At 58.3% G+C, this 229721-nt stretch carries 194 protein-coding genes and 4 tRNA genes (1 of these 198 only partly in view); 86 read left to right on the top strand and 112 right to left on the bottom strand.

Going from position 1 to position 229721, the window contains the following annotated elements:
- Nucleotides 1-181, bottom strand: partial view of a PEP-CTERM sorting domain-containing protein gene (locus M8N44_RS09185; RefSeq protein WP_180975216.1) — the 5' end (the start) only. The gene continues 533 nt to the left of window position 1, outside the view; 181 of the gene's 714 nt are visible here — the first part of the coding sequence; it begins with the start codon at nucleotides 179-181; its stop codon lies off the left edge, out of view.
- A 300-nt stretch (nucleotides 182-481) separates the two neighbouring features.
- Here M8N44_RS09185 and M8N44_RS09180 point away from each other — a divergent pair, with 300 nt between their 5' ends.
- Entirely contained in the window at nucleotides 482-1228 is a 747-nt protein-coding gene (locus M8N44_RS09180; RefSeq protein ID WP_022397868.1) for a PEP-CTERM sorting domain-containing protein, read from the top strand.
- A 142-nt stretch (nucleotides 1229-1370) separates the two neighbouring features.
- Here M8N44_RS09180 and M8N44_RS09175 read toward each other — a convergent pair whose 3' ends face one another.
- The 5 genes from M8N44_RS09175 to M8N44_RS09155 all read right to left on the bottom strand — a co-directional run bounded on the left by M8N44_RS09175 (nucleotide 1371) and on the right by M8N44_RS09155 (nucleotide 6356).
- Nucleotides 1371-2027 (bottom strand): GNAT family N-acetyltransferase, encoded by a 657-nt coding sequence (locus M8N44_RS09175; RefSeq protein WP_102728609.1) that lies wholly within the window; start codon nucleotides 2025-2027, stop codon nucleotides 1371-1373.
- A gap of 13 nt (nucleotides 2028-2040) precedes the next feature.
- The gene (locus tag M8N44_RS09170; protein WP_022397870.1) at nucleotides 2041-3243 is read right to left on the bottom strand and encodes a formylglycine-generating enzyme family protein; all 1203 of its coding nucleotides are present in this window, start codon (nucleotides 3241-3243) and stop codon (nucleotides 2041-2043) included.
- Nucleotides 3244-3267: 24 nt separating this feature from the next.
- Complete coding sequence (gene fabG, locus M8N44_RS09165) at nucleotides 3268-4014, bottom strand: 3-oxoacyl-[acyl-carrier-protein] reductase (RefSeq protein WP_102721145.1); 747 nt, start codon at nucleotides 4012-4014, stop codon at nucleotides 3268-3270.
- A 106-nt stretch (nucleotides 4015-4120) separates the two neighbouring features.
- Complete coding sequence (locus tag M8N44_RS09160) at nucleotides 4121-4678, bottom strand: hypothetical protein (protein WP_102728610.1); 558 nt, start codon at nucleotides 4676-4678, stop codon at nucleotides 4121-4123.
- A gap of 67 nt (nucleotides 4679-4745) precedes the next feature.
- Nucleotides 4746-6356: an ABC-F family ATP-binding cassette domain-containing protein gene (locus M8N44_RS09155; protein ID WP_102721317.1), complete on the bottom strand. Its 1611-nt coding sequence runs from the start codon at nucleotides 6354-6356 to the stop codon at nucleotides 4746-4748.
- Nucleotides 6357-6487: 131 nt separating this feature from the next.
- Here M8N44_RS09155 and M8N44_RS09150 point away from each other — a divergent pair, with 131 nt between their 5' ends.
- Nucleotides 6488-7240, top strand: a complete 753-nt coding sequence (locus M8N44_RS09150; RefSeq protein ID WP_146021144.1) for a hypothetical protein — start codon at nucleotides 6488-6490, stop codon at nucleotides 7238-7240.
- Nucleotides 7241-7488: 248 nt separating this feature from the next.
- On the opposite strand, the gene M8N44_RS13940 is transcribed toward M8N44_RS09150, so the two are convergent.
- Together M8N44_RS13940 and hpf are read right to left on the bottom strand one after the other, a co-directional pair.
- Nucleotides 7489-7617, bottom strand: a complete 129-nt coding sequence (locus M8N44_RS13940; protein WP_012420041.1) for a hypothetical protein — start codon at nucleotides 7615-7617, stop codon at nucleotides 7489-7491.
- A gap of 213 nt (nucleotides 7618-7830) precedes the next feature.
- Nucleotides 7831-8424: a ribosome hibernation-promoting factor, HPF/YfiA family gene (gene hpf / locus M8N44_RS09145; RefSeq protein ID WP_022397875.1), complete on the bottom strand. Its 594-nt coding sequence runs from the start codon at nucleotides 8422-8424 to the stop codon at nucleotides 7831-7833.
- Nucleotides 8425-8775: 351 nt separating this feature from the next.
- Here hpf and M8N44_RS09140 point away from each other — a divergent pair.
- From M8N44_RS09140 to M8N44_RS09065, 16 genes are all read left to right on the top strand, one after another.
- Nucleotides 8776-8852: transfer RNA gene (locus tag M8N44_RS09140), tRNA-Met, on the top strand.
- A gap of 320 nt (nucleotides 8853-9172) precedes the next feature.
- The gene (locus tag M8N44_RS09135; RefSeq protein WP_102728612.1) at nucleotides 9173-13108 is read left to right on the top strand and encodes a TIM-barrel domain-containing protein; all 3936 of its coding nucleotides are present in this window, start codon (nucleotides 9173-9175) and stop codon (nucleotides 13106-13108) included.
- A gap of 288 nt (nucleotides 13109-13396) precedes the next feature.
- Nucleotides 13397-14707: a 4Fe-4S binding protein gene (locus tag M8N44_RS09130; RefSeq protein WP_102728613.1), complete on the top strand. Its 1311-nt coding sequence runs from the start codon at nucleotides 13397-13399 to the stop codon at nucleotides 14705-14707.
- A gap of 11 nt (nucleotides 14708-14718) precedes the next feature.
- Nucleotides 14719-16149, top strand: a complete 1431-nt coding sequence (locus M8N44_RS09125) for an assimilatory sulfite reductase (NADPH) hemoprotein subunit (RefSeq protein ID WP_102728614.1) — start codon at nucleotides 14719-14721, stop codon at nucleotides 16147-16149.
- A 193-nt stretch (nucleotides 16150-16342) separates the two neighbouring features.
- The gene (locus M8N44_RS09120) at nucleotides 16343-17608 is read left to right on the top strand and encodes a hypothetical protein (RefSeq protein ID WP_102728615.1); all 1266 of its coding nucleotides are present in this window, start codon (nucleotides 16343-16345) and stop codon (nucleotides 17606-17608) included.
- 136 nt (nucleotides 17609-17744) lie between these two features.
- Nucleotides 17745-18536: a phosphonoacetaldehyde hydrolase gene (gene phnX / locus M8N44_RS09115; RefSeq protein ID WP_102728706.1), complete on the top strand. Its 792-nt coding sequence runs from the start codon at nucleotides 17745-17747 to the stop codon at nucleotides 18534-18536.
- A 21-nt stretch (nucleotides 18537-18557) separates the two neighbouring features.
- Nucleotides 18558-19649 carry a 2-aminoethylphosphonate--pyruvate transaminase gene (gene phnW / locus M8N44_RS09110; protein ID WP_102728616.1) on the top strand — a complete coding sequence of 364 codons (1092 nt, stop codon included), beginning with the start codon at nucleotides 18558-18560 and terminating at the stop codon, nucleotides 19647-19649.
- 54 nt (nucleotides 19650-19703) lie between these two features.
- On the top strand, nucleotides 19704-20456 hold the full coding sequence (locus M8N44_RS09105) for an ABC transporter ATP-binding protein (protein ID WP_102728707.1): 753 nt from the start codon (nucleotides 19704-19706) through the stop codon (nucleotides 20454-20456).
- Complete coding sequence (locus M8N44_RS09100) at nucleotides 20449-22074, top strand: ABC transporter permease subunit (protein ID WP_102728617.1); 1626 nt, start codon at nucleotides 20449-20451, stop codon at nucleotides 22072-22074. The genes M8N44_RS09105 and M8N44_RS09100 overlap by 8 nt, the downstream gene beginning before the upstream one ends.
- A gap of 9 nt (nucleotides 22075-22083) precedes the next feature.
- On the top strand, nucleotides 22084-23055 hold the full coding sequence (locus M8N44_RS09095) for an extracellular solute-binding protein (protein WP_102728618.1): 972 nt from the start codon (nucleotides 22084-22086) through the stop codon (nucleotides 23053-23055).
- Between the two features lie 183 nt (nucleotides 23056-23238).
- Nucleotides 23239-23724 (top strand): LytR/AlgR family response regulator transcription factor, encoded by a 486-nt coding sequence (locus tag M8N44_RS09090; protein WP_022397887.1) that lies wholly within the window; start codon nucleotides 23239-23241, stop codon nucleotides 23722-23724.
- A 146-nt stretch (nucleotides 23725-23870) separates the two neighbouring features.
- On the top strand, nucleotides 23871-24722 hold the full coding sequence (locus M8N44_RS09085; RefSeq protein WP_022397889.1) for a DUF2589 domain-containing protein: 852 nt from the start codon (nucleotides 23871-23873) through the stop codon (nucleotides 24720-24722).
- Between the two features lie 35 nt (nucleotides 24723-24757).
- A complete protein-coding gene (locus M8N44_RS09080; RefSeq protein WP_022397890.1) occupies nucleotides 24758-25564 on the top strand; it encodes a hypothetical protein in 807 nt (268 codons plus the stop codon).
- Between the two features lie 10 nt (nucleotides 25565-25574).
- On the top strand, nucleotides 25575-26165 hold the full coding sequence (locus tag M8N44_RS09075) for a DUF2589 domain-containing protein (protein ID WP_102725786.1): 591 nt from the start codon (nucleotides 25575-25577) through the stop codon (nucleotides 26163-26165).
- Between the two features lie 19 nt (nucleotides 26166-26184).
- A complete protein-coding gene (locus M8N44_RS09070; protein ID WP_022397892.1) occupies nucleotides 26185-26415 on the top strand; it encodes a hypothetical protein in 231 nt (76 codons plus the stop codon).
- Nucleotides 26412-26765, top strand: coding sequence for a hypothetical protein (locus M8N44_RS09065; RefSeq protein WP_146021145.1), 354 nt, complete (start codon nucleotides 26412-26414; stop codon nucleotides 26763-26765). Before M8N44_RS09070 ends, M8N44_RS09065 begins: the two co-directional genes overlap by 4 nt.
- Before the next feature lie 36 nt (nucleotides 26766-26801).
- Here M8N44_RS09065 and M8N44_RS09060 read toward each other — a convergent pair whose 3' ends face one another.
- The 12 genes from M8N44_RS09060 to M8N44_RS09005 all read right to left on the bottom strand — a co-directional run bounded on the left by M8N44_RS09060 (nucleotide 26802) and on the right by M8N44_RS09005 (nucleotide 37939).
- On the bottom strand, nucleotides 26802-27122 hold the full coding sequence (locus M8N44_RS09060; protein ID WP_102728620.1) for a DUF3820 family protein: 321 nt from the start codon (nucleotides 27120-27122) through the stop codon (nucleotides 26802-26804).
- Nucleotides 27119-27823: an alpha/beta fold hydrolase gene (locus M8N44_RS09055; RefSeq protein WP_102728621.1), complete on the bottom strand. Its 705-nt coding sequence runs from the start codon at nucleotides 27821-27823 to the stop codon at nucleotides 27119-27121. Before M8N44_RS09055 ends, M8N44_RS09060 begins: the two co-directional genes overlap by 4 nt.
- A 15-nt stretch (nucleotides 27824-27838) precedes the next feature.
- A complete protein-coding gene (locus M8N44_RS09050) occupies nucleotides 27839-28444 on the bottom strand; it encodes a MarC family protein (RefSeq protein WP_102728622.1) in 606 nt (201 codons plus the stop codon).
- Nucleotides 28445-28717: 273 nt separating this feature from the next.
- Nucleotides 28718-29260, bottom strand: coding sequence for a hypothetical protein (locus M8N44_RS09045; protein ID WP_102728623.1), 543 nt, complete (start codon nucleotides 29258-29260; stop codon nucleotides 28718-28720).
- Entirely contained in the window at nucleotides 29260-30900 is a 1641-nt protein-coding gene (locus M8N44_RS09040; protein WP_102721319.1) for a PA14 domain-containing protein, read from the bottom strand. The genes M8N44_RS09045 and M8N44_RS09040 overlap by 1 nt, the downstream gene beginning before the upstream one ends.
- Nucleotides 30901-31170: 270 nt before the next feature.
- On the bottom strand, nucleotides 31171-31713 hold the full coding sequence (locus M8N44_RS09035) for a hypothetical protein (protein ID WP_102729203.1): 543 nt from the start codon (nucleotides 31711-31713) through the stop codon (nucleotides 31171-31173).
- Nucleotides 31713-33353, bottom strand: a complete 1641-nt coding sequence (locus tag M8N44_RS09030) for a PA14 domain-containing protein (protein ID WP_102749283.1) — start codon at nucleotides 33351-33353, stop codon at nucleotides 31713-31715. The genes M8N44_RS09035 and M8N44_RS09030 overlap by 1 nt, the downstream gene beginning before the upstream one ends.
- Before the next feature lie 633 nt (nucleotides 33354-33986).
- Nucleotides 33987-34394 carry a hypothetical protein gene (locus M8N44_RS09025; protein WP_102721163.1) on the bottom strand — a complete coding sequence of 136 codons (408 nt, stop codon included), beginning with the start codon at nucleotides 34392-34394 and terminating at the stop codon, nucleotides 33987-33989.
- Between the two features lie 67 nt (nucleotides 34395-34461).
- Complete coding sequence (locus tag M8N44_RS09020; RefSeq protein ID WP_102728625.1) at nucleotides 34462-35427, bottom strand: GDSL-type esterase/lipase family protein; 966 nt, start codon at nucleotides 35425-35427, stop codon at nucleotides 34462-34464.
- The gene (locus M8N44_RS09015) at nucleotides 35424-36482 is read right to left on the bottom strand and encodes a hypothetical protein (protein ID WP_102727652.1); all 1059 of its coding nucleotides are present in this window, start codon (nucleotides 36480-36482) and stop codon (nucleotides 35424-35426) included. Before M8N44_RS09015 ends, M8N44_RS09020 begins: the two co-directional genes overlap by 4 nt.
- The gene (locus M8N44_RS09010) at nucleotides 36479-37099 is read right to left on the bottom strand and encodes a hypothetical protein (RefSeq protein ID WP_215709434.1); all 621 of its coding nucleotides are present in this window, start codon (nucleotides 37097-37099) and stop codon (nucleotides 36479-36481) included. The genes M8N44_RS09015 and M8N44_RS09010 overlap by 4 nt, the downstream gene beginning before the upstream one ends.
- Before the next feature lie 66 nt (nucleotides 37100-37165).
- Entirely contained in the window at nucleotides 37166-37939 is a 774-nt protein-coding gene (locus tag M8N44_RS09005; protein WP_102721167.1) for an Hsp33 family molecular chaperone HslO, read from the bottom strand.
- A 208-nt stretch (nucleotides 37940-38147) separates the two neighbouring features.
- Between M8N44_RS09005 and M8N44_RS09000 the strand changes: the two genes are divergently transcribed.
- The gene (locus M8N44_RS09000) at nucleotides 38148-38651 is read left to right on the top strand and encodes a peptidylprolyl isomerase (RefSeq protein WP_022397903.1); all 504 of its coding nucleotides are present in this window, start codon (nucleotides 38148-38150) and stop codon (nucleotides 38649-38651) included.
- 81 nt (nucleotides 38652-38732) lie between these two features.
- Complete coding sequence (locus M8N44_RS08995) at nucleotides 38733-40727, top strand: ABC-F family ATP-binding cassette domain-containing protein (RefSeq protein WP_022397904.1); 1995 nt, start codon at nucleotides 38733-38735, stop codon at nucleotides 40725-40727.
- A gap of 94 nt (nucleotides 40728-40821) precedes the next feature.
- Here the strand turns inward: M8N44_RS08995 and M8N44_RS08990 are convergent, their stop codons facing one another.
- The 8 genes from M8N44_RS08990 to lepA all read right to left on the bottom strand — a co-directional run bounded on the left by M8N44_RS08990 (nucleotide 40822) and on the right by lepA (nucleotide 51283).
- Entirely contained in the window at nucleotides 40822-41472 is a 651-nt protein-coding gene (locus tag M8N44_RS08990) for a PEP-CTERM sorting domain-containing protein (protein ID WP_180971104.1), read from the bottom strand.
- A gap of 312 nt (nucleotides 41473-41784) precedes the next feature.
- Nucleotides 41785-42720, bottom strand: a complete 936-nt coding sequence (locus tag M8N44_RS08985; RefSeq protein ID WP_102728627.1) for a DMT family transporter — start codon at nucleotides 42718-42720, stop codon at nucleotides 41785-41787.
- A complete protein-coding gene (locus M8N44_RS08980; RefSeq protein ID WP_102728628.1) occupies nucleotides 42717-43061 on the bottom strand; it encodes a cupin domain-containing protein in 345 nt (114 codons plus the stop codon). The genes M8N44_RS08985 and M8N44_RS08980 overlap by 4 nt, the downstream gene beginning before the upstream one ends.
- A gap of 5 nt (nucleotides 43062-43066) precedes the next feature.
- Nucleotides 43067-44482: a cysteine--tRNA ligase gene (gene cysS / locus M8N44_RS08975; RefSeq protein ID WP_102721172.1), complete on the bottom strand. Its 1416-nt coding sequence runs from the start codon at nucleotides 44480-44482 to the stop codon at nucleotides 43067-43069.
- A gap of 121 nt (nucleotides 44483-44603) precedes the next feature.
- Nucleotides 44604-46160, bottom strand: a complete 1557-nt coding sequence (locus tag M8N44_RS08970) for a beta-N-acetylhexosaminidase (RefSeq protein ID WP_102727658.1) — start codon at nucleotides 46158-46160, stop codon at nucleotides 44604-44606.
- Nucleotides 46161-46274: 114 nt separating this feature from the next.
- The gene (locus M8N44_RS08965; protein ID WP_102728629.1) at nucleotides 46275-48020 is read right to left on the bottom strand and encodes a sulfatase family protein; all 1746 of its coding nucleotides are present in this window, start codon (nucleotides 48018-48020) and stop codon (nucleotides 46275-46277) included.
- A 316-nt stretch (nucleotides 48021-48336) separates the two neighbouring features.
- Nucleotides 48337-49320, bottom strand: coding sequence for a thioredoxin family protein (locus tag M8N44_RS08960; RefSeq protein WP_102727659.1), 984 nt, complete (start codon nucleotides 49318-49320; stop codon nucleotides 48337-48339).
- A 163-nt stretch (nucleotides 49321-49483) separates the two neighbouring features.
- A complete protein-coding gene (gene lepA, locus M8N44_RS08955) occupies nucleotides 49484-51283 on the bottom strand; it encodes a translation elongation factor 4 (RefSeq protein ID WP_012420077.1) in 1800 nt (599 codons plus the stop codon).
- Nucleotides 51284-51530: 247 nt separating this feature from the next.
- Between lepA and M8N44_RS08950 the strand changes: the two genes are divergently transcribed.
- Nucleotides 51531-51734: a DUF5683 domain-containing protein gene (locus M8N44_RS08950; RefSeq protein WP_012420078.1), complete on the top strand. Its 204-nt coding sequence runs from the start codon at nucleotides 51531-51533 to the stop codon at nucleotides 51732-51734.
- A 350-nt stretch (nucleotides 51735-52084) separates the two neighbouring features.
- Here M8N44_RS08950 and M8N44_RS08945 read toward each other — a convergent pair whose 3' ends face one another.
- The 16 genes from M8N44_RS08945 to tig all read right to left on the bottom strand — a co-directional run bounded on the left by M8N44_RS08945 (nucleotide 52085) and on the right by tig (nucleotide 75858).
- Nucleotides 52085-57652, bottom strand: a complete 5568-nt coding sequence (locus tag M8N44_RS08945) for an autotransporter outer membrane beta-barrel domain-containing protein (RefSeq protein WP_249853095.1) — start codon at nucleotides 57650-57652, stop codon at nucleotides 52085-52087.
- A gap of 363 nt (nucleotides 57653-58015) precedes the next feature.
- Nucleotides 58016-62212 carry a DNA-directed RNA polymerase subunit beta' gene (gene rpoC / locus M8N44_RS08940; RefSeq protein WP_283938717.1) on the bottom strand — a complete coding sequence of 1399 codons (4197 nt, stop codon included), beginning with the start codon at nucleotides 62210-62212 and terminating at the stop codon, nucleotides 58016-58018.
- Nucleotides 62213-62285: 73 nt separating this feature from the next.
- Entirely contained in the window at nucleotides 62286-66224 is a 3939-nt protein-coding gene (gene rpoB / locus M8N44_RS08935; RefSeq protein WP_102727664.1) for a DNA-directed RNA polymerase subunit beta, read from the bottom strand.
- Between the two features lie 201 nt (nucleotides 66225-66425).
- Nucleotides 66426-66797, bottom strand: a complete 372-nt coding sequence (gene rplL, locus M8N44_RS08930) for a 50S ribosomal protein L7/L12 (protein ID WP_022396951.1) — start codon at nucleotides 66795-66797, stop codon at nucleotides 66426-66428.
- Between the two features lie 158 nt (nucleotides 66798-66955).
- Nucleotides 66956-67459, bottom strand: a complete 504-nt coding sequence (rplJ, locus tag M8N44_RS08925) for a 50S ribosomal protein L10 (RefSeq protein ID WP_022396950.1) — start codon at nucleotides 67457-67459, stop codon at nucleotides 66956-66958.
- A 21-nt stretch (nucleotides 67460-67480) separates the two neighbouring features.
- The gene (rplA, locus tag M8N44_RS08920; RefSeq protein ID WP_022396949.1) at nucleotides 67481-68182 is read right to left on the bottom strand and encodes a 50S ribosomal protein L1; all 702 of its coding nucleotides are present in this window, start codon (nucleotides 68180-68182) and stop codon (nucleotides 67481-67483) included.
- Between the two features lie 50 nt (nucleotides 68183-68232).
- Complete coding sequence (gene rplK, locus M8N44_RS08915) at nucleotides 68233-68661, bottom strand: 50S ribosomal protein L11 (RefSeq protein ID WP_022396948.1); 429 nt, start codon at nucleotides 68659-68661, stop codon at nucleotides 68233-68235.
- A gap of 63 nt (nucleotides 68662-68724) precedes the next feature.
- Nucleotides 68725-69294, bottom strand: a complete 570-nt coding sequence (nusG, locus tag M8N44_RS08910) for a transcription termination/antitermination protein NusG (RefSeq protein WP_012420087.1) — start codon at nucleotides 69292-69294, stop codon at nucleotides 68725-68727.
- Between the two features lie 27 nt (nucleotides 69295-69321).
- Entirely contained in the window at nucleotides 69322-69549 is a 228-nt protein-coding gene (locus tag M8N44_RS08905; protein ID WP_012420088.1) for a preprotein translocase subunit SecE, read from the bottom strand.
- Between the two features lie 33 nt (nucleotides 69550-69582).
- Nucleotides 69583-69658: transfer RNA gene (locus M8N44_RS08900), tRNA-Trp, on the bottom strand.
- 93 nt (nucleotides 69659-69751) lie between these two features.
- A complete protein-coding gene (gene tuf, locus M8N44_RS08895; RefSeq protein WP_022396947.1) occupies nucleotides 69752-70936 on the bottom strand; it encodes an elongation factor Tu in 1185 nt (394 codons plus the stop codon).
- A gap of 44 nt (nucleotides 70937-70980) precedes the next feature.
- Nucleotides 70981-71055, bottom strand: a tRNA-Thr gene (locus M8N44_RS08890).
- Nucleotides 71056-71260: 205 nt separating this feature from the next.
- Nucleotides 71261-72343, bottom strand: a complete 1083-nt coding sequence (tsaD, locus tag M8N44_RS08885) for a tRNA (adenosine(37)-N6)-threonylcarbamoyltransferase complex transferase subunit TsaD (protein ID WP_102728630.1) — start codon at nucleotides 72341-72343, stop codon at nucleotides 71261-71263.
- A gap of 18 nt (nucleotides 72344-72361) precedes the next feature.
- Complete coding sequence (clpX, locus tag M8N44_RS08880; RefSeq protein ID WP_102721184.1) at nucleotides 72362-73732, bottom strand: ATP-dependent Clp protease ATP-binding subunit ClpX; 1371 nt, start codon at nucleotides 73730-73732, stop codon at nucleotides 72362-72364.
- A gap of 36 nt (nucleotides 73733-73768) precedes the next feature.
- Nucleotides 73769-74425 (bottom strand): ATP-dependent Clp protease proteolytic subunit, encoded by a 657-nt coding sequence (locus M8N44_RS08870; RefSeq protein ID WP_102721185.1) that lies wholly within the window; start codon nucleotides 74423-74425, stop codon nucleotides 73769-73771.
- A 122-nt stretch (nucleotides 74426-74547) separates the two neighbouring features.
- Nucleotides 74548-75858: a trigger factor gene (tig, locus tag M8N44_RS08865; RefSeq protein WP_102721186.1), complete on the bottom strand. Its 1311-nt coding sequence runs from the start codon at nucleotides 75856-75858 to the stop codon at nucleotides 74548-74550.
- Nucleotides 75859-76120: 262 nt separating this feature from the next.
- Here tig and bamA point away from each other — a divergent pair, with 262 nt between their 5' ends.
- The 5 genes from bamA (at nucleotide 76121) to M8N44_RS08840 (ending at nucleotide 81620) form a co-directional block, all read left to right on the top strand.
- Nucleotides 76121-78544 carry an outer membrane protein assembly factor BamA gene (gene bamA, locus M8N44_RS08860; protein WP_215709433.1) on the top strand — a complete coding sequence of 808 codons (2424 nt, stop codon included), beginning with the start codon at nucleotides 76121-76123 and terminating at the stop codon, nucleotides 78542-78544.
- A gap of 33 nt (nucleotides 78545-78577) precedes the next feature.
- On the top strand, nucleotides 78578-79330 hold the full coding sequence (locus tag M8N44_RS08855; protein ID WP_102721188.1) for a hypothetical protein: 753 nt from the start codon (nucleotides 78578-78580) through the stop codon (nucleotides 79328-79330).
- 37 nt (nucleotides 79331-79367) lie between these two features.
- Nucleotides 79368-80303, top strand: a complete 936-nt coding sequence (metF, locus tag M8N44_RS08850; protein ID WP_102728632.1) for a methylenetetrahydrofolate reductase [NAD(P)H] — start codon at nucleotides 79368-79370, stop codon at nucleotides 80301-80303.
- A 52-nt stretch (nucleotides 80304-80355) separates the two neighbouring features.
- The gene (locus M8N44_RS08845) at nucleotides 80356-81093 is read left to right on the top strand and encodes a tetratricopeptide repeat protein (protein WP_022396939.1); all 738 of its coding nucleotides are present in this window, start codon (nucleotides 80356-80358) and stop codon (nucleotides 81091-81093) included.
- Nucleotides 81094-81347: 254 nt separating this feature from the next.
- The gene (locus M8N44_RS08840; RefSeq protein WP_102728633.1) at nucleotides 81348-81620 is read left to right on the top strand and encodes a hypothetical protein; all 273 of its coding nucleotides are present in this window, start codon (nucleotides 81348-81350) and stop codon (nucleotides 81618-81620) included.
- 90 nt (nucleotides 81621-81710) lie between these two features.
- Here M8N44_RS08840 and M8N44_RS08835 read toward each other — a convergent pair whose 3' ends face one another.
- The 8 genes from M8N44_RS08835 to M8N44_RS08800 all read right to left on the bottom strand — a co-directional run bounded on the left by M8N44_RS08835 (nucleotide 81711) and on the right by M8N44_RS08800 (nucleotide 92351).
- Nucleotides 81711-82337 (bottom strand): TetR/AcrR family transcriptional regulator, encoded by a 627-nt coding sequence (locus M8N44_RS08835; protein WP_022396937.1) that lies wholly within the window; start codon nucleotides 82335-82337, stop codon nucleotides 81711-81713.
- 132 nt (nucleotides 82338-82469) lie between these two features.
- A complete protein-coding gene (locus tag M8N44_RS08830) occupies nucleotides 82470-85628 on the bottom strand; it encodes an efflux RND transporter permease subunit (RefSeq protein WP_102728634.1) in 3159 nt (1052 codons plus the stop codon).
- Nucleotides 85629-85676: 48 nt separating this feature from the next.
- On the bottom strand, nucleotides 85677-87095 hold the full coding sequence (locus M8N44_RS08825) for an efflux RND transporter periplasmic adaptor subunit (RefSeq protein ID WP_102728635.1): 1419 nt from the start codon (nucleotides 87093-87095) through the stop codon (nucleotides 85677-85679).
- 23 nt (nucleotides 87096-87118) lie between these two features.
- Complete coding sequence (locus M8N44_RS08820) at nucleotides 87119-88408, bottom strand: TolC family protein (protein WP_102728636.1); 1290 nt, start codon at nucleotides 88406-88408, stop codon at nucleotides 87119-87121.
- Between the two features lie 144 nt (nucleotides 88409-88552).
- On the bottom strand, nucleotides 88553-88981 hold the full coding sequence (locus M8N44_RS08815; protein WP_022396928.1) for a hypothetical protein: 429 nt from the start codon (nucleotides 88979-88981) through the stop codon (nucleotides 88553-88555).
- Between the two features lie 83 nt (nucleotides 88982-89064).
- Nucleotides 89065-90090 carry an ankyrin repeat domain-containing protein gene (locus tag M8N44_RS08810; RefSeq protein ID WP_102728637.1) on the bottom strand — a complete coding sequence of 342 codons (1026 nt, stop codon included), beginning with the start codon at nucleotides 90088-90090 and terminating at the stop codon, nucleotides 89065-89067.
- 12 nt (nucleotides 90091-90102) lie between these two features.
- Entirely contained in the window at nucleotides 90103-91584 is a 1482-nt protein-coding gene (locus tag M8N44_RS08805) for an MFS transporter (RefSeq protein ID WP_102728638.1), read from the bottom strand.
- 122 nt (nucleotides 91585-91706) lie between these two features.
- Nucleotides 91707-92351, bottom strand: coding sequence for a hypothetical protein (locus M8N44_RS08800; protein WP_215451313.1), 645 nt, complete (start codon nucleotides 92349-92351; stop codon nucleotides 91707-91709).
- A 176-nt stretch (nucleotides 92352-92527) separates the two neighbouring features.
- Between M8N44_RS08800 and M8N44_RS08795 the strand changes: the two genes are divergently transcribed.
- A complete protein-coding gene (locus M8N44_RS08795) occupies nucleotides 92528-93130 on the top strand; it encodes a hypothetical protein (RefSeq protein WP_146021147.1) in 603 nt (200 codons plus the stop codon).
- Between the two features lie 15 nt (nucleotides 93131-93145).
- Here the strand turns inward: M8N44_RS08795 and M8N44_RS08790 are convergent, their stop codons facing one another.
- Together M8N44_RS08790 and M8N44_RS08785 are read right to left on the bottom strand one after the other, a co-directional pair.
- Entirely contained in the window at nucleotides 93146-93904 is a 759-nt protein-coding gene (locus M8N44_RS08790) for a tetratricopeptide repeat protein (RefSeq protein ID WP_102728641.1), read from the bottom strand.
- Between the two features lie 72 nt (nucleotides 93905-93976).
- The gene (locus M8N44_RS08785; RefSeq protein ID WP_102728642.1) at nucleotides 93977-94894 is read right to left on the bottom strand and encodes an ArsR/SmtB family transcription factor; all 918 of its coding nucleotides are present in this window, start codon (nucleotides 94892-94894) and stop codon (nucleotides 93977-93979) included.
- A gap of 37 nt (nucleotides 94895-94931) precedes the next feature.
- On the opposite strand from M8N44_RS08785, the gene metK reads away from it, so the two are divergent.
- The 5 genes from metK (at nucleotide 94932) to M8N44_RS08760 (ending at nucleotide 102065) form a co-directional block, all read left to right on the top strand.
- Nucleotides 94932-96116: a methionine adenosyltransferase gene (gene metK, locus M8N44_RS08780; protein WP_102728643.1), complete on the top strand. Its 1185-nt coding sequence runs from the start codon at nucleotides 94932-94934 to the stop codon at nucleotides 96114-96116.
- 22 nt (nucleotides 96117-96138) lie between these two features.
- Nucleotides 96139-97554 carry an adenosylhomocysteinase gene (ahcY, locus tag M8N44_RS08775; RefSeq protein WP_102728644.1) on the top strand — a complete coding sequence of 472 codons (1416 nt, stop codon included), beginning with the start codon at nucleotides 96139-96141 and terminating at the stop codon, nucleotides 97552-97554.
- Nucleotides 97555-98536: 982 nt separating this feature from the next.
- Nucleotides 98537-99580 (top strand): hypothetical protein, encoded by a 1044-nt coding sequence (locus M8N44_RS08770; RefSeq protein WP_102728645.1) that lies wholly within the window; start codon nucleotides 98537-98539, stop codon nucleotides 99578-99580.
- A 21-nt stretch (nucleotides 99581-99601) separates the two neighbouring features.
- Entirely contained in the window at nucleotides 99602-100861 is a 1260-nt protein-coding gene (locus M8N44_RS08765; protein ID WP_102728646.1) for a protoporphyrinogen/coproporphyrinogen oxidase, read from the top strand.
- A gap of 313 nt (nucleotides 100862-101174) precedes the next feature.
- Nucleotides 101175-102065, top strand: a complete 891-nt coding sequence (locus tag M8N44_RS08760; protein WP_146021148.1) for a hypothetical protein — start codon at nucleotides 101175-101177, stop codon at nucleotides 102063-102065.
- A gap of 88 nt (nucleotides 102066-102153) precedes the next feature.
- On the opposite strand, the gene M8N44_RS08755 is transcribed toward M8N44_RS08760, so the two are convergent.
- A complete protein-coding gene (locus M8N44_RS08755; RefSeq protein WP_102728648.1) occupies nucleotides 102154-103812 on the bottom strand; it encodes a sulfatase family protein in 1659 nt (552 codons plus the stop codon).
- An 87-nt stretch (nucleotides 103813-103899) separates the two neighbouring features.
- Between M8N44_RS08755 and M8N44_RS08750 the strand changes: the two genes are divergently transcribed.
- Nucleotides 103900-105798 carry a RecQ family ATP-dependent DNA helicase gene (locus M8N44_RS08750; RefSeq protein ID WP_102728649.1) on the top strand — a complete coding sequence of 633 codons (1899 nt, stop codon included), beginning with the start codon at nucleotides 103900-103902 and terminating at the stop codon, nucleotides 105796-105798.
- Between the two features lie 3 nt (nucleotides 105799-105801).
- Here the strand turns inward: M8N44_RS08750 and M8N44_RS08745 are convergent, their stop codons facing one another.
- Genes M8N44_RS08745 through nadB form a run of 4 tightly spaced genes read right to left on the bottom strand, consistent with a single transcriptional unit; the run spans nucleotide 105802 to nucleotide 110853 of the window.
- Nucleotides 105802-106989, bottom strand: coding sequence for a glycosyltransferase (locus tag M8N44_RS08745; protein WP_022395897.1), 1188 nt, complete (start codon nucleotides 106987-106989; stop codon nucleotides 105802-105804).
- Complete coding sequence (locus M8N44_RS08740) at nucleotides 106986-108206, bottom strand: glycosyltransferase family 4 protein (RefSeq protein WP_102728650.1); 1221 nt, start codon at nucleotides 108204-108206, stop codon at nucleotides 106986-106988. The genes M8N44_RS08745 and M8N44_RS08740 overlap by 4 nt, the downstream gene beginning before the upstream one ends.
- Before the next feature lie 17 nt (nucleotides 108207-108223).
- Nucleotides 108224-109255, bottom strand: a complete 1032-nt coding sequence (locus M8N44_RS08735; protein ID WP_102728651.1) for a hypothetical protein — start codon at nucleotides 109253-109255, stop codon at nucleotides 108224-108226.
- Nucleotides 109249-110853, bottom strand: a complete 1605-nt coding sequence (nadB, locus tag M8N44_RS08730) for an L-aspartate oxidase (RefSeq protein ID WP_022398215.1) — start codon at nucleotides 110851-110853, stop codon at nucleotides 109249-109251. The genes M8N44_RS08735 and nadB overlap by 7 nt, the downstream gene beginning before the upstream one ends.
- Before the next feature lie 106 nt (nucleotides 110854-110959).
- Between nadB and rlmB the strand changes: the two genes are divergently transcribed.
- From rlmB to M8N44_RS08715, 3 genes are all read left to right on the top strand, one after another.
- Nucleotides 110960-111547, top strand: a complete 588-nt coding sequence (rlmB, locus tag M8N44_RS08725) for a 23S rRNA (guanosine(2251)-2'-O)-methyltransferase RlmB (protein ID WP_022398214.1) — start codon at nucleotides 110960-110962, stop codon at nucleotides 111545-111547.
- A 33-nt stretch (nucleotides 111548-111580) separates the two neighbouring features.
- Nucleotides 111581-112402, top strand: coding sequence for a metallophosphoesterase (locus M8N44_RS08720; protein ID WP_022398213.1), 822 nt, complete (start codon nucleotides 111581-111583; stop codon nucleotides 112400-112402).
- A gap of 434 nt (nucleotides 112403-112836) precedes the next feature.
- The gene (locus tag M8N44_RS08715; protein ID WP_022398212.1) at nucleotides 112837-113244 is read left to right on the top strand and encodes a metal-dependent transcriptional regulator; all 408 of its coding nucleotides are present in this window, start codon (nucleotides 112837-112839) and stop codon (nucleotides 113242-113244) included.
- Between the two features lie 60 nt (nucleotides 113245-113304).
- Here the strand turns inward: M8N44_RS08715 and M8N44_RS08710 are convergent, their stop codons facing one another.
- Together M8N44_RS08710 and M8N44_RS08705 are read right to left on the bottom strand one after the other, a co-directional pair.
- Nucleotides 113305-115401, bottom strand: a complete 2097-nt coding sequence (locus M8N44_RS08710; protein ID WP_102728653.1) for a heavy metal translocating P-type ATPase — start codon at nucleotides 115399-115401, stop codon at nucleotides 113305-113307.
- A gap of 124 nt (nucleotides 115402-115525) precedes the next feature.
- Complete coding sequence (locus M8N44_RS08705) at nucleotides 115526-115756, bottom strand: hypothetical protein (protein ID WP_022398210.1); 231 nt, start codon at nucleotides 115754-115756, stop codon at nucleotides 115526-115528.
- A 300-nt stretch (nucleotides 115757-116056) separates the two neighbouring features.
- On the opposite strand from M8N44_RS08705, the gene M8N44_RS08700 reads away from it, so the two are divergent.
- On the top strand, nucleotides 116057-116260 hold the full coding sequence (locus M8N44_RS08700) for a hypothetical protein (RefSeq protein WP_102728654.1): 204 nt from the start codon (nucleotides 116057-116059) through the stop codon (nucleotides 116258-116260).
- A gap of 42 nt (nucleotides 116261-116302) precedes the next feature.
- Nucleotides 116303-117622, top strand: a complete 1320-nt coding sequence (locus tag M8N44_RS08695) for a carbohydrate porin (protein ID WP_102728655.1) — start codon at nucleotides 116303-116305, stop codon at nucleotides 117620-117622.
- A 166-nt stretch (nucleotides 117623-117788) separates the two neighbouring features.
- Here the strand turns inward: M8N44_RS08695 and M8N44_RS08690 are convergent, their stop codons facing one another.
- Nucleotides 117789-117974: a hypothetical protein gene (locus M8N44_RS08690; RefSeq protein WP_102721212.1), complete on the bottom strand. Its 186-nt coding sequence runs from the start codon at nucleotides 117972-117974 to the stop codon at nucleotides 117789-117791.
- 255 nt (nucleotides 117975-118229) lie between these two features.
- Here M8N44_RS08690 and M8N44_RS08685 point away from each other — a divergent pair, with 255 nt between their 5' ends.
- Nucleotides 118230-118637 carry a hypothetical protein gene (locus M8N44_RS08685; protein ID WP_022398206.1) on the top strand — a complete coding sequence of 136 codons (408 nt, stop codon included), beginning with the start codon at nucleotides 118230-118232 and terminating at the stop codon, nucleotides 118635-118637.
- A gap of 89 nt (nucleotides 118638-118726) precedes the next feature.
- Here M8N44_RS08685 and M8N44_RS08680 read toward each other — a convergent pair whose 3' ends face one another.
- The 7 genes from M8N44_RS08680 to tadA all read right to left on the bottom strand — a co-directional run bounded on the left by M8N44_RS08680 (nucleotide 118727) and on the right by tadA (nucleotide 124985).
- Nucleotides 118727-118894 (bottom strand): FeoB-associated Cys-rich membrane protein, encoded by a 168-nt coding sequence (locus tag M8N44_RS08680; protein ID WP_180973274.1) that lies wholly within the window; start codon nucleotides 118892-118894, stop codon nucleotides 118727-118729.
- Between the two features lie 32 nt (nucleotides 118895-118926).
- The gene (gene feoB, locus M8N44_RS08675; protein ID WP_102728657.1) at nucleotides 118927-121188 is read right to left on the bottom strand and encodes a ferrous iron transport protein B; all 2262 of its coding nucleotides are present in this window, start codon (nucleotides 121186-121188) and stop codon (nucleotides 118927-118929) included.
- A 76-nt stretch (nucleotides 121189-121264) separates the two neighbouring features.
- Nucleotides 121265-121495 carry a FeoA family protein gene (locus tag M8N44_RS08670; RefSeq protein WP_012420130.1) on the bottom strand — a complete coding sequence of 77 codons (231 nt, stop codon included), beginning with the start codon at nucleotides 121493-121495 and terminating at the stop codon, nucleotides 121265-121267.
- 31 nt (nucleotides 121496-121526) lie between these two features.
- Nucleotides 121527-121739 (bottom strand): FeoA family protein, encoded by a 213-nt coding sequence (locus tag M8N44_RS08665; protein ID WP_022398203.1) that lies wholly within the window; start codon nucleotides 121737-121739, stop codon nucleotides 121527-121529.
- 253 nt (nucleotides 121740-121992) lie between these two features.
- Nucleotides 121993-123372: a cytochrome c peroxidase gene (locus M8N44_RS08660; protein WP_102728658.1), complete on the bottom strand. Its 1380-nt coding sequence runs from the start codon at nucleotides 123370-123372 to the stop codon at nucleotides 121993-121995.
- A gap of 66 nt (nucleotides 123373-123438) precedes the next feature.
- Nucleotides 123439-124431 (bottom strand): lipoyl synthase, encoded by a 993-nt coding sequence (lipA, locus tag M8N44_RS08655; RefSeq protein WP_257228125.1) that lies wholly within the window; start codon nucleotides 124429-124431, stop codon nucleotides 123439-123441.
- A complete protein-coding gene (tadA, locus tag M8N44_RS08650) occupies nucleotides 124428-124985 on the bottom strand; it encodes a tRNA adenosine(34) deaminase TadA (RefSeq protein ID WP_022398200.1) in 558 nt (185 codons plus the stop codon). The genes lipA and tadA overlap by 4 nt, the downstream gene beginning before the upstream one ends.
- Nucleotides 124986-125129: 144 nt before the next feature.
- Here tadA and M8N44_RS08645 point away from each other — a divergent pair, with 144 nt between their 5' ends.
- Complete coding sequence (locus M8N44_RS08645) at nucleotides 125130-126128, top strand: ROK family protein (protein ID WP_102728659.1); 999 nt, start codon at nucleotides 125130-125132, stop codon at nucleotides 126126-126128.
- Between the two features lie 58 nt (nucleotides 126129-126186).
- The gene (locus M8N44_RS08640) at nucleotides 126187-128112 is read left to right on the top strand and encodes a heavy metal translocating P-type ATPase (protein ID WP_102728660.1); all 1926 of its coding nucleotides are present in this window, start codon (nucleotides 126187-126189) and stop codon (nucleotides 128110-128112) included.
- Between the two features lie 15 nt (nucleotides 128113-128127).
- Here M8N44_RS08640 and M8N44_RS08635 read toward each other — a convergent pair whose 3' ends face one another.
- From M8N44_RS08635 to mul2A, 8 genes are all read right to left on the bottom strand, one after another.
- Nucleotides 128128-128316 carry a hypothetical protein gene (locus tag M8N44_RS08635; protein ID WP_102728661.1) on the bottom strand — a complete coding sequence of 63 codons (189 nt, stop codon included), beginning with the start codon at nucleotides 128314-128316 and terminating at the stop codon, nucleotides 128128-128130.
- Nucleotides 128317-128383: 67 nt separating this feature from the next.
- Nucleotides 128384-129829, bottom strand: a complete 1446-nt coding sequence (gene rho / locus M8N44_RS08630; RefSeq protein WP_102728662.1) for a transcription termination factor Rho — start codon at nucleotides 129827-129829, stop codon at nucleotides 128384-128386.
- Nucleotides 129822-130427, bottom strand: coding sequence for a dephospho-CoA kinase (gene coaE / locus M8N44_RS08625; protein WP_102728663.1), 606 nt, complete (start codon nucleotides 130425-130427; stop codon nucleotides 129822-129824). The genes rho and coaE overlap by 8 nt, the downstream gene beginning before the upstream one ends.
- A gap of 94 nt (nucleotides 130428-130521) precedes the next feature.
- Nucleotides 130522-133251, bottom strand: a complete 2730-nt coding sequence (locus tag M8N44_RS08620) for an Amuc_1098 family type IV pilus outer membrane protein (protein ID WP_102721220.1) — start codon at nucleotides 133249-133251, stop codon at nucleotides 130522-130524.
- Between the two features lie 71 nt (nucleotides 133252-133322).
- On the bottom strand, nucleotides 133323-134336 hold the full coding sequence (locus tag M8N44_RS08615; protein WP_022398193.1) for an Amuc_1099 family pilus-like system protein: 1014 nt from the start codon (nucleotides 134334-134336) through the stop codon (nucleotides 133323-133325).
- Nucleotides 134337-134369: 33 nt separating this feature from the next.
- Complete coding sequence (locus M8N44_RS08610; protein WP_022398192.1) at nucleotides 134370-135326, bottom strand: Amuc_1100 family pilus-like protein; 957 nt, start codon at nucleotides 135324-135326, stop codon at nucleotides 134370-134372.
- Nucleotides 135327-135355: 29 nt separating this feature from the next.
- Nucleotides 135356-137194 carry an Amuc_1101 family PilM-like pilus complex protein gene (gene mul2B, locus M8N44_RS08605; protein WP_022398191.1) on the bottom strand — a complete coding sequence of 613 codons (1839 nt, stop codon included), beginning with the start codon at nucleotides 137192-137194 and terminating at the stop codon, nucleotides 135356-135358.
- Between the two features lie 51 nt (nucleotides 137195-137245).
- Nucleotides 137246-137959 carry an Amuc_1102 family pilus-like protein gene (mul2A, locus tag M8N44_RS08600; RefSeq protein ID WP_022398190.1) on the bottom strand — a complete coding sequence of 238 codons (714 nt, stop codon included), beginning with the start codon at nucleotides 137957-137959 and terminating at the stop codon, nucleotides 137246-137248.
- A 194-nt stretch (nucleotides 137960-138153) separates the two neighbouring features.
- On the opposite strand from mul2A, the gene M8N44_RS08595 reads away from it, so the two are divergent.
- Both M8N44_RS08595 and lgt read left to right on the top strand, forming a co-directional pair.
- Nucleotides 138154-139233 carry a M42 family metallopeptidase gene (locus M8N44_RS08595; RefSeq protein WP_022398189.1) on the top strand — a complete coding sequence of 360 codons (1080 nt, stop codon included), beginning with the start codon at nucleotides 138154-138156 and terminating at the stop codon, nucleotides 139231-139233.
- Nucleotides 139234-139244: 11 nt separating this feature from the next.
- The gene (lgt, locus tag M8N44_RS08590) at nucleotides 139245-140303 is read left to right on the top strand and encodes a prolipoprotein diacylglyceryl transferase (RefSeq protein WP_022398188.1); all 1059 of its coding nucleotides are present in this window, start codon (nucleotides 139245-139247) and stop codon (nucleotides 140301-140303) included.
- Here lgt and M8N44_RS08585 read toward each other — a convergent pair.
- Together M8N44_RS08585 and M8N44_RS08580 are read right to left on the bottom strand one after the other, a co-directional pair.
- On the bottom strand, nucleotides 140300-141034 hold the full coding sequence (locus M8N44_RS08585; protein ID WP_102726533.1) for a DUF3313 domain-containing protein: 735 nt from the start codon (nucleotides 141032-141034) through the stop codon (nucleotides 140300-140302). The two genes, lgt and M8N44_RS08585, sit on opposite strands and share 4 nt — an antisense overlap.
- Before the next feature lie 81 nt (nucleotides 141035-141115).
- Nucleotides 141116-141817 carry a DUF3313 domain-containing protein gene (locus M8N44_RS08580; RefSeq protein WP_146017925.1) on the bottom strand — a complete coding sequence of 234 codons (702 nt, stop codon included), beginning with the start codon at nucleotides 141815-141817 and terminating at the stop codon, nucleotides 141116-141118.
- Between the two features lie 118 nt (nucleotides 141818-141935).
- Here M8N44_RS08580 and M8N44_RS08575 point away from each other — a divergent pair, with 118 nt between their 5' ends.
- From M8N44_RS08575 to M8N44_RS08560, 5 genes are all read left to right on the top strand, one after another.
- Nucleotides 141936-143219: an aminopeptidase P N-terminal domain-containing protein gene (locus M8N44_RS08575; RefSeq protein ID WP_102728666.1), complete on the top strand. Its 1284-nt coding sequence runs from the start codon at nucleotides 141936-141938 to the stop codon at nucleotides 143217-143219.
- Nucleotides 143220-143284: 65 nt separating this feature from the next.
- The gene (gene hisG, locus M8N44_RS08570) at nucleotides 143285-144160 is read left to right on the top strand and encodes an ATP phosphoribosyltransferase (RefSeq protein WP_022398184.1); all 876 of its coding nucleotides are present in this window, start codon (nucleotides 143285-143287) and stop codon (nucleotides 144158-144160) included.
- A gap of 41 nt (nucleotides 144161-144201) precedes the next feature.
- On the top strand, nucleotides 144202-144306 hold the full coding sequence (locus M8N44_RS14060; RefSeq protein ID WP_012420149.1) for a hypothetical protein: 105 nt from the start codon (nucleotides 144202-144204) through the stop codon (nucleotides 144304-144306).
- Nucleotides 144307-145209: 903 nt separating this feature from the next.
- Nucleotides 145210-146157 (top strand): hypothetical protein, encoded by a 948-nt coding sequence (locus M8N44_RS08565; protein WP_146021150.1) that lies wholly within the window; start codon nucleotides 145210-145212, stop codon nucleotides 146155-146157.
- A 39-nt stretch (nucleotides 146158-146196) separates the two neighbouring features.
- Nucleotides 146197-147003, top strand: coding sequence for a hypothetical protein (locus M8N44_RS08560; RefSeq protein ID WP_102728668.1), 807 nt, complete (start codon nucleotides 146197-146199; stop codon nucleotides 147001-147003).
- A 58-nt stretch (nucleotides 147004-147061) separates the two neighbouring features.
- Here the strand turns inward: M8N44_RS08560 and M8N44_RS08555 are convergent, their stop codons facing one another.
- Nucleotides 147062-147760 carry a hypothetical protein gene (locus M8N44_RS08555; protein ID WP_215833318.1) on the bottom strand — a complete coding sequence of 233 codons (699 nt, stop codon included), beginning with the start codon at nucleotides 147758-147760 and terminating at the stop codon, nucleotides 147062-147064.
- Between M8N44_RS08555 and M8N44_RS08550 the strand changes: the two genes are divergently transcribed.
- The 3 genes from M8N44_RS08550 to M8N44_RS08540 all read left to right on the top strand — a co-directional run bounded on the left by M8N44_RS08550 (nucleotide 147731) and on the right by M8N44_RS08540 (nucleotide 150214).
- Nucleotides 147731-148798 (top strand): hypothetical protein, encoded by a 1068-nt coding sequence (locus M8N44_RS08550; protein ID WP_215833319.1) that lies wholly within the window; start codon nucleotides 147731-147733, stop codon nucleotides 148796-148798. The two genes, M8N44_RS08555 and M8N44_RS08550, sit on opposite strands and share 30 nt — an antisense overlap.
- 243 nt (nucleotides 148799-149041) lie before the next feature.
- On the top strand, nucleotides 149042-149512 hold the full coding sequence (locus M8N44_RS08545) for a hypothetical protein (RefSeq protein ID WP_146019180.1): 471 nt from the start codon (nucleotides 149042-149044) through the stop codon (nucleotides 149510-149512).
- A 6-nt stretch (nucleotides 149513-149518) separates the two neighbouring features.
- Nucleotides 149519-150214 carry a hypothetical protein gene (locus M8N44_RS08540; protein WP_102728670.1) on the top strand — a complete coding sequence of 232 codons (696 nt, stop codon included), beginning with the start codon at nucleotides 149519-149521 and terminating at the stop codon, nucleotides 150212-150214.
- Between the two features lie 87 nt (nucleotides 150215-150301).
- Here the strand turns inward: M8N44_RS08540 and M8N44_RS08535 are convergent, their stop codons facing one another.
- A complete protein-coding gene (locus tag M8N44_RS08535) occupies nucleotides 150302-151531 on the bottom strand; it encodes a sensor histidine kinase (protein WP_102721231.1) in 1230 nt (409 codons plus the stop codon).
- 12 nt (nucleotides 151532-151543) lie between these two features.
- The gene (locus M8N44_RS08530) at nucleotides 151544-152248 is read right to left on the bottom strand and encodes a response regulator transcription factor (RefSeq protein WP_022398179.1); all 705 of its coding nucleotides are present in this window, start codon (nucleotides 152246-152248) and stop codon (nucleotides 151544-151546) included.
- Between the two features lie 216 nt (nucleotides 152249-152464).
- Here M8N44_RS08530 and ilvD point away from each other — a divergent pair, with 216 nt between their 5' ends.
- Nucleotides 152465-154141, top strand: coding sequence for a dihydroxy-acid dehydratase (gene ilvD / locus M8N44_RS08525; RefSeq protein WP_022398178.1), 1677 nt, complete (start codon nucleotides 152465-152467; stop codon nucleotides 154139-154141).
- A gap of 245 nt (nucleotides 154142-154386) precedes the next feature.
- On the opposite strand, the gene M8N44_RS08520 is transcribed toward ilvD, so the two are convergent.
- Both M8N44_RS08520 and M8N44_RS08515 read right to left on the bottom strand, forming a co-directional pair.
- Nucleotides 154387-154806, bottom strand: a complete 420-nt coding sequence (locus M8N44_RS08520) for a hypothetical protein (protein ID WP_022398177.1) — start codon at nucleotides 154804-154806, stop codon at nucleotides 154387-154389.
- A gap of 69 nt (nucleotides 154807-154875) precedes the next feature.
- Nucleotides 154876-158943, bottom strand: coding sequence for an autotransporter family protein (locus M8N44_RS08515; protein ID WP_102728671.1), 4068 nt, complete (start codon nucleotides 158941-158943; stop codon nucleotides 154876-154878).
- Nucleotides 158944-159332: 389 nt separating this feature from the next.
- Between M8N44_RS08515 and M8N44_RS08510 the strand changes: the two genes are divergently transcribed.
- Nucleotides 159333-160331, top strand: coding sequence for a tyrosine-type recombinase/integrase (locus tag M8N44_RS08510; RefSeq protein WP_249853094.1), 999 nt, complete (start codon nucleotides 159333-159335; stop codon nucleotides 160329-160331).
- A 92-nt stretch (nucleotides 160332-160423) separates the two neighbouring features.
- On the opposite strand, the gene M8N44_RS08505 is transcribed toward M8N44_RS08510, so the two are convergent.
- Nucleotides 160424-161350: a uracil-DNA glycosylase gene (locus M8N44_RS08505; protein WP_022398174.1), complete on the bottom strand. Its 927-nt coding sequence runs from the start codon at nucleotides 161348-161350 to the stop codon at nucleotides 160424-160426.
- A 209-nt stretch (nucleotides 161351-161559) separates the two neighbouring features.
- Here M8N44_RS08505 and thiH point away from each other — a divergent pair, with 209 nt between their 5' ends.
- Nucleotides 161560-162696 carry a 2-iminoacetate synthase ThiH gene (gene thiH / locus M8N44_RS08500; protein WP_022398173.1) on the top strand — a complete coding sequence of 379 codons (1137 nt, stop codon included), beginning with the start codon at nucleotides 161560-161562 and terminating at the stop codon, nucleotides 162694-162696.
- A 107-nt stretch (nucleotides 162697-162803) separates the two neighbouring features.
- Nucleotides 162804-164690, top strand: a complete 1887-nt coding sequence (locus M8N44_RS08495; RefSeq protein WP_102721235.1) for an LTA synthase family protein — start codon at nucleotides 162804-162806, stop codon at nucleotides 164688-164690.
- Nucleotides 164691-164753: 63 nt separating this feature from the next.
- On the opposite strand, the gene M8N44_RS08490 is transcribed toward M8N44_RS08495, so the two are convergent.
- A complete protein-coding gene (locus M8N44_RS08490; protein ID WP_102721236.1) occupies nucleotides 164754-165911 on the bottom strand; it encodes a metallopeptidase domain-containing protein in 1158 nt (385 codons plus the stop codon).
- A 225-nt stretch (nucleotides 165912-166136) separates the two neighbouring features.
- Here M8N44_RS08490 and M8N44_RS08485 point away from each other — a divergent pair, with 225 nt between their 5' ends.
- Nucleotides 166137-168491: a glycoside hydrolase family 95 protein gene (locus M8N44_RS08485; protein ID WP_180971658.1), complete on the top strand. Its 2355-nt coding sequence runs from the start codon at nucleotides 166137-166139 to the stop codon at nucleotides 168489-168491.
- A 268-nt stretch (nucleotides 168492-168759) separates the two neighbouring features.
- Here M8N44_RS08485 and M8N44_RS08480 read toward each other — a convergent pair whose 3' ends face one another.
- The 6 genes from M8N44_RS08480 to galE all read right to left on the bottom strand — a co-directional run bounded on the left by M8N44_RS08480 (nucleotide 168760) and on the right by galE (nucleotide 177140).
- Nucleotides 168760-170133: a DUF2851 family protein gene (locus M8N44_RS08480; RefSeq protein ID WP_102728672.1), complete on the bottom strand. Its 1374-nt coding sequence runs from the start codon at nucleotides 170131-170133 to the stop codon at nucleotides 168760-168762.
- 16 nt (nucleotides 170134-170149) lie between these two features.
- Nucleotides 170150-170677, bottom strand: coding sequence for an STAS domain-containing protein (locus tag M8N44_RS08475; protein WP_022398168.1), 528 nt, complete (start codon nucleotides 170675-170677; stop codon nucleotides 170150-170152).
- 156 nt (nucleotides 170678-170833) lie between these two features.
- The gene (locus tag M8N44_RS08470; protein WP_102721240.1) at nucleotides 170834-172357 is read right to left on the bottom strand and encodes a prenyltransferase/squalene oxidase repeat-containing protein; all 1524 of its coding nucleotides are present in this window, start codon (nucleotides 172355-172357) and stop codon (nucleotides 170834-170836) included.
- A gap of 229 nt (nucleotides 172358-172586) precedes the next feature.
- Entirely contained in the window at nucleotides 172587-174089 is a 1503-nt protein-coding gene (locus M8N44_RS08465; RefSeq protein ID WP_102726523.1) for a prenyltransferase/squalene oxidase repeat-containing protein, read from the bottom strand.
- Nucleotides 174090-174239: 150 nt separating this feature from the next.
- On the bottom strand, nucleotides 174240-175763 hold the full coding sequence (locus M8N44_RS08460; protein ID WP_215451168.1) for a prenyltransferase/squalene oxidase repeat-containing protein: 1524 nt from the start codon (nucleotides 175761-175763) through the stop codon (nucleotides 174240-174242).
- A 387-nt stretch (nucleotides 175764-176150) separates the two neighbouring features.
- The gene (gene galE, locus M8N44_RS08455; RefSeq protein WP_102721324.1) at nucleotides 176151-177140 is read right to left on the bottom strand and encodes a UDP-glucose 4-epimerase GalE; all 990 of its coding nucleotides are present in this window, start codon (nucleotides 177138-177140) and stop codon (nucleotides 176151-176153) included.
- 359 nt (nucleotides 177141-177499) lie between these two features.
- Here galE and rsmA point away from each other — a divergent pair, with 359 nt between their 5' ends.
- From rsmA to M8N44_RS13935, 5 genes are all read left to right on the top strand, one after another.
- On the top strand, nucleotides 177500-178852 hold the full coding sequence (rsmA, locus tag M8N44_RS08450; RefSeq protein ID WP_022398163.1) for a 16S rRNA (adenine(1518)-N(6)/adenine(1519)-N(6))-dimethyltransferase RsmA: 1353 nt from the start codon (nucleotides 177500-177502) through the stop codon (nucleotides 178850-178852).
- A 14-nt stretch (nucleotides 178853-178866) separates the two neighbouring features.
- On the top strand, nucleotides 178867-179328 hold the full coding sequence (locus tag M8N44_RS08445; RefSeq protein WP_102728674.1) for a hypothetical protein: 462 nt from the start codon (nucleotides 178867-178869) through the stop codon (nucleotides 179326-179328).
- Nucleotides 179329-179451: 123 nt separating this feature from the next.
- Nucleotides 179452-179724 (top strand): TfoX/Sxy family protein, encoded by a 273-nt coding sequence (locus tag M8N44_RS08440; protein ID WP_102728708.1) that lies wholly within the window; start codon nucleotides 179452-179454, stop codon nucleotides 179722-179724.
- Nucleotides 179725-179859: 135 nt separating this feature from the next.
- Entirely contained in the window at nucleotides 179860-180123 is a 264-nt protein-coding gene (locus M8N44_RS08435) for a hypothetical protein (protein ID WP_022398161.1), read from the top strand.
- Between the two features lie 56 nt (nucleotides 180124-180179).
- Nucleotides 180180-180992, top strand: coding sequence for a hypothetical protein (locus M8N44_RS13935; protein WP_146021152.1), 813 nt, complete (start codon nucleotides 180180-180182; stop codon nucleotides 180990-180992).
- 406 nt (nucleotides 180993-181398) lie between these two features.
- Here the strand turns inward: M8N44_RS13935 and M8N44_RS08425 are convergent, their stop codons facing one another.
- Nucleotides 181399-182736, bottom strand: a complete 1338-nt coding sequence (locus M8N44_RS08425) for an MATE family efflux transporter (RefSeq protein WP_022398159.1) — start codon at nucleotides 182734-182736, stop codon at nucleotides 181399-181401.
- A 137-nt stretch (nucleotides 182737-182873) separates the two neighbouring features.
- A complete protein-coding gene (locus tag M8N44_RS08420) occupies nucleotides 182874-184646 on the bottom strand; it encodes a TrkH family potassium uptake protein (RefSeq protein ID WP_102728675.1) in 1773 nt (590 codons plus the stop codon).
- Between the two features lie 228 nt (nucleotides 184647-184874).
- Here M8N44_RS08420 and M8N44_RS08415 point away from each other — a divergent pair.
- The 4 genes from M8N44_RS08415 (at nucleotide 184875) to M8N44_RS08400 (ending at nucleotide 188933) form a co-directional block, all read left to right on the top strand.
- Nucleotides 184875-184961: transfer RNA gene (locus M8N44_RS08415), tRNA-Leu, on the top strand.
- Between the two features lie 258 nt (nucleotides 184962-185219).
- On the top strand, nucleotides 185220-186215 hold the full coding sequence (locus M8N44_RS08410; RefSeq protein WP_180972870.1) for an L-dopachrome tautomerase-related protein: 996 nt from the start codon (nucleotides 185220-185222) through the stop codon (nucleotides 186213-186215).
- A 179-nt stretch (nucleotides 186216-186394) separates the two neighbouring features.
- Nucleotides 186395-187432 (top strand): threonine aldolase family protein, encoded by a 1038-nt coding sequence (locus M8N44_RS08405; RefSeq protein WP_102728676.1) that lies wholly within the window; start codon nucleotides 186395-186397, stop codon nucleotides 187430-187432.
- Between the two features lie 316 nt (nucleotides 187433-187748).
- Nucleotides 187749-188933, top strand: coding sequence for a DUF418 domain-containing protein (locus tag M8N44_RS08400; RefSeq protein WP_102728677.1), 1185 nt, complete (start codon nucleotides 187749-187751; stop codon nucleotides 188931-188933).
- A 25-nt stretch (nucleotides 188934-188958) separates the two neighbouring features.
- Here M8N44_RS08400 and M8N44_RS08395 read toward each other — a convergent pair whose 3' ends face one another.
- Nucleotides 188959-189453: a YbhB/YbcL family Raf kinase inhibitor-like protein gene (locus M8N44_RS08395; RefSeq protein ID WP_102726516.1), complete on the bottom strand. Its 495-nt coding sequence runs from the start codon at nucleotides 189451-189453 to the stop codon at nucleotides 188959-188961.
- Nucleotides 189454-189685: 232 nt separating this feature from the next.
- Here M8N44_RS08395 and M8N44_RS08390 point away from each other — a divergent pair, with 232 nt between their 5' ends.
- Nucleotides 189686-190672 carry a hypothetical protein gene (locus M8N44_RS08390; RefSeq protein WP_102721255.1) on the top strand — a complete coding sequence of 329 codons (987 nt, stop codon included), beginning with the start codon at nucleotides 189686-189688 and terminating at the stop codon, nucleotides 190670-190672.
- A gap of 74 nt (nucleotides 190673-190746) precedes the next feature.
- Nucleotides 190747-191430 (top strand): hypothetical protein, encoded by a 684-nt coding sequence (locus M8N44_RS08385; protein WP_102730239.1) that lies wholly within the window; start codon nucleotides 190747-190749, stop codon nucleotides 191428-191430.
- Between the two features lie 36 nt (nucleotides 191431-191466).
- Here M8N44_RS08385 and M8N44_RS08380 read toward each other — a convergent pair whose 3' ends face one another.
- Nucleotides 191467-192519 carry an SPFH domain-containing protein gene (locus M8N44_RS08380; protein ID WP_022398151.1) on the bottom strand — a complete coding sequence of 351 codons (1053 nt, stop codon included), beginning with the start codon at nucleotides 192517-192519 and terminating at the stop codon, nucleotides 191467-191469.
- Nucleotides 192520-192781: 262 nt separating this feature from the next.
- On the opposite strand from M8N44_RS08380, the gene M8N44_RS08375 reads away from it, so the two are divergent.
- The 9 genes from M8N44_RS08375 (at nucleotide 192782) to M8N44_RS08335 (ending at nucleotide 201917) form a co-directional block, all read left to right on the top strand.
- Entirely contained in the window at nucleotides 192782-193651 is an 870-nt protein-coding gene (locus tag M8N44_RS08375; protein ID WP_102726513.1) for a TIGR01777 family oxidoreductase, read from the top strand.
- Nucleotides 193648-194175 carry a lipocalin family protein gene (locus tag M8N44_RS08370; protein WP_022398149.1) on the top strand — a complete coding sequence of 176 codons (528 nt, stop codon included), beginning with the start codon at nucleotides 193648-193650 and terminating at the stop codon, nucleotides 194173-194175. The genes M8N44_RS08375 and M8N44_RS08370 overlap by 4 nt, the downstream gene beginning before the upstream one ends.
- 504 nt (nucleotides 194176-194679) lie before the next feature.
- Complete coding sequence (gene ilvC / locus M8N44_RS08365) at nucleotides 194680-195660, top strand: ketol-acid reductoisomerase (RefSeq protein WP_102726511.1); 981 nt, start codon at nucleotides 194680-194682, stop codon at nucleotides 195658-195660.
- A 99-nt stretch (nucleotides 195661-195759) separates the two neighbouring features.
- A complete protein-coding gene (locus M8N44_RS08360) occupies nucleotides 195760-196557 on the top strand; it encodes an ABC transporter ATP-binding protein (protein WP_022398147.1) in 798 nt (265 codons plus the stop codon).
- 6 nt (nucleotides 196558-196563) lie between these two features.
- Complete coding sequence (locus M8N44_RS08355) at nucleotides 196564-197259, top strand: FadR/GntR family transcriptional regulator (RefSeq protein WP_022398146.1); 696 nt, start codon at nucleotides 196564-196566, stop codon at nucleotides 197257-197259.
- Nucleotides 197260-197539: 280 nt separating this feature from the next.
- A complete protein-coding gene (locus M8N44_RS08350) occupies nucleotides 197540-198505 on the top strand; it encodes a hypothetical protein (RefSeq protein ID WP_102749294.1) in 966 nt (321 codons plus the stop codon).
- 4 nt (nucleotides 198506-198509) lie between these two features.
- Nucleotides 198510-199373: a hypothetical protein gene (locus tag M8N44_RS08345; RefSeq protein ID WP_146019518.1), complete on the top strand. Its 864-nt coding sequence runs from the start codon at nucleotides 198510-198512 to the stop codon at nucleotides 199371-199373.
- 180 nt (nucleotides 199374-199553) lie between these two features.
- Nucleotides 199554-200216 (top strand): hypothetical protein, encoded by a 663-nt coding sequence (locus M8N44_RS08340; protein ID WP_022398143.1) that lies wholly within the window; start codon nucleotides 199554-199556, stop codon nucleotides 200214-200216.
- A 303-nt stretch (nucleotides 200217-200519) separates the two neighbouring features.
- Complete coding sequence (locus M8N44_RS08335) at nucleotides 200520-201917, top strand: sulfatase-like hydrolase/transferase (protein ID WP_102728680.1); 1398 nt, start codon at nucleotides 200520-200522, stop codon at nucleotides 201915-201917.
- A 260-nt stretch (nucleotides 201918-202177) separates the two neighbouring features.
- Here the strand turns inward: M8N44_RS08335 and M8N44_RS08330 are convergent, their stop codons facing one another.
- The 3 genes from M8N44_RS08330 to M8N44_RS08320 form a co-directional block, all read right to left on the bottom strand.
- Entirely contained in the window at nucleotides 202178-202546 is a 369-nt protein-coding gene (locus tag M8N44_RS08330; RefSeq protein WP_022197005.1) for an FtsB family cell division protein, read from the bottom strand.
- Between the two features lie 28 nt (nucleotides 202547-202574).
- Entirely contained in the window at nucleotides 202575-203864 is a 1290-nt protein-coding gene (gene eno, locus M8N44_RS08325; RefSeq protein WP_102721326.1) for a phosphopyruvate hydratase, read from the bottom strand.
- Nucleotides 203865-203953: 89 nt separating this feature from the next.
- Nucleotides 203954-204610, bottom strand: a complete 657-nt coding sequence (locus M8N44_RS08320) for a hypothetical protein (RefSeq protein WP_102728681.1) — start codon at nucleotides 204608-204610, stop codon at nucleotides 203954-203956.
- Between the two features lie 174 nt (nucleotides 204611-204784).
- On the opposite strand from M8N44_RS08320, the gene M8N44_RS08315 reads away from it, so the two are divergent.
- Together M8N44_RS08315 and M8N44_RS08310 are read left to right on the top strand one after the other, a co-directional pair.
- Nucleotides 204785-205480 (top strand): DNA alkylation repair protein, encoded by a 696-nt coding sequence (locus M8N44_RS08315; protein ID WP_102728709.1) that lies wholly within the window; start codon nucleotides 204785-204787, stop codon nucleotides 205478-205480.
- A 142-nt stretch (nucleotides 205481-205622) separates the two neighbouring features.
- Nucleotides 205623-206864 carry an LL-diaminopimelate aminotransferase gene (locus M8N44_RS08310; RefSeq protein WP_022398138.1) on the top strand — a complete coding sequence of 414 codons (1242 nt, stop codon included), beginning with the start codon at nucleotides 205623-205625 and terminating at the stop codon, nucleotides 206862-206864.
- 291 nt (nucleotides 206865-207155) lie between these two features.
- Here M8N44_RS08310 and M8N44_RS08305 read toward each other — a convergent pair whose 3' ends face one another.
- Nucleotides 207156-210530 (bottom strand): DUF3472 domain-containing protein, encoded by a 3375-nt coding sequence (locus M8N44_RS08305; RefSeq protein WP_180975220.1) that lies wholly within the window; start codon nucleotides 210528-210530, stop codon nucleotides 207156-207158.
- 201 nt (nucleotides 210531-210731) lie between these two features.
- On the opposite strand from M8N44_RS08305, the gene M8N44_RS08300 reads away from it, so the two are divergent.
- Both M8N44_RS08300 and M8N44_RS08295 read left to right on the top strand, forming a co-directional pair.
- Nucleotides 210732-211799 (top strand): FAD:protein FMN transferase, encoded by a 1068-nt coding sequence (locus tag M8N44_RS08300; protein WP_180973643.1) that lies wholly within the window; start codon nucleotides 210732-210734, stop codon nucleotides 211797-211799.
- A gap of 64 nt (nucleotides 211800-211863) precedes the next feature.
- On the top strand, nucleotides 211864-213465 hold the full coding sequence (locus tag M8N44_RS08295) for a glycoside hydrolase family 27 protein (protein WP_180975221.1): 1602 nt from the start codon (nucleotides 211864-211866) through the stop codon (nucleotides 213463-213465).
- A 334-nt stretch (nucleotides 213466-213799) separates the two neighbouring features.
- Here the strand turns inward: M8N44_RS08295 and M8N44_RS08290 are convergent, their stop codons facing one another.
- Entirely contained in the window at nucleotides 213800-214024 is a 225-nt protein-coding gene (locus tag M8N44_RS08290) for a hypothetical protein (RefSeq protein ID WP_012420228.1), read from the bottom strand.
- Nucleotides 214025-214225: 201 nt separating this feature from the next.
- Entirely contained in the window at nucleotides 214226-214489 is a 264-nt protein-coding gene (gene rpmB / locus M8N44_RS08285; RefSeq protein ID WP_012420229.1) for a 50S ribosomal protein L28, read from the bottom strand.
- 258 nt (nucleotides 214490-214747) lie between these two features.
- Here rpmB and M8N44_RS08280 point away from each other — a divergent pair, with 258 nt between their 5' ends.
- Nucleotides 214748-215749: an MDR family NADPH-dependent oxidoreductase gene (locus tag M8N44_RS08280; protein WP_102728685.1), complete on the top strand. Its 1002-nt coding sequence runs from the start codon at nucleotides 214748-214750 to the stop codon at nucleotides 215747-215749.
- Nucleotides 215750-215769: 20 nt separating this feature from the next.
- Nucleotides 215770-216294, top strand: coding sequence for a DUF3592 domain-containing protein (locus M8N44_RS08275; RefSeq protein WP_180975222.1), 525 nt, complete (start codon nucleotides 215770-215772; stop codon nucleotides 216292-216294).
- 38 nt (nucleotides 216295-216332) lie between these two features.
- On the opposite strand, the gene ruvX is transcribed toward M8N44_RS08275, so the two are convergent.
- From ruvX to M8N44_RS08255, 4 genes are read right to left on the bottom strand one after another with little or no spacing between them, the layout of a single operon-like run.
- Nucleotides 216333-216758 carry a Holliday junction resolvase RuvX gene (ruvX, locus tag M8N44_RS08270; RefSeq protein WP_102721270.1) on the bottom strand — a complete coding sequence of 142 codons (426 nt, stop codon included), beginning with the start codon at nucleotides 216756-216758 and terminating at the stop codon, nucleotides 216333-216335.
- On the bottom strand, nucleotides 216755-217813 hold the full coding sequence (locus tag M8N44_RS08265; RefSeq protein WP_022398131.1) for a mannose-1-phosphate guanylyltransferase: 1059 nt from the start codon (nucleotides 217811-217813) through the stop codon (nucleotides 216755-216757). The genes ruvX and M8N44_RS08265 overlap by 4 nt, the downstream gene beginning before the upstream one ends.
- 34 nt (nucleotides 217814-217847) lie before the next feature.
- A complete protein-coding gene (locus M8N44_RS08260) occupies nucleotides 217848-218564 on the bottom strand; it encodes an isoprenyl transferase (RefSeq protein ID WP_102721271.1) in 717 nt (238 codons plus the stop codon).
- A 22-nt stretch (nucleotides 218565-218586) separates the two neighbouring features.
- Nucleotides 218587-220428, bottom strand: a complete 1842-nt coding sequence (locus tag M8N44_RS08255; protein ID WP_102728710.1) for a DNA topoisomerase IV subunit B — start codon at nucleotides 220426-220428, stop codon at nucleotides 218587-218589.
- A gap of 125 nt (nucleotides 220429-220553) precedes the next feature.
- On the opposite strand from M8N44_RS08255, the gene ispE reads away from it, so the two are divergent.
- The 3 genes from ispE to M8N44_RS08240 all read left to right on the top strand — a co-directional run bounded on the left by ispE (nucleotide 220554) and on the right by M8N44_RS08240 (nucleotide 224032).
- The gene (gene ispE / locus M8N44_RS08250; protein WP_102728687.1) at nucleotides 220554-221402 is read left to right on the top strand and encodes a 4-(cytidine 5'-diphospho)-2-C-methyl-D-erythritol kinase; all 849 of its coding nucleotides are present in this window, start codon (nucleotides 220554-220556) and stop codon (nucleotides 221400-221402) included.
- A 63-nt stretch (nucleotides 221403-221465) separates the two neighbouring features.
- Entirely contained in the window at nucleotides 221466-222032 is a 567-nt protein-coding gene (locus M8N44_RS08245) for a hypothetical protein (protein WP_146018182.1), read from the top strand.
- Nucleotides 222033-222046: 14 nt separating this feature from the next.
- Nucleotides 222047-224032: an ATP-dependent DNA helicase gene (locus M8N44_RS08240; protein WP_102728688.1), complete on the top strand. Its 1986-nt coding sequence runs from the start codon at nucleotides 222047-222049 to the stop codon at nucleotides 224030-224032.
- A 14-nt stretch (nucleotides 224033-224046) separates the two neighbouring features.
- Here M8N44_RS08240 and M8N44_RS08235 read toward each other — a convergent pair whose 3' ends face one another.
- From M8N44_RS08235 to M8N44_RS08225, 3 genes are read right to left on the bottom strand one after another with little or no spacing between them, the layout of a single operon-like run.
- The gene (locus tag M8N44_RS08235; RefSeq protein ID WP_102728689.1) at nucleotides 224047-224817 is read right to left on the bottom strand and encodes an energy-coupling factor ABC transporter ATP-binding protein; all 771 of its coding nucleotides are present in this window, start codon (nucleotides 224815-224817) and stop codon (nucleotides 224047-224049) included.
- On the bottom strand, nucleotides 224814-225626 hold the full coding sequence (cbiQ, locus tag M8N44_RS08230) for a cobalt ECF transporter T component CbiQ (protein WP_102728690.1): 813 nt from the start codon (nucleotides 225624-225626) through the stop codon (nucleotides 224814-224816). Before cbiQ ends, M8N44_RS08235 begins: the two co-directional genes overlap by 4 nt.
- A gap of 6 nt (nucleotides 225627-225632) precedes the next feature.
- Nucleotides 225633-226679 carry an energy-coupling factor ABC transporter permease gene (locus M8N44_RS08225; protein ID WP_102728691.1) on the bottom strand — a complete coding sequence of 349 codons (1047 nt, stop codon included), beginning with the start codon at nucleotides 226677-226679 and terminating at the stop codon, nucleotides 225633-225635.
- A gap of 339 nt (nucleotides 226680-227018) precedes the next feature.
- Between M8N44_RS08225 and M8N44_RS08220 the strand changes: the two genes are divergently transcribed.
- The gene (locus M8N44_RS08220; RefSeq protein WP_022398122.1) at nucleotides 227019-227303 is read left to right on the top strand and encodes a hypothetical protein; all 285 of its coding nucleotides are present in this window, start codon (nucleotides 227019-227021) and stop codon (nucleotides 227301-227303) included.
- Nucleotides 227304-227321: 18 nt separating this feature from the next.
- Here the strand turns inward: M8N44_RS08220 and M8N44_RS08215 are convergent, their stop codons facing one another.
- The 3 genes from M8N44_RS08215 to M8N44_RS08205 form a co-directional block, all read right to left on the bottom strand.
- On the bottom strand, nucleotides 227322-227687 hold the full coding sequence (locus M8N44_RS08215; protein WP_102728692.1) for a lipocalin-like domain-containing protein: 366 nt from the start codon (nucleotides 227685-227687) through the stop codon (nucleotides 227322-227324).
- A gap of 12 nt (nucleotides 227688-227699) precedes the next feature.
- The gene (gene argB, locus M8N44_RS08210) at nucleotides 227700-228593 is read right to left on the bottom strand and encodes an acetylglutamate kinase (RefSeq protein ID WP_102726566.1); all 894 of its coding nucleotides are present in this window, start codon (nucleotides 228591-228593) and stop codon (nucleotides 227700-227702) included.
- Nucleotides 228594-228658: 65 nt separating this feature from the next.
- Nucleotides 228659-229651 (bottom strand): magnesium transporter CorA family protein, encoded by a 993-nt coding sequence (locus tag M8N44_RS08205; RefSeq protein WP_022398119.1) that lies wholly within the window; start codon nucleotides 229649-229651, stop codon nucleotides 228659-228661.
- Nucleotides 229652-229721 lie beyond the last annotated feature (70 nt).

Here is a 229721-nt window from a genome sequence, read left to right as displayed (position 1 = left end):
ACAACACCAGATTGCCGCCATCGGTCGTGATGGCAACGGAATCCTTCCGGGTGCCGAAATCCGCCAGACGGGAGGTGAAGTCGGAATACCCTACGATGGAACTGTCCAGAAGCGTGGTCGCCGCGGTGGCGCTCAGGCTCATGCCGGCTGCAAGCATTAAGGCGGATAGTATTTTCTTCATGATCAATGTTCTGGAGTAAACGGTACGCGTGCGCATGCATAAGCAGGGCTTCTGCGTAAGTAACTAAATAACGGATTTGGAATCCGGATTTGGAATCCGGCAAGTATGAAAAAGAGGCCAAAGCAATAGGGAAATCAATGAATAACAAAGACCGTTCCACCACGTTAATAAAAGAACCAGAGGCATCAAAAAATCATTATTTCCAACGAATTATGAATGCAATATATTAACCTTTAATATTTTTAATTGTTTGCGGATTCCAAATCCGCTACAAAGCCTAAAAGGAACAGGACAATAGACATGAAGAAAACACTAACAATTTTAGCCGCACTTGGAACCTTCGCCGTTTCCTCAGAAGCCGCGACTGTTTTTAATTATTACACTCCTGGAGCAGACAATTACAACAGCACCATTCATGGGTTCTATCTGGGGCTGGATTCTTCCGCCCTGGCCCCCGTCTCTGGTTCCGGCTCTCCCGCCTCCCTGTCCGGAGATATCCGGCTGGACAGTTTTACTCTGCGCGGGCCCAGCGGCAATACGGGCGCTAACGTCACTTACGGTTTTCTGGTGCTGAACGCTTCCGATAATTCGGTCATCGGCCTGAGCACCAATATGGGAACCTCCGGCAACGGGGTCAATCTGACGTTCAATTTCTCAGCCGTGGATGGTTCTTCCCTGATTCTTGACGCCGGCACGACGTACCGTTACCTGACCGTGAGCCAGGCCGTGATGGACATGATCAATGGAGATACGTCAAAAACGTACTTGTATGCTGCGGGAGGGACAGGCGCGCCTACTTCTTCCACGGATGGAGATACGGTAACCATCAGCAACGGATTGACTGCTCCCGGCATTCGCGGCCATCATGACAGCGCGGGAGCGCCCGATGATTCCATTGTCATTACAGGAGCCAATGGAACCAATACCTTCGCTCAATTATCCCCCATTTTTACGGAGATCCGCGGGGAAGTGGTTCCGGAACCCGCTACGGCCACGCTGAGCCTGCTGGGGCTGGCTGCCCTGATGATGCGCCGCCGCAGGGCCTGAGCCCTTGATGACAGGCTTTTGACGGATAAGGGCTGTTCTCATGGAACGGCCCTTATTTTTTACCCCTGGAAAAAAGGGCTGCGAATGTAACGTATCCGGATGCGGGATTCATGACATCCGGAGGGTGCAAGGATTTCCGGTTTCAGGTTCCCGTATCCGCTTTTCTCCGCATGGCGGCAATTTTCTCAAAGCGCTTTTGCGACGGAGTTCCGGAGACCATCTCCTTTGCCGGAAAATGCAGGTCAAATTCGGCGGCGCACTTTTCATCAAGATCATACACGGCAGCTTCCACGTAACGGCCTTTCATGCTGGATAAGGCCTCTTCCTGCAGTTCGCAGACCTGGAGGGCTGCCGCGTACATGTCATCCGCCGTTCTGATGCCCAGCGTTTCCGCGGCCACGAACCCGTGGCGTGAATAGTAGTCCGGGTCGCCGTACAGCAGAATGGCCCGGAACCCCATTTCACGGGCCTTCATTTTGGTATGTTCGATCATTTGCCGTCCAATTCCCCGGCGCTGGTATTCCGGAAGAACGGAAATGGGCCCCATGCCCAGCACCTCGCATTCCTTCCCGTCATCTGTCCTGATGACGGATTTTGCATAAACGATGTTCCCGACAATGCGGCCGCCGTGGACGGCGACCACATCCAGTTCCGGGATGAAGGAGGGGCTGCCGCGCATGATATGGAGCAGGTAATGCTCATTGCAGCCGGGGGAATAATGGTTCCAGAACGCTTCCCGCGTGACATGTTCCGTTTCGGCATAGTCTGCGGGCTGTTCCGTTCTTAATTTGATGGTCATAGAAGGTCTCTCTTCACGGCTCCCCCTTGGAGAAGTTCCAGAGGCGGTGCATGGTGATGACGTCCGGAATGTTCATGGGGCGTACCACGCGGAAGCCGATCATGCCGCCGTCCGTCAGGTACCAGATGCTTTTGGGGTTCTGGGGATCCTGCCGGTTCCAGGCGGGGGAGCTGGCGCGGCGCGCGGCGCTCCGCAGGCGGTCCGGATCGTCTTCCCAGGAGCCGCCGCGAACGACGTGGGGAGCCTTGGGCGCGATGACCAGGGGGTCTTTGGCGGGCTGGCCGTCCCGCTTGCCGTAGGCATCCGGAAGGTAGGAATCCAGAACCCATTCCGCCACGTTTCCGTGCATGTCCCGGAGGCCCCACTTATTCGGCTTTTTGGAGCCTGTTTTTTGGTAGCGGTCGTTGGAATTGTCCCAGTACCAGGCGTACTGGTCCAGGGCTTCCTCCCCGTTTCCGTAAGAGTAGGCTCCGGGGTTCCCGGCACGGCAGGCGTATTCCCATTCCGCTTCCGTCGGCAGGCGGTAGTAATGCCCGGTCTGGGCGCTCAGCCATTCGCAGAATTTGCTGGCGGCGTGATGGGACATGGAGATGGCCGGCAGGCCGTGTTCATAGCCGTGGCCCATGCCCAGGTTCATGGCGGTGTAGGGGGCTGTGGGCTGCGTGACGGAGTCCCACAGTTCATCGTCCGGCTGTTCCTCCAGAAGCTGGCCGTCCTTGGCGCGCGGACGTCCATTTTCCATGAAGGCCGTATAGAGCTCCCAGGGAATTTCCGTTTCCGAGATCCAGAACGGAGAGACGTTCACTTCATGCCGCGGGCCTTCGTCCGGCTTGCGGCCCGGCTCCTCCGCAGGGCTCCCCATGAGAAAGGTTCCGCCGGGAATGGCGGCCATGCGCAGGGATGCCCCCGCTGCGGGCACCGCTTCCGTATAGGATTCAAAACGTGAGGGGATCCCGGAAGCTTCAATGAGCTGGTGGATTTGGCGTGTGGTGCCGACCAGCTCCCTGGCGGGCAGATCGTCCGGAATAGGGAGGGCGGGTCCGGCGGCGCGGTCCAGCTCCCGTTTTTGCAGTGCGGAGCGGCTCTCTCCCCACTGGCGCGCGCCGGTAATGCGCGCGGCATCCTCCGTGGCCGGGCGGGGGGAGCCGTCGTCCCGGCACCCGGCCAGCAGGGCGCTTCCTCCCAGAAAGCAGGAAACAAGGAAAATGCCGCGCATGGGATGGTGAAGACCGGGAAAGCCTTACATCGTCATGCCCCCGTCACAGGCGATGACCTGTCCGGTGATGTAACGGGCATCGTCAGAGGCGAGGAAGGCCGTCAGGGCGGCGATGTCTTCCACGGAGCCCTGTTCCTTCAGGGGAATTTTCTTGACGATTTCTTCCTTGAGGTTGTCCGGAATGGCGTTGGACATTTCCGTGGAAATGAAGCCGGGGGCAATGGCGTTGCACGTCACCTTGCGCGGGGCGAATTCCAGGGCCAGGGATTTGGTGAAACCGATGAGGCCCGCCTTGGAGGCGGCGTAGTTGGCCTGCCCGATGTTGCCCACGAGGCCGATGACGGAACTCATGTTAATGATGCGTCCGGCAGGGGACTTCATCAGCACGCGCTGCAGGGCTTTCACCGTATTGAACGCGCTTTTCAGGTTGGTATCCATGACGGCGTCCCAGTCTTCCTCCTTCATGCGAAGCATCAGGGAGTCACGGGTAATGCCGGCGTTGTTCACCAGAATGTCGATCTGCGGAAAGTCCTTCAGGATGGCGGAGACGGTTTCCTGAACGGCGGCGTAATCCGCCACGTCGCAGGGATAGGCCTTGCAGGAGTCCGGGAATTCCTTGTTAATCTCTTCTGCGGCTCCTCCACAGCTTGACGGGCTGCGGCTGATCAGGATGACTTTGGCTCCTTCTGAAGCGAAGCGGCGGGCGATGGCATTGCCGATGCCGCGGCCTGCCCCGGTAACGATGGCTGTTTTACCTGCTAACTTTTGCATGCTGCCCACAGTAAACCCGTTTTTCATGGTTCCGGCAAGCTTGAAATGGAAGCGGGAAAGGGCGGTTGTTCTCCACGGCTTTTCCTGTATGGGCGCCTTTTTCCGGTCAATTCGGCGGGAGGAGGTCTTCAGGGTTGGGAGAAAGAACGTTTCCGGCTGTGGCTGGCGTATTGTCCTCCTCCGGTTCCGCCACATCTTCATCCGGCTCGACGAGATCGCTGAATTCATCCGAGTTTTCCAGGATGTCCTTCAGGGCGGAGGAGCCGTAATAGCGGGCTTCCAGCAGCCGCTGGCCCTCCTTTTCACAGCGTTCGCTCAGCATGTCCATCCGTTCCTCCATTTTTTCTGACAGGGCGTCCATTTTTTCCTTTTCCGCATCGCTCAATTTCTCCCGGAAGCCCATGAGACGCTGAATGTCCTTCTGAATGCCCTGCAATTTCTTGACGGCCTTGTCCCCGCTTTCCTTGTCCTGTACTGCCGCCAGCGTCTGCTGGACATCAATGGCTACGGAAAAGGCCTGGTTGAGGAGGGAATCCGCGGACGGAGTTTTTTCCGCCGGGGCTGCCGGCGCGGGTGAAGCCGCCGGGGCAGCCGTTTCACCAAAGGCGAGCGGAACTCCGGCCATCAGGGCGGAGGCCAGGACGGGGACGAGGAAAGTCTTCATCCTGTCTTTCTAAGGCAGGATGAGACCCAAGGCAAGGAGAAAAGGGAAGCTGAAAAGGGGAGGACGGTTATTCCGCCGTGATGCCGCCTTTTTCGTCGTCCAGAATGCCTGACTTTTCCAGGTAATAATCGTACCCGCCCGCATAGGTGGTGATGGTTCCCCGGTTCACGTGCAGGGTTTTTTCCGCCAGGGAGCGGATGAAGTGCACGTCGTGGGAGATGAAGACCAGGGTCCCCTCATAATGTTTCAGGGCCTGCACCAGGGCTTCCACGGACAGGAGGTCCAGGTGGGTGGTCGGTTCGTCCATCAGCAGGAGGTTGGGCGGGTCCACCAGGAACTTGACCAGGCTGAGCCGTGATTTTTCTCCGCCGGAAAGCACGCTGACGCGTTTTTCCACATCCAGCCTCCGGAACAGGAAGGAGCCCAGGATGGATCGGGCCTCCTCCTCCCGGATTTCAGCGTTGCACTTCATGATTTCCTCCAGGACGGTGTTTTCCGTATTCAGGTTTTCCGTGCGTGCCTGGGAGAAGTAGCCGATGCGCGTGGTGGTGCCGGGAGTGCGTTTTCCCGAGTCAATGGGGATGATGCCCGCCAGGATTTTCAGCAGGGTGGACTTGCCCGCGCCGTTGGGGCCCACCAGCACGGTGCGTTCTCCCCGTTCCACCAGCAGGTCCAGGTTTTCATAAACCTTGTGGTCGCCGTAGGACTGGCAGATTTTTTCCAGCTCAATGACCTTCTGGGTGCTGCGCGGAGGCTGGGGAAAGTTGAATTTGAACACCTTCCTGCGGGCCACGGGTTTTTGGATGAGCTTCATCTTTTCCAGTTGCTTGATGCGGCTCTGGACCTGCCCGGCCTTGGAGTTGATGGAGCGGAAGCGGTCGATGAATTCCTGGATGTGCGCGATTTCCTTCTGCTGGTTGCGGTAGGCGGCCTGAAGCTGTTCAAAGCGCATGTCCCTTTGTTTCAGGAAATCCGAGTAGTTGCCGCGGTATTCCACCAGTTCCTCGTTGTCGATGTCGTACACGCTTTCCACCAGTTCGTCCATGAAATCCCGGTCGTGGGAAATCATCAGGATGGCGCCGGGGTAGTTTTTCAGGTAGCGCTGGAGCCACAGCAGGGAAAGGAGGTCCAGGTGGTTGGTGGGTTCGTCCAGCATCAGGAGGTCCGGTTCCAGGACGAGCAGTTTGGCCAGGTACGCGCGCATGATCCAGCCGCCGGACATTTCCCGAGCGGGGCGGTGGAAGTCGCTTTCCCGGAAGGCCAGCCCCTTGAGGATTTTCTTGGCCTTGGGTTCCAGCTGGTAGCCGTTGGCGGCGTTAAAGGTGTCAATGGCCTCCGCATACTCCGGCGTATCCGTCTTGTTGGCGTTTTCCGCCGTCCGGATGACGTGGATGGCGCGTTCCATTTCCGGCGTGATGCCCATGGCTATTTCCAGCACGGTTTCATCCTTCGGTTCGCTGGCTTCCTGCGGAAGATAGCCCACCATGGCGTATTCATCCATGTTGATAGAGCCTTCGTCCGGCGTATCTTCTCCCAGAATCATGCGGAACAGGGTGGACTTGCCCGCGCCGTTGGGGCCTACCAGGGCAACCCGTTCCCCCCAGTTAATGGTCATTTCCGTTTCCCGGAACAGGGTGCGTCCGGCGTGGGATTTCGTGAGGTTTTTGATCGTCAGCATGGTGAAGAGGGGCGGCATTCTACCGGGGAGGGAGGGGGAAGGCAAGAGCCGTCAGGGCAGGGACGGTCATTTTTGAAAGCTTTACTGGATTTTTACGCGTAATCTGCTAGCCTTGGCGCGCCATGCCGACCATGCAGACATTCAGGCTTTTGCTTGCTGCCGCCCTCCTGTGCGGATGGAGTTCCTGCTGCACTCCTCCGGCTGAGGATTATATACAGAGACCTTACGTGCAGCAGCAGATGTCCGGATTGGCGAATGCTTTTCTGGGGCTGCTGCCGCCGGAGAAGGCCGCTCTTCCCGCCGCCAGGGCGGAAGCCAAGTGGCTGGCGGACACGGCGGTAGTCCAGTCCGCGGCGATTGCCCGGAATAACAGGATTGTGCTGTTCGGCTGGCTGAACAACATCCTGGTCAATTCCAACCTGCGCGACAGGGGGCTCTGCTGGCAGGTGCAGCAGGATTTGTACCGTGACATGCGCCGCCGCCCCGTGAAGTTTTTCCGTGTGGGGTTGACCATCCGCGACCATGGAACGGGCAGGGAGCACAGCTGCGTGTACGTGAACGCTGCCGGAGGGGGATTGCAGGGTTCCATCGTCCTGGACGCCTGGAAGAACTGCGGGCATCTGGTGGTGCTGACCCAGAAGGACCGGGAAGGGGGCAAATGGGAGGAGGACTGGCGGGAACCGTTCGTGTCCAAGGCCTTTCCTGAAGGGCATTCCTACGGAATGGACCATCACCTGGTCTGGCCCGGATGGGCCAGGAAACGCCCCCTGCTGATCCAGAGGATATTCCAGTCCGGTCAGCAGGAGGAGGCGAAGGCAAGCGGTTCCGCTGCTGTCCATAAAGAAGCTGGCGCTTCCGGCGGCGGAGCTTCCAAGGCTGCCTGAATGTAAAAGGCCGTTTAACGAGGCCGGAGCTTGTGCACGTCCCTGCTTGATGGCGGGTGACGCCTGCATGTGCGGGGAATGCCTGCGTTTGCTACGGCGTCCGCCGTTTTTAAGGAAAATCCCGGTGAACCGGCAAATGACGGCTGAAAACCGGGTTCCGGGCAAATAAAAACGCACTCAGTGCGTACACCGAGTGCGGATTAATTGGATGATTTGCTAATGTTGCAGGGCGAGGCCCTGCTGCAAACTTACTTGCCCTTGGCCTGCACAACCGGAGCGGGAGCAGGAGCGGTGGTTTGCTGTTGCTGCTGCTGCTGGGAGCAAGAAGCGACCAGGCAAGCGGCGCCGGCGATGGCGAGGATAGCGATGTTCTTCATAATTCGAATTAAATACAGTGTTTGTTAACTACTGGAACCTCCGCATCCACGGAGGTTTGCTGGGACCAATGTAAATGGTGGCAAGTAGAAATCAAGAGATTTTCTTGTTCCATGTCACGGCATTACAGAAAAGAGCAGGACCCCCGGTTTCAGGAGTCCTGCTCTTTTTGATGCGTTATGGAAAACGGTTTGTTTCAAAACCGTTTTTTACGGTCACAGGCTGGTGCCTAGTTCAATAATGGAGTAGTCCCCGTCCGGCCTCCGGTACACGATCTGGAGCACGTCGCGTCGCGCATTCCTGTAGAGCACGAAGGGCTTGTCGGAAAGTTCCAGTTCCATGATGGCTTCCTCCTTGTAAAGCTTCTTGAGATTGTAGCTTTCTCTGTGAATGAGGAGGGGTTCCGGGTCTTCCTTGGAATCTCCGGGGTAATCCAGTACGGAATCGTCATATACCGTTTCATCCAGCTTGCGGATGGTTTCCTGGTGATGGGGGCGGAAATTTTTCATCAGGCGCGTCTTGTGCTTGCGCATGCGGCGCATGATTTTGGTGATCGTTTCGTCGATGCAGGCGTACATGTCCGTCCCTTCCGTGGAAGCGTCAATGGTGATGTGGTCCGAGCAGAACAGAATCACCTGGGAAATCTTGCGGTCGCGTTGCACATCAAGCAATACTTTAACCTCCATAATGCGTGGGAAGTCCAGGCGGATCCCCTCAATCTTTTTCGTTACGAATTCCCGAATCGCGTCTGTGACTTCCACGTGGCGCCCCGTGATCGTAATGGGTGTGTTTACGTTTACCTTTTGCATTGTCGTACCTCTTTCTAGTTGATGTTAATGCGCGGAACCCAGTCCGCACCTTTCAAGATATACAGATTTGACAATGTTTGTCGAGGAATCCTTTCTTTTTTTCCGTGTGCGGGGAAGGGGATTTTTCCGCTCTTGTTCCCTCATGCCGGGGCCGGGCAACTCTCCTACCTGTTGTGAGCCAAGCCGCCGGAAGGGGCCTGCGTTTTTCCTTTCCCTTCCGCCGCCCCCGGAAAGCGTTTCCGGACCTCTGTCATACGGTCGCAGCCATGAAAATTTTTATTTGAAAGTACTTGACATGCTGCGGAAGTAGGTTATAACAATTCCGCACTCCTCTACGGATGCTCTTTAAATCGCGGGATGGAGCAGCCAGGTAGCTCGTCAGGCTCATAACCTGAAGGTCGCAGGTTCAAATCCTGCTCCCGTAACCATTTGAAAGCCCTGCAAGTCAAAAGCTTGCAGGGCTTTTTCGTGCCCCTGCGCCATGGGGCGGAAGTAATTCTTTTAAAAAGGTCATCCTTGAAAGGGAAGTGGCTGTGAACGGGTATTTTATGGCCGTGTGGAGCAATGGTGCGCCGTTACTGCCGTCTTTGGCCTTGTGGCGATTACGGACAAAGGGTATGGTGCAGCAAGATAATCTGCGCCACTGGACGGCATGACGAAGGAAAACGGCCCGTTGCCCGGCCGGAAACGATCGTTTGCATCCCTTCCGTGGCGCCGCTCCGGCTGAATAATATAAAACACTACAATAATGGGAAACTCAATTGACCATGGCATGTTCCGGAAGTCCGTCCTGCTGGCTTTCGGATTGTCTTTTTCCTTCTCCGGTCTCGCCGTTGCCGCATCGGGAGAACTGACCCCGGAACAACAGGTCCAGCCCGTTGAAGGCGCCAGGAAAATCAACCCTGCCGCCGTGGAAGTGCTGCTTGGCAAGAACCACCGGATGACATTCGATTTTTACGGGGACAACGTTTTCCGGATTTTCCGGGATGACAAGGGCGGCATTATCCGCGACCCCAAGGCGGAGCCGGAAGCCCGCATCCTGGCGGACAACCCCCGGAAGCCGGTTTCCCGCCTGGACGTGGACCAGCAGGGAGATGTGGTCACCATCACCACAGGGAAGATCAGGATTGAAATAGACAAAAAGACCTCTCTTCTCAAGATCATCAACCTGAAGGACAATTCCGTGGTGGTGGAGCAGGCGGCCCCCGTCCTTTTTGAAAAGGGCAGCACCAGCTTTTCCCTGAAAGCGAAGCCGGATGAATATTTCTACGGCGGCGGCGTGCAGAACGGCCGTTTTTCCCACAAGGGGAAGGTGATTTCCATTGAGAACCAGAACAGCTGGACGGATGGCGGCGTGGCTTCCCCCACTCCCTTCTACTGGTCCACCGGCGGCTACGGCGTCATGTGGCATACCTTCAAGAAGGGCCAGTATGATTTCGGCTCCAGGGAGAAGAACCTGGTCAGCCTTTCGCATGATGAAAATTACCTGGACGTCTTTTTCATGGTCAACGACGGGCCCGTCAGCCTGCTGGGGGATTTCTACCAGCTTACCGGCGCCCCCGTCCTGCTGCCCAAGTTCGCCTTTTACCAGGGCCACCTGAACGCCTACAACCGGGATTACTGGAAGGAAGACGAGAAGGGCATCCTGTTTGAGGACGGAAAACGGTACAAGGAAAGCCAGAAGGATAACGGAGGCATTAAGGAATCCCTGAACGGGGAGTTGAACAATTACCAGTTTTCCGGCCGCGCCGTGGTGGACCGCTACAAGGCCCATGACATGCCGCTGGGATGGCTCCTGCCGAACGATGGCTACGGAGCCGGCTACGGCCAGACGGATACCCTGGACGGCAATATCGCGAATTTGAAGAACCTGGCGGACTACGCCAGGAAGAACGGCGTGGAAATAGGCCTGTGGACCCAGTCCGACCTGCATCCCAAGCCGGAAATCAGCGCCCTGCTCCAGCGCGACATCGTGAAGGAGGTGAGGGACGCCGGAGTGCGCGTGCTGAAGACGGACGTCGCCTGGGTGGGCGCCGGCTATTCCTTCGGCCTGAACGGCATTACGGACGTGGCCCAGATCATGACCTATTACGGTAACAACAGCCGACCGTTCATCATTTCCCTGGACGGCTGGGCCGGAACCCAGCGTTATGCCGGCATCTGGTCGGGCGACCAGACGGGCGGCGTCTGGGAGTACATCCGTTTCCATATTCCCACCTACATCGGCTCCGGCCTCTCCGGCCAGCCCAACATCTGTTCGGACATGGACGGCATTTTCGGCGGGAAGAATCCGCTGGTGAACGTCCGCGATTTCCAGTGGAAGACCTTCACTCCCATGGAGCTGAACATGGACGGCTGGGGAGCCAATGAAAAGTATCCCCACGCCTTCGGGGAACCCTATACCTCCATCAACCGGTGGTACCTCAAGCTCAAGTCGGAATTGCTTCCGTACGCCTACAGCATCGCGGAGGAATCCGTTTCCGGCCTGCCCATGATCCGGGCCATGTTCCTGGAATACCCCAATCCCTACACGCTGGGGAAGGCCACGCAGTACCAGTTCCTGTACGGCCCCTATTTTCTGGTGGCGCCCGTTTACCAGGAAACCAGGGCGGACAAGGAGGGGAATGACGTGCGCCACGGCATTTACCTGCCGGAAGGACAATGGATCGATTATTTCACCGGGGATTTGTATGAAGGCGGCAAGATTTACAATGACGTTGACGCTCCCCTGTGGAAACTGCCCGTGTTTGTCAAGAACGGCGCGATCATTCCCATGGCCAATCCGAGCAACAATGTCTCGGAAATCAATCCTAACCTGCGCATTTACGAGCTTTACCCGCACGGCAGCACTTCCTTTACCGCGTATGACGACGACGGCGTGACGGAGGAATACAGGGCCGGCAAGGGTGTCCGCACCCTGGTTGAATCCCGGGCGGACGACAAGAACAACGTGACCGTCACCGTTCATCCGGCGGTGGGGGATTTCAACGGCTTCCAGAAGAAGAAGGCCACGGAGTTCCGCATCAATGTGACGCAGAAGCCGTCCAGCGTTTCCGCCAAAGTCGGGGAAAACAGCGTCAACCTGGCGGAAGCGAATTCCATGGAGGATTTCAAGTCCCGGGAGAACGTGTATTTCTATGACCAGGCTCCCAACCTGAACAGGTTTGCGACCAAGGGAAGCGATTTTGAGAAGAAGGTGATTGCCAAAAACCCGCAGCTGCTGGTGAAGCTGGCCCCGGCGGATATTACGGCTGTCCCCACCGTGCTTTCCGTGGAAGGCTTCCGCTTTGAACCCGCGGAAAAATACCGTGTCTCTTCCGGCGCCCTGACCGCTCCCGCTAATGCCAGGGTGACGGAGGAAAACGCGGCCGCATATACCTTGACTCCTTCATGGGATGCTGTTCCGAACGCTGATTTTTATGAAATCGAATTCGGCGGAATGCTGTATACCACCATCAAGGGGACGGAGTTCCTGTTTGAGGATTTGGAGGCGGAAACGCCCTATTCCTTCAATGTACGCGCCGTCAACAAGGACGGCCATTCCGCCTGGACGGCCATCAGCGCGAAGACCAAGGCCAACCCGCTTGAGTTCGCCATTCCGGGAATCGAAGGTGAAACGAGCGTGGAAAACCAGGGCAATTCCCTGACGAAACTCTTTGACTTCAAGGAAAAGGACGCGTGGCACACGAAGTACAACGAGAAGGCCGTGCCGTTTGACCTGGTTCTGGACCTGAAGACCATCAACAAGCTTGAGAAGTTCCATTACGTTCCGCGTGAGGACGGCGGCAACGGAACGCTCCTGAAGGGCTCCATTTCCTACAGCATGGACCGGGAAAACTGGACGAAGGCCGGAACGTTCCAGTGGGACAAGAATGGCGACGTGAAGATCTTCAACTTCAAGGACGCCCCCACGGCGCGCTACATCAAGCTGAATGTCACGGAAGGCGTGGGCGACTACGGCTCCGGCAGGGAAATCTACGTCTTCAAGGTGCCGGGCACGGAAAGCTATCTGCCGGGCGACATCAATAATGACGGCAAGATCGACCGGAACGACCTGACCTCCTACATCAACTACACGGGCCTGCGGAAAGGCGATTCCGACTTTGAAGGCTACATCAGCAACGGAGACATCAACAAGAATGGCCTTATTGACGCTTACGATATTTCCGTGGTAGCCACCCAGCTGGAAGACGAAGCCGACCAGCCGCAGGAAGAAGCCGCCAGGAAGGACGAGGAAGGGGATAAGAAGGAAGGGGACGGCGAGAAGAAGAAAGCCGCCGAGGAGGCAAAGAAGAAAGCCCGCTTGGACGGAAAGCTCCTGCTCAGCGCCGATAAGAAGAGGTACGCCAAGGGAGACGCCGTCAAGGTGACCGTGAAGGGCCGGAACCTCCGGCTGGTGAATGCTCTGAGCTTTGCCCTCCCGTACGATCCCAAGGATTTGGAATTCGTGGGCGTGGAGGTTAAGAACATGAAGAAGATGGAGAACCTGACGAACGACAGGCTTCATACGAACGGAACCAAGGCCCTGTATCCCACCTTCGTCAATATCGGGGACAAGGAACCTGTGGAGGGAACCTCCGAGCTGTTTGTGCTGAAGTTCAAGGCCCGTCGCGACGTGAAGTTCCAGCCGAAGCTCACGGACGGCATGGTGGTGGATAAAAAGCTGAACACCAGGAAATTGTAATTTTAACATCCTGATGCGGCTCCATGCGCGGCTGGACAGCGTCCACGCATGGAGGCCGCCGTTTCCGGCAGGGCGCCCCCGCGGCTTTCGCCGCCGTGGAACGGCGCCCTTCCGCATGTTCCGGAGGCTTCCGGACGGAGCGGCGGAGGGGAAATATTTCCCTGCGTTGCTGTTCCGGCGGAGGGGTGACGCAATGAGGCTCCCTTCACGGGCGGATGAACCGTTTTTTTCTGGAGCGCCCGGTCTTTTCACTTATGTTGGGGGTGCCAGACAGGCGCCCACGATGCCATGACCGGCCCCGGACTCATCTCCTTGTTCTGCTTTCTGATGACGGCCGCCCATTTTTTGCGCGGCGGGATGCATGCGGGCGTCATTTTGTGCATGGGGCTGGCGGCGCTTTCGTTTTCCCGGCGCGGCTGGCTCCGCAGGAGCGTCACGTTCCTGCTGCTGGCCTCCCTGCTTTTCTGGGGGGCGGAAACCTGGCATCTGGCCAGGCTGCGGATGATGGAGGGACTGCCGTTTCTGCGGCTGGCCGCCATTCTGGCGGGCGTACTGCTGCTTCATGCGGCGGCCATCCTGTGGCGCAGGCGCGGGGAGAAGGATTTGCCTGTTCCGGAGCTGGCGCGCAGCCGCGTGTTTTCCGCCTCCGTGCTATTTCTGTTTCTGCTGGATGCGCTGGCCCCTTTCCGCCTGCTGCTGGGAGAGCGTGTTCTGCCGTGGCAGGGCGTCAACGGATTCGTGATTCTTCTTCTGGCCTGGTGGGGAGGCTATTGTGCGGAGGGGCTGCTGAATCCGCAGGCGTCTCCCCGCAGGCGGCGGCTGATGTGGACCGTATTCGCCTCCGTGTTTTTTCTTCAGTTTCTGCTGGGCGTGACGGTGGCTTCCTCCCTTCTGATGACGGGCAGGCTGCATGTTCCCGTGCCGTTCATGATGATTTCCGGCCCGGTTTACCGGGGAGAAGGCATCTTCATGCTGGCGCTGTTCAGCGTATCCGTCCTTCTGGCCGGGAGCGCGTGGTGCAGCCATCTGTGCTACTTCGGGGTGTGGGACTGCCTGTCCGCCGCCTCCTCCCGCAGAAAGGGGCGTCCGGTGAAGGGAGGCAAGGGCCTCCGGGACTGGAGATGGGCGGCCCTCGCCGCAGCGGTGGGAACGCCGCTGCTCCTGTCCCTGTGGGGACTCCCGGTGGAATACGCCCTGGCGGTTGCGCTTGCCGCGGCTTTCCTGGCTCCCCTGGCCTGGAGAATGAGCGCCGCGGGCGGCGTGAGGGAATATTGCAGCAGGTTTTGCCCCATGGGGCTGGCCGCCGGTTTGCTGGGCAGGCTGTCCCCCTGGCGCATGCTCGTGAAGGAGACGTGCACCGGGTGCATGCAGTGCGCCGCCGCCTGCCGTGACCTCGCCATCTCGCGCGAGGGCGGGGCCTGCCGCATTTCCAGGCGCTGCACCCTTTGCCGGGACTGCATTTCCCGGTGTTCCCACGGCGCTCTGGGCCTCGGCATGGCCGGTCCCTTCTCCTCTGTGCCGTCCGCGCGGGCGGACATGTATTTTGTAACGCTGGTTTCCGTCATGCACGTGGTGTTCCTGGCGACGGCGCGAGTCTGATTTTATTCATCATGAGAAATACCTACACCCTGGAATATCCGTTTTGCGGAGGATGGATGGAACCCGCCCAGTGGCAGGCCGTTCTGGACGCCGTGGACGGGGGATGCCGCCTTGTTTCCTTTTCCACCCTGTCCATTCCTCTGGACGGGGTGGATGAGCGGGAATGCGTGGAGAAGGGCATTGCCCTGGCGGAAAAGCTTTCCCGCCTGGTTCCCTATACGGAACAGGCCGTGGATGTAGGTTCCTCCCTCTGCTGGGGGGAAAACCGGGACGCATGGCTGGAGTTCGCCGGAAAGTTGAACAGGTTTTCCGCTCCCGTTTCCTTCCCCGCGTATGAAATACGCAAAAACCGCGAACGTCTTTTTTCCTCGGACCCGCAGCCTGAAGGACGTTTTTCCGCCCTGCACAAGCGCGCCCGTATTTGTCTGGAAGAGGCTCCGCACCATGAATTCGGGCTGTTTTCCTGTGACCTGGGCTTTGTGGTTCCCAAGGGCGGCCATCCGGAGGGCGGCGTGCATTTGTTTGCCGGAGGCGGGGGCGGCATTCAGGGGGGCAGTGCGGCCCTGGCGCCGCGGGCGGCATCCTGGCTGGGGCGGTATTCCCTGCCGGAGGCCGTGAAGGCGGCGGGGGTGCTGACGGCCCTGAATGAACAGTTCGGGGAACCGGACAATCCGCGCAAGAGGAGATTGAAGTCGCTGTTCGCCTCCCGCAGCCTGGACTGGGTTCTGAATGAATTGAAAAACGCCGGCTTGTACCCGGGAGAGGGGGAGCAACCTGAGTTTTCCTCTTCCGGGGAGTGGAGCCGCAATGATTTCTATAACGGGCTGCTGGTGGCGCTCCCTTCCGGCAGTCTGGAGGATACGCCGGAATATGCCGTGGCGTCGGCATGGCGGCGCGTGGTCCCTTTTTTGACTTCTCCGGTGCGCATCACGCCGCGGGGCAATTTGAGGCTTCATCCGGCGGACAGGTGCGTGGCGGAACGCATCAAGGTACTGCTGCGCGGGTCCAGGCATTTTCCCCCGCTCTCCATTGAATCCTGCTCCTGCCGCGGCTTGCCGGGCTGCCGCCGCGCCCGCGCCGCTTCTTCCCTGGTCCACCGGGAGCTCAACGGATGGCTGGAAGAAATTCTGCATGAATTCGGGCTGGATGACGAACCCGTGGTGTTCCGGATTTCCGGCTGTCCCAACGGCTGCTCCCGCCCCTTGTTTGCAGAGCTGGCCATGGTGGGCCGCAGCGAGGGCGTTTACGATGTTTTTGCCGGAGGGCGCGCCCAGGGCGACAGGACGGCGTTCCTGCTGCGCCGCGCCGTTCCCCTTGGCGAAGTGAGGGAGCTGTTCCGGGAACTTTTCCGGCAGTTCGCCCTTGCCAAAGGGGAGAATGAGGAGTGGACGTTCGGGGAGTGGGTCTTTGACCGCCTGCTTTCCGGAGAGACAGAGCCGTGACGGCTGCACCGTCCGTGAATTCCACGGGAAGCTTCAGGGGGCGCGCCGGGACCTCCCTGTTTTTTCATGGGCATGCATCAGGAGGCGCGAAGATGAAAGCCGCGTTTTTCCTTTTTCCGGTATGTTGTTGTGTGGCGATTTTTTGACCTGAAAATGGTTCAGGCGGGTTCCGGAACGGATATGGTGGGGAATCATGTCCCTGGCCTCTTTTTTCTATGCCGCCTGTTTTGGCTGCGCCGTCGGCTTTGCGTGTGGCGCGGAAGGTTTTTCCTCCTGGAACGGAACGGCGGGCGGCGTGTCCTCCCTGTCCGGACTCTGGGCGCAAAGCTACGGAGCCCGTCCCGGCAACGTGCATTTGTACAGGAATGGCGAGAATCCGTGGCTTCAGGAGTTCAACGTGTCCCTGCGGGCCCAGTACCAGGCGGCGGCCGTGTCCCCCAGCGGTTCCGGGACGTACCCCGGCTCCCACGGGCGCACGGAGGAATGGCGGCGGCTGAGGCTGGGCTGGAACGCCAGGGTGCTCCGGGACCTGAAAGTGGCTAATATCTGGAACATGGGCGGCGTGGACAGTCTGGGCTATTACAAGGGCGGACGCTGGAACAACCACAAAATGACCCGCGGCAACCTTTATGAGGCCCATTTGGAATATTCCCTGCCGGGCGCTGTTGTGGGTGCGGGGAAGGTGCTTCCCGTCATTCTGGCGGAGAACCGCATTTCCAGTTCCAAGTATAAGCTGCCGGAGATTTCCGCCGTGGAAAACATGCTGGTCAGCGACAGTTCCTTCGGCGTCTGGAGCTATAATGACGAAAAGAAGGAGCCGCTGGGGTATTACGCGGGCCTGTGGTCCAACACGGACGAGAGGAGCCGCGGAACCTGGGGCACTTGGGAGTCCGTGAACATGAGCCTGGGCCTGTCCGCGCGCGCGGACGGCCTGCTGCTGAAGGAAGGGCGGCTTTACTGCGACTGGATTTACAACTGGGGCGACATGAAGGACCGCCCCTACGACGGCAATTACACGGGCACCGGGGCGCGGAACGTGCTGGCGCTGTATTATTACGGAAAGCAGGGCGCATTTGAGCTGATGGCCCAGGCGGTCTGGGCCTCCCGGCTGCGGGAGTATTCCTCCGGCGGCGTGATAGCTCCGTCCGGCCTGGCGGGGCTGACCGTCATGCCGTCCCTCAACCTGACGGGGCATGTGCAGGCGGTCGCCCGCTACCAGCTCGCATTCGGTCCGGACGCCGTGAAGCCGAACAAGCGCTATGCCTCCCTGGCGGAAAGGGGAGGGAACCGCGTGGATTGCTACCAGGCCGTGGCCGCCGGGTTGAATTTCTTTGTGTACCGGGACGATCCCGCGCGGCTGAAGATCATGACGATGGCGGAGTACGGGCATTCCCGCGGAGGCCGTTCCGCCGGGTTTACGGGGTGGACGTTTATCTGCGGCGCGTACACGAATTTCTGACCGTGTCCGGCGCCGTTTATGTGACAACATTGCAACCAGGCGGCTCTTGTCCGGCGGCGGGGAAGGTTTTAGGTTGGCTCCGTTCCCGGAGGAAAGCCGCCGCTGCTGCTCCTTCAACGACCAGACATTACAGATTATGAATAAAGTCAGTTGCATCATCATGGATTGGGCCGGTACGGCCGTGGACTTCGGCTGTTTCGCCCCTTTGAACGTTTTTTTGAGCGTGTTCAGGGAAAAGGGCCTGGATATCACCTACAGGCAGGCGCGGGAACCCATGGGGTTGCTGAAAGTGGACCACATCCGCGCCATTCTGGAAATGGAGCCGGTTCGCGAACAGTTTGAGAGGAAGTACGGCCGTTCCTGGAATGAATCCGACGTGCGGGAGCTTTACGCCGGGTTTGAAACGCACCTGTTCGCCTCCCTGAAGGATTTCACCACCCCCATTCCCGGCGTGGTGGAAACGCTGGAGGGGCTGAAGGCCCGTGGCATCAAAGTCGGGTCCACCACGGGCTACACGGCGGAGATGATGGACATTGTGCGTCCCGGGGCTGCCGCCCGGGGTTACGTGGTGGACAACCTGGTGACGCCGGACGAAGTGCCCGCGGGCCGTCCCGCGCCGTACATGGTTTACCGGAACATGATTGACCTGGAGATCCCCTCCGTGGACCAGGTGGTGAAGGTGGGCGATACGATGGCGGATATCCGGGAAGGATTGAGTGCGAAAGTGCACACCGTGGGCATCATCACGGGCAGCAATGAACTGGGCCTGAGCGAGGAGGAATATGAGGCCATGCCCGCCGCAGAATTGAACAGAATGAAGGAGGAAGTGCGCCGCCGCATGCTGGACGCGGGAGCGCATTACGTGCTGGATTCCATTCGTGAACTGCCCGCCTGCATTGAGGAGATCAACGCCTCCATGAACCGCTAGCCTTTCAACCATCCATTAACCATGAGAAATTACCTTCTTCTTACCCCCGGCCCGCTGAGCACTTCCGAATCCGTCCGCCAGGCCATGCTTCAGGACTGGTGCACCTGGGACAAGGATTACAACGAGGGCGTGGTCACCGTCATCCGGGAACAGCTTTTGAAGCTGGCGGGGCTGGACGGCGAATACACCACCGTTCTTTTACAGGGCAGCGGCACCTATGCCGTGGAAGCCACGCTGAGCTGCGCCGTCAGGCCGCAGGACAAGCTGCTGATCGTCGCCAACGGTGCGTACGGCAAGCGCATGGGGGACATCGCCCGCCGCCATGGCCTGAATCACGTCCTCGTTTCCCTGAAGGAGACGGCGCCCGTGACGCCGGAGGCCGTGCGGCGCGCGCTGGAGGAACACCCGGACATCACCCACCTGGCCATGGTGCACTGCGAGACCACCACCGGCATTCTGAATCCGGTGGAGGCCGTCGCCAGGGCGATCCGCGGTCGCGGCCTGACGTTCATCGTGGACGCCATGAGCAGCTTCGGCGGCATTCCCATTGACATCCGCAAGCTGGGAATCGACTTCCTGGTCAGCAGCGCGAACAAGTGCATCCAGGGCGTTCCGGGTTTCGGCTTCGTCATTGCCAGACGCTCCTTCCTGTCCCGGTGCGAGGGGGTCTCCCGCTCCCTGTCCCTGGATTTGTATGACCAGTGGGCGGAGATGGAGAAGGGCCATGGCAAGTGGCGCTTTACCTCTCCCACGCATGTGGTGCGCGCCTTCTTCCAGGCCGTGAAGGAGCTGGAAGATGAGGGCGGCGTGGAAGCGCGCCATGACCGGTACCGGGAAAACCATGCGGCGCTGGTGGAGGGGATGCGCCGGAGCGGGTTCCGGACCCTGCTGCCGGACGAACTCCAGTCCCCCATCATCACGTCCTTCCTGTACCCGGAGGAGGATTTTGATTTCCAGAAGTTTTATGAGGCCTTGAAGGAACGGGGATTCGTCATTTACCCCGGCAAGATTTCGGAAGCCCCTACCTTCCGCATCGGCAATATCGGGGACGTGTTCCCGGACGATTTCCGCCGCCTGGCGGAGGCCGTGGCGGATATCCGCCGGAACAAGTAGTTCCCTTCCCATCCATCAATGCCAGCGGGCCGCTGCGGCGGCCAGGAGGTTACCATGCTACAGTTGAAAAACATCAAGAAAGTCTATAACGGAGTTCCCATTCTGAACGGCATCAGCCTGGACATCGGGAAAGGGGAAATCGTCTCCATCCTGGGGCCGTCCGGCAGCGGAAAGACTACGCTGCTGAACGTCATCCTGGGGCTGGCGGAACTGGACGGCGGCCAGATCCTTTTTGACGGGGAGGACGTGAGCGGCACGCCCATGCAGCGGCGCGGCTTCAACATCGTGTTCCAGGATTATGCCCTGTTCCCCAACCTGAACGCCTATCGGAACATCACGTACGGCCTGAAGAACAAGCCGGGGGTCAGCTCCCCCCGTGAGGTGCGGGAGCTGGTGGAGCTGCTGGGCCTGAGCGAACATCTGGACAAGCGCATCGACCAGCTTTCCGGCGGCCAGAAGCAGCGCGTGGCCCTGGCCCGCACGCTGGTGATGAAGCCCCGCATCCTGCTGTTGGACGAACCTCTGAGCGCCCTGGACGGCGTCATCAAGGAGTCCATCAAGTCCCGCATCAAGACGATTGCCCGGGAGTACAACCTGACCACGATCATTGTGACGCATGACCCGGAGGAGGCCCTTACCCTGTCCGACCGGGTGCTGATCCTGAACGAAGGAGGCATTTCCCAGTATTCCACGCCGCGGGAAATCATTTCCAGCCCCAGCAACAGCTTTGTGAAGCAGTTCATCCTGAACCAGCTGGAGATCAAGAGGAATAACATTCTTTCCCTCTTTGAGGGTTCCTATGCATAAAACCCAGATAGAAATCCGGGGCGTGTTCTGGGCGGTTGCCCTGGTGTTCTCCGTCTTCCTGGTCCTGCCCATGGCGCTGCTGCTGGGCAAGTCCTTCCTGGTAGGTGGGGAATCCGGCCTGGGGAATTATACGGCCATGCTGGCCAGCCCGGCATTCCTGGAATCCTTCCGGAACAGTTTTCTGATTTCCGGGATTTCCGCGGCGCTGACCACCGCGCTGGCCTTTTTCCTGGCGTATGCCGTGAACAATACGGGACTGCCGCCCTTGTTCCGCAAGTTCATCGCGGGAATGACGGTGGCGCCCATGTTCCTGCCCACCATCACGTACGGCTTCGTCATCATCTATTCCTTCGGCAGGGAAGGGCTGCTGACGCGGCTGCTGGGGTTCCAGGTGCTGGACATTTACGGGTTCCAGGGAATGCTGCTGGGCTACACCATTTACACGCTGCCGGTCGCCTTCCTGCTGATTAACAACACCTTCAAGTATGTAGACAAGAACTTCGTCATCGTTTCCAAGGTGATGGGGGACGGCCCCGTTCGCACCTTCCTGGGAACGGCCGTGAGGCCGCTGGTGGGTACGCTGGGGGCGGCGCTGATCCAGTCGTTCACGCTGAGTTTTACGGACTTCGGCATTCCCGCCTCCATCGGAGGCAGTTTTGACGTGGTGGCCATCCATTTGTACAATGAAATGCTGGGGGCCATCCCGAACTTCGGCGGCGGCGCGGCGGTCGCCGTTTCCATGCTGCTGCCGTCCATCATCAGCATCCTGCTGATCAATTACCTGGAACGGTACAATTTCCGGTACAACAGGATTTGCCGCCAGGACATCGTCAAAAGCCGCCTGAGGGACGCCGTGTGCGGCGCCGGGTCCCTGGCCGTCATCGGAACCATTGCGGCGGTTTTTGCGGTCATGTTCGTGGTGCCTTTCGTCAGAAACTGGCCTTATGAGGTGGAATTTTCCCTGGAACGCTTCATGCGCATCCTCTCTTCCCGCGGCCTGCTTTCCATTTACGGCAATTCCCTGTGGGTGGCGCTGCTGACCGCGCTGCTGGGCACCCTGCTTTCCTACGGCGCCGCGCTGGCATCCGCGCGCTCCGGGCTGGGGCGGGTGGCCCGCGGCGCGATTGATGGGATAGCCGTGGTGACCAACACCATTCCGGGCATGGTGCTCGGCCTGGCATTCCTGTTCGCCTTCACGGGAACCAGCCTGCAAAACACCTTCCTGATTCTGGTGCTCTGCAACGTGGTCCATTTCTTCACCACGCCCTACCTGATGGGCAAGAGCTCCTTGGAGAAAATGAACAAGGGCTGGGAGGCCACGGCCGCCCTGATGGGTGATTCCTGGCTGAAAACCCTGTGCCGGGTTGTGGTGCCCAATTCGCTGGGAACCGTGCTGGAAATGTTCAGCTATTATTTCATCAACAGCATGATCACGATCAGCGCCGTCATCTTCCTAGTGGGCGCCAGAACGGCCGTGCTGACCACCAAGATCAAGGAATTGCAGCATTACGCGCAGTTTGATTCCATCTTTGTGATGTCCCTCCTGATTCTGGCCACGAATATCCTGGTCCGGGTCATTCTGGGCGGCATTGTCGCCCGATGCACCAAAAAACAATAAAATACCGTCATGAAAAAACAGTCCACCATGATTGCCTGCGCGCTTGCCGTCGTTTCCGGAGTCCTTCTGTGCCTGGGCGGCTGCAATCAGAGCCCGGAGGTAGTGATTTACTCCAACGCGGACGAAGAATCCCGGCTAGCCATGCAGGACGCCCTGGACAGGGCCGGATTTTCCGGACAGTACATTTTTTCCTCCTTCAGCACCTCGGAGCTGGGCGGAAAGATCATGGCGGAGGGCAGCAACATTGAGGCGGACGTGATTACCGCCTCCACCTACTACCTGGAAAGCGCCCAGCAGGCCCACCGGATGTTCGCCCCCCTCTCCTTCACGTTCCATGCCCTGGAAAAGACGCCCGGTTTCTGCGCGCCCCTTACGGCGCAGGAAGGGGCCATTTTCATCAATACGAGGGCGCTTCAGGAGAACGGGCTGCCCCGGCCCGCCTCCCTGAAAGACCTTGCAAGCCCGGCGTACAAGGGATTCATCTCCATTCCCAATATCCGCAGTTCCTCCACGGCATGGCTGATGGTCCAGGCCCTGGTCAGCGCGTACGGGGAGCAGGAGGCGCGACGCCTGCTGCACAGCATTGTGGAGAACGCGGGGCCTCATCTGGAAAATTCCGGTTCCGGACCGCTGAAGAAGGTGCGCGCCGGGGAGGTGGCGATTGCCTTCGGCCTGCGCCACCAGGCCGTGGCGGACAGGAAGGCTGGGCTGCCCATTGATTACGTGGACCCGGCGGAAGGCAATTTCATGCTGACGGAGTCCGTCTGCGTGACGGACAAGGGCGCGGGGGGCAATCCCCTGGCGATGAAGATGGCGGAGACGCTTGTCCGGACCGCCCGCCCCGGCATCCTCAAGGTCTACCCCGTGCCGCTGTATGAGGGGGAAAACTTTAGGGAGGATGCCAGATCGTCCAACGTGAAGGCCTTTCCCGAACCGCTGACGGTAGACTTGCTGAAAAGGCACCAGGCGCTGATGAATTAGGTTTTTTCCCGGCAGAGACGGGTGCCATTCAGGCCGCGGAATACGGTTTCCGCGGCCTGAATGCGTTGGTAAGGCACGGTTTCCAATGGCCGTTCAGAAGAGATAAATTTGGTTTCAGAAGGTCATTTCTGCTGTTCATTGATGAATTTATTGAGTATTTAAAGTTTTTGCTATGATTTTTGAATGACCATTAAATTTATTAAAGTCACTAAAAAAGATAGGATCTGTTATGCCCCGGCGCCGGAACCGGTGGAGCACGGAGACAAGCTGGAAATCATGGAAATGAAGGATGACTCCCTTACGCCGCTGTTGGGGAGGCCCGCCGGATTTTCCCTGTCCAGAAACCCCATGGTGTTCGTCAAAATGAACGACGGGTTCCAGCGCATCCTGATGAAGCATATCCTGTATGTGGAGGCGGGGGGAAGCTACTGCACGCTGCACGTGCACGGCATGTCGTCCATTCTGGTATCCGCCCCGCTGGCGCGGGTGGCCGAGCACCTGGACGGGGAATATTTCATCCGCGTGCACCGTTCCTATCTGGTTAATAAATTACACATAGAGTCCATTGCGGGTAATTTCCTTCAGGTGGGGAATGTTTCCATCCCCGTCAGCAAGTTCATGAAAAAGAAAGTGCTGGGAAGCCTGAACATGCTGTCGTTTTCCAAATAGACCCCGGCCATGGCCGCCGGCGCCGCGGGAAAGCGGAACAGTTCTTCCGGACAGGCGGGATGGAAAAAGCGCCGGAATGACCCCATGATCACAACGTCGCCAAAAGGCGGCACCTCATATTAACCTCAACCAGAAAATAAAATAATATGGCAATTGACAAATCAGCAGCAGATGTGGCGACCTCCTCCCTCAAGTCGCTGCCTTTCGGCAACATCATCGGCGGTCCCCTGGTCGCCTGCGTGGAAGCCCAGGCCCAGGCGGCCCGGACCTCCTGGGAATTCATCCAAAATGTGGGTCTGTACACGGAAGGAGAAGAGAAGAAGACGGTGAATGTCTCCTTCCAGTTCATCAAGGACGGCCACATGGCCCAGATTACGGTTCCCCTTCTGACCATCGTCCCCATCCCCTACATCGCCATCAACTCCATTGACATCAACTTCAAGGCGAATATCAGCGCTTCCGCCGCCAGTACGGAGACGGAGAATTCCTCCAGCTCCGTAGATACCAGTGTTTCCGCCTCTGCAAGATGCTTCTGGGCGCGCGGCAGCATGAACGCCAGCTATTCCAGCAAGAAGGACTCCTCCGCCACGAAGGACTCCAAGTACAGCGTGGAGTACACGATGGACGTGGCCGTTCATGCCGGACAGGACAGCATGCCCGCCGGGATGGCCAAGGTGCTGGAAATGCTGAACAACAGCATTTCCGTGGTATCTCCCACCGGTTCCCTGGAGGTTCAGCATGCCATCCAGGACGATGGAAGCGTGAAGCTGATGACCTCCTACAAGAACAAGGAAGGCCTGTTTGAGCCGGATGCCATCACTCTCCGGATAGGGGACGCCACGGACCCGTTTGATAACGGTGCGGGGAATGAAGCCAAGATTGTGAAAACGGATTCCGGCAAGGAATACACGATTTCCAAGGAAGACGCCAGGAACTGCACGGTGAGCGCCGGAGAGCTCAAGAGGAAGGTGGCCGTGGCCGCTACGCCTGCACAATAACCGGAGCATAACGATTTCTCTTCCATCCCAGAGCCATGTCTCGTCTGAATCTGATTGTCGAATCCCTGCTTAGGGACATTATCGAAGCGCAGCACGCGGCGAACTGCCATGCGGCGGGGCTGGCGCGCCAGTACGGGAAGCACGGCGGTGTGCGTGGCTTCCAGCTTCCCAGCGCCCAGATAGGGTCCCTGGAATTCGATTTGAAGTATGCGGTGACGGGAACCTCCGGGGTGGAGGAGAGGCAGGTGCTGGATGCGGAGCAGTGCAGCCTGTTCCAGCAGGAACTGGCGGAGCGGGTGCCTGCGTATGCCATCCGTTCCATTGTGATGGCCGTGGTGCACTCCAATCTCCCGGCGGATGAGGCGAGAAGTGATTTTTCCTCCCTGCTTGCCAGGGAGGAACAGTGGAAAAGGAATTTCTGCCTCTACCTGGGGAAGAAGATCACTGCGGCTGTTTCCGGCCATGAGGGGGCCCTCCTGCGGGCGGACTCCGGACTGGACAAGGGATTGCTGGCGGAGCTTCTGGCGGATGTGGCGGAGAAGGAATTCATGGACAATCCCGATCTGGCCGACCTGTTCCAGGGTGCCCAGGGGGACGCCCTCAGGCAGGAGTGCCGCACGAACCTCCGGGAAGGCCTCTCCTCCTTCATTGACGTGCTTGCGGAAAAGTATGCGTTCACCCGGCAGGTAAGCAATGTGGTGGTGGACGTGGAGGTGGAGACGGAGAAGCTCAAAAAGATGCCGGAGAACTCCATCCAGACGCTTCACCTCAACATCGCGCCCGCCGCCGTTCCCGCCGTCCTGGCGGAGCAGAATGACGTTTCCGGACTGGCCGCACAATAGTGATATTATTATGAGTGATTCTACAAACAACAAGGTGAACGGGCACATCATGAGCCTGCAGCAGTTGATCTCGGCCCCGCTGGTCGCGACGATTGATGCGGACGCGATGTCCACGGAACGCTACATGAAGCATTTCATGTCCCTGGCTTTCGAGTCCTACAATCCTGCGGACGGTTCCACGGGGGCGCTGAGGCTCATCAGCTTCAATTTTACGGACAGCGACGCTTCCGGCGGCGCGGAGAAGAAAGTCAGCGTGCCGCTCATCAGCCTGGTGACGCTGCCGCTGCTGCAAATCAAGCAGGCGGACTTTGACTTTGACATCAACATCATTGACGCGGTCGCCTCCGCTCCGGATGAACGCTTTTCCCTGAACAAGGGCGAGGTGGATTCCTCCGCCGGAAAGGGGCAGGATGACGGCCTGAACTTCCGCGCTTCCCTGGCGCCCCAGTCCGGGAGGGGTTCCTCCTCTTCCTCCCTACAGGCGAACATGAAAATCCATGTCACCATGCAGCAGGCGGACATGCCTTCCGGCCTGTCCCAATTCCTCCAGCTGACCTCCAGGCCGCATTATGAAGATTCTCCCTCCCAGGAGAAAAAATAACTAATTGAAAGAAAAAAACATGGACCAGAAAACCACTTATTCCTACCAGCGCACTCCGGGGCTTGACTGCCCCAAATGCGGAGTGTATTTCCCCACGACCATTCCGGACCTGTTGTCCGGCGGCATTGAATGCCCCCACTGCGGGCTGAAGCTTTCCATTGACCGGAAGGCTTCCGACCACGCCATGCAGGCCCTGGAAAAGTTCCAGGCCACCATTAACAAGCAACTCCCCGCCGCCTCCCTGTCATGAAGAGACTATTGATCATGCTGTCCGCCGTGCTCTGCATGGCTCTGCCCCCTCTTTCCCGGGCGGAGATGCAGCAGCGGGAACCGCGCCAGCTGGCCGCCGCATGGCAGGAGGTGAAGAAGCAAATTTCAGGCGACGGCCAGTCCATCCGTGTGAGGGACGGCGCCAGGGCGCTTGAACTGCTGGAAGAGCTGGGCGTTTTCTCCGTTCCGGAGGATGGCGTGAAGCTGTCCCGCGGCAGCCTGACCATTACCGTCACGCGCGGGAAGAAGGAGGACCGGGTGTTTTATGTGCTGGCCGTCACGGAAGAGGACGGGACAAGGCGGGAAGTGAAGCTCGTTCCCCCCTCCTGATGACGCGGGAAGAATGCGTTCCTTCCGGGGGGAAGGTTATTCGCTCTCAAAATCCCACACGCGGCGGCGGGCGTTTTTCTTCGTCCGTCCGCCGTTGGCCTTGCGGAAGGGGTCAAAAAGAGGATCCAGCCCGTTACCTTTCAGCAGCAGGCACTGTTCCATCAGGCAGCCAAGTTTTCCCTTGGGAAAGCCCTTGGCCTGGAACCACGCCAGGTATTCCTGGGGCACGTCCATCAGCGGGCACCCCTTGGGCGGGTACTTGGCCGGGCCGTACATGCCGAAGGGGACGTGGGTCTGCGCGATTTCCTCCACCAGTTTTCTCAAATCTTCCGCGTCCGGTATTTTGGGATCGTTCATGGGTTTTGCAGGATGAATTGTTGAAGGCTTTCCGCCAGCCGCGCCGGAGCTTCCAGGGGGAGGCGGTGGCCGGCGCGGGGAATGATGACGGCTTGTTCCCCCGCCGCCCGGCGGGCCAGGGCAGTGAATTTGGGATCACGCTCCCCGGCTATCCATAACTGGGGAACAGGGGACTGGTTCAGGAGCGGGGCCAGGTTTTTCTGGGCGCCCACGGACCAGTCGATGAAAGCGCGGGAGATGGATTTGCGCCACGGTTTCAGGGAAGAACGGTCCGGAGGCGGCGGGCCGCCTTCAAATACGCCCTGCGCGTCCCATTCCTTCAAAAAATCCTCCCATGGCGCGGAGAGGCACTTGACGGCCCATTCTGCGTCCTTCGCGCGCCGGGCCGCTTTTGCCGTTTCATCCTCCATGCCGGGATTGGCGCTGACGAATACGGCGCCTTTCCAGAGGGGGGGATGGGCCAGAACGGCCTGCATGGCCAGCCTGCCTCCCAGGGAATAACCGCAGAGCCAGGGGTGCTTGTCCTGGGCGGCTATTTCAGAGCACAGCACGCGCCCCATGTCCTTCAGGCTCTTGGGGCAGCATTCCAGGTACTTCCAGAGGTTCAGGGCGCGGGCTTCCACTCCCCCGGCGCGCAGGACTTCCATGACGGGTTTCCAGTCCGCCGGAGAGCCCAGGTTACCGTGCAGGAGCCAAAGCATGGTCGGCGCGCCTTCCTATTTCACGCCGTACCCGGCGAGTCCGTTCATAAACATCTGGACGGAAATCATGATGAGCACCATGCCCATCATACGTTCCAGGGCGATCGTCCCTTTTTCCCCCAGCAGGCGCAGGAACTTCTGCGCGATGAAAAGCACCAGTCCGGAGAGGAACCAGGCAGTCACGATGGCGCCGGCATAGGTCATCTGGGAGATGCTGTCCGGGCTCTGGGAGGCGTGCAGCATGATGATGGCCAGGGAGGAGGGGCCGGCCATCAGGGGCATGGCGATGGGAACGATGAAAGGTTCGTCCTGTCCGGTCGTGCGTCCGGCGGAAGAGAGCATGTCCTTGGCGGGAAAGACCATGCCCAGCGCCACGAGGAACAGCAGGATGCCCCCGGAAATATTCAGGGTGGACGGTTCCAGCCCCAGCAGGTCCAGCAGGAATTTCCCGGAGAAGAAGAACAGGAGCAGCAGGCTCAGGGCAAACACAAGCTCCCGCATCAGAATGGCCTTCTGCTGGGCGGCCGAATATTTCTTCAGCATTCCCTGAATCATCGGGGCCAGTCCCACGGGATCAATGACGATGAACAGGAGAATAACGGTGGAAAGGAAGTCCTGCATGGAGTAAGCCCGTTGTAAACGATACGGGCGTGCACGTCAAAGGGAACCGTCGGCAGCGGAAATTTTCCCCGTCCGGATGGCCGTTTTCTCCACCAGTTCCGGAAATGGGTTTTTATATCTGGAAAGCGATTTGAGGGACTTTGGGAGGCTTTGCGCAGGAGACCATGGGATTTTTAGGAGAGGTAATAAGTGTTCTAGAATGACGGTGTACAAGTCGAGCATGTGCCCGAAATGGATTGTATAAGCTACTTCCGGCATCAGGAGGCAGTATTTTTACCGCCTCCAAGGCGATTGATCAACCAAAGAAAAATCTGCCCTCCCTACATATTTTCTCCGAACACCCCGTTCTCCGAATCCGTCCCAGAAGTTTACTTCCAACTCGTATCTCTTGTCATTGCGGAGTAAGTCGAGATATGTCAATAATAAATAGGCATTTTGGATAGGCACTTCATGTTTCTCTCCGGGTTCCAGAGTAATGAAGTGTATGGAGTTCGCTCTACGTTCTATCAGATATGGGGCTCCATACCAAGCTATGGCTTTTTCCATCTTTTTCCCGTTTCCCAGTTTTAAGTAGATATATATGGAAATATTCGGGCCATTATCCTTGAGGGGATAGAAGTCGTCAAAAAGGCGAACCGTCTTTTCGCCCTTGTTCGTGAACACCAGCTTGAAGTCCGGGAAAGCCTCTCTCGCGTCAAACCGGGTTTTTTCCATCACAACGGAGCATTCCACTCCGTTGTCAGCCGTATCCCCCCATGCCGCTGCATGGAGGGACAGGCAAACCAAAATTCCTAAATACCGGAAGATTTTTTTCATCACAGCGAGAGTTTGGCCGTCGCCCGGAGAGTCCCCAGGAAACAATCCTTACCCTGCTGATTATAGTAGCGCGTTTCGAGTTCACAAGAACATTGTTTCCAATCTTCCAGCTCGACTTCATCGAGGAACACCGGAATCGTGACGCTGTATTCCTGGCCGGGGGAAAGCTCCCGGTAGTTCAAGGGACGGTTGAAGGTGATTTTTCCCGTTTCAGCATTCAGGATGCGGACGTTCCCTTGTTCGCTCCTCAACACCGTCAGGAAGAAATAATCAGCCGTTTCGTCGTTGATTTCATCGGGAATGCGGACAGGCTCATTTCCTTCGTTGCGGAAGCACAGCGTAATCCTGCCTTCCGCGAACCGGGAAGTATCCGCAATGGAGAGCTTCAGGGGGGACGGTTCCTCCGCAACGGCCATGCTGCGGGTTTCCCCTTCGCTGACCGGAGGCATGAAACAGGGCGGCTCAATAGCTCCCGGTTCCGTGATTTGATCGGGTACGTTGCTCCATCCATTGGCTTTCGCCTGTTGTATGACTTGGCGGGTAGCTTCATTCAGAGCTTGTTGTCCGGCACAGTAGGGACGGTCATTGGCATCGTCTGGTAATCCTCTGACATAATTATCAACTTCAAACCAGAAGCGCTCCGTCCAAGTGTTGGCATATTCTTGCGCGAATTGGATGACAGTATCCATGTCGGGGACATTCTCAATATTAAAAGTCTTTTCTTCAATTTTTTCTTGAATCTTCATGTGCTTCCAGAAAAACTTGCCTGCATCTTCGTATTGTCGGCAATGGTGATTCTCATGAGCCGAGGAAGCCTCCTTTGTATGCCATGCTCCTACCCCTGGACGAGATTGATAGCCGTTCATTGAGTTAACTGCTGTAATGGCTTCTGCTTCGGTCTTGGGAGGGTTAAGCGTAGCGTCCCTGTAACCTCCAGTGCGTATAACAACGTCAGCACCCCCAGAAACAGCGACAACACGCGTCCTCCAAAGTTTGGCCGCCTCATCCTTGCAAACCGTTACTACGGTAGAGGGTTTAGTTCCTCGTGTTGTGCAGGCGTTATCTTCATCAAGATAGGTAGTTTTCGGTTTTTTAAATTCATATTCGACTTCCTTGGATTCTTCGCATTTGATGTCGGATTCCCTTTCAATCGTCCACAGCTTGATTTTGGGAGAAGGCGAAAATTCACGCTTCATCGTGGAATCTCCTTCATATTTCCCTTCCTGAATCGGTTCCTTGTCCATCGTGACGTTGAACGCGATCGCGTTGTTGCTGGTAGGATCATAGGCGTTGTTGGTCCACGACAAGGCAACCTTGTAATAACCAGCTTTCAAATATCTGGAAGCCGTTTTGATATTCAGCTTGCCGTTGGGTTTATCTCCCTTCTTTTCGCAAAGCTTATCACCAGTTATTGTAATACTGCCGGAGTCGTCGGCCTCTACGCCGAAGTAATACAGGCCGTCTTCTTCGACCTTGATGAACATTTCCGGAGCACCGGGACAAGTGGCGTGTTCACACGCCGACCCGTCAAAGTTGAACGTCATCGCATCGACTCCGAGCTTCTGAGGGATGAGAGCCTGGTACCCGTCGCAGATGACCTTCGGGCCAACAGCCTTGTTTAGAGGAATATAGTTATTCATTTTCCTGATCGTTTTTTGTTTCTGAACCAAACGTTTAGTTCACCGGGAATCATGAAGAGTTCCTGGGCCAGCAACAACACGCCTCAGACGTGATAAGAAGACGAACTTCGACCGCCTTCACGAAAAGACTGCCAAATGAATATTCTCTGATCTATGCCAGAAACCACCCCGGTTCAATCCGAAGGTTTTTACAGAACAAAATGGATGCTTTGACAATCGATTCAAGGAAGAAAAAACAGGAAGCAATCCGAAGAGAGAATTGCAAATGCTCTACCGATTCCAGGGCGATTGATCGACCACGGAGAAATTTTCTCTCCCTACATACTTCCTCCAAATACCGGGATCTCCATACCCATCCCGAAAGATTACTTCCAACTCATAGTTCTCACCATTGCGAAGACGGCGTAAAGGCCCAAAATAGTGCATCAACAGATAAGCATCCTTAATGAGCACTTCATGCTTTTCTCCGGGCTTCAGCGTAATAAAATTCAAGAAACGTCCTCGTTCAATGCAATAATGAGGGTAATATGCTGCTACCTTTTTCCTTTTCTCTTTTCCCAGTTCCGAAAAAATCTCTATGGAAATATGCGGCCCGTCATCCTTCAGGGGATAGAAGTCGTCGAACAGGCGAACGGTCTTTTCGCCCTTGTTCGTGAACACCAGCTTGAAGTCCGGGAAAGCCGCCCTCGCGTCAAACTCGGTCTTTTCCATCACCACGGAACATTCAATCCCGTTGTCGGCCATGTCCCCCCATGCCGCTGCATGGAGGGGCAGGCAAACCAAAATTCCTAAATACCGGAAGATTTTTTTCATCACAGCGAGAGTTTGGCCGTCGCCCGGAGAGTCCCCAGGAAACAATCCTTACCCTGCTGATTATAGTAGCGCGTTTCGAGTTCACAAGAACATTGTTTCCAATCTTCCAGCCCGACTTCATCGAGGAACACCGGAATCGTGACGCTGTATTCCTGGCCGGGGGCAAGCTCCCGGTAGTTCAAGGGCCGCTGGAAGGTCATGGTACCGATTTCCCTGTTCAGAACGCGCATTTTCCCCTGTTCCGTTCTCAACAACGTCACGAAAAAGAAATTGGACGTTTCGTCGTTGATTTCGTCCGGAATCCGGACAGGCTCATTTCCTTCGTTGCGGAAGCACAGCGTAATCCTGCCTTCCGCGAACCGGGAAGTATCCGCAATGGAGAGCTTCAGGGGGGACGGTTCCTCCGCAACGGCCATGCTGCGGGTTTCCCCTTCGCTGACCGGAGGCATGAAACAGGGCGGCTCAATCGTACCGGGCTTTGTGATGAACCTGGGTACATTGTTCCACCCCATCGCGTCGGCCAGACGGATGACATGGGCGGTTGCTTCGTTCAGGACTTCCTGTCCGGCGCAATAGGGCCTGTCATTGGCCTGATCCGGCAACGCCAGAACATAGGCCGACGTTTCTGTCCAAAGGTCCAACGCCATTTCATTGGCAAGCGATTGCATGAATTTGACGGCTTCATCCATGTCCGGTTCTTCGTCGCAGGAGAGAGTCTCCTTTTCAAGCATTTCCTGTATTTTGGATTCCTTCCAATAGAACTTGTAGGCATCCTCCCATTGACGGCGGTGATGTTCTTCATGGGCTAGGGAAGCTTGCGGCGTGTGCCATGTGCCCACTCTTCCTCGTGCCTGGTAGCCGTTCATTTCGTTGACAGCCTCAATAGCCTCTTCCTCGTCGAGAGGAGGATTAAAATAGGGGTCAATGTAGCTTCCCTGATACACCTTTAGTTCGGCTCCGGCAGAAACGGAAACAACACGGCACTTCCATACGTTTTCCGCTTCATCTTTGCAAACCGTCACGCAAATCTTAGGTCTCATGCCCTTTACATTGCAGTCAGCATGCCCTTCCAAATAGACGGGTTCCGGACTTTCAAATTCCAGCTCCACTTTCTTGGACGGTTCACAGGTAATGTTGGATTCCTTTTCAATCGTCCACAGCTTGATTTTGGGAGAAGGTGAGAATTCCCGCCTCATCGTCGAGTTGCCTTCATACTTCCCTGCCTGAATGGGTTCCTTGTCCATCGTCACATTGAATGCGGCTGCATTGTTGCTGACGGGATCGTAGGCATTATTCTCGTAAGACAGGGCCACCTTGTAATAACCAGCTTTCAGGAACCTGGAATCGGTTTCAATATTCAGCTTGCCGTTGGGCTGCGTCCCATCCTTTTTTATAGCTTGCTCACCGGCAATCGTAAGGCTGCCCGTATCGTCGGCCTCTACGCCGAAATAATACAGGCCGTCTTCTTCGACCTTGATGAACATTTCCGGAGCACCGGGACAAGTGGCGTGCTCGCACGCCGACCCGTCAAAGTTGAACGTTATCGCATCGACTCCGAGCTTCTGAGGGATGAGAGCCTGGTACCCGTCGCAGATGACCTTCGGGCCGACTGCCTTGTTTAGAGGAATATAGTTATTCATTTTCCTGATCGTTTCTTGTTTCCGAACTAAACGTTTAGTTCTACGATGAACATGGCAAATTCCAGGGAAGGCAACAACAATCCTCATGCGGGATAAGAGTCGATTCCTGGAAGAATCGGCCGTCTTTGGATATCTGCCGTATCATCCGGACAGAACGCCCGAAAGAAAGGGAAAAATCTTTGGCCGTCTCATATGAAAAATTGGCGTATGCCATTCATTACCAGCTAATACAGTTGTTGCAGTTGGATGTATTTCTTCGCAAATAGGTTAATTGGTGCAGCAGCTACCGGGCCTGATAGCTGCGCCCTTCCTGCCGGATAAATCCCCTATTCCGGATGGCCGTTTTCTTCGCCAGTTCCGGGGTTTGGAAACTCTGCCTTCCGTTCCGGATGGAGACTAGCAAGACGGGGGGGGGGGGAAGGCACAGCCATGGCCGGAAGAGAAAAGGCTTTATAACAGTGGGGGCCGGGGCAGCGCGGCGTTCCTACGGTTCCGGTGTCCGGTGTTCCCGTTTGCGGAGAAAACCGGTTTTCAGGAAGGCGGATTCGGGACGGGGAGGAAAGAAATCCGGTTTGCCCGGCGAAGAGTTTCCGCTCCCTGGGCCGGGAACGAAGAATGCTTCCGTTTCCGGAGTTACAGAAGGAGGTCCTGGATGTTGTCCGAGGAGATGACGCCCGTTTCCGTGGAGGACAGCACGCAGAGAGCGTCCACCAGGTTTTCCTGGCCCAGAGCCAGACCGGCTTCTTCCACCAGCACATCGTCAATGTTCAGGGTGGCGATGGAGAGGGGGGGCGTTTGCGGAGCAGAGGGTTCCATCAGGGCTGCAATGCCGATGACGGCAGCCACCAGGGCCGCCGCCGCGGCGCCCCAGATGCGGAAGGAGTTCCGCTTGAAGTGGTGGATGGATTCCGCCGGAACGGCGGTGGCGTGTTCTTCCCCGGCAATACGCATCATGACCCTGCGGGCAAAATCATCCCCCGGCGCAGGCTGGGAGGCATGGCCCAGAATCTGCCAGAGTTTTGTATCGTCCTGTTCGTTCATTATGGTGTTTCTGCTGAGGTTTCCATGAATAAAAACACCGGAAAGCGGGTCCGGTTTCTTGGCGGAGTCATTTTTTCCGTTCCGCCGCCTGCCTGATGACGGGGGCCAGCACGGCGGCGATGCGCTCATAGCCGGCCGCGGAGGGATGCAGCCCGTCGCTGGAGAGTTTTTCCGGAACGTGTCCTGCGGCGTCCGCCATGACGCGGCCCGGTTCCGTGTACAGGAAGCCCTGTTCTGCGGCCAGACGGTTCAGGAGGAGATTGATGGCGGCAATGCGTTCCGCGGTATCTTTACGGGCGCTGTTGCGCGGGTAGAAGCCCTGGAGGATGATGACGGCCTTTTTCAGCCTTCCGGTAATTTCCCCGCAGACGGCGCGGATGCCCTGGAGTATTTCCCCGTCCGTGTTTTCCGCGAGGTTGTTCGTGCCGAGGAGCACCACGCAGACGGCATCGTCCGCCGCTCCGTCCAGTTCGCCGTGGCGGAGCCGCCACAGGGCGTTTTCCACCCGGTCATAGCCGAAGCCCAGATTGACCGCCCTCATTCCCTCCGTGCACAGGCTCCAGGTTTCCGGAGATTTCTGGAGGATGTCCCGGTGCGGTTCGTCCACGGGAGGCCCTCCCCAGAAATGCGTGATGGAGTCTCCGATGAAGAGGAGGTCCGGATGCGTTTTCCTCACCGCGCGGCAAGCGGCTTCGTGCCGGGCCGCCCAGTCGTAAATCATGAAGTCCCTGTTCTGGGTGCAGGGAATCAGCGTGGAAGGAACGGGCTGGGCGGGAGGAGCTCCGGGCATGATGAAGGTTTCCGGGGCCGTCAGACCGCGCTTCCCCTGGAACAGGCGGAAGCGGATGCGCGTGCCGGGCGGGGCCTGCACCGGAGCCAGGTAGCGGCCCTGCGTGCAGAGCATGCGGGGGGAAGTCGCATTAACGTCCATCCGGATGACGGCTCCCGCAGGGGCGTTCACCATGGTGAGTTCCAGTTCTCCCGCGCCGTTCAGGGCGGCGCGGATGCCGGGGGTTGGAGATGGTTCTGTCATGAGACGTCGCGCATGTGCTGGCGCATCTGCCTGCGGCCGATGGAGTCCGGTCCACGGCCGTCCTGCATGCAGTAGTTTACGGGACGGCTCTGGGAGGCGCCGTGCGGAGCGCCCAGGCGCTTGTCCGGTTCCGACGGCAGCAAACGCACCACTCTTTTGTTTTTCCAGACCAGCCAGAGCGCCACTACGGCCACCAGTGCGGAGGCGTGCAGGATGATGCCGGCCACATTGGCCAGGGCAAAGGACATCCAGGCCTTCATCATGGCGTGCAGATGGGATTCACGCGCTTCCTCCGGCTCCTGGATGGTGATGTTGGCTTCCGGGATGCTGGCGGGGTTGTCCGGGTCCAGCGCGGGCAGGGAAGGCTTGGGGGCGGAGGCCATGTCCGCCTCTGTCCTCCGCGCCAGGGAAATCATGGCTTCAACAAGCTCGTCCTGCGGGTTGGTGAACCGGGAGGCGTCCTGCTTCACCTGGTACAGGAGGTCCCGCCGCCCCGCATCCCCGAGCTGGGCGCTCAACTCCGGATCCAGCGCGATCTGGGCGCTTTTAATGTCCCCCATGTGGAAGTGGAGGAGCAGGTTCCGTTCCTTGTTTTTGAATATCTGGCGGGCGATTGTGGGGGCGTTGACGGAAGGGGGGACTTTCTGCCCGGCCGCGAAGATGCTGACGAACAGGTTGACGTTGTAACGGGATTTGATGAGCTTGATGAGTTCAATGACGTCATTGCTCTCCACTTCCGTGAGAAGCTTCTGGGGGTCGATCAGGCCCGTGGAGGTGCGGATGTAGTCCGGAAGGAAGTATTCGTTGACGTCCGTGAAATCCTCCGGAACAGGGTCCACAGCGGGGGAGTCTGCATTGGCGGAGGGTTCCGGGACGGAGGCGGAAGGGGCCACAGCCGCATCCACAGGGGGCAGAAGGGGTGCGTTGGCTTCCCACCAGGTGCCCTTCATCAGGGATTGCTGGTCACGGGCGTTCCATTTAAGGGCGGGGAGTTCCTGCGCCGGGGCCACGCACATGGCCGCCGCCAGCATGAAGGGGAACAGCAGGAATCTCATAGGCCGCCTCCTTTCCGGTTTGCGGGGGGAGGGGGCGTCAACCCGTAGCGCATGGGGTGCCTGACCTTGGAGCGCGCCTTCCGGGCCACGAGCTGGACGGCGTCTTTCATGATAGAGCCCACGGCCTGGAGCAGCATGCTTTCCCGCAGGGGGATGCGGGCCTTCATGATGGATTTGTTGATCAGGTCCGGCTCTACGTAGGGATCCAGTTCATACCCCCACATGAAGCAGGCCGTGTCCGTCCGCACGTCCAGTACCAGAATCAGGAGCCACTGGGGGTCCAGCGGGCCCTGGTGGCTGGGGAAGCCGGCTTCGTCCACCGTCAGGTGGTTCATCACCCAGAAGCTGTGGGGAATGAGGGAAAAGGGCTCCAGAATGTTGGGGAAATAGACGGAAAGGAGGACGGGGGGAATGCGGCGCTCCAGTTTTTCCAGCAGGGCGTTCAGCTTTACGCGGTCCTGCTGCCGCAGGGCGCCGGCGTTGTCGCATACGCGGCGGTAGGGGATGGAGTCCCTGCCGTATTTCTTGTCCAGGTTTTCCAGGGAAAAGCCGCAGTGAGGGCACAATGATTCCGCCCCGCGGTGGAAATTATGTAAACACTTCGGACAAGTCGGCACGGGGAAAGTTTAAGCACGAAATTCGTTGCCGAAAAGGCTAATTGTCAGAAAGAAATCATGTATGTCTCAATCTTCCAGATTTTCTTTCGTCACTCGGTAAATGGCGGCGCACCTGGGGCAGGTGACTTCCAGCGCCTCTTCCCCCTGGAACAGGTCTTCCTCCCTTTCCTGAAGCGCCTTGAGCGTCGGCAGGATGCGGTCCAGCGTGCAGCCGCAGTAAAAGCGGAACCGGCGCGTTTCCAGTACTCGGGTATCTTCATCCTCTTCCAGATGGGCCATTTTTTCCCGGGTTAGGGAATTCAGCCATTCTTCATCCGCGTCCGGCTGGGCCGTTACCATGGTGTAGCATTCATCCGGCAGTTCAATGCAGCGCGCGTTTCTCTGTTCGCTCTGCTTGTAGAATTCCTCCACCCACCGGGCGGGGGAGGTTCCCGGAATGGGGACGACGGAGTACCGCGGTTCAAAGCCCTTGCGGAGCAGGGTGGAGTACAGCGTGTTTTCCTCAGGCTCCTTGATGTCCTGCGTGAAGATGCGCCCCACTACGGATTCCGTCAGGGAGGAGCCCGTAACGAACAGGTTGGCTACGGCGGGCGTTCTGAGGTTGACCGTCCAGGCGTGCTGTTCCGCCCAGGGCCGCGCGACCATGTAGAGGGTGAAGTAGGCCATCAGCTCTTTCAGCAGGCTGTCGTAGGGTTCCTCGTTACGCAGGCCGTACTGCATGAGATGAAGGTAGTAGTCTGTGAACAGGGGAGAGAATTTCGCCTTCAGCGCCAGGCAGTTGCGCCCACGGACAAAGATGGATTCAACCGTAACGAATTCTTCTACCAATTCTTCGCTCATATCATTCAAATTCGGCCCTTTCCGGTAGAAAATCAACCGTTCCTCCTGTCATTAGGGCCCGTCATGACAGGTAGGCGCCGCGGGGGCGGCCTCCTTGCCCGGCATGGAAAAGGAGGAAAAGAGGCCGGCGGAGAAATGGGGGCGCAGGCCCGGCGGCAGCACGCAATACAGTCTTTACCATGCCTTTCCGCGCGTTTAACATGCACCCATGGCAACTGACAAGAATATCACCATCCACACTTCCAAGGGCGACATCAAGCTGACGGTATTCGCTTCCAAGACGCCCGTGACGGCGGCTTCCTTTCTGAACCTGGCTTCCAGGGGCTTCTATGACGGCCTCAAGTTCCACCGCGTGATTCCGAATTTCATGATCCAGGGCGGCGACCCCACCGGCACGGGCATGGGAGGCCCCGGCTACCGTTTTGAGGACGAGTGCCGCCCGGACCTCAAGCATGACGGCCCCGGCGTGCTTTCCATGGCGAACGCGGGCCCCGGCACCAACGGTTCCCAGTTCTTCATCACGCATGTACCTACCGACTGGCTGAACGGCAAGCACACCGTCTTCGGCAAGGTGACGGAAGGCCAGGACGTGGTGGATTCCATCGGGCAGGGGGATACCATTTCCGGTATCACGATTGAAGATGGCGCGGATGATCTGTTCACGGAGCAGGCCGACCGCATCGCCGCGTGGAACAAGGTTCTGGACAAATAAGCTTATCCGGCTTTTCCTGGCGGCGGAACAGGCGATGCAACGCCGCGTTCCGCCGCCTTCCTCTCTCTACTCATTCGGTACATGGTTCTGGCCGTTCAAAATCTGCGCGTGCAGTACGGCGCGCGCGTCCTGTTCAATGATCTTTCCTTCACGGTGGAGGATGGGGAAAGAATTGCCCTGGCGGGGCATAACGGCGCGGGCAAGTCCACGCTGATGAAGTGCATGGCCGGCCTGAATGAGCCGGATTCCGGCTCCATCATCAAGTCCAGGCACTCCCAGGTGGGCTATCTGCCCCAGGAGGGCATCCATGTCCGCGGGCGCAGGCTGATTGACGAGGCCATGTCCGCCTTTGCGGACCTGATGGACCTCCAGGAGCGCATTGACGCCCTGACGCAGGAGATGGAGAAACTGGACCCCCGTTCCGCCGCCTATTCCGAAGTGCTCAACGAGATCGGGGAACTGGAGCTGGTGCTGCACGCCCATGATTCCGCCCGGCTGCGCCCCCGCACGGAGTCCATCCTGCGCGGCCTGGGGTTCAAGGACCGGGACTTTGACCGGGACTGCGGGGAATTTTCCGGCGGCTGGCAGATGCGCATTGCGCTGGCCAAGCTGCTGCTCCGGGAACCGGAAGTGCTGCTGCTGGACGAACCCACGAACCACCTGGACATTCAATCCCAGCGGTGGATGGAACAGTACCTGCGCACCTACCGGGGGGCCATCATCCTCATTTCCCACGACGTCGCGCTGCTGGATTCCCTGGTTTCCCGAACGATTGCCTTTTACCACGGGCGCGCGGAGGAGTACGCGGGCAATTTTTCCTATTTCCTGAAGGAAAGCGTGCTGCGGAAGGAGATTCTGCTGCGCCAGAAAAAGGCCCAGGAACGGGAAATCGCCAAGACGAAGGAGTTCATCGACCGGTTCCGCTACAAGGCTACCAAGGCCTCCCTGGTGCAGTCCCGCATCAAGCAGTTGGAGAAGGTGGAGCTGATTGAGGTGGAGGAGGATGACGCCGTGATGAATTTTCATTTTCCCACCCCGCCTGCCGGCGCGCATTCCGTGGTCAGGCTGGAAAAGGTTTCCAAGCGGTACGGCTCCATTTCCGTCTTTGAGGATGTGGATTTTGAAATCGTAAAGGGGGACCGCATCGCCATTGTGGGGGTGAACGGAGCGGGCAAGTCCACGTTTTCCCGCCTCATTTCCGGCGGGGAGGAGCCCAGCTCCGGGAGCGTGACGATGGGGCGCCACACGCAGATCGCTTTTTTCTCCCAGACGCATGCCGATGACCTGGACCCGGAAAAAACGGTCCTGGAATGCGTGGAGGCGGCCGCTACGCGGGAATCCGCGCCCATGGTGCGGAACCTGCTGGGCTGCTTCCTGTTCCGGGGGGACGACGTGCACAAGCGCGTGGGCGTGCTCTCCGGGGGGGAACGCTCCCGCGTGGCGCTGGTGTGCATGCTGCTGCATCCGGCCAATTTCCTGATTCTGGACGAGCCGACGAACCACCTGGACATCCAGTCCCAGCAGGTGCTTCAGCAGGCGCTGTCCGAATATCCGGGTTCCTACTGCATCGTTTCCCACAACCGCAGCTTCCTGGACCCCATTGTGACGAAGGTGCTGGAATTCGTGCCGGGAGAGAAACCGCGCGTTTACATAGGCAACGTTTCCGATTATCTGGAGAAGGTGGAGCGGGACCAGGCTCTGGCTTCCTCCGCTGCGTCTGCCGTCTCCGGAGCGGCTGACCCGGGAGCCGGGGCGGACCGCAAGGCGCGCAGGCGCATGGAGGCGGAAATCCGCCAGAAAAAGGCGCGCCTGCTCCGTCCCCTCCAGGAAAAACTGGAACAGTTGGAAGCGGAGATAGCGCGTCTGGAAACGGAAAAGACGGAGATCGCCTCCCAGTTGGAACGTCCGGAGGTGGCGGCTGATACGGAGGCCGTCATGGAGCTCACCACCCGGTTCCAGCAGGCGGACCGCCAGTTGGAAACCTGTTTTACGCAGTGGGCCGATCTTTCAGAAAAGATTGAAGAGACGGAAGCCCGTATTGAAGAAGAGGCGGAAAGAAACGTTTCCGGAAATTGAGCGGATTTTTATTTAAAAAAACAGGACCGTTTCCCGGTGGGGGACGGTCCTGTTTTAGTAAAGGAATAAAGCAGAGATTAAATGATGCTCCCGCTTATACGCGGCGGCGCAGGAGCAGGGCGGCCAGTCCGAGCAGTCCGAGGGAGGCTGTGGCCGGTTCCGGCACTGCGTCCCCGTGGAGGGCCAGTTGGGAAAGCCCCAGGAAGGTGCCCCCGGTGTTGGGTGCCTTGGCGTTCACGGTGAGGGTAAAGGTTTCTCCCGCCTTGACCGTGACCGGGGTATTGAAGGAGGCTTGCTGGATGTCCGCTGTCGGCGTGCCGTTCTTGTCGGCCTGGACGCGTTCGAAGCTCAGATCAGCCGTGGCAGAGGAATCTCCGGCGGCCAGCGTGACGGTAGCGGTTCCCGTTTTGGAATCTGTGTTTCCGTGCCGTGTTCCGGTACCGGTGACGAATTGGAAGCCCAGGTTCAGGGAAGAGATGATGATGTCCTGCGTAGCCGTGAAGGAAAAGGTAACGGTCCATCCGGCGTTGTTATTCTGCATTTGGACATTGGGGACAAGGAGGTCCGCGGCCAAATTGCCGGAAAGGGATGTGGAAGGATTGGTGAGCGAGACGGAAGCGCCGTCCAGAAAGTCACTGTCCACATTGATGGCGGTCTGGCGGAACTGGGTTTCATACAATGTCGTTGCCGCCTGTACCCCGGAAATGCACAGTAAAAAAGCTGGGATGGAAAGGAGCTTTTTCATGCGCGCCATACTAGCGGATTAGATATCCGGTAACGGAGAAGGGAAAATGGAAGTGAATGATGGAACACATCCTCAATGATTCATGAATACGGAACTTCATTGCATCTTGAACGTATTTCTGATTATTCCCCTTTGCCCGCGGTGAAACTCGTTTTTTTTCAAAAAATTTTGTTGTCTGCGGATATCTAATCCGCTAACAGCCATCCTCTGGGGGCGGAAAGCGTTGCAACGCCGGAGGCATTCCGTCCGGGAATATTCGCCAGCCGTTTTTCTTCCTGGAAAAAACAGCATGATTCCGGAAAGCAGGGGGAATCAGCCTTTTTGCAGAACGGGCTTTTCTCCCTTTTCTCTGACGCTCTTCCGCGTTTTTTTCCTGTACTCGGAAATCGTGACGCCGCAGAGGGTCAGGAGAATCCCCGTCAGGGATATCCAGGTCAGGCGTTCCCCCAGGATGATGGCGGAGGCCACTACGGCCACGACCGGAACCATGTAAATGTACACGCTGGATTTGACGGCTCCCAGGATTTCCACCACGCGGTTCCAGGAGAGGAAGCACAGGGCGGAGGCAAACAGGCCCAGGTACAGCAGATTGAGGGCGTTGACGGGCTTCACCATCAGATGCCAGTCCATGTTCACCGGAAGGACGAACAGGGCCGGAATCATCAGCACGATGCCGTAAAAGAAGATGCGGCGCGTGCAGATGATCATGTTGGACGTGTTGACGCCGATTTTTTTCATCAGGATGGAATAGACCGCCCAGACGAAGGCCGCGCCCAGAGCCAGCACGTCCCCCGCCGGGTTCAGTTCCAGCACGAAGGCGCCGTTCGCCATGATGAGGAAGATGCCTGTGAAGGCGGCGGCGAAGCCCAGGAAGAAGCGGCGGGAGAAGCCCTCCCCTTTCAGCAGGAAGTGGGCCAGAAGAGCCGTGAAGAAAGGCACCACGGCCACGATGATGCCCACATTGGAGGCGAAGGTGTACGTCAGGGCGATGTTTTCCAGCAGGAAGTACAGGGTGACGCCGGTGAGGCCCGCTCCCGCGAACAGGAGTTCCTTTTTCCAGCCGGAGAGCGGAAGCAGGCGCGGCTTCAGGCACCAGAGGAAAGCGTACCCGATCACGAAGCGGGTGAAGAGCACCGTGACGGGGGTAAAGTCCCGGAGAAGCACCTTGGTGGACACGAAGGTGGTCCCCCAGATCAGGATGGTCATCAGGGCGGCGGCATGGCCCAGCGTGCGTTGGCGGGAGTTCATCGGGTTGTAGGTAGTTGGGGGGCGCGGGCGGCTTCCAGCGTAAGGCCTACGATTTCCGCCGGTTCCGCGCTCCTGTTCCAGACGGCATGACGGCCGCCGCCGGGCACGAGCAGGGATTCATGCTCACGGACCGTTTTTTCCTCTTCGTCAAGCAGGATAACGACCGTTCCGCGGGTGACAATGAATAAATGGGCGTGGGCGTGGCGGTGCGGGGAAAGAGGGCCGCCGCCTCCGGGTTCCATGTTGGCGAAGGCTCCGTCCTTCAGGGTTCCCTGCGCATCCGTGAACAGGCTCCTGGCCGTGAAGCCCGTGTGGTTGGGGATAGGGGAGAAAGCGTCCATGCCGTTCAGTTGCGCGCCAGGTCGTATCCGTCCTTGCGGTCCTTGATGGTCCAGCCCAGCGCCGTTACTTCCGCCCGCAGGCGGTCGGCTTCCGCCCAGTCCCGGTTCTGCCTGGCCTGCCAGCGCTGTTCCGCCAGGGTGCGCACGTTCTCCGGCGCTTCCGCCTGTTCCTCTTCCGGCAGAAGAATGCCGAAAGCGGCCAGAATGAAGTGGAAGGCGTTCCGCATGCGGCGCGCTTCCTCCGGAGTCAGGGAGGGAACATCCGCCTTCCTGATGGCGCTGAAGACGTGGCCCAGGGCTTCCGGAGTGTTCAGGTCATCATTCAGGCTGTCCCAGGCCGGCTGGAAGATGCCCGGTTCCGGGGGGGCGGCGCAGAATTCCTCATAGGACGGAACGGAGTCCGTTCCGGAGGCGTTCCGGAGCTGCGCGTCGAATTTGGACAGGCGGTTCAGCGCGGCTTTGGCGTCCTCCAGGGAGGAAAGGGTGAAGTTCAGCGGGCGGCGGTAATAGCCCCCTGCCAGCACGTACCGGACGGCTGACGGCTTGTGGCCCAATTTATCCAGGTCCGCCAGGGTGTACATGTTGCCCAGGGATTTGGACATCTTGCCGCCGTCCACCAGCAGGTGCGTGATATGGAACCACAGGCGCGCAAAACCGCCGCCGCAGGCGCAGCGGGACTGGGCAACCTCGTTTTCATGGTGCGGGAACACCAGGTCCACGCCGCCGGAGTGGAGATCGAAGTCATTGCCGAAGTATTTGTGGATCATGGCGGAGCATTCCAGGTGCCAGCCGGGGCGGCCTTCCCCCCAGGGGGAGGGCCAGAAATTGTCCCCGTCTTCAGGGCGGCGGCTTTTCCACAGGACGAAGTCCGCCACGGAGTCCTTTTCATATTCATCCGCGTTGGACCGGGCATTGGCGGTTTTGCCCAGATCCAGTTCCCGTTCATCCAGGTGGGAAAGCTTTCCGTATTCCGGGAAGGAGGAGATCCTGAAGTACACGGAACCGTCTTCAGAGACATAGGCATGGCCTTTTTCCACCAGAGCCTGGACCATCCGTATCTGTTCGGGAATGTGGCCTACGGCGGAGGGTTCCACGTGGGGTGGAAGGCAGTTGAGGGCGGTGCAGTCCCGGTGGAACAGGTCCGCCCAGCCGGCGGTGAATTCCGCCAGGGATACTCCGGCTTTTTGGGAATCCCGGATGGTCTTGTCATCCACGTCCGTCAGGTTGCGGACGTGCATGGTGGGGGTTCCGCCCAGCTCCAGAACGCGGCGGAAAATATCCTGCATCACGAAGGTCCGGAAGTTGCCGATGTGGGCGGGGCCGTACACCGTGGGTCCGCAGCAGTAGAAACGCAGCGTTTTTCCGTCCATGGGGGAAATGTCCTGTGCCGTTCTGGTGCGGGTATCGTAAAGGTGTAACATGGCGGAACGATTAGAAGGGAAGAGGGCCCTCCGGTCAAGCGGGAAAAGAAGGCCGGGGACCTGCGGCTGCGCGCGTCCCCGGCCTTGAAGGAATCAGATGGTGGCGAGAGGCTGGAAAAGGTTATTTGCCCGCGTCCTGCTGGCCCTTCTTATAGTTCGCGTTGATGCGGTCTATTTCTTCCTGGGTGATGGAGGATTCCCGGTAGGGTTTGTTTTCCACCGTGCGTTCCAGGGTGTAGCCGAAGCGCTTCTGGAAGCGCTTCTTATGGGTTTCCATCTTCTTTTCAAAGTCTTCCAGGCTGGGGCGGTCCTTATGGCTGCCCCAAGCGGTTTCAGAGACCGCCATGGCGCGCGGATAGGTCATGTACATCAGCAGTTCCCCGGAGGGAATCCATTCCGCCCACATGCAGAGGTTGATGCCCTTGATGTGCTTGACGTCGTTCTTGTCACGCCCGTTGCGGGGGTCGAAGTTGTAGCAGTCTTTCAGCAGGATGGGGCCGCCGCCGGGCCGGGCGCGCACGTCGTCCGCCGGGAATTTCATCTGGGTGCGGGCCAGGTAGTACTTGTACTGGGGAGTGACGATGAGGTCGATGCCCTGTTCCTTCGTCTTGTCAATGCAGCGGGGGAATTCTCCCGGCAGCCAGGACATGACGGTTTCCCCCTTGTGGTAGTAGCCTTTGTTGATGTCGTACCACAGGATGGGCTTTTTCTTGTTCTTGGCAAGCATGGCTCCAAGGCTCTTCGTGAAGTCGCTCATCTGGGCTTCCACGTCGTCCCCCTGGCCCTTCTTGGCGCGCGCGGCCTGGCAGTCCGGGCACTTCTTCCAGTCGCCCATGGGGCATTCGTCCCCGCCGATGTGGACGTACGAGAAGGGGAATATCTGGTTGACGGTGTCAAAGGTGTCCTTGAGGAATTTCTTGGTGCCCGGTTTCTGCGGGCAGATCAGCTTGGAGGAAACGCCGCCGTGCGTCCATACCTGGGCCCGCTTGGTGTTGCAGCAGAATTCGGGGTAGGATGCGGCCAGGGCCATGTTGTGGCCCGGCATTTCCACTTCCGGCAGCACCTGGATGCCGCGCGCCTTGCAGTAGGCCACCAGGTCCTGGAGTTCCTTCTTGGAGTACATGCCTTCATTGGCCAGCAGGGAGTTGTTCTGGCCTTCCGGAGCGGAAGGGCGGACCGCTCCAATCGTGCGGAGCTTGTCGTAGCCCGGCACGGGGAGGCGCCAGCCCTGGTCTTCCGTCAGGTGGAGGTGCAGGACGTTGTACTTGTAGTAGTGCATGGCGTCCACGAAGTTGTAGAGCTCCTTCATCGGGTAGTGGTAGCGGCCCACGTCCACCATCATGCCGCGCCAGCCAAAGTCCGGGGAGTCCTGGATGCTGCCGCAGGGGAGGCCCTCCGGCGTGTCCGAGAGCTGGTCCTGAAGCTGGAGAAGGGTAGCCATGGCCATGGCTTTCCCGTTGGGCGTGCTGTAGCGGAGCTCCACGCCGCCGGGCGTCAGCTTCATGGTGTAGCCCTCGTTTCCCAGCCCGGCGACCTTCTGTTCGTTCAGGATTTTGAGGTTTTTGGTGGTGCCGGAGGCCGCCGTCACTTTGACGGGTTCCGGAATGATGTTGTAGGGATTGGTTCCGGCCCAGCAGAGGGAGCCCAGGAACGCGGCCGCTAGCATTAATGCTTTCATGTGATGATGTTTGGTGATGGTTGTTGTTTGGGAGGATGTACGGATTCCGTTCCGCCGCCGTCCGGGTTGGACCCGGAAAGCGTTCTTTCAAAAGGAACCGGGGCGTGGAAGTTCTCAGTCTTTGGCGGGTGCGCAGTCCCACTGCGGCTTGACGGCCAGCTTGCCCGTGGCTCCCGGGAAGCCTTCCGGCACCTGGCAGTCCTTGCGGAGCTTGCCGTACAGTTCCTTCAGCTCCTTCACGGTTTCCGCATATTCCGGCTTGTTGATAACGTTGTGCATCTGGGCCGGATCCTTCTCGTTGTCAAAGAGCATCCATTCGTCACTGGTCCAGAGGTAGGACAGCGTGTAGCGGTCCGTCCGCAGGCCGTCGTGCCGAGGGGCATTGTGCTCGCCCGGGTTTTCATAGAAGGCGTAATAGAGGGGACGGTCCCTGAAGTCCTGGTGTTCCCCGGTCTTGAACAGCGGGGCGAGGCTGCGGCCCTGGAAGGTGTTCATGTTTTCCGGAGTGGTCGCACCGGCCACTTCACAGAAGGTGGGGGCGTAATCCAGCTCCTGCACCATGGCGGCGGAACGCACGCCGGGCTTGATATGGCCGGGCCATTTCATGATAAGGGGCATGCGGAAGGATTCCTCAAAAATCCAGCGCTTGTCGTACAGGCCGTGTTCGCCCATGTAGAAGCCCTGGTCTCCGCAGTAGAGGACCAGCGTATTCTTATCCAGTCCGTTCTGCTTCAGGTAATCCATGATCTGGCCGATGCTTTCGTCCACGGAAAGCACGGTGCCCAGGTAGTCCTCCATGTAATGGCGCCAGCGGCGCAGCAGGATGTCGCGCTGGGTCTTGATTTTTCCGCTTTTAATATCCTTCACGAGCTGGACGGTGCGGGCCTTGTGGTAATTGTACCAGGCTTCCTTCTGCTGCGGGTCCATGCGCACCCATTCCGGCATTTCCCAGTCGTACTGGGTATGCAGGGTCTTGGATTCCGGGCAGGAGAGCATTTTCTGGATGTCTTCCGGCACCACGTCCTTGATCAGGTGTTCGTCAGACCAGACGTTGAAATGGTTGAGCAGGGTCTGTTCCGTCATTTTCAGGAATTCCGGGCGGTCTGCAAAGTCGTCTTCCAGGTTGGCGGGCGGGTCAATGGAGTCCGCATACTGCTTGGCTCGGCCCAGGTTCTGGATAGAGGGGCACCAGCAGCGGTGCGGAGCCTTGTGGCCCACAACGAGCATGAAGGGCTTGTCCTTGTCCCGCTGGTCAAGCCATTTGAGGCTTTTCTGCGTGACCAGCTCCGTGGCATAGCCGGGTTCCGTTTTCACCACGCGCTTTCCGTCCTTGCCGGGGGTGATGAAGTCCGGGTTGAAGTAGTTGCCCTGGCCGGGGAAGATTTCCCAGTAGTCGAACCCGGTTGGGTTGGACTCATACTTGGAGGTGTCTCCCTTGGCGCCCGGCGGGATGGCTTCCAGGTGCCACTTGCCGACAATGGCGGTCTGGTAGCCGGCCTTCTGGAGCATTTTCGGGAAGGTGGGCTGGGAGCCGTCAAAGGGAGCCGCGTGTTCATTGAACAGATAGCCGTTCATGTGGGAATGGCGCCCTGTGTAAATGCAGGCGCGCGACGGTCCGCACAGGGAGTTGGCGCAGTAGCTCCGGTCAAAGACCATGCCTTCGTCCGCCAGCTTGCGGAAGTTCGGATAGGGCATGGGAGAATCCTTGTCACAGGTTCCCAGAGTCTGGTAGGAGTGGTCATCAGTAACAATAACCAGGATATTGGGGCGCTGGTCCGGAGCCTGCTTCTGCGGCTGGGCCGCGGAAGCAGGCAGGGAACAGGCCGCAAGCATCAATGCGGTGACGGCATGGCGGTTCATCGTTGGAATTATGAATTAAACAGGTGAATGGTTGAACAGGGGGGGCAGGATTTGTCCGGAAGAACATTGTTGCCAGTATGGAAAAAGACCACATCCCCGAAAGAAAGAACTGACAAAAGAGAGTTTTAGGAAAAATAAAACATCAGTTTTATATTTCAATATAAAAATGGAGGGAACGCCGGAACGCATGAAGATGGGCCCTTCCGCCGGGCTGCCAGCGGAAGGCGCAGCCCGGTCTGAATGAAGGAGATGGCGGCGAATTCCTGCGGGGGGCCTCCAGCCAAGGGCGTTCCGTTTTATGAAAAAAACCGCCGGATCAGGCGCCGCGCGGGCCGGGCCGCTCGTTCCGTCCCTTGTTTTCATGGGCTTCTTTCTGCTCCAGAAGCCATTTCCTGTCTTCAAGGCTGAGTCTTTTCAGGGACGTCCTGCTCTGGTGGCCGTCCAGTTCCTGGAGCCAGAGGGTCTGGTTTTTCTCCGAGTAGCGGGAAAGCTTGGCGAAGACGGTGTTTCCATTGACGCCCGTCCAGACGCGATAGCCTTTGGGAGTCAGCGTTTTCTTGAATTCTTCATATTGCTGGCCGGCCAGCTTGACGCTATTCTTGATCTGGTCGAAGTAAAGGGCGTTTTGTCCGGTGTAATAGCCGCGCAGCGTGTCCACCTTGGTGCCGTCCGGAGACATGACCAGAAGCACGGGGGTACCTCTCACGCCAAACAGGGAAGGGGCCTTCTGCACATACTCCAGCATTTTCTTGCGCTTCTTATAAACCGGTTCGCTCTCGAACTTTTCCGCCTGGTCGTAACAGACGCGGACGACATTCTTTTTCGCCCAGTCTTCAAATTCCTTCGTATGGAGAAGTTCCGCCGCCAGTTTCTTGCTGGGAGGGCTGCCCGCGGAATGGTGGAACCAGATCAGGATGGGCTTTCCACTGCTCTGGGCTTCCCGGAGGGCGGAGGAATAGCTCTGGATCCACCGCTGGTTTTCCTTGCGCTGGGCGAATGCCTCCTCAAGTCCGGGGATGGGGGCATCCGGGTCGTGGGCGTCCGTGTAGTAGACGGCGCCGCTGTCCGCCTTCCTCATTTCCTCCTGCGTGGTGGCGGTGAGCTGGTGGGCCTGCTGCTGGCCCGGCGTGGTGCCCAGCAGTCCCGTCGGCACATTGGCGATGGAATTGGCCATGTTGTCCTGCATGTATTCCGAAAGACTCTTTTTCACTTTCGGTTTTCCCGGTTCCGGAGAGGTCCCCACGCAGGAGCAAAGGGCGGCAGAGGCAAACAGAAGCATGGATAGCCTGGGCAGACTCATGCCCGATCTGATAACATAACCGGGGCCTCTTCGCAACCGGGAATTGATGACCCCTGCCGCAAGTTCCGGAGGCGGTTTTTGCCGCTCTGCCGTTCCTTGGCAACCGCGCCCGGTTTCCCGGCTTTCTTTTCTAGGAAAGGCCGGGGCGAATGGGCTGCCGGGATCAGTCCCCCGTTTTCAGCACCTTGATGAACGCTTCCTGCGGGATGTTGATTTTCCCGATGGCTTTCATGCGCTTTTTGCCTTCCTTCTGCTTTTCCAGAAGCTTGCGCTTGCGGGTGACGTCCCCGCCGTAGCATTTGGCCGTCACGTCCTTGCGCATGGGGGAGATGCTTTCCCGGGCAATGATTTTTCCGCCAATGCAGGCCTGAATGGCGACGGTGAAGAGCTGGCGGGGAATGACGTTTTTCAGGCGTTCCGCCAGTTCCCTGCCGCGGGAGGCTGCCTTGTCCTGGTGAACAATCATGGAGAAGGCATCCACCGGTTCCCCGGCGATGAGCATGTCCATTTTAATGAGCTTGGCGGCCTGATAGCCGGCGTATTCATAATCCATGGAGCCGTAGCCTCGCGTCATGGATTTGAGCTTGTCGTTGAAATCCACCAGAATTTCCGCCAGAGGGACGGTGCAGGTGAGCATTACGCGCATATCGTCAATGGTCTCCGTATTGTCCACGCTGCCGCGTTTTTCCAGGACAAGTTGCATGATATCCCCGATGTATTCCCCAGGAAGCATAATGAACACCTTGACGATAGGTTCCCGGATTTCCTGAATTTCCTGCGGTTCCGGGAGCAGGCTGGGATTGTCCACATTGATTTCCTCTCCATTTGTCTTGGTGACCTCATAAATCACGGAGGGGTAGGTGGAGATGATATCCATGTTGAATTCCCGGCGTAGACGCTCCTGGATGATTTCCATATGGAGCAGGCCAAGGAAGCCGCAACGGAACCCGAAGCCCAGAGCTACGGAAGATTCCGCCTGGAAGGAGAAAGCGGCGTCATTAATCTGAAGCTTCGCCATGGCCGCTTTCAGGGCTTCAAAATCGGAGGAATCCACCGGATAAATGCCGGAAAAGACCATGGGGCGGATTTCCTTGAAACCGGGCAGGGGGGATGGGCAGGGGCGCATGTAATCCGTATACGTGTCCCCGATTTTGACATCCGCCGCGGATTTCATGTTGGCGATGATGTAGCCTACGTCGCCGGCTTCCAGGGAATCCGTTCGGGTCATTTTGGGGGTGAAGATACCCACTTCCTTCACTTCATACACTTCGTCCGTTGCGAAAAGTTTGACTTTCATGCCGCGGTGCACGCTGCCGGAAATGACGCGCACATAGGAGACTACGCCGCGGTAGGCGTCGTAAACGGAATCGAACACCAGGGCGCGCAGAAGGCCGTCCTGTTCCGTTTCAGGCGGAGGGATGCGCTGAACAACGGCTTCCAGAATATCGTCAATGCCGATGCCCATCTTGGCGGAGGCATGGATGGCTTCCTCATGGGGGATGCAGACGATGTCCTCCAGCTGGCGGTACACTTTGGGCAGGTTGGCGCTGGGAAGGTCAATCTTATTGATGACGGGGATAATGGCCAGGTTCAGATCCATGGCCAGGTGCATGTTGGCAAGTGTCTGGGCTTCCACTCCCTGGGCTGCGTCCACAATAAGAAGGGCTCCCTCGCATGCCGCCAGGGAACGGGACACTTCATAGGAGAAATCCACATGGCCCGGCGTATCCAGCAGATTGAGCTTGTAAGTCTTTCCGTCCCCGGCCTTGTAGAAAATGGTAACGGGGTGGGACTTGATGGTGATGCCCTTTTCCCGCTCCAGGTCCATGGCATCCAGAAGCTGATCCTGCTTCTCCCGTTCGGAAATGGTATTCGTCTTTTCCAGCAGCCGGTCGGAAAGGGTGGTCTTTCCGTGGTCGATGTGAGCGATAATGGAGAAATTGCGAGTCAGTTCAATGGACATGGTGGTCTCTACCCTTCTAACATGAGTGCCCTGTGCGCGGGGAGGGTAACATAGCCCATGCGGCGGTCAAGACTTGAACATGACTGCCTCCCGTTCCCTGCCGCGTCGGCTTCATTCGCTCCGGGAAAACCGTCATTCATGACAGGGGCTGCGCCGGGAGATTGAACGTGAGGGAAGAAGGGAGGCTCTTAAACGGTACAGGCACGTGAACCTTTTCCCGTGCGGTCATTTCTTACCCAGCCAGCATATGAAATCTTTTTTAGCAGCCATTTTAAGCCTATTTATTCCCGGTCTCGGCCAGTTGTACAAGGGCCACTTTGTCCAGGCCATCATCTGGTTCCTGGTGGTGGGTGCGGCTTACGGCCTCCTGTATTGGTTCATCTTTGCACTCGTTCCTATTGTCCTGCATATCATTTGTATTTTGCAGGCCTACTTCATGGACAATGAATGATGACTGCCGTTTCGGCTTCACAGCCAGGATGGCTGAAAGGGCAGCGCATCCTGCGGATTGGCAGCGGCATTCATTCCCAGGGTTGCAGAAGGAATACGTCATTCATAGCGGCATCATTTTTCCTCATACCGGTATTTTCAATGTTTACGGGGTTCCATTTGTTGACTGCGGAAACGTAAACACAACTTTTTGACTTTGAATTAATTAATATTTTCAGGAAGCGGGCCAGGGGAATCATCCTCCGATAAACAAAAACCCAGAGCCGTTCCGGAATAATTCCGGAACGGCTCTGGAGGGTCAGGAGGAAGGCCTTTCGGGGGTGGCCCCCCCTCCTTGTGTTTTCTTTCTTGTTAGAAGTCGTAGCGGTAGCCGACGCTTCCGTTGACCGAGCTGGACCCGTCACGGATGTCCGCGTTCCCGTTCACGTAGATGGTTCCCTTCGTTCCCACCGGCACGCTTAACCCCGCTCCCAGCTGCAGCGCCGTCGTTCCCGTTTTCGCCCCTCTCACGCTTTGCGCGAAGCCGGGGTTGCCCAGCAGGGAGACGTTCGTTTCCCCTCTCCGGTCTCCCAGGTCCTGCGCCGCGTTTACGCGGATTTCCGCCAGCGCTTCTCGTCCGAAGATGTTGCTGCCCACCAGGCCCATCCACCGGCCGCCCAGCGCCAGCGTCCCCGTCGTCCAGTCCTGCCGGCCGACGTTCAGGCCCGCGTTGCCCGCACCCGTTTCCTCATAGCCGTCCATCCGCGTCGTCACCACCGAGGCGTTGAACAGCGGCTGCAGCACGCTGCTGCGGTTTTCGTCAAGGTAGATGTCGTAGGTGAGTTCGTACATCGCTCCAAGACCCCACCCGCTGGTGCTTCCCTGCGTCCCGTAGCTTCCTTCCCCGTAGTTGACCGTACGGTTGAGTTTCGCGTCGTTCCACCCTCCCGTCAGGATGAGCGTGTGCGCCCAGCGTTTGTTCTGGTAGCGCCCGAAGAGGCTGGCGTAGTAGCTGTCCAGGTGTCCGTCGGCGCTGTCCGCCGCGCTGGCCGTCAGGTCGCCGTAGCCGGCCGTGAAGGCCGCTCCCACCGTGAGGCGGTCGCTGAGGTCCGCGTCCACGCCCACGGTGCCTCCCCAGGTGGTGAGCTGGTAGCCGCTTTCATCCCCGCGGGTGTCGAGCTTGGCGTAGGAGCCCGTGCCTTCCATCCACATGTGGAAGCGGGGGAGGTCGTCGTTGACGTAGGCCGGGTTGACGCCCATGAGGGTGGTCCGGTTCCTGATCCAGCCCATCTGGTCGCGCAGGGCGTCCCTCTGTGCCGTCCCAAGCGCGTTGACCGTGCTCCCAGCTGCCGCCGCCATGGCGCGGGAGGCTCCGGAGAGGTTGCCGTCATTGATCATGGTGCTGACGCCGTTCATGAATTGGGCCAGCTGGGAGTCGGGGTCCAGGTTTTTGCGGGCTTCCCAGAGCAGGCTGGCTCCGGCGGCGGAGTTCCACGTGTCGGCCGCGGAGGCGAAGAGGTTTTCCTGCCGGAGTGTGGCATTGAGCAGGATGTCGTTTCCGTCGCGGCTCAGCGTGGCGTCCTGGTAGTAGACGGCGAAGAGGCCGGATATCCGGGCGGCGAGGCTCTGCCCGTCTTCCAGGCCGCTGATGCTGCCGGTGGCGCTCATCAGGACGACGTCATGGAGGTCGCTCCCCGCGTTCATGGCGGCGTTTCCTTCCATGTTGGAGAGGAGGAAGCCGGCTCCGTCCTGCACGGTGATGGTGCCCGCCGTCAGCATGGGGGCGCCAAAGGGGGCGTCCTGGTTGAAGTTGTAGATTAGTTCCGTCGTGGAGCCGTTCTGGAAGGTGATGTTTTCCACGTTGAGCGTGGTGTTGGCGCTGCCCTGGGCGTCCCCGGTGGCTTCAATACGCAGGGTGCCGTTGTTTCCGGCGGTGATGCTGTTGTAGTTCAGCGTGGGGGCGTCCGCGGTGCCTTTCAGGACCAGGACGCCTCCGTCACGGACGGCGAGGTCGTAGTCCTTATTGCCGGTTTGCAGGTATTGGGTGGCTTGCCCGGAGATGTCCAGGGTGCCGCTGCCTGCCAGCGTGCCGGAGAAGGTTCCGGAGGAGGTTGTTGCCGAGGAGATGGAGAGGCGGCCTCCGTTCATGGACAGGGTGCCGCTGCCGGAGAGGCTGCTGATGGTGCCGGATTCCGTTCCGGAGAGGGCCAGCGTGCCTTCGGCGGTGACGGAGATTCCGTCCAGCCGGGCTTCTCCGCCCAGAGCCAGTTCCGCTCCTTCCCGGATACGGAGGGAGCCGGTTCCGGTGATGGCTCCGTCGTTGATATTGCTTGTTCCGGTCAGGTCAAAAGTTCCCTGAATGGTCAGGGTTCCTCCGGCTTCCGTAACGGTCATGGTTTCGATTTCGGCGTTGCCGTTAATGGTCAGGCCGCCTCCTTCCAGAGTGAGGGTGTCCAGGGTGTTTGACGCGCCGTTGAGGACGATGTTTCCTTCACGCAGGGCGAGGGTTTCCACGTCCATCGTTCCTCCGACCGTCAGCGTCCCGGTTCCTTCCTTGATGAAGGCGACGTTGTTGCCTCCCGTGATGCTGCCGCCCATGACGGTGTCCTGGCCGGCCGGGTCGATGTCGTCTTCTCCCGTCGTCATTTGTTTGTTGTTGAGGATGACGACGGCCGTGCCGTCTCCGGTGTTGTTGACGGCCAGGCTGCTGCCCGCGGCTCCCATCAGGTTGTTGATTTTAGCTCCCTGTCCGTCGGCTTCGCCCGGGGCTCCGGCCAGGTTGACCGTCAGGGTCTGGCCGCCGCCGATGACGACGCCGGCGTAGCCGGAGAGCGTTTGATAGGAGTTGACTTCATGGGCGTTCCCTCCTTCCTCCTGCACGCGGTAGAGGCCGGTGGCCGCTCCGCTGAGCACCAGGCTGCCTCCGTCCGTTCCGGTGACCCGGATGCCGTAGTTGGACAGAAGGTCGGTCGTGAAGGCGACGTCGCCCAGGTCGCCGACGGTCAGCGTTCCGCTGGTCAGGGTCAGGTAGCTGGAGGAGTCGTCGGTTTTATGTTCCAGCAGAAGGCTGACGACGGCGTCGTTGCTCAGGTCCAGCTTCAGCCCTTCCCCTTCGATGGACAGGTTCGGGTCGCTTCCCGTTCCGCTGCCGTTGCTGATGACGGCGTCAGACGCCTGCGTGTCCCGGCCGATGTTTTCCGTTCCCAGGGCAATGGACAGACTGTCCAGACCGTTTTCCCCACCCACGGTGACGGTTCCGCTGACTCCGGTCAGACGGGAACCGGAGGCGATGCTCCAGTCTCCCTTCATATGGCTGCCCCCGGCTCCGGAGAGGTTCAGGCTGCCTTCCGTGATGGAAATGCCTTCCGTGATTCCGCCGAGGATGGTTTCCGCCCCTGCGGCGTTAGCCCCCAGCGTCAGGCGACCCGCCCCGGTTTTTTCCAGCCTGGCGCTTTCCGTCAGGGAATAAATGGTAGCGGAGGAGCCTTCTCCGGTAACGTCAATCTTGTCAAATTGAGTGAAGGAGGCGTACTGGAAGTCCGCGTCTCCAAAGGTTCCCTTGAGCTCCAGCGTCCTGTTTCCTTCGACCGCCGCTCCGGCGCTTCCGCCGATGGTGATGCCGCTTTGTTCCCCTTCCGCCCCAAAGACGCTTCCTCCCGTCAGCGAGACGAGGACGTCGCCTCCTGCCGTGCCTTTATTTCCTGCTCCATAAATGTTTCCCCGGTAGGTGCCTGTTCCGAGTTCTACCGTGATATTGCCTGCAGTGGTCATGGTGCTGCCTGTGTTTCCTGGCACTTTGGAGTAGGAGCCACCGTAGATGTTGCCGGTGAAGGTGGAGCCTCCGCTAATGGAGATGGAGGAATTTCCTCCAATCGTGTATTGGGCCTGGCCTGAATTTTCAAAGGAACCCCCAATGATGTCCCCCGTGAAGGTGATTCCTTCCCTGCCGATGATGGAAACGGAGGTGTCTCCGTTGATGTTGTTGACCGTTCCGGCGTTGTTTACATTGCCATAACTGCCGCCAATGATTGTTTTGACGAAGCTGTTGTGTTCCTCTGTTCCGGAAAGCGTGATTCCGTTCAGGTTGATTGTAGCCGACGTGCTGCCTTGAATCGTTGTTCCGGAAGTGGTATTGCTTGACCAGGAGCTTCCTCCGATGATGTATGAGTTGGAGAGTCCCCCATCCAGGTTCTGGGCCGTGTTGGAATATTGGACATTGGTTACCAGCACGCTCGTGTTGCCCGTGATGGTGGTGACGGCGTTGTGGGCGGAGGTGCTCCCGCCGATGATGGCTCCCGCCACGATGGCGTTATCCTTGACGGTAACGTTGGTGTTTCCCGTTAATGTTGTAGACGCTCCCTTGTTGTTCCCGCCGATGACGTGTTCCGCCGTGGCGTCGCCGGAAAGCTGCACATGGGTGTCCCCAGTCAGCGTGCTGGTCTGGAGTTTGGTGCTCCATTCATTGGTGACACCTCCGGCGATGATGCCGAATGCTCCTCCGTTGATGTCCATCCAGATGTCCCCCTGGTAGTTGAGGTTGCCGGACGGCAGGGTCGCCCCGCTGTTGTATACCCCGGACAGGTTGATTTTAGTTTCGCCGGTGTTGGTGATTTGATAGACTTTGTCCCCGCTGGTCGTCAGGGTCCCGTTCAGATATCCCAGGCTGACGTTGGCCGCTCTCCCCTCCCCAAGAGCCAGCGTAAAGGCGTTCTTGACCGTTTCTTCCAATTCCCCTCCTTCTCCCGCAGATACCCACGTCACGCTGGATATCGCCTCGCCTTCTATCGTCAGCACGCTGCCTTCTATTCTATATTGCCCTGTCTCTAAGCCCAATACGGTAAAATTCGTACCAAGGTTGTTCCCTAAATCAAACGTGTATCCCTGCTCTCCCTCTACCAGGCTGTCAAGCGCGCCGCCGATGTCAATGGTGCCTGAAGTGAAAGTTACATTTTCCTTGGTAAAGGAGGAACCGGATTCCGTATAAGTTAGCTTGGCTCCGTCAATTGCTGCGTTTTTCAATATGCCGGTGCCGTTCATGTTCAGAACGGAATTTGCCCCCAGAGTGGCGGAGGTGAAATCCAGCGTTCCTCCCGCCATGATGATTATTCCGGAATAGGCCAGGGAAGAATTGTTGATTTTCAAGGTGCCACCTTGGGCCGTAATATTCGCGTTGATGACGGTTCCCGTCAGGTTTTGCGTGCCTGTTCCGGCCATAATCAGATTTATTCCTCCCGTGGGAGTAGTGTTGCCGTTTACTCCGGAATGCTGCGTGGTTGCCCCGATACTTCCCCCATACGTGTAATTTCCGTTGCCCGTCAGGGTAAGATTCGCTCTGGAGGAATTAGCCGACTGGACGCGTCCTTTATGTGTTCCGCTGAAGCCGTCAGCATCATTTAAACCGGCCAGAGAGGCGGCATTGGAAATTTGCAACGTCAGGGCGCTGGAACTTTGATTGATTGAGCCTGACAAATCTACCGTTGCGTTGGCGAGAGCCGTTCCCGTAATCTGGAGAATGGCCCCGCCGGGCTGCGTCCCCTTCTGGGAAAGGATAATGTTCCCGGAAAAACTGCTTTCCTGGGAACCAAGCACAAACTTGGAGGCATAGCCGGCATTGCCGTTAGCCGCTACCAGCGTCAAATTTCCTTCTCCGGCAAATGCCCCGTTCAAATTGATGGTACAGGCGCCGTTCGTATTCTGATTAATGGTAAACGAGGAGCCTGCTCCGATATAAAGTCCTGTGGAATAATTGTTGTTTCCTGAATTTACATCAAGGTTGACGGATTGGCTCCCAGTAACTGAATACTCATTGGCGGGCTCATTGTTATTAAAGGTGGAGTTCGCTCCCCATGCGGGGGATTCAGATGTTGGGACGGCCAGGGAAACACTGGTGTAACAAGCCAGAACAGCCGCCAGCAGGGTAATAGGCAGATGGAGACGCATTATAAAAATATTAGATGTTAATTTTTTATGTATATAACGGATTGAAAATTCGATGTCAAGTTGAAAATACCAGTTCCCGGATTCTCATACTTTTACTGTAAGTGCATTATGATTTTTTAAATTTCTAAAATGGGATTTTCACCTTTTCATTTACCTCCCCCCTTGAAGCAAGGGAGGTATACTATAAGACTTTCATTTTGAATATAAAATATCAAATTTTATATTGCATGGGCCAATATTGGAATCATCGCCGAATTTTCAATCCGCTTTTCCTCTTTTCGTGAAATAACGCGGAGAAGACATAAAAAAGACCGCCCCCCGGAAACGGGGAGCGGCCCTTGAAGTGTGGGTGGAGAGAACAGGTTAGCGTTCGTTGTCGAAGTTGATGGTATCGTTCAACATGTCTTCGGCAAGTTCCGCCGCTTCCTCTTCTTCGCTGGCCGCCGCGATTTCTTCTGCGCCCTCTGCGGGTTCCACTTCAATCTTGCTGTAACGGGAGAATCCGGTGCCGGCGGGAATGAGGTGGCCCATGATGACGTTTTCCTTGAAGCCTTCCAGCGTATCGGTCTTGCCGAGGGTGGATGCTTCCGTCAGAACGCGCGTGGTATCCTGGAAGGATGCCGCGGAAATGAAGGATTCCGTTTCCAGGGAGGCCTTCGTGATGCCGAGCAGAACGGGCTTGGCTGCGGCCGGTTGGCCTCCCTGGGCTACGGTTTGTTCATTGATGCGGTCGAACGTAGTCTTGTCCACCTGGTCTCCCCACAGGAATTCGGTATTGCCGGGTTCCGTGATGACTACCTTGCGAAGCATCTGGCGCACGATGATTTCCACATGCTTGTCGTTGATTTCCACACCCTGGAGGCGGTACACTTCCTGAACTTCGTTGACGAGGTGTTCCTGAAGGCGTTCCTTGCCGCAGACATCCAGAATTTCTTCCGGAGAGACGGGGCCTTCCGTAAGCTGGTCGCCCAGATGCACATGGTCGTCTTCATGAACGATAACGTGCTTGTTCATCGGAACCAGATGGTCCACCAGTTCGCCCGTGGGTGTTTCAATGGTAATGACCTTCTTGCCGCGGGAGGTATTCTTGCTACTGAGGCGCACAATGCCTTCCACGCGTGCAATGGTGCAGGCGTCCTTGGGCTTGCGGGCTTCGAACAATTCCGCCACGCGGGGCAGACCGCCGGTGATGTCCTTCGTCTTGGCTACCTTGCGGGGCGTCTTGGCCACCATTGTGCCGGCGGAGATGGTTTCTCCGTCCTTCACGGTGAGGTTGGCGCCTGCGGGAATGGCATGATGAGCCAGAACTTCGCGGGTCTTGGCATCGCGGATGACCACCTGCGGGTGAAGTTCCTGCTTGTGTTCCATCACGACAAGGGAGGAGGCACCGGTTTCCCGGTCCGTTTCCTTGGAAACGGTGATGCCGACGATCATATCCTTGAATTCGACGATGCCGCCCTTTTCTGCAATCACGGGCACATTGTACGGATCCCAGGTGGCGAGGGTTTCATCCTTCTTGATAGTGCCGCCGTTGGGCACGTACAGGATGGTGCCGATGACGGGCTGGTAGGATTCCAGTTCGCGGCCCTGTTCGTTTTCGATGCGGACGGAGCAGTTTTTATTCAGGACGACGAAGTTACCGTCTGCGTTTTCCACCGTGCGGAGATCTTCCGTGTAGATAACGCGGCCGTCGTTCTTGGCTTTCACGATGGGCTGCTTGAACGCCGTGGTAGCCGTTCCGCCCACGTGGAACGTACGCATGGTGAGCTGCGTGCCGGGTTCGCCGATGGACTGGGCGGCAATAATGCCGACCGCTTCCCCGATCTTCACTTCCTGTCCGGTGGCCAGGTTCAGGCCGTAGCACTTGGCACAGCAGCCCTTTTTGAGTTCGCAGGTGAGTACGGAGCGGATTTTCAGCCGTTCAATGCCGATTTTTTCCAGTTGTTCCGCCTGCTTTTCGTTAATGAGGTCGTTGATGTCTACGATAACCTCGCCGCTGACGGGGTCAACGATGCGTTCGCAGGAAGTCCGGCCGTAGATACGGGAGGCAAGGGACGCCACTTCTTCGTCGCCGTCATAGATGGCGTGAACGGTGATGCCGTTGCTGGTGCCGCAATCTTCCGCATGGACGATGACATCCTGGGCCACGTCCACGAGTTTGCGGGTCATGTAGCCGGAGTCCGCCGTTTTCAGCGCGGTGTCTGCCAGACCCTTGCGGGCGCCGTGGGTGGAGATGAAGTATTCCAGCACGGAAAGGCCTTCACGGAAGTTGGCCGTGATGGGGCGTTCGATAATTTCGCCGCTGGGCTTGGCCATCAAACCGCGCATGCCGGAGAGCTGCTTGATCTGCGCCTTGTTGCCTCGGGCTCCGGAGTCCACCATCATGAAGAGCGGGCTGGCCATCTTGGAGCCTTCGTTGTGTTCCAGCTTGCGGTACAGAGCCGCCTGGATGACATCCGTAGTCTGGGTCCAGATGTCCACCACCTTCTGGTAGCGTTCCCCATCCGTGATAATACCGTTCTTATACTGGCGGGTCACCTTGTCCAGCTCCGCATAGGCTTTTTCAATTTCCGTCTTTTTCTGGGAGGGAACCACCATGTCCACGATGCCGATGGAGCAGCCGGAACGGGTTGCTTCCTTGAAGCCCAGGTTTTTCAGGGCGTCCAGAGTCTGCACGGTACGTTCCTTGCCGACGGTCTGGTAGCAGCGCCAGATGATGTCGCCCATCTGTTTCTTGCCTACGTTGCGGTTAATATAACCGAGTTCCCGGGGCCAGATTTCATTGAAACGCACGCGTCCGGCAGTAGTGATGATAACCTTCTTGGTGACATCCCCATACACTACTTCGGAAGGCTTTTTGCCGTAGTCCGGGTTGTGCAGGCGGATCCAGTCATGGTAGCCGATTTTGCGGGCGGCAATGGCGTATTCCACCTCGTCGATGGATTCGAAGAGGGGAAGATGGTGATGATTATCCTGATTGTTCTGTACTTCCGCAGCACGGGTGTGCGTCAGGAAGTACGCGCCCAGAATAATGTCCTGCGTGGGTGTGGCAATGGGTTTGCCGGAAGCAGGGGAGAAAATATTATTGGGCGCCAGCATGAGCTGCCGGGCTTCCATCTGGGCTTCCACGGACAGAGGCACGTGCACAGCCATCTGGTCGCCGTCGAAGTCCGCGTTGTACGCATTACAGACGAGCGGGTGCAGACGGATGGCGGAACCTTCAATCAGAACCGGTTCAAAAGCTTGGATGGAGAGGCGGTGCAGGGTGGGCGCGCGGTTGAGCATGACCGGGTGGCCCTTGGTCACTTCTTCCAGAATATCCCACACTTCCGGCGTCTTGCGGTCAATGAGCTTCTTGGCGGAGCGCACCGTGTGCACGTAACCCAGCTCTTTCAGACGGTGGATGATGAAGGGTTCAAACAGAATGAGCGCCATCTTCTTGGGAAGACCGCACTGGTTGAGTTTCAATTCCGGGCCGATGACGATAACGGAGCGGCCGGAGTAGTCCACGCGCTTGCCGAGCAGGTTCTGGCGGAAACGGCCTCCCTTGCCCTTCAGCATGTCGGAGAGGGATTTGAGGGGGCGGTTGCCGGCGCCGGTGACGGCACGGCCGTGGCGGCCGTTGTCAAACAGGGCATCCACGGCTTCCTGAAGCATGCGTTTTTCATTACGGATGATGACTTCCGGAGTTTTGAGGCTCAGGAGGGTTTTCAGGCGGTTGTTGCGGTTGATGACGCGGCGGTACAGGTCATTCAGGTCGGACGTTGCGAAACGGCCGCCTTCCAGAGGAACCAGCGGGCGCAGGTCCGGAGGAATGACGGGCAGAACGTTCAAAATCATCCATTCCGGGCGTGTGTTGGACTGAAGGAACCCCTGGGCCAGTTTCAGACGCTTGGCAATCTTGCGTTTGTTCTGTTTGGAGTTGGTATTGTCCAGCTGTTCCTGAAGATCCGCGACGAGGGTGGGCAGATCAATGGCCGCCAGCATTTTCTGGATGGCTTCCGCGCCCATGCCGGCTTCAAAGCTGTCATAGCCGTATTCGTCTTCCGCATTGCGGAATTCTTCTTCCGTCAGGATGGCCCCCTTTTCCAGAGGGGTACTGCCGGGATCTACCACGATGTAGTCTTCATAGTAAATCACGCGTTCCAAATGGCGGGCTGTCATGTCCAGCATAAGGCCAATGCGGCTGGGCATGCATTTGTAAAACCAGATATGGGAAACCGGAACGGCCAGTTCGATGTGGCCCATGCGTTCGCGGCGCACGCGCGCGTTGGTTACTTCCACGCCGCAGCGGTCGCAGGTGATGCCCTTGTGCTTGATGCGCTTGTACTTGCCGCAGGCGCATTCCATGTCGCGGGTGGGCCCGAAGATGCGTTCGCAGAACAGGCCGCCTTTTTCCGGCTTGAACGTGCGGTAGTTGATGGTTTCCGGGTTGACGACTTCACCGAAGGACCAGCTGCGGATGGTATCCGGGTCCGCCACGGTGATGGCAACCTGGTCAAAGGTCCGGGGCTTGTCGCTCAGACCGTGCATTTCCCTGATGGTGGGGGTATCAGACATATATTAAAAGTTTTGAAGAATGTTTGATGCCCACTCCCGCGTCTTGCGGCACGGGAGTGGAATACGGTGGATATTAGAATTTGAGGTCGGAGAAGTCGACGTCCGCCAGGCCGGCCATGTCGTCGCTGTCAAAGCCTTCCGTCATGCCGTCCACGGGAGTGAGGTCCGTATCGCCGAGCTGCAGGGAGGGTTGTTCATCCTTGCTGCCGGGGCGCACGTTCAGGCCCAGGGACTGCATTTCCTTCATCAGAACGTTGAAGGATTCCGGAGTTCCGGCTTCCAGCGTATTGTCACCCTTCACGATGGATTCGTAAATGCGGGTGCGGCCCTGCACGTCGTCGGACTTGACGGTGAGAAGCTCCTGGAGGGTGTAGGCGGCGCCATAGGCTTCCAGCGCCCACACTTCCATTTCCCCGAAACGCTGGCCGCCGTACTGGGCCTTGCCGCCCAGGGGCTGCTGCGTGACCAGGCTGTACGGACCCACGGCGCGGGCGTGGATCTTGTCCGCCACCAGGTGGTTCAGCTTGAGCATGTAGGTCTGGCCTACCACCACCGGGTTGTGGAAGGGTTCGCCGGTCAGGCCGTCATAGAGGGTGCTCTTGCCGCCCACGGTGCCGTCCTTGCCGTCACCGATCCAGGTGAATCCGTCCACCTTCTTGGCTTCGGACATGTAGTTCCAGATGGTTTCTTCACTGATGCCGTCGAACACCGGGGTAGCCACCTTGAAGCCGAGGGCCCTGGCAGCAATGCCAAGGTGGGCTTCAAGCACCTGGCCCACGTTCATTCGGGAAGGCACGCCCAACGGGTTCAGCACGATGTCCACCGGAGTGCCGTCCGCGAGGAAGGGCATGTCCTGTTCCGGGACGATCTTGGCGACGACGCCCTTGTTGCCGTGGCGGCCGGCCATCTTGTCGCCCACGCCGAGCTTGCGCTTGGCGGCGATGTACACCTTGACTTCCTTCAGTCCGCCGGGTTCGGATTCGTCCCCGGATTCCATCTGGTCCAGCCTGTGTTCGCGTTCGTCGTCCAGCTCCGTGAAGCGGCCTTCGAAGGAGGTGATGATTTCCAGGATCTTGTTGCGGATCGGGCTGGGTTCGATTTCGATGTGGTCGTGCACCAGGGCCAGCTTGCGCAGCAGGGTCTTGGTGATCTTGCGGTTGGCCGGGATGATGATTTCACCGGTCTGCTCGTTGACCACGTCCAGCGGGATCTTTTCACCCAGAAGAATGTCGGAGAGCTTCTTGGTCAGCTGGTCAATGAGCTGTTCCTTCTTCTTCTTGTGCTCGTCATTGATCTTCTTGAACTGCTTTTTCTTTTCCGCGCTGTCCACGACGAGGTCGCCGCGGTGGTGGCCGGAGCCCGTGGAAGAGATGCGAACGTCCATCACGATGCCGGTGCAGCCGGAGGGGACGCGGAGGGAGGTGTCTTTCACTTCCGCAGCCTTTTCACCGAAGATGGCGCGCAGCAGGCGTTCTTCCGGAGCCAGTTCCGTTTCAGACTTGGGAGTGATTTTACCGACGAGGATGTCGCCGGGCTTCACTTCCGCGCCGATGCGGATGACGCCGTCATGGTCCAGGTTTTTCAGGGCTTCATCACCGGCGTTCGGAATGTCGCGGGTGATTTCTTCCGGGCCCAGCTTGGTGTCGCGGGCCTGCACTTCAAACTCGGAGATATGGATGGAGGTGAAGGTGTCTTCCTTCACGGTTTTTTCGGAGATGACGATGGCGTCTTCGAAGTTGTAACCGTTCCACGGCATATATGCCACCAGCACGTTGCGGCCGAGGGCCAGTTCGCCCTGGTCCGTGTTCGGGCCGTCCGCCAGCACGTCGCCGGTCTTGATCTTGTCGCCGCGGCGCACGATCGGACGCTGGTTGATGCAGGTTCCGGCATTGGAACGCATGAACTTGCGCAGGGGATAGACGTATACGCCGTTGTCGCGGTCCGTGCGCACGCTGTCCGGATCGGACAGGAAGACTTCCGGACGCACGGGCAATTCCCCGTCCTTCGTGGTGATAATGACTTCAGCCGTGGCGGAAGCCACGATGCCGTCCGCTTCCGCCAGAACGACGGAACGGGAGTCCCTGGCGCACTTGCCTTCAATGCCGGTTCCCACGTACGGGGATTCCGCCACCATGAGAGGCACGCCCTGGCGCTGCATGTTGGAGCCCATCAGGGCGCGGTTGGCGTCATCGTGTTCCAGGAAGGGAATGAGGCCTGCGGCGATGGAGACGAGCTGCTTGGGAGACACGTCCATGTAGTGCACGTCCGCCGGGTCCACTTCAATGAACTCGCCCTTTTCGCGGGCGGTCACGCGGGAGGTGGTGAAGTTGCCCTGTTCGTCCAGCGGGTTGTTGGCCTGGGCGATGAGGTAGCCTTCCTCCTGGTCGGCGGTGACGTATTCGATGGTGTTGGTGACCCGGCCGTTTTCCACCTTGCGGTAGGGCGTTTCAATGAATCCGAATTCATTGATGCGGGCGTAGGTGCACATGGAGTTGATCAGACCGATGTTGGGGCCTTCCGGCGTTTCAATCGGGCAGATACGGCCGTAGTGGGAGGGATGCACGTCTCGCACTTCGAATCCGGCGCGGTCGCGGTTCAGGCCGCCGGGCCCCAGGGCGGAGAGGCGGCGCTTGTGCGTCAGTTCCGCAAGGGGGTTGATCTGGTCCATGAACTGGGAGAGCTGGGAACGTCCGAAGAAGTCGCGCACGACGGCGCTGAGGGCCTTCGGGTTGATGAGCTTGCTGGGCGTCACGCCTTCAATGTTCTGGTCAATGAGGGTCATGCGTTCCTTCACCAGGCGTTCCGTGCGGGCGAGGCCCACGCGGCACTGGTTGGCCATGAGTTCGCCCACGGCGCGCACGCGGCGGCTGCCCAGGTGGTCGATGTCGTCCACCATGCCTTCGCCCTTCTTGAGGCGCAGGAGGTACTTGAGGGCGGCCAGGAAGTCTTCTGCCGTCATCAGGCGCTGGTCCAGGCTGGTGTCCAGACCGAGCTTCTGGTTGATCTTGTAGCGGCCCACGCGGGTGAGGTCGTATTTCTTGGGATCGTCAAAGAGCCTCTTGAGCAGGGTGCGGGCCTGGGCGGCCGTGGCGGGATCGCCGGGACGGAGGCGCTTGTAGATTTCCTTGAGGGCGGATTCCTCGTCATGGGCGGGATCCTTCTTCAGGGTCTTGATCAGCACGTCGTCCTCGCTCTGGTCGATGACGTCGATTTCCTTGATGCCGAACTGGAGGAGCTGGCGAACCACGCCCATGTTGAGCTGTTCGAAAGCCTTGGCAAGAACGAGGTCCTTGTCCTTGATCGTGTCCACGGCCACGAGGTTGTGCAGGTCTTCCTCCGTCATGTCTTCGCTCAGGGGAAGCGTGCGGATGTCGTAGAACTGGCTGACGATATCGCGGTCCGTCTTGAAGCCCAGATAACGCATGAACGTCGTCGCAAGGAACTTGCGGCGGCGGCGGCGGCGGTCAAGGTAGACGTAGAGCAGGTCGTTGGTGTCAAACTGGACTTCCAGCCAGGAGCCGCGGTCCGGAATGATGCGGAAGGAGTGGAGCAGTTTGCCGTTCAGGTGCTGGGCGCTTTCAAAGCAGATGCCCGGAGAACGGTGGAGCTGGGACACGATGACGCGTTCGGCGCCGTTGATTACAAAGGTGCCGCGGTTGGTCATCATGGGGAGTTCACCCATGTAGACCGTTTCTTCCTTGGATTCGTTGTCGGACTTGAGCTTGAAGGTGACCTGGAGGGCGGCGCTGTAGGTTTCCCCGGCGCGGATAGCCTCGTAATCGCTCATCTTCGGCTGTTCGATGTCGTAGGAGACGAAGTCGAGCTCAATGTTTTCGTCATAGCTCTTGATAGGAAAGATTTCCTTCAGAACGCCGTGTAACCCGATGTTTTTCCTGGCCGCGGCCGGGGTGTCCTGTTGTAGAAAATCGAAGTATGATTGAAGTTGAATCTCAATAAGGTTCGGAGGTTCGATGACTTCCTTGATATTCCCGAAGTAGAGTCGCTTTGACATGGGCTGCTGTGGCGGAGATGTTATGGGTTTGCATCCTGAAAACCCGGATGCTGGGTTGATTGGTTCCTTCCTTGGGAGACGGAACCGACTGGAAGCGTTTTGACGGGTAAAAAGCCTCTAGTCGGTCACGCGGGATGTGAAGACGAGGAAGCGCAACAGGAGAAAAACGGGTCTTCTCCTGTTGCGCGGGAAGTAAAAAGCTTACTTGACGTCCACCTTGGCGCCAGCTTCTTCCAGCTTGGCTTTGGCGGCGTTAGCTTCGTCCTTGGAGACGGCTTCCAGGATGACGGCGGGGGTGCCTTCAACCAGTTTCTTGGCGTCCACCAGGCCGAGACCGGTCTTCACTTCGCGGACGGCCTTAATCACGGCGATCTTGTTGGCGCCGGCTTCCGTCAGGACGACGTTGAATTCGGTCTTTTCTTCTTCAGCTTCGGCAGGAGCGGCAGCGGCAGCGGCGGCTACGGGAGCAGCGGCGGAAACGCCCCACTTTTCTTCCAGAAGCTTGACGAGGTCGGCAGCTTCCAGGATGGTGAGGGTACCGAGTTCTTCAGCGATTTTGTTAATATCAGCCATTGTATTGTTTTCTAGTTTGGTTTCGAGTCGCGCCAAGAGCCAACTTGGCATTTCAGTTCTCCGGCTGGAGTTCCGACAAGGAACCTGTAGGAGAGTCGGGCCCGGTTTTCACACATTTGGCTAGAGTGCAACCGGGCCGTCCGGTCAAGGGGTTAGTATTAGGCGGCGGGTTCTTCGCTGCCGCCGTTTTCTTTGTCCACATATGCCTGAAGAACTCGGGCAAGAGCGGAGCCGGCCGCGTTGATGGTGCCAAGGAGCTTGGCAAGCAGCTGGTCGCGGGGAGGCAGTTCACCGATGGCGCGGATGTCGTCCGCGGAGAGGATGGCTCCGTCCAGGATCGCCACCTTGTATTCGGCCTTCTTGGAGGCCTTCGCAAAGGTATTGATGGCCTTGGCGGCGGCGGCCACGTCGGACGCGCCGGTCACGAAGGCGGTCTGGCCGACGAGGTGTTCCCCGATGTCGGGAAGGCCTGCATCCGTCAGGGCCGTACGCATGAAGTTGTTCTTGGCTACGTGGCACTGGGCGCCGCAGGCGGCCAGGGCGGAACGCAGGTTGGTGAACTCAGGCACGGTGATCGAGGTGTAGTCCACGACGATCAGGAACGGGGAGGCGTTGACGCGGGCGGTCAGGTCGTCAATGATGATACGCTTGTCAGGATTCATGGTGTGCTAAATCGGTTCGGGTTACAGTTTGGCGATGGAAGCGGTGTCAACCGGCAGACCGGGGCACATGGCGCATGAAACGGTGACGGATTCGATGTAGGCGCCCTTGGCGGAAGCCGGGCGGGCCTTGACGACGGAATCAATCAGAGCAACGATGTTTTCAGTGATGCCTTCGTTGGAGAAGGACAGCTTGCCTACAGCGGCGGAGATGTTGGCGTTCTTGTCAACCTTGTAGTCAACGCGGCCGGCCTTCACTTCCTTCACGGCCTTGGCCGTATCATCCGTAACGGTGCCGGTTTTCGGGTTGGGCATCAGGCCGCGCGGACCCAGCACACGGGCAACCTTGCGAACCTCCGTCATGGCGTCGGGGGTGGCAATGGCCGTGTCAAAGTCGACGAATCCTTCCTGGACCTTCTTGATGAGGTCTTCAAAACCCACGAATTCGGCTCCGGCTTCCTGGGCGGCCTTGGCGGCATCACCCTGGGCGAAGACGAGGACGCGGACGTTCTTACCCGTGCCGTTGGGCAGGGAGACGCTGCCGCGGACCATCTGGTCGGATTTGCGGGGGTCCACGGTCAGGTGGAAGGAAACGGTGACAGTCGGGTCAAATTTCGGGGCCGGGAAAGATTTCATGGTTTCCACGGCTTCCGTGATGCTGTAGTTCTTGTTAGGGGTAACAAGCTTGGCTGCTTCTTGATATCGCTTGCTGCGTTTGGTAGACATGTGTGTATTTGGCAGTGCGTTCGGATTGGTTAATCCTCCTGCGGTGAGTGTTACATACCTTCAACTTCAATGCCCATCTGGCGGGCCTGGCCGGCAAGGATGCGGGCGGCGCGTTCGGGGTCTTTCGTGTTGAGGTCCGGGAGTTTGGTGTTGACGACTTCCATCAGCTTGGCCTTGGAAAGAGTGGCGACCTTCTTTTTGTTCGGTTCGCCGGAGCCGGAGGCGATGCCGGCGGCCTTCTTGAGAAGCAGGCTGCCCGGGGGCTGCTTGGTGATGAAAGAGAATGATTTGTCCTTGTAAACGGTGATGACGGTCGGCAGGAGGTCGCCGGCCTGCTTTTGCGTGGCGGCGTTGAACTCCTTGCAGAATGCCATGATGTTTACACCGGCCTGACCAAGTGCCGGACCCACGGGCGGGGAGGGGTTAGCGGCTCCGGCATTGATCTGGAGCTTGATGATTTTGGTTATTTCTTTTGCCATGGTTTTGCTTTGTTAGCGGAGAAAATGAACGGGAGAAGCTTGCTGCCTGCCGGCGAATGGGGCTCAGGCTTTTTCCACCTGCCAGTATTCCAGGTCCACCGGAGTGGCGCGGCCAAAGATGGAGACGCTGACGCGCAGTTTGCCTTTTTCGGGGTCGATTTCTTCGATGGTGCCTTCCTGGCTCTGGAACGGGCCTTCGCAGACGCGCACGGGATCGCCGACGGCGAATTCCACCTTGGGACGGGCGGCGACGGCTTCCGCATCCAGCAGGGGCAGAAGATCCTCCACCTCGCGCTTGCGCATGGGCAGGGGAGCGTTGCGGGAACCGGCGATGCTGATGACGCCGTCAATCTGCTGGATGAAGTACCAGAGGTCCTTGTTCAGGGTGCCGTCCGCTTCCAGCAGGTACATGTTGGCATAGACGTACCCGGGAAAAAGCTTGCTGTGGCGTTCCGTCTTTTTGCCGTTGCGCACTTCGGAGATGAGTTCCGTGGGGACTTCCACCCGGTAGATGAAGTCGGAAAGTTCGGCGTCCTTCGCCTTGCGGATAATGCGGTCACGAACGCTGTTTTCCTGTCCGGAGAGGACGTGAAGAACATACCATTGTTCGTGAGGCTCTGGGGTACTGGGCATGATCGGAGAAAGAAAGTGGGAGTAAAACTAGATTGCCAACTGGATGAGGTAGTTGACCACGCTGTGAAGGAAGATGTCGAACGATGCAACAAACGCGCCAAGGAAGACCATGGCAATCAGTACGACGAGAGTGGAACCCCAGAGTTCGCGGAATTTTTTAAAACCTTTCACCTTGGGATCGCTTTCCCAGGGCCAGGTGGTCTTCTTAAGTTCGCCCTTAACTTCGGCGATGAATTGAGAAATCTTGCGAAACATGCTTCAAGGTGGGGTGATGTATTTGGAAAGAAGTGGCAGGTCAGGAGGGACTCGAACCCCCAACTTTTGGTTTTGGAGACCAACGCTCTACCAATTGAACTACTGACCTGTTGGTGTCTCTTCTTTCGTGGGAAATGAGGGGGCCTGCGGGGAGGCCCCCTCATTAAACCTATGTAGATTCCTCTACAAGTTCCAGGGGAACTTAGTCAAGGATTTCGCTGATACGACCGGCACCCACGGTGCGGCCGCCTTCGCGGATAGCGAATCGCATGGCTTTTTCCATGGCGATCGGAGTGATGAGCTGGACTTCCAGGTTGACGTTGTCGCCGGGCATCACCATTTCCACGCCTTCGGGAAGGGTGCAGCAGCCGGTCACGTCCGTCGTGCGGAAGTAGAACTGCGGGCGGTAGTTGTTGAAGAACGGGGTGTGACGGCCGCCTTCTTCCTTGGTCAGGACGTAAACTTCAGCCTTGAAGTTTTTGTGGGGCTTCACGGTGCCGGGCTTGATGATCACCTGGCCGCGTTCGATGTCTTCCTTCTTCAGGCCGCGGAGGAGCAGGCCAACGTTGTCACCGGCCTGGCCTTCGTCAAGCAGCTTGCGGAACATTTCGATGTCCGTAACGGCGGTCTTCTGGGTGTCCTTGATGCCGATGATTTCGACTTCTTCCATCTTCTTGACGATGCCGCGTTCGATACGGCCGGTAGCCACGGTGCCGCGGCCGGAGATGGAGAACACGTCTTCCACGGGCATGAGGAAGGGCTGGTCCACGGGGCGTTCGGGCTGCGGGATGTAGGAGTCAACGGCAGCCATGAGTTCCATGATGGAGTCTTCAGCGGCGGCGTCGCCTTCCAGAGCCTTAACGGCGGAACCCTTGATGATGGGGGTGTCGTCGCCCGGGAATTCGTATTCGTTGAGAAGTTCGCGGATTTCCATTTCCACGAGTTCGATCAGGTCGGGGTCGTCAACCAGGTCGCACTTGTTCATGTAAACGACGATGGCGGGGACGCCCACCTGGCGGGCAAGGAGGATGTGTTCGCGGGTCTGCGGCATCGGGCCGTCGGAAGCGGCAACCACGAGGATGGCGCCGTCCATCTGGGCAGCGCCGGTGATCATGTTCTTCACATAGTCGGCGTGTCCGGGGCAGTCAACGTGGGCATAGTGACGGTTTTCCGTTTCGTATTCAACGTGGGCCGTGGAGATGGTAATGCCGCGTTCGCGTTCTTCGGGAGCGGCGTCGATCTGGTCATAGCCGCGTGCTTCGGCGAAACCCTTCTTAGCGAGCACTGAAGTAATGGCGGCGGTAAGGGAGGTTTTGCCGTGGTCAACGTGACCGATGGTGCCCACGTTCACGTGGGGCTTGTTGCGCTGGAATTGCTCTTTAGCCATAATGTTTTGTTTAGGTTTGGGCTGCTATGGGTCTAGCTTGAAGATGGAGCTTCTGGCGGGAATTGAACCCGCGACCTCATCCTTACCAAGGATGCGCTCTACCCCTGAGCTACAGAAGCATAGACTTCTTCCGCCTTTCGCTGCTCTTAGAGAGTTGTAAATCCGCCCAAACCTGCGGTTCTAGCGGATAAATAGCATCCTCCCGTGTTGCCTGACGAAAAGCGGACGCTATGTTACGTTTTTAAATACGGGATGTCAATGAAAACATGAACATTTTTTTATCATTATGCCGAAAATACGGGGTGTTCATGTGTAATATCTTTATCAGGAATGCGTTGAATATTTGGATCTGTTCAGATCCTCCGTTAATTTGAGATTGGGGTCAACGTCTTCATCCAGAGAGTGGAACAGCCCCCTGCGGGCTTTCAGGCAGGTGACATAGGCGATCATGGCGGCATTGTCCGTCGTCAGGTCAAAGTCCGGCAGGACCAGTTCCACGTTTTCACGGTCGCAGGCGGCTTTCAGGCGGGAGCGCAGTTCCCCGTTGCAGGAGACGCCGCCGGAAACGGAAAGGGTGCGGTGGCCGGAAACGCGCAGGGCATGCAGCGCCTTGTGAATCAGTACGTCCGTCACGGCACGCTGGAAGGAGGCGCAGAGATCGCGCAGGGTCTGTTCCGGCAGGTCGTGAGGGTCGCCGCTTGCCGTCAGCCTGGGGAGGGTGTAGAGAACGGCCGTTTTCAGGCCGGAGAAGGAGACATTGGCCGTGTGCTCCTTCATCAGGGCGCGGGGGAAGGAGAAGGCCTGCGGGTCGCCGTGCGCCGCCATGCGGTCGATTTCCGGGCCGCCGGGGTAGGGGAGGCCGAGCATTTTTCCCACCTTGTCAAAGGCTTCCCCTGCGGCGTCGTCCAGGGAACGGCCCAGGAGGCGGTAGTCCCCCACGCCGCGCACATCCACAAAGAGGGTATGGCCGCCGGAGACGACCATGCCCAGATGGGGAACGGGGCCTCCGGGACGTTTAAGGAAGGGGGAGAGCAAATGGCCTTCCAGATGGTTGACGGAGACGAAGGGCTTTCCCGTCGCCAGCGCCAGCGCCTTGGCCGTGCTGTTGCCTACCAGCAGGGCGGCTACCAGGCCGGGGCCGCCCGTGGCGCCGAAGACATCGATGTCCGCCGGGGTCACGCCGGCTTCACGGCACGCGGCCCGGATGACTCCGGGAAGGTCCGCCGAGTGGTTGCGGGAGGCCAGCTCCGGCACCACGCCGCCGTGCCGGCGGTGGATGGCGATCTGGGAGGAGATGATGGAGGAGAGTATTTCCGGCGCTTTTCCCTCCCCGGCGGAACGCAGGATGGCGACCGCCGTTTCATCACAGGAGGATTCTATTCCCAGAACGGTGAGGGATTCCGGCATGGCGGAGAAGCGGGGGAGTTAGGAGGCCTGGCGGATTTGCGCCGGTTTTTTGTCGGTAACCGTTTCCCTGGTGATGGTGACGGAGTCCGCGTCTTCCATGCTGGGCACCTTGTACATGACGTCCAGCATGAGGGTTTCAAAGATGGAACGCAGGGCGCGGGCTCCCGTGCCGCGTTCCATGGCTTCCGCGGCCATGGCTTTCAGGGCGTCCGGCTGCACATCCAGCCTGGCGCCGTACATGGCGAGCAGTTTGGAGTATTGCTTGACCAGGGCATTTTTAGGTTCCGTGAGCAGGCGGACGAGCTGGCCTTCATCCAGCTTGGAGAGCGGGCAGAAGATGGGCAGGCGTCCTACGAGCTCCGGAATCATGCCGAAGGAGAAGAGGTCTTCCGGCATCGCCTGGGCCAGGACTTCCTCTTCCGAGTATTCCTTGCGGTCGCGCTGTTCCGTGATGGCTCCGAACCCCATCTGGGTGGCGCCGAGGCGTTTGCGGATGATGTCTTCCAGTCCGACGAAGGCCCCGCCCACGATGAAGAGGATTTTTTCCGTGTTGACGCGGATGTATTCCTGCTGCGGGTGTTTGCGGCCCCCGGTGGGCGGAACGTTGCAGATGGTGCCTTCAATGATTTTCAGCAGGGCCTGCTGCACGCCTTCCCCGGAGACGTCCCGCGTGACGGAGACGTTCTGGGTCTTGCGGCCGATCTTGTCGATTTCATCCACATAGATGATGCCCTGTTCCGCCTTGGCTACGTCAAAGTTCGCGGCCTGGAGAAGGCGCAGGATGATGTTTTCCACGTCTTCCCCCACGTAGCCGGCTTCCGTCAGCGTGGTGGCGTCCACAATGCAGAAGGGGACGTTGAGCATTTTCGCCAGCGTTTTCGCCAGCAGGGTTTTTCCGGAGCCGGTAGGGCCGGCCAGCAGGATGTTGGATTTTTCAATTTCCACGTCGTCCAGGGATTCGTCCTCCAGCATCACGGCGCTCTGGCGCAGGCGCATGTAGTGGTTGTACACGGCTACGGAGAGCACTTTTTTGGCGTAATCCTGGCCAATGACGTACTGGTTGAGCGTGGCGCACATTTCTTCCGGCGTGGGCAGCGGTCCTTCGTAGGAGGCCGGGGCTCCCGGCGTTTCCTTGAGCATATCCGCGGCAGCGGCCTTGCGGGCCTCCGCCTGGCACATGGCATAGGCGGAGGGCTCCATGCTCAGAATGCCGCGGATGAAGCGGGTCGCCAGCGGAAGGCCGGTATCCTTCACAATCATGTTGACGCAAATTTCAACGCAATTGTTGCAGATATAGAAGTCTTCCGCTATCTGGATGAGCTTGTCCACCTTGTTCCCGGGCTTGCCGCAGCAGGAACAGGCAGGAATATGAGGGTTGGAACCGGACATGGTTTTTCAGGGAGAGAGAAATGGGGGAGGCAGGGGTCAGGCCTTGGCCTTTTTCTTGTCGTCCCGTCCGTCGGAATGATGCGTCAGCACCTTGTCCACCAGGCCGTAGGCCGCGGCTTCCTCAGCGGTCATGTAGTTGTCGCGGTCGGCGTCCTTTTCAATCTGCTTTTCCGTTTTGCCGGTGTGCTTGGCCAGAATGCCGTTGAGGCGCTTCTTGAGGTTGAACATGAAGCCGATGGTGCGTTCCACGTCGGAGGCGGTGCCCTGGGCGCCGCCGGAAACCTGGTGGATCATCACATGGGAGTTCGGCAGGCAGAAGCGCTTGCCGGGCGTGCCCGCCGCCAGAAGGACGGACCCCATGGAGGCGGCGATGCCCAGGCAGTACGTGTTCACGTCACAGGAGACGAACTGCATCGTGTCGTAAATCGCCAGGCCCGCGGTGACGGAGCCGCCGGGGGAGTTGATGTACACGTGGATGTCTTTTTTCGGGTCGGCCATCTGGAGGAACAGAAGCTGGGCAATCACGGAGTTCGCCACATCGTCGTCAATGGCGGAACCGATGAAGATGACGCGGTCCTTCAGGAGGCGGGAGTAAATGTCAAAGGCTCGTTCGCCGCGGCCGTCCTGCTCCACCACCATGGGGACGTAGTAGGCGTTCATGGGGCCTGATTTGGAAGATTGGTCTTGAAACATGTTTGTTGAAGATGGGATGTTGTTTTATTTAATGTATGCTACCCGTCTGCAGGATGCAAAACGGGGGAGTCGGGCATGTGCGCGCCAACTCCCCCTGGTAAGGTGTCTTGTGCAGAGGAGGGTTATTGCTCGTCTACCGTTACTTTGGCCTCTTTTGTCAGGAAGTCCAGAACCTTGGCTGTCAGCAGGCTCATTCTGATGCCATGCACGCGGCCTTCGCGCTGAAGTTCGCGGATGTAGGACTTGAGGTTCTTTTTCTGCTGGCGGGCCTGGCGGGCCACTTCATTGTAGAGTTCCATTTCCGTGACGGCGATTTTTTCCACCTGGGCCACTTCCTGGAGCATGAAGAAGACCTTGAGATTGCGCTTGGCTTCCTTTCTGGCTTCTTCGCGGGCTTCCTCCACAAACTTGTCCATGTCCGCCGGGGCGTTCCCGCTGTACATGGCCTGCTGCATCTTCTGCTGGAGGATACCGTACACTTCGCGTTCCACGACGGCTTCCGGCAGGTTGAAGTCAAGCATGTCCGCCAGCTTTTCCGTGATCTGGTCGGCCTTGGCTTCGTCAATCTGCATGGTCTTGCGCTGGGCCAGGTTTTCCTTCAGGGCGGTTTTCAGTTCTTCCAGGTTCTTGCCGGGAAGCACCTTTTCCGCAAAGGCGTCATCCATGGCCGGGAGCTGCTTTTCACGCACTTCCTTCACGGTGGTGTGGAACACGAGTTCCTTGCCGCGCAGTTCCGCCATCGGGAAGGTATCCGGAATGGTGACGGTGATATCCTTGCTGTCGCCGGCCTTCAAGCCTTCCAAGGCGGAGGCGAAGCCGGGCAGGAACTGGTCTTCCTCCACTTTCATCCACTGGCCGTCGCGGCCTTCCAGGAAGCCTACGGGCTTGCCCGCGGCTTCCGCTACGGGCTTGCCGTCCAGGGTGGTCTTGAAATCAATGATCGCCACGTCATCCTTCTTCGCGGCGCGGTCCACGGGGGTAAATTCCGCAATCTGTTCGGCCAGGGAGTTCAGGGCTTCCTCCACGTCCGCTTCCGTCACTTCGGAGGAGGGGACCTTGACTTCGATGCCCTTGTATTCCGGCAGTTCGAATTCGGGAACCACGGTCATCGCGCTGGTGGCGGTGTAATTTCCCTGGTCGTCGAGGGATTGTTCCGGCTTGCCGAAGTTGAGCACTTTCAATTTGGGATTTTCTTCCAGAGCGGCGGAGCAGGCCGTTTCAAAAAGAGTGTCCAGCAGTTCTTCTTCAATTTCCTTCTTGAAACGTTTTTCAATGATGGACTTGGGCGTTTTGCCGGGGCGGAAGCCGGGCAGCTTGGCTTTGCCGGCGTAGGAATCCACAATAGAGGCGCGGCGCGCGGCCGTGGTTTCTGCGGGGATGGAAGCTTTCAGCGTGGCTGTGCAGTCCGGTTGAATATCAACGTTGATTTCCATAAATAATACGGTCAGTGTTAATTGAAAGTGGTTCTGTCTCGGCTCCGGTATGGCGGCAGCGGTCAAAACACGAGCGGCAATAAATGTAATGAGCGGGTATCTGGAGTGCAAGCTATTGCACGGGAATGACACAATTGCCTTTCTCAGGCGCACATGCGCGCGCAACGTAAGAAATGCAGGGCAACTGCGTTCTACGCGGAATCACGTCTTGACTATGCGGACGGAAAAGTCCTTTATATCCCAAGCATTAAGTTCAGCTCTCATGATTCGTCCCGTTTTTTTGTGTGTTTCCTTTCCCCTGATAGCATGTTCGGCTGCTTTGGCCCAGGATAAGACTTCCCTTAACAGAGGCGGCTACGGTTCCGTAATGACCCCGGAACAGGTGGTGCGGGAACTCGGTCCGGAAACGGGGCTTCTGCCCGGTGACCAGGCGTATGAGGGCCGTCCCGTGAAAAGCGTCTCCGTGCGTTATAGAAGCACCGGCAAGACCGTGTCCGAAGACCGCCTGAAAAACCTGCTGGCTACCCAGCCGGGCACCAATTATTCCCCGGAAGTGGTGAACAAGGACTTGGAACGGCTGCTGGAAAGCGGCCTGGTAGGCGGCAATACGACGGTGGCTGTGGAACCTTCCGGCGACGGCGTGACCGTGGTGTTTGAAATGGCGGCCCAGAACCTGCTGGGCGGCGTGGGCTTCCGCGGCAACACCGCGTTCGACAACCGGGACCTTTCCGAGGAATGCGGCTTGAAGGGAGGGGAAGCCCTCAGCGACAAGGCCCTCAGCAGCGCCATCTCCAAGCTGCGCACCTATTATCAGGAAGCCCGGTATCCGGATGTGCGCGTTTCCTATTTTTACCAGAAGACGGAGCGCCCCGGCTTTGTGGACGTGGTCTTTGACATCAATGAAGGCAGGAAGGCCAATATCATCAACATCGATTTTGTAGGCAACGACCACATCAGCGCCAAGGACCTCCGCCAGGTGATGAAGACCAAGGAGAAGGGCTGGCTGACCTGGATTACCAAGTCCGGCCGCATTGACCGCGAGCAATTGGAGGACGATCTGGCGGAACTGGTGACTTATTACCGCAACAAGGGCTACCTGCGCGTCAAGCTGGACAAGGTGGAATATTTTGACGCCGGCAAGGGCAACGAGCAGAAGCTGACGATGAGGATCACGCTTACCGAAGGGCGGCGCTACAAGGTCAATCAGGTCGCCTTCGGCCCCACCAAGGTGTTTACGGCCCAGGAGCTGATTCCCGGCTTGAGCATGTACAACGGGGATACCTATTCCGCCCAGAAGGTGGCCGACGACGTGACGATGATTCGCCGTTATTACGGCTCCCGCGGGTATGCGGACGCCGCCGTGCGCCCGGACATCCAGGAAGTGGGCATTGATCCCAGGACCGGCTACGGGCAGATCAACATCGTTTACCATGTGACGGAAGGCAGCCCCTACCGCGTAGGCAACATCCGCCTGACCGGGAACAACCGCACCAAGGATTACGTCATCCGCCAGGAACTACCCCTCCAGTCCAACGACCCCATGAACTCCGTGGACCTGGATACCGCCCAGAAGCGTCTCCAGAACCTGAACTATTTTGACATGGTGGACGTGGCCCAGGTGGGTTCCACGCGGCCCGGCTACCGTGACATCAACATTGAAGTGGCGGAAAAACGCACCGGTTCCCTGAACATTGGCGTGGCGTTCTCCTCCATTGAAAGCGTGTACCTGTTCGCGGGCATCACCCAGTCCAACTTCGACATGTATGACTGGTCCTCCTTCGTGGGCGGCGGCCAGCGCTTCGCCATCAATACCCGCGTGGGTTTTGAAACGCAGGATGCCAGCATCTCCTGGGTGGACCCGTGGTTCCTGCACCGCAAGCTGGCCTTCGGCACGGAAATCTTCTACAGCAATTCCACGTACTTCTCCGACTATTACGACCAGCAGAACTACGGCTTTGCCGTTTCCCTGCGCAAACCGATCGGGGAACTGGATTACGTGAAGCTGGAATACCGCCTGGAACAGTACCAGATTGACGCCAAGGGTAACGCCCCCATCTTCTTCTGGCTGCAGGACGGCGATTACCTGCGCAGCCACGTGGAACTTTCCTACACCATTGATACCCGTGACGCGCAAATCTTCCCCCGCAAGGGCGGCAAGTTTGAAGTGCTGGCCGGTTATTCCGGCCTGGGCGGCGATGTGAAGACTTACAACTTCGGCATCAACGGCTCTTATTACTGGAACTTGCGCGGAGACACCATTTTCAGCATCAATGCCGGTGCGGCCACCGTGGATTCCTACGGCGACCATGACGTACCCATTTTTGAACGCCTCTACCTCGGCGGCCCGTACAACATGCGCGGCTTCCGCTTCCGGGACGTGGCTCCGTACAATCCGGCTTTGAGCGGTGATGAAACGATGGGCGGCCGTTCCTCCTTCTTCTGCCAGTTTGAATATTCCATTCCGGTGATTGAAGAAGTGCGCGTCGCCGTGTTCTACGACATCGGCTTCGTCAACGGGGACGCCTTTGACTTCAGCGCATCCAAGATCGTTTCCGACTACGGGATCGGCCTGCGCCTGAACCTGCCCATCGGTCCTCTGGCGGTGGACTATGCCATTCCGATTCAGAAGAACAACGCCATTGACCGCGGAGGACAATTCCAGTTCTATCTCAACTATTCCTACTAATTTTATTCAATAATCCCTCTACCATTTGACGACATGAGCAATTTCCGCATCCTTATTCTGGTGTTCCTGGTGGTGGTGCTGGCCGTTCTGGGAATGATCTATGTGAACATTTCCTCAAGGATGGATGTGATTCAACAGCAGCAGATAGCCCCCGTGCCCGCTCCGGCAGCCGTCAATCCCTCTCCTTATCTTCCCATGCCCACGCAGACGCCCGGCACCGCCGTTCAGCCGGTAGTCGTGGCGGACCCGGTGGTGAGCGAGGAGCTGGCCCATGCCACGGCCGAGCTGGAACGGATGAAGAAGGAGAATGAAGATTTGAAGAAGCGCCACGCCATGGCGGAGGAGGAACGCGCCCTGCTGGAACGCCGGAGCATTGAAAAGGGAGACCCCCGCCTGCAATGGCTCAATGAGATCAAGGACGCCGAACAGGTGGGACGCGTGACGGAATACTACCGTGACGCCAACCTTGTCCTGTTCCAGTCCATCGGCCAGCCTGACCTGAAAGTGGGGCAGGAACTGGGCATCCGCAGGCGCGGAAGCATCTTTGTCTCCCTGATTATCGACGGAGTTGACCCGGACGGGAAGGTGTTCCAGTCCTACGTGAAGCGCAACACGCTTTTTGACAACAATGACAAGGAGCCCATCAAGCCGGGGGATGAAGTGATTGTCCCGCCCGCAAGCTGGCAGGAAAACATGATGGGAGAAGGCGAGCCCGGCGCGGCCCCGTCTGCCGCTCCCGCTCCTGCGGCGGCTCCCCAGCCGGTGATGATTCCCATGGAGCCGTAATGCGGGTCCGGATAGAGCCAAGCCAAATAAAGAAAAAGTGCATCTGAGAGAAAGATTGCAGTCGGGCGCGGGCCCCAGTCTGTCCTTTGAATTTTTCCCGCCCAAGAACGAGCAGGCTGCGGCGGCCCTGTACCAGACCATTCGTGAACTGGAACCGTACCATCCCAGTTTTGTCAGCGTGACATACGGCGCGGGCGGCTCCACCCGTGAGCTTACCCGGGAGGTGGTGCTGCGCATCCAGCATGAATCCCGCATTCCCACGGTGCCCCACCTTACTTGCGTAGGCCATAGCCGGGAGGAAGTATGGAGCATTCTGGACCAGTACGCCCAGGCAGGGGTGCGGGCCGTTCTGGCCCTGCGGGGAGATCCCCCGCGCGGCACGGAAAATTACAACCGTGATGCGGATGCCTTCCGCCATGCGGCGGAACTGGTGGCTTTTATTCGTGAATATAACGAATCCGGACGCCATCCTGATCCGGACGGGTTCGCCATAGGTGTGGCCGGCTTCCCTGAAGGCCATCCGTCCACGCCCAACCGCCTGCGCGAGATGGATTTTCTGAAAGCGAAGGTGGATGCCGGCGCAGACTACATCTGCACCCAGTTGTTTTTTGACAACCATTCTTTTCTGGATTACCGGGAACGCTGCCTGCTGGCCGGCATCAAGGTGCCCATTCTGGCCGGAATCATGCCCGTAACCAGCCTGTCCGGCATGAACCGCATGGCGGAGCTTTCCGGGGGCACGTGTTTTCCGGCCCGGCTGCTCAAGGCGCTGAAACGCGCCGGCTCCAATCCGGACGCCGTTCAGGAGGTAGGCATCCAGTACGCCTCCAGCCAATGTGCGGAGCTGCTGGATTCCGGCGTGGCCGGCATTCATTTTTATACGCTCAACCAGAGCCGCGCCACGCGGCAGATCTACAGGAACCTGGGCCTGAAGGATTCCCTCCAGCTTCTGGAACATGGCGAAGATAAGTAAAAAGCTGATTGATTTGGCCGGGACAACACGATAGAAACCTCTTCAACATATTATGGATATCAAGGATATTAAACGGGCCATGGACAACATGCCGATGGGCGACGGAAGCGCGTTTGCGGAAATCTCCGTCGGTCCGGCCAAGCATGAACAGTTTTTGGATGAACACTACGGAAAGGTTGCGCTGGTCGTGCTGCTGTGCGTTCTCGGAGCCGCCGGATGGATCATTTACAACGGCATGCAGGATTCCATGGAAAGAAAGGCAGGCGCCGCGCTGGTGGCCGCCATGCCGGAATCCCCCGCTACCGGGGAAATCTCCCTGAATGAACAGGGGCTTCAGCAGGTGGTGGCGGATTTTGACGATTCCCGCGCCGCCGTCACCGCCACCTATCTTCAGGCGGTCGCCCTGTGGAACGCCGGCAAGGAGGATGAAGGCGTAGCCAGGATGAAAGCTTTTATTGATTCCGCTCCCACGGAGGAATGGAAGGCCCAGGCTTCCGTTACCCTGGCATGCCGCCTGATGAACCGCGGGAAGGCGGATGAGGCGGATGGCCTGTTCCGTTCCGTGGTGGACGCGGGGGATCCCACTTTTTCCGGTTTTGCCACCATGTGCCTGGGGGACATTGCCCGGGCGAAGAAGGACAATGCCGCCGCGGGAGCCTTTTACCGTGAATTGGCGGAAAAGTTCCCGTCCAGCGCGTTTGTCCTCCAGCGCGGAGGCTACCTGCTGCGCAAGAGCCTGTTTGATATTCAGAGCCCCGTCCGCATCGAACCCGCTGCGGAGCAGAAATAATCCGGGCGGACTTTTCCGGAGCTTTCCGGAAGATGAACGCTTTCTACATCCGCATGTCTGTTCTTTTGCAGCGCATGCGGATTTTCGTGTTCAGGCGCGCCGGAACAGGGCGTTCCAAAGGGTCCGCTGTGCATAACAGGCGTCATGATTCCGGGAATTCCTCTCCGGGCTGTGACATGCTTAAACAAATCATGCGGGCACGCCGCGCTTACTGGATGCAAGCCGGGTTGCCGGCATTACCAATATTTCACACCATGAACAAGCATATCAAATCCCTCTGGCTCCTTCCCGTGGCCGGGCTGTCTCTTTCCCTGATGCCGTCCTGCACGACGGACAGTTACGGAAACAGCACCGTGACGCCTGGCGGGGCCGCCGCCATCGGCGTGGGTGCGCTGGCCGCCGGGGCTGCCATCGGCGCGGCGGTCCAGCATGACCGCGACAAGGACAGGTATCGCAATGACTGGCATCATCACAATCCTCCGCCTCCGCCGCCCCGTCCGCCCCACCGCCCCCATTGGAGGCGGTAAGGGAAAGCCCATGGCCCGCAAATCCTGCGGCGCTCCAGCTTTGCAGGAAGAGCGCGGCGCAACGTGGTATTTCCGGAGTCCGGTGGGTTCTCAGGACTGGCGGATGCCGCGGAGCGCCCAGGTCATGCGCTGCCTGGCGCTTTCCGGGTCATTGAGGATGGAGCCCAGCAGATCCAGCACGGGCCGCACGGCATTCGGGTCGTGCACCTGGAGTTGTCCGGAAAGGATAAAAGGAGCCCCGCCGCAGCAGACGAGGTAGATGAGGATGTTCATGGGGTCTCCCTGGAGCACGGAACCTTCCTCCTGGGCTTCCCGTATGGTTTCCAGCAGGACGAGGGGGTGGCGCGTATGGATTCCTGAAATGAAGCGGATGGCCGCCCGTTCTCCCGCCAGGGCGTCCAGCACCAGCTGGGCAATGAACTGGCCGTGGCGCAGCAGGAACTCCATGACGTCTTCCAGGATGGCTTCCAGTTTTTCAAAGGCCGGAAGATGAATATTGGCGTGGGTTCTGACGCCGGTGAACAACGGTTCGTACCAGCGTTCCAGCAGTTCGTTCAGAAAAGCTTCCCGGTTGCCGAAGTGATAGACAAAGCTCCCCGTATTGGTGCCGGCGCGCAGGGACAGGCCGCGGATGGTGAGAGCGCGGAGCCCGGATTCCCCGACGATCATGGCTCCCGTATTGAGCAGGTGCTCTCTGGTGGATTTCCGTTTGGGCATGACGGTGAAGCTTAAGCACCCATGTGTGCTCCTTATCGGCCCGGAAGGCAAGGACTTGTTACGTCTGTCATTGTAAAAGGCGGAACCGGGGCCTCGTCCTTCCCCGGTTCCGCCGCTGGAATCCCGAATGGATCAGGAGGTTGCTTCCAATTCTTTCCGGCGGGAGGAAATCCAGCGGGAGAAGAGTTTGGCTGTGGCCGGAATGATGAGCAGGTTCAGGATGGTGGCTGAAACCAGTCCGCCGAACTGAACGATGGCCAGCGGCCCGAGCAGTTCGCCCCCGGGCTTGTCAATGGCCCAGATCAGGGGGAGCAGGCCGAGCACCGTTGTAAGGGAGGTCATGATGATGGGAACCACGCGTTCCAGCGAACCTTCCCGGATGGCTTCCGCCGGGTTCATGCCCTTGTGTTCCAGCGCCCGGTACCTGTTGAGCAGGATCAGGCCGCTGCGGATGGCGAAGCCGATGACGGTAACGAACCCCACGATGGAAGCCACGGAGAGGATGGGCGGAATGTACGCGGCGCCGAACAGGGAGGACAGCGTGCCGGGGGAGGCCAGGAAGACGGCTACAATGCCGCCCACCAGGCACAGCGGAATATTCACCAGCGTCAGCATGGCGCGGCGGACGCTCCCCAGCGCGGAGGAAAGCAGCAGCACAATGAGCACCATCACGATGGCTCCCAGCACGTAAAGCCGCTGGGAAGCGGATTCCCGCGCCTTGATGGTGCCGTCATAGTCCACTGTGCAGCCCATGGCGTTCATCACCGGGTCCAATTGTTCCCGGCAGGCTTTTGCCAGGTCCCCCAGGTTGGAATTGGGGGAGGGGTTGCAGGAGATCATGGCCTTCCGCATGGTGTTGTCCCTCAGGATGAGGTTGGAGACCTCCTCCCGGTACACCTGCGCCACGTCGGCCAGGCGCACGGTCTTTTTATTGGGGGAAATGAGTTCCAGGTTCTTGATGTCTTCAATGGACGTCTTCAGCCTGGGATCAATGCGCAGGACAATGTTCCAGTGGTCCTGGTTCTTGATCACTTCCCCCAGCTTCTGGCCGTTCATGGCCGTGGAAACCTGTTCCGCGGCGTTCGCCATGGTCAGGCCGTGGGAGGCCAGGGCTTCCTGGTTGTACTGCACGCGGATGGTATCCACCATGATTTCCCGGTTGGCGCGCGCGTCCGCCACCTCCGGCATCTTTGCCAGAATCTCCTTGGCCTTCTGGGCCGCCAGGCGGAGCTGGGGCAGCTCCGTGCCGTAAATATTGATGGCGATTTCCGAGTTGGAGCCGGAGAGGGCGGAACTGATGCGGTGCGCCAGCGGATAGCCGATCATGGAGCTGGTGCCGGGAATATCGTCAATGCACTTCTTGATGGCGGCGCGCAGTTCCTTCTGGTCCTTCTCCAGGTCTACGCGCACGAGCAGTTCGGAGGCGCTGACGGGTTCCGCGTGTTCGTCGTTTTCCGCGCGTCCCGTGCGCTGGGTGACGCTGAGAACGCCCGGAATGCGTTCAATGTCCTTCATCACCGTTCGGGAGATGCGCTCCGTTTCATCCAGGGAAGTGCCCGGCACCGTGCTGACGAAGACCGTGTAGCAGTCCTCGTTGAACGGCGGCAGGAAGCTGGTTCCGAAGGTGGACCCCAGCCACAGGGCCAGCAGCGTGATGGCCGCCATGATGGCGCAGACCGTCTTGGAGAAGCGCAGGCAGAATTCAAGAATGGGCGCATAAATGCGCTTGATGAGGCGGGAGCTGAAGGAGTCCCCGCTTTCCAGCGTGGCGGCGTTTTTGCTCTTCTTGAACCACATGTAGCAGAGCACCGGGGTAATGGTGACGGCTACGATGAGGGAGGAGAGCAGGGCCAGCATGTAGGAGATGCCCAGGGGGCGGAAGAACTGGCCTTCCAGCCCGGACAGGAAGAGGACCGGCGTGAACACCAGCAGGATGATGACGGAGGAGAAGGAGATGGAACCCACGATTTCCCCCTTGGCCTCCATCAGCACCTCATACTTGCTCTTGCGCCTGTCCTCCGGCAGGGCGGCGTTCCGGTTCAGGTGCCGCCACGCTATTTCCACGAAAATGATGGCGTTGTCCACCACGTCCCCCACGGCTACGGCCAGGCCGCCCAGGGTCATGATGTTGATGGCCAGCCCGAAAATGGGGAACATCATCATCCCGAACAGGACGGACAGGGGCATGGAAATCAGCGTGATGATGGCCGTGCGCAGGTTCAGCAGCGTCAGGAAGATGACGATCATGACCACCGCTCCCGCAATGAGCAGGGTCTCCGTGCCGTTGTCCAGGGACATTTCAATGAAATCCGCCTGGCGGTAGGCGGTGGTGTGCAGTTTCATGCCCTTGGGAAGCTGACTCTGGCTGAACTCCTTGACGGCTGCGTCCACAGCCTGCGTCAGGGCCAGCGTATTGGCTCCCGGCACCTTCTGCACGGAAAGCACCACGGCGTCTTCCCCCATGAACCCGGCGTCACCCCGTCGCGGCGCGCCGTCTATCTTGACCTCCGCTACGTCCTGAAGCCGGAGAATGCCGGAGGCGTGGTCCGGAACCAGGGCGCGGTTCAGCTGTTCAATATTGGCGGTGCGGGTATCCTGCTGAATGGGGAGCTCCTGCCCGGCCACGTCCTCCAGGTACCCGGCGGGCACGGAAGACTGGGATTCCTCAATGGCCGTTTTCAGGCTGGAAAGGTCCACCCCTGCCAGCTTGAGCTTGTTGGGATCGTAAACCACCTGGTATTCCGGCAGGCGGCCGCCCAGCACCGTGACCTGTCCCACGCCGGGGATGGCCAGCAGGCGCGTGCGCAGCTTGTATTCCGCCAATTGCCGCATGTCCAGCGTGGAGGTGTCCTTGTCCCCCGTCAGGGCGATCAGCATGATTTCCCCCGTTACGGAGACGATGGGCGCCAGCTCCGGGGACGTGCCTTCCGGCAAGGACTCCCGGACCGCGCCCAGGCGTTCCGTTACGATCTGGCGCGCCTGGTAGATATCCTTGTCCCAGTCAAAGTCCACCCATACGAAGGAGAGGCCGCTGCCGGAGGAGGAGCGCACGCCCTTGACCCCGGCGGTGCCGTTCATGGCGGACTCAATGGGAATGGTGATATACTGCTCCACTTCCTCAGCGGTGAGGCCGGGGGCTTCCGTCTGGATGGTGACGCGCGGAACCTTCAGTTCCGGAAACACGTCCACGGGAATATTTTTCACCACGAAAATGCTGATGACCGCCAGCGCGAGCGTCAGCAGAATCACGGTAATCCTGTTATTCAGGCAGAATGAAATTAGAAAGTTCATCGAATTCCTGTTTCTATTAACCGTTCTCTAATCACGTTGAGCTGAAAATCAATGTTCCCCTTCGTGGAACTGGCCGTCCGCATGGAAATGCCCGGCCGCCTTCTTGCTCCCGGCGTCTCCCGTGGGCAGGATGTATTTCAATTCATAGCCGCCTTTGGTCACGATGGTTTGTCCCGGCGTCAACCCCTTGACGGGCGTTTTTCCCTGCCGTGCGGGCAGTGTTTCCACCTTCTTCATGACGAAGGTATCGTCCGCCGCCTTGATGAAGACCACGTCGTTCACCCCCACCTTGACGACGGCGCTGTTGGGAACGGGAATAAATCCGTCCGTGGCGGCGTCATGGGAATACAGGTCCAGCCGGGCAAGCTGTCCGGCATGCGTCCCTTCCGGCATGCGGTCCGGAACGAAGTACAGGGCACGGGACTGCGTGGCGGGGTCCACCTGGTCCGCCACCCGCAGGGCTCCGTCCAGCACTTCCGTATTTTTTCCGCTGGTCAGGGCCAGCTGGGCCTTCGCATAATGGACGGGGTCAGCCCCGTAAATGGTGGTGGCGAATTCCAGTTCCCCCTTGTTGGTCATGACGAGGGCGGGCGCGCCCTGTTCCCCCCAGGAACCCTGGGTCATGTTCACGGACTGGACGGAGCCGTCCGCCGCGGCGTACACGTAAAGGAGGTTGTTTTTCAACGCTCCGGAATCCGTCACCAGCTTCAGTTTATTATTGCTGGCGTCCAGAGCGGCCCGGAGGCTGTGGATTTCTGCTTCCTTGAACTGGATGGAGGTGTTCAATTCACTGTTACGGGTGCCGATTTTTTCCAGTTGGGCCCGGCGTTCCTTGAGGGTATTAAGTTCCGCCGCGGCGCGGTCCAGAGCGGCTTGCGCCTGGGAGGCGTTCCCCTCCATCTCCACGATGTCCGGTGAGGCCAGCGTGTACAGCAGTTCTCCCTTGCGTACCTGCTGGGCGGACTTTACGTTGAAGGTGACGCGCCCGGCGGCAGGAAGGGCGTACGTCGTTACCGCATGGGGAGGAATAACCATCTGGCCGTGAAGGGTCTTTTCCGCGCCGTGAGTGGCTTCCGTCACCTTTTCAAAGCGCATGTCCAGGGAATGGCGCGCCTTTTCATCCACATGCACGGGAATCATGTCCCCCGGCTGGCCGGAACCTTTCTCCGCGGCCTCTTCATGTTTGTGGTCGCCCGTGCAGGCTTCCCCCTCTGCATGCTGGTGGCCCTCAGGCTCGTGGTCGCCTGTGCAGACGGAGCCGTCCGCGTGCTTGTGTTCCTCATGGGCGTGGCCCTCGGCGCAGGTTTCCCCTTCCTTGTGCTGGTGGTCTTCATGGCCGTGGTCCGCCGTGCAGGCGGTGCCGTCCTCGTGTTTGTGTTCCGTAGGTGCCGGCTGCTCTCCGCGTGCGGGATTGAGGCTGAAAACGGGAGCCAGGCCCAGGATAATGGAAAAATAGAGACGTTTCATGTTCGTTAAAATGATGAAGATTTTTATTTGGATTGAAGGTTGGCGTGGGTGAGGTAGCGCAGCTGGGCCTGAATGGCCAGCAGCTTGTCCAGATTGTCCAGGAAAGCCAGACGGCTTTCATAAAGCTGGTGGCGGTTTTCCGCCAGCTCCAGCAGGGAGGCTTCCCCGATGCCGTGCAGTTTCTCCATGGTCCGGACGGAGGAGGCGAAGGACTCCATGCGCTGAAGCTCCGTCCGGCAGTGGCGGAGCACCATCTGCTGGCTGACGTCAAGCTGTCGGGCGTTGAACAACTCCGTTTTCCAAAGCTGGATGGTTTCCTGCCTGGACAGGTTCCGTGTGCCGCGCGCTTCCGCAATGGCCTTGCGGTTGCGGTTCCAGAGGGGGAGATTGAACCCTATTTCTCCGCCCACTTCCTTTTCCCCGTCGTCACGGGTGAAGGAGGGCCCGAGCTCCAGTTCCGGGTACTGCCGGCGGATCTCCGTCTTGAACAGGGTTTCCGTGGTGGCGTAGGTTGCCAGTTGGGCCTTGATTTTCGGGGCTGAGGCCAGGGCGGCGGGGCCGGGGGCCGGAACGGCGGCAGGCAGTTGGAAGCCCTGTCCCGTCAGGAAGCCGAGCTTCCGTGCCGCGGAGGGATGCAGCCCCATCAGCCTGACCAGCTCCATCTTCTGCTCCAGTTCCGTTTCCGTCACGGTCTGGAGTTCCCGGATGGCGTCGTTCATGCGCTGGGAAGCCACCTGGCGGGAGGAAAATTCCACTTCCCCTGCGCCAATGAGTTTTTCAATCACGCCGTTTTCCTGCCGCACCGCATCCAGGCGTTCCCGGATGACGGCCTTGCGGCGCTGGGTAACGGCCAGCTTGCTCCAGGCCTGGTCCAGGGAACTGAGAAAATCCAGTTCCGCCTGGCGGAGGGTCCAGAAGTCCGCCTCCTTGTACTGTTCCGCCACCTTTTTTTCCAGGGCGGGAAGACCCGTCACGGGAATGGTGAAGCCCAGGCTGCCGGACATGTTGAGCGTATTTTCCTGGAGGACTTGTTCAATATCCCAGGAAAAGGACGGATCGTTCCACCAGCCCGATTGTTTGGCTGCTTCATTGCTGGAAGCCAGTTTCAGGCGTGCCTTGTTCAGATCCGGATTCATGACCAGGCCGATCTGGCGTGCCTGGTTCCGGGTAACGGAGATGTGTGTGTCCACGCGGGATGCCTCTTTCCAGGAGGCTTCCTCCGCGTTCAGGTCGATGGGCGCGCTGTGATAGACGCTGCATGAGCTGAGGAAGGCGGTCAGGCCTAGCCCAGCGAAAAATGGTATGGATTTCATGATGAAAAAGAGAATAGAAATAGTTCGGTCCAATCAGGTTTGGACAATGCGGCAAATAATTCCGCGGAAACAAATAAGGCCGGACGCAATCAACAAGCAGCGTTCAGCCGGAAACGTCCCTGGGACGTTTCTGAAAAAGGGCCGTTAAATCAGCAGGGGAAGTTGAAAGCCTTCATGTATCGGGCCGTCGTCCCTGAAGGGGTCAGGGGGGGCGGGTATTGCGGAATCCGATGTTTGGCTTGTTAAAAGAAGAGACTGTGCCAGATGATGGAAATCCGGGAAGGTCTGCCAGATAATGCAGGGCTGGGGAAGCGGCGCATGAAGAACGGGCAGCGTCAGGTCGTCAATCTCCAGACGCTGGTGTTCGCAGAGGTGCCCGGCCAGCGGGCTGGAAGTGCTGCTGCCGGGACCATGGTCCCCACGGCATCCGCAGGGTGCGGCATCGTGATGGCAGGAGCAGGAAAAGAGGAAGACCTCCTGATGGCAGGGGCATACGGAAACCATGCCCGTTCCGCCTACAATGACCAGCAGAAGGGTGAGCAGCATGATGCCGTTGCGCAATGCTCTAACCATGGTATGCCGCGAATCCTAGAAAGGAGCCGTGAAAGCGTCAAGAGCAAAGTGGCGGATGTCGGAACCTTGAAGAAACCGGGCTGTTATTTCCCAGCCGCTTTACGGAGCAGGTCCACGGTGTGTTCAAAGGCTACGCCGCGCACGTCAATGATCTGGGATTTTTCCGCTACGGCCCCGGTGATTTCCTCCTTGAATTTTCCGGCCTGTTCCTCCGTGAACAGGTTTTTGGAGATCAGGGAGCGCGTAATGAGCTGGAGAACGTACTCCGTTTCCACAAAGGACTGGCGGCCTACCGCCTTTTTCATGGCTTCCATGAATTCGGGGGCGTGTTCAGGCGAGAGGGCTGCAACGGCTTTTTCATAAGCCTGTGCAAAGGTGTTCACCGGGGCCTTGGAAACTTCCGTCTTGGTCAGGTCAAAGCTGGATTGGTAGGCAAGGGCCCCTTCCTCCGCCAGTTGAAGGGCGTTCTTGCCGAATTTGTTGACGGCATTCATGTCCGCCCCTTTTTCCAGCAGCAGGGCCGCCACCTGGAAGTTGCCGCGCATGGCCGCCAGCATCAGCGGCGTAAAGCCGTTGCCTTCCCGGTTGTTGATGTCCGCCTTCTTTTCAATCAGCATGTCGGACAAGCGGTCCAGCCCGCTCCAGGAAGCCCAGTGCAGGGCGGTCCATCCGTCCTTGTCCTTCTGGTCGATTTCCACGCGGGGGTCTTCCAGCAGGCGTCCCAGGTAGGGCGCACGCTTGGCTTCCAGCTTCAGCGTGGTTTCAATGTTGTTGTAGTTGGCGTAGCACACCCACATGACGGGCGTTCTGCCGTGGGGGTCCGTCATGTTGACGAAGGCTTTTCCTTCCTTCGCCGCCAGTTGTTCCCCTTCTTCCAGAGTTTGGTCGAATTCCTTCATTCCCTTGACTCTGGCTTCCTGTTCCTCCTGTTCAGAGGAGGCATTGACTTCCTTGGCCTCCGCCTTTTTCATCACGGTGATGAGGTCCAGGGCCGGATTGGGGTCTCCGGAGAAGGATTTGGAAACCACCAGGCTAATCCCGCCCAGAATGGAACTGAAAGCCACCAGGATGAGGGAGTCCACAATGATGTTGCGCGTGTGCTGGTTCATCGTCTTGAGAGGTTAGGAGTTGGCTTCCGTGAGTTCTTCCGCCGTAACGGCGGGGTCCATTTCCGTTTCAATGGCCGCAATGGGCGGGGAGTCCGCATCTTCCTCCGGATGGTCGGAGGTGATGGTCTTGCGGGTCATGATGATGGCGATGGGGCTGATGACGGCCATGGCCAGGTAAATGGTCCACATGAATTCGGGTGAATCCCAGAAGCCGATGTGCCCGGTATCCATCTTGGCGCAGATGCCGTCGTAGCAGAGGTAGGCGACCAGCAGGCCGCCGATGATGCCGTTGATGGGCTTGGCAATGAACATGGGCAATGCCGCCAGGGACATGTAGGAGGCCACCTTGTCCTTGGGCGCCACGCGGGCCACATATTCCGAGAAGCGGGGGGAGAACAGCAGTTCCCCGAACGCGAACACCAGAATCTGCGTCACAATGGCTACCAGATACGCCTGGGAGCGCGTTTCAATGCCGGGCACCAAATAGTACCATTCAATGGGAATGGCCATGAAGACAAGGGAGAAAGCGGAAATGGACATGCCCACGATCATGAGGCTGACGGTGGAGAAGCGTCCCAGCACCGGAATGAGCAGGATGAGGCCGGAGACGATGATGGCCGGGTTGATGGCATTGATGGAGCCGATGGCAAAGTCATCATACAGGGTGCGCACGTAGTATTTGGGCATGACCAGGAATTGCAGCGTGAAGACGATGCGCACGCCCATGGTCAGCACCAGGAAGAGGATGAGCTTGCGGAAGGCGGATTCCTTCCACACTTCCCGGAAAAGCTGCAGGGGCCGCCGGAGGGGCGCTTTCAGGTTGGCCTCCTTTTCACTGGGTTCCGCGTAGTTGTCTTCGTCAATGAAGCGGGTGGTAATGCAGCCCAGCAGCACCATCAGCGTGCCGAAGTTGATGATCCAGTAGCCGCCGTCCACGGCGCCGAAGTGCTTGCGGAAGAATTCAATCAGGAATACGTTCGCGATCACGGCGGCAATGTTCATCAGCAGATAATAAATATTGAACCCCGTGGCGCGCGCATTCAGCGGGGCGAAGCGCCGGATGGAGGTCTGGATGACGGGTGACATGAACGCCGTGCCGAAGGACATGATCAGAATCCCCGTCATGACCACCAGCCTCCCGGAGTCCACGGTGGGGCTCAGATCCGGCCCGAATCCCATGATGAGACGCCCGGCGATGAGGATGATGAAGCCGATCAGGTACGTGCGCCGTATGCCGATGATGTCGCAGATGGAACCCACCGCAAAGACGAAGGCGGAGATGAACAGGGTGTACAGCCCCACCCACAGGGCCGCGTCCGCATCGTTGAAACTGCAATAGTCCGTCAGGTAGAGGACAAATACCGTAATCAGGGAGAAGTAGGCCATGCCGTCAAAGAACTGGACGACGTTGGTGAGCCAGAAATCTTTAGATACGGTTTTTAGGATTTTGAACTCGGAAAAGTACTTGATGATAGGGTTGGCGGACTCGTTCATGCAGAAGAGAGTAAATTTTGACGACGGTGGAAGAGTGGGTTACCCGCACCCCCGTTTCAAGTTTTTTTCTCTCAAAAGCCGGATTAACCGGAAAAATGCGCGCCGCCGTCACGGCGCGTCCCCTATCTGGGCAGAATGCGCCGGAAGCCCGCCACATTGCACCATGACAGCGCCTTCAGGCATTGTTCCACGGCCATGGCGTCAGAGGGCAGCAGGGGCCACAATCCGGCTTCCTTCAGCCCGGATTTGGCTATTTCCGCCGCCTTCCATTCACGGAACTGGGTGGGAAGGGCGGAGAAGGTGAAGAAGGCCCAGCAGGCCAGCCCGATAGCCAGCGCAATCTGGAACTTCAACAGCCCGGTGGCCAGCATCCCCAGCAGGATAAGAGCCGTGAAGAAGGGAATCATCATGGCGCGGCCGGAGGCGGTCTTGCGGGCTTTGGCCGCCGCAGGGTCTTCCCTGACCAGGCTGCTCATGGCCCAGGTGTGGGCCACGCAGGCCAGGCGCCCCGCAGTTACCTTGCCCTCCCAGGCGGGGGGCAGGCTGATGAGGCCGTTTTCATCCACACCGGGAAAACGGGCCTCCGCCAGTTTCCTCTGGCGCTTCTCCGCGCCGTCCAGGCGGTGAATCAGCCCCGCCGGACCCGGAAATCCCGGCAGTTCACGTGATTCATAAGTACGCAGCGGAATGACGCCCTTGGTGAAGCGCAGCGCGGCAATGACGCCGAGCACGACCACGGAAAGGAAAATCACTACTGCGAATAGCATAGACCGCTTTTTCTCATACAGCCGCCTGTCCGTCAATCTCCCCGGATGGCATGACCCGCGCTCTGGCGGTTCTCCGGGTGCGGATGGCCCTCTCCTCCGGGAAACGCTGGATTTGGATTGCTTTTGCGGCTCTTTTCATGTAATTGCTGACCGCAATGGTCCATATCCGGGAATGCATGAGGAAGTGGCTGCCGTTTGTTCTGATGGCGGCGGCTCTCGGAGTGTCTCCGGCCCAGGATGTGGCGAGTCCCGATGCCGCGGAGCTGGACCTGGACCTGGTTAAATTGAAGAAGGGGCCCAAGGGCAAACAGCGGGAAGCCATGCGGAAGGCCCTTCTGCTCGTGCATCTGAAGCAGAAGGAAACCTGGCTGGCGGAGTCCACGGGGGAAGCCGCCCTTCACCTGAAGGCGGAAATTTCCTTCCGGCGGTACCTTGCCGCGGTGGATATGGCCGGCTGCCCGGAGGAATTCAAACGCGCGTTCCGCCGTTATGCCGGACTGCTGAATTCTTTTGAAGAGAAAAATTTGAAGAGCGTGAAGGATTTCCCCCCGGCTCCCTTGCAGGAGGCCGGAAGGGAGCTTTTCCGGGTATTGCTGAACTACCGTCTGGAGCCGGAGCATCTGCTGGAGGAAATGAAAGCGCTGGTGGATGAAGAGGTGGAAGGTAAAGAGGAGCTTTCCCCGGAGCAGATGATGGACATTGTCCGGGAAGTGCGGGAAGCCCTCCAATCCGGCAGACGCCCTTTTCCTGCGGAAAGGGCTCCGGAGGACAGGGAATGAGGCATGGCCTGTTTTTCACCTGTAGTTTTGTTGAATCCATTCAACGGCTTTCGGGTTTTGCGGCAGGTAGGTTTTTAAAACTTCCCTGATACGCTCCCTGGATTGACGGTTCGCGGGGACCTCTCCGTCCATGGCGGCAGGCATGATCGGGAACGCTTTCTGCCGCTGCGCCTGTTGAAGATAGCGGGCATAGGCGTCCGGGTGCCGTTCCGCCTCCTCCCTGGACGGAATTTCCAGTTTTCCCATCAGGTAGAGCAGGTAAAGGGCCTCCGGGTTATTCAGCGCGGCTGCTTTTTGGTAAAACTCCATGGCTTTCCGTTCATCCCGCATGATGCCGTATTCTTCGTCTCCGCAGGCATACAGCCGTCCCAGTTCCAGGGAGGCGGGAGCATAAGACTGTCTGTCCGCCTGTATCAGATAGGCGAGGACTTCGGAAGGGTTTTCGGAAATGCATTCCGTGAAGGCTTCATACTGGGCCTGCGGGCTTCCATGGTCCGCCGCTTTTTTGATCCAGTAATTGTATTCATCGACTTTGAGATCGTTTTTGGAGATGAAGTTATGATCCGCCATTTGGCGCATGGCGGGAACGCAGCCAGCCTGCGCCGCTTTTTTCAACAGTTTCTCCTTCTGGTCAAATTGCTCAAAGGGGGAGAGCTCCATGTATTGCCGGTACAGTTCCTCGGGACAGGCTTCCCTCGGGGCGGCTATCCAGTAAATGCCCAGGGCGGCAGCGAGGACGGCGCCTGAAATGATTAATGCGGATTTAATGCTCACAATAGGTGAGCGGTTGCCCGGCAGAATTTTGTCTGAAAAAACGGTTGGAAAAAGGAGTGGGGCGCCTTCCGGTTACGGTTTCCAGGCGGCGGCCATCAGGGTCTGGAAATGGGGAGGTTCCGGTTCCCTGTCCACAATGTCCGTATGGATGTTCCGGAAGCCGGCTTCCTTGAGCATGCTTTCCAGAGCGGCGGGCGTGAAGCCCAGCCAGCGGTCCGCATAGAGTTCGCGGGCTTCCTCCTGCCCGTGCTGGAGCAGGTCCAGAACGACCAGGCAGCCTCCGGGTTTCAGGATGTTCCAGGCGGCTTCCAGGGCCTTGACCGGCTTTTGGGCATGGTGCAGGGCCTGGCTGAGCAGGGCCAGGTCCACGGTGCCGGGATCAATGGGCGGCGTTTCAATGTCGCCCAGGCGGTATTCCAGATTGTCCAGCCCGTGCTTGCGCGCCAGTTCCTGCCCCAGTTCCACCATGCTGGGGGAGTTGTCCACGGCGATCACCTGCTTGGCGCTGGGGGAAATGAGCTGGGAGACGAAGCCTTCCCCGGCGCCCAGGTCCGCCACCACGTCATAATTCAGGATGCGGAGCAGGGCTCCGGCCAGCGCCTTCCAGGAACGGCCCGGAGCGTAGTTCTTGCCCAGGCGGCAAACGACTTCATCAAAGTAGGCCTGCGTGCGGTTCTTGCGCTTGTCCAGAATGACCTGGAGGGCTTTTTTGTCCGTTTCCGCCTCCGGCAGTTCCTCGCAGGCTTTCAGGGCCACGTTGTGCAGGTCGTTGGCCAGGGAGAGGGTGTAAAAAACGTTTTTCCCGGAGCGGGTGTCCTCCACCACTCCTTCCTGCCGGAGCTGGGCAAGCTGCGTGGAGATGCGGCTCTGCCCCATGCCGAGAATTTCCTGGAGCTCCGCAACGCTCAGGGATTCTTCATTCAGAACGTTGATGATGCGCAGGCGGGTGGGGTCCGTCAGGAGTTTGAGCGTTTTTAGGATTGACTTCATGGTAGAATAATATATCAACGCATCGAGATTTATCGATATGAGTAAAAACAACCCTCACATCTTCACGTCGGAATCCGTTGGAGAAGGCCATCCGGACAAGGTGGCCGACTACATTTCCGACTCTATTTTAGACGCCTGCCTGGCTCAAGACAAAACTAGCCGCGTCGCGTGCGAAACTTTGGTGAAGAGCAACATGGTCATCATCGCCGGAGAGCTGACGACCAAGGCGGTAATCAATCCGGAAAAGATCGCCCGCCAGGCCATCCGGGAGATCGGGTACTGCAACCGGCAGGACGACGACGTGTTCCATGCGGATACCGTCTTTTTCACGAACCTGCTCACGGAACAGTCTCCGGACATCGCCCAGGGCGTGGACGCGCGGGAAGCGGAGGGCAAGGGCCACGCGGAGCAGGGCGCCGGGGACCAGGGCATCATGTTCGGCTTCGCGACGAACGAGACGCCGGAGCTGCTGCCGGCCCCCATCGTGTTCGCCCACAAGCTGCTCATGGAACTGGCCAAGCGCCGCAAGCGCGGGCATGTGGACTGGCTGCGACCGGATTGCAAGTCCCAGGTGGCCGTGGCCTATGATGAGGCCGGACGCCCCGTGCATATTGAGAACGTGGTTATCTCCACCCAGCACACGGAGGAAGTGGACCATGATACGATTTACAATTACTGCGTCAGACTCATTAAGACCGTGCTTCCTGCGGAACTGCTGGATGACAGGACGGAGTACTTCATCAATCCCACGGGGAAATTCGTGGTGGGCGGCCCCCACGGGGATTCCGGCCTGACGGGCCGCAAGATCATTGTGGATACGTACGGCGGCATGGGCCGCCACGGCGGCGGCGCCTTCTCCGGGAAGGACCCGTCCAAGGTGGACCGTTCCGCGGCGTACATGTGCCGCTGGGTCGCCAAACACATCGTAGCCGCCGGGCTGGCGGACAAGTGTGAATTGCAGGTGGCCTACGCCATCGGCTACCCCACCCCCGTTTCCATCCGGGTGGATACCTTCGGCACCGGAAAGGTGGAGGAAAAAGCCATTGAAAGCGCGCTGGAAGGCATTTTCTCCTTCAAGCCTGCGGACATGGTGGACCAGCTCGACCTGCTGCGACCCATTTACCGGAAGACGACGCACTACGGGCATTTCACCAATCCGGAGCTTCCCTGGGAACAACTGGACGAAACGCGCCTGGCCTCCCTGAAACAACTTCTTCATTAATCCAACGACAACGTTTACAGACATGTTTTCAGAAACGGAACAATACAAGGTGCGCGATATCAGCCTGGCGGATTTCGGACGCAAGGAACTGGACATTGCGGAACATGAAATGCCCGGCCTGATGGCCGTGCGTGAAAAGTACGCGGACGCCAGGCCCCTGGAGGGCGTGCGCATCATGGGCTCCCTGCATATGACGGTGCAGACGGCCGTGCTGATTGAAACGCTGACGGCCCTGGGCGCCTCCGTGCGCTGGGCCAGCTGCAATATTTTCTCCACCCAGGACCACGCCGCCGCCGCGATTGCCAAATCCGGCACGCCCGTGTTCGCCTGGAAGGGGGAAACGCTCCGGGAATACTGGGACTGCACCTGGAAGGCCATGAACTTTCCGGACGGTCTGGGGCCGCAATTGATTGTGGACGACGGCGGAGACGCCACCCTGCTCATCCACCGCGGGTATGAGATGGAGGAAGGTTCCGGCTGGGTGAACACCCCGTCGGAGTCGGAAGAAGAGGAAGTCATCAAGGACCTCCTGAAAAAGATCGCCGCGGAAACGCCCGGCATTTTCCACCGCTGGCTGCCTGAGCTGAAGGGCGTTTCCGAGGAAACGACCACGGGCGTGCACCGCCTGTACCAGATGCAGGCCGCGGGCCGCCTGCTGATTCCGGCCATCAACGTGAACGATTCCGTGACCAAGTCCAAGTTTGACAACCTGTACGGCTGCCGCGAGTCCCTGGTGGACGGCATCAAGCGCGCCACGGACGTCATGATCGCCGGCAAGGTGGCCGTGGTCTGCGGCTACGGGGACGTGGGCAAGGGCTGCGCCCAGTCCCTGCGCGGCATGGGCGCCCAGGTGGTCGTGACGGAAATAGACCCCATCTGCGCGCTCCAGGCCGCCATGGAAGGCTACCGCGTGCTGACGGTGGAGGACACGCTGGGCTGGGCGGACATTTACGTAACCACCACGGGGAACTGCGGCATCATCCGCATTGAGCACATGGAAAAGATGAAGGACCAGGCCATTGTGTGCAACATCGGCCACTTCGACAATGAAATCCAGGTGCACAAGCTCCAGACCTATCCCGGCATTAAACACCTGAACATCAAGCCGCAAGTGGACCGTTACACGTTCCCGTCCGGCAACAGCCTGTACCTGCTGGCGGAAGGCCGCCTGGTCAACCTGGGCTGCGCCACGGGGCACCCCAGCTTCGTGATGTCCAACAGCTTCGCCAACCAGGTTCTGGCGCAGCTGGAACTGTGGAATACCCGTGAAAACCGCCCCGTGGGCGTGGAAGTGCTTCCCAAGGTGCTGGATGAAGAGGTGGCGCGCCTGCACCTCGGCAAGATCGGCTGCAAGCTTACCGTCCTGCGTCCGGAACAGGCGGACTACATCGGCGTTCCGGTGGAAGGCCCGTACAAGCCGGACTTTTACAGGTATTGATCCGGCGGGGGGCTCCGTTTTCCGGCTGTTTCATCGGGAAGCTTTCCCGGTGGAACGGCTTTTTCCATTTTCGCGGCGGAGCAGGGGAGGGAATTCAGGTGTGCCCACTGTTTTTTCCGTGAAAAGATAAGAGGGGAGAAAATGCTTTCCGGCATTGGCCATTGTTGAAGGAGCGGGAAAATGAAGTCCGTTTCCGGCGCAGAATGGGGTTTTGGCTCCGCGCCCTGGATGGAGGGAATGAAAGAAATATTCTTCCGGAGTGAGCTTCATGTTTTGCTTTCCTGTTATATCAGCCAGTATTCCAACTCAACGTTTCCCCTTGAACACACCACTGCCGGAGAAAAGAAGAAGCCGGTTCCGGAACGCAGGGAGGAATTCGGGAAAATTAAAGTAGCACCGGCTTGTTTCCTGCTGGTATCATGCGGCTTGCTTGCAGGCTTAAAACAGCCCTGTTTCACGGGCGGGTTTGAAATCCGGTGAGACTCTGCAGTCCGGAACAGTTATGCTCCGGGATGGTGGGCGCAAATCCTGAATCAACGCTCCATCAGTTCTTTTTCACGGGTGCGTGTCGCCTGGGAGCCAGGGCCTCCCGGGCCTGATGGATATTCCCTCCGGAGCGCAGAGACGGTTATGCAAGCAAGAGCTTACGCCATGCTCCAGAAGGGGTTTCAGCCACGAGAGGCCGGAATCTTCCGTTCCCGGGAGCCGGAGCCGCAGCTTCGCCGTTCATCACCGTCGCGCCGTTCCCGTTCCTGCCTGCTCCATTTTTTTGTGTTATACCCTCCCGGCTTTTTTGAAATGAAAAGAAAGCTTATTTACGTCAAGAACGGCCTCTGTCGATGCCGGAGTATTGGCAAACGGAATTTTCCGAAAATGTTTTTCTTTCAAATGTGCAGGCTTGACCCCGGATTTCAAATCCGTAATGTATTCATGAAGCCGTTTTAATGGCGCATGCTCCCAGGGTGCAATCCATGTTTTTCCAATGCCTTCCGTTGAAGGGCGCGGGTTGCTCCCCTACATCAAACGTACCATGGATACTTCTTCCCGGAAAACGGCTCTCGTTGTGTTGTTCAACCACCAGTATGACCGCAACATTCCGGTAATCAGGGAGATTTATTCAAGGCGTTTTTCCGGGCTGCTTCAATTAATGCCCTATTACAGGGGGGACGCTCCGGACGTATGTTCTGTATTCGGCAATTCATTCCAGTTTTATAATTATATTTTACAGGCCCGGGAAAGAATCAGGAATCTGGATGGCGATTATATTCTCATCATCGGAGACGACCTGCTCCTGAATCCCCGGTTTGACGAGTTTTCCACGCCGTCTCTGCTGGGAATCCATGGGGAGGATACGTGCTACCTGGACGGTTTTGTGGATGTCTCCCTGCCGGTGTGCTACCGTGGAACGGTGGAGGCCCACCGTTTTTCCACGGCTCCCGCCGGCATTGATGCGGACAGCGTCAACAAGAATGTTCCGCCGTACGGGGAAGCCCGTCAGATTTTGAAATCCAGGAACCTCATGCAGCATGACGAGCTGTCCCGCGTGCGCATGTTCCTGCCCAAGTGGAGTCCCGGCGGCGGCATTCATGCCAACTGGAAGGTGCTGAAGGGCAGAATCTGGCATCTGCTGAACCACTGGAAGCACCGGATCAAAAAGTACCGGTATTCCTATCCCGTCGTCTTCGGTTATTCGGACATCGTGTGCATTCCGAAAGGGAAGTTTGACGATTTTTGCCGCATCCTTGAGGTATTTTCCGCATGGAACATGTTTGTGGAGCTTGCTATTCCCACAGCCTTGCAGCTCCTTCCCGGAACGCGGCTGGCTACGCTGGAAGACACGCAGTACAAGTCCGGAAACGTCTGGTTCCCGCAGGATCCGGAACATTTTGAGGCCATGAACGCCGTCATTGACGGGCTGGTGTCCTCTTCCGGCGGAGACCTGGGCAAATTGCTTGCCTCCTTTCCGCAGGAATACCTGTACCTCCATCCCGTGAAATTGTCCAAATTCGGTGCGCGTGGTCTTTAATCCATTGATTTTCTTTATTCCATGATGAAATATGCTGTGATCGGAGCCGGAGTTTCCGGATTGTCCATGGCCGGAATGCTCTTGAAAAAGGGGCATGAGGTAGTGGTTTACGAGAAGGACAGCCGCCCCGGCGGCCTAGTCAAGTGCGCGGAGGTGCAGGGCAATTTGTACCACCTGGTAGGCGGTCATGTGTTCAATTCCCGGCGGCAGGAGGTATTGGACTGGTTCTGGTCCCGGTTTGACAGGGAGCGTGATTTTGTTTCCGCCCGCCGCCGTGCCGTCATTTCCCTGGAGGGCGGGGCTGTGGTGGATTATCCCATTGAGAACCATCTCGACCAGTTTCCGGAGGCCGTCCGTTCCTCCATCGTCCATGAACTGCTGGAGCTTTACAGGAATCCCCCTGCGGAACCCAGTTCCCTGGGAGAATTTTTCCGGAACCGTTTCGGGAAGACCCTGAACGACCTTTATTTCACGCCCTACAACAACAAGGTGTGGCGGCAGGACATCAACGGAATCGCCATGGACTGGCTGGAAGACAAGCTGCCCATGCCGACCGTGGCGGAAATCCTGTTGAATAACATTGGTCGCGTCAACGAAAGCGCCATGGTGCACAGCTCCTTCTTTTATGCAAAGCGCGGCGGCTCCCAGTTCCTGGCGGATACGCTGGCGCGCGGCCTGAAGGTCAGGTACCGGGCGGAGGCTGCGGACATCCGTGCGCAGGATGGAAAATGGCTCGTGCAGGGAGAATTGTTTGACCGGGTTGTTTTTACAGGGAATGCCAGGCAGCTTGCGGACTGCTTTCCCGGCGTGGATGAACTCCGTCCGTTCCTTCCCCGGATTTCGGCATTGCGCTCCCACGGCACCACCTCCGTGCTGTGCCGGATTGACCCCAACGGCTATAGCTGGATTTACATGCCCTCCCCGGACCACCGTTCCCACCGCATCATCTGCACGGGGAATTTTTCCAGGAACAACAATAACGGAGACATTACCACCGCCACCATTGAGTTTTCCGAGCAAATGACGGAAGAGGAAATCAGGCGGCAGTTGGAGCTTATTCCCTTTTCCCCCTCCTACCTGGCCCATCACTGGGAGGAATATACCTATCCCGTGCAGGATGCGTCCAGCCGGGCCCTGATCCGGGAGCTGAAGGAGTGCCTGGAACCCAGGGGCATTTACCTGCTGGGGCGTTTTGCGGAGTGGGAGTATTATAACATGGATGCGGCTATCGGCGCCGCCATGGACCTGGATAAGCGGCTGGACGCGGAGCTTCAACCATAAGGGCGCCCCCCGCGGACGCGGGAATATAAAAAAGGCGTTTATCGGCAAGTATCCGGCCAACGCTGTGGATTGGTAATCCGCTGTCAATGGAAAATTTTAACGGAGAACGAATTCCAGATATTTGACGTGTAATAAAAAAGATTTTCCATCATCCCCGTAGGATGGCCTGAACAGACAACTTTTTCAGGGTTATATTTTTACAGGTTCTCTTTTATTTTCTCCAAACAAGCGGATTACCAACTCGCTAGAAAGGGCGTGCAGAAAGCATGGCCCATGTTCTACCCGGCCATGCGTTTACCCGGAATCAACGCGCATGGCTATTCGTTATTGTTCTTTCGCGACACGCGGCTACCGCTGGCGGCAGTGGATGCGGATGACAAGTTTAAAGCTGGCGGAGCCTTCCGTGGAATTGTCTTTCTGGAATCTTGGCCGCCTTCTGTCCGCAGGCATCAGGCGCGAAGTGCCCTGGTTTGACCCTCATTTGCATGGGGCCGGTTACTGGTGCTGGAAACCCTTCATCATGCTCAGGGAACTGGAAAGCCTGCAGGAAGGGGACTATTTGCTTTACACGGATGCGGGGCGTCCGCCGGGAACGCTTTTCCGCCATTCAGTACAGCCTCTTGTCCAATGGCTGGAGGAGAAGGGGCAGGATATCCTGCCGGGAGTGAATATCTCCTATTACACGGGAGATTTGTCAAGATGGTGCAAGCAGAGCGTTTTTGACGCATTGAATCTGGATATCAGGGATTTCGAGCATAGCCCCCTGATTCAGCCGACTCCGTGTTTCCTGAAAAAATCGGAAGAAAGCGTCCGGATTCTTCGTGAATGGATGGAACTATGCCGGCAGTTCAGCCTGGTGTCTTCCCCGACTCCGGAGGAAAAAAGCCGCTGCCGTGACAATTTTGCGGACCATACGCATGACCAGACGCTGTGGTCGCTTGTTGCGGCCATGAACCATCTGGATTGCCTTTATTCCGGGAAGGGAGTCATCCATCTTGACGGGAGGCATCCCTTTTTACGGCACCCCGGATTTGATGACAAGGATCCGGACTTCTTTTTGGGAGAGCTTGGAGCGGAGAGGGTGGAAAGGCCTTTGCTTACCTTTCTCTCCGGCGTTCACCATGCAATTGCTTTTTGCGAGAAGGCCGTGAATAAATTGTCCAAGATCGCCGGATTGGGCCCCCGCAAAGGTTTTTACGGGTAAAGACGGGGTGGAATAGCCGGGATACCCAGGGAATAAAAAGGCGCCGGAATCTTCCGGCGCCTGGGAAAAGTTCCGCTGGAACGGCTTCCTACCAGGAAGCGTCAAATTTGGGAATGGGCGTTCCCTTTCCTCCGGGGCAGTTTTCCGGGACCTTGTACGCCTTGCGGAGTTCGTTGTAGCGCTTCTTGAGCTGTTCCACGGTGGACTTGTAGGCGGGATCGTCAATGACGTTCTTCATCTGCATGGGATCCTTCTTCATGTCAAAGAGCATCCATTCGTCACTGGTCCAGATGTAGGAGAGCGTGTAGCGGTCCGTCCGGATGCCGTCGTGGCGCGGGGCGTTGTGTTCGCCAGGATTCTCGTAGAAGCAGTAGTAGATGGCGTCCCTCCAGTTGTCCGGCTTCTTGCCCGTGAAGGCCGTGGGAAGCAGGGAAACGCCCTGGAAGGTATCCATGTTTTCCGGGGTGTCCGCTCCTGCTGCGGAAACGATGGTGGGAGCGTAGTCGATGTTCTGCACCATGGTGGTATTGCGGATGCCCGCGGGGATTTTTCCGGGCCATCTCATGATGAGGGGCATGCGGAGGGATTCCTCAAAAATCCAGCGCTTGTCGTACATGCCGTGTTCGCCCATGTAGAAGCCCTGGTCGCCGCAGTAGATGACCAGCGTGTCTTTGGAAAGGCCTTCCTTGTCCAGGTATTTCATGAGGCGTCCGATGCTGTCGTCCACGGAAAGCAGGCAGCCCAGGTAGTCTTCCATGTAGGCGTGCCATTTCCATTCCGCGAAGGCTTTCGGGTCTTTCAGCTTCCCGGATTTCATGCCGTCCACCAGGGACTTGGTGCGCTTGGCGTAGTAGTTCGTCCAGGTTTTCTTTTCTTCCGGGGTCATGCGGTTCAGTTCGCCCAGGTCCCAGCCGTAGCCGGGGGAGACGATGCTCTTGCGCATGTCTTCCGGCACCTGGTCCTTGAGCACCTTGAGGTCAGAATAAATCGCCATGTGCCTGGCTACGGTCTGCTGGTTTTTCTTCAGGAATTCCGGGCGGTTGGCGTAGTCGTCATGGAAGTTGGCGGGCGGCGTCAGCTTGGACGTGTTTACCTTGCCCAGATGGCGCAGGGCGGGGCACCAGGCGCGGTGAGGAGCCTTGTGGCCTACGACGAGAAGGAAAGGCTTGTCCTTGTCCCGGTTTTCCAGCCATTGGATGGATTTGTCCGTGACCACGTCCGTGGCGTAGCCGGGGAAGCGCTTCGTCTGGCGCTTCCCGTTCGGCTTGAGGCTGATGAAATCCGGATTGTAGTAACTGCCCTGGCCGGGGAAGATTTCCCACGTGTCAAAGCCGGTGGGGTCTGATTCCAGATGCCATTTGCCGAACAGGCCCGTCTGGTAGCCGGCTTTTTGCAGCATCTTCGGGTAGGTGGGCTGGGAGCCGTCCAGCGGCCTCTGGCCGTTGAAGACGAAGCCGTTCATGTGGGAGTGTCTTCCGGTCAGGATGCAGGCGCGGGAGGGTCCGCACAGGGAGTTGGCGCAGTAGCTGCGGTCAAAGACCATGCCTTGTCTGCCCAGCTTGTTGAAGTTGGGCAGCGAGACGGGGGAATCGTTCTTGGAGGTGCCCAGCGTCTGGTAGGCGTGGTCGTCCGTGATGATGAAAAGGATGTTCGGCTTTTTATTCCCCGCAGCCTTGGTCTGGGCTGTGAGGGGAGCTGCCGCCAGCAGGACCAGAGTTCCGGCAATGATGGTTTTCAAAGGTCTCATATTGCATGGAGGATATAGGATGAAGCCACCGTGTCAATGTCATAGGATTCCTTTTGCCGGGATTTTCCGTTATGATATCATTTTCCCATGCATTCCTCCCCGTTGGAAGACACGCTGCGTTTGTTCGGCAAGGAGCGGTTCCGCCCCATGCAGCGGGAGCTGATGGAGTGCGCGCTGGCGGGCCGGTCCTGCATCGGCATTTTGCCTACGGGTTCCGGCAAGAGCCTTTGTTACCAGATTCCGGCAGTGCTGGGAGACGGGGTGACGGTGGTGGTTTCCCCGCTGATCGCCCTGATGCGAGACCAGGTGGCCGGGCTGGAAAAGCTGGGCGTGGCCGCGGCCAGGTATGATTCCTCCCTGGCGGAGGAAGAGAAGGGCGCCCTGCTGGACAGCCTGAAGTCCGGGGCCGTCCGCCTGCTGTTCGCCGCGCCGGAGTCTCTGGAATCCCCGTGGATGCGGCAGGCCATGGAGTTTGTTTCTCCCGGCTTGTTCGTGGTGGATGAGGCGCACTGCCTCTCGGAGTGGGGGCACAGTTTCCGCCCGGATTACCTGGGGCTTCCCGTTTTTTTTAAAAAGCATGGGTTCCGGAGCGTTATGGCCCTGACGGCCACGGCTACGGAACGGGTGTGCCGCGACCTGGCCGCCCTGTTTGACGTGCAGGAGGACTGCATCTTCCGCGCCGCGCCTTACCGGGCGAATATTTTCCGCCAGGCGGAAGTGCTGAAGGAGCAGGATAAAACCGCGCGGCTGGTGCAGTTTTTGAAAGAGGACGGCCACCGTCCCGCCGTGGTGTACATCCGCACCCGGAAGGATGCGGAGAATCTTTCCTATGAACTGGGGAAGGCCGGTTTTTCCGTCAAGTCCTACCATGCGGGCATGCCGCCGGAAACGCGGGGGCTGGTTCAGGATGAGTTCCTGGCGGGGGCGGCGGACGTGCTGGTGGCGACGATCGCCTTCGGCATGGGAATTGACAAGCCGGACGTGCGCTCCGTGGTGCATTACCATCCCCCCGCCAGCCTGGAAGCGTATGTGCAGGAATCCGGCCGTGCCGGGCGCGACGGGCTGCCTTCCTTCAGTCTGGTGATGCTGTCCGGGCGCGACGGCGTGGCCGTGGTCAACCGCCTGCATGCGGCGGAGCCGGAACGCCATGGCGTAAAAGGGCTGGCGTCCCTGCTGTCCCGGAGGGGAGAGCATATTGTGTCCCTGTATGAGGCCTCCGCGGTCCATGACTTGCCGGATGTGGCGGTGGACCGGATGCTCTTTGACCTGAAGCGTTCCGGTTCCGTCCGGGAACAGGGCATGGGGTACAAGTATTACAAGGTGCGCCCCCTGTTCCGGATGGAGGAAATCCTGTGCGGCCGCGATGGGGAGGAACGTTCCCGGCTGCAATGGATGGACGGCCACCGGGAGGGGGAAGTGGAGGCTCTGGCCGCGGAATGGGGGATTTCCTGGGAAGAAGCCGGCGCATGGCTTGACGAGCTGGTCCTTTCCGGGGAATGGAAGGTGGACCTGCGCCAGACAGCCCTTCACCTGCATTCGGAAGGGTTTGATGCGGAAGAAGCCGCGGAGGAATTCGCGCAGTATTTTTCCCGGTCCCGGCTGAACGGGCTGGAACGCTGGAAAACGTGCGTTTCCACGCTGACGTCTTCCGCCTGCCTCAACAGGAGCCTGGACGCCTACTTCGGCTTCCGGGAGCCGTCCGGACCCTGCGGGCATTGTCCGGGGTGCTGCGGCGCAGTACCTGCGGAGATGGAATTGGAGGAACCCGGACCGCTTCCGGAAGAACTGCGTTCCGCCGTCATGGAGCTGGCGGCGCAGAGGAAGCCCGCGCTGGCCCGCCCTTCCCAGTTGACGCGTTTTCTGCTGGGGCTGGCTTCTCCGGCGGCCATGCGCGCGCGGCTGTGGGGGCACCCCCTTTACGGGACGCTGGCGGACAGAAGCTGGGAGGACGTGTGGATAGAGGCCCGCGCCCTGTTGGGGAATTAGCGGTCAGCTGCCGCCTTTGGCGGCCTCATAAGCGGCAATGATGCGCTTGCAGGAGTTTTCCGCATGCAGCAGGGAGCACCAGTAGCGGGAAATTTCCTCCGGGCTGCGTTTTCCTTCATCCCAGGCGCGGATTTCCTCCAGCAGCGCCCCGGAGACGCTTTCCGGGGTGTCTTTTGGGCTGAGCGTGCCGGAATCATGGGAAACGTACCATTGCAGGCAGTTCAGCAGGGGCGTAAGGCGCGGACCAACGACGGAAGCCCCGGCGCAGAGCGCTTCCGCGGAGGCGACGTGCGTTCCCTCGGACCGGGAGGTGCAGAGGCTGATTCTGGCTTGGGAGTATTTCTTTTGCAGCTCCGCGTTGGGCAGGTAGCCGGCCAGGCGGATGCGGGCGCGGAGGTCTTCCGGAAGATTGCCGTGCCATTCCCGGAGGAGGGGAGGGATGTTCCCGTAGATTTCCGCTTCCCAGTGCGGTGCGCGGGGCAGGGCCTGTTCCAGCGTGGCCATCAGCAGGAAGGGGCGTTTGTAGAGAAGGTCGTCCCAGCGGCCCACGGCCATGATGATGTTGCGTTTCTCCCCGGCATAGCGGCAGGTGGAGGAAATGGGGTTGGGAATGAGGGCCAGTTTCCGGACGATGGATTTTCCGTAGAGCCATTCCCGGTCCTGAATGGATTTGACGGCTGCCGGCATGGGGAAGGCTACCATGTCCCCCTGGTCCAGGTGTTTTCTTCTTCCCCGGCTGGCCAGGTTCCAGGTGTGCTGTTTCAGCAGGCGCAGCAGGAAAAAGGCGGTGCCCCTGATTTTTCCGCGGGCGAAGACGTCCCTGGTCCACATGTTTTCCGCGATGGGGAGCCAGTATTGCCACGGAAAAAACAGTCCGGAGGAATCCATGTACACCACCAGGAAGATGCCCGCGTCATGGATGGCCCTGGCGATGGGAAGATATTTGCCCGTGCCCCAGGCGTACAGGACCAGTCCGTCAATGCCCAGGGATTTCCACCAGGCGGCGTCTTCCAGGTTGGCGTACTCCGTGCGGATGAGGTCGGGGTCGTCCCCCTCCTGGACGGGCGTGGGCATGATGGCCCTGCTTTCCAAGCCGATCCGCTGGAAGGCTTTGCAGAAAGCCCCGGAATCACGGGAAAAGAAGGTGTGGTCCCCTTTGAAGGGAACGGGAGTGCAGGTGTACCATTTCATGATGCCGTGATGTTGGGGGATTGACGGAAGAGGCGGAGTTCCTCAAGAAGGCTGCCCATGGACTGAAGCCATGCGGCGGGAGAATACGTGGAGGACAGGAGCTGCTGCCCGTGCGCGCCCATGGACGGCCAGCGTTCCTCTTCCTCCAGGGCGGTGCGCAGCGTTTCCGCCAGCGCGTCCGCGGAAGGTTCCCGGGCAATCCAGCCGTTCCGGCCGTGGCTGATGAGCTCCGGCAGGCCGCCGCGGGGGGTGACGATGACGGGCGTGCCGTGGAGCCATGATTCCAGGACGACCATGCCAAAGGTTTCCTCCCACAGGGAGGGCGCCACGGCCAGTCCGCAGGCGGCGCGCACGGCGCCCTGTTCCTCATGGGGAATGAACCCGGTCAGGCGGATGGATTCAAGGCGGCGGAAAGCGACGTAGCGCTCCAGTTCCCCGCGCAGGGGGCCGTCCCCCATCAGGTAGAGGGTGCGGCCGGGAGGGGCAAGGCGTTCCCACGCCTGAACCAGTGGGAGGACGCCTTTTTCCTGCGTAAGGCGTCCGGCGTAAAGAACGTCCCGGCGGGGGTGGTCCGGCGGGGGTGGTCCGGCGGGGGTGGTTTTTTGCCGGATGAAGTGGGGAATGACCCTGATTTTGTCCTCCGGTATTCCGGTTTGGATGAGGAGCTCCCGCTGGCGGCGGCTGACGGCGATGTAGGAGGAAAGGCGGTTCCAGGTGCCCATGCGGCGCGTTTTATACAGCGTAGCGGCCGCCAGGGCGGAATAGGCCGCGCTGCCGCGCCAGCAGGCGTGCAGGACGCCGGGAAGGTAGTTGCCGTTTTTACAGGAGAAGCAGGGGGAGCCGTCCCGGTAGAATACCCCGTTGAGGCATCCGGCGCGGTAGTTGTGCAGGTAGTGGATGACGGGAACGGATTGCTTCAGGGCCAGCCCGTAGACGCAGGGGGACATGGCCGGGAACGTGTTGTGGATGATCCACGCGTCATAGCGGTCTCTGCGCAGGCATTCGCGCAGCTTTTCCTCCACGTCCCTGTTGCGGAGCATGTAGCGCATTTTCGTCAGCGCGCCGTGGGGGCTCTGGAACAGCTCCGCGGTGGAATAGACAAAGGGGGTGACGTCCGCCACGGCACGCAGCTCTTCCGTGATGGCGCGGAAGCAGACTTCCTCCCCCCCCACGTCGCCGTAGCGGCTGAAAATATGTAGAATGCGTGGACGTTGCATGGCCGCGGCGGAACGGACTATCCCTGGAGTTCCCTCCTGAGCTTCTGGGGATCCTTCAACAGCTCCCTCTGGATGGCTTCCTGCTGCTGGCGCAGGCGGTCTTCCCGGGATTGGAGGGCTTTTCTCCCGGGGCCTACTTCGGAATTGACGAAGGGGTTGTTATCCCCCCATTTGGACCAGGGGCCGCGGGGGATGCGGTAGAATTCCACAAAGCGCCAGTGGACGACGGCCGTTCCGCCGGTGATGCCCAGGTAGTCGCGCACGGCGGGGGAGATGTCGATGCCCGCTCCCTTGTTTTGGGTGTTGACGGGGGGCTTGTCGCCGAAGACATAGGGCCAGTCTTCCGTGGTGAAGGGGCCGCAGTCCTCCCACTGGGCAAAGCAGGAGCGCTTGTTGTAGACGATCTGCACCCACCTGCCTTTGCAGACGGATTGCCCTTTCCCCGTGTATTCCCGGCGGAACCACGGGATGACGCGTGACGCCTCCGTCTTGTGCTCTCCCTTGCAAACGTCATTGTAGGGCAGCGCCACGTAAAAGGGATTTTGCCGGGGGACGAACGTTTTCGGGCGGAAGTCCACGGTGCGGCACACGGGGTCCGGATTGTCGAAACCGCCGAAGTTTTCCCGCCAGGCGGAGTCCCACGAGCTCTTGTGGTTGGCTACCGGGTTGCGCTCCGTGGAATCCTCCCCCACCCAGAAGACCGTGGCGGTGATATTGAGCCGCCAGGGATAGGTGCCGGGGCTCTGCCTGGCCGTCCTGGGAAGGATGCGGGGCTGGGGCGTCGGGCGTTTGCCGCCCGCGGCCGCGGCGGGTGATTTGACGATGACCCTGGGCAGCGGGTCCCGCTGCGTGGGGGTGATGATGACGGGGCCTTTGGGCCGTCCGGAGCTGTCCGCCAGGGCGCGGGTTGCGCTCCGGCCCGTCTGGATGTCCGCCCTGGCGGCCCCTGCCGGAGCCAGGGCCAGCAACGCAAGCAGGCATGCGGAAAGGAAGGAGTTCCCAGCGGAACCCTTCCGGAATGCCTGTTGACGTTGCCAGTGTTTTACCATCGGTGCAGTTGAGTGACGAAGCGGTGATCCAGCTTGCCGGGATAATCCGTGTTGAAGTGGAGCCCGCGGCTTTCATTGCGCCGCATGGCGCAGTCCACGATCAGGGAGGCCACCGCCACCAGGTTGCGCAGTTCCAGGATGTCCGGCGTGATGCGGTACCCCCAGTAGAAGTCCTTCACCTCCCGGTGAAGCATCCGGAGGCGCGTGGCCGCGCGGTCCAGCCTTTTGTTGGTCCGCACGATGGAGACATAATCCCACATCAGGCGGCGGATTTCATCCCAATTGTGATAGATGACGGAAAGTTCGTCCGGCAGGGCGGTATCCCCGTGGTGCCACGCGGGGATGTCGTAAGAAGTGGGGGCATCCTTTCTCAGCGGCTGGAGGGAGAGCATGGAGTCCAGCGCGCGCTTGGCGACCACCACGCATTCCAGCAGGGAGTTGGAGGCCAGGCGGTTGGCGCCGTGGAGGCCCGTGCACCCGGTTTCCCCGGCGGCGTAAAGGCCGTCCAGGCTGGTCTGGCCGTTGACGTCCGTCAGGACGCCGCCGCACTGGAAGTGCGCTGCGGGAACGACCGGAATGGGCTCCCTGGCGGGGTTGATGCCGTAGCGGCTGCAGGTCTCGTAAATCAGGGGGAAGCGCTCCTGGACGAAGCCCTCCGGCTTATGGGAGATATCCAGATAGACGCACATGCTGCCCGTCCTCTTCATTTCCGAGTCCACGGCGCGGGCGGTAATGTCGCGCGGGGCCAGGGATTTGCGGGGATCGTACTTGTGCATGAATTCCTTCCCGTCCGCTCCGATCAGTACGCCGCCTTCGCCCCGCACGGCCTCGGAGATGAGGAAGGAGCGCGCTTCCGCTCCTTCCGCGCGGGTGTTGAAGAAGCAGGTGGGGTGGAACTGCACGAATTCCATGTTGGCGATGGTGGCTCCCGCGCGCCAGGCCATGGCTACGCCGTCCCCCGTGGCGGAATCATTGTTGGTGGTGTACAGGTACACGCGTCCGCAGCCGCCGGTGGCGAGCAGCACGCGGTCTGACCGGAAAATTTCCACTTCCCCGGAGGCGCGGTCCAGCACGTAGGCCCCAAGCACGCGGTCTTCCGTGACCAGACCTAGTTTGGTCGTCGTAATCAGGTCGATGGCGAAGTGGTCTTCCAGCAGTTGGATGTTGGGGTGGAGCTTGGCCGCCTCCAGCAGCTTGGAGGTGATTTCCAGGCCGGTGGCGTCCTTGGCGTGGAGGATGCGCCGCTTGGTATGGCCTCCCTCCCGGGCCAGTTCGTAATCCTCCCCCTGGTTGCCGGGGTCAAAATTGACGCCCCATTCCAGCAGTTCCCGGATGGCGCCGGGGCCTTCCTCCACAATGGTGCGTACGGCCTGTTCGTTGCAGAGGCCCGCGCCGGCGTCCAGCGTGTCCGCAATGTGGTCTTCAAAGGAGTCGTTGCGGTCCCAAACGGCGGCTATGCCGCCCTGCGCCTTGGCGGAACTGCAATCCAGAAATTTGCCTTTTGTAATGACGGCAACCTTGCCGTGTTCCGCCGCTCTCAAGGCGAAACTCAATCCGGCAACACCTGCCCCAATGACTAAAAAGTCGCTCGTCTTCATCTTGAATGGTACGGAACTGTAGCATAACGGAGACCCTCAAGTCACGCCCAATGATGGGGCGGCGGGGCATATTTGTCTGGAAAAGAAGCGTGAAACACGCTAATTCATGGGCATGAGACCCCAAGGGAACGAACAGGAGGCGCGCCGGAACAAGCATGTGCGCAGCGCTCCGGCCAAAATTGCCGTGAAGGCGCTGGGAGAGGATGTGCTGGACGGGATTCTGGACAAGTCCCCCAACCCCCTGCTGCTGATTCTGGACTGCGTGCAGGACCCCCACAACCTGGGAGCCATTCTGCGGACGGCGGACGGCGCGGGCGTGGATGCCGTAATCGCTCCGCGTGACAAGTCCGTGGGCATTACGGAGACCGTGCTGCGCGTCTCCGTGGGGGCGGCGGAAAAGGTGCCTTTCATCCAGGTGACCAACCTGGCGCGCACCATGAAGCAGCTCCAGGGCCGCGGCATCTGGATATTCGGCACCTCGGACAAGGGGGACCGCGACCTGTATGAAACGGATTTCACGGGGCCGGCCGCGCTGGTGATGGGCGCGGAAGGGGAAGGAATGAGGCGGCTGACGGAAGAGAATTGCGACTTCCTGATCAGGATTCCCATGAAGGGGAGCGTTCCGTGCCTGAACGTGTCCGTAGCTACGGGCGTGTGCCTGTATGAGATGGTGCGGCAGCGGCTGCGCTCCTGATTCCATGGTTGTTTTCCTCCTCCCTCCGTCCTTATGATTCAGGAACTTGACCTTGCTCCGGGAGAACGTGCCCGGTTCATTTCAGACGTCCACTTCGGCCATGCCAAGGCGCTGGCCCGGGAGCCGGAGGAGCTGGCTTTCCTGCTGGAGGGGTGCACTCATCTGGTGGTGTGCGGGGACCTCAGTGAAACCCGTGAAAGCCCCTGCCAGGCGGAAGGGCTGGAAAAACGCGCCCGTTTCCTGCAAATGTGCCGGGATGCCGGAGTGCAGCCCGTGCTGCTGGCCGGCAACCATGACCCGGATGAGAAGGCCGGACTGCTGAAATTGCAGGGGGGACGCGTCTGCGCCCTGCACGGTCATGCCCTGTTCAAGGAGGTGGCCCCGTGGGGATGGGAATATTTGAAAAACAAGCAGGCCTCCCGTGAGCTGATTGCCGCGTTCCCGGAGGCGGATACGGATTTGCGGCGGCGGCTGGAACTGGCGCGCGCCATGAGCGTGCTGGTTCCCCCCATTTACACGCGTTCCGGGGCGTGCCGGAACAAGCTGGTGCGTTTTCTGGCGCATTCCGCCTGGCCGCCGGAGCGGCCCGCGCAGATTCTTCTGGCATGGCTGACGATGATGCGGCGCATGCGGAAATTCACGGAACGCTTTTTCCCGGAAGCGGAAGTCGTCATCTTCGGCCATCTGCACCGCCGTGCGGTGACCGGGAAAAGGGGAGGGCGGCTGTACGTCAATCTGGGCGCCTGCTTCCACCATGCCGAGTGCTGGGCGGCGGACGTGACGGCGGAGGGGGGCGTCTCCATCCGCAGCTATACGCCTGAAGGGTATGACGGTCCGGCGGTGGTTCTCCGCTGACCGCGTCCCGCAGAGGAAGGAAAAAAGGGAAGGGGAACGCGCCCGTGTTTAGGCGATAATGTGTTAGAGCACCGGATGACTAGTCCATACAGTTTGTGGACGCGTTCCCCAAGGAGTTTGGCCGCGCCTGTTTTCCCTTGTTGTCGGAGGGACAATTTTTCCCGGAGCATTTCAGGGCGCAGCCCCGGCAGCAGCAGGGGCGCGAGGCGGAAAAGAACCTGGAGAAGAAGGACTCCGTTCTGGCGGGAACGCCGCCGGAGCATTTTCTTCCGTTGTTTCTTTCCGGGTTTGGGCTGACCATGAATGAAAGTTAGTGAGATCTAACTTGCCTTGCAAGAAAAAAGTTTGTCTCACCTAATATTTTTCAAGAAGAGGTTGACTTGACCGGAGCTTGGGTTATTGTTTTTGTTAGTTAAACCTAATAAGCATCAGTCATGATACGCAAAAACTTTCCCTCCCTGGAGCTGAGCAACAGCCTGGAGGATTACATTGAGGCCGTCCGCAACATCGAGCTGGAAAAAGGGTGCGCCGCCGTAGGAGAGATCGCGGAGGCGCTGAACGTGAAAAAGCCTTCCGTCTCCCTGGCCATGAAGCAGTTGAAGGAACGCGGCCTGGTTGAATATACGCAGTATTCCCCCATTGTGCTGACCCGGGAGGGCCGTTATTACGCGGACCGGGTTATTTCCTGCCATACCATGGTGAAAGAATTCCTGATCACGGTGCTGAAGATGGAGGAGAAGCGCGCGGACGAAGTGGCCTGCGGCATTGAACACATCATGACGCTGGAGGAAATTTCCCGGTTCCAGCTCCTGACGGAGCATTGCCGGAAGAGCGGAGAATAGGAAGGCCCAGGACGTTTTTCAAAGGGATGGTTCATTTCCACATGAACCATCCCTTTCCTTTTACTGCGGAGTGCCGACCGGGGGCAGGCAGCGGCGCGTGCTGCGCGCGCTGACGTACACCGTGGAGGCATTGTGGAGGAATGCGGAAAGGGCCGGGGTAATCAGCCCGAACATGCCCAGCAGAATCAGGGAGGTGTTGAACCCGACGATGAAGCGGTAGTTGCGCTCTATTTTTTCAAGGACGGCGCAGCTTAGTTCCCTTAAAACCGCCAGTTCACTCAGGGAGCTGGACAGCAGGGAAATGTCCGCTACTTCACGGGCGATGTCGGAGGAATCCTTCATGGAGACGGAGACGTCCGCGCAGGAAAGGGCGGGGGAATCGTTGATGCCGTCACCCACCATGCACACCGTTCTTCCGGACTGCTTCAACTGCTGGATGAAGCGCGCCTTGTCCTCCGGCAGAACCTGGGAGCGGTATTCCGTGATGCCCAGCTGGCGGCTGATGGCGCGGGCGGCGGACTCGCTGTCTCCGGTGAGCATGATGATGGAGGAAATGCCCTGCCGCTTCAGCCGGGCGATCGTTTCCCTGGCTTCCGGCCTGGGAGGATCGCTGACGCCGATCATGCCGATCGCCCTGCGGCCTATGGCCAGGAAGATGTTGGATTTGCCCCTGGCGTGGCTGCGGATAGTCTGCCGCTGTTCTTCCGTGAGGGGGATGCCTTCATCTTCAAAAAGGAAGTGGTAGCTGCCCACGAGGACCTTCTTCCCATGCAGGCGGGAGGAGATGCCGTGGGCCACGATGTATTCCACCTCCGCGTGCTCTTCCTCATGGTGCAGGCCTTCCTCCAGCGCCTTGCGCACGACGGCCCGCGCCACGCTGTGGGGGAAGTGCTCTTCCAGGCAGGCGGCCGTTTTCAGGATGTATTCCCGGCTGCAGTCGCTCAGGGGGACAATCTGCGTCACCTGGGGGCAGGCGGAGGTCAGCGTGCCCGTCTTGTCAAAAACGATGGTGTCCGCCCTGGCGAACAGCTCCATGAATTTTCCGCCCTTGATCATGATCTTGCGCGCGGAAGCTTCCTTCATGGCGGAGATGACGGAAATGGGCGTGGCGAGCTTGATGGCGCAGGAATAATCCACCATCAGCACGGAGAGCGCCTTGGAGATGTTCCGGGTGAACAGGAACAGCGCACCCGCCGTGAGCAGGGTGAGGGGAACGATGGAATCCGCGAGTTTTTCCGCCCGGCTCTGGATGCGGGCCTTCAATTCCTCCGAATGGTCAATCAGGGCGATGATGTTGTTGATGCGGGACTGGTCGCCCATGGCGTCCACCCGGATGACGAGGGAGCCTGTTTCCAGCGTGGTCCCGGCGAAGACGACGGAGCCTTCCTGCTTGGCTGCCGCTTCCGATTCTCCCGTCATGGCGGCCTGGTTCACTTCCGCCTCCCCGGACAGGACGGCGCCGTCCACGGGGATGACGTTGCCGGCGTCCACTCGGATCTTGTCCCCGGGCCGGATTTGTTCCATGGGAACCTGGCGCATGCCGTCCTTTTCCACCCTCCAGACCTGGTCCACGTTGATGCTCAGGCTGGCCGCAAGCGCCGCCCGGGTCTTCTTCCGCGTGTAATTTTCCAGCAGGTCTGAAATGGAAAGAAGGAACATGATGGAATTGGCCGTTCCGTAGGCCCTGGTGCCGATGGAGACACCGATGGATACGGCGTCCAGAACCGCCACATTGAGCCTGCCGCTGCCCAGGCCTGCCATTCCGCGCCGGAAATAGGAGCCGTAGTTCCAGAAAGCCTTGGCCATTCTGAGAGGGGGCGGCAGGAATAATTTGCAGAGCAGGAAGGAAGAAACTTTCCCGGCTATCTTAAGGGAAAAGGATTGGCCCAGTTTCCTGGCTTCCGCTCGTTCTTCCGGTTCATGGCTGCGGAGCGTTTCCGGCCTGAGCCTGTCCAGCACGCGGAAAATGGTCTGGGGATTCGCCCCTTCGTACAGGATGAACACCCCCCCGTTGCAGGGAGTGGCCTTGACGGAGCTGACCCCTTTCAGCTTCAGGAGCCTGCATTCAATGCCGCAGGCCTGGTCATGGTTGAACATGCCGCGGCCGCAGCGCACCCGGAGCCTGCCGGGCGTATGGTGGATAACCTGATAGTGCATCGGTTTGGAAAAATGAAAAAGGGGGAAACGCCCTTCTCCGTGCGTTTCCCCCGTTGGAGGCTGCCCGTTCCGCCGGCGGAGAAGGAAACGGACTGCCCCAGTATGATGATGAACAATGAGATTGTTACTGTTCCGGCTTGCGGTTTTCAGCGGCGGCCTCGTGGCACAAGTCCTGCGCTTCTTCACGGATATTGGCCAGTTGCTCCATGGCCTTCTGCTGGATGAGCATGGCTTTGGAAAGCCCCTGGACGGCCAATTTCCTGGTAGCGGGGCTTTTAACCACTTTCGTGCCGATGGCGGCGGCGATGACTCCGCCGACGAAGCCCCAGAGGCCCTTGTTGTTGATGTAACTCATGGTAATGTTTTTTGTTGGGTTCAGCCGGCCTTGGCGGCATGCAGCCGTTTCTTTCCCGGAAGGGTTGGATGATCTCCAATAGGCCTGCTTTTTTGTAACGTTCCGCAGGTTTCAGGTCAAGTTGAATTAGTTCCAACTAATTTTTTTACGGTACGTAAAATTATTTTAAAGATTTTTCAATACATTGATCATAAAAGAGGTATGAAACGTGCTTCATGGAAGGAGTTCCAAATTGGAAAAGGGCTAAGGGAGAAAAAGTGTTGACTCAATAGTTAGTTCTATCTAACTTTGCCGCGTTGCATGAACTTGACCCATACAGGACTTCACCGTTTCTTCCGCCGGATTTGCCGGTACCGGAAACTGGCCGGGCTTCTCGTCCGGCGTCCCAGATACCGCCTGCTCTGCGGGGACTGTGAGTTCTGTATGGGCGCATGCGGCAAAGCCGTGGATGCGCAGTCCGCCGCAGGCCGGGAGCAGGAATGCTCCTTCGCCATGGAAGGCTGAACATCCGCGATTGACGAGGAAGACTCAAGATACAGCATTACTATGAAGAAACGCTACATGATACCCGCCCTGCTGGCCTGCTCCGGCTTCTGCATGGCCGGTACGGCATCCGTAGCCACTACCGTCGCCGCTCTGGCTGCGGAAGAGGCTGAAGGCAAAGGTTCCATTCTGGACGACATCGACCTGTTCGGGGACGAATACGGCGATGAAAGCACGCCCATTCCGAACGATCTTCTGACCAGGGCCCTGACGGATCTGCATAAAGGCGCTTACGAGAAAGCCGGCTTCCAGTTCCTGGTGGAGCAGGCGTTCCTCTATACCAAGGGCCACCATGCGGCCGCGAACGAAGAGACTGCCGGTTCCAGCCAGAGCTGGTACAAATTCCACGCCCAGGCCGGGCTGCAGCTGTTCAAATCCAGCCGCAACCAGGGAACCTGGATCAAGAGCGAGCTCTCCGGCTCCGTGGCCCTGAACAAGCATACGCACCGCACCACGCTGGACGACTCCTGGGGCGCGAGCGGCCCCGCCAACTGCGACGTTTTTGAAGACGGCTACTTCTACCTGCCGGAACTCCTCCTTTCCCAGGGTTTCATGGACGGCCAGCTCGTCATCATGGGCGGCATGATCAACCAGACGAACTATTTTGACGCCAATACGTATGCCAACACCACCTTCGGACAGTTCGGCGGCGCTCCCTTCGTCAACAACCAGGTGCTTCCGCTGGGGGACTCCAACTTCGGGGTCGTGGGGCAGTACCAGTTCAATGAAAACTGGTTCATCCAGGTGGGCGGCAACATGATGGACAATGAACCCCGCCGCAACCCGTTCCACCACACGACCGGAAAATCCTTCAACCTGCTTGGTGAAATCGGCTGGACGCATGAAAAGGCCTTCGGCATCGGCACGGGCACGTACCGCCTGCAGCCGTTCATGTTCCATGCGGACGGCAAGAACCATGGAGGCGTGGCGTTCAACCTGGAACAGGACCTGGGCAGCAGCCCGTTCGCCCTGTTCGCCCGCGCCGGCTGGAGCAGCGCCGAATCAGGCAACATCTGCGGAGCGGAAGCCCAGGCGTCCGCCGGGGTCATTTTCAAGAAACCTCTGGAAGTCATGACCGGCTTGAAAGAAGCGGACGGCAACTTCTTTGGCGTAGGCTTCTCCGTGAGCAAGCCGGATGCCGACACGCTGGCGGAAACGCGGCCCGGGCATGACCGGGAAATGATTCTGGAATGCACGTACAGCTTCTCCATTACGCCGTACTGCCTCATCCAGCCTTCCTACCAGTATGTGAAGAATCCTTCCGGGCGGGATGACGTCAACTCCGCCAATATCTTCTCCGTACAATGCGTCGTCACGTTCTAGGCGGGAAATGTCCCGAATCTGTGGAAGCGCAATAATAATCAAGTCTTCCTTGTCCGTCTGCATGCAGAGAGCGGAATCCTGCGTGCAAGGGCATTGAAGGGGTCTGCATGACCTGGCGGCAACGTCGCATTCTCGATCAGGTAGGGGGTGCGGCGTTGCTTATTCTTTATCTCAAAGGAAGCGAGAGGCGCTTGAAACGCCTGTGTTCCTGAACCCCGTCATTCCGTTGTCCGGACTGGGGCGCTGCGGAAGAGGCCTGTACGGAGGAGGCCGGCGCCGTATTCCGCACCGGTTCCCTGCGGGCCGTATCCGCCTGACAGGAGGCTGCCAGCAGGCAGGCGGCTCCTATCATGATACATGTGTACTTGTTCATCATCTTATGTTGTGCGGCTGGTTGTAGCCGCTGATGGTTAGATTAGCACTTCTTCCCATCTGTTGAAAGTTCTTTGGTTTGACTAACAACAAGTTAGGTGAATTAAACACGAAGAAGAACGTTAAGGTCAGCGCCTTGCACGCTGCCGGATTTATGACAATTGATGACATTTCCGGCGTCAGGAAACATTTAAAACCATGTTGACTTGGATGGGAACTGTCTTAAACTGACAGAATGAGTAAGGTTCAATGGGAAATTTCAAATGATGAAGTGACCGACCGTGATACTGCTCTGCGCCGCTTGCAGGAGGGAACGACTGGCCATGTGGTATGCGCCCGTGACGGCGCGTGCCTCCAGTCCTACAAGGAAGCGGACGGCATCTACCACTGTGAAATCGTGTTCAAGACGGGCTCATGCTGCCCGCCGGTATTCGCCGCTCCGGAAGGGGTGACGGGGCAGGAGCTGGAAACGCTGTACGACCGTTTTGCCAGCGGTGACGACTTCTCCTTTGTGGAAAAGGAATGGGAGCCCCTGATGGCCGTGGAGTACCGCCACCGCCACAATGTGATGTGGTTCATCTTCCTGTTTATCGCGCTGGTGATTGCGGCCATGGCGGCGTACCAGCACGGCTGGATCGGTTAAGGAGGGAGCGCATGCGGCATGCGCAGAAGGAAAGAACCTGCAAACCGCGGGCGGTCTGCAGGTTCTGAAAGAAAGGGCTGAGACTGGGCTCAGTCCTGTTTTTCTTGATCGTCGTCGTGATGGTGGCCTCCGCAGCAACCGCCGCCGCTGCCGCACCCGTCACAGTTGCCGCAGCACTTGCCGCGCTTGCTGAACGTTTTATACAGCGCGTAGGCCAGGGCCAGGAAAAGGAGGGTGGCAATGATATATGTTCCCATGTTGGTGAGGGGGTTAGGAGTGGGTATGAGGGTTATTTGGAGGATGCGGAGGGTTTCTTCACCACCAGGTAAATGAGGCCCAGCAGGAGCAATACGGCGAGCCCCTGCCCGATGCCGAAGGAAGCTTCCGCATAAAGCCATGCTCCCATCTGGTAAATCAGGAAGGCCAGGCAGTACGCCAGGGCGCACATGTAGCCGATGGCGAAGAAAGTCCATTTGGCGCTGTTCATTTCCCTTCTGATGGCTCCCATGGCGGCAAAGCAGGGGGCGCAGAGAAGGTTGAAAATCATGAAGGAGAAGGCGCTCAGGAACGTGAAGGCTCCCGCCTGGACCAGGCGGTCCCCGGTTTCCCTGATTTCAGCGTCTTCATCTTCCTCCTCTTCAGCGGCGGCTTCCTCGGCGGCAGCTTCTTCAGAGGCGCCCTCCAGGGATGCCTGGAGCTCCTGGCCGGCGGGGGACATTTCCTGCGTTTCGGCGGGTTCTTCCTCCGCCTCTTCCCCGGAACTGCCGTCCGCATACAGGACGCCGAAGGTGCCGACCACGTTTTCCTTGGCAATCAGTCCGGTGATGGTGGCCATGGTAGGTTTCCATTCGCCCCAGCCCAGCGGCTGGAAGACGGGTGCGGCCACGTTGCCGATGGAAGCCAGCATGCTGTCATTCTGCTCCACGGAATCAACCTTCCAGTTGTAGCTGGAAAGGAACCAGATCAGGGCGCTGGAAACGAAGATAACCGTCCCGGCTTTTTGCACGAAGGCCTTGCAGCGTTCCCACGCGTGGATGATGACGTTCTTCCAGGCGGGAACGTGGTAAATGGGAAGTTCCATGACGAAGGGGGTGGGATCCCCGGAGAACATGGCGGTCTTTTTCAGAATGAGGCCGGAAAGGATGATGGCGCCCACCCCGATGAAGTAGGCTCCCGGGGCCACCCAGGAATTTTCCGGGAAGAAGGCGCCTGCAATCAGGGCGATGATGGGCGTTTTAGCTCCGCATGGAATGAACGTGGTGGTCATGATGGTCATGCGCCTGTCCTTTTCATTCTCAATGGTGCGGGTGGCCATGATGCCCGGAACGCCGCAGCCCATGGAAACGAGCATGGGGATGAAGGACTTCCCGGAAAGGCCGAATTTGCGGAAAATGCGGTCCATGATGAAGGCCACGCGGGCCATGTAGCCGCAATCTTCCAGAATACCCAGGCACAGGAACAGCACCGCCATCTGCGGCAGGAAGCCTAGGACGGCCCCCACGCCGGCAATCACGCCGTCCTGAATCAGGCTTTCCAGCCACGGGGCGCAGTTGGCGCTTTCCAGCAGGCCGCCCACCCATTCCGGAACCCATTCCCCGAAGAAGGTGTCATTGGCCCAGTCCGTTCCCCATGCGCCCACCGTCTGGATGGAAATGTAATACACCGCCCACATGACGACGGCAAAGATGGGGAGGCCCAGCCAGCGGTTGGTGATGATGCGGTCGATCCTGTCGCTGCCCGTCAGGCTGCCGATGCCGGCCTTGACGACGGAATCCGCGGTAATGCGTGAAATGGAATTGTAGCGCTCGTTGGTGATGATGGATTCGCTGTCGTCATCCATCTCCTGTTCCATGGCTTCAATGATCCCGTTGATGCGGGACTGCTCCTCAGAGGTGAGCGCGAGCTGGTCCGCGACTTTCTGGTCCCTTTCAAAAACCTTGACGGCAAACCATTTTTTCTGCTGGTCCAGGCATTTGCCGGTGATTATTTCCCCTATTTCCCCGATGGCTTTTTCCAGACGGTCCGGGAAGTGCACGGCGCGCGGGGCCCGGGCATCCTCCGAGGTGGCCGTTTTTACGACGGCGTCCACCAGTTCACGGATTCCGGTCCCTTTCAGGGCGCTGATTTCCAGCACCTGGCAGCCGAGATCCCGGGAAAGCTTTTCCGTGTCAATGCGGTCGCCGCGCTTCCGGACAATGTCCATCATGTTCAGGGCGATGATGACGGGAACGCCCAGCTCGCAAAGCTGGGTGGTGAGGTAAAGATTGCGTTCCAGGTTGCTGCCGTCAACCAGGTTCAGGATGAGGGAGGGATGGTCCGTGACCAGGTAATTCCGGCTGACGACTTCCTCCAGGGTGTAGGGGGAAAGAGAATAAATGCCCGGAAGGTCTTCAATGATGATGTTCTTGTGGCCTTTCAGGCGGCCTTCCTTTTTTTCCACAGTAACGCCGGGCCAGTTCCCGACGTACTGGCTGGCGCCTGTCAGGGCGTTGAAGAGAGTGGTTTTTCCGCAGTTGGGATTGCCCGCCAGGGCGATGGTAATGTTGCTCATGGATGTTTCCTTGTCTTGATGTATGGGTGCGCCGTCTTGCTGTCAGGTCAGGAAACGTGCGGTAATAAGGGCGGAATCAATGGATATGGATGTTCTCGGCTTCCGATTTGCGGATGGAGAGTTCGTAGCCGCGGACAGTAACTTCAATGGGATCTCCCAAGGGGGCGACTTTGCGGATGAAAATCTGCGTTCCCTTGGTGACTCCCATGTCCATGATGCGCCTTCTGACCGGGCCTTCCCCCGCCAGTTTCCCGACGGTCACGGTTTCCCCGATCAGGGCGTCTCTTAATGTACGGTGTTTGGTCATAGAATGATGGCTGATTGTTGGATGAGAAGGTTCAGGCCACGAATATCTTGCACGCAAGAGCCTTGCTGAGAGCTATCCGGGACCCCTTGACATTGACGATGAAGTTTCCGCCGTTTTCAGAAACGATGGAAACCGTGCTGCCGGCAACGAAGCCCAGGCTTTCCAGAAAACGCCGGGTTTCATCCCTGCCATGAATTTTGTTAACCTGGCGAATATCGCCGATGTTGAGCATGGAGAGTGGCATGGTGTGTGTATGAATCAAATCCGGGAGAAAGTTAGTTTCATCAAACTAGTAAGTCAATGATATTATGCGCCTGTGTTTTCAATTTGGATAAAAATTATTCATCATGAATCATTTACCCATTAGTCTAATCTAAGTATGACGCGGAGGAAAAGCCGGAAACGGGGGTTTTCCGGAAATAAGCCGGAAGGGGGAATACAAAAAAGCCGCGCCATGAAGGTTCATGGCGCGGCTGGAAAAAATGCTTTCCTCTGGCTCAGGAGGCGGGGCAGACTTCGCCCTGGACGGGCTTGCCGTTGTATTCCCCGGTCAGGGTTTTCAGGAAGGCCACCAGCAGGCTCACCTCCTTCTTGTCCAATTTGTCGTAGCCGAGCTGGTAGTGGTACATCTTGGTGATGGCTTCCTCCAGCGTCTGGGCGGAGGCGTCATGCATGTACGGCCAGGTAAGCTCCACGTTGCGGAGGGTGGGAACGCGGAACCTGTGCCTGTCTGATTCCTTCTTGGAAAAGTTCATCAGGCCGTTGTCGTCATTGGTCTTGGCGCGTCCGGCAAAGAAGTCTCCCTTGAGGTCGGCGTATTCAAAGGACTGGCCGCCCATGGCGGGGCCGGTGTGGCAGGTCTGGCAACCGAGCTTGAGGAAGAGCCTGTAGCCCTTCTTGGCATTCTCGCTGATGGCGTTTTCATCACCCTTCAAATAACGGTCGAACGGGCTGTTCGGCGTGATGAGGGTCTTTTCATATTCCGCGATGGCGTTTGTGATGGTTTCTCCGTTGAAGCCCTGGGGATAAACCTTCCTGAATTCCGCGGCAAACACGGTGTCCTGGTTCAGCTTGGCGGCGATCTGGTTCCAGTCGTCCGGATGTTCGTAACCCATTTCCACCGGGTTCAGGGGAGGTCCGCCCGCCTGTTCCTGGAGGTTGGCGGCGCGTCCGTCCCAGAACTGCTTGGTGTGGAAGGCGGCGTTGAAGACGGTGGGGGCGTTGATGCCGCCCTTCTGGCCGCGGACTCCGGTGGAGGTGGCCAGGTTGTCCGTGCCGGCCTTCTCCAGGGAGTGGCAGGAAGCGCAGGAAACGGTATTGTCTGTGGAGAGGCGCACGTCATGGAACAGCTTGTAGCCCAGGGCCACCTTGGCCGGATCCGTGGGAAGGGCGTCTGGAATGGGGGAGATGGCGGTGATGGCGTACTCCTTGCCCACCATGTCGCCGAAGATTTTCAGGCGTTCATCCTTGACCCACTGGAGCATGGCTGCTTTTTCCGGAAGGGTGAGCGTGCTGCCCCAGTGCACCATGGTGTAGGAGGTGGGTGGCATGGAATTGATCTGGAGCACGTGTTCCAGTTTGGAAAGGGTCACGGCAGTGGGCGGTTCATCCATGTTGTAGCTACGCTGTCCGTCCCGGATGTGGCGCGCCAGCAGGCCGCCGGAAAGGGTGTTCACCAATTCGGAAATGTGGGTGCCGGGCTTATGGCAGTCCGCACACTTGGAGTTCATGGTATGTGCGGTGATTTCCGCCGCCTGGGCGGATGTCAGGGGCTTGATATTCTGGTTCGGCAGGAACAGGGGCGCGACTGCCGCCGTCACGATGACCGTGCCGCCCAGAATGGCCCCGGCCGTGATGAAGGAACGTGTTTTGCTCATGAGATTCTCAATGACGTGGAATTGCCTGTATGGTAAAAGGGAAGGGTTAATATATCAAGATTTATTCTAAAGTTCGCCGGCCTTTCTCAAATCTTCGTTAATGGCCTCCAGCACGTCCGCTTCCGGGGTGAAATTGGCGGCATGGTAGGAGCTGCGGACCAGCGGCCCGGACGCCACGTGCCTGAAGCCCTTGGCTCGCGCGACCTCCTCATAACGGACGAAGTCGTCCGGATGGATGTATTTGACCACCGGCAGGTGGTTGCGGGAGGGGCGCAGGTACTGCCCCAGCGTCAGCACCGTGACGCCGTGCTCCAGCAGGTCGTCCATGGACCGGAAAAGCTCGTCTTCCGTCTCTCCCAGGCCCAGCATGATGCCGCTTTTGGTGGAAACCTTGCCGTCTACGCAGTCCAGCGCCATCCGGAGGACGCGCAGGGAGCGCTGGTACTGGGCGCGGAAGCGCACGATGGGCGTCAGGCGTTCCACCGTTTCCAGATTGTGGCCGAAGATGTGGGGGCGTGCCGCCATCAGCGTCCGGATGGAGGAGGGCTTCTCATTCAGGTCCGAGGCCAGCACCTCAATGATGGTGGAGGGACTGGCTTTTCTGACGGCCCGGATTACTTGGGCGAAGTGGGCGGCGGCTCCGTCCGGAAGGTCGTCCCGGGTGACCATGGTAATGACGGCGTGGCGCAGCTTCATGTGCACGACGGCGTCCGCCACGTGCTGCGGCTCCTCCGGGTCCAGCGGAAAGGGCTTGGCGGTTTTTACGGCGCAATAGGCGCAGGCGCGCGTGCACCGCTCCCCGGCGATCATGAAAGTGGCCGTGCCCTGGTTCCAGCATTCGTAGCGGTTGGGGCAGTGGGCTTCTTCACAGACGGTGAACAGGTGCTTGCCTTCCACAAGCTGCTTGACGTCCCAGAATTCCCGGCCGTTGGGCAGGCGCACCTTGATCCAGGACGGCTTGCGTTCCGTCCCTTCCGCAGTCTCGTTGTCGTTCCGGTGTTCCATAGCCCCGCTAGCTTGCCGTGAGTCCGCTGCTTTGGCAAATGCAAAGTGCTTTATTCGGGGCCGTCTTCCCCGTTTTCATCCGGGATTGCGGGGGAGTCCGCAGCCAGCTTCTTCCGTTCTTTGGCCGCCAGCCGCGCCGCACGGAAAAATTCCTGGAGGTGGTGCAGGCATTCGTCCCCCAGAACGCCGGGACGCACCTCGCACTTGTGGTTGAGGGGAGGGTTGGAATCCAGCAGGTTGATCCAGCCTCCCGCGGCTCCGGTCCTGGCGTCCGGACAGCCGAAGACCACCCGGTCCGGGCGGCAGTGGACGATGGCCCCCGCGCACATGGGGCACGGTTCCTTGGTGACGTACAGGGTGCAGCCTTCCAGCCGCCAGTCGCCCAGCGCCTCCTGGGCTGCCGTCAGGGCGATCATCTCCGCATGGGCCGTGGCGTCCTTGAGGGCCTCCACCTGGTTCCAGCCCCGGCCGATCACGCGGCCGTCTTTCACCACGATGGCCCCGATGGGCACCTCCCCCTTCACCAGGGCTTTTCTGGATTCTTTCATGGCTTGGCGCATGAACCATTCGTCCGAACCGGGCATTTCCATCATCACGGCGCCTATCATGGACTGGACGGCGCATCCCTGGCAAGCCCTTTCTGGAGGATATTTATTGTATTTTATACAAGAAGTTCGGCATGCCGCGGAAAGGGATGGGTGTGAATGCGTTTTTGCGTTGATTCCAGGGGGTGCGTGGCATAAGTATGAACCATGAGCTTTTCAGAACCCTGCACATTGGCCGTGGACTTCGGCGGTACGAGCATCAAAATGGGCGTGACGGCGGGGGACCGTATTCTGGCGACAGCGGACCGCATTCCCACCGCCATGTTTGAAAGTCCCCAGGCGATTATTGAGGCCATGATTGCGGCGGCCCTGAACCTGCGCGGGCAATTCCCGTCCGCCTGCGTGATGGGCATGGGGATGCCGGGATGGTGCGATTACTACAGGGGGACTCTTTACCAGCTTACCAATGTCCGGGTATGGGACCATGAAGTTCCGGTGAAGGAGCTGATGGAGCAGGCGCTGGGCCTCCCCGTCGTGCTGGACAATGACGCCAACTGCATGGCGTATGCGGAATGGAAGCTGGGCGCCGGGCGCGGCATGTCCAGCCTGGTGTGCCTGACCATGGGGACGGGCATTGGCGGCGGCATTGTGGTGAATGACCGCATCCTCCGGGGGAAACGGCTTTCCACCGGGGAGCTGGGCCAGACGAGCATCCATTACCAGGGCAAGCCCGGCCCGTTCGGCAACCGGGGAGCCATTGAAGAATACATCGGCAACAACGAACTGGCGGCGGAGGCGGTCAAACGGTATGCCGGGGCGGGAATCGTCAAAACCGTGAACGAATGCACGCCCAGGGACCTGGACGAAGCCGCCCGCGCGGGCTGTCCCATCGCCCTCCAGCTATGGGAGGACACGGCGGAAATGCTGGCCTGTCTCATCATGAACCTGATGTACACGCTGGTGCCGGACGCCTTCATCATTGGCGGGGGGGTAGCCAAGGCCGGAGACCTGCTCATGAAGCCCCTGCTGAAGAACCTCAGGGAGCAATTGTTCCCCATGCACATGGAGGAGCTGAAAATCCTGCCCGCCAGATTTGGCGCGGAAGCGGGGCTGCTGGGCGCCGGCGCCATGGCGATGGACGAATTCCTGGGGCAGGGAGTTCTGGAACGTTTTAAGAAAGAAGAAGTAGCAAAAGCTCTTTGTTAGATTGAACTAACATAGGGCTTGCCATAGCGTAGACGCAGGCGTACAAGCGGAACAGGTCATGAGTACGGAACATCCCCACGAACATTTTTCACAAGGAGCTTCCTGCTGCGCCGGAGGGTGCTGTTCAGGAAGCTGCTGCGGCTCCGGAGACGCCATCAGGCCCGTTCCCGCCGTGCTGGGCATCGCTCTGTTTGTCGCCGCCCTGGTGATGGGAAGCGATTCCTGGAGCGGCATGGCTGCATATGCGGCGGCCTACCTGCTGATAGGCTGGGATGTATTGAAGGCGGCTTTTCTGGGGTTGAGGCACGGGCGTGCCATGGATGAAAATTTCCTGATGAGCATTGCCTCCCTGGGAGCGATGTTCCTGGGGGATTATTCCGAAGCCGTCGGGGTGATGCTTTTCTACCGCGTGGGAGAATATCTCCAGGAGCGCGCGGTGGGCAGTTCCCGCCGGTCCGTGAGCGAACTGATGAACCTGAGGCCTGAATCCGTCCATGTGAGAGAGGGCGGCACTGTCCGTGACGTTCCTCCCGCGGAGGTCCGGCCCGGTTCCGTGATTGAAGTGCGCCCCGGAGAGCGTGTCCCGCTGGACGGCACGGTGACGGAAGGGAATTCCGTCCTGGATACCTCCGCCATGACCGGTGAATCCCTTCCGGTGGAGGCCGGGGCCGGAAGCACCGTGCTGGCCGGGTACATCAACGGACAGGGCGTGCTGGAGGTGCGCACGGACCGGGACTGGCGGCATTCCGCCCTGGCGAGGGTCCAGGAACTGGTGGAAGCCGCTTCCGGCCATAAATCCCCCCTGGAAGGAAGGCTGTCCACGTTTTCACGCATCTATACGCCGCTGGTGATCTCCATTGCCGTTCTGGTGTTCCTGCTTTATCCCTTCGTCACGGGCGGAAGCTGGACGGACGGCCTGTTCCGCGCGCTGGTGCTGCTGGTGATCTCCTGCCCCTGTGCGCTGGTGCTGTCCATCCCGCTGGGCTTCTTTGCCGGGATAGGGCGGGCGGCGCGGCAGGGAATTCTGCTGAAAGGGAGCAACTACCTGGATGCCCTGCGGAAAGTGAAGACGGTGGTGTTTGACAAGACCGGAACCTTGACGGAGGGCGTCTTTTCCGTGGATGAAGTGCTTCCACGTGACGGAGTAACGCCGGAGGAATTGCTGTACTGGGCGGCGCACGCGGAAAGCTCCGCCTCCCACCCGCTGGGGCGTTCCATCGTAAAGGCGTATGAAGGCAGCCTGTTCCCGGACCGTGTGGCGGAGCTGGTGGAAGTAACGGGGGGCGGCGTTTCCGCCCGTGTGGAAGGGAAGGCTGTGCTGGTGGGGAAAAAGGCTTTTCTCCAGGAGGCGGGAGTAGAGGCAGGGGAGGAAGAGGATCGCGGCGTAACCATTTACGTGGCTCTGGACGGCGTTCCGCTGGGACGTTTGCGTCTGTCTGACCGGATCAAGCCGGGGGCGGAACAGGCGGTGCGGGAATTGAGGGGGCTGGGCGTTTCCAACCTGGTGATGCTGACGGGGGATTCCTCCTCCGCCGGTGCGGAGGTGGGGCGCAAGCTGGGGCTGGACGAGGTGTTCAGCGGGCTGATGCCGGCCGGCAAGCTGGAGCACGTGCGCCGGCTGAAGCCGGAAGAAGGCCTGCTCGCCTTTGTGGGGGACGGCATGAATGACGCTCCTTCCCTGGCTGCCGCGGACATCGGCATAGCCATGGGCGGCGTAGGGTCTGATACGGCTCTCCAGGCTGCGGACGTGGTGGTGATGAAAGGAGACCCCGTTGCCGTTCCGCAGGGAATGGTTCTGTCACGGGCGACGGAGCGCATTATCGTGCAGAACATTGTTCTCATCCTGGGCGTCAAACTGCTGGTGATGGTGCTGGGTATTCTGGGGCTGGCCGGTATGTGGGCCGCCGTCATGGCGGATGTAGGCGTCTGCCTGCTTGCGGTGGGCAACTCCATGCGTATTTTCCGGGTACAACTGGACGCGTGACGGAGGAGAATCCGTTCACTCCACCCCCTTGTTCCGGGCGGAGCGGCTCCCGGCAAACATGCTATCCATGCTATCCATGATGTCCATGATGTCCATGATGTCCATGATGTCCATGATGTCCATGATGTCCATGATGTCCATGATGTCCATGATGTCCATGATGTCCATGATATTGCCGCGGAATCCGGAAATGACGGGGAACATCTCCATAAAAAACCTCCGTCCCGGCGAGGGAACGGAGGCGGTAAAGACGGAAAAAGGGAGGTGAACCTTAACGCAGCCCTGTCAGCAGGAGTTCCGCATTGTTCTGTGTCTTGGAGATATTTTGCAGGAGGGCCTGGAGGCCTTCCCAGCCCGGCTTCATGGCGAGCTGGCGGCGAAGCTGCATGATCTTGACGAACTCCTGTTCGTTGTACAGCCTGTCGTCATTGCGGGTGCCGCTCTGGGAAAGGGAGATGGCCGGATAAATGCGCCGTTCGGAAAGCTCCCGGTCCAGCCGGATTTCCAAATTGCCCGTTCCCTTGAATTCTTCAAAAATCACTTCATCCATTCTGGACTCCGTATCCACCAAGCACGTGGCGATGATGGTCAGGCTGCCGCCTTCCTCCACGTTGCGCGCGGCGGAAAAGAACTTGCGCGGTTTTTCCAGCGCATTGGAACCCAGGCCGCCGGACATGATGCGTCCCCCCGTCTGGTTGGCGTTGTAGCCGCGGGCCAGCCGGGTAAGGGAGTCCAGCAGGATGACGACGTCCTTGCCCATTTCCACCAGCCGCTTGGCTCTCTCAATGACCAGGTCGGAAACCTGGGCGTGGCGGCGGGAAGGCTCGTCAAAGGTGGAGGCGTACACCGGAGCATCCACGGTTTCTTCAAAATCCGTTACTTCCTCCGGGCGTTCGTCCAGCAGCAGCACGATCAATTCCACTTCCGGATAATTGGCCCTGATGGAACGGGCGATTGTTTTCAGAAGAACGGTTTTGCCGCCGCGCGGGGGCGCCACGATCAGGCCGCGCTGGCCTTTGCCGAAGGGGGTCATGAGGTCCAGCACGCGCATGGCGGCGGAATTGACCTCCTTGTTTTCCAGAAGGAGGCGTTCCTTCGGGAAGAGGGGGGTGAGGCGTTCAAAGTCACTGCGCGCCCGGTACTCTTCTGCGGGGATGCCTTCCACGCTGATGACGGAAGAGGCGGAAAGGTACTTGTCATGGGGACGCAGCTTGCGCAGCCTGACCTTGATCTGCTGGCCTACGCGGAGGTGCAGGGGCTTAATGAGGTTGCCGCCCAGGTAAATATCATCCGGAGAGGTGCGGAAGCTTTTGACCGGATCCCTCAGCATGGCGTAATTGTCCTTGGCCTGTTCCATGACTCCGGAGACGACTACTTCATGGCCCTTTGCCAGAAGCTGCTTTCCCAGCTCAAAAATCAGTTGGGACTTGGTGAGGGAGGCCGCGTTCCGGATAGGGAGGCTTTCCGCCATCTCCTGAAGATCGTTCAGGGGGCGTTCCCGCAGTTCATTGATGTCAATCTGTTCCGGAACGGGAGCGGAGGCTTCCTCCGACCGGGCCGGGACTGCCGGAGCGCAGGCCGTATCCCCTGCGTTTTCCTCCGGAGCGGCAGCCGGATGTTCCTCAGAAATCCCTTCCGGTGCGGGAAGGGGCTTGGGGGGAGCCGCCTGCGGATCCTCTCCGGAGGGGAGGGGCTTGTTGTCGAGTTCTTCAGTCATGAAAAAAATGTTGGTAGAGTCTTTGGATTTGCTGGCGGAGCAGGTCCGGCGGTCCTTCGTTCCAGAGGACGAAATCGGCCGCGGCCACTTTTTCCATGATAGGACGCTGGGCCGCCAGAATGGCTTCAATCATGTCCTCACGGAATCCGTTCCTGAGAGCCAGGCGGGTCTTCTGCGTTTCCCGGGAAACGGCCACCACGCACACGGCATCCTGGTGGTAGCGCGCCGATGTTTCAAAAAACAGGGGCACGTCAATGACAAACCCGGCTACCGCCGCATTCTGACGTGCCGCCCGCATTTGCGCAAGACATTCTTGGTGCAGCAGGGGGTGAATGATTCCTTCCAGCGTCCTGCGGCTTTCCGGATTCCGGAAGACAAGCTCCCGCAGGAAGTTCCTGTCCGCGCGGCCGTCTTCATCCACGCTGGCGGGTCCGAAGGCGCTGGAGAGCCTCTCCCTAAGCCTGCCGCCGTCCAGCAGCCTGCCTGCCTCCGCATCACAGTCAAAAAGGCGCAGGCGCGGCCCCCCCTTCTCCATCAGCAGGCGGATGGCGGTGGACTTTCCGGTGGCGATTCCGCCGGTCACGATCAGCGTCTTCATGAGGGAAGGGAAAAACCGGGTATGTATGGGACATAAAGAGCGGGTGAAAGGTTCACCCTTTCACCCGCTCCAATATGGACGTTATGCACGCCGCCTACATGGGAGGCAGCAGGCCTTCGGAAGCAGGCAGTGCGCTTTCCGGAGCGGCCGCGGTGGGAAGGGCGTTGCCGCGTACGGGCTGGCCCGTGGCGTCAATGATCTGTCCCGTCACGAAGATCATCAGATTCTTCTTGATGTGGTTGTCGGAGTTGCTGCGGAAGAAGCGTCCGATGAGAGGCAGGTCACCGAAGATCGGCACCTTGTCTTCCACCGTCTGCACGTTTTCCGTGATCAAACCACCGATTGCCACGGTGTGGCCGTCGTAGATGAACAGGGACGTTTCAACGGAACGCTTGGAGAAGATGGGCTGCTCAATGCGGTTTTCCGTCAGAGTCAGGGACATCGGCTTGCCGTCGGAACCAACGCCGGTGGACTGGATCGGGCTGCCGTAGTTCACGAAGCCTTCAAATTCCACGATGCTGGGCTTGAAGTTGAGGTCAATGATGTACTTGTTGTCACCAATGGTGGGCACAACTTCCAGGGTCACGCCGACGGGCTTCATTTCAAACACGCCGGGAGTGGCGGGAGTGACGGGGAAGCTGGTGACCTGGGCCTGGTTTTCGGTGCCTACAAGGTCATCCAGAACGTTGTTCCGGTTATTGTAGTTGCCGCCGCCCCAGCTGCTCACGTTGTTGGGAAGTTCCGGGGGTTCGTATTCGGTGGGGTACCAGAATTCGCGGATGATTTCAATCTTGGCGGTTTCACCGGACTTGGCGGTCACGCTGGGAGCGGTGAGAACGTCGGAACCCTTCTTCTGGGACAGGCCGCGCATCAGCATCTGGAAGGCGCCTTCGTCATAGATGCCCGTCAGGGACATGATGCCGGGAGCCGGATTCTTCTTGGTGGCTTCAGTGCGGTTGGTGCTGTTCAGCAGGTTGTCCACGGAGTTCTTGGCAATGGCGTAGTCGCCCGTGCGGTTGCCGCCGGTGGCGAGGCCGTTGATCAGGCCGTTGCCGTCCGTATTGGTGCTGTTGTTGTTCACGGGCCAGCCGCTTACGCCGCCAGGGGACTGGGTGAAGTCATCAGGAACGAGGCCGGTGCCGTAGTTCGTGCCGCCGCCCAGGAAGGTGCTGCGGTCGTTGCTGACGGAGAACGGCGTAACGATCCAGTCAAAGCCGAGTTCTTCCGTGTTTTCCTGGGTCACTTCCACGAACTTGGTCATGATGCGCACCTGCTGGGATTCGCCGCGGGTGTTTTCAATGAGCTGTTCGATCAGGTCCAGGTTGCCGGAGGTATTGCGGACGACCAGGGAGGAGTTGCCGTTGACAAGGAATGCCGTGGCGCCTTCCGGGAAGCTGATGCCGCTCTTTTGCAGCAGGCTGCGGATGGAGGGCATGGGCTTGAGGCCGGAGGAGCTTTCACCGCCGCCGCCGAAGGGGTCTTCGCTGACGTCGCCGCCGCCGTCGCCGACGGTGGTGCGGAGAGCGGACTGGAAGCCCGGAGGCACGGAGAAGGTGCGCTGGTAGAGATCCACGTCATTGCCGCCGGCAGGAAGGATGGTGACGGCATAGTCTTCCACCTTCTGGCGCAGGCCGGCGTTGCTGCAGATGAAGCGGAGCACTTCCAGCATGGGAACGTTGGTCAGCTTGAGCTGGCCGATCTTGCGGGTGCGGATGCTTTCCTGCGGAGCGGCAACCGGAGCGACTTCCGTGACGTCCGTTGATTCCTCGCCGAAGCCGCCGTCGTCAGCTGCGGGAGCTGTCGGAGTAACGGCTGCGGGCTGGGAGTCGTTGATAACAAAGTTGATGCCGCGTTCGCCGTTCGGGCCTACCGTACGGTCCAGTTCGATGGACTTCTTGCGCAGGTAGTCGATGGCGTCTTCCACGGTGGTGTCTTCAAAGGAGACGGAGGGGATGATGATGCTCTTGAGCTTCATCAGGTTGGCCGTGGCGCCGTTGACATCCGTGATCGGGGCGTTGTCCGCTCCGTCGGCTCCCGTCGGGACTTCCATCGGAATGGGGCGTTCCCACATTTTGTCTACTTCCGCAAGCATGGTGCTGCGGGTCTCGTCGTAGGCGGCCGCATAATAGGCCATTCTGCGGCGGTTGACCGTTTCCTGTCCGCGGCGGGCTGCCACGTTGTACGGGTCAATGGAAAGAACCTTGTTGAATTCGGCGATGGCTTTGTCGTAGTCGCCGAGGTCATAGTAACCATAGGCCATGTGAAGGAGGGTGTTCACCTTTTCCACGTTCTTGACGTGTTCGGGTGTAAGCGCCGGATTCGTGCGAATCGGGTCCTTCATGTATTCGAGCGTCTGCTTGGCAAGCTTGGCGCTCCGGGGATTGAGCTTGATGGCGTCCTGGAGAAGCTTGTCGGCTTCGTCATAGCGGCCCACTTTGATGTATTCCTGAGCAACGGCGATGCTGGCGTCGCCAATGTGGTTGGCGATGGCTTCCTTGCGCTGGTCGTTGATCGGCGCGGAGGGCAGCATGTTGTAAGCGGCATTGTATTTGTCCAGGGCTTCCTTGTACTTGCCTTCGCGGTACAGGTTGCGGCCTTCTGCAAGGAGCTGCATGGCTTCCTGGGTCTGCGCTTCGCGGCGGGCCATGGCTATGCGCGCTGCATCGGACTGGTAGTAACTGCCCGGTCCGGCGTAGGACGATCCCAAGGCACTGGAGGTTCCGACGGCGCCGCCATCACCAGCCTGCGCAAACGGGCAGGAGGCAGCAATGGCCATCAGCGCGATCAGGGAACGCTTCGGTTGATAAAGTGGTGCGTGGTCCATAGTTAGGTTCTTCTTTTTACATGTTTTTCGGATTTGTGAAGCTTTTTTTTCAGAAAAGTTTAAATCCGGGTCTATTTTTTCTTGCTCAGTGTTGTTTGTTCTCCAGTGGTTTTGTTGGCAATGGTTACGGTCTGCGTAGCATTATCAACGGTTTTCAGCGTATAGGTCTGTTTGGTGTCTCCCGGGATCTGGAAGTCGGCGCCTTCCTCCACTTCAAAGCTGGTATCCCGTTCGGGGCCGGCGGCGATAGTAAGGTTTACTTTCTTATCAATGATTGGAATGACGTATTTTGTGCCGCGCCTGATGGTGTAGGTTTGGCCGTTTTTGGTCGGCTTTAAATCCTTGACGACGGCTTCCTCGTCCGTTTCCACCATGTCCAGGCTGGGGTTCTTGAATTCCTTGCTGGCGACGCTGACAAGCTCGAACCTGGGTTCGTCTTTCGTGTTCTTGCGGGTGCCGAACTTGCCGTTGGGCTGGACAATGTTTCTCCAAAGCTCCTGCCTGGCGCGGTTCATGCCCTTGAAGGTGAAGTCATTGCCGTCCGACTGCGTGAAGGCCAGGTAAAAGCCGAACTGCTTGATTTCGTCCACAAAGAGCTTGTTGACGAGGGGTGGGTGGCTGTTCGGATCATTGGGATGCGTTTTAGCCTCATATTCCTCCTGTACGGTGAATCCGTCGTTGTCAGGGTCCCGGGTGAGGACGTCCGAGTAAACGAACTCATTTTCCAGACCGTTGTCCAGGAACCATTTGTTCGGGATGTTGCCGTGGATGGGAGGTCCTGAAATAATGTCAAAGGGTTCCATTCCCCCTTCCTTGATCCAGAGATTGGGAGCTACGAAGCCCACGTACTGCTGCGTTTCCTGCGCAATGGGCTTGAGCTCATGGGAGGCGGAAAGCTCCTGATTGACTTCCGCGGCTTTCTTGATGCCGGGAGGAGGTTCAATCGCCTTTTCCGAAACCTGCGTGGTGAACTTGTACTTGTCATTCAGTCCCAGAAGGGTCACCGTACCATAGACGGCTACCCCCAGGCCCAGGACGATGCCGGAGGCCAGCAGGATTTTGTCGTAGTTTTGTTTTTCAGACATGTTGAAAGTATTTGCTGCGGTTGGTTGCCGTAATTAATCTTCAGACGGTTCCTGTGCCTTGGGCTGGTTGAAGTGGACCAGGTTGAGGGAGACCTGGACAAAGATTTGCTCCTTGCCCATGTAAGGTTTGATGAGTTGCTGGATGGCCGGTGCTGCGGGCGCAGCCGCTTCATCAGCCGGCGTCAGGGATGCCGCTCCCGCAGCGGGCTGGGCGGCGGCAGGTTTGGCCGCTGCCGGATTGGCGATGGGGGGAGGCATCATACGCTCGTTGCGGATCCGGATGGAATTAACCGTGAACAGGTAATCCTGGGAGTCCGTAATAGCGTTCATGGCTTTCAGCACGCTTTCCCGGTTGCCCTGGAAGGCGATTTCCAGGGGCATGGGAGTCCAGGGTGCCTGGTTGGGCTCGTCAGCGTCCTCTTCCGGATTGTTCGCCGGATTTTCAATGGGGAGCTGGGGACGGTACACCTTGATGAATTTGGACAGTCCGCAGTCCGTCAGCTTGTTGACGAGGCTGTTGACGGCTTTCAATTCAAAGCCCAGCGTGGAGGCCGCCTGCACGGACGGAGCCTGGGTGCTGTAAACCTGGAAGCCAAGCCAGGAGGAAGTGTCCGTGATCAGGATGTTCTTTTTCTTGCAGGAGGCGATCAGGGCGTCCCTGAACGTTTTCAGTTCATTCTGGAATGCCGTGGGCGTGGTGGGAACCAGCGCGGAGGAAGCAAGGAAGGGCTTGTATGCCGTTTCCAGGCTGGTGACCGCCTTAGCATAGCGGTTCAGTTCCTTTTCCAGCTCCTCATTGGATGCGCGGCTCGGCGTGATTTCAGCGGCGTTGGCGGATTTGATCTCCTTGGAGGCGACGCTGATTTTCTTGTCCAGCTCGCTGCGTTTGGAATTGACGATGTACCCAGTTACGGATAACCCCAGGAATAAGAGAAGCCCCACGCCCGCCACCATGGCGGCGGGCTTGTTGTCTGTAATCCAATTGCTCATAAAATATGTCTTGTTCGGGTTGGGTAATCTTATTTGTTAAAGTTCACGGGAATGGGAGTTTTTAACGGAAGCACCAGCTTGAAGGGGACAAAGGCCCCTGCCGCTGCGTCTACCTTGGCGTCCTTGGCTCCCAGCTCCATGATCTGGCGGGCTTCCAGCTTTACGTCTCCGGGCTTGAAGGTGAACAGGGATTCCTTGTTCCCGTCTATTTTTGCCTGAAGGTCCTGGATGATTCTCTGGCCGCCCAGACTGCGCCGGACAAACCCGGTCAGGCGCACGGCGTTAACGCTGTAAACGGACGGTTCATCTTCACTGGAGGTGTTCGCGGAGGATTCCATCCTGATGTCGTCCACCAGGGACGTGTTTTTATCCGACGTGAAGGAATCCTTGATAACGGAGTAGCCTGTGATCTGGGTGGTATCCTCCGGATTGAAGTGGGCCAGCGGTTCGAAGTCCGTGAACCAGTAGGGATAATCCTTGTGTTCCGACTGTTCCAGCAGGTGCTTGATGATGTCCGCATATCCGTAGCGCTGTAGTGTGAGCTGTTGGTAGGAGGCCAGGGTGGCGTCCAGTTTTTTCAGCTCCTGTTCCTTCTGGCGCAGGGCGGATTGCTCCGACTTGATGGAGGTGACGGTGGGGTGCACGCCGGCGAGGGTTTCCTCCGCCTTCTGCACGCCCATATATCCGGTGACGGCATAGGCTGCGGCGCCGAGAACGGCGATGGCGGCTCCGGCGATGATGGCGGGCATCTTCTTCTGGTTGGCGCGCTTTTTGGCAATTGCCGTGGGTTCCAGGTCAATGTTGAGGGAAGCCCTGCCGATGGCGTTGACGGCGGTGCCGATCAGGCCGCCCAGGATAAAGGCTTCACGGGAGATGGTGTTCACGTCCACGCCGGAACCCACGCCCACGTTGTGCATGGGGTTGAAGAAGGAAATCGGAATGCCCAGCTTGTCTTCCAGGAATTCCTTGGTGTAGGGCAGGGACGCGCCGCCGCCGCACAGGTAGGCCTTCACGGGAGCGCTTCCGTTCATCTGGGCGCGGTAATGGTTGGTGGTGCGCTGGATTTCGGAAGCCAGCCTGGTCATGGCCGTGCGGATGACGGTAGCCAGGTTGGCCGTGGCGGGATCCAGCCCCTCCGTCTGTCCGTTGCTCATGGAAACGAGGCCGCTGGTGGTCTTCAGGCGTTCCGCCTCCATGAAGGGAACGTTGAATTCCCGGGCGATGGCGGAAGTGACGAAGATGCCGCCCGCGGAAATGCTGCGGGTGAAGAAGCGGCCCTGTTCGCTGTAAATCAGGTCCGTGGACTTGGCGCCGATGTCGATGAGCATCACCGGCTCTTTTTCATCCGGGTAGCTGTCCACATACGCGTTGTACAGGGAGGTCAGCGCGCAGTCCACCTTGCCGGTGGAAAGGTTGTGGGAGACGATTTCGTCATTAAGGGAATCCAGATCTTCCGCCTTGATGGCTACAAGGACGGCTTCCCGTTCCAGGCCCTTGGCGGGGAGGAGGTGGTAGTCCCACACCACTTCATCCAGCGGGAAGGGGACGTGCTGCTGGGCTTCAAAGCGGATGAGCTGTTCCACATCGGTATCGTCCAGGGCCGGAAGCTTGACGAAGCGGATGAAAACGGATTGCCCGGAAACGGAATAGTTGGCAACGCTGCCTTTGACATTGAGTTCCTGGACGAGGTCGGCGATTGCCTCCCCTATTTTCGTCAGGCGCAAGCCTTCCGCCGACGGGTCCAGCACTACGAGGCGCGTAGCATAGCGGTCCAGGATAAGGGCGTCTTTGGAGGTCTTGGAAAAGACGCCCATTGAAACTCTCTGGGAACCTACGTTTAATGCGACGATTTGTCGTGAATTAGCCATGGGTGATTTCTGTTAAATAAAAAATGAGATGAGAAAAATGTTGATGGGGCTTTATTCGCCGTCCGCAGCCGGAGCTTCCGTGGGCGTGCCGAACGGGGCCGGGCTGGGAGCCGCCTGCTGGCTGTTGGGCCTCATGATTTCCGGATAACGGTCATACCAGTACACGGAGAAGGGCGTTTCATCCTTGTTCAGGAGGGGATAATAGGAGGTTTCCACGATGCTGGGGGACTGGATGGTCCACCATTTTTCCATCTTGCCGCGTTCGGAGGAATAAGTGGCGACGATTTTGCCATTGTATTCCACCACCACGCCCTGGTACTTCACCCACTTGCCCCTGCCGCCTTCCGAACCGGTGATGCGCTTGACGGAAGAAGGGGAGAGATAGACGGAGGCATACGTGGCTTCCCCTACCGGAACATTGACGTATTTTACTTCCTTGTACAGTTTCAGGTACTGGCGGGCACGGTCCGGGTTGACTACGGCAATATAGAATTTGAACGTCAGGGAATCAATGTAGCCGGACTTGGGCACGGGAGCGGCTTCCACCTTGAAGGGCATTTCAAAATCCGCCCATCTCTTCGGCTTCGGGAGCGGCCGGGGGTCGTCCTGGGTCATGACATTGGGGGACTGGCGCATGTACAGGGACAGCTTTTCCAACGTGACCTTCACCTGCATTCTGGGATTGCTGGTGGTTTGCGCCGATGCCGCAGGAATGAAAAGCACCGCAGCCAGCATGGCCGTGATAGTGTTAAGGATGGATTTCATAGCACAATTCGATTCCCTGATTAGTTACACCAAAAACCGAACTGTGGCTAGCAAAAATCTCTTGTTTCTTTCCATGTAACGGGTGTTGCGCAGGATGAGGCTCAATCCGGAGGTTCCCCCCGTGCGGTCAAGAAAAAATCATGCGGCATGGCTGCGGGCTTGACCTGGAAGGGGTGTTTTCACATGCTCGGCCCATGGCGATTGATTCGGATCTGCTGAAAAAGTTTTCAGAAGCCCACGGTATTTCAGGGCATGAGGATGAAGTACGGAACCTTGTGGCGCAGGAACTTGAAGGATGCGGGGAATTTTCCTCCGACGGTTCGGGAAGCCTGTTCTGCACCAATGGCGATTCAGGCCCCCGCGTGATGCTGGCCGCCCACATGGATGAAATCGGGTTCCTGGTACAGAACATCACGGCAAACGGCTTTCTTCAACTGGTGGGGATAGGCGGCTGGTGGCCGCATACCCTGTTGAGCCAGCGTGTTCTGGTGAAAACGCGTTCAGGCCGCAGCGTTCAGGGGGTGATCGGTTCCAAGCCTCCCCATTTTCTGCCGGAAGGCCAGCGCAACAGCGTCATGAGCATGGAAGCCCTGTTTGTGGACGTGGGCGCTGAAAGCGCGGAACAGGTGAAAAATGAATTCGGCATTCATCTGGGTGATCCCGTGGTGCCGGACGCGGCATTCTCGCCTCTGGAAAATCCGTTCCGGGTCATGGGCAAGGCCTTTGACAACCGTGCCGGCCTTTCCGTGATGATAGAGGCCTTCAAGACATTGTGCCGGGAAGGACACCCCAATACACTGATTGCCGCCGCCACGGTGCAGGAGGAAGTGGGGACGCGTGGCGCGAAGACGGCCGGAGTCGCCATGCGCCCGGATTGCGTGATCGTGCTGGAAGGCCCCCCCGCGGACGATACCCCCGGTTTTACCGTGGCGGATTCCCAGGGTGCCCTGGGCGGCGGCGTGCAGATCAGGTTGTTTGACCCTACGGCCATCACCAATCCCCGTCTGGCCGCCCTGGCCGAGAAAACGGCGGCGGATGCAGGCATCCCCTTCCAGCTGACGGTGCGCCGTTCCGGTGGAACGGATGCGGCGGCCCTTCATCTCTCCGGCAGGGGAGTTCCCACGATCGTGCTGGGAATACCCACCCGGTACATTCATGCCCATAACGGCGTGCTGGACCTGCGGGACTACCGCGCGGCGGTGGAACTGACGGTGGCGCTGGTGCGCGCCCTGGACCGTGAAGCCGTGGAAGCCCTTACCCATTATCTGCCCTGAAAGGAACGCCCATGAATTTGACCGCTTACGTACACGACCTGGACCCCGTCATCTGGCAGGTGACGGACTCCATTGCCCTGCGCTGGTATGGCGTGGCCTACCTGATGGGTTTCATCGGCGGATACTTTCTGCTCTCCTGGCTGTCCCGCCGGAAGCTGTATCCCATTCCGCAGGACAGGCTGGCGGACTTTGTCACCTATGTGGCGATCTTCGGCGTCCTGATCGGCGGACGGCTGGGATACGTGCTCTTTTACCAGATACCCAACCACGGCTGGTCCCAGTTCCTGGCGGACCCGCTCATGGCCCTGCGGGTATGGGAAGGGGGCATGGCCAGCCACGGAGGAATGATCGGCGTGGGGCTGTACACGTTCTACTACGCGTGGAAGCACCGCGTCAAGTGGGTGGCCCTGCTGGACGGGCTGGCCATTGTGGCCCCCGTAGGGCTCTTCTTCGGGCGCATGGCCAACTTCATCAATGGGGAACTGTACGGGCGCATTGTATCGCCCGGATCCGCCCAGGGAATGATCTTTCCGGCGGAACTGTCCCAGGACCCGGACTTGTTCGTCCGCGTGGCCTCCCGCATCTATGAAACGCCCGGATTGCTGGACAAGCTTTCCCTCTCCGGAATAACCGTGCCGGACCGCATGACTGCCGCCTGGGTGACCGACCGGGTGAGGGATACGCCCGCCATCAAGGAAATCGTGGGGCAGATGATGCAGGACCATGCGCGCTATCCTTCCCAGTTGTATGAAGCATTTGCGGAAGGAGTGCTTCTCTTTGCCGTTCTGTGGTTCATCCGGGTGAAATTCCCGCGTGCCTGGAATGGCGTGTTCTGCGGCATCTTTGCCATTCTCTATGCTGTCGGGAGAATCGTTTGCGAGGAATACCGGGAACCGGACTCCCCCTTCTCCATGGGATTGACCCGCGGGCAGTTCCTCTCCGTCTTCCTCGTGCTGGTGGGCGTCGCCTTCTTCGTCTATGCCTTTAAAACCAGGCAGACGGTGCAGGAATGCACCTTCTATGATCCTGAAAAAAAGAACAAGGAGGAATCAGCCGGAAAAGCCGCTTAAAACGGGTCCAGGTCAACTTCCCCCGTCTTGGGAATATAACTGGAAGGTCCGCCCTTGAAAATGGCGGAAATTCCGCTGGCGAAAAGCTGCAAATTCTGCTGGTCAAAGGCGAAGCGCTCGAACTCCTTCACGGAAAACAGCGTGATGGGGTCCGTATTGTAGGCCTTGAACTCCATGATGCTGGTGCCCGTGCGCATGTCTGACAGGCGCCCTTCAATGCCTACGTCCCCGCTCATGAAATTGCCGAGGATCAGGGAAGTGCCCGGAAGGGGGGACGCCAGGGAAACCAGGTCGGACATGATATTGCCGCCTACGTCCGTAGGCTTCAGCTTGACCATGGCGATGTAAAGAGTCACGCCGCCCGGTGCGGGGCGGTCAACCAGCTGCCACTTGATCCTTCCTCCGGTCTGTTTGGATTTATTCTCCAGCACCCTGCGGATATCTTTCTGAAGCTCCGTCCTGAACTGTTCCGCCAGGGCCGGGGCCTCCTTCGGGAATCTGGCCTTGATATAATCAATATTGATGGGGGCCACATACACCTTCAGGCGCGGGGAATTCCAGATGGCCTGCTCTGTGGGGTTGTACCAGACGCCCTGGAAGCAGCTCTGTTTGGAATCCGCATGAAGAGGATGGGTAATCAAGGGGGAAACGGGCATGTGCTGGGAACTGGAACAGGAAAAAACCAATCCCGTTCCCAGCGCCAGCAGGAGCCGTGAAATAGCACCGTACATGCAGGATAAGACGGCGCCCGCATGTCCGGTGTTCGAGTCATGACCCGATTGTCATCAAGAGTTTTCCCCGCCGGGGGGAAATCAGGAATGGGAAGGGTCCTCCTCCAGAATTTCCGCAATCTGCCGGGCAAAACGGTCCAGGTTGTACTTGTCGCAGGCGAACTCCTCAAAACTGTTGCAGGAAAAAATATTGATGGGATCCCTGTTGCGCCCGTAAAATTCCTTCAAGATCGTCCCGTTGTCCAGGGAAACGATGTTGCCTTCAATCCCTACCGCTCCAGAGGCGAAATGATTGATAATGAAGGAAACGCCCGGAATCGGCGAGACGATTCCCACGCCCAGGGCCACGACTTTTCCCCCAACGTCCGTGGGCTTTAATTGGACGATCGCCAGGGAAACCTTCACGCCGGGCGTGCGCGGGCGGTCGCTCAGCACCCAGCGGACATGATTGCCGGGCTTCTCATTATTGCGGTCAATCAAGAGGCGAACCTCCTTTTGCAGGGAATCCCGGAATTCGCGCGCCAGGTAGGGGGAAGCCTCCGGGAACTGCTGCCGGATGGAGCTGATTTCCACGGGGGCGATGTAAACGTACTGCCGCCTTTGCTGTTTCCAGAGGAATTGCCCGGCGGAGGGATGGCACCAGACGCCGCCGAGGCTGCCGCGCGCCTCCTTCAGCTCCGCAGCATGAGTAATGAGCGGGGAAACGGGCCGGTAAGGACCGGCGGAGCAGGAAACGCCCGTGAAAAGAATAGCTGCGGCGGAAAAAACAGCACGGAAAAGCATAAAGCCCAGAATGAACAAAAGAATGCCGGGCCGCAAGAACTTAATATGAACCGCAGGAAGGCCGTTTTGTGTCCGGATGCATGATTGACAAGCTGGAAAAGCGGGGCATGCTGTCGGTATGAGATACGAGCCGCTACCTTCCTCCTTTTTTGCCGGCAATCGTGCGGAACTGGCTTCCCGCCTGCCCGCCGGCAGTATGCTGATCCTGCATGCCAACGACGTGTTCCCCACGAATGCGGACGGCACCTTCGCCCTGCACCAGAATGCCAACCTCTTTTACCTCACCGGGATTGACCAGGAGGAAACCGTCCTCATCATGACCATCCGGGAGGACGGCTGGGATGAAATCCTGCTGTTGCGTGAAACGAATGAACAGATCGCCATCTGGGAAGGAGCCCGTCTCACGCAGGATCAGGCGAGGGAATTGAGCGGCATCCGGGACGTGCGTTGGACCAATGAATATGATACGCTGCTGGATACCCTGGTTCCGGTCGCCACCATGGTCTTTGTGGAAGCCAACCAGCATCCGCGCTGCACCTGCCCGGTGGAAACGCGCAATGCCCGCATGACCAAGGAACTGAAGGAAAAATTCCCGGATGCGGTTCTGAAAAACGTTTATGAAATCATGGCGGAGATGCGCCAGATCAAAAAGCCGGAGGAAATCAAGGCGCTCAGGAAGGCTTGTGACATTACCAATGAAGGCTTCCGGGCGCTGCTCCGGTTCATCAGGCCGGGGGTGGGGGAATGGCAGATCGAGGGCTTTCTGGCTAACGAATTCATCAGCCGGGGGCCGCGCAAATTCTCCTTCCTTCCTATCATTGCCTCCGGAAAGGACACCTGCGTGCTGCACTACATCCAGAACGACAAGAGGTGCGAGGACGGCGGCCTGGTGCTCATGGACATAGGCACGGAATACGGAAACTACAACTCCGACATGACCCGCACCGTTCCCGTGAACGGAAAATTCACCCCACGCCAGCGCGCCGTGTATGAAAGCGTGCTGAACATGATGACCTATGCCAAAAGCATCCTGAGGCCCGGCATCTTGAAATCGGAATATGAGCGCCTGGTGCGCGTCTTCGCTGCCGGAGAACTCGTCAAGCTGGGGCTTGTCACGCCCGCGCAGGTGGCGGAAAAACCGTCCGATCCTCCCATCGTGCGGAAATACTACATGCACGGCTGCTCCCACTTCCTGGGGCTGGACGTGCACGACGTGGGGGAAACCAACCCCGTCGTGCTGCCGGGCATGGTCTTCACCATTGAGCCGGGCATCTACATAGCGGAGGAAGGCATCGGCATCCGCCTGGAAAACGACATCCTGATCGGGGAAAAGGAAAACATTGACCTGTTGGGGGACGTGCCGCTGCTGCCTGATGACATTGAACGGCTCATGGCCCGGTAAAATGGGCCGGATTCGGTTCTAAACTTGACAATGAGGCCCGCGTGGGTTTTCATTCCCGTCCCATCATGTCGAAGAAACTCAAAATAGCACTTCCCAAAGGCAGTTTGCAGGACTCCACCGTGGAATTGTTCCGCAAGGCCGGCTACAATGTATACGTGTCCAGCCGCGGGTACCGCCCGACCTGTGACGACGACGATCTGGAACTCTTCCTGATCCGCGCCCAGGAAATCGGCCGTTACGTCAATGACGGTTTCATCGACTGCGGCATCACCGGACGCGACTGGATTTATGAAAACCGCGCGGACGTGGAAGTGCTGACGGACCTTCAATACTCCAAGGCCACTTCCAAGCCCACCCGCTGGGTGCTGGTGGTTCCGGAAAACTCCCCTATCACCTGTGCGGAAGACCTGCAGGGCAAGCGCATCGCCACGGAAGGCGTGGGCATCACGGAACGCTGGCTTCAGGAAAAGGGCATCAAGGCCCATGTGGAATTCTCCTGGGGCGCTACGGAAGTGAAAGTGCCGGAGCTGGTGGACGCCATTGTGGACATCACGGAAACGGGCAGCTCCATCAAGGCCAACAAGCTCCGCATCGTGGACACCTTGATGACCTCCTATCCCCAGTTCATCGCGAACCGGGAAACGATGCAGGACGAATGGAAAAAGCAGAAGCTGGAAAGCCTGGTCATGATGCTCAGGGGCGCTCTGGAAGCCCGCCGGAAAGTGGGTCTGAAAATGAACCTCCCCGCCGCTTCCCTCAATGGTCTCGTGGAAGCCCTGCCGTCCCTGCGCCGCCCCACCATCTCCCACCTGGCGGAAGAAGGCTGGCTGGCCGTGGAAACGGTCATTGACGAATCCGTCGTCCGGGATATCATTCCGCAGCTCAAGGCCCTCGGCGCGGAAGGCATCATTGAATACCCGCTCAACAAGCTGGTCTATTAACTTTTTTCTCACCACAGTAAAACAACAAACGAACCACAATCATGGGATCGCTCAAAAAACGCCGTAAAGCAAAAATCAACAAGCATAAGCGCAGCAAGCGCATGCGTCAGAACCGTCACAAGAAGCGTTTGCGTTACAAGTCCTAAGGTTTGTGCGCTTCGCTGCTCAAACTGGCAGTCTATCCGATTTCCGGAAAATCCCGGCGTCCTCCGTCCAGCGGAAGGACGCCGTTTTTCTTTTCAATGGAATCAGCGTTGGCTAAAAGGAAACTTTCCAACACAAAAACAATATCTTTAGTGAAGAGAAAAAGACAGCATGTGTCTTTATTCCATTGTTTTGTGATGCGGGTTGATGGTGCTCTGCATAAGGGAATAAAAGGACAGGTCAAGATGATGAAGCGATGCTGGTGTCGTCTCCCTCCCAATCCGTAAAAGAAGGTTTTCCGCTCATCCCCCGCACTCCATTCCCCTTCGCACGATTGCTGTCAGATTATATCGTTCCGAAGTGAAAGATTAGATGTGGAACTGAGCATGGGAAATTCGGAGAAAGTCTAGTTCACTTTGAGCAACTCCTAACATAAACGCAAACATCTAAAGAAAGTAATAGAGTTCAGTAAAGAACAAATCTTTTCTTTTTCTTTAAACAAATGAAAATAGAGTTATCTGGTCTAATTTAGGAGTTTAAACGTAGCAAATCATTTTAGGAAAAGAAATTGTAATGCTTTGTTGGAGAAATATAGGAGAGATTCAATGAACTGCCAAACGCTCTCTGTCATGCTGTCAATTTATTTAGAATTGAGCTTATCAATATCGTAATCAAGCGGATTGAGATGGGGTTTTGCGGATTGCTTAATGTGGGCATCATATTCTTCAGCCTAAGGTAATCTCCTTTTTCTCGTCCCCATATTCCTGGCGAATCCAATATTGTCTCAATTTTATTCTAAAATCATTGACTTTTTGCCTGAATTCTGATTTTTTTGTATACGTATTACAACCTATACTTCTATGAAACGGTCAGGACAGTTATTCATGTGGGGAAATTTTTTCTTCATGGCAATTGGAGCATTTTCTTTAGGGTTTGCAGAAGATGGAGATTTAGAGGACGAAGGGAGGGATTTATATATCAGTTCGAAGACACGCAAGTATTCTGCTGAATGTATGATCTTTGATCTGGATAGAGAGGAAGATCAAAAACGAGAAGATATTGGAATTGGAGAAGAAGCGGATTTAGAGTTGGAGGGAAAATTACTTTCTCTTGTTAATAAGGATGAGATAGAATGGAAACTTTCCGAACAAAGTGAAAAATGGGCAATACTAACAATTAATGAAAAGGATAAATTTAAAGCTGTTTTAACGGCTAAAAAGGATCCTGTTATCAAAGGAGAGGTAAGTGTGGAAGTTAAAACTAATTTGGACGATAAGCCCAAGCCAAAAAAATTTAATGTTCTGGTACCAAACAAAATAGAAGGGATAAATCTTTCTGAACGGAGTCCTGATGGTCCCCGTGATGGGAAAGTGAATGAAGTTGGGGCTTCCACTCATTTAGCTTTAGTCTTTCAGCCGCGGACGGTGAGCTTTTCAAATATAAACTTTATAGAAAGATCATTGGATAAACCTGAGGATCTTCCTGAAGGATTGGCTCCTCATATGCCTAATCCAAATCCACAACGAATTGATGAGTATAATGGACATATGAGTGATTTAATTGGAGTATATCCACCGAAGGAACATCGGGAAAATTCAATATTATTATTCCAAAATCTTCCATTGCCATTATTTTATTTTTGGCGTTGCGGGTTTTACACTGTTGTCAATGGGAAAGATTGTTGTTTAATCGATGATGTAGTGTATATTCAAACATTTGATGAAAGTTATGATGGGAATCGTATAGATGGGTTGAAAAATTTCAAAGTTAAAATTTGTAAATTTGGATGTTCTGTTGAAAGAAGTACAGGAGGGGACGCCATTCATATAGATACAGGAACGAGAGATGATTGATCTGTAAGTATAATAATTCAGTTAGTCAAACAATCTGTTATGAAAGTAATATATATATTATCATGTTTTATTTTAGTTTTTTCGACTGTAAGCGAGGCCAAAATATTTGATAGTTCTTTAAAAAAACCTCTCCTTCATGAAACTAATGAAAAATTATATCTCCTACTATCAAACGCTGAAAAATCAGCCCTGCAGGGGGATATTTTTAAATTTTATGAACAAGCTAATAAAATACTGCCTGATATAAAAAATGATTTGCAAAAAGGGATGTGGCTTTTTTATTTGGTTGCCGCAGTTCCCTTTATTGATGACACTGTAGAAGGTAACGGAGAATGGCTATGCGAAAATTCTGATCTTGATTATGAAGTGAAGGAAAAAATGATTTTATCATTTTTTCCGAAAGAAATTAGAAAATCTAACGGAACAAAACTTCATGACGAGGCACTTGTGATGAGAGAATTGTTTCTGTTATATTCATCCATAATATTGAATCAATTTCGACAAGAATTGAATCCTCTTTTTCTTTATACATATAAATATAATAGATTTTTATATTTATATAACATGGATCTTAGGCAGGATAGAGATAGATTTACAAAATATTGTAATTACATGAATGTTAGAATTGGGAGACAAAGAAAATTGAATTCAATCATCAATAATATGGAAGAGGATTTTGTAGGAATGTTAGTCCAATTTTATCCGACTAAAGCTGTACAGGTGAAAAGATATCTTAAATTGGCGGGATATGGTGATGATGAAATTCCTGATTTATTGGATAGGACAATTGGACGAGTTCCTCAAGCTTCCTACTTGTACAAGGGTTTTCCCAAGCGCAGAAAATAATTGGTAAAAAATATCCTCATAGATAGTTTTCTTATTTAGCCTATTTATGTTTAAACTCTTATTCCTCTATTTGTTCTTCTTGCCAGCGGTTGTTGCTGGAGATTTGTCCCATCAGCGCCTGGCATGGCAGGTGGAAGGAGGGGATGTGCGGAATATTGCCGGGCTGTGCCGGCAATATGTTCAAAAGAAATTGGAGGCGGAAAAAACGTTTTCCGTGGAATCTCTGTTGAAGGACCGGGAGGTGGCGCAGGCTTGCTACATGGCCCATTTTTTTGCGTTGGTGGGGAAGGAAAGGACTTACATCCTTCATGAATTGAAGGACAAGGAATTTGTGCAATGGTTGCTGAATCACCCGGAGGTGTTTGAAAAACTGGCGTTTGCCAAGGCCTCGGGAAAGAATACGCTGGCTGTATTGCGGAATATCTGGGTGAAGGAAGGGAAAGAGCTTTCCGGAGTTGGCCTCAACATGGCATTGGGTGCGGCGTTGATTTCTACGTCCCGGGAGCCGGAGGCATGCGAAGCCCGGTATGATTTTTACAAAAAGTCTTTTGCGGAGAAAAAACTTTTTCCGCAGTTCATTACGCTGGAACCGTGGGAATTCGGCATTCTTTTCCGGGGCAGGGAAAGTATTGAGGAGCTTGCCTGGGCACAGGATTACCTGGCTGGCAAAAAGAAGATCAAGGCGGGGAACGCAGGGTATGCCTGTTGCGGTCTGATCCCCTACCGGATGAAGAATAAGCAGGGAATCAGCGTGCATGCCGGTGGAGCGTTCTACGATCATAAACCTATTTCTTTGCAAATTTACGTGGAGTATGGGGGTGTGTGCGGCGCCGTTTCCAAAGGGGCGGCCGGGTTTGTGAAGGCGAAGGGGATTCCTTCCTACACGATCGGCCAGCCAGGGCATTGCGCCTTTGTGTGGAAGGGGGCAGACGGAGAATGGAAGATAGGAAATAACATTTATGGCTGGATATGGTCGGAAGGCGGGTCCGGAGGACCGTGGAAAGGTTCCGTTTCCACGATTACAGAGCTCCCCCGTTTTTGGAAGGGGAAGGATGCCGCTGCATCCAATCTCTGTTATTATTTATCCCTGCTGGCTGCCGATCCACAGAAGGCGGAAGCACTGCTGAAAGAGGCATTAAGACGGAATGCCTCCAATTATCCCGCATGGCAGGCCTTGATGAGAAGGAATGTCCGCCTGGCGGAGAAAGATAAATTGGCTTTGCTGGAACAATTCAAGGAGGCTTTTCCCGGAAATCCCACTCTGTGGGAGTATTTCATGAAGAATGAACTGGGGCTTGATTGGAAAAAGGCGAATGGCTATGCCGTTTATCCAAGATTGCTGGCGCAAAATGAATCATGGGATTCTGTAGACGCGTATATGCGCAATTTCTGTGCTTTAGCCCGGAAAGATATTCCGGATATGGCTGGAAAGTTGCCTTATGGGGTGAAAACCAAGAGAATCTTTTTCAAAAACTGGCTGAAATTTTACCAAGAGAACAAAATCGACCGGAAGGTGAGGGTACAAACCTGCGCTGTGCTGGAAAAGGCGCTTCCTTCGCTCTTGAGTCATGAAAAAACGGCATTGCAGTTTCTAGGGTTTTATGGGCAGGTGCTTGATTTATGGAAAGACAAGCAATTGTCGGCCCGGGCCGATACCTTCCTGACGGTATGGTTGAAGGAAGTAGACAAAGCTTCCGTACGGAAGAAGATGGCGGAAATAGGTCTGAAAGTAGCCGAGCATCTGGGAGACAAAAAAGCGCTGGTTCGTTATGCGGAGACTCAGGCTGGATATTGAATAGCGTGATTCTTTCTATCTACATAGAATAATCGTCTTTTCTGGACTGGTTGGTGATCAACATGGTTTGAGATTATTCAAACTTATACGGTCAATAGTCTGGTAGATGAAGAGAAGTATCTATGTAATTATTGTTAATTTTATGTTGCCAGGTATAGTGGTTTTTTCTTGGATTATCTATTTTTTGCTCTATCATATGCTTTGATGAAATGACACCTGGTGGCAAGTTTACTCGTATTGAGTATGTTATCTGTAGGTCCTGCCAAGAATGCAACCAACCCTTGTAGAGTGGAATTAGTAGGTATCATGTTTTTTACCACTCCTATTGGTTCGGAGGTTCCCAACATAGCAGGTTCCCAGGATGAATTGGAGATTGATTGGGAGAGTGCTGCAAAAGATTTACTGGAAGAAAAATTAGGATCTGTCGTTTCGGTGAGAGTGGATACAATTTCATTGTTGGCATTTATTAATTCAAATGGGAAATTTTTTGCAAATGTCCATTTAGTGTACGCTTACAGATTTCTTCACCATCATAAACCTGTTACTGCATGGAAATTGAAACAACAGAATAACTTGATGGATAACGGTATAGACTATTATCAAGTTGGGACGGCTGGAGTAAGAAGTGCTAAAGCGGCCGTTTTAAATGCTAAAAGAAAAATTCTTAGTGGCTTGGAAAAAGAATTGAAGGAACAATGTAAAGAACATCAGTAAATAATTATGAAATATTTAATGCTATTTAATGCTTGGATTTTTTGTTTTGCAGGCATTGCAGATTCAAATGCCGTCGAAAGCAATATTTCTGTACTGGAGGGAATTGGTTATGAAATGACCAATCCCATTTCTGTAAAAGGAGTTAAATCAAGAAAAGAACTTGATGAATATTGCCGGAATTATGTATCACAACATCTTCCTTCTTATGAGATAGGAGATACGATGATTTATATTTTAGGACAAGATACTGTACTTGAATTGGAATGCCGGGAGAAGGAAGGAAGCGCAAAAGTTTCATTGTATTTTAACATCTCGGAGTATATGGATAAAGTTAAGAAACAAAATAAGAAGTCTAACTCTAAATTCTTAAAATCCGTGAAACCGATGGATTTCCCGGAAGGGATTTCCTTACGCAAGCCTATTGTATTAAAAAAGGCTGTCACCCGTGAAGAAGTACAGAAACAGCAAGAGCAATATTTGGAAAAAAAGTATCCGGGTTATAAAATCACCCGAAAGGAAACCTGGATTTTCCATAAGAAGTTTTTGGAGAGGGTGAGTTTGAAAAAAGATGACGAGGAATTAATCGTCAATTTTGATGTTTCCGATTATATGAAAGAGTATGAAAAGAAGCATCAGTTAAAGAAAATTCAATTGTCTCCTGGTGTAGAAAGAGTGGAACTGCAACACGCGCCCATTCCGTGAACCGTGAAGCAATTCCGCCGGGTTGGAGAGTCTGTTTTTTCTCCCGGATTCAACAGCAATCATATCAGGCTGTGCCGCATCGGAATCTTATGCCTCCTTTTCTTCCCGGAACCGTTTCAGAGGAATGGTGATGGTGAAGACGGTTTCCCGGTGGGGAGTGCTGGAGACGGTGATGGCGCCGTCGTGAGCCTCCACGGCGCGTTTGACGATGGAAAGGCCCAGGCCCGTTCCCTTGATTTCCGAGGAGTGGTGGGTTTCCACCCGGTAGAAGCGGTTAAAGAGGAAGGGAAGGCTTTCCGCGGGGATGCCTACGCCCGTGTCCGTGACGGTGATCACGCAGGCTTCCGGTGTTCTGGCCGCGGCCACAGTGACGGAAAGGCCCGGTTCCGTGTTTTGCTTGAGAGCGTTTTCCACCAGGTTGAACAGAACCTGCGTCCAGTAGAAGGGGTCCCCGTAGAGTTCCCAGTCCGGCGGAATGTTCATGTGCAGGGCGGCCTGTTTTTTCTCCCGGATGGAGTCCAGGCGGGAGAAGACATCATCTACGCAGGAGGTGAGGTGGAACCATTGTTCCTTCAGGATGGCCTTGTGGCCTGATTCCAGCTTGGAGATCATGAGCATGTCTTCAATGATGTTCATGAGCCGCTGGCTGTTCTGGTGCATGACGCCGATGAATTTGCGCGCCAGTCCGGGGCTTTCCTCCATCAGATTGTCTTCCATCAGGTTTTCCAGATATCCCACGATGATGGTGAGCGGGGTGCGCAGCTCGTGGGAGGCGTTCGCCACGAAGTCCCGGCGCATCTGGTTGGTGAGGTAGTTTTGCGTGACGTTGCGCAGCAGGATGCGTTTTTCCTTGATCGGGGTGTCCGTGATGGCGCTGTCCAGGTGCCACGCCGTGATGCCGTTTTGCACTCCGCCGGGGGAGTTGGCGGCGCTCAGCGTAAATTCCTTGGTGACGGGGCCATCCGTGTCAAAGGCTTCCTGAACATGCCCCAGCAGTTCCTGGTTGCACACCAGGGCTCCCACTTTGCGTCCTTCCAGCCTTTCTTCCTGAAAGAGTTCTTTGGCCAGCGTATTGGCCAGCACGATGTGCCCGGCGGGACCGATGAGCAGGAAGGCCTCACCCAGAGCTTCCAGAAAGCGCCGTTTGTCCACGATGGCCTGTTCCTGGGCTTCCTCTCCGCGTTTCAGCAGGCGTTGGGCGTCCCGCAAGGCCTTTTTCCGGGCTTTCATGGCGGACCGGCATACCTGGACCAGGTGCCAGTTCAGGTACAGGGAGGCCAGAACAAGGATGATGAGGATGTAGTCGATGGCCGACATGGAACCGGAGCGTTAGACCTCTTCCTCCGGGGGACGCCGCCCCGGCAGGGTAAAGCGGTAGCCGATGCTGCGGACGGTTTCAATGCAGTCCGCATAGGGTGCCAGTTTCTGGCGCAGCCGTTTCATGTGCGTGTCCAGCGTGCGGCTCTGGGCCTGGTGGCTGTATCCCCACACGCAGCTGAGCAGGTCGTTGCGGTTCAGGGTCTGGCCTTCCCGTTCAATCATGTAGATCATGAGCTTGAATTCCGTGGCCGTCAGGTCCACTTCCTCCTTGTCGATGTAGAATTTGAGGGCGTTTTTGTCAAACGTGAAGGGCCCGTATTCCGCGATGACGCTGCCCGGCGTGTGTTCGCACCGTTTCAGCACGCTGCCTACGCGCAGCACGAGTTCCTTGGGGCTGAATGGCTTGGTCACATAGTCGTCCGCTCCCAGCTCCAGTCCCTGGATGCGGTCTTCCGCCTGGGCCTTGGCGGTCAGGAAGATGACGGGAATGTTCTGCGTGCGGCTGTCCCGGCGCAGCTCTCTCAGTACGCCGTGGCCGTCCATGCCCGGCATCATCTGGTCCAGCAGAATCAGTTCCGGCCTGTCCCTGCGCGCCACTTCCAGCGCGGTCAGGCCGTCATAGGCCGCCAGGGGCGTGTGGCCTGCGCGTTCCAGGTTGTAGGCCACGAGGTCTGAGATGGCGTGATCGTCTTCAGCGATAAGAATGGTTGCCATGGCTGTTTTTTACGATGAAGGAAGGGGCGGTGTCCCGATATTAGATGTGACGATTCGTTCACATTTCCCCGTCCGGAAGGGTGTTCCGGACAGCTAAAGTCTTTCCTTATGCAAACAGACTGTAACGGAGGCGTTTCCGTTTTGCAAGACTGGCCTAGATTCAACTTCTCTTCCCTGCGTCATGTGATACACTTGTGCCGCAACAGTTATATTGTTATGCGAAGCGATAGAGTTAAAGCAGGGTTCGAGCGTGCGCCGCACCGCAGTCTGATGCGTGCCACGGGGATGACGGATGAGGATTTAAGCCGTCCTTTCATTGCCATTTGCAATTCCTTTAATGAGGTGATTCCGGGCCATGTCCACCTGAACAAGGTAGCCGCCCTCATCAAGGAGGAAGTGCGCAAGGCCGGAGGAACTCCCGTGGAGTTCAACCTGCCCGGCGTTTGTGACGGCATTGCCATGGGCCACGGCGGCATGAAGTTTTCCCTGGCCAGCCGTGAGTTGATCGCGGACAGCGTGGAGACGATGCTGAGCGCCCACGCGTTTGACGCCATGATCTGCATTCCGAATTGCGACAAGATTGTTCCCGGCATGATCATGGGCGCCCTGCGCTGCAATATTCCCACTATTTTCTGCAGCGGCGGCCCGATGGCCGCCGGCATGGCGGAGGACGGCACCGTACTGGACCTGAACAGCGTGTTTGAGGCCGTCGCCCGCTTCAAGGCAGGCAAAATCAATGCGGAGGAACTCCATTCCCTGGAATGCCGCGCCTGCCCCGGCGCCGGTTCCTGTTCCGGCATGTTTACGGCCAATTCCATGAATTGCCTGAGCGAGGTAATCGGCCTGGCCCTTCCCGGCAACGGTTCCCTGCTGGCTACTTCCGAGGAACGCAAGGAGTTCTGGAAGCAGACCGCGCGCCGCGCCGTGGAGATGGCGAAGGCGGACGGTCCCCTGCCGCGCGACATCGTGAACCGTGACGCCATCGACAATGCCTTTGCGATCGATATGGCGATGGGCGGCAGCTCCAATACCGTGCTTCATACGCTGGCTATCGCCCGGGAAGCCGGCGTGGAGTATGACCTCCAGCGCATCAATGACATTTCCAAACGCACCCCGAATATCTGCAAGGTGGCCCCCTCTTCCCGCTTCCACATGCAGGATGTCCTGCGCGCCGGCGGCGTGAGCGCCATCATTCATGAGATCGCCAGGATTCCCGGGGCTCTCCACCTGGATTCCATGACCGTGAGCGGAAAGACGCTGGGTGAAACGGTTGAAGGATGCGGCATTACGGATGAAACGGTAATCCATCCGCTGGAAAAGGCTTATTCCCGTGACGGCGGCCTGGCGATCCTGTTCGGCAACCTGGCCCAGGAAGGCGCCGTAGTGAAGAAGGCCGGCGTGCATCCGGACATGATGAGCTTCCGCGGACCCGCCGTGATTTTCGAGTCCCAGGAGGAAGCCTGCGAAGGCATCCTTGCCGGGAAGGTGAAGTCCGGCGATGTGGTCGTCATCCGCAATGAGGGACCCAAGGGCGGCCCCGGCATGCAGGAGATGCTGGCCCCCACGTCCTATATCATGGGGCAGGGCCTTGGCGCGGAAGTGGCGCTTATCACGGACGGCCGTTTTTCCGGAGCCACCCACGGAGCCTGCATCGGCCATATTTCCCCGGAAGCGGCGGAAGGCGGCCTGATCGGCCTGTTGCGGAACGGGGATATTATTGAGTATTCCATTCCGGACCGTACGCTGAACGCCCATTTGAGCGAGGATGAGATTGCACGCCGCCGTGCGGAGTGGCAGCCCACGTACAACAAGGTTTCCTCCTCCTGGCTGAGCCGTTACCGCCACCTCGCCACGAATGCCAGCAATGGCGCCGTTCTCCGGCGCGGGGAATAATGGCTCCCTTTTAAATGGCAGCCGCTTTCCCTGGTGGGAAAGCGGTTTTTTTATGCCTGCCTCCGGTTCACAGGCGGCTGGCAAGCGGTATGGCCGGATTAGCCTGCCCGGCAGGAATGAGCGGACGCCGGTACATTCATGCCGGAGGCGACCGCCATAAAAGGTCTGTCCGGTTAAAGCGGAACCGCTTCCCTCAACAGGAAGCGGTTCCTAATCAACAATTCATACTTTCCCGGGAAATTTTTCTATTTGGAGATTTTGAAGGGGCCGCCCATTCCTTCCGGGGAGAGAACGGTGGATTCATATTTGGTTGCCGAGTAGTAGCCCTCCGTTGCGGAAGTAAAGGTCATTTCTCCGGAGCTGGTGATGGTGGAGGGATGTTCCCCTCCGTCAGTCAGCGTCATGGAGAACCGGGCGGAAGCCGGACCCGGCGCATAGGAGTACGTTCCGGAAAAGCGGCCGTTCCCCGTTTCCAGCGTAGTGGGGGAGATGATTTTGTAGGAGACTCCATGGCCGTCCGTCATGCTGATGACGGAGCCTGTTTCCAGTGTTTGCGGGGGCTGGACTCCGGAGGAGTCCGATTTGCCGGAGCTGCCGCCGCAGGAGGCCAGCAGGACCGCACAGCCCAGCGTCAGGATGGGGCGGATTATTGTTGAAGAAGGCATGAAGAGAAGGGTTGAGGATTGCCTCCCCGGTCCCGTGGGGAACCGGGGAGACTGGAATAGGAACGCCCGTTAGAATGAGTAACTGACGGAGCCGTTGATTCCCTGGGCCGTCAGCCCGGCCCTGCTTTCCAGGGAGTACCCGATGCGGGCTCCCCATCTGCTGCCGAAGGCGGCGCTTACCCCTGCGTTGACGCGCAGGGCGGTGCGGCCTACGTTAACGCCGCGCGCCGTCCAGGTTCCCAGCTCACTGCTGACGGTTCCCTTGGGGTTGAGGCGGCTGAGGTCCTGCGCCACGGCAACCGTCACGCTGGGCGTCAGCGTGGTTTTGGCGCCTGCCGCATAGGTGCGGGAGAGAGTGACGCCTACGGGCAGCGTCCAGTTCTGGGCGCGTGCTCCGCTGAAGGTCCGGGCCAGGTCTCCGTGTTCGGAGAAGCTGTCCGTCTTCCCGGTCATGAATTCCAGCCCGGCAAACGGCGCGATGACCAGTTTGCTGCGGAGCTGTTCCGTCCAAGTGGCATAGACGGCGGCTCCGAAGGAGTCGGAATCAAATTTCCCGCTGGCGGAGGTGTCCGCCATGCGGGCCTTTCCGTCAAAGGACGTGGTGCCGAAGGCGGCATAACCGTCCAGGGCCAGCTTGGAAGCCCCTGCGGGCGTGTAGCGGCCGTAAAGCATGGCCATGAAGGAGTCCGCGTCATAGCTGGACAACCCTCCCTTGTCCTGGAAGGTTCCGTAGGACTGGCCGATGGCTACCCCAGCCAGGGCGGAGGAGGAGAGCTTGCAGTCCGCGCCCACGGCATAGCCGCCTGCGTCGTATTTGTAGCCGTCGATGCCGCTCCGTGCGCTCTGGTTCGTCCAGGAACCCAGTCCGCCCACCCATACGGAGCCGCGGCCTGAGGCCACCGGCGCCATGGCGATGGGGGAGCCCTTCGCGTCTGCGGACTGGATCGGCTTCGCCGCCGGAGCGTTCAGCCCCTGTGCGGCGGAAATGGCTCCCTGCGTCCTGCCCAGGGCGGCAAAGCCCTTGAGGGCGTCATTGGAGGCCCACGCCGCGTTGACCACGGTTTCACCGCTGACGGATTGAATCATGGCTGCCGCCGCGTCCGCGCTGGAGGTTCCCAGGAGGGTTTCAAAGAACCTGTGTGCGGCTGAACCGTCCCGGACTCCCGTCCGGGCCTGTTCCATGCCGGCTGCCGCGCCGGAGACGTTTCCGGAATATCCCTGCATGGGGGCGGCTACTCCGTGCATGTTCTGCGTCAACCGGATGGTTCCGTCTTCATGAAGTGCGGCGTTAGTGGAGACAAAGGCGGAGTTGAACAGGGGCAGTTCGCTGACATCGGCTCCGGTGATGGTGATGTTGCCCACGGAAGAAGTTCCGGCTGCGGTGTGGGTGAGGTCCCTTCCGTCGCCCGTTTCACCGGCATTCCAGAGCTTGATGGAGGAATGGCCGTTGAACGTGATGCCATTGAGGAGGAGGGAAGAGCCCTCGCCCATTTCAATCACGGCGTTTCCGTTGAGTTCCAGCGTGTCGCCGGCCAGGGTGGAATCCTCCGTCAGAATAACTCCTCCTCCGTTGATTTCATAGTCCGTCAGGTCTTTAACGCCCAGTTGCGCGCTTTCCAAGACCATGGTGTCATCCAGATGGCCCACGATCAGGGAACCGGCTCCGGAATCCTGGATGAATGTTCCTCCGAATCCGTTGTCTTCCGTGTCCCGGCCGCCGTAGAGCAGGTCGCCGCTGCCCGTCTGCACCAGCGTGGCGGAACCGCGCGTCCACGGACCGCCGTCAAGGGAGTAGTAGTCCGCGTCGGAAATCCCGCTGTTGATGATGGTGACATCGTCCGCGGCGGAGTCCACCAGGATGACGGAGCCGTCTTCGGCGAAAATGTCGTTGGCTTCTTCCCCGGCCATATTGCCGTCAAAGAAGGCTCCGGAGCCAATCAGAAGAAGACGGTCTTCCATCAGATGGATGGCCCCTCCCAGTCCGGCGGCGGTGTTGTCCGTGAAGGTGACATTTTTGCCTATCCAGATATTGGCGCCTTCATTTTCAAATAAGTCGTCCACATTATCGCCCTCCTGCATTGCAAGATTGGTCGTCAGCTCGGAGGCGATGGCTCCGCCGTTGGCCCCGGCCGTGTTGCCGGAGAAGACGGAACCGTTCCCTACCGTGATATCCAGCACTTCCGTGGTCAGTTTGGAGGTGCGTTCCCCGTTTTCATAGGTGATGGCCTCGGCAATGTTGTTCTGGGCGAAGACGGCTCCGCCGGACCCGGCGGCCGTATTGCCGATGAAGCGGTTGTTTTCTCCAATGAGAATGTCTCCGTGCGCGTAGAGGGCGCCCCCTCTGGAAATATCCATGGCGGCGGACCTGCCCGGGGCCTTGCTGTTCATGAACGTGTTGCTGCGGCCCGTGGTGATTTTGTTTTCACGTTCCGTAACGGTAACGGTTCCGTTGAGGATGTCTCCGTTTTCATCCGTGTCAATGATGCTGGCGTGGACGAGGCTGTTATCCGCATCGCTGAAGGCGCTCATGTGGTAGACGGACGCTTCTTCCGTTCCCTGATAGGTCACGTTGTCCCCTAGTATGATGGTGTTTTCCGCGGCTACGGTGGTCATGGTCAGCGTAGCGTTGTCGCCAATGACTACGTTCCCGCCATAAGTTCCTTCCGTGTATTCGCCGGAGGCCAGCACATAGTCGCCGTCCGCGTTCTGCTTGAGCGTTCCTTCAAAGGAGATGGTTCCGCGGGAGGAGGCGCCTTCGTCGTCAATGGCTCCCACCGTATCCCCGGCCCAGATATCGGCCATCTGGCTGCCGGAAAGGTCGTTGTCCCCGGTGATTTCAGTATTGCTGCCGATGTAGATGTCTCCGCCTTCCGCATAGATATCCACGTCGTCCAGCGTGGAATTGGCCCCGATGGAAACGGTGGCCTGGTCTCCTACTGCGGTGGTTATGCGGACGGTACGGGTTCCGTCTTCCCCTTCAGCCATGGAGAAGGAATTCAGTTCCACGGATACGGCATCCAGCGTGACGGATGCCAGCTTTGCCCCTTCTCCGATGAAGATGGAGCCTTTCGCGTCCATGTCATAATTTTCAATGGAGCTGCCGCTGCCGATGGCGATGTCGCCATACAGCCCCATGGATTCTTCCGTGCTGGTTCCCGGCAGGTAGGCCCCGTCTTCATCTTTTCTGGTAATGCCATGGGAAAGGACGAGGGCTCCCGTCGTAATTTCCGCCCGGTCCGTGGCTTTCAGGATGCTGTTGTTTCCCAGCAGTATTTCGCCGCCCGTGAACCGGTCTCCATCGCCTGCGGTGCTCAGATCGGTATCCGTCATCGTCACGGCTCCCGCGCTGAAGTCAATTCCTCCGCGGGCGCCCACGGATTCCGACTGGCCGATCAGAGTGCCGGACTCTTCGTTTTCGTAAACGGACGTGGTGTTGACGGCGCCTGTGGAGACGAGGGTGGAATCAGCCAGGGCAATATCTCCATGGGAGACAATTTGGCCGCGGACTCCGTCATTCATGGATAAATCCATTTCATTGATTTGGACGTCTTTTCCCAGCTCCATGGCAATTTCTCCCGGTGTGATAGTGACCACCGTGGAGATAAAGGCCCCTGTTTCTGGGTCCAGTCTGGTTTCTATGGAGGTGGCGTGGCTGGTGACGACGTCGTTCCGGTTGAGAATGGCTCCGTCTCCCGCCACCAGCTTGTTGTTTTCCAGGACAAGCCATGTGCCGTCCAGGGTGGAGCCGTCTTCTATGGAAAGGGTGTTTCCGGCGTCGCTCCGCCCGCTGAGCATTCCTTCCGTCATGCTGCCCACGCGGACGGTTCCTTCACCGTCCACATTTAGATCCTGCATCTCCACGGCGGACATGTCCTTGTAGTTGAAGTTGGAGATTTTTCCATGCCCGTCTGATTTGAGGACGATGGCAGCGTCTGCGGGCAATGCGCTCAATTCTATTCCTTCAAAATCGATGGAGCCGGTAATGTTCAGCGTGTCTCCATTGGCCATCTGGTTCCAGGCGGCCTGGAATTCTTCCAGGGTGGAAGCTGTATATTCGGCGGCGAAGGCCTGGCTTCCAAGGACGCACATGGCTGCCAGCAGAGCCCGGCGCAGCGGGAGGGGTAAACGAAGATTCATGATTTGTTATATTCAGATTAATTTAAAGAAAAGTGGAAATGGGTGCCTTTTCCCTGCTGAATTTCTATGTACAGGATTGTTAATCCTGTGCGTCTGAATATATTCCGTCCGTTTTCCCGCCTCCGGCGCATGAACGGCGCGTTGTGCGGCGGAAGATTGAATCCACGGCTTATCTAACAAATAGATTTTTATTTGTACATAAGAAATTGGCCGTTAAAAGGGATTAATAGATGAAAATATTGTAATTTTTTTCTTGCTAACAGGATTAACAATCCTGTGATGTATCATGCATTAATATCAAAAACATGGTGTTCGGAATGGCGAAACATGGAGAAAACCGGAATAAATATTTGGCGGCGGAAATGTTGTTGAAAGGAAGCGGTTTGAATATGCTGGATGCAGCCAGTCTGGCCGTGGAATTGCTGAGCCTGTGCGGGGGGCGCCGCAGCATGCGCCGGGCCAGAAAGGCAATTTTCCTGGGAGCGGAGGAATTGAGGAAAGGGGAAAAGACGGTTTCCTTTTCCGCCGCCGTGGAGGAGACGCTGAGGGCGAAGCGCGGGCTTCGTCCCACAACGCTGCGTGATATCAGGTATTTCACCGGAGCCTTGATGCGGAGGTGTCCGGAATTGAAGGATTTTCCGGTCCGGAAACTGACGCCGGAGCATTGCGCGCGTTTTTTGGAAACTGCGTTTTCCTCCCGCAGACAGCGTTACAAGGGCCGTGCAGTGATGAGCGGCGTGCTGTCCCTTTCCCTGCGGCGCGGCTGGTGCGGGGAAAATCCCATTGTCCGGGTGGAACCTCCTGCGTTCCGTGAACGGACCATCGCCGTTCTGGTCCCGGAAGAAATAAAAAGCCTCCGGGATGTGGTGGAAATTCCTGAATTCCGTGACTGCGCTCCGGCGGTCTGGGTCATGCTGTATGCCGGCATCAGGCCGGGGGAAGTGATGCGTCTCCGCTGGAATGACGTGGATATGGAAGAACGGGTCATTTCCGTAAGGTCCGTAGCCAGTAAGACGGGGGGAGCCCGGCACGTCACCATTCATGCCGTGCTCCGGCGGCTTCTGGCGGAATACGGGGCAGGGGAGCGGGATGGCTTGCTATGCCCTCCCAACTGGCCGGTGCGCTGGAGGCTGCTCCGGAAAAAGGCCGGGTGGGGCGTGCATCACCGCTTCGGGGAATGGAGCGCGGATGCTCTGAGGCATACCTATGCTTCCTATCATGCCAAGTGGTTCCGGGATTTTCCCCTGCTTCAGATGGAGATGGGGCACCGCTCCTCCTCCCTGCTGCGGGCGCGGTACCTGAACATGGAGGGAGTGAGCCGCGACAGGGCACGCCTGTTCTGGGAAGTGCCGGAACACGGAAGGAAAAAGCGGATCGTGCATTGCTGAAAAGGGAACGGACCGTTCCGCAGGTTTTCCATGAAAAAACAGCCGTTCAGCTACCGTGGCGGGAGAAGGGCGGCATGCAGGAATTCCCGGTTTTATTCCCTGGGCAGGAAGTAGCCGCGCTGTTTTTCCGAGATGGGCATGCCTAGGCGTTCCATGACGGCCAGCATGTCTTCCCAGACCTTGCGTTTTTCCCGCGGGCTGTCTGATCTCAACAGGTAGCTGGGATGGTAGGTAACGCGCACGGGAATGCCATTGAGGTCGTGGAACCTGCCGCGCATGGAGCTGACGGAACCCTGTATCCCCAGCAGCCCCACGGCGGCTGTCCCGCCCAGGGCTACGATCATCTTCGGCTGGATGACCTGGATTTCATTCATGATGATGGGCAGGCAGGCTTCAATTTCTTCCGGCGTGGGGGCGCGGTTGTTGGTCCGCTGGTTAGGCAGCGCAGGACGGAATTTGACGATGTTGGAGATGTAGACCATGTCTCGGGAGAGTCCCATGGCCTTCAATATCTGGTTGAGTTTTTCCCCGGCGCGGCCCACAAAGGGCTCCTGCTGCACTTCTTCATAATAGCCCGGCGCTTCCCCGATGAGCATGAGCTCCGTATGGGGATTGCCCGTGGCAAAGACCATGGTGTCCCGCAGGGAATTGAGCTCCCGCGCCGGCTGCCAGTTCTGCGCCAGATCCCGCAGGTATTGCAGCTTGTCTTCCATCGTCCCTTCCGGGAGAGCGACGGTGGAGGCCGGTTCCCGGCTCTCCGGAAAGAGCTCCGGCGGTTCCGGTGCCCCGGAAGATACGGAGGCCGGGGCAGGTTCCGCCTGGGGCGGCGGTTCAGGAGAAACGGGGGGAGAGGGTGGAGCTGCGGGAACGGCAGCGGCGGGGCGGCTTCCCTGTTTGGCGGTCACGTACCACGTCCTGAGAACGTTTCTGGCTTCATCCGTCAGGCTCGTGCGCGTTGTTCCCTGCTGGATCAGGGAATCGAGATAATGGCGGAAAAGGCTGTTCGGCGTGGCGGTCATGGGAGGATAAGGCCAGATTAGTCCATGAGAGGCCGTCTGTCACGACGATTTGCAGGGGCCCTTCTTTCCTCATGGAGCGCTCCGCTCCGGGAAATGACACGGTAAAAGATGGAATCCTTTGTGAGGGAAGAGGCAAATTGGGCTTCTCCGGTTCAGGCGTGGAAATGGCCTTGGGCAGCCGGCTCTCTCAAATTTTATTTAATCTTCCTATGTCCTTTTCTGAAGAATTAAACGGTCTGATGGACCATCCCTCTTCCCTGGTGCGCCGCTTCATGGCATTGCTGGAACCGGTGGACGACGCCCGCCTGGAGGCGATGGCGCAGGAGAGCCGCCGCCTGACGCGCCTGCATTTCGGCCGGACCATCCGTCTCTTTGCCCCCATTTACCTGTCCAACGAATGCATCAATAATTGCAAGTACTGCGGTTTTTCCCGGGACAACCCCATCATCCGCACCACCCTTACGGTGGATGAAGTGGTGCAGGAGGCCCGCTACCTGCACGGGCTGGGCCTGCGCAGCATCCTGCTGGTGGCCGGGGAGCATCCCAAGTTCGTTTCAGACGGGTACATGCAGGAATGCCTGGACGCGCTGCATTCCTTTATCCCCTCGCTGGGGCTGGAAATAGGACCGCTTCCGGACGACCGCTATGCGGAAATCGTCCACCATGGGGCGGAACAACTGGCCGTGTACCAGGAGACCTACAACCGGGAGGTGTATGAAACCCTGCATACGGCGGGCATGAAGAAGAATTTCAACTGGCGGCTGGATTGCCCGGAACGCGCCTACCAGGGCGGCTTCCGCCGCATTCAGATAGGCGCCCTGTTCGGCCTGTCCCCCTGGCGGCGGGAGGCCATGGCGCTCGCCGCCCATCTGGACTATTTGCAGAAGCATTGCTGGAAGTCCGCGCTTTCCGTGGCGTTCCCGCGCATGCGTCCCTACGCCGGGAATTACGAGTATGAACCCGATCCGGAACTGATGCTGGACGACCGCCATTTTGTCCAGCTTATGGCCGCCCTGCGCATCTGCTTCCCCAGGATAGGCATGTCCGTCAGCACCCGTGAACCCGCGCCGATGAGGGATGCCCTGATGCATCTGGGCATGACCCACATGTCCGCCATTGCCCGTACGGAACCGGGGGGCTACACGGGGGTGGGAACGGCCACCGCCCATTTGACGGTGCGGGGAAACCAGGTGGACCTTCCCGAGGACCGGAAAGGGCGCTGCAAGGCAACGGAGCAGTTTGAGATTTCCGACCAGCGCACTCCGGAACAGGTGGTCGGCGCCATCCGGAATGCGGGCCTGGAGCCTGTCTGGAAGGACTGGGACGCCGCGCTGGATGTGGTGTAAAGGGAGTCCGGATGCCCGGCGGCCGCTCTGCGGAATGACAGCCATACTTGCGTGATGCTGTGATGGAGCATTGACGGCATGCCCCGTCTGTCATATTTCCGGGGACGATGATTCGTTATTATTGGGGGAGGTTTTGGCCGTTCCTCCTGCTCGCGTTCGGTATTGAGGCGGTGGAAAACCTGTTTACGGTGTTTTTTGAATACCGCAACATGGATTTCGGGGTCATTCCCCTTCTGAAGACGGCATACATTTTCGTGACGGAGTTTTCCATCACCATGTGCTACTGGCTCATCCCTTATGCCGTTTATTTGTGGATTCTGCCGCGCGGTAGGGCGGGGGGAAAGGCGGACCGGTGGATCACCTGCGCATGGTTTTTCCTGTTTGTGCTCGCCAACCTGTTTGAGGACGTGGCGGAAGCCTTCTTCTGGAATGAGTTTGAAGCCAGCTTCAATTTCATTGCGGTGGATTACCTGATTTATACCAAGGAGGTGATCGGGAATATTTATGAATCCTACCCCATCATCCCGATTCTTATCGCCATTCTGGCTGTATCCGTCCTGGCCGTCTGGGGGATGAAGCGTTTTCTGGTTCCCCGCCATGGGGAAGCTCCCGCGGGGTGGAAGCGGGGCTGCGTGGTGCTGTTCCTGCTGGCGTGCATAACGGGAGGGTATTGGCTGGTGGACATCAAGGATGCGGATGCCGTGAACAACCGCTATAACTCGGAAATGGCCAAGGACGGCCTTTACAGCCTGTTCAGCGCCTTTCTCAAGAATGAACTGGACTACCGCGATTATTACAAGACGCTGCCGGACGCGGATGCGGCGGCGTTTCTGGCCCGGGAATTCACGGCGGATGACACGTCCGTGCCTGACGCCGCATCAGGCAGCGTGAAGAGGCGGGTGCGCCCCTCCGGGGAAGCCATCCGGCCCAACGTCGTGGTTGTGGTCATGGAGAGCATGGGGGCGGAGTTTTTAAACGAGTGCCGGGAGGACGGCGCGAATGTCACGCCGTGCCTGAGCCGTCTGGGCAAAGAGGGCATTTTCTTCCCGAATACCTATGCCACGGGCACCCGCTCCGTGCGCGGGCTGGAGGCGGTCAGCACGTCCATACCGCCGCTGCCCGGCATGTCCATCCTCCGCCAGGAGGGGAATGAGCATTTGCAGACCATCGGGTCCATATTCAGGGACAAGGGGTATGACCTCAAGTGGATCTACGGCGGCTACGGGTATTTTGACAACATGAATTACTTCTTCGGGAACAACGGCTTCCAGGTTCTGGACCGCAATTCCATGGATGATTCAGAGGTGACCCATTCCACCATCTGGGGCGTCTGTGATGAAGACCTGTTCCGCCGCGCCGTGCGTGAGGCGGATGAGTCCTTCAAAAGCGGCTCTCCTTTTTTACAGGTGGTGTTCACCACGTCCAACCACCGCCCCTATACCTATCCGGAAGGGCGCATAGACATTCCTTCCCATACCGGGCGCATGGGCGCCGTCAAGTACGCGGATTATGCCGTGGGGGCCTTTGTGGAGGAGGCCAGGAGCAAACCGTGGTTTGAGAATACGCTGTTCGTGTTTGTGGCGGACCATGGCGCGGGCAGCGCCGGGAAACAGACGCTTAATCCGGAAACGCACCGCATTTTCTCCATTTTCTACGCTCCGGCCCTGCTGAAGCCGGAACGGATTGAGACGCCTGTCAGCCAGATTGACGTGCTGCCCACCCTGCTCGGCCTGCTGAAATGGCCGTATGATGCGGCGTTTTATGGAAAGGACGCCTTGAAACCCTCCTACCAGTCCCGGTATTTCGTGAGCAATTACCAGTACATCGGCTACTTGAAGGGAAGGGACATGGTGGTGCTTAAACCCCAGCGCGGCGCGGAGTTTTTCCGTGACGGGGAGCCTGTGAAGCCGGATGCCCGGATGAAGGAGCTGGAAAAGGAGGCGGTTTATTATTATCAGCACGCTTCCGGCTGGCGCACCAGTTTGAAGGAATAAGCCCTTTCCCGTGATGCGGATGCCGCCGTCTCCGCGGCAATCCGCCAAGGGAGGGGAACCGGTTCAGGATTTGGGTTCGTCCCTGTAATCCTGGAGGGCGTCCCAGTGGAACGTGAAATGCTTCTGCATGTGCAGCCCGTTGGCGAGGATGAACATGAGGGAAATGCGGAATTCGTTGTTGGTCAGCCCGTCCAGTTCCTTCTTGTCAATCTTCATGGAAAACTTGCCGCTCTTTTTCCCCAGGCGCTGGGAGAAGGAAACGGCGTCATAGTCCTGGTTGACCGCATAGGGCGGGTCCTGGACGTAGACGTTCAGCGCCTTGACGGTCTGGGGGCTCTTGTAGCTTCCGGAGATGAGAATCTGGTCTCCCTTGAAGGAAATGGCCGTGTCCTTGATTTCCACCTCCGGCCTGCCTTCATAGAATTTCTGTGCCGGAGTGACGGAGAACACTTCACAGGCGTCCAGCAGGGCGCAGCTGGCGGGGGTCAGGAAGGTGGGACTGGTGCCGAACGTGTAGTTTCCCGCGCCCATCAGGGCCGTGCCGTACTTTTTGCCGTCCGAGGCGGTCTGGTGGTTATGGGGCAGGTTGAGGCCGTGGCCCAGCTCATGGGCCAGGCCGCCGTACCATTTGGTCAGCAGCTGCCCTTCCCTGGTTTTCTGGCCCAGGTGCTTGATGTCAAAGGCCGGATAATCCAGGGCAAAGCAATTGCGGCCCATGCCGTAGAAGGGAACGCCGCCGGGATTGTCGGGGCCGTTCTTTTCATCGTTCCAGGTAGGCATGATGACCAGGGTGTGCTGGCTTTTTTTCCTGTCCGGATTGGCCTTGAAAAATTCTTCAAGCTCCTGCGCGGCCTTCCAGCCGCCGCCGTTTTCATACGGATAGTGCGCCGCCGGGTTCTTGGCCTTGTATTCAATGATGTTCACGCGGCCGGGGGATTTGATGTCCAGGCCGAAGGAGCGCGCGCCGTAGCCGTGCCGCTGCATTTCCCTGCCGTAAAACTGCTGGAGGTAAAGCAGCAGTTCGCTGAGGCGCCGTTCGTAATCCGGAACGGGTTCCGTGTCACTGCCCAGAAAGTAAACGACGTTGAGCTGCTGGGCCGTTTTTTTCAGGGCAATCCGGTCTTTCAGAACGTCCGGAACGGTGACCCCGGCAGAAGATATTCCGGAAGCCGTCCCGAGAAGGGCGAAGGAAAAAAATGCGGAGAGAAGTCGTTTAAACATGCTTGCCTACGGTAGGCGCGCGCCCCTCAAAGACAAGGAAATTTACTGTCCGCGCTACCATTTGCGGAACAGGCGCCGGGTCAGGAGGAAGAACGGCGGAAAGGGGTGCGTCATGCCGTGAGGGTAAGTTGAAAAGGCTGAAAGATAGAGATTGCGGCGGCAGTAAATATATGACATCCTCATTAAAGCATGCATCTCCAATCTCTATTTCTATCTGCCGTTGCGGTGAGCTCCGTTTCTCTGGGTTGGGGGGCCCTGGACAAGCCTTCCGCCTCCAACCTGATCTGGTCTGATGAACCGGCCGTAGTTGTTTATCCGCAGGAGGACAAGAACCCCGACGGTAATTTCGGCAAATACAAGAAGCCTTCCGCCGTTTGGGAAGCGGAAGGGTATCCCATCGGCAACGGCCGCGTGGGGGCCATGATTTTCAGCGCGCCCAACCGCGAGCGGTTTGCCCTGAATGAAATCAGCCTGTGGTCCGGCGGCCCCAATCCCGGCGGTGGGTATGGTTACGGGCTCAATGCCGGGACGAACCAGTTCGGCAACTACCTGCCTTTCGGCGATTTGTTCGTAGACTTTAAAAAGGGGGACCAGCCAGCCTCCGTTTCCGTGGAGGATTTTACGCGCGCCCTGGATTTGCGGGACGGCATCCACAAGGTGAATTACAAGGCGGATGGCGTGACGTATGACCGCGAAGCGTTCGCCAGCACGCCCGCCAATGTGCTGGTGCTGGAGTACAAGGCCAGCAAGCCCGGCCAGTTCAGCGCGGATTTTTCCATCAACAGCCAGCTTGAATCGGCTATTTCCGCCAAGGGCCCCGTCATCACCTGGAAGGGAACCCTGAAAAACGGCATGAATTATGAAGGCCGTGTCCTGATCCGTCCCAAAGGCGGTACGCTTTCCACTGCGGACGATAAGATTTCCGTGAAGAACGCGGATTCCTGCATGGTCGTCATCGCCATGGAGACGGATTACCTGATGGACTATAAGAAGGACTGGAAGGGAGAGGCCCCCGCCAAAAAGCTGGACCGTTATGCGGCCAAGGCGGCCTCTGCGGATTATGCCGCCCTGAAACAGGCGCACATCGCCCAGTACAAGTCCATGTTTGACCGGGTAAAGGTCAACTTCGGCAAGACGGAGGCGGATGTAGCCAAACTGCCCATTCCAAAGCGGCTGGAAGCCTATAAGAAGAATCCGGTTGATCCCGATCTGGAAGAAACCATGTTCCAGTATGGCCGTTACCTGCTCCTGTCCAGCTCCCGGCCCGGCACGCTTCCGGCCAACCTCCAGGGGCTCTGGAATGTTTATCTCAATCCGCCCTGGGCCTGTGACTACCATAACAACATCAACGTGCAGATGGCGTACTGGGGTGCGGAACCCGCCAATCTTTCCGAATGCCATGAGGCGCTGATCAATTACGTGGAAGCGATGGCGCCCGGCTGCCGGGACGTCTCCCAAGCCAACAAGGGTTTCAATACCAAGGACGGCAAGCCCGTGCGCGGCTGGACGGTGCGTACCTCCCAGAACATCTTCGGCGGCAACGGCTGGCAGTGGAACATTCCCGGCGCGGCGTGGTATGCGCTGCATGTCTGGGAACATTACGCGTTCACCGGTGACAGGAAATATCTGGAAAAGCAGGCCTATCCCCTGATGAAGGAAATCTGCCATTTCTGGGAAGACCATTTGAAGGAGCTGGGCGCCAGGGGCGAAGGCTTCAAGACGAACGGCAAGGATCCGAACGAAGAGGAGAAGAAGGACCTGGCTGACGTAAAGGCCGGCACCCTGGTGGCCCCCAACGGCTGGTCTCCCGAGCACGGCCCGCGTGAAGACGGCGTGATGCACGACCAGCAGCTCATCGCGGAACTCTTCACCAACACCATCAAGGCCGCCCGCATCCTGGGCAAGGACGCCTCCTGGGCCAAGAGCCTGGAAGGCAAGCTGAAGAGGCTGGCCGGCAACAAGATAGGCAAGGAAGGGAACCTTCAGGAATGGATGATTGACCGCATCCCCAAGACGGACCACCGCCACACGTCCCACCTCTTTGCCGTTTTCCCCGGCAACCAGATCAGCAAGCTCAAGACGCCCAAGCTGGCGGAAGCCGCCCGCCTCTCCCTGGAATGGCGCGGCACGACCGGAGACAGCCGCCGTTCCTGGACGTGGCCGTGGCGCACCGCCCTGTGGGCCCGCCTGGGCGACGGGAACAAGGCTCATGAAATGGTGCAGGGACTTCTGAAATTCAACACCCTGCCGAACATGCTGACCACACACCCGCCCATGCAGATGGACGGCAACTTCGGGATTGTGGGCGGCATTTGTGAAATGCTGGTGCAATCCCATGCCGGCGGCCTGGACATCATGCCCTCCCCTGTGGAGGCGTGGCCTGAAGGCTCCGTGAAGGGACTAAAAGCCCGCGGCAACGTCACGGTGGACTTCTCCTGGAAGAACGGCAAGGTGAGCAACGTGAAGCTGTATTCCGACCAGCCCAAGGTGCTGCCCGTGCGCGTCAACGGAAAGATGACCCGCATGAAAACCCTGCCGCTGAAACCCGGTGCGGAAGCTCCGCAGGCTGCTGCCAGGTAAAAGGAGGCGATTCCGTACCCGGTTTCAACTCCGGCAGGAAAATGACCATGGCTTCCAGCTCCCTCTTTATGGGGGCTGGAAGTTTTTTATTTTTCCGGCTTCACTGCGGGAAGAAACCGGCGTTTGGTTCAAAAAAGAGCGGAAAGGCACGGAAATGAGTACTGCCCGGAGAAAGGATTTTTTCTCTTAACGGAAAGACGGCGGGAGACATTCCGGGGAATATCCGGAGGAATTGGCGTGCCTGCTTATGGAAAGAGGCGCAAGACGCTCATTTCTTTCCCATGCGCCCGATCAGCGAGCAGACGGTGCAGGAATGGAGGGAGCACAGGTCCTCGTGAATTTGAAGCAGGGCCTGGTGGTGCCACGCCTTCGCAAGAAAGGCTTTCGCGTCCGGCCTGCCGCCCAGCAGGGATTGGTGGACGGAGAGCACTTTTGTTCCCGCCTGTCCGGCCCGGAGGGAGAGGTAATGCAGCCACGCATGTTCGTCTCCTTTCGCCGGGAAAAGGTGGTTGACGGTAAAGTCCAGAATTCTGTCCCGGCCCATCAGGGCCATGGGGCGGGGGGACGGTGCGGAAGGCAGCGTCACATGGGTGCTCCAGTAGGGGTGCCTGAGGGAGGAAAGATAGTCCGCCAGTTCTTCCGCAGGGCCGGAATGGCAAAGACGCTTGAACGTGGCAAAATCCGCTGCGATGACGGCCAGCGCCCCCGCGCGCCTCTGCGGATGGTTGGCCGGCCTGCTGCCGGAGAACGTCCAGGGGAAGGAGCGCTCCGGCGCCAGTTCAAACTGTTCCCGCAGGGGCCACCATTGGGTCCAGAGTTTTTTATGATGAGCCACGGCTTCCGCCGTGCAGGAATCCGGCAGGACGGGGAGCAGGAATCCCGCCGTGCCGAAGAGGAGGGCCTCCGGGCATTCCCGGATGGCGCGCAGGGGGGCGCGCAAAGCCAGGTGCAGCATGGCGTCCTTGTTGGCATGGTAGCCCAGCGTTTCCGCCAGGCTTTCAAAAAGGGTTTGCTCTTCTCCTGCGTATTTGGCGCGTTCCGCATGGCGGCGGTGCTTGTTCCGGAACCGGTAGGCCGCTGCCGACTCAAGGAGGGTTTCCAGAAGCTCCGGAGGCATGGAGGTTAACAGGTCGGCGTGGCGGCAGTGGCGCACCGGGGCATTGCCGGAAGGGGCCGTTTTTGCCCGCGCCAGCGCAGCGGGAGGAATGACGGCCAGGGGGATGCGCTTGTGCCTGGCGTTGCGGGTGAACCATTCCCTGCGGCTGGGCGCGCAGGCGAGATGCAGGATGACGCCGCTGAATGCCGGGTTGGAGCCGTGCCCGTGGCGTTCCCAGTCTTCCGGAGCGGGGTCCAGTTCAATGTCTCCCGCCTGCGGAACGCCGTTGATGCGGATCCTGGCGTTTAGAAAATCCGGTCCGGCGGATTTGTTCCAGTCACCGAAGTCCAGAATGCGGACCTCCCTGCCCAGGTCATCCGTAAAGGAGGTTCCAAATGCGCCTTCCAGCAGGAGAAGCTGGAGCGTTCTCTCGTCCGGAAGCCCGGCAGGGAGGGAAAAGTCGGGTTCCCTGACGGCGCCTTCCCCTTCCTCCATTGCTGCGGAACGGGCGTCTCCGTACAGGGAGGCCATGGAGCGCATGTCCATGTTGGATGGGGGAAGGTTATTTATCCTTCTGCCGTTCCAGTTCTTCCTTCAGGCAGTCGGTCACGTTGCGGAATTTTTCTTCGTTCTCTTCGCTCAATTCGCTCAGGGTCAGATGGGAGTTGAGAACGTGCAGAGTCTGGTCCTTGGCATCCAGATGAACGGTGGGAGCGTTCTCCGAGCCCAGGCTGGCGCGTATCTGGTCCACTTTCCCCCTCCAGGGGGCTGTAGGCGGTTCAATGCTGAGCAGGGCGTCCAGTCCCAGGCTTTCCAGCGCGCTCAGGCAGCGTTCGCTGGGGGAGGCGATCTGGACGGAGCCGCCGATGGGCAGCAGCCGGCGCGACAGTCCCGCAAGAGTGCCCATGAAGGTGGAGTCAATGCCGGAGCAGGTTTCCAGGTCAATGACGATCAGGCGTCCTCCGGAAGCGATGTAATCATCCCCCAGGGATTTGACGGTCGGGCTGTTGGCGAAACTTCCGCGTCCGGAGCACCGGATCCAAAGAAATTCGTCAAAAAGGCCGAAAAGGATGGAAGAATTGTTATTCACGTCGTTGGAAAATGGAAACCGTATGAATAACAAGAGAAGACGCCGCGGTCAAGTCAGGATTTAACATGCGCGCCGCCGGAAGAAGGCGTATCCCCCGTGTGCGGGGCCTGCCTCCGGCGGCTCTCTTCCCGTTGTGTGGAGGGAGCGCCGTGCGGTTCAGAAATTCCTGGCGCCTTCCCCCGTGCCGGGGAGGAAGCGGTAATACACCTCCAGCATCAGCGTAGCCAGGCACTGGCGGTAAATTCTATCGTTGGCATGCCGGTTCTGGCTGGTCTGCACCACTCCGCCGGGACCTCCGAAGCCGTTGGGCATAAAGCTCCCGTCGGAGGCCTGGGCGCCGAGGGTGGAATCACGGAAGGCCCTGTTGTAAGCCTTCCAGACGTCACCGCCGCGGTTCATGGCCGCCTGCACCCCGTAGTAATGCTGGTAGAGATTGGAGGAAGTGTTGTTGGCCTTCCAGTTGAACGGCTGGTTGGTATTCTTGAGCATCCAGTCCAGCCCCCTGCGCGCCGTGCTGTCCGAGCCGCTGCCGCACATTTGCAGGGAAAGCACGCCCACGCCCACCAGGGAGGCCCGTGGTTCCCGGCCGTTTTCCTGGTAGGAAAAGAGGCCGTCCGGAAGGGCGGTTTTGCGGCAGTACATGGCCGCCTTCCGCAGGGCCGCGCGTATCTCTCCCCTGGAAGGTTTGATGCCGCCGTGTTCGGCTGCCTTCAGGGCCTGCACGTTCCAGCCGGTGACGGAAAGGTCCGTGTGGGCTCCGGGCTGGGTGTTGTAATTGTAGGCCCAGCCGCCGTTGGCATTCTGCCCCTTCATAATCTGGTCCACGGCCTTGGTGACGACTTGCTCCAGGTTGGCGATGGAGGGAATGTCCATTTGCTTGCAGAAGGTGTAGGCCTCGCACAGGGCATAGGTGGCGATGGCGTGGTCATAGCTGACCTCGTTCATTTGCGGCACCAGGGAGATGACGGGGGATTTCATTCCCTGGTCCACCAGGAAGGAGATGCCCTTCAGGACAGTATCGCCGAAGTCCTCGGAAAGAGGTGTTTCGCAGTGGGCCAGATAGGAGAGCAGGGAGAGCCCGGTCATGGCGCACTTGTAATTCTGGGGGCCGTCCCCCCAGGAGCCGTCCCTGTTCTGCTGCTTCTGGAGCCACTTGAGGGATTTGACCACGGCTTCCTCGCACTGCGGGGTGCCTCCGTTTTCCGTGATGCGCTTCATGCGGTCGTTCAGGTCGCAGCGCTTGGAAAGGACGTCTGTATCCGGTTTGTCCCATCCCGGGCCTTCTCCGTCGTCGAACGCGATTCCGTCTCCGATTTCAATACCCGTGAAAAACTCTTCCGTGGGAGCATCCTGTTCCAAATCCGGAATGGGCACGGCAATATGCAGGGGGGTGCTGGAGGCAATGACTTTCACCTGCTGGCCGGCAGGTGAATTGGAAGGGCGTGTGGCTTTCCTGACGAGTTCGGGTGTGTCGGGTTCCTCCGGTCCCTGGTTTTCCGACGGATAGGTAATGATGGAAGGCGGTTCCGGAAGGAACGTGATGATATTTGCCAGGTAGAGCAGGAGGCCCGTCATGGCGACGCCAAGGGCGGAGACGGAGACCGCCGCGGCCAGGTTTTTAACGCGCTGTTGTTTCAGTGCCGCAAGGGCTTCTTCTGTACTTTCAATATGCAGGCTCATGGAAGGAATGGGGTTTGATTAGGATTCCACCATCTCCCCAAGAGTGCGCAGGTACAAGTTAAAAATTTATAATATACTTATATTTAGCATGTTGTTATTAAAATGTTACTTAAGAAGGCTTGGAAATACCCCTGGCGGAAGAAAAGCGGCCTCCCGTTCCGCGCGAGGGATATGAAAAGCCCCCTTTCCCGGGAAGGAAAGAGGGCTGCGAAAAAGCCGGTGAATTTCGTCAGGAATTCTTGGTGCCTTCACCCGTACCGGGCAGGAAGCGGTAATAGGTTTCCAGCATCAGCGTAGCCAGGCACTGGCGGTAGATGTTTTCAGACTTGCCGGTCATGCCGGAAACGTAACCCACATCGTTCTTCCGGAAGCTGCCGTCCGCATTCTGGCCGCTGAGCACGGCGTCCCGGAACGCTTTGTTGTAGGAGGTCCAGACGTCTCCGCCGCGGTTCATGGCCGCCTGCACGCAGTAGTAGTGCATGTAAAGGTTGCTCTTGACGTTTTCCGTGCCGCTGCCCTGGCCCCACTGGAGGGTCTTGACGTTGTTCTTGATCCAGTCCAGCCCCTTGCGGGCGGCGCTGTCAGAACCGTTGCCCGTCATTTGCAGGGAAAGCACGCCCACGCCTACCAGGGAGGAGCGGGGCATGTTGCCGTTTTCCTTGTAGGCGAACTTGCCGTCCGGCATCACATTCTTGCGCACGTAGCTTGAGGCCTTGCGCAGCGTGGAGCGGATATCCCCCTTGGTGGGCTTGATGCCGCCGTGCTCCGCGGCCTTCAGGGCCTGCACGTTCCAGCCGGTGACGGAAAGGTCGATGTCCGGATTGATCTTGTTGTTGTAGCTGTAGGCCCAGCCTCCGTTGGGGCACTGGGCGTCAATGATCCTGTCCACGGCCTTGATGACGACTTTTTCCAGATTGGCGATGGAGGGAATGTCCATCTGCTTGCAGAAGGTGTAGGCCTCGCACAGGGCGTAGGTGGCTACGGCGTGGTCATAGCAGATTTCCTTCAAGGCGGGCTGTTCCGAGATGACGGGATTTTTCATTCCCAAGTCTACCAGGAAGGAGATGCCCTTCAGGACGTTTTCCCCGAATTCCTCGGAAAGGGGGGTCTCGCAGTGGGCCAGGTAGGCCAGCAGGGAGATGCCGGTCATGGAGGCGCGGAACTGGCCTTCACCCCAGGAGCCGTTGCCGTTCTGCTGTTTTTTAAGCCAGCGGAGGGACTTGACCACGGCTTCCTCGCACTGCGGGGTGCCGCCGTTTTCCGCGATGCGCTTCATGCGGTCGTTCAGGTCGCAGCGCTTGGAAAGAATGCCGGGAATGCCGCCTCCGTCCCCGTCGCCCGTGCCGGTCCCGAAGCCGTCGCCGATGTCGATGCCCATGGAAAGCTCTTCCGAGGGGACGTCCACTTCAATGTCCGGATTGACCACCGCGACGTCCGCCGTGGCTACGGCGGCAATCACTTTCACCTGCGCGGCAGTGGAAGAACTGCTGGGGCGCTGGGTGGTCTGGGTGACTTCCGGGGTGTCGATATCCGGATTGTCGCCTTCTTGGGTGGCGTAGGCCACCATGGGGGGATCTTCCGGAATGGCGACGATGATATGCACCAAATAAAGGAGAAGGCCCATGAGGGCGACGCCGAGGAAGGAGACGGAAATGGCGGCGGTCAGCGTCTTGACGCGCTGTTTCTTCAATTCCGCAAGGGCGTCTTCGGTACTTTCAATGTGGAGACTCATAGAGGGACGTGTCTGGTTGGTGCAACGGCAAAAGCTCCCGCATCCTTGAAAAATGGGGAGAATTGCCCGGTTGCAGGTAGATGCTGCTGGCCTGCCTGTTTACGAGGCTGGCAGCATACTAAAACCAGACGCGCCGGTCTGTCAATCAGATTAGGAATTCTTGGTGCCTTCTCCCGTCCCGGGGAGAAAGCGGTAATACACCTCCAGCATCAGCGTGGCGAGGCACTGGCGGTAAATCTTGTCGTTGATGCTGCCCCCGTTGGTGTTCACGAGGCCCCCCGGCCCGGGGAAGCCGTTCGGGGCAAAGCTCCCGTCGGAGGCCTGGGCGCCGAGGGTGGAGTCACGGAAGGCCCTGTTGTAAGCCTTCCAGACATCGCCGCCGCGGTTCATGGCCGCCTGCACCCCGTAGTAATGCTGGTAGAGGTTGGAGGAAGTGTTGTTGGCCTTCCAGTTGAACGGCTGGTTGGTATTCTTGAGCATCCAGTCCAGCCCCTTGCGCGCCGTGCTGTCCGAGCCGCTGCCGCACATTTGCAGGGAAAGCACGCCCACGCCCACCAGGGAGGGGCGGGCCGTAGCGTCTTCCCGGCCTTCCTGCATATAGGTGAAGAGGCCGTCAGGCTTGCCGCACTTGCGGCAATAGGAGGCCGCCTTGCGCAGGGCCGTGCGTATTTCCCCCTTGGTGGGGCGGATGCCGCCGTGCTCCGCGGCCTTCAGGGCCTGCACGTTCCAGCCGGTGACGGAAAGGTCCGTGTGGGCGCCTGCCTTCGTGTTGTAATTGTAGGCCCAGCCGCCATCGACGTTCTGGTTGTCCAGAATCTTGTCCACGGCCTTGATGACGACTTTTTCCAGGTTGGCGATGGAGGGAATGTCCATCTGCTTGCAGAAGGTGTAGGCCTCGCACAGGGCGTAGGTGGCTACGGCGTGGTCATAGCTGACCTCGTTTCTCTGGGGCACCAGGGAAATGACGGGATTCTTCACGCCCTGGTCCACGAGGAAGGAGATGCCCTTCAGGACGGTCTCCCCGAAGTCTTCCGAAAGAGGGGTCTCGCAGTGGGCCAGGTAGGAGAGCAGGGCCAGGCCCGTCATGGCGCACTTGTAATTCTGGGGAGTCCCGCCCCAGGAGCCGTCCTTGTTCTGCTGCTTCTGGAGCCACTTGAGGGATTTGACCACGGCTTCCTCGCACTGGGGAGTGCCCCCGTTTTCCGTGATGCGCTTCATGCGGTCGTTCAGGTCGCAGCGCTTGGAGATGATGCCGGGAATGCCGCCTCCGTCCCCGTCGCCCGTGCCGGTCCCGAAGCCGTCGCCGATGTCGATGCCCATGGAAAGCTCTTCCGAGGGGACGTCCACTTCAATGTCCGGATTGACCACCGCGACGTCCGCCGTGGCTACGGCGGCAATCACTTTCACCTGCGCGGCAGTGGAAGAACTGCTGGGGCGCTGGGTGGTCTGGGTGACTTCCGGGGTGTCGATATCCGGATTGTCGCCTTCTTGGGTGGCGTAGGCCACCATGGGGGGATCTTCCGGAATGGCGACGATGATATGCACCAAATAAAGGAGAAGGCCCATGAGGGCGACGCCGAGGAAGGAGACGGAAATGGCGGCGGTCAGCGTCTTGACGCGCTGTTTCTTCAATTCCGCAAGGGCGTCTTCGGTACTTTCAATGTGCAGGCTCATGCAGTAAGGGAGGTTCCTGAGAATAATATAACGTTTTTTCCGGTTGGGGCGAGTGCAAAGATGTTAATATTCCTCTGGTCTGCATGATGACCAGATATGAATAAAACGGTGTTTTATGGTGAGCGGTTTACGAGTTTTATGGCAGTCGTCCGGGCTGGGGAGGAGCGTTTCCTGGTTTTGTTTGCGGGCCGGAGCATGGGCTGTCCCGGGTGCGGATGAAGAAGGCTGGGGAATACGGAAGGAATGTCCCGCATGTTCAGGCGCGTGTTTTCCCTGCACAGGCTGACCATGGAAAAAGCCGGATGCCGTTCGTTTTGCGAAAAAAGCCCTGCCATGGGCTGCATGGCAGGGCGGAAAGGGAATGATCCTTTAAGGCAGGAAAGGGAATCAATAGTGGCCGTGGCGCGGACCGGTCATCCACTTCCAGGCTGTTTCCACGATGGCTCCGGCGTCCTTGCAGCGGGCTTCCCAGCCGAGGATTTCCCTGGCCTTCTTGGGATTGGCAATCAGGCGGGGCGGGTCGCCTTCGCGGCGCGGACCGTAGCGGACGGGGATTTTCCTGCCGGTGACTTTTTCAGCCGTTTCCAGGATTTCCCGGACGGAAAGCCCCAGGCCGGTTCCCAGATTGAAGCATTCCGTGGAGCCGCCCTTCATCAGGTAGTCCACCGCTCTCAGGTGGGCGTCCGCCAGGTCGTTGACGTGGATGTAGTCGCGGATGCAGGTGCCGTCCGGCGTATCGTAATCCGTGCCGAAGACTTCGATGTATTCCTTTTCCCCGGTCAGCGTGAGCAGGATGTTGGGGATGAGGTGGGTTTCCGGGTCGTGGTCTTCACCGATCAGGCCGTCCTCGCTGCAGCCGGAGGCATTGAAATAGCGCAGGAAAACGCTCTTGAGGCCCCAGGCGCGGTCGCAATCCTTGCAGACCTTTTCCAGCATGTACTTGGAGCTGCCGTAAGGATTGATTGGATCCTGCTTTTCCGTTTCCGGGATCGGAATCTGGGTGGGGACGCCGTACGTGGCGCAGGTGGAGGAGAAGACGAAGCGCTTGACGCCGGCGGCCTGCATGGCTCCCAGGAGGACGAGGGGACGGGCGATGTTGTTCATGTAGTACTTGAGGGGGTCCTGGACGGACTCTCCCACGTTGATGAAGGCGGCAAAGTGAATCACGGCGTCAAAGCCGCCCTTCATCAGGAGGGGATACACGACGGAGGCGTCTCCCAGGTCGCCCTTGACCAGTTTCACCTCCGGGTCCACGAGGGCTCCGATGTGGCCGTACACCATGTTGTCCAGCACAGTCACGTCAGCGCCGATTTTGACGAGCTGGCGCACCGTGTGGGAACCAATATATCCGGCGCCGCCGGTTACAAGTACTTTCATGATCTTATCAAATTGCTGTTGGGCCGGTTCAACCTTTTCTCCGGCAAGGGTGTCCGTACGCGCCGGAACCTGCGGAAACTTCCGGTTTGCGGCAGGCTGCGTCACTGTTCTGGACACCTGTAAAAGTGACATGTTTTCCCCTTTTTGTCAATTTGTGATACGTCTGCCGCCGCTCATGCGCAGGATGCCGGACGCATGGGGCGGCAACGCTCCCGTTCCGGTGCGCAAGGGGCAAGGCTCCTTTGCATGGTCCGGGCGCTTTCCTCTGGCGGCGTGCGGGCCGCCCTCCGTTTTCATGCCGGAAACTGCCCCGCTTTTTACTGGCTCCTGATGTGCATTTTTGAGAACATCCCCTTATTATGAAACCGTCCGAGATCAGGAATGTTCTGGAAGATCACGAAGTGCGCCCCAGCAAATCCCTGGGACAGAACTTCCTGACGGATGAAAATGTGGCGCGCTGGATTGTGGGCCAGCTTGAAATTCAGCCACAGGACTGCGTGGTGGAAGTAGGGCCCGGAACCGGAGCCCTGACGGAGCACGCCGCCCCTCTTTGCCGCAAATTGATTCTGGTGGAATTCGACTCCCGCCTGGCGGAATACCAGAAAGAGCGCTGGGCCGGAGACCCCCATGTGGAGGTTCACCATGCGGACGGCGCGTCCTGGGACCCGCGGGGATTGTTTGCGGAAGCTCCCGTCAAGTTCCTGGGCAACCTTCCCTATTCCGCGGGAGGCGCCATTCTCCAGAACTTCCTGTCCAGGCCCAGCGCCGTGGAACGGGCCGTGGTGATGCTCCAGAAGGAATTCATCGACCGCATTCTGGCGACTCCGGATGACGACGCCTTCGGGCTGTTGTCCCTGCGCATCCAGAAAAACTGGATTCCCCGCGCCCTGAAAACTATTCCCCCGGAAGCGTTCCATCCCCGGCCCCGGATTGATTCCACCGTGATGCTGCTCACGCCGCGCCCCGTCCGCGACCTGCCCCCGTATGACGACCGGCTGATGGACGAGCTGATGCGCAAGGCTTTCTCCCAGAGGCGCAAGCAGTTGAAAAAACAGCTTCCGGCGTCCCCTCCGTGGGAGGAAGTAGCCGCCTCCCTGGGACTTTCCCCTTCCGCCAGGGCCGAGGAACTGAATTTGGCCCAGTGGGTGGAGCTGGCGCGGGCTTACGACGCCAACCCCCTCAAGGACGTGGCGCAGAGCGGGGACGAATTGTTTGACGTGGTGGACGAACTCAACCAGATGACGGGGCAGGGCACGCGCCGGGAAATCCATGAAGGGAACCTTCTCCACCGCGCCGTGCACATGTTCCTGGTCAACAAGCATGGGGCTGTGCTCCTCCAGAAAAGATCGCTGTGGAAGGACAGGCAGCCGGGCAAGTGGGATTCCTCCGCTGCCGGGCATCTGGATGCCGGGGAAAGCTATGGGGAGGCCGCGGCGCGGGAGCTGAAGGAGGAACTGGGCATCTCCGGCTGCGAGCTGCGGAAAATTGCGGACTTTGACGCAGGTGAAAACAACGGCTGGGAATTCATCGCGCTCTATGAAGGGCGGTACTCCGGGAAAGTTCGTTTTCCCGCGGCGGAAGTGGATAGCGTGCAGTGGTTTACGCCGGAACAAATCCAGGCATGGGTGGAGCGTCGCCCGCAGGACTTCTCCCCCGCGTTCATTCCGTGCTGGAATGCATGGCTGGCCGCGAACAAAAAGGCATCATTCTAACTCAAATACATATCATGATTAACCCTGATCAATTATCTCCGGAGCAGGTCCGGTCCATCCGGGACTGGGCGGAAGAAGGGCTGGATTTAAACGCCATCCAGAAGAGGCTGCATGAAGACCTGGGCATCAAGCTGACATTCATGGATACCAGGTTCCTGCTTCAGGACCTGGATATTCAAATCAGGCAGCCGGAACCGGAACCCCAGGCCGAGCAGCCGGCGGAGCTTTCCGGAGCGGCGGCTCCCCCCGCCTCTCTGCTGGGTAAAACCCAGGTAACCGTGGATGAGATAACGCCTCCCCATGCCCTGATGGCCGGCAAGATTCTGTTCAGGAGCGGAGCCCAGGGCGTGTGGGACATCGACCGCACGGGCCGCATCAACTGGGACGCCACGCTCGGGGAACCCACGGCGGATGACCTGAGGGAATTTGAAACGGAGCTGCAATCCGTCATCCGCAGCCGCATGGGCGCCATGTAGGGAAAACAGCAGGCATCCCTGTGGAAATGGAACGGAGCAGCAACCCGGAACATCAGCCATGTTGCGATAAAAAAACCGGGAGGGAATCGAAAGTGAGATGACGGTAAATAAGCCGCAATGAAAATGAAATTCAAGATAACAAGCGATTTAAGGCAGGCAAAAAACATCGGGGCGGCTATAAAAAAATGCCTTAATGAAATCGGTGTGTTCACCTTGGCTGATCTTGAGAAAATGACTTCCGTTGAGGCATTTAAAAAAATATGCGGTAACTATCCTGACAAGACGGTGCCTGTATGTTATTACCTGTATTCTCTGGAAGGGGCGTTGCTGAACTTGCACTGGAATGACACTCCCTCTGAATTGAAAGAAGAATTAAAGGCAAAAATCGAGGATTGATCATTGGAATCAAATTATTGAAAAATTAATATTACCTTTACGGAGCCGGCATCCTGGCAGCGCAATTCAGGGGCGGACAGGGGAAAATTCTCCTGAACTTCGTTAGGGTAATCCAAACAGCAGAAGGAAAATCTTATGGAAATACCGGATGAAATGATTGAAACGCTGGTGCCTGCCGTGCGGGAGCAGCTGGAAGCGCCGGACACTGCCTATGTCAAGGCCTGCCTGGAGCGCCTGACGGGCCGGGAAAAACTGGAAGAGCAGGAAGCCCTGGAACTGATGGCGCAGGCCCTTGCCATCACCATTAATGAGATGGTGGTGGGCGGCCGCCCCTTTGATTCGGGAAAGTACAAGGCGCTTTTGAAAGATTTGCCGGCCCTTCCGGATGAGGCTCCGTGATAAATCTCGACAATCTCCGGAATTGATTCATAATCCTTTCTTTCACTTGAAATTTTATGGCAAAAAAACCATTAGAAACAGGTGCTCCGGAAGCGTCCGCAGCCAAAAAAACGGCTGCCCGCAAAACGGCTGCCAAAAAGACGGCCTCTACGACCAAGAAGGCCGCCGCGGCTGAAAAGAAGCCCGCTGCTGACGCCGCTTCCGTAGAAGCGCCCAAAATCAAAACGGTCAAGTCCGCCCCGAAAACCGCGGCCAAGGCAAAAACCGTGAAACCCGCCAAAAAGGCGGCTGACAAGAAGGCCCCCGCCGCTGAAGCGCCGGCTCCTTCCGTGACTCCGGCTCCCGCCGCTCCCGTTGAAAAAAATACCGCTCTCGAGGCTTCCCAAAGGCCCCAGGCTGCCGCTCCGGTCAAGGTCAAGCGCGAATCCTTCCGCCCCAACCGCAACCCGGAACAGCAGGAACGCCATGAACAGCATGGCGGAGACTCCTTTGCCCAGCCGGAAACCGTGGGCGGAGCTTCTGAAGGTTCCTTCAACAAGCGCAAGCGCCGCCGCCGCAATAAAAAGGGCAACGGCTCAGAAGACCGCCAGCCCATGCAGGACTCCGCTTCCTTCAAGCAGCTGGATGGCAAGAAAGTGGCCTCCCGCGCCTGGAAAATGTTCCTGGCGGAAGTGTCTGAAGAAGGGCTTGCCCTGATGGACGACCAGACGGCGCGTGAAGCCGCGCGCCGCGCCTTCCGCTGCGCGGAATTCTTCATGATGGAAGAATCCCGCCGCAAGCACGCCCAGAAGGCCGCCCCCCAGCAGCAGGAAAAAGCTTCCTCTCCGGAGGAAGACCGTGATTCCGAAGAGGATTCCGGCGAAGAATAATCCCGGCCTGTTCCGTTTTTGCCCTGCGGCTTGTGCCGCGGGGCTTTTTTATGCCCTTGGGAAAGACCTCTGAAAGGTGGCGGTGCTCTCCTAGGAAAGGCCGTTCCGGAAATGCGCTGGCGTCGTTTTCCCCTGATTTGAAGAATGGAAAACCCCTGTTTCACGCTTAAAGGTTCTTCCTGAATGGGAGCGAATCGGTCTATTCTTCCGGCGTCTGTGAATGGCTGGACTTTTTTATCCGGGACATGGATGAGGGAAACGGGTTGAACCCGGTTTGCTTGACTGGGGCGGGATGGACACTCCTCCATCCATGCCGCTCTCATCAAGGAACGTCATGGGCATGGATGCCGCCGCCTTTTACGGTGGAAAAAAGCAGGGAAGGGTTGCGTTTTTGCCGTATTCCTGTTTATACCTTCTTGCCGCGCCATTTTCCGCTCTTCAGGTACCACCACGCCAGTGCTATCAGGGCAATGCCGTAAACGTGTTCGGAGAACCAGCAGAGAGCCACGTCAGGCTTGAGCCTGATGACGATGTAATAAACGGCGGCGGTGTAAACAGTCAGGGAAATCATCTCCATGATGAAGCCCGCCTTCGTGTTGCCCGTGCCGGATACGGCATTAAACAGGATGAATGCCGGAGCCATGATCAGGGTGGAGGTGGACATCACATAAACGGAATTAATGCTGGCGGCAATCAGGGACGGATTATCCGTGAAAACTCTGAGAACGGGTTCCGGGAACAGGCACAGGATAACAAGCAGCGGAACCAGGATGGCATACGTCAGGTTAAGCGTCATCCCGCAGGTTCTGAACAGATAGCGCTGTTCCCCCGCGCCGATCTGGTTGCTGATGAGGGCCCCCGCCGTGGTGGCGAAGGCGCTGATCACCATGATGAGCAGCGCGGAAATATTGCGCACGATGTTGGTCACGGCCAGGGGGCGTTCCCCCAGGTGTTCAATCGCCAGGAAAAAGATGAACCAGATGGAGACGGAAATGAAGGACTGCACCATGGTCCAGCCGGAAATGGACAGCATGCCTTTCAGCAGATGGGGACGGAACGTGAACGCCCGGCGGAAGCCGTACTTCCGCTTGTCTGCCGTCGTGCCCGTGTAAATGATGAAAAAGAGGAGGGAAACGGCCTCCGACACGCTGGAGGCAATGGCCGCCCCGGCGATGCCCATGACGGGAAAGCCGCCTTTCCCGAAAATGAGGCAGTAATTCAGCACCACGTTGCTCAGGAGCATCACGACGGAATTGATCGTCAGAATCTTCGTTTGGGTAATCCCCACGTAATAAGCGCGGAACATCACGCAGAGGAAGGAGAAAAAGATGCCGTAGGTGCGCCAGTGCAGGTAATCCGCCGTGGCGTCGTAAACCTGCGGGGACTCGATGATATCCCGCAGGATGATGGGCGAAAAATATTGGGAGGCGGTGAACAGAACCACCGCCAGGGCCAGCATGAAATAACAACCCTGGATCATGGTGGGTCCAATGCGGTTGTAACGGCGTTCCCCGTTGCGGCGCGCAATGATGATTTGCGCCCCGAATCCGAAGCCGAAAGCCAGCATGAACATGGCCATGTAATACACGCCGCCCAGGGCGCACGCTCCCAGCGCCACATCCCCCACGCGGCCCAGGAAAATGGCGTCCGTCAGGCCGATCATGTGCTCAATGATCAGGCTGATCATGAGGGGATACGACATGAGCCATATCTTTTGATAGGAAATAAAGGAGGGATTATTCATAACAAGGGCGTCCCGCGGGCATGATCTGCCGGGAGCAGGCGCTAAAGGTCCGGCATTCTTGACTCAAACCGTTTTCATGCAAGAAAGAAATGCGTTTGTCTCCGTGCATGTCATGAAAAACGGAGAAAAACCGCGGGTCAGCTGAGGGGAAGCCTGGTCTCCGGATACCGCAGCGGAGACTTGCTGGGCTGTTTCATGAACGCCAGCACGAATGCCACCATGCCCACGCGGCCCACGATCATGTTAAACACGATAATCCATTTGCCCGCATCGCTGAGTTCCGGCGTGACGTTCCAGGAAAAACCTACCGTGGCGAAGGAGCTGACCACCTCGAAAAACAGGCGTTCCAGGCTCAGTCCCGGTTCCGCAAAACACATGACCGTGGTCATCATGCCTACCCAGGCCCCGGCCAGGATAACGGTGATGACGGCGCGCTCCACCACGCTGCGGGCAATCCGGCGCTTGTGCATCACCACGTCCTGCTTGCCCTGCAAGATGCGCGCCACCTCCCCGCAGGAAACGGCGAACGCGGTGGTATGGACGCCCCCCGTCGTGGAACCGGGATTGCCGCCGATGAACATGAGCGCCCCCAGGAACAGGGCGTACGGGACGCTGTTGAGCGCCATGTCTGAAATATTGAACCCGGCGGTGCGCGCCGTGGCGTTGAACAGGCTTTCCCACAGAATCCAGTACCAAGGATCGGCAGAAGTGAACAGGCTGCCGTCAATCGCCTTGATCAGGAACAGGATCAATCCGCCGCCCAGCACCAGCGCGGCGGTCATGCGCACGACCAGCCAGCTGTACGTGGACCAGTGGCGGCTGATAGTGTTCCGGCTGTCCCAGCCCAGGGCCACCCTGGCGCGGCGGACGATCTCCAGGTACATCGCAAACCCCAGGCTGCCGCAGAGCACCATCACCATGATGGTAATCTGGCCGCCCATATTGTAGGCCACATCCGGCGTAGCCAGGTTGTCCGCAAACAGGCTGAACCCTGCGTTGCAGAAGCCGGAAACGGAATGGAACACGGCGTACCACCAGAGCGTGTCCCCCTCCAGCCCCGGTACGTTCCTCCAGGAAAAATAAAGGGCTATGGCTCCCAGTGCCTCCACCCCGAACGTGACGGCAATGATGTTCTTGATGAACCGGTCCACCTGGGCGATGCCCTCTTCATCCAGCAGGTTGCTGATGGTCACCTTGGAACGCAGGCTCAGGCCCTGGCCCACCATCAGGGAGACGAAATAAGTGAACGTCATGATGCCGAAAGCGCCTACCTGGAAAAGCACCAGCAAAATGGTCTGCCCGTAATTGGTGAAATGCTCATGGACGTTCAGGGGCACGAGCCCCGTGACGCAGACGGCGCTGGTGCTGATGAAATAGGCGTCCGTAGGGGAAAGAATGATGCCGTCCTTGGTAGCGCCGGGCGACATGAGGAGGGTTCCCCCCAGCGTAATGAAGGCAATCAGCGTGAGCAGGAAAAGCAGGGCCGGGCGGATGCGCGGCAGGTGGAACCCCCGGTTCCGGCGGGCCAGGCGGAAAAAATACTCCTTCAGGTTCAGCAGGGGAGCCGCTCCGTAGCAGAGGCAGAGGGCGCGGAAAATATTCTGAAGCTCTATTCTGGAAATAAAGGTGGAATTGAAAAAATTCCCGGCCAGCATGACCAGGATAAGGAGGCCCAGCCCCAGTTCCATCCACCGCGGGTTCCGGATGGACTTGGCAAGCCACTTTTCCCGCAGGATGCCGAGAACTCCGGTAAGCTGGCCGAGCACCAGCAGGGACAGGATTTCCCGGAAATAACGCAGGGAAAGCTGGTCCTCATGAATTTCTCCGAAACCGTTCCACCACAGCAGCCACATCAGGGCGGCCAGCGTACACAGGCCGAACCCCATTTCCATGACCTCAAAACGGTTCAATAGCGGTTTTTCCCTCGTCTCATTCACAAGCCTGAAATGGTGGTGCCTCTGATGCTGAGGGGAGACTACTGCATACGGAAGGATTTGAGAAGCCCTTATATCGTTTCCATGCCGTCCCGGTTGCCGGGGGGAAAGAGGCCCTGGAAAATATTTTCTTTCATGTGCAGGAAAATAGTTGCCAATCCGCCGCCGCTGTGCATAATAACCCCCGTTCTTACCAAACCATGTGCGCTCGTGGCGGAATTGGTAGACGCGCTAGATTCAGGTTCTAGTGGGGGTTCCCCCGTGAAGGTTCGAGTCCTTTCGGGCGCACCAAACAAGGCCGTGCAAGTTAACTGCTTGCACGGCCTTACTGGTTTCTTGAGGATAGCGGTTTCCATTCAAAATGGCATCAGGTGCGGGAAAACGGGGCATTTTTTTTGCAAATGACGGGAGTGGTGCTGCGAGGAAAGCTGCGCCCGCGGGGAATGAACGCGGAGCGCCTCAGTATTGTCTTGCAGTCAATAGAGAAATTAAAATCCCATGTTCCCCGTTAAATGTTTTTTCTTTTCCGCTTCCGTTGTTTTATTCCTCATGTGCGCGTTTGCTCCGGCCGGGCGTGCGGAGGCGAAGATTGAGGACGTCGCCTCGTTCAAGGGGGCGCAGGTGACCGGAGTAACGGTGTCGGACAAGGGCAGGATTTTTGTCAATTTTCCCCGCTGGCGGGAGCAGATTCCGTGCTCCGTGGCGGAGGTCCGCAAGGACGGCAGCTATACCCCTTATCCGGATGAGAAAACCAACCGGTGGGAGAAGGGAATGCCCGGAGACGGAGATGCGTTTGTGTGCGTGCAGTCCGTGGTTGCGGACGGAGACAGGCTTTATGTGATTGATACGAAGAATCCCATGATCGGCAAGACTGTCGCCGTTCCTGCATTGTACGTGTATGACCTCAATACGGACAAGCTTGTCAGGAAGTATCCCCTGGCGGAATCCACCAGCCCGGATTCCTATGTTAATGACCTGCGCGTGGACCGTGAGCATGGCAAAATTTATTTTACGGATTCCAACGATCCGGGGTTGATCGTCCTGGACATGAAGAGCGGAGAGAATTATCGAATGCTGGACCATCACCCCTATACGACGGCGGAACAGGACCATGTCACCGTTGAGGGGAAGAGGCATGACGGAAAAGTCCATGCCGACGGGATTGCCCTGGACCGGAAGAACGGCATCCTGTATTTCCACGCCCTGACGGGTAAAACCCTGTATGGAATACCCACCCGCCAACTGATTGACCGGAAGGTGGATGAAAGCAGGATTTTTTCCATGAAAACGCCTTCCCCGGACGGCATGATCATGGACGACCGGGGCAACCTTTACATGGGGGACCTGGAAGAGAACCGCATTGTCTATCTCACTCCGGACCGCAAGGAGATCAAGGTTCTGGCTTCCGGGGACGGAATCAGCTGGCCGGACACGTTCAGCATTCATGACGGGTACCTGTATTTCACCAATTCCCGCATTCAGGAAGCCAGCGGGGATATTTCCAAGATGGAGTTTACGCTGAAAAGGGTGAAGCTGCCGGAATAAGCGGCCTGGGCGGAGCGGAGGATGGCTGAGCCTCCGGCATCTGTGCCGTGAAACCGCTTGCGCCCTGCCGCCCTCCGCCGGAACCGCGACGTGGCTTGCCCCTGTTCCGGAGGTATTCTTCATCTTCCTTTACATGACAGGCGCCCCGGGCTACAGTCCCCGCGTTTTTCAGGAAGGCAATGATTCTTTTCAACTGTGACTACAGTGAAGGCGCCCATGCGGATATTCTCCGCAGGCTGGCGGAAACGAATATGGAACAGACAGCCGGGTATGGGGAGGACCCCTATTGCGACCGGGCCCGGGAGCTGATCGCTAATTTGTGCGGCAGAACGGACCTGGACATTCATTTCCTCATTGGAGGAACCCAGACCAATTTCACGGTGATTGCGGCGGCCTTGCGCCCCCATCAATGCGTGCTGTGCGCGGATGCGGGCCATATCAACGTCCATGAGTCGGGAGCGGTGGAGGCGTGCGGCCACAAGGTTTCCGCCATTCCATCCCTGGACGGGAAGCTGACGGCCCGGCAGATTGAGGATGCGTGGCACGCCCATTGGGACGACGAAACCCATGAACACATGCCTCAGCCCCGGATGGTTTATATTTCCCAGCCGACGGAGCTGGGGACCATTTATTCCCGGAGGGAACTTCAGGAGATTTCCGAAGTCTGCCGCCGCCGGGGGCTGTACCTGTATATGGACGGCGCGCGCCTCGGCTACGGCTTGTGCGATGAAGGCAATGATCTGGATCTGCCGGCAATTGCCTCCCTCTGCGACGCCTTTTACATCGGCGGCACGAAGGTCGGCGCCCTGTTCGGGGAAGCCCTGGTGCTGCGCCATGATGCCCTGAAGGAGGATTTCCGCTACATTGCCAAGCAGAAGGGCGGCCGGCTCGCGAAAGGGAGGCTTCTGGGCATCCAGTTTCTGGAGCTGTTCCGTGACGGCCTTTATTTCCGCCTGGGGGCCCACGCGGACCGTCTGGCCGTGATGCTCCGGGATTTCTGCCGCGCCAGGGGACTGGCGCTCCCCGTTGCCAGCGGGACGAACCAGCAGTTCGTCACGATGCCCGATTACGTCCTGGATGAGTTGGGGAAGAAGTACGGCTTTGCCTACCTGCGCCGGGAGGACCCCTCCCACAGTACCGTGCGTTTCTGCACGAGCTGGGCCACGCGGGAGGAAGACGTGCGGGAGTTGATGGCAGATATCGGCCGTTTGTGCTGAGGTGTTCCCGTTTCCGGGGAGCGCCGGGGTACCTGCACCGGGTTTCATTGTCTGCGGGGGCAGGGGGAAGATCGTTCTCCGGCTCATCCCTGGGAAGCGGTATTGAGCTTTCCGGAATGCGGAAGGGCGGGGATGGCACGGATATGTCCTTGACCGTGCAGCAACCATGGCCGGGGGGACGCGTCCTCCGCCCGGCATGGAATAAATTTTCCGGAAGGATGCTCCGGCTGCGATTTTGGCTGTAAAAGGCTTTTTCATGGTGTATAGGTGGCTTCTGTTGAAACAGAGGCGTTCCGTACGCCGTACTATCATAGCCATGGAACCCTTACTCTCTCCCGACAGCAAACGCATTTATGTGGTGGACGCCCTGCGCGGTTTTGCCGTGATGGCAATCATGCTGCTGCATTTTCTGGAACATTTCATCTACAATTCCTATCCCGTGGCTTCCTCCCCGGTGATGGAGGCGGCCAACCAGCAGTTCAAGGACGCTTTTTTCTTCCTGTTTGCCGGAAAGTCCTACACCATTTTCGCCCTGTTGTTCGGGTTCACCTTTGCCATCCAGTACCGCAACCAGGCCCGGAAGGGCCGTGACTTTGCGGGCAGGTTTGTCTGGCGCATGTGCCTGCTGGCGGTGTTCGCCTGCATGAATGCGGTGTTTTTTCCGGGCGGAGACGTGCTGCTGACCTTCGCCATCGCAGGGCTGCTCCTGGTGCCGTGCCGCCGGCTGAAGACTTCCACTCTGGTGGTATTATCCCTGTTCTTCCTGGCCCAGCCCCTGGAATGGGCGTATGCGGCAGCGCAGTGGGTGAGTCCGGCCTGGGCGCCTCCCTCCCTGGCTGTTGCGGAATCGTACGCTGCCCTGAAAACGGCTGTGGATACGGGCAATTTCTGGCTGATGGCGTGGGAGAACCTGACGGTGGGGCAGTGGGCAAGCCTGGCCTGGGGCATTGAGGCGGGGCGCCTGATGCAGGCTCCGGGACTGTTTCTGCTGGGGTTCGTGCTGGGGCGGCAGGATTTCTTTTTGCAGAATGACCGGAATGCCATGTTCTGGACCCGGGGGATGCTTCTTTCCCTGGCCGGAGCCGTGGCGTTTTATGTGGTGATGTCCCTGCCGGATTTGCCTGCCCCGGTGCACACCGTGTTCACCATGTGGCACAATGTCTGCTTTACCGGCGTGTGGGTAGCCGGGTTCGTCCTGCTGTACCGGCTGGAATATTTCAGGAAAGTGACGGTTCCTCTGCTGACTTATGGACGCATGAGCCTGACCAACTATGTCTCCCAGTCTCTGATAGGCTCCCTGATTTTCTTCCCGTACGCGCTGGGGCTGGCTCCTTATTGCGGGTATCTGGCCAGCTTTACAATCGGCTGCGCCGCCATGGCCGGGCAGATATGGTTCTGCCGCTGGTGGCTGGAGCGGCACCGTTACGGGGTGCTGGAAGGGCTGTGGCACCGGGCAACCTGGCTGGGCGCCGGAAAGGCGGCCAAGCCGGAAGCCCGGTAGAAACGGTGATTTTCTCCGGTACAGGTTATTTTGCCGGTACCTGGTCGTAAAAGACGAGGGACGCTTTTTCCAGCGTGTGCTGCCAGAGCTGGAAGCCTACCTGGGCGGCCGGGGTATCCGGAGCCACGGGCAGCGATGCCGTATCCAGCGCATAAACGGTGACCAGGTACAGGTGCCACCCGTGGCCCGGGGGAGGGAAGCTGCCGCTGTAGCCCGCGAATCCGGCGTCATTGCGAATTTGGACCGCCTGCTCCGGCATCAGGCGGGTGGCCGGATTTCCGGCATCCGCGTGCAGTTCCCTGACGGAGGCGGGAATGTTGACGGCCAGCCAGTGCCAGAATCCGCTTCCGGTAGGCGCGTCCCGGTCATGGATGGTAACGGCAAAGCTTTTTGTTCCTTCCGGCGGATTGGTCCAGAAGAGCTCGGGGGACTGATTGCCGCCGCCTATGCTGGTGTGCCGGTGGACAGGCGTGGCAACGCCGCCCAGGTCCTTGCTGTGGAGTGTAAATGATGAAGGCATAAGGTCAGGATTTTATTTCAGTGTTGTTCGTTCAAAATGAGGGGAAGGGTTCAGGAGATTGTGTGGAGGGGCTTGCTGCCGGGCTGTCCGGCGGCTTTCTCCCGGATGCTCCAGATTCATTCCTTGTTGATTTTTTCCTTCCAGTCGTGTTCGGTTGGTTCCCTGGTACGGGAAAGGGTGCCGTTCCAGATGGCGCTTTCCTTTGAAAGGGAGATGTAGTATTGCGTGGCGTATGGAAGGGCGGACGGACATCGGCGGCTTTTTCGGCCTGGAATTGCCGGAATACGGCAATTTCCCTCAGTGGCATCCCGGCCGGAGCGTGGCCGTGAATTCCGGCAGGCGCGCTTTGGAGTATATCCTGCGCCGCCTGGGGGGCGTGCGCCGTGTCCACGTGCCCCTTTATACGTGCGGAACGGTGCTGGAACCGATGGAACGGCTTCACATTCCCGTTATTCCTTACCGCATTGACGGGCATCTGGAGCCGGAAGAATTGCCGGAGCTGGAGGAAGGAGAATTCCTGCTGTATACAAACTACTTCGGCATCAAGGAGAAGTACGTGGACCGGCTGGCCTCCCGGTATGGCGGCAGGCTGGTTGTGGACAATGCGCTGGCCTTGTATTCTCCCGCCCGTCCCGGCGTGGCGTCCCTGTACAGTCCGCGCAAGTTTTCCGGCCTTCCGGACGGGGGAATCGCCGTCATGGACGCAGACCAGCCGCTGCCGGAACCGGAGGAACGGGATGAGTCTCTGCCGGATGCCGCCTTTCTGCTGGGATGCCTGGAACGTGGGCCGGAAAGGGCTTCCGCCGCCTGCGGACGGAACGAACGGAGGCTGGAAAACGCCCCCCTGCGGAAAATGTCCCGTCTGACGGAGCGGTTAATGCGCGGAATTGATTACGAGCAGGCGCGATTGCGCCGCATGGACAATTTCCTGTTTCTGCACGAAAGGCTGGGACATCTGAACCGCCTTTCCGTGGAGCCGGATTCCTTGTCCGCTCCATTTTGCTATCCGTTTTGGACGGCTTTTCCCGAGCTGAGGAATGTGCTGATTGATGAACGCATCCTGGTTCCCCTGCTGTGGCCGGAGGTGCTGGAACAGGCCCCGGAGGGCAGCCTGGAACGGAAGCTGGCGCTGCATCTTCTGCCGCTTCCCGTGGACCAGCGCTGCGGGCCGCAGGACATGGAGCGCGTCGTCCGGACCGTGGAGAATTTTTATTCCTGAAACAAGGAGGAACTATTTTGTTAGAGCGGCAATAAGACGTTGACGGTGTGAATGGAATGCTCTAACATTTTTGAATGTCCGACTATCTCTCTTCTCTGGGCTATCCTTTCCGTGGAAGGCCCATGGTTTTTGCCTTTGCCGTCCTCATTGTATGGGCCATGTTCCTGGCGGCCTGGGCGCCCCTCATCGGCTGGATTGCCATTTTTTGTTTCCTGCAACCGTTCATGTGCGCCTTTTTCATGAAGATGGTGCAGCGGTCCGCCATGGGGGAGGAGGAAATCTGCCTCTTTCCGGAGTTGGAGGAATGGCTGGACGATCTGATGATGCCTTACATCCGGCTGGTGATGTGCATGGCAGTCTCCTTCCTGCCTCTGGTCATTTATCTGGGAGTGATGGACTGGGACATGGACAGCCCCCTTATCTGGCTGTTCATTGCGGCGGGTGCAGCTTATTTCCCGGGCGTTTTCATGAGGACTTCCGTGCTGGAAAGTTTTTCCGGGCTTTCTCCCGCGGGCTGGTGGGGGCTTGTCAGAAAGGCGCCTCTTCCCTATGCCGGGCTGCTCGGCGCCATCTGCGCGGGGGGATGGGTGATTCTGAGCCTTCCTTCCGGGTTTCTGATGGATTTTGCCATGGCGCCCGTGAAGCTGTATGTCGCCTGCGTGCTGATGAACATGTGCGGCTTGTTCATGCTCAAGCATGAATTTGCCGGGGAAGAGGAGGAGGGCGGTTTTTCCATCTCCGGTCCCGCCGCTTCATGACTGCCGCCGTTCCGGCAGCGCCGGGGAAAGTGAGGCTTATTTGGCAGACTCCCTGTCCAGATTGAGGATGCCCAGCACGGACATGTTCCCTTCCGCATCCTTGCCGGAGGGAAGGTAGACCTTGGCATTGTTCAGCATGTTTTCAAAGGCCTTGGCGCGGAGCACGTTCGGCCCCATGGCCTTTTCCTTCAGCGCCAGACCCGCCGCTTCCGCCCTGGCGGCTTCCAGGGAAGCTTCCGCGCGCGCTTTCCCCTGCATGACGATGACTTTGGCTTCCGCCTCGCCGCGTGCCAGATTAGCGTTCGCTTCCTGGCGCGCTATTTCCATTTTCATGGCTCCTTCCGCCTCCCCGCGTGCGCGCTGGATGGCGATGTCCTTCCGGGCGATTTGCAGCTCCGTCTCCTTCCGTTCATTTTCCTGGGTGGTCTGCACTTTCTTCACGACGGATTCAATGATGGCCTGCGGAGGATTGGTTTCTCCCACGGCTACGGAATCCACGATGAAGGGGGTGCCGTCCAGTCGCTTGCTCAACTGCGTGTAAACGTTGTCGGAAATCTTTTGCAGGCTGCCGGAGGCGTCCAGGGCGTTGTACTGGCTCAATTCCGCCCGTACGGCGGTGCGGAAGGGCTGCTGGATGAAATTCTTGTAGGCAAACAGCATGATCTCGTCCGCCACTTCGTCGTCATTGCGGCCGGAGCTCTGCGCGATGCCGCCGTAATCCTCCATGAATTCCTTCACTCGGGACGGGTCCAGGCGGTAAACCAGGGAGGCCTTGCAGGAGATGGGCAGTTTGTCCTTGCCCAGGATGGCGCCGCCGTTGCGGGCATCGAATTCCTCCACCGTGGTATCCGGCGTGATGGAAACCTTGCTGACTTCCCTCCGCCATACCCATCCCGTGGAGGATGGCCCGATCAGGATGCCCTCAAACTTGTTCTGGCCGAAAATGGGCTTGGAATAGACGTAGCCGGCAAAACCGGACAGCACGCGCTTGTTGCTGAAATTGTAAAAGGAGAAGGCCGCCGCACCCGCAGCAATGATGACAATGGCGGGAATGAGCAGGGAAAGGAAAGTTCTGGGAGTTTTATTCATGAGAGAGTAGTGGTTGTGACGGTTTCCAACATAAAAGGCACCCGGTGAAAATCAAGTTCTCTTTTTCCGTCCGGCCGCAGGGGAAATTCCGGTGAAGAGCGCGTTTCAGGAAAAGGAAGGCGGCAAAGTATGTCCTCCGCTGAACGGAGGAGAGAGGTGGAAATGTCTTATCCGGTAAAGGTTGTCCGTTCCCGTGCGGGATATTTCCAGCAGTGTTCCGGAGCGCCCTCCGCGGAGACGGGCCGCCATCTGATTTACAGTCATGAATGTAGCCATTACGGGTTCCAGCGGATTTATAGGCAGCCACTTGTCCAGCCGTCTTGCGGTGTTCGGGCATCAGGTGACGCCTTTGTGGCGCTATCTGTTCACGCAGGACAGCGTGGATTGCCTGGCGGAGGCTCTGGCGGGATGCCGCGCTGTCATCAATCTGGCCGGGGCGCCCATCGACCGGCGGTGGACGGACGCTTACAAGCAGGAACTGGTGGAGAGCCGCATTATGACCACCCGCAAGCTGGTGGAAGCGGTCAATCGCCTGCACGAACCTCCGGAAGTGATGATTTCCACTTCCGCCGTCGGGTATTACAGCCCGGCCGGCGGCTGCCATGGCGAACAGGACGATCCGGCGGCGGATTCCTTTCTGGCGGAATTGTGCGTGGCCTGGGAAAAGGAGGCGGAACTGGTGAACGACTCCGTGCGGCTGGTCCGCACCCGGTTTGGCGTAGTCCTTTCCCCGGATGGGGGAGCGCTCCCCAGAATGGTGCGCCCGGCCCGGTTCGGCATCACGGCGGCGGTAGGGAACCCGGACCATCCCTTTTCCTGGGTGGCGCTGGAGGACCTGGTGGATGCCCTGATTTTCATCATGGGGAAGGAGGACATTTCCGGCCCGGTCAATGTAACGGCTCCGGAACGCACCACCAACCGGGAATTTTACAAGGCTGCCGCAGAACATTTCCACACCCGCCTGTCCATCCATGTTCCGGACGCCGTCCTGCGCCTGCTGATGGGGGAAGCCTCCCAGGTGATTACCAACGGGCAGTGCGCCATTCCGGAGACGCTGATGCGGGAGGGATTTGAGTTTCAATATCCGGATATCCGCACCTTTTTTAACAAAGCATTCCCTGTCAAATCATGAGTATCATACAGACCATCGTTACTTCCCTGTTTCACGGCCATTCCGTCAAAACCGACCCCATGCCGGATTTCAATCTGGAACGTTATCTGGGGGAATGGCACGAAATCGCGCGCCTGGAAAATTGGTTTGAGCGCGGGCTTCGCAAGGTGCTTGCCCGGTATGACCATGGAGAGAACGGTACCATTTCCGTTACCAACAGCGGTTATGACGTCCGTACCGGGGAACGGAAGGAGGCTCATGCGAAGGCTGTGGTGGGAGACGCCCCCAATCATTTGAAAGTGTACTTCGTGCCGCTGGTGTACGGCCGGTATGAAGTGGCCTTTCTGGATGAGGATTACAGCCGCGCCGTGGTTTCCGGCGGTTCCCTGAATTACCTGTGGCTGCTGGCCCGGACGCCGCAGTTGAGGGATGAAGAGCTTCAGCCGATGCTCCATTGCGCGGAGGAACTGGGGTATGATACCTCCCAGCTGATTTACTCCAATTCCCTGGCTTCCACGGATAATGGCATTGGGCGGGATCTGTGAGGGATACCGTTCTTGAAATGGGAGTGCGGGGTAGGGATAACGGCTTTATGGAAGAGCCAAGCTCCTTTGTGGAAAAACGCCTCCGCTTCGCTTGGCAGTGAAGGCCGGGAGGCCTTCATTCCCAGGGATGTTTTTACCCAGTCCGGGGGAAGGCGTATTTTCTCCGTGTTTCCCGCTGGGCATCCGCCGGGAACAAGGGCCTTCCGGCCCTTGTAAAAAATGCCTCCGCTGTATTCCGGAACAGGTTCATCCATGAAGGCTGCCCGGCCGTAAAGCGGTTTCATGGCCCTTGTCAGGAATTTCCCGTAAGCGCCCCCATGGGCTCCTTCCTTTCTTCATTCTCCTGCTTTCAAGCTCTTCCCTCCAGCGGGCCCGTCTCCATGCACATAATTTAAAAAACGCAGCCATTCGTTGAAAAGCGCTTGCAATCGGGCGGCGGATGGCTATGTTCTCATTCATCCAAACATTGGATGTTTGGATGAATTACTTAAAGAAGGAGTAACAATGGATATTATTCATGACAACGCCGCTGATCTCAGCGCATTGAACGGCAAGACCGTTGCCGTGATCGGATATGGCGCCCAGGGCCGCGCCCAGGCACTTTGCATGCGTGACTCCGGTGTGAACGTGATTATCGGCGTTCGCCCCGGCAAGTCTTTTGACGCCGCCACCCAGGACGGGTTCCAGGTGATGACCGTAGCGGAAGCCGCGGACAAGGCGGACATCATCCACATTCTGCTGCCGGATGAAAGCCACGGCTCCGTGTATGAAGCTGAAATCAAGCCCCACCTGAAGGCCGGCAAGACGCTTTGCTGCTCCCACGGCTTTGCCTACGTGTTCAACACCATCGTCCCCCCCGCGGACGTGGACGTGATCATGGTGGCTCCCAAGGGACCGGGCACGGAAGTGCGCCGCGTGTTTGAAGAAGGCTTCGGCTGCCCCGGCCTCATCGCCGTGCACCAGAATCCCTCCGGCAAGGCCCGCGACGTGGCTCTCGCCATGGCCAAGGCTGAGGGCCTGACCCGCGGCGGCGTGCTGGAATGCACCATGGCCCAGGAAACGTACGAAGACCTGTTCGGCGAACAGAACGTGCTGTGCGGCGGCCTGGTGGACCTGATGAAATACGGCTTTGAAACCCTGACGGAAGCCGGTTATCCGCCGGAAATGGCCTACTTTGAATGCGTGCATGAAGCCAAGCTCATCGTGGACCTGATTTACAACGGCGGCATCCAGAAAATGAACTCCGTGATTTCCAACACCGCTGAATTCGGCGAGTACTACAACGGCCCTCAGATTCTGCCCGCCGACGTGAAGGAACGCATGAAGGAATCTCTCAAGCGCATTGAATCCGGCAAGTTCGCCAAGGACTGGCTGGAAGAAGCCGCCAAGGGTGCTCCCAACCTCAAGGCCAAGCGCGAAGCCCTGGGCCAGCACCCGGTGGAAATCGTGGGCGCCAAGATTCGCAGCCTGTTTGAAAGAAACTAAGGTTTCTTTTACGTTGATTACGGGCCGTTCCGCCGTATCCCGGAGGAACGGCCCGGACACTCCCGGGCTTTCCGCGGAAGCCCGCTATTTTTTCAGTTTATGGACAATTCCTTGCCGGCCGTCAATGTGGAGAATGCCAGGGTATACCTGGGCGGCCACGAAATCCTGCACAATATTTCCTGGCAGGTGCAGCGCGGAGAACGCTGCTTCATCCTGGGCGCGAACGGCGCCGGAAAGACGACGCTGGTCAAGGTGCTGATGGGGTTTGCATGGCCTCTCTTCGGCGCCAGAGTACAGGTGCTGGGCAAGACCTTCGGGCACGTGAATCTGCTGGAACTGCGCAAGTCCATCGCGTGGGTGAGCCCGTTCATGCACAAATGGCTGGAGGACGGCGCCTGGAACGGGCGCGACATGGTGCTTTCCGGCCCTGACGGCACTATTGGCCTTCTGCGGGAGCCGACGCCGGAAGAGGAAGAGAAAGCCGCCGGGATCATGAAATCCCTGAAGGCGCAGCATTTGATGGACAGGCCCGTGGTGGCCATGTCTTCCGGAGAACAGGTCAAGGTGCTCATTGCACGGGCGCTGATGACGAACCCGGAGCTGATGATCCTGGACGAACCCAGCGTTTACCTGGACCTGGCGGGACGCGAATTTTTACTGAAAACCATTGAGGAACTGGCGGAGACGCGGCCTGACCTGACCATCGTGTTCATTACCCAGCGTATTGAAGACATCCTCCCCGTATTCAACCGCGGCATGATTTTAAAGTCCGGTGAGATCGTGGCCCACGGAAGCCGGGACGAGGTGTTGACGGAGGAAAATCTAAAGGACGCCTTTGAACTGGATATCCAGTTGATCAAGACGGAGAAGGGACGCCTCTGGACTGTTATTCGCTAACTTTTCATGAAGAAATCCAAGACAATGGAGTTGAAGAAGCCTGTAAGAGTGTCCCTGTCCCGCCAGGTGCTCACCGCCATGGAATCCATGATACGGTCCGGCAAGTGGAAGGTGGGGGACCGCATTCCCGCGGAGGCGGAACTGGCCCGGGCTTTTTCCGTCAGCCACAACACCATCCGCGAGGCCCTTCAATCCCTGATTCACATGGGGATGCTGGAGGCCCGGCCCGGCGACGGCACGTATGTGATGGCATCAGACCGCTTTGCCGTTGCGGTGAGTAACCGCCTCAAGGAATCCGAACTGCCCCAGATTCTGGAAGCGCGGCTGGCTTTGGAAAAGGAGATTGCGCGGCTGGCCGCCGTTAAAAGGACGGAGGAGGATTTGAAGGAGCTGGAAAGCGCCCTGAAGGACTGCCATGCCAGGGTAAGGCCGGGCATTGAGGACGACATGCTGTTTCACGCCGCCGTGGCCCGCGCCACGCATAACCCGGTGCTTGCGGAATTGTACAACGTGGTGATCCGCCATGTGCAGGAGAATCTGGAAGGCCTGCTGCAGGAGAAGCAGTATGACGCCGGGGCCATGAAGCTGCATGACGACCTGCTGGATGCCATCCGGCAGCGGGAGGCGGACACGGCGGAAAACATTATTGTGAAGATCGTGGAGTTTGATACGGTCAGCATAGGCGGCCAATTCAGCGCCTGATATTCGGGTGTTGGGATGCTTGAACCGGCAGTTTGTCCGGTAACCGGAACGTTCCGGCGTCCTCCGCATGGCGGAAGCCGCCGTTTTTTGCGGAAAAGAGAATGGCGTTCCGGGAAAAAGAGGGGAAATAGCTTGGTAATTCATGGAGTACGATTAGTATTTTCAACTTTTTCTTTACATCTTCAAATAAATAAATTACCCGGATAAGGCAACGATATGCCAACTTCCCCTCCTTACCATGTTGTCTCTATTTCAAATATGTTCTATCGGCCTGATATTGATGGGCCACTGGTTTGGCGCTTTTGCCCAGGCCGGAGAAGATGTTCCTGATGAAGTACAGGCGCTGGAAATAAAATCGGAAACGACGTTGTGTTCTGCCGATTTCTATATTGCCAAAGAGCAGGGAAAGGATGTGGATGAGAAGACGGACAAGGAGCGCAAAAAACTCGGCATGGGGGAAGATGTTTTGTTGACTTTGACCGGAAAGCCCAAGGGGGATGTTTCTCAGTTGCAGTGGAAGATTACCAAAGGAGAAGCTCTTGCCTCTCTTCCCGAAAAAACCGAGGGGCTCGAAGAGGTTACATTGACGGTGAATAAGAGAATACAAAAGAAGGGAGAGGTGGAAGTCACCGTCACCACGAGTGAAGGCCTGGAAAAAACCATTGCCTTTGAGATTCTTGTACCGACAAAGCTGACGGCAGTTGTTCCCGTCAAGGCCGATCTTCCCAGTGATCACGATATCATTATTGTGGCTGCTGATGTTAAATTGACGGTGGAACCTACGGAGGTGAATTTTGGAAATATCCAACTGATTGAACGCGATGGAGGATTGACCTATGTCATGCCGACCCCTCCTCCCGATCCGCAAAAACATGAAATAAAATTGGGCGTCCCGCATACGGAGCATGGATGCGATGACCCCAGGAGCATTGAACAAAATAATTCATTCATTGACCGGGTGATATATATGGCAAATTATAACGCCATACATGGAGCTAAGTTGCCGCAGGAATGGTTTTGGACTTGCGATTGGAAAGTCCATGATGGGAAAGGCGGCAAAGAGTCGACCAGTGACGATATCCTCAAAGTGGAAACCGTGGAGCAGAGGTTCAAGGTTGAGTATGTGAAATTCGAAGGAATGGATGGAGAATTTGAAGAAATCCAAATTGCCATCAGGAAATTCGGTCGCGCCATATCCTATGATTTATGCTATCATCTAATGAATTATGAATATGTTTGGAAATAATCCAATGAAAGTGTTTACCTTTCTCGCCATGCTATGCTGTATGGTAGGGCTGGGACATGCCCTGCCTTCCCCGGTGTGCCTGGACCCGTTTAAATCTCCCCCTGCGGAGCTGTCCGGCTTGCGGGAGAAGCTGGCGCAAGGGCGGCTGGGGGAGTTTTATACAGAGGCACGCTCCGTGCTGGGCCAATGCGCTTCTGTTAGCAATAAGCAGATCACGCGGGAGGAGCTGGCGTTGCAGCTCTGGCTGTTCTATTATATCGCGGAAACTCCCCTTTATCCCGCCGACTACGACAAGGCGACGCCGGAGAGCATTTTTGACAATAATGATCATGCCGTCAAACATGACATGTTTTCCTTCCTCTACGTGATGAGCCGTGACGCCTCTCCGATGGCGCGCCGCCTCCATCTCCGGGGCAAGACGCTGTCCGACTTGCTGGCCACTTATGCGGCTTCCATCTATGCGCAGTTCCGGAACCGTTACGATCCGGATTTGGAGGAGAAGCACGAGGCTCTGAAAAAATCGTTCGTTCCGTTAAACCGGAAGTATTTGGAAGAAGAACTCAAGAAACGTGATATCGTTTGCAATGTCAATCCCCAGTATTACGTCTTTCTCAACAAGCTGGCAGTAAACAATATCAGGAATAAAAGGTTAAAAAATTATATTTCCGTTCCCAGAATGAAGTATTTTGTGGAAATGCTGGTGAACCTGTTTCCGGGTCAAAGCGGGGCGGTAAAGAACTACCTCCGGATGGCGGGCTATGCGGACAAGGAAATCCCGGACTTGATCAACCGGACGGTGGGGCGTACTCCGGCCACGGAATTTTTGTACAAGGGAATGCCTAGGGATGCGCAGAAGGTAAAGCCGTGAAGCAGGACAAACGCTTAAGGACAGCAGTTTCCCAAGGCAGACGGAATTTCCTTTCCGGACAACTTAAAGCCGTCTATCCCTTATTCCCGGAAAAACGGTATTTTTGTGGAGGATGGAGAGACCGGTAACGCTGTGATTTTTATGCTTTTCTGAACATAAAAGTTTGTTAGAATTCCGGGCATGACTACCCCTGTTGAATTGAAGTGTCCGATGTGCGGCGCGTTGCTGGCGATGGAAGATGTGAATATGGCCACGGATATGGCTTTATGCCGCGCCTGCAACAAGATAAGCAGGTTTTCAGAGCTTGTTCAGGAGGAAAGGGATGAGGAAATCCTTGATTCCATTCCCCGGCGCATGAGCGTGACAAAAACGGCACGGGGATTGGAAGTAACGTACAGGAAGCCCAAGGGAGCCGGATTTTTCCTGTTGCTGTTTGCACTGATTTGGAATGCTATTACATACGCCGCCATATTTGTGATGATGGGGAAAATGGCCCATGAGAGTTTATTCGGGCAATTGTTCCTGATTCCTTTCGTTCTGGTCGGGTTCGGTACGTTTTTGGGCGCCGTTTATGTGTTGTTCGGCCGTATGACGCTGACCCTGTCGCCCGGAACGGGAGAGCTGTTCCGCGGGGTTGGGAGCCTGGGCCGCCGCCAGCAGTTTCTTCTGGCGAAGGATTCCCGCATTTCCATTGAGGCGAGTAATATACAGCAGAATAATAAGGTGCTGAACAAGATTGTAGTGGAACAACCGGACGGCAAGCCGTTCGAGTTCGGTACAGGTATTGCGGAGAAGGAAGCCCAGCAGTATGTGGCGGCCCTTCTGCGGCAGATGAGAGGGTAGGGCTGCTGTTCCGGAATTCCAGGAAAGGTGAAGGAATGACAGGGGGAGCCGGCCTTTATTGCCGCCGGATTGGAAACGCCTTGATGGAGCTGTTTCTCCGGCAGCAGGGGGGCGTCTGTCCGTGGGAGCGGCGCGGAAGGAAAGGCTTCGTATCCATTTCCGGGAAATAATTGGATGGGCAAATCGTCCTGTTTTTAGCAAATTCGTTGCTAAAGAGTCATGGATGCCGCTTGCAGGATTGCCCCGGAAATTTCAGAATTAATATTTTGATTGATATGGAAGGCAAGCCGCGTAAATTAAACTATGATGAAGAAAGCGCATCTATTGTTGATTCTGTGCAGTTTGCTTTGCGGGGCGGCGGGGGCGCAGAGCCGCCCGGCCACTCCGCCGAACATGGTGGTCATTCTGGCGGACGACCTGGGGTACGGGGATTTGGGCTGCACGGGGTCCAGGCAGATTAAAACGCCTTCCCTTGACCGGCTGGCGAAGGAGGGCGTGTTCTGCTCCCGGGCGTATGTAACGGCGCCGATGTGCTCCCCCTCCCGCATGGGGCTGCTGACGGGCCGTTTTCCGAAGCGCTACGGCATTACTACGAATCCCAATATCCAGGTGGATTACCTTCCGGAGTCCCATTACGGGCTGCCCCAGACGGAGAAGCTGATTCCGGAGTATTTGAAGCCTTGCGGGTACCGGAGCGCGGTGTTCGGCAAGTGGCATCTGGGCCACACGCAGGGGTATACGCCGCCGGAACGCGGCTTCACGCGCTGGTGGGGGTTCCTGGGAGGTTCCCGGTCTTATTTTCCCGTGAAGAAGGAGGCTGAAGGCCTGAATCCCTCCATGATTGTGTCCAATTTTACGGATAAGACGGATATTACCTACCTGACGGACGATATTACGGACAGGGCGGTTGAGTTCCTCCAGGAGTCCAACAAGGATAAAAAGCCGTTTTTCATGTTCGTTTCCTACAATGCTCCCCATTGGCCCAACGAAGCCAAACCGGAGGACATCGCCAAATTCAAGAACGTGCAGGACAGGGAGCGCCGGATTTATTGCGCCATGGTGTATGCGATGGACAAGGGAATAGGCCGCATTCTGGATGCCTTGAAGAAGAACGGTCTGGAAAAGGACACGATTGTCGTGTTCCTGTCGGACAACGGCGGCGCTCCGGAAGCGTCTTCCTGCAACGCTCCTTTCCGGGGTGCCAAGAGGCAGCATTTTGAGGGGGGCGTACGCGTGCCTTTCATCATCAGGTATCCGGCGGACAAGCGGCTGATTCCCGGAAGCGTCTGCAAGCAGCCCGTTTCCACCGTGGACCTGCTTCCGGCCCTGCTGAAGGCAAACGGACGTCAAATCCCCAAGAAACTGGACGGCATGGATATTCTGGAGCTGGTGGCGAACAGGGGAACGCCTGTTCCGCGCACGTTGTTCTGGTGCACGGATTATACGTCCGCCGTGCTGGACGGGGATATGAAGTACCTGCTGGTGCCGGACCGCGCTCCGCAGTTTTACAGCGTTACGGATGACCCCCAGGAGCAGAAGGATTTATATTTTTCCAGGCACCAGGATGCGGATTCCCTGGCCAGGAAGCTGGGAACGTACCTGACCACGACGCCCGCGTGCCGTTTCCCGGACAGCATCAGCTGGTCCGCCAAGCTGATGAGGGAGTACGACAAGGCCACCCCGGACAAACAGCCTGAATGAGGCCGCATTGGGTCTCGCCGGGGGCCCTGCGCTGCGGTCAATACGCAGCGGCGCCTGCCGGCAGGGTAGCGGGGATGCGGAACCGTCCCTTTCCGCCGCGCGGCATGGTTGCCATTCCCGTGGCTGCCCCTATCCCGCTGCGGATAACCGGGCTGGATGGAGGCCGGGTGGGATCAAACGCCCTGGTTTGGACTGGAACGTTCCGTTGACCGGTACGGGACATGGTTTTCATGGTCCCGTTTTTTCGTTAAAAAAGCGCCTTATTTCAGGCGCTTGGGTTCCGCGATGCGGAGGATATGTTCACCGGGAAGGGCCAGATTGCCCTTGTCCCGAGCGATCATTTCAAAATAATGGGGGTCCTGGGAAATCCAGATGAATTCGTTTTTAGCCTGTTCCATCTGCTCCCTGGATTTTTCCAGATGCGCCTGGAGGAAGGAACGTTCATGCTCCAGAGAGCGCAGGTCCTTCCATGGCTTGAAACACACCAGGGAAAGCAGCATGGTCAGGCACAAGGCCAGGACGATGGCAAAGAGGCGGAGAGCCCTCTGGACGATCAGGGCACGTTTCTCCCGGCGGATTTCAAGCTCCGCCAAGGTAAAACGATGGTAATAGCGGCGTCTCCAGAGCATTCTTTGCAGTTAAACAAAACATTTTTGATCATAAAATGTGGATTTTGCCACCATAAACTGCGTCATCTCCCAGCTCTTCTTCAATTCTAAGGAGCTGGTTGTATTTGGCCATGCGGTCGGAACGGCTCAGGGAGCCGGTTTTGATTTGCCCGGCATTGGTCGCTACGGCAATGTCCGCAATGGTGGCGTCTTCCGTTTCCCCGGAGCGGTGGGAGATGATGGCGGAGTATTTGTTGTCCTTGGCCAGTTCCACCGTGTCCAGCGTCTCCGTCAGGGAGCCGATCTGGTTGACCTTCACCAGCACGGCGTTCGCCACATGGCGGGAAATGCCCTGGTTCAGGAATTCCACGTTCGTTACGAAGAGGTCGTCCCCCACCAATTGGGTATTGTGGCCCATGGCTTTGGTGAGCTGTTCCCAGCCCAGCCAGTCGTTTTCCGCGCAGCCGTCCTCAATGGAGATGATGGGGTATTTTTTCTGGAGCTCCTGGTAGTAGGCCGTCAGTTCCTCCGCCGTTCTGCCGCGGCCGTCCGATTTCTTGAAGACGTACAGGTTCTGAGAAGGGTCGTAGAATTCGGAGGAAGCCACGTCCAGGGCAATGAAGATGTCCGTGCCCAGCGTGTAGCCGGCGCGTTTCACGGCCTGGGCGATGCATTCCAGGGCGTCATCAGCGGATTTCAGGGAAGGGGCAAAGCCGCCTTCATCCCCCACGGCGGTGGACAGGCCGCGGTCGTGCAGCACGTCCTTGAGCGCATGGAAGACTTCCGCGCCGTAGCGCAGGGCTTCCCGGAAGGTGGGCGCGCCCTTGGGCATGATCATGAATTCCTGGAAGTCAATGGGGGAGTCCGAATGAGCGCCTCCATTGATGATGTTCATCATCGGGACGGGAAGCACCTTGGCGTTCGGGCCGCCCAGGTATTTGAAGAGGGGAAGATTGAGCTGGATGGCGGCGGCCTTCGCCACGGCCAGGGAAACACCCAGGATGGCGTTGGCCCCCAGGCGGGACTTGTTGGGCGTGCCGTCCAGGTCGATCATGATTTTGTCAATGGCCGGCTGGAGGGTGGCATCGTGCCCGGAGACTTCCGGCGCGATGATCTTGTTGATGTTTTCCACGGCCTTGAGAACGCCCTTGCCGCCGTAGCGCTTGGCGTCCCCGTCCCTGAGCTCCCAGGCTTCATGCTCCCCGGTGGAGGCTCCGCTGGGGACGGATGCGCGTCCGATGGCTCCTCCGGCCAGGGCCACGTCCACTTCCACGGTGGGATTGCCCCGCGAATCGATAATTTCACGGCCGCGGACGTCGATGATTTCCAGTTCGTTCATGATCATAAGATTTTTTATTGTCTTTTTTGGACCATGGAACGGCTTTTTTCGTTCCAGGGAACCACGTCATGACCGTGAAAATTCCGGGTTCAAGCGCGAAACTGACGCAGAACGGCGGCGATGTATTCAAGAGTCTCCGGGTCTGAAATGCCGCCGGAAAAGTAAAACGGCCTTCCGGAAGGCTGGGGCACGGAGATGCGGCAATAGTCCGTCTTTTCCCCTCCCTTGCGCTCCATCATGATCGGGGCCTGCGCGGGAAGGAGAAAATCCCATGTGCTCCCCACCGGACCAATGCCCCGGAAAAGAGACGCTTTACCCGGTTCCACCCGGAGAACGGCTTTTCCCAGCATCATGTCAACGCAGAGGAAGATGATGAAGGCTTCCGTGACGGCAAAGAAGGTGGTGAAGACGGGCAGCGCGAAGTCCGTTTTCCCCGGCCCGAAGGACAGGAGGACGAGCACCAGGGTGATGATGCCCCAAACCACGGCCAGTCCCGTGTAAAGAAGTATTTTGGTAAAGGAATGCCTGTAGGTGAGCGTGACTTTTCCATGGGCGGATGTTACCGTCAGATGCCTGGAAGGGGCCGCAGGCACATCATGGAATTCATGCTCCCGGACCAGGGACGTCCAGGGGGTGGAAAGTCCGCAGCTGCTGCAGGTGACCGTGTCCCGGCGGTTGTCCACATCCGCCGCGGAAAAGGGAGTGCCGCATCCGGGACATTTGAATTGTTGAAGGCTGGAGGGCATAGGGGACGGCTTGCTGCCTGTCCGCAGGCTACCACAGAAGACGGGAAGCCGCCAATTCCTTTTTAGGCGCGTCTCCGGAAGGGCCTTCCAAGGGGGATTCCGCATGGGTTCCGCAGCCTCTCATACGGGAATTCCCCCTTGTGCGGCGCATAGCCTCCATGTAGGATGGCGCCCATGATTGAGAGCAGGCGGCAGTTGAGGGAAAGGATTGAGGCGTTGGCGGAACCGGAGTTTCAGAAGTTCTCCGCTTCCCTGATTCCCGGCGTCAACCGTCTGCTGGGCGTTCGCCTCCCCGTTCTCCGGAACCTTGCCCGCGAGGTGGCGGGGGGGAATTGGCGGGAGCTGCTGGAAAATCCAGCCGTTGACCCGTATGCGGAGGAAGTGATGCTGGACGGCATGCTGATAGCGCTGGCGCGCATGGAGCCGGAAGAGCGCCTGGAACAGGTCGCGCGCTTCGTGCCCCGCATGGATAACTGGGCTGTCTGCGATACTTTCTGCACCAGCCTGAAGTTTTGTAAAAAGCATCCTGCCCTGGTCTGGGAGTTCATCCAGCCGTATTTAACGTCCGCACGGGTCTATGATGTCCGCTTTGCCGTGGTGATGATGCTGGCCCATTTCATTACGGAGGATTACGTGGAGCAGGTGCTGGCCCTGCTGGATGGCGTGCGGCATGAGGATTATTACGTGGGCATGGCGGTGGCCTGGGCGGTTTCCGTCTGTTACGTGAAGTTCCCGGCATTGACGCTGGAGTATTTGAGGAATTCGTCCCTGTCCGATTTCACTTACAACAGGGCCTTGCAAAAAATTATTGAATCCCTGCGTGTTAGCCGGGAAGACAAGAGTTTGATGCGGAGCATGAAACGCAAATAGGCAGCGGCTCCCTGTCCGCGCGGAGGGAACCGCAGGAAAAGGGGTGTGCGGAGATAGTGACGCACGGAGGGGAGCCATGCCGGAACGGGGCCTTGATTCCTTCCCGTGGAGGGTATGGAATGAGACACTTACTATTAAAACCATGCCTAATATTAACGATAACTTCCTCAAGCTGCAGGCGGGATATTTGTTCCCGGAAATAGGGCGCCGCGTGAATGCGTTTGCTGAGTCCCATCCGGAGGCGGCCAAAAGGCTGATCCGCTGCGGCATCGGAGACGTGACGGAACCGCTGCCCATGGCGGCCATTGAAGCCATGCACGAGGCGGTGGACGATTTGTCCACCCATGAGCGCTTTCACGGCTACGGTCCGGAGCAGGGCTATTTCTGGCTGAGGGAGGCTATCGCCAAAAAGGCCTACCAGGTCCACGGCGTGCATGTGGAAGTGGATGAGATTTACGTGTCTGACGGCGCCAAGTGCGATACGGGCAATATTCTGGACATTTTCGGGCCGGGCAACAGGATCGCCGTGCCGGACCCGGTTTATCCCGTGTATGTGGATACCAATGTGATGGCCGGGAATACCGGGGATTCCAGCGCGGACGGTTCGTATGAGGGACTGGTGTACCTCCCCTGCACGCCGGAGAACAATTTTGTGCCGCAATTGCCGGATGAGCATGTGGATTTGATTTACCTGTGCTTCCCGAACAACCCTACCGGGGCCGTGGCTTCCCGGAATGAATTGCTGAAATGGGTGGAGTATGCCCGGGCGAACCACGCCATTATTTTGTACGATTCCGCGTATGAGGCATTTATACAGGATTCCGCCGTTCCCAAGTCCATTTTTGAAATTCCCGGCGCGCGGGATTGCGCCATTGAGTTCCGCTCCTTTTCCAAGCAGGGGGGCTTCACGGGGGTGCGCTGCGGCTACGTGGTGATTCCCAAGGAGCTGCACGGCCATGATTCCGGGGGGAACAAGGTTCTCATCAGCCAGCTGTGGAGCCGCCGCACCAGCACGAAGTTCAACGGAGCTTCCTACATCGTCCAGCGGGGAGCCGCGGCCCTGTTTACGCTGGAAGGCATGGCGCAGACCGCCGTGCTGATCAGCCATTACCTGGGGAATGCCGCGCTGCTGCTGAATGCCTGCCGCCAGGCGGGCATGCGCGTGTGGGGAGGGGAAAACGCCCCGTATGTCTGGGTGCAGTGTCCGGACGGCCTGGATAGCTGGCAGATGTTTGACAAGATGCTGTATGAGGCGAATGTGGTCATTACGCCCGGTTCCGGCTTTGGTTCCAGGGGGGAAGGGTTCTTCCGCATTTCCGCATTCAATTCACGGGAGAACGTGGATGAGGTCTGCCGCCGCATCCATGCCCTGTTTGCCAGATAAGGAGGCGTTCCCAGGCAGATTTTGTCAGGCCGCAGTGCGGGAAGCACTGCGGCTGCGCGCATGATTGTGATGGGGAAAGCCGCATGGAGGCTGTTCCTGCCTAGGATGGCGTAATCCGTCCGGTTTCAGAGGAAAGCCGTCCGGCGCCCGGAAGCGGAGCTTGTTAAGGTCGGCGGAAACGCTCGCCAGGGCGGAGAAAATGAGAGAACTGCATGAGCTCCTCTGGCGTTGCAGGGAACGGCCTTTGCCGGAGTGCCTTTGTTCATGGGAGAAGAAGGAGAGCATTCTGGCTCAATGGCCCGGATAGACCTGTTTCCAGGTTTTGCCTTCGTCCGTGCTTTCATAGATGCCTTTTTCCGCGTACAGGGTAATGTGCCTGTTGTTCGCGGTGTCAATCAGCAGGTTGAAGGCGGCTCCCCAGTCTTCCTTGTCGGAACGCTTCTGCCAGTTTCTGGCGTTGCGTTCGCTGGAGTACACGCCCTTGCCGTCCAGCGGGACGGCGAGCATGAAGGTATCGTCCAGGCGGCGCCTGTCGATCGCCAGCGTGGGCTGCGTGACGGGCAGCCCCTGGAGCACGCGGTTCATGGTGCGGCAGTCATTGAAGGAGGTGTAAACGCCCTGGGTGGAGAAGACGTAGAGCTGGTCTGCGGCGCGGGTGTCGTACACCAGTCTCAGGAAGCCCGCTCCCTGCACTTCGTTTTTCTGGTTCCATTTCTTCCCGTTGTTGGTGGAGATGAAGATTTTGCTGGTGTTGGCCTTGCGGTCCGCCGTCACGGCTCCAATCCTGCCCTGGGCGGTCGTATGGAAGCCGACGTTGGTGACGGGTTCCCCCACCAGGCCCACGTTGTTCCAGGTGTCTCCGCCGTCCGTGCTCATGAAGAGTCCGGCGCGGTCCGAACCGGCGATGATTTCCCGCGGATTCCGGGGATTGACGGAGATGAGCTCCCCGGCAATGAAGGAGATGGGGGACGGGTCCACTTTTACATCCGGGTTGGCGACGGTCCACGTTTTACCCATATCCTTGCTGCTGAACAGGGCTCCTCCCTGGGAGGTCGGGGCCAGCAGGAACATTTTGTCCCCGGCAAGCGCCATGGAACGGACGGTTTTGACGCCCCTGGGCAGTGTGAGGGGCTTGCGGGCGTAGGTTCCGTTTTTGCGTTCCAGCAGGTCCGCCCCGGAACGGTAGCGCGCCACCGCCAGATCCGGGGAGAGCAGGGAATAGCCGATGATTTTTCCGGCAGGCATGGCGGCGGTTATCTTGTGCGGCTGGAGTTTGACGGGTTTGATGGAGATTCCGTCCATGGCGGCGGAGAAGATGCCCTTGCCCTTGCCCGGAATGGTCCTGAACGTGATGCCGGCGATGGCTTCCTCCTTCATCGGGATGATGCGCTGCATGCCCATTTCCCATTTTTTCATGTCCGGGGAGGTGAAGCAGGTGAATTCATTGCCGCGCCGCATGATGCGCACCCAGGAGTGGTCCTTGTTCAGGGTGAAGGTGGATTGGCGCCCCGTTCCGTAGTCGCTGAAGTCCGCGCTGCACCGGAGGCCGCGGCCCACAGTCCGGAAGACGGCGATTTCATCGTCGTAGTTGGTGGCTCCCGTGTCCTTGCGCACCATGATACCGGCCCAGCAGTCGTCCCCGGTGTCCAGCGCCTTGTCGCTGATGGAGCTGATGTGGGCTGTCAGCATGAAGTCACCCTTGATTTTTTTGCTGACCAGGTATTCCCCTTCCCCCACGAAGCGAAAGGCGTTTCCCGCGCCGCTGATGGAGTGGGGCAGCCCCGGTTCCCCGCGCAGCATGGCTTCCCAGCCGGGGGTGATGCGGCTCTGGGAATGGACGGGGACGACGGGGGTGTCCACCGTATGGGAACCGTTGTAGAAGACGCGCGCCCACAGTTTGTTTTCTCCGTCAAAGAGCATGAGGGGAGCGGTGAAGGGGGCTGCGTCCGCGGCGGCGGCCAGCTTGGCGCCGTTGTAGTATTCCACCTTGTTCACCCGTCCGGAGGAGATGGCTGTTTTCAGCACGCGTTCCGGTCCCTTGCCGCCCACTTCCAGCCTGGCTTCCGGTATGTCCGCCCGTTTGGGGCGCATGAGGCTGGCGAGCGGTATTTCCTCCATGGGGCGGTTGCCATACTGCCAGCCCACCCACGCCACGGTGAATTCGTGTTCCGGCTTTTTCTTGAAGTAGGTCAGCTTGATGGGAGTGACGCCTTTTTCCAGAAAGACGGAGGCGCGCTTTTCCGACGTGCTGTGCAGTCCGTCGTTGTCAATAACGGTTTTTCCGCCGACGTCCAGGCGGCTTCCGTCACAGGTTTGGAGGGCGAAGGTGTAGGCCCCCGTCTGGGGGACGACCAGGAAGCCTTCATATTCAAAGGCGAATCGTCCTTCCCTGGCTCCGCGCAGGGCCGTGTCAAATCCATGGGAGACGCCGGTCCGCAACGGCTTGGAGAAGTCCAGTTCCGCCAGTTTGGACCATCCGTCCTTGTTTTCCAGGTATTTGTATTCCAGTCCGCTGGACAGGTCTTTTTTGCCGGGCAGCCTTTTGAGGGGAGTTTCCGCAGCGGCCTTGGCGAGTTTCAGGGTTTTCTGCTGGTCAAAGATGTCCGTGATGGTGAGCCTGACGAAGCATTGGGGGATGTCCCGGGGGAGCGCGACAGCTTTGGTGCGTACGTGCGGGATTTGTTCCTCCACCGTGTAAATGGGAGTTCCGGAGTATTGCGGATTGTCAAAGACCTCTATCTTGTACCCGAACTGCGGGGAGGACGTTTCCGCCAGCGTCCAGTCCACGATCACCTGGCTGCCGTCGTGGCGCGCGTTGCCTTCCGCCGCGATGGCGTCCATCACGGGCTTGTCCGGCTGGTTCAGCTTGAACGTGTGCTTGCGGCCCGGCTCCAGGTTTCTGGGAAATTGCCTGTTTTCCGTATAGGACATGGTCAGGATGGAGTCGTTTTCCGTCTGGTGGACCGTCCAGCCGCTGTATTTCATGCCTCCTTCCTTGGGAACGTTGATGGAAACGGTATCACATTTTTCCCACGCGCCGTTGTGCCTGTAGAAGCCCTTGCCGCGCCACAGTTCCCTCTGCTTGCGGCCCCCGTGCCCGAAGTCCTCCAGAAAGCCGCCGTTCCCCTTGAAGCCGGTGGCCGCATAGGGAATGCGGAAGGTGGCGATGTGGTGCCACCGGTTGCCGGCCTGGTCTTTCATCCACCAGCCGGCGTAGCATTCCTTCCTGGCTTCGTCCGCGCCCCAGGTCCGCATGAGCATGGTGTACCACTGCTTGGTCTTGATCCACGGGACGTCGCGCCCCCCGGCCTTTCCGGAAGCTCCTTCACCCACGTATTGCTGGGCGTAGACGTGCGGATTGACGTACACGTTGCGCACCTGCCGCCCTTCGTAAACGGGAGCGGGCCAGAAGGACCATACGGTGGAGGGGCGGTAGGTTTCCAGGTTCGTGTTGTCGTTGGCGTTGGCCGCCACGCCGGCATAGAAGTAGCCGCCCTTGGGGAACATGTCCAGGTTCCAGCAGGAAAAGTAGGTGGATTCCGGCCAGTAGGGGTAGAGCAGGTCCACCATGATGATGTCGGAACCGGCTTTTACTTCGTCACCGTACCAGCTGGCGGAAACGGGAAGCGTTAAAAGAAGCCACAGGGAGAGCAGGAATCTGGTCATGACGATGAAGAGGGGAAAATTTGCAAAAACGTGGAACCGTTCCATTTATCATGAAAAGGGGGGCGTGCGCCAGCTTCAAATGAAATAACGTCATCCCGGTTTTGTCAGCGGATGGGATGACGGCGTCTCCATGGCGCACTCGGTCCTTGCTCCTGTTTGTTTGTGCGGAGTAGGTTTTGGAACATGATCCCGCAGGTGCGCATGAGTTCTTTTTTCCGGCTGGCCGTTGTTTCTGCGTGCTGTTCCTGCCTGCTGGCTGCTGCGGGGACAAGCCGGGGGCAGGAGAGGGAAACGGCTTCCGCCCCGCCGGAGCCGCTTTCCTGCGTTCATGCTCCGGATGGAAGGGTAACGGTGCGGGGTACGGCCATGGGAACGGTGTTTACGGTGCGCGCCTATCCCGGGCACGGGATGGATGCGGCGCAGACGGAGAAGGCCTGCATGGAGTCTCTTGCCTGCGCCGTCCGCTGGGAGAAGGTGATGTCCGCCATGGATGCGGGGAGCGGTCTGGCCCGGTTGAATGCCGCGGAAAACGGCGTTTCCGTCCCCGTTTCCCTGGAGCTGGAAAAGGCTCTTCTGCTGGCCCTGGATTATGCCCGGCTGACAAAGGGCGCCTTTGACCCCACGCTCGGTCCCTGTATCCGCCTGTGGAAGAAGAGCCGCCGCCACGGCGTTCTCCCGTCCGGCGGGGAACTGGAACGTGCGCGCCGGGCGTCCGGATGGGAAAAGCTGTACGTTGGCAAGGGGGCCGCGGTCAAAACGGTTCCCGGAATGAGGGTGGACCTGGGAGGCATGGGCAAGGGGTTTGCCGTGGACCGGATGGCGGAGATTTTGAGAAAAAGAGGAATCCGTTCCTTCTTTATTGACAGCACCAGCGACGTTATGGCCGGCGCCCCCCCACCGGGGGAGCGGGGATGGCGGCTGCTGGTGGATGAAGGTAATGGGAAGAATACGGTGCTGCTGTTGAGCCATGCCGCCGTCTCCACCTCCGGGAGCGCCCGCCAGATGGCGAAGATCGGCGGTGCGGAGTATTCCCATGTGCTGGACCCCCGCACGGGGCTGGGCATGACGGAGGGCAGGCAGGTGAGCGTGCAGGCGCCTTCCGCGGCGCTGGCGGATGCCCTGGCGACGGCGGGGAACGTGATGCGTGAAGAGGATTTCCGCTCCCTGGCGGCACGGTTGCCGGGAGTGTCCGTCCCGGCTTTTTTCCGGAGTTCCTCACGTTTTGCGGAAGGAACGCAGGAACAGGATGGCGCACGGAGGCCGAGATAGACAGCATGATGAAAGAAACGGGGGAGCGGACGCGTTTTTTAAGGTACACCTCCATAGACCATTTATGAAATTGTACCGTTTTTTCCTGCCTGCCGTGCTTGGCGCCGCCGTATCCTCCTCATTTGGCACGGAGTTCCCGAATCCTTATCCGGCTCCCCCTCCCGGCGTGCGCCTGACTCCTGAAACCCCGCTTTCCCCCTCCGTCAACGGCGCCCGCATTGTTGGCGCCACTCCCGGCGCGCGGGTGCTGTTCCAGGTTCCCGTTTCCGGGGAGCGTCCCATGAAGATTCAGGCGGCTGGGCTTCCCTCCGGCCTGAGGATGGATTCGCGCGGGCTGGTTACGGGTACCGCCCCGGCGAAGAAGGGGGAATACAAGGTGAAGATCCAGGCTTCCAACAGGCATGGAAAAGATGCGAAGGAGTGGATTCTGAAGGTGGGGGATGAGTTGTGCCTGACCCCGCCCATGGGTTGGAGCAGCTGGTATTCCTACAGTGAGGCCGTGGGGCAGGAGAATGTGCTGAAGACGGCCCGGCTTTTTGTGGAGCGGGGGCTTGTCAACCATGGCTGGACCTATATCAATATTGACGATTGCTGGCAGGGCGAGCGAGGCGGACGGAATTTCTCCATCCAGCCCAACAAGCGCTTTCCGGACATGAAGGCCATGTGCGATTCCATTCATGCCATGGGGATGAAGGCGGGCATTTATTCCACGCCCTGGATGGGGACGTATGCCGGGTTCATCGGAGGAAGCTCGCCCAATGCGAAGGCGGATTACGGGGAAATGGCCATTCCGGAGAAGGACCGCAAGCAGAAGAATCAAATTTTCGGGAGTTACCCCGGCGTGCATCGCAGGAAGGCGGACCGTGTAGGCGCCGTCTGGCTGTTTGACCGTGACGCCAGGCAATGGGCGGACTGGGGGTTCGATTACGTGAAGGTGGACTGGAACCCCAATGACGTGCCGACGACGGAACGCATCCGCCAGGCTCTGGACGATTCCGGGCGGGATATTGTGCTCAGCATATCCAATGCCGCCCCGTATAAACAGGTGGAAGAGCTGGGGAAGCTGGCCAATTTGTGGAGGACGACGGGGGATATCCAGGACCACTGGGGCAGCGTCAGCGGCATCGGCTTTTCCCAGGAACGCTGGCAGAAGCACATGCGCCCGGGCCACTGGAATGATCCGGACATTCTCCAGATCGGGAAGCTGGGCAAGCCCAACCAGCCCAATACCACGTTTGTCCAGACGCAGCTGACGCCGGATGAACAGTACACCCATGTGACCCTGTGGTGCCTCCTGTCCGCTCCGCTCATCATTTCCTGTGACCTGGAGCATATTGATTCATTCACGATGGGGCTCCTGACCAACGACGAGGTGATTGCCGTGGACCAGGACCCTGCCGCCCGTCCCGCCCGCAAGGCGTGGCACCGAGGGGATTTCCAGGTCTGGACGAAGGAGCTGTCCGACGGTTCCCTAGCGGCGGGGTTTTTCAATACCGGGAAAGAGAAGGGCGTAGTGAAGGTGAACCTGAGGGAGCTGGGGCTCTCCGGCGCGTATGAAGCCAGGGACCTCTGGAAACGCGCCGACCAGGGAACGGTGAAGGGAGATATGGCCGTGGAGTTGAACAGCCATGGAGCGGCCATGTTCCGGTTCAGCAAAAAGAATTGACGGCAGGGGCAGGAATGGATGCTTTCAAGGACGGCATCCTTTTTTGCCGGCCAGCGGGTCCGTGAATGCCGCGTTTTACCGCCTGTCCATTATTATAGGAATAAAGGGTGAAATGGATAGCCGGCTTTGCAAGGATAGCCTGATGGGGCGGCGGCTTTAAGAAACGGGCTGTTTCAGCCTTGTTTGCAGGGGGCTTGTGTTGCGGCAAATCCGCTGCCGCCCTTTCCGAGTGAAAGTCTTTATTTTTTCCATAAAAAAGAACCGTTCCGGTTAACCGGAACGGTTCTTATAAAGAGATTGATGTGACTTGCCTTAATCTCTCCGTACAGCTTCCTTAAGCGGCGATGCCGAAGTGCTGCTGGATGGAGGCGAAAATCTTGTCGCGGCGGGCGCGGGCTTTTTCGATGTCACGGGTCTTCAGAGAGAATCTCAGGCGTTCCGCCGTGGAGTCAGGCTTGTGAACCGTGACGTGGCACCACCAAACCCCCCTGTTGTTCCACAGGTGATGGTTGGGGTTGTCATCATTAATTCTAAGAGCGATTTTGGTTTGGGCTTTCATCTGTGTGATCTTTTTCCAGTAGGGGACGTCTTATTTACGTCCGTTGGTATATTAATGTTTCAATAAAACCTTCAACTTGGAGGCGCCTCACTTAAGCAGATGATCCCTTGTCTTTTTGGACATCTTTTTCTGCCAGTTGCTCACCTCGTTGAAGCCTTAGAGTTCAAGTGGTGTAACAACGTTCAAAAAAAAGAATCTTTTTTACAGGAGACCTACCTTTTTAAGAGTGTTGTAAGCACCGTTCTTGTTGATCGTACGCAGGGCCTTGGCGGAAATCTTCATTTTCACGAATTGACCGAGTTCGGGAACCCAGATGCGCTTTTCCTGAAGGTTGGGGAAAACGGTACGATTGACAGTCTTAGTGACGTGACGACCAATACCGCCCTTTTTCTTGGCAAGACCGGAGCGATGGATACGACGACCTTTGTGAGGCATGGTACCTCTGATGATGCAAATTCGGGACATGGCAATCGAAGTTATTTGTTAATGCGAGAGAGGTAGTCTAGCGTATTTTCGCCTAAGGTCAAGAACAACCGAACAAAAGACTCGGAATTTGTGCCGGCCCGGCGGAAGCGCTGCCGGGCTTTCCTGCGGTCTGGTTCCCTCCGTTCATGGCCGGGGGGCAGGCGCCGGGGAAAGGCGCGCGCGGCCGGATGGCTTGTTTGCCCGTGTAAAACGTATCCGGCGCTTGCACGGAGGGAGGCGGCGTGAGAGATTGAAAGCATGAGTGAGAATCATTATGCAGAGTTTTCCGAATGCAGCATGAAACCCCAGGACGTGCTGGAGTATGTTTCCGGTCCCATGCCGGTTCCGGCGGAGGGGGAGGTGCTGATCCGGATGAAGGCGGCCCCGATCAATCCGGCGGACATCAATTTTGTGCAGGGCGTTTACGGCGTGAAGCCCGTGCTGCCCCATTCACGCGCCGGACTGGAAGGCTGCGGCGTGGTGCAGGAGTCCCGCGCAGAAGGCTTCCGCAAGGACGATGAAGTGATTCTGCTGCGCGGCGTGGGTTCCTGGAGCGAGTATGTGGCGGTTCCCGCCGTGAACGTGATGAAGCTCCCCGTGAAGGTGGATCCCGTGCAGGCGGCCATGCTGAAGGTGAACCCCCTGACCGCCCTGCGCATGCTGGAAGGGTTCGTTTCCCTGACTCCGGGAGACTGGGTGGTGCAGAACGCCTCCAATTCCGGCGTGGGAAGGTGCATTATTCAACTGGCCCGGGAGATGGGCGTGAAGACGGTGAATTTTGTAAGAAGGCCGGATGAATTGAGGGATGAATTGACCGCGCTGGGCGCCGACCTGGTAGTGGGAGAGGATGACGAGGATGTGGTGAAGAATACCCTGGCCCGGCTGGACGGAAAGAGGCCCGTGCTGGCCTCCAACGCCGTGGGCGGGGAAAGCGCCCTGCGCCTGATGGACATGCTGGCTCCCGGCGGAAGCATGGTGACGTACGGCGCCATGAGCAGGAAGAGCATCAAGGTGCCGAACGGTTTCCTGATTTTCAAGGGCATTAAATTGGAAGGCCTGTGGGTGACGCAGTGGCTCAAGAATGCCCCCGTTCCGGAGATTGAGGCCGCTTATGACAAGCTGGCGCGCCTGATGGCGGACGGCAGGCTGAAGCAGGCCGTGGATACCGTTTATCCGTTGAGCGACGTGCGCCGGGCCGTGGAGAAGGCCCAGGAAGAGTTCCGCAGCGGCAAGGTGGTGCTGAGCATGGAGCGTGTCTGATGCATGGGGGGAGAGAGTTTTTGTTTTCCCGGGCTGCGGAGCGCTGGAGGGATTTTTTCAGCGTTCCGTGGTTCGGTTGGTATTGGCTGCTGGCCTGGGTGATGGCGGGGCTGAGCCTTTATTCCATATGGCAGGCCGGTGATTTTTTTCTGGAAAAGAGCCGTTTTGCCCGGGAGGGCCTGTGTACGGAAGGGACGGTGCGGAACATCACGGAGGATACGGTGAAGTTGTGGAGCCGTTCGCGGGTCATGGGGACGTCCGGTCCCTCTCTGGACGTCTGGGCGCCGGAAGTGCGGTTCCTGCCGCAGACCGGGGAGAGGGAAGTGGTATTCCAGTCCCCCGCTTTTCTTTTCTGGTCTTCCTATTCCAGGGGGGACCGGGTGACGGTCTGCTACCCGCCGGAACGCCCGGAAGACGCCCGTGTGGCGGACAGCTTCATCTGGTGGCCGGAAACGCGCCGGGCCCTGTGGCTGATGGCGTTTCTGCTTGCCGGCGGAACGGTCCTGCTGAGGAAGAGGGAAGTGCGGAGTTCCGTAGGCGCGTAAAGCAGGGATTGCGCCGCGGCACGGCGCCGTTTGCCGTTTCAGCCCAGCGTGGAATCAAGCCACGTGTTGAGGATTTCCACGGCGGCCACCTGGTCGATGATGGGGCGGAAGCTTTTCTCCTTTTTGCCGGCGGCGTGCAGTTTTTCCTGGGCGATGACGGTGGTGAGGCATTCATCCATGAATACCATGGGAAGGCCGGGAAGGGCGGCGGCCAGTTCCCTGCCGAACGCGCGCACCTTGGCGGCGGCGGTTCCTTCCGTGCCGTCCATGCGGACAGGGATGCCCAGCACCAGGGTGCGTATCCCCCGCTCCTGGACGAGCTGGACGATGCGGGTGACGCCGTCCGTTTTGTGCCTGTGGATGGTTTCCACAGGGTGCGCCATGATGCCCACGGGGTCCGTGGCGGCGATGCCGATTCGGGCTTCTCCGTAGTCAATGCCCAGGGCCGGATGCTGGCTGGTCATCTGAGTTCGTCCGGAAGCTGGTTGACGATTTTTTTAATTTCGTCCGCCTTGTTTTTATCCGCAATCAGGATGGCGTCCGCCGTTTCCACCACGATCAGGTTTTCCACGCCCAGCAGGGCCACGTGCTTGTCCCCCCGCTGGGAGAAGACGATGTTGCCGGAGGCGTCCTGCACGGTGATGTCCGTATTGGTGGTGTTTTTGTTGTGGGTTTCCAGATAGTTGGCTACGGATATCCAGGAGCCTACGTCGTCCCAGTCAAAGGTGGCTTCAATGTTCAGCACCCGGTCCGCGTTTTCCATCAGCGCGAAGTCGATGGAGATGGGCGTGAGCGCCGGGAATTCCTCCCGGATGGTTTCCTGCGGGTCCGGGGATTCCGCGATGTGCTCCACGAAGGAGGCCAGCTCCGGGCAGTGCTTGTCAAGCTGTTCGCACACGGTTGGAATGCTCCAGACGAACATGCCGGCGTTCCAGCAGAAGTTGCCCTGGCTCAGGTAGGCGGCGGCCGTGGCCGTGTCAGGCTTTTCGCGGAATTGGATGACTTCGCGGCAGGAGCAGCCCGGTGCGGAAGCGATTTCCTTCCCGCGTTCGATGTAGCCGTAGGAGGGGCAGGGCCAGGTGGGCTTGATGCCCACGGTGACGAGCGCCTTTTCCCGCGCCGCCGTGTCCATGGCGGCTTTCATCAGGGAGCGGAAGGACGCCTGGTCCTGGATGAGCTGGTCGGAAGGGATGACAAGCATGACCCCGTGCGGGTCCGCCGCCTTGATGAGGCCGATGCCCAGGGCGATGGCGGGCGCCGTGTCCCGGCGCACGGGTTCGGAGATGATGTTGTCCACGGGGATGTCGTGGGCCTGGCGGCGCACTTCCGCCTCCTGCAGGTGGTTGGTCAGGATGAAGATGTTCTGCCGGGGCACCAGGCCGTCCAGCCTGTCGATGGCCTGGCGGAGGAGGGTGCCTTCCCCGAACATGTTCAGGAGCTGCTTGGGACGGTGGTCGCGGGAGAGGGGCCAGAAACGGGTGCCGCTGCCGCCGGCCAGAATGAGAGCGTATTGGTTCATGGCGATTCCGTAGGAATGTGGTTTAAAAAAGGAGTCAAAGTGCGCCGAAGCGGCGTTTTCTGCGGGAGTAGTCCAGCAGCGCCGCTTCCATGTCACGGTCGCTGAAGTCCGGCCACAGCGTTTCCGTTACATAGAGTTCCGCATAGCTGATCTGCCACAGCAGGAAGTTGGAGACGCGCATTTCCCCGGAGGTGCGGATGAGCAGGTCCGGTTCCGGCATGCCGGCAGTGTCCAGATGCTGGTTGAAGAGGTCTTCCGTGACGGCGTCCGGGTGGAGTTCCCCGCGGGAGGCTTTCTCCGCGATTTTTCTGGCGGCGGCGGCGATTTCCGCCCTGCTTCCGTAGGAGAGGGCCAGAACCAGGTTGAGCCTGGTATTTCCCGCCGTGGCTTCCAGGCTGGATTGCAGCAGTTTCTGGGTTCGCTTGGGAAGGCGTGAAAGGTCGCCTATGGCGTGAAGGCGCACGCCTTTTTCCTGCATCTGGCTGAGGCGTTTTTTCAGGAATTCGTGCAGCAGCAGCATCAGCGCGTGCACCTCCGTCTTGGGGCGGTTCCAGTTTTCCGAGGAGAAGGCGTAAAGCGTGAGCCAGGGAATATCATGGTCAATGCAGAAGTCCACACAGCGCTCCACCGTATCCGCTCCCGCCCGGTGGCCGGCCTGGCGCGGCAGATGGCGGCTGTGCGCCCAGCGGCCGTTGCCGTCCATGATGCAGGCAATATGAACCGGCAGTTTTTCCTTGGGAATGGTAAGCATAGATAGATGGGGCTCCGCTACTCTAGTCCATGACCGGGTCCAGTTCAACACGCAAGTTTTTCAGGATGTATTCCTGTCTTTCCCTAGTGTTTTTGCCCATGTAGAAGGAGAGCAGGTCCTTCACCTTGTGTGAGTCTTCCAGGCGAACGCGGTCCAGGCGCATTCCTTCCCCGATGAAGGCCTTGAATTCCTGGGGGGAGATTTCGCCCAGGCCCTTGAACCGCGTTATTTCCGGGTTTTTGCCCAGCAGGGCGATGGCCGCTTCCCGCTCCGCGTCCGAGTAGCAGTAGATGGTCTGCTGCTTGTTGCGCACGCGGAAGAGGGGAGTTTGGAGGATGAAGAGGTGGCCCTCCCGGATCAGCTCCGGGAAGAACTGGATGAAGAAGGTCATCAGCAGGATGCGGATGTGCATGCCGTCGTCATCGGCGTCCGTGGCGATGACCACCTTGTCGTAGCGCAGGTCTTCCAGCCCGTTTTCAATGTTCAGGGCATGCTGGAGGAAGTTGAATTCCTCGTTTTCATAGACGACCTTGCGGCTCATGCCGAAGGAGTTCAGCGGCTTGCCGCGCAGGGAGAAGACCGCCTGGATTTCCGCATCCCGCGCCGTGGTGATGGAGCCGGAGGCGGAGATGCCTTCCGTGATGAAGAGGGTGGTTTCCCCCGCGCGGGCGTGCTTGGAGTTGTAGTGCACGCGGCAGTCCCGGAGGTTCTTGTTGTGGATTTTGGCCTTGCGGGCGTTTTCCTTCGCCAGCTTCTGGATGCCGGAGAGTTCCTTGCGGTCCCGCTCGGAGTCTTTGATCTTGGCTTCCAGGGCTTTGGCCGTCTCCGGGTTTTTGTGCAGGTAGTTGTCCAGCTCCCTGGCGATGAAGTTGCCTACGAAGGTGCGGATGGTTTCCCCTTCCGGGCTGATGGTATTGGATCCCAGCTTGGTCTTGGTCTGGGATTCGAAGACGGGTTCCTTTACCTTGATGGAGATGGCGGCCACGAGGGAGGAACGGATGTCCCCGGCCTCATAGTTTTTCTTGAAAAAGTCCCTCAGGGTTTTGACGATGGCCTCCCGGAAGGCCGTCTGGTGGGTGCCCCCCTGCGTGGTGTGCTGCCCGTTGACGAAGGAGTAGTGCTCCTCCCCATACTGGCCGCCATGGGTGAAGGCCACCTCGATGTCGTGCCCTTCCAGATGGATGATGGGGTACAGCGGTTCCTCGCTCATTGCCTCCGTAAGCAGGTCCAGCAGGCCGTTTTTGGAGACGTAGCGGCGTCCGTTGAAGTGCAGGGCCAGCCCCTTGTTGAGGTAGGAGTAGTACCGGCACATTTTTTCAATGTATTCCGGACGGAACTGCGTGGTTACGGGGAAAATGTCCGGGTCTGCGTGGAACGCCGTGCGGGTGCCGTTGGGCTCCTCCGTGGCGCCGTCCTTCCGTCCTTTGGGGAGTTCCTTCCCGCGGCAGAACTGGTAGGAGCGCGTTTCCCCGTCGCGGTAGGCCTGGATTTCAAAAAAGTCGGAAAGGGCGTTCACCGCCTTGATGCCTACGCCGTTAAGCCCTACGGATTTCTTGAAGGCGTCGCTGTCGTACTTGGCTCCGGTATTGATTTTCGCGGCGCAGTCCAGCAGTTTGCCCAGCGGAATGCCGCGTCCGAAGTCGCGCACCTCGCACAGGCCGTCCGGAGTCACGTCAATGGTGATTTTTTTGCCGAAGCCCATGACGAATTCGTCAATCGAGTTGTCAATGACTTCCTTCAGCAGGACGTAAATGCCGTCATCCGGAGAGGTTCCGTCGCCCAGTTTGCCGATGTACATCCCCGGACGCATGCGGATATGCTCCCTCCAGTCCAGGGTTTTAATGCTGTTTTCGTCGTAGGCCATGTGCAGCGGGGTCGCGCCTATTATAGCGGAGCCCCCGGAATTTGCGAAGAAAAAATGCGTGCCCGTCCATTTGCGCCCAATGGGGGCTTGACCCGGAGGCCGTCCCTTGGTGGAATCCATGGCGTATGATCAGTTGCAAGGCTCCGTGCAAGGTGAACGTTTCCCTCCGCGTTCTGGGTAAGAGGGCGGACGGTTTCCATGAAGTGGATACCGTGATGGTTCCCCTGGAATTGTGCGACGTGCTGGAGTTTTTCCCGGCGGACGGCCTGGAAATGAGCTGCGACGCCCCGGGAGTTCCGCTGGATGAAAGCAACCTGGTCATGAAGGCGGGGCGGCTGATGGAGCGGGAGCTGGGACGGCCCATGCCGTGGCATGTGCGCCTGGTCAAGAACGTGCCCCATGGCGCGGGGCTGGGCGGCGGCAGCAGCGACGCCGCGTGCGTGCTGTCCGCCCTGAATGAGCTGGAACACGGCGGCCTGTCCCGGAGGCGTCTGGCGGAGCTGGCCGGGGAGATCGGTTCCGATGTGGGATTTTTCATTTATGGAATGGCGTGCCGCTGCACCGGACGCGGGGAAAAGGTGGAGCCCCTGCCGGAATGGAGGGAATGGCGCCCCTGGATCGTTCTGCTGAAGCCGTCGTTCGGCGTTTCCACGCCGGACGCCTACCGCCGCTGGGCGGGTTCACGGGAATTGCCGGGCATACCGTACGGGGAGCAGCGGGTGGACGGCCATGTGCTGGTGAATGATCTGGAAAGGCCCGTGTTTGAGAAGCATTTGTTCCTGGCGGAGATGAAGCGATGGCTGCTGGAGAGGCCCGGCGTGCGCGGCGCCATGATGTCCGGCTCCGGCTCCACCATGTTCGCCGTGGCGGAGGATGAAGAAGCGGCCTGCAAGTTGATGGAGGACGCCGCGCGGGAACTGGACCCCACGCTGTGGATGTGGTCCGGGCTTGTGATGCGGGAGGGCGCCCGGTAAAAACATGGTTGTGCAGGAGGCCTTGCCTTGACGGCGGGGGATGCATGCCGTTACACTCCGTCCATGATTAAAAGTTTGTTTGCAGGTGTGATGGTGGCGGCTGCGTGCGCCGTCCAGGCCGGTGAATACGGAGACAGCGCCGTCCAGGCCGCCCGGGAGCTTTCCGGAGCGGTGAAAACGGGGGACATGATGTGGATGATTGAGAAGATGTACGCTCCCATGAAGAAGCAGCTTGTTTCTTCCTTCCCGGGAGGGGAGGCCGCCTTCATGAAGACCATGAGGGAAAAGATGCAGGGAGCCGCCGCCGTGATGAAAGAGCGCGGCATGGTGGTGGAGACGTATGAAATAGGCCAGCCTACGGCGGAACATCTGGTGAAGAATGGAGACGAGGTGCTGGTGGTGCTCCCCACGCGGATGGTCATTTCCATGAAGCGTCCGGACGGGATGCCTGTAAAGATAGAGAATACAGGCGTTCTGGTGCTGGTGAAGGATTTGAAGGACAAGGGGCCCTGGACGTTCATTGATGCTTCCAAGATGAATGCGAATGCCCTGCGCTCCATGTTCTATGACCTGCCGGAAAAGGTGAATCTGCCGCCGGTTTCCTCCCGCCAGCTTCCCGTGGGCCAGTAGGGAAGCGTTCCCGTATGAATGGCGCCGGGGCAGATGACGTGGAAGGCGTTAGCGCCTTTGAGGCTTATGTCCACCGGGCATTTGCCCCGGACGGGTTGTTCTCCCGCGCCAGGGATTTTGAATACCGGGCGGAGCAGCAGAATATGGCCCTGGCCGTAGCGAGGGCTCTCCAGGTGGACGCCCCGCTGCTGGTGGAGGCCGGAACGGGCGTAGGCAAGTCCCTGGGCTATCTGCTGCCGGCCGTGAAGTTTGCGCTGGATTTTGACCGGAAAGCGGTCATTTCCACGCATACCATCAATTTGCAGGAGCAGTTGTTCAACAAGGATATTCCGCTGCTGCGCGCCGCCCTGGGGATTGATTTTTCCGCCGCCCTGCTGAAAGGCAGGCAGAATTACCTGTGCCATACCCGCCTGCGGCGCGCGCTGGCCCAGATGGATTCCCTGTTTACGCAGGGGGAAGCCGCGGAGCTGACGCGGATTCAGGACTGGGCGCTGAGAACGCAGGACGGCACCCTGAGCGACATGGCGTTCCGTCCGTCTCCCAAGGTATGGGCCATGGTGTGCAGTGAACCGCATGCGTGCAGTATGCGCCATTGCGGCCCCTCCTGTCCGTACCAGGTGGCCCGCAAGAGGGTGCTGGAGGCCAAGGTGGTGGTGCTGAACCATACCCTGTTTTTCGGCCTGATGGCCCAGGCGGAGGATTCCGAGGAGGCGGGGTTCGTTTTTCCCGGGGATTTTGTGGTTCTGGATGAGGCCCACATGATTGAGAACATCGCTGCCCGGCAGCTGGGCGTGCAGCTCTCGGAACCGCATCTCAATTATGAACTGCTGCGGATGTTCAATCCGCGCACGCACAAGGGCCTGCTGAAACCGCTGAACAATCCGGCCCTGTTCCAGCGGGTGCAGGACGTGATTGACGCTTCAGGCCTGTTTTTCCAGAATGCGCGGGATGACCTGGGGTTTGCGGGTTCCGGCAAGATTGTCCGCATTCTCCAGCCGGAATGGTCCCAGGACATTCTTTCCCTGCCTCTGGCGGAATTGATCGGAGAATTGAAGAGGGAGGGCGCGAAGCAGGAGGAAAACGTGGCCGTGAAGGATGAACTGGCGGACATGGCCGCCCGCATGGAGGAGGCGCAGGCCTCCCTGAAGGTGCTGATGGACATGACGGAGGAGGGGCACGTGTACTGGGCGGAGCGGTCCGGTCCGGAGGGAAGGAACATGAGCGTGTGCTCCGCCCCCGTGGAGGTGGGCGATATCCTGAGGGAGCGCCTGTTTTCCGCCGGGCGTTCCGCCATTCTGACCTCCGCTACGCTGGGGACGGGGGATGCGGACATGGGCTACTTTGCGGGGCGCGTGGGTGCGGAAAGCGTCCGGAAGCTCCAGATAGGCAGTCCGTTCAATTACCGGGAGCAGATGAGGCTGATCGTGGCCCGCTCCATGCCGGAGCCGGACCAGCCGGAGTATGCGGAAGTGCTGCCGGAATGGATTAAAAGGTATCTGGCGGAGTCCCGCGGCAGGGCCTTCGTGCTGTTCACCAGCTACCGGCTGATGGTGCAGGTGGCGGAAAAGGTGCGCCCGTTCTGTGAAGAACAGGGATGGTCCTTGTACGTGCAGGGGCAGGACATGCAGCGGCATGCCATGCTGGAGGCGTTCCGGAAGGATGTGAACAGCGTGCTCTTCGGCACGGACAGTTTCTGGACCGGGGTGGACGTGCCCGGAGAGGCCCTTTCCAATGTTATTGTGACGCGCCTGCCGTTTGAGGTGCCGGACCACCCGCTGGTGGAATCCCGCTTTGAGAGCATCAGGGCGCGCGGGGGGAACCCGTTTTACGAGTATTCCGTGCCCGTAGCCATTCTGAAGCTGCGGCAGGGGGTGGGGCGGCTGATCCGCACCAGGAGCGATTCCGGCATGGTGGTGATCCTGGACCCCCGCGTAGCCACCAAGAGGTACGGGGCGCGGTTCATCAAGTCCCTGCCGGATGCCCGTCTGGAGTTTGTGTAAGGAGTTTTTCCTCCTTAAAATTGGCCGGAGTTCTCCCTCTCCCTGCCGTACTGCATCAGGCGGTAGCTGAGGGGTTGTTCCAGGCGCGCTTCTTCCAGCAAAGCGCAGTCGGCGAAAATGTCCGGAACGGGCGCGTCCGCCAGAATGGATCCATCCTTCATCACGATGCAGCGGGTGCACAGGTCCATGACCATGTCCAGGTCATGGGTGGCGATGATTTTGGTATGGGAGAATTGGCGCAGGAGGCTGATGAGGGTGCGGCGGGAGGCCGGGTCCAGGTTCGCGCTGGGTTCGTCCAGAACCAGGATGTCCGGGGTCATGGAGAGGACGGTGGCGATGGAGACGGCGCGTTTTTCCCCGCCGGAAAGGTGGTGGGTCATCTTGTCCGCCAGGGCTTCCGCATGGACGTCCCGCAGAGCCTGCCGCACGCGGCGGCTGACTTCTTCCGGAGGGAGGCCCATGTTGAGCGGGCCGAAGGCCACGTCCTCCCGGACGGTAGGCATGAAAAGCTGGTCGTCCGCCTGCTGGAATACCATTCCCACGCTTTCCCGGACGCGGGCGACGGTTTTGGGCGTGACGGGGATGTCCCCCACCCGCACCTGTCCGGAGGAGGGCTCCAGCAGGCCGTTGAGGTGCAGGAGCAGGGTGGATTTTCCCGCTCCGTTCCCGCCCACGACGGCAACGGATTCCCCGTGGGTGATGCGCAGGGAGACGCGGTTCAGCGCCGGAGGAGAATCGGGGTAGCTGAAGCACAGGTCGATGGTTTCTACAAGGTGGTGGCTCATGAGAGGAGGCTGCGGGCGCACTGGCCCGCCAGCATGGTGACGTTAAAGCAGCGGAACAGGATGACGAGGGCGCAGAAGAGAATGCCGCCCGCCACGCCGCGCATGGTGATGACGCCGGGGGCGCTGACGAATTCGGGGTCTTCCCCTCCCCGGCACAGGACGGCCTGGTAAATGCGTTCCGCGCGACCGAAGGTGCGCAGCAGGAGCTGGCCGGTCATGGCCCCCCAGGTGGAAAGGGGGACGGAACCGGAGCCTCCCCTCCGGGAGCGGAACGCCATCAGCATGTTCTGGAATTCATCCATCAGGATGAAGGCGTACCGGTACAGGAAGGCCAGGAGCGTGATCAGGATGCGCGGCGCGCCGAGCTGCCTCAGGCCCCGGCAGAGCGGAGCGAAGCCCGTGGAGGCCAGCAGCGTGAAGGCTCCCAGGATGGTGAGCATGCACCGCAGGATGATGGAGATGAAGGAGATGATGCCCTGTGTGACGGGAATGCCGAACCATTCTCCCGCCGGCGTCCTGTCCACCAGCGGGTTGAAGAGGCCGATCATGACGGCGACGGGCAGCAGCCACAGGGTGCGCTTCAGCAGGTAGCCCAGGGGGAGCCCCGCCATGCGGATGACGCAGACCGGGAACAGGAAGAAGGGCAGCAGCCCCGTGATTTCCTGCGGCGGCCAGGAGAGCACGCAGATTTGAAAGACGAGGAAGGCCCCTATTTTAATACGGGCGTCCAGACGGTGGAATCCGGTGTTTCCGCAGGAAAACCGGTCCATCTGGCGGAATTGCCGCGCGGCGTCCGTGAACAGGGGCATGGGGGGTCAGCGGGGGCAGTGGCTGTGCGGTTTTCTGCCGAACAGGAAGCCGGCCGCAAAGACCAGGGCGGCAATGATGACGCTCCCCAGCACGCCGGCCAGGCTGGTTTCAGGGTTGACGATGGAGGAGGCTCTCTCCGTCTCTCCGGAGGAGGCTGTTTCCTCCGCGGCGGGGAGGGCGTAGTCCGGCATGATGGCGGTGGATGCCTGTACGGATTCCAGGCTGCGGTGGAGGGAGGAAGGCTCCGCCAGGCTGGTTTCTTCCGACCCGGTGACGCCGGCCACGGACCATTCCAGGCCGTCCGGGTAGGCGGAGGCGAACCAGGAAAGGGCCGCCCCGCAGAGCAGGGCCGCTACCGCAAAGATGCCCAGAACGGTGAAGGAGGCTTTTTTGACGGGGCCGGTTTCCAGATCAGCCGGGCGCAGCAGGGAGGGCTGGGCCTTGCTGATGAAGATGACGATGGCCGCCGTGGCGAGTCCTTCCACCACGCCGATGGCCAGATGGATGGGAAGCATCAGTTCCACGAACTGGGCGAAGGGCAGCGCGGAGATGCCGGAGGCCGTCGTTTCCAGCACGACGGAGAAGGCCCCCAGCTGGAGCCCGATGACGGCGGCGGTGATGCTGGCCAGCGTGATTCGGCCCGTGCCGGGGTTTTTCCCGGCCAGGGGCCTGTAAATGAAGGGGTAGGCTACCAGGCAGGAGAAGAAGCCCATGTTGAAGATGTTGCAGCCCAGGGCCAGCAGCCCTCCGTCCGCAAAGAAAAGCGCCTGCACCGCCAGGATGGCCGCCATGACCAGGAAGCCCGCATACGGCCCCAGCAGGACCGCCAGGATGAGGCCGCCGCCCAGATGGCCGCTGGACCCGGTGCCCGGAATGGTGAAGTTCAGCATCTGGCAGGCGAAGATGAAGGCTCCCAGAACGCCCATGAGCGGGACGAGCCGCACTTCCTTTTCCTGCCTGACCTTGCGCGCGCAGAGCGCCGTGATCGCGGCGGAAGCCGCCCACATGGTGCAGCCTACCGCCGGTGAAATGAAGCCGTCCGCCATATGCATGATGTTTGTGTCTTTCTATTGGATGAAGTGAAGTATTGGTAAGAGCCCCGGACCGGGCAGATTGGCGCCACTTTAGCACAAACACCGCAAAGCCGAAGAAGGAAATGCGGCAACGGGTATAAGTATTTTCCCCGCGCCGCGCGGCCTTGCTCCCTGCGCGGGTCCGGTGGACCGTGTTCCCCGGCAATAGCGCCTTTCCGGGGGAGGGGGAGCGCGTTTTCTCCGAGTGTATCCGGCGGGAATTTGGCTGCCGCGCCGTGCCGCCCAGGCGTGCCGCGCGGCGGATGTGGACGGATTGGGCGTGATGCAGACGGGGAAGCGGTTTGCTAGACGGAACCCATGATGAATTTTTCCATAGCTAAGTGCTTGTTTTCCATAGGCGGGTGCACGACGATCCTGGGCAATATTTCCGCAGATACGGCCGTATCTTCCGCCGGAGCCATCGGCGGCCTGGGCGTTCTGACGATTGCCGTGAATTATACGCTGAACCTGCTCAAGAAGAAGGATGAGCAGTTGATGGCGAAGGACGCCCGCATTGAAGCCCTGATGGACCGCCTGATTGACAAATGCCCGAATTGCGAGCTGGCGAAAGCGGCCAACAAGTCCCTTCTGGAGGATGAATAGCGGAAGGCGCCGGGATGCTTACCTTCCGGCCGCGTCCGGCGTGCGGGTGTAGACCTCCCGGTTTCCGTCCGTGTTCAGAATCAGCGTGGTTCTGCTGAGTCTGTCAATGGTGGAGGTTGTGGTGAAGAGGGAGGAGTTCCCGTTGCCTATGCTTTTCCCCGTCAGGGTCAGGCGCTTGCCGTCCAGTTGCCAGCTCCGGTAGAGAAGCGTGCGCATGTTGATGGATCTCGCCCTGCCGTCCGGCAGGAGCTGCATTCCCTGCACGTGCCCCGGCTGTCCGGGGACGGGCTGGGTCCAGGAGCCGGAAAGGCTGGACGGAGTGGGCTGCATGGAGCAGGAGGCCGCCGCCAGTGAGAGGGCCGGAAGAAGGAGGAAAAGGCGCATGGCGGCGGGTGGTCAGCGCTGTTCCCTGATGACTTCCGTACCGATGCCGTCCGGAGTGAAGATTTCCAGCAGCAGGGTGTGGGGCAGGCGTCCGTCAATGAAGTGCACCTTGCGCACGCCCGCGTTCAGGGCGTCAATGGCGGAGTGGATTTTGGGAATCATGCCGCCGGAAACGGTGCCGTCTTCAATGAGGTCCAGGGCTTCCGTGCGCGTGACGGATTTGATGAGGGTGGACGGGTCCGCGGGGTCCTTCATGATGCCGGGAACGTCGGAAATGTAGATAAGCTTGACCGGCTTGAGCTCCTTGGCAAGGGCCGCCGCCGCCAGGTCCGCGTTCACGTTGAGCGGCTTGTGGGTGCCCAGCTCTTTCGCCAGGGGGGAGACGATGGGGGTGATCTGGAGTTCCAGCGCTTCCGTGATGCGGTCTGTCAGGCAGCCGATGACGTTGCCTACTTCACCGATGTCCACGGGGTTGCCCTGTTCGTCCTTTTCCTGGATGCGTTCCCCCACGAAGATTTCCGTGCCGGGAATGCCTACGCCCTTGCCTCCGTAGTCGCGGAACATCTGGACGAGGCCGGGATTGATGGTTCCGGAGAGGGTGCGTTCCACGATGGAAATGGCTTCCGGCGTCGTGACGCGCAGACCGTTGATGAAGCGGGCCTCCAGCCCGGCTTCCGCCATGGCCTTGGAGATGGCCTTGCCGCCGCCGTGGACGATCACGGGGTTGAAGCCCAGGACTTCCAGCAGAACGATGTCGCGCATGAGCTTCTTGACCAGGCGGGCGTCGTCCATGGCGCTGCCGCCGAATTTGATGAGGAATGTCTTGTCCCGGTAGGCCTGGAGGTAGGGGAGGGCGCCGACAATGACGGAGGCCTGTTCAATCAGGCGGGTGATTTTGGAGTCCATATCAATCATGAAACGGTAGGAGTGGTTGACAAAAAGAGAGGGAGGGAGTCCGCGGCAGGGGCCGTTCAAAGCAGGCGCCTGCTCCTGAAATAAACCAGGGGAAGAATGATGGAAACGAGCATGACGACCAGGGAGATGTAATAGCCGTATTCGTTTTCCAGGCCGGGCATGTGGGAGAAGTTCATTCCGTAGATGCTGGCGATGAGGGTGGGGGGCATGAAGACCACGGCCGCCACGGTGAAGATTTTGACGATTTCGTTCTGCTCGATGTTGATGAGGCCCAGAACGGCGTCCAGCATGAAGTTCACGTTGCTGGAAAGAAAGTTGGCGTATTCCGAGAGGGACGTGACGTCGCGGCTCAGGGGGCGCAGCTTGATGTACAGGGTGGAGTTGGTGTCGTCCAGGGCCTCTTCATTGCTGGCGTACGTGAGCAGGCGCAGAAGGTTGACCAGGCAGTCCCGCTGGCGGGTGAGCAGGTCCCCCACGCGGCCCAGGTCCTGGAGCGTGAGGCGCAGGGCGCTGGAGACGGGTACGCGCTTGCTGGCCTTGCCTTCCGGTTCGTCCCTGCGGAAGATGTTTTTGGAAAGGCGGTCCAGTTCCGCGCCGAAGCGTTCCAGGACGTCCGCCTGGCGGTCCACGATGGTTTCCAGCAGTCCGGTGAAAACCTGGTCCCGGCTGATCTGCTTCTGGCGCAGGAGCTGGTGGGAGAAGACACGGAAGGAGTAGGAGTCCGAGTGGCGGATGGTGATGATCTTGGCCCCCATGAGGACGAAGGTGATTTCCGACAAGGAGGGGGATTCCGTATCCACGCGGCTGAGCACCGTGGTGGTCATGAAGCGGGCGCCGTCTTCCGTGTACAGGCGGCTGGTGGCCTCAATTTCCCTCATCTCGTCGTAGGTGGGCATCTCCAGCCCGCAGAGGCGTTCCACAAACTTGATTTCCGCCGGTTCAGGGGTAAGGAGGTCAATCCAGAAGACGGAGTCCAAGTTCTGTTCAGCCGCATCCACCTGGGTGGTGCGCTCAATGCCTTCCGGGGTTTGACGATAGAGTCGAATCATGCCGTTGATTTCGGTGGGGGGATGGAACGATGCCGTGCATGATGTCGAGTGACACCCAACGCGGGCATGA

Origin of the sequence: Akkermansia massiliensis, assembly GCF_023516715.1 — a bacterium.
In the GTDB taxonomy this organism is placed as follows: domain Bacteria; phylum Verrucomicrobiota; class Verrucomicrobiia; order Verrucomicrobiales; family Akkermansiaceae; genus Akkermansia; species Akkermansia massiliensis.
Note: the sequence above shows the minus strand (reverse complement) of the source record. Positions and strands in the feature narration are given on the sequence as shown.

Bases quoted from the DNA above. Each gene is read 5' to 3' on its own strand.
- M8N44_RS09180 (WP_022397868.1), top strand. From the start codon at position 482: ATGAAGAAAACACTAACAATTTTAGCCGCACTTGGAACCTTCGCCGTT.
- M8N44_RS09175 (WP_102728609.1), bottom strand. From the start codon at position 2,027: ATGACCATCAAATTAAGAACGGAACAGCCCGCAGACTATGCCGAAACG.
- M8N44_RS09170 (WP_022397870.1), bottom strand. From the start codon at position 3,243: ATGCGCGGCATTTTCCTTGTTTCCTGCTTTCTGGGAGGAAGCGCCCTG.
- fabG (WP_102721145.1), bottom strand. From the start codon at position 4,014: ATGCAAAAGTTAGCAGGTAAAACAGCCATCGTTACCGGGGCAGGCCGC.
- M8N44_RS09160 (WP_102728610.1), bottom strand. From the start codon at position 4,678: ATGAAGACTTTCCTCGTCCCCGTCCTGGCCTCCGCCCTGATGGCCGGA.
- M8N44_RS09155 (WP_102721317.1), bottom strand. From the start codon at position 6,356: ATGCTGACGATCAAAAACCTCACGAAATCCCACGCCGGACGCACCCTG.
- M8N44_RS09150 (WP_146021144.1), top strand. From the start codon at position 6,488: ATGCAGACATTCAGGCTTTTGCTTGCTGCCGCCCTCCTGTGCGGATGG.
- M8N44_RS13940 (WP_012420041.1), bottom strand. From the start codon at position 7,617: ATGAAGAACATCGCTATCCTCGCCATCGCCGGCGCCGCTTGCCTGGTC.
- hpf (WP_022397875.1), bottom strand. From the start codon at position 8,424: ATGCAAAAGGTAAACGTAAACACACCCATTACGATCACGGGGCGCCAC.
- M8N44_RS09135 (WP_102728612.1), top strand. From the start codon at position 9,173: ATGGGAAACTCAATTGACCATGGCATGTTCCGGAAGTCCGTCCTGCTG.
- M8N44_RS09130 (WP_102728613.1), top strand. From the start codon at position 13,397: ATGACCGGCCCCGGACTCATCTCCTTGTTCTGCTTTCTGATGACGGCC.
- M8N44_RS09125 (WP_102728614.1), top strand. From the start codon at position 14,719: ATGAGAAATACCTACACCCTGGAATATCCGTTTTGCGGAGGATGGATG.
- M8N44_RS09120 (WP_102728615.1), top strand. From the start codon at position 16,343: ATGTCCCTGGCCTCTTTTTTCTATGCCGCCTGTTTTGGCTGCGCCGTC.
- phnX (WP_102728706.1), top strand. From the start codon at position 17,745: ATGAATAAAGTCAGTTGCATCATCATGGATTGGGCCGGTACGGCCGTG.
- phnW (WP_102728616.1), top strand. From the start codon at position 18,558: ATGAGAAATTACCTTCTTCTTACCCCCGGCCCGCTGAGCACTTCCGAA.
- M8N44_RS09105 (WP_102728707.1), top strand. From the start codon at position 19,704: ATGCTACAGTTGAAAAACATCAAGAAAGTCTATAACGGAGTTCCCATT.
- M8N44_RS09100 (WP_102728617.1), top strand. From the start codon at position 20,449: ATGCATAAAACCCAGATAGAAATCCGGGGCGTGTTCTGGGCGGTTGCC.
- M8N44_RS09095 (WP_102728618.1), top strand. From the start codon at position 22,084: ATGAAAAAACAGTCCACCATGATTGCCTGCGCGCTTGCCGTCGTTTCC.
- M8N44_RS09090 (WP_022397887.1), top strand. From the start codon at position 23,239: ATGACCATTAAATTTATTAAAGTCACTAAAAAAGATAGGATCTGTTAT.
- M8N44_RS09085 (WP_022397889.1), top strand. From the start codon at position 23,871: ATGGCAATTGACAAATCAGCAGCAGATGTGGCGACCTCCTCCCTCAAG.
- M8N44_RS09080 (WP_022397890.1), top strand. From the start codon at position 24,758: ATGTCTCGTCTGAATCTGATTGTCGAATCCCTGCTTAGGGACATTATC.
- M8N44_RS09075 (WP_102725786.1), top strand. From the start codon at position 25,575: ATGAGTGATTCTACAAACAACAAGGTGAACGGGCACATCATGAGCCTG.
- M8N44_RS09070 (WP_022397892.1), top strand. From the start codon at position 26,185: ATGGACCAGAAAACCACTTATTCCTACCAGCGCACTCCGGGGCTTGAC.
- M8N44_RS09065 (WP_146021145.1), top strand. From the start codon at position 26,412: ATGAAGAGACTATTGATCATGCTGTCCGCCGTGCTCTGCATGGCTCTG.
- M8N44_RS09060 (WP_102728620.1), bottom strand. From the start codon at position 27,122: ATGAACGATCCCAAAATACCGGACGCGGAAGATTTGAGAAAACTGGTG.
- M8N44_RS09055 (WP_102728621.1), bottom strand. From the start codon at position 27,823: ATGCTTTGGCTCCTGCACGGTAACCTGGGCTCTCCGGCGGACTGGAAA.
- M8N44_RS09050 (WP_102728622.1), bottom strand. From the start codon at position 28,444: ATGCAGGACTTCCTTTCCACCGTTATTCTCCTGTTCATCGTCATTGAT.
- M8N44_RS09045 (WP_102728623.1), bottom strand. From the start codon at position 29,260: ATGAAAAAAATCTTCCGGTATTTAGGAATTTTGGTTTGCCTGTCCCTC.
- M8N44_RS09040 (WP_102721319.1), bottom strand. From the start codon at position 30,900: ATGAATAACTATATTCCTCTAAACAAGGCTGTTGGCCCGAAGGTCATC.
- M8N44_RS09035 (WP_102729203.1), bottom strand. From the start codon at position 31,713: ATGAAAAAAATCTTCCGGTATTTAGGAATTTTGGTTTGCCTGCCCCTC.
- M8N44_RS09030 (WP_102749283.1), bottom strand. From the start codon at position 33,353: ATGAATAACTATATTCCTCTAAACAAGGCAGTCGGCCCGAAGGTCATC.
- M8N44_RS09025 (WP_102721163.1), bottom strand. From the start codon at position 34,394: ATGAACGAACAGGACGATACAAAACTCTGGCAGATTCTGGGCCATGCC.
- M8N44_RS09020 (WP_102728625.1), bottom strand. From the start codon at position 35,427: ATGACAGAACCATCTCCAACCCCCGGCATCCGCGCCGCCCTGAACGGC.
- M8N44_RS09015 (WP_102727652.1), bottom strand. From the start codon at position 36,482: ATGAGATTCCTGCTGTTCCCCTTCATGCTGGCGGCGGCCATGTGCGTG.
- M8N44_RS09005 (WP_102721167.1), bottom strand. From the start codon at position 37,939: ATGAGCGAAGAATTGGTAGAAGAATTCGTTACGGTTGAATCCATCTTT.
- M8N44_RS09000 (WP_022397903.1), top strand. From the start codon at position 38,148: ATGGCAACTGACAAGAATATCACCATCCACACTTCCAAGGGCGACATC.
- M8N44_RS08995 (WP_022397904.1), top strand. From the start codon at position 38,733: ATGGTTCTGGCCGTTCAAAATCTGCGCGTGCAGTACGGCGCGCGCGTC.
- M8N44_RS08990 (WP_180971104.1), bottom strand. From the start codon at position 41,472: ATGAAAAAGCTCCTTTCCATCCCAGCTTTTTTACTGTGCATTTCCGGG.
- M8N44_RS08985 (WP_102728627.1), bottom strand. From the start codon at position 42,720: ATGAACTCCCGCCAACGCACGCTGGGCCATGCCGCCGCCCTGATGACC.
- M8N44_RS08980 (WP_102728628.1), bottom strand. From the start codon at position 43,061: ATGGACGCTTTCTCCCCTATCCCCAACCACACGGGCTTCACGGCCAGG.
- cysS (WP_102721172.1), bottom strand. From the start codon at position 44,482: ATGTTACACCTTTACGATACCCGCACCAGAACGGCACAGGACATTTCC.
- M8N44_RS08970 (WP_102727658.1), bottom strand. From the start codon at position 46,160: ATGAAAGCATTAATGCTAGCGGCCGCGTTCCTGGGCTCCCTCTGCTGG.
- M8N44_RS08965 (WP_102728629.1), bottom strand. From the start codon at position 48,020: ATGAACCGCCATGCCGTCACCGCATTGATGCTTGCGGCCTGTTCCCTG.
- M8N44_RS08960 (WP_102727659.1), bottom strand. From the start codon at position 49,320: ATGAGTCTGCCCAGGCTATCCATGCTTCTGTTTGCCTCTGCCGCCCTT.
- lepA (WP_012420077.1), bottom strand. From the start codon at position 51,283: ATGTCCATTGAACTGACTCGCAATTTCTCCATTATCGCTCACATCGAC.
- M8N44_RS08950 (WP_012420078.1), top strand. From the start codon at position 51,531: ATGAAATCTTTTTTAGCAGCCATTTTAAGCCTATTTATTCCCGGTCTC.
- M8N44_RS08945 (WP_249853095.1), bottom strand. From the start codon at position 57,652: ATGCGTCTCCATCTGCCTATTACCCTGCTGGCGGCTGTTCTGGCTTGT.
- rpoC (WP_283938717.1), bottom strand. From the start codon at position 62,212: ATGTCTGATACCCCCACCATCAGGGAAATGCACGGTCTGAGCGACAAG.
- rpoB (WP_102727664.1), bottom strand. From the start codon at position 66,224: ATGTCAAAGCGACTCTACTTCGGGAATATCAAGGAAGTCATCGAACCT.
- rplL (WP_022396951.1), bottom strand. From the start codon at position 66,797: ATGGCTGATATTAACAAAATCGCTGAAGAACTCGGTACCCTCACCATC.
- rplJ (WP_022396950.1), bottom strand. From the start codon at position 67,459: ATGAATCCTGACAAGCGTATCATCATTGACGACCTGACCGCCCGCGTC.
- rplA (WP_022396949.1), bottom strand. From the start codon at position 68,182: ATGTCTACCAAACGCAGCAAGCGATATCAAGAAGCAGCCAAGCTTGTT.
- rplK (WP_022396948.1), bottom strand. From the start codon at position 68,661: ATGGCAAAAGAAATAACCAAAATCATCAAGCTCCAGATCAATGCCGGA.
- nusG (WP_012420087.1), bottom strand. From the start codon at position 69,294: ATGCCCAGTACCCCAGAGCCTCACGAACAATGGTATGTTCTTCACGTC.
- M8N44_RS08905 (WP_012420088.1), bottom strand. From the start codon at position 69,549: ATGTTTCGCAAGATTTCTCAATTCATCGCCGAAGTTAAGGGCGAACTT.
- tuf (WP_022396947.1), bottom strand. From the start codon at position 70,936: ATGGCTAAAGAGCAATTCCAGCGCAACAAGCCCCACGTGAACGTGGGC.
- tsaD (WP_102728630.1), bottom strand. From the start codon at position 72,343: ATGCCGGAATCCCTCACCGTTCTGGGAATAGAATCCTCCTGTGATGAA.
- clpX (WP_102721184.1), bottom strand. From the start codon at position 73,732: ATGTCCGGTTCCAACCCTCATATTCCTGCCTGTTCCTGCTGCGGCAAG.
- M8N44_RS08870 (WP_102721185.1), bottom strand. From the start codon at position 74,425: ATGTTTCAAGACCAATCTTCCAAATCAGGCCCCATGAACGCCTACTAC.
- tig (WP_102721186.1), bottom strand. From the start codon at position 75,858: ATGGAAATCAACGTTGATATTCAACCGGACTGCACAGCCACGCTGAAA.
- bamA (WP_215709433.1), top strand. From the start codon at position 76,121: ATGATTCGTCCCGTTTTTTTGTGTGTTTCCTTTCCCCTGATAGCATGT.
- M8N44_RS08855 (WP_102721188.1), top strand. From the start codon at position 78,578: ATGAGCAATTTCCGCATCCTTATTCTGGTGTTCCTGGTGGTGGTGCTG.
- M8N44_RS08845 (WP_022396939.1), top strand. From the start codon at position 80,356: ATGGATATCAAGGATATTAAACGGGCCATGGACAACATGCCGATGGGC.
- M8N44_RS08840 (WP_102728633.1), top strand. From the start codon at position 81,348: ATGAACAAGCATATCAAATCCCTCTGGCTCCTTCCCGTGGCCGGGCTG.
- M8N44_RS08835 (WP_022396937.1), bottom strand. From the start codon at position 82,337: ATGCCCAAACGGAAATCCACCAGAGAGCACCTGCTCAATACGGGAGCC.
- M8N44_RS08830 (WP_102728634.1), bottom strand. From the start codon at position 85,628: ATGAACTTTCTAATTTCATTCTGCCTGAATAACAGGATTACCGTGATT.
- M8N44_RS08825 (WP_102728635.1), bottom strand. From the start codon at position 87,095: ATGAAACGTCTCTATTTTTCCATTATCCTGGGCCTGGCTCCCGTTTTC.
- M8N44_RS08820 (WP_102728636.1), bottom strand. From the start codon at position 88,408: ATGAAATCCATACCATTTTTCGCTGGGCTAGGCCTGACCGCCTTCCTC.
- M8N44_RS08815 (WP_022396928.1), bottom strand. From the start codon at position 88,981: ATGGTTAGAGCATTGCGCAACGGCATCATGCTGCTCACCCTTCTGCTG.
- M8N44_RS08810 (WP_102728637.1), bottom strand. From the start codon at position 90,090: ATGAACCAGCACACGCGCAACATCATTGTGGACTCCCTCATCCTGGTG.
- M8N44_RS08805 (WP_102728638.1), bottom strand. From the start codon at position 91,584: ATGAACGAGTCCGCCAACCCTATCATCAAGTACTTTTCCGAGTTCAAA.
- M8N44_RS08800 (WP_215451313.1), bottom strand. From the start codon at position 92,351: ATGCTATTCGCAGTAGTGATTTTCCTTTCCGTGGTCGTGCTCGGCGTC.
- M8N44_RS08795 (WP_146021147.1), top strand. From the start codon at position 92,528: ATGAGGAAGTGGCTGCCGTTTGTTCTGATGGCGGCGGCTCTCGGAGTG.
- M8N44_RS08785 (WP_102728642.1), bottom strand. From the start codon at position 94,894: ATGAAGTCAATCCTAAAAACGCTCAAACTCCTGACGGACCCCACCCGC.
- metK (WP_102728643.1), top strand. From the start codon at position 94,932: ATGAGTAAAAACAACCCTCACATCTTCACGTCGGAATCCGTTGGAGAA.
- ahcY (WP_102728644.1), top strand. From the start codon at position 96,139: ATGTTTTCAGAAACGGAACAATACAAGGTGCGCGATATCAGCCTGGCG.
- M8N44_RS08770 (WP_102728645.1), top strand. From the start codon at position 98,537: ATGCCTTCCGTTGAAGGGCGCGGGTTGCTCCCCTACATCAAACGTACC.
- M8N44_RS08765 (WP_102728646.1), top strand. From the start codon at position 99,602: ATGATGAAATATGCTGTGATCGGAGCCGGAGTTTCCGGATTGTCCATG.
- M8N44_RS08760 (WP_146021148.1), top strand. From the start codon at position 101,175: ATGGCTATTCGTTATTGTTCTTTCGCGACACGCGGCTACCGCTGGCGG.
- M8N44_RS08755 (WP_102728648.1), bottom strand. From the start codon at position 103,812: ATGAGACCTTTGAAAACCATCATTGCCGGAACTCTGGTCCTGCTGGCG.
- M8N44_RS08750 (WP_102728649.1), top strand. From the start codon at position 103,900: ATGCATTCCTCCCCGTTGGAAGACACGCTGCGTTTGTTCGGCAAGGAG.
- M8N44_RS08745 (WP_022395897.1), bottom strand. From the start codon at position 106,989: ATGAAATGGTACACCTGCACTCCCGTTCCCTTCAAAGGGGACCACACC.
- M8N44_RS08740 (WP_102728650.1), bottom strand. From the start codon at position 108,206: ATGCAACGTCCACGCATTCTACATATTTTCAGCCGCTACGGCGACGTG.
- M8N44_RS08735 (WP_102728651.1), bottom strand. From the start codon at position 109,255: ATGGTAAAACACTGGCAACGTCAACAGGCATTCCGGAAGGGTTCCGCT.
- nadB (WP_022398215.1), bottom strand. From the start codon at position 110,853: ATGAAGACGAGCGACTTTTTAGTCATTGGGGCAGGTGTTGCCGGATTG.
- rlmB (WP_022398214.1), top strand. From the start codon at position 110,960: ATGGGCATGAGACCCCAAGGGAACGAACAGGAGGCGCGCCGGAACAAG.
- M8N44_RS08720 (WP_022398213.1), top strand. From the start codon at position 111,581: ATGATTCAGGAACTTGACCTTGCTCCGGGAGAACGTGCCCGGTTCATT.
- M8N44_RS08715 (WP_022398212.1), top strand. From the start codon at position 112,837: ATGATACGCAAAAACTTTCCCTCCCTGGAGCTGAGCAACAGCCTGGAG.
- M8N44_RS08710 (WP_102728653.1), bottom strand. From the start codon at position 115,401: ATGCACTATCAGGTTATCCACCATACGCCCGGCAGGCTCCGGGTGCGC.
- M8N44_RS08705 (WP_022398210.1), bottom strand. From the start codon at position 115,756: ATGAGTTACATCAACAACAAGGGCCTCTGGGGCTTCGTCGGCGGAGTC.
- M8N44_RS08700 (WP_102728654.1), top strand. From the start codon at position 116,057: ATGAACTTGACCCATACAGGACTTCACCGTTTCTTCCGCCGGATTTGC.
- M8N44_RS08695 (WP_102728655.1), top strand. From the start codon at position 116,303: ATGAAGAAACGCTACATGATACCCGCCCTGCTGGCCTGCTCCGGCTTC.
- M8N44_RS08690 (WP_102721212.1), bottom strand. From the start codon at position 117,974: ATGATAGGAGCCGCCTGCCTGCTGGCAGCCTCCTGTCAGGCGGATACG.
- M8N44_RS08685 (WP_022398206.1), top strand. From the start codon at position 118,230: ATGAGTAAGGTTCAATGGGAAATTTCAAATGATGAAGTGACCGACCGT.
- M8N44_RS08680 (WP_180973274.1), bottom strand. From the start codon at position 118,894: ATGGGAACATATATCATTGCCACCCTCCTTTTCCTGGCCCTGGCCTAC.
- feoB (WP_102728657.1), bottom strand. From the start codon at position 121,188: ATGAGCAACATTACCATCGCCCTGGCGGGCAATCCCAACTGCGGAAAA.
- M8N44_RS08670 (WP_012420130.1), bottom strand. From the start codon at position 121,495: ATGACCAAACACCGTACATTAAGAGACGCCCTGATCGGGGAAACCGTG.
- M8N44_RS08665 (WP_022398203.1), bottom strand. From the start codon at position 121,739: ATGCCACTCTCCATGCTCAACATCGGCGATATTCGCCAGGTTAACAAA.
- M8N44_RS08660 (WP_102728658.1), bottom strand. From the start codon at position 123,372: ATGAGCAAAACACGTTCCTTCATCACGGCCGGGGCCATTCTGGGCGGC.
- tadA (WP_022398200.1), bottom strand. From the start codon at position 124,985: ATGATAGGCGCCGTGATGATGGAAATGCCCGGTTCGGACGAATGGTTC.
- M8N44_RS08645 (WP_102728659.1), top strand. From the start codon at position 125,130: ATGAGCTTTTCAGAACCCTGCACATTGGCCGTGGACTTCGGCGGTACG.
- M8N44_RS08640 (WP_102728660.1), top strand. From the start codon at position 126,187: ATGAGTACGGAACATCCCCACGAACATTTTTCACAAGGAGCTTCCTGC.
- M8N44_RS08635 (WP_102728661.1), bottom strand. From the start codon at position 128,316: ATGTTCCCCGTCATTTCCGGATTCCGCGGCAATATCATGGACATCATG.
- rho (WP_102728662.1), bottom strand. From the start codon at position 129,829: ATGACTGAAGAACTCGACAACAAGCCCCTCCCCTCCGGAGAGGATCCG.
- coaE (WP_102728663.1), bottom strand. From the start codon at position 130,427: ATGAAGACGCTGATCGTGACCGGCGGAATCGCCACCGGAAAGTCCACC.
- M8N44_RS08620 (WP_102721220.1), bottom strand. From the start codon at position 133,251: ATGGACCACGCACCACTTTATCAACCGAAGCGTTCCCTGATCGCGCTG.
- M8N44_RS08615 (WP_022398193.1), bottom strand. From the start codon at position 134,336: ATGTCTGAAAAACAAAACTACGACAAAATCCTGCTGGCCTCCGGCATC.
- M8N44_RS08610 (WP_022398192.1), bottom strand. From the start codon at position 135,326: ATGAGCAATTGGATTACAGACAACAAGCCCGCCGCCATGGTGGCGGGC.
- mul2B (WP_022398191.1), bottom strand. From the start codon at position 137,194: ATGGCTAATTCACGACAAATCGTCGCATTAAACGTAGGTTCCCAGAGA.
- mul2A (WP_022398190.1), bottom strand. From the start codon at position 137,959: ATGAAATCCATCCTTAACACTATCACGGCCATGCTGGCTGCGGTGCTT.
- M8N44_RS08595 (WP_022398189.1), top strand. From the start codon at position 138,154: ATGGCGATTGATTCGGATCTGCTGAAAAAGTTTTCAGAAGCCCACGGT.
- lgt (WP_022398188.1), top strand. From the start codon at position 139,245: ATGAATTTGACCGCTTACGTACACGACCTGGACCCCGTCATCTGGCAG.
- M8N44_RS08585 (WP_102726533.1), bottom strand. From the start codon at position 141,034: ATGTACGGTGCTATTTCACGGCTCCTGCTGGCGCTGGGAACGGGATTG.
- M8N44_RS08580 (WP_146017925.1), bottom strand. From the start codon at position 141,817: ATGCTTTTCCGTGCTGTTTTTTCCGCCGCAGCTATTCTTTTCACGGGC.
- M8N44_RS08575 (WP_102728666.1), top strand. From the start codon at position 141,936: ATGAGATACGAGCCGCTACCTTCCTCCTTTTTTGCCGGCAATCGTGCG.
- hisG (WP_022398184.1), top strand. From the start codon at position 143,285: ATGTCGAAGAAACTCAAAATAGCACTTCCCAAAGGCAGTTTGCAGGAC.
- M8N44_RS14060 (WP_012420149.1), top strand. From the start codon at position 144,202: ATGGGATCGCTCAAAAAACGCCGTAAAGCAAAAATCAACAAGCATAAG.
- M8N44_RS08565 (WP_146021150.1), top strand. From the start codon at position 145,210: ATGGCAATTGGAGCATTTTCTTTAGGGTTTGCAGAAGATGGAGATTTA.
- M8N44_RS08560 (WP_102728668.1), top strand. From the start codon at position 146,197: ATGAAAGTAATATATATATTATCATGTTTTATTTTAGTTTTTTCGACT.
- M8N44_RS08550 (WP_215833319.1), top strand. From the start codon at position 147,731: ATGAAGAATAAGCAGGGAATCAGCGTGCATGCCGGTGGAGCGTTCTAC.
- M8N44_RS08555 (WP_215833318.1), bottom strand. From the start codon at position 147,760: ATGCACGCTGATTCCCTGCTTATTCTTCATCCGGTAGGGGATCAGACC.
- M8N44_RS08545 (WP_146019180.1), top strand. From the start codon at position 149,042: ATGTTATCTGTAGGTCCTGCCAAGAATGCAACCAACCCTTGTAGAGTG.
- M8N44_RS08540 (WP_102728670.1), top strand. From the start codon at position 149,519: ATGAAATATTTAATGCTATTTAATGCTTGGATTTTTTGTTTTGCAGGC.
- M8N44_RS08535 (WP_102721231.1), bottom strand. From the start codon at position 151,531: ATGTCGGCCATCGACTACATCCTCATCATCCTTGTTCTGGCCTCCCTG.
- M8N44_RS08530 (WP_022398179.1), bottom strand. From the start codon at position 152,248: ATGGCAACCATTCTTATCGCTGAAGACGATCACGCCATCTCAGACCTC.
- ilvD (WP_022398178.1), top strand. From the start codon at position 152,465: ATGCGAAGCGATAGAGTTAAAGCAGGGTTCGAGCGTGCGCCGCACCGC.
- M8N44_RS08520 (WP_022398177.1), bottom strand. From the start codon at position 154,806: ATGCCTTCTTCAACAATAATCCGCCCCATCCTGACGCTGGGCTGTGCG.
- M8N44_RS08515 (WP_102728671.1), bottom strand. From the start codon at position 158,943: ATGAATCTTCGTTTACCCCTCCCGCTGCGCCGGGCTCTGCTGGCAGCC.
- M8N44_RS08510 (WP_249853094.1), top strand. From the start codon at position 159,333: ATGCTGGATGCAGCCAGTCTGGCCGTGGAATTGCTGAGCCTGTGCGGG.
- M8N44_RS08505 (WP_022398174.1), bottom strand. From the start codon at position 161,350: ATGACCGCCACGCCGAACAGCCTTTTCCGCCATTATCTCGATTCCCTG.
- thiH (WP_022398173.1), top strand. From the start codon at position 161,560: ATGTCCTTTTCTGAAGAATTAAACGGTCTGATGGACCATCCCTCTTCC.
- M8N44_RS08495 (WP_102721235.1), top strand. From the start codon at position 162,804: ATGATTCGTTATTATTGGGGGAGGTTTTGGCCGTTCCTCCTGCTCGCG.
- M8N44_RS08490 (WP_102721236.1), bottom strand. From the start codon at position 165,911: ATGTTTAAACGACTTCTCTCCGCATTTTTTTCCTTCGCCCTTCTCGGG.
- M8N44_RS08480 (WP_102728672.1), bottom strand. From the start codon at position 170,133: ATGGACATGCGCTCCATGGCCTCCCTGTACGGAGACGCCCGTTCCGCA.
- M8N44_RS08470 (WP_102721240.1), bottom strand. From the start codon at position 172,357: ATGAGCCTGCATATTGAAAGTACAGAAGAAGCCCTTGCGGCACTGAAA.
- M8N44_RS08465 (WP_102726523.1), bottom strand. From the start codon at position 174,089: ATGAGTCTCCACATTGAAAGTACCGAAGACGCCCTTGCGGAATTGAAG.
- M8N44_RS08460 (WP_215451168.1), bottom strand. From the start codon at position 175,763: ATGAGCCTGCACATTGAAAGTACCGAAGACGCCCTTGCGGAATTGAAG.
- galE (WP_102721324.1), bottom strand. From the start codon at position 177,140: ATGAAAGTACTTGTAACCGGCGGCGCCGGATATATTGGTTCCCACACG.
- rsmA (WP_022398163.1), top strand. From the start codon at position 177,500: ATGAAACCGTCCGAGATCAGGAATGTTCTGGAAGATCACGAAGTGCGC.
- M8N44_RS08445 (WP_102728674.1), top strand. From the start codon at position 178,867: ATGATTAACCCTGATCAATTATCTCCGGAGCAGGTCCGGTCCATCCGG.
- M8N44_RS08440 (WP_102728708.1), top strand. From the start codon at position 179,452: ATGAAATTCAAGATAACAAGCGATTTAAGGCAGGCAAAAAACATCGGG.
- M8N44_RS08435 (WP_022398161.1), top strand. From the start codon at position 179,860: ATGGAAATACCGGATGAAATGATTGAAACGCTGGTGCCTGCCGTGCGG.
- M8N44_RS13935 (WP_146021152.1), top strand. From the start codon at position 180,180: ATGGCAAAAAAACCATTAGAAACAGGTGCTCCGGAAGCGTCCGCAGCC.
- M8N44_RS08425 (WP_022398159.1), bottom strand. From the start codon at position 182,736: ATGAATAATCCCTCCTTTATTTCCTATCAAAAGATATGGCTCATGTCG.
- M8N44_RS08410 (WP_180972870.1), top strand. From the start codon at position 185,220: ATGTGCGCGTTTGCTCCGGCCGGGCGTGCGGAGGCGAAGATTGAGGAC.
- M8N44_RS08405 (WP_102728676.1), top strand. From the start codon at position 186,395: ATGATTCTTTTCAACTGTGACTACAGTGAAGGCGCCCATGCGGATATT.
- M8N44_RS08400 (WP_102728677.1), top strand. From the start codon at position 187,749: ATGGAACCCTTACTCTCTCCCGACAGCAAACGCATTTATGTGGTGGAC.
- M8N44_RS08395 (WP_102726516.1), bottom strand. From the start codon at position 189,453: ATGCCTTCATCATTTACACTCCACAGCAAGGACCTGGGCGGCGTTGCC.
- M8N44_RS08390 (WP_102721255.1), top strand. From the start codon at position 189,686: ATGGAAGGGCGGACGGACATCGGCGGCTTTTTCGGCCTGGAATTGCCG.
- M8N44_RS08385 (WP_102730239.1), top strand. From the start codon at position 190,747: ATGTCCGACTATCTCTCTTCTCTGGGCTATCCTTTCCGTGGAAGGCCC.
- M8N44_RS08380 (WP_022398151.1), bottom strand. From the start codon at position 192,519: ATGAATAAAACTCCCAGAACTTTCCTTTCCCTGCTCATTCCCGCCATT.
- M8N44_RS08375 (WP_102726513.1), top strand. From the start codon at position 192,782: ATGAATGTAGCCATTACGGGTTCCAGCGGATTTATAGGCAGCCACTTG.
- M8N44_RS08370 (WP_022398149.1), top strand. From the start codon at position 193,648: ATGAGTATCATACAGACCATCGTTACTTCCCTGTTTCACGGCCATTCC.
- ilvC (WP_102726511.1), top strand. From the start codon at position 194,680: ATGGATATTATTCATGACAACGCCGCTGATCTCAGCGCATTGAACGGC.
- M8N44_RS08360 (WP_022398147.1), top strand. From the start codon at position 195,760: ATGGACAATTCCTTGCCGGCCGTCAATGTGGAGAATGCCAGGGTATAC.
- M8N44_RS08355 (WP_022398146.1), top strand. From the start codon at position 196,564: ATGAAGAAATCCAAGACAATGGAGTTGAAGAAGCCTGTAAGAGTGTCC.
- M8N44_RS08350 (WP_102749294.1), top strand. From the start codon at position 197,540: ATGGGCCACTGGTTTGGCGCTTTTGCCCAGGCCGGAGAAGATGTTCCT.
- M8N44_RS08345 (WP_146019518.1), top strand. From the start codon at position 198,510: ATGAAAGTGTTTACCTTTCTCGCCATGCTATGCTGTATGGTAGGGCTG.
- M8N44_RS08340 (WP_022398143.1), top strand. From the start codon at position 199,554: ATGACTACCCCTGTTGAATTGAAGTGTCCGATGTGCGGCGCGTTGCTG.
- M8N44_RS08335 (WP_102728680.1), top strand. From the start codon at position 200,520: ATGATGAAGAAAGCGCATCTATTGTTGATTCTGTGCAGTTTGCTTTGC.
- M8N44_RS08330 (WP_022197005.1), bottom strand. From the start codon at position 202,546: ATGCTCTGGAGACGCCGCTATTACCATCGTTTTACCTTGGCGGAGCTT.
- eno (WP_102721326.1), bottom strand. From the start codon at position 203,864: ATGAACGAACTGGAAATCATCGACGTCCGCGGCCGTGAAATTATCGAT.
- M8N44_RS08320 (WP_102728681.1), bottom strand. From the start codon at position 204,610: ATGCCCTCCAGCCTTCAACAATTCAAATGTCCCGGATGCGGCACTCCC.
- M8N44_RS08315 (WP_102728709.1), top strand. From the start codon at position 204,785: ATGATTGAGAGCAGGCGGCAGTTGAGGGAAAGGATTGAGGCGTTGGCG.
- M8N44_RS08310 (WP_022398138.1), top strand. From the start codon at position 205,623: ATGCCTAATATTAACGATAACTTCCTCAAGCTGCAGGCGGGATATTTG.
- M8N44_RS08305 (WP_180975220.1), bottom strand. From the start codon at position 210,530: ATGACCAGATTCCTGCTCTCCCTGTGGCTTCTTTTAACGCTTCCCGTT.
- M8N44_RS08300 (WP_180973643.1), top strand. From the start codon at position 210,732: ATGAGTTCTTTTTTCCGGCTGGCCGTTGTTTCTGCGTGCTGTTCCTGC.
- M8N44_RS08295 (WP_180975221.1), top strand. From the start codon at position 211,864: ATGAAATTGTACCGTTTTTTCCTGCCTGCCGTGCTTGGCGCCGCCGTA.
- M8N44_RS08290 (WP_012420228.1), bottom strand. From the start codon at position 214,024: ATGAAAGCCCAAACCAAAATCGCTCTTAGAATTAATGATGACAACCCC.
- rpmB (WP_012420229.1), bottom strand. From the start codon at position 214,489: ATGTCCCGAATTTGCATCATCAGAGGTACCATGCCTCACAAAGGTCGT.
- M8N44_RS08280 (WP_102728685.1), top strand. From the start codon at position 214,748: ATGAGTGAGAATCATTATGCAGAGTTTTCCGAATGCAGCATGAAACCC.
- ruvX (WP_102721270.1), bottom strand. From the start codon at position 216,758: ATGACCAGCCAGCATCCGGCCCTGGGCATTGACTACGGAGAAGCCCGA.
- M8N44_RS08265 (WP_022398131.1), bottom strand. From the start codon at position 217,813: ATGAACCAATACGCTCTCATTCTGGCCGGCGGCAGCGGCACCCGTTTC.
- M8N44_RS08260 (WP_102721271.1), bottom strand. From the start codon at position 218,564: ATGCTTACCATTCCCAAGGAAAAACTGCCGGTTCATATTGCCTGCATC.
- M8N44_RS08255 (WP_102728710.1), bottom strand. From the start codon at position 220,428: ATGGCCTACGACGAAAACAGCATTAAAACCCTGGACTGGAGGGAGCAT.
- ispE (WP_102728687.1), top strand. From the start codon at position 220,554: ATGATCAGTTGCAAGGCTCCGTGCAAGGTGAACGTTTCCCTCCGCGTT.
- M8N44_RS08245 (WP_146018182.1), top strand. From the start codon at position 221,466: ATGATTAAAAGTTTGTTTGCAGGTGTGATGGTGGCGGCTGCGTGCGCC.
- M8N44_RS08240 (WP_102728688.1), top strand. From the start codon at position 222,047: ATGAATGGCGCCGGGGCAGATGACGTGGAAGGCGTTAGCGCCTTTGAG.
- M8N44_RS08235 (WP_102728689.1), bottom strand. From the start codon at position 224,817: ATGAGCCACCACCTTGTAGAAACCATCGACCTGTGCTTCAGCTACCCC.
- cbiQ (WP_102728690.1), bottom strand. From the start codon at position 225,626: ATGCCCCTGTTCACGGACGCCGCGCGGCAATTCCGCCAGATGGACCGG.
- M8N44_RS08225 (WP_102728691.1), bottom strand. From the start codon at position 226,679: ATGCATATGGCGGACGGCTTCATTTCACCGGCGGTAGGCTGCACCATG.
- M8N44_RS08220 (WP_022398122.1), top strand. From the start codon at position 227,019: ATGATGAATTTTTCCATAGCTAAGTGCTTGTTTTCCATAGGCGGGTGC.
- M8N44_RS08215 (WP_102728692.1), bottom strand. From the start codon at position 227,687: ATGCGCCTTTTCCTCCTTCTTCCGGCCCTCTCACTGGCGGCGGCCTCC.
- argB (WP_102726566.1), bottom strand. From the start codon at position 228,593: ATGGACTCCAAAATCACCCGCCTGATTGAACAGGCCTCCGTCATTGTC.
- M8N44_RS08205 (WP_022398119.1), bottom strand. From the start codon at position 229,651: ATGATTCGACTCTATCGTCAAACCCCGGAAGGCATTGAGCGCACCACC.